Origin of the sequence: Ensifer sp. 22521 (assembly GCF_052044795.1) — a bacterium.
Lineage (GTDB): Bacteria > Pseudomonadota > Alphaproteobacteria > Rhizobiales > Rhizobiaceae > Ensifer.
Genome location: NZ_JBQENM010000003.1, coordinates 226,328 through 431,580, shown reverse-complemented (window position 1 = coordinate 431,580; position 205,253 = coordinate 226,328). Strand labels below are relative to the sequence as shown.

At 63.0% G+C, this 205,253-nt stretch carries 188 protein-coding genes and 3 pseudogenes (1 of these 191 cut by a window edge); 87 read left to right on the top strand and 104 right to left on the bottom strand.

The annotated features are described in order from the left end of the window. The 4 genes from ACTJKE_RS06130 to ACTJKE_RS06115 form a co-directional block, all read left to right on the top strand. A partial coding sequence (locus ACTJKE_RS06130) for an isochorismatase family protein (RefSeq protein WP_440691397.1) occupies window positions 1-393 on the top strand: 393 nt, incomplete at its 5' end. 357 nt (window positions 394-750) lie between these two features. Next, complete coding sequence (locus ACTJKE_RS06125) at window positions 751-1,953, top strand: HlyD family secretion protein (RefSeq protein ID WP_058327591.1); 1,203 nt, start codon at window positions 751-753, stop codon at window positions 1,951-1,953. A gap of 146 nt (window positions 1,954-2,099) precedes the next feature. Further along, a complete protein-coding gene (locus tag ACTJKE_RS06120) occupies window positions 2,100-3,710 on the top strand; it encodes an MDR family MFS transporter (protein ID WP_058327592.1) in 1,611 nt (536 codons plus the stop codon). A 42-nt stretch (window positions 3,711-3,752) separates the two neighbouring features. Continuing rightward, window positions 3,753-4,217 (top strand): MaoC family dehydratase, encoded by a 465-nt coding sequence (locus ACTJKE_RS06115; protein ID WP_058327593.1) that lies wholly within the window; start codon window positions 3,753-3,755, stop codon window positions 4,215-4,217. A 36-nt stretch (window positions 4,218-4,253) separates the two neighbouring features. On the opposite strand, the gene ACTJKE_RS06110 is transcribed toward ACTJKE_RS06115, so the two are convergent. Further along, complete coding sequence (locus tag ACTJKE_RS06110; protein WP_058327594.1) at window positions 4,254-5,597, bottom strand: aminotransferase-like domain-containing protein; 1,344 nt, start codon at window positions 5,595-5,597, stop codon at window positions 4,254-4,256. A gap of 241 nt (window positions 5,598-5,838) precedes the next feature. Here ACTJKE_RS06110 and ACTJKE_RS06105 point away from each other — a divergent pair, with 241 nt between their 5' ends. Further along, complete coding sequence (locus tag ACTJKE_RS06105) at window positions 5,839-6,597, top strand: sulfite exporter TauE/SafE family protein (RefSeq protein ID WP_058327595.1); 759 nt, start codon at window positions 5,839-5,841, stop codon at window positions 6,595-6,597. 201 nt (window positions 6,598-6,798) lie between these two features. Continuing rightward, the gene (locus tag ACTJKE_RS06100; protein WP_058327596.1) at window positions 6,799-8,592 is read left to right on the top strand and encodes a PAS domain S-box protein; all 1,794 of its coding nucleotides are present in this window, start codon (window positions 6,799-6,801) and stop codon (window positions 8,590-8,592) included. A gap of 41 nt (window positions 8,593-8,633) precedes the next feature. Here ACTJKE_RS06100 and ACTJKE_RS06095 read toward each other — a convergent pair whose 3' ends face one another. Together ACTJKE_RS06095 and ACTJKE_RS06090 are read right to left on the bottom strand one after the other, a co-directional pair. After that, window positions 8,634-9,173 (bottom strand): invasion associated locus B family protein, encoded by a 540-nt coding sequence (locus tag ACTJKE_RS06095; RefSeq protein ID WP_058327597.1) that lies wholly within the window; start codon window positions 9,171-9,173, stop codon window positions 8,634-8,636. Then, window positions 9,173-12,277, bottom strand: coding sequence for an autotransporter family protein (locus ACTJKE_RS06090; protein ID WP_197423460.1), 3,105 nt, complete (start codon window positions 12,275-12,277; stop codon window positions 9,173-9,175). Before ACTJKE_RS06090 ends, ACTJKE_RS06095 begins: the two co-directional genes overlap by 1 nt. 201 nt (window positions 12,278-12,478) lie before the next feature. Between ACTJKE_RS06090 and ACTJKE_RS06085 the strand changes: the two genes are divergently transcribed. The 3 genes from ACTJKE_RS06085 to ACTJKE_RS06075 all read left to right on the top strand — a co-directional run bounded on the left by ACTJKE_RS06085 (window position 12,479) and on the right by ACTJKE_RS06075 (window position 15,611). Next, a complete protein-coding gene (locus ACTJKE_RS06085) occupies window positions 12,479-13,579 on the top strand; it encodes a sensor histidine kinase (RefSeq protein ID WP_058327599.1) in 1,101 nt (366 codons plus the stop codon). A 137-nt stretch (window positions 13,580-13,716) separates the two neighbouring features. Then, on the top strand, window positions 13,717-14,811 hold the full coding sequence (locus ACTJKE_RS06080) for a sensor histidine kinase (RefSeq protein WP_058327600.1): 1,095 nt from the start codon (window positions 13,717-13,719) through the stop codon (window positions 14,809-14,811). Then, complete coding sequence (locus tag ACTJKE_RS06075; protein WP_058327601.1) at window positions 14,808-15,611, top strand: LytR/AlgR family response regulator transcription factor; 804 nt, start codon at window positions 14,808-14,810, stop codon at window positions 15,609-15,611. Before ACTJKE_RS06080 ends, ACTJKE_RS06075 begins: the two co-directional genes overlap by 4 nt. A gap of 28 nt (window positions 15,612-15,639) precedes the next feature. On the opposite strand, the gene ACTJKE_RS06070 is transcribed toward ACTJKE_RS06075, so the two are convergent. Further along, the gene (locus tag ACTJKE_RS06070) at window positions 15,640-16,533 is read right to left on the bottom strand and encodes a LysR family transcriptional regulator (protein WP_058327602.1); all 894 of its coding nucleotides are present in this window, start codon (window positions 16,531-16,533) and stop codon (window positions 15,640-15,642) included. Window positions 16,534-16,679: 146 nt separating this feature from the next. On the opposite strand from ACTJKE_RS06070, the gene ACTJKE_RS06065 reads away from it, so the two are divergent. The 3 genes from ACTJKE_RS06065 (at window position 16,680) to ACTJKE_RS06055 (ending at window position 20,705) form a co-directional block, all read left to right on the top strand. Beyond that, window positions 16,680-17,291 (top strand): glutathione S-transferase family protein, encoded by a 612-nt coding sequence (locus tag ACTJKE_RS06065; protein ID WP_058327603.1) that lies wholly within the window; start codon window positions 16,680-16,682, stop codon window positions 17,289-17,291. A gap of 58 nt (window positions 17,292-17,349) precedes the next feature. After that, window positions 17,350-19,416, top strand: coding sequence for an FAD-binding oxidoreductase (locus ACTJKE_RS06060; protein ID WP_058327604.1), 2,067 nt, complete (start codon window positions 17,350-17,352; stop codon window positions 19,414-19,416). A 68-nt stretch (window positions 19,417-19,484) separates the two neighbouring features. After that, the gene (locus tag ACTJKE_RS06055; RefSeq protein WP_058327605.1) at window positions 19,485-20,705 is read left to right on the top strand and encodes an adenylate/guanylate cyclase domain-containing protein; all 1,221 of its coding nucleotides are present in this window, start codon (window positions 19,485-19,487) and stop codon (window positions 20,703-20,705) included. A gap of 10 nt (window positions 20,706-20,715) precedes the next feature. Here ACTJKE_RS06055 and ACTJKE_RS06050 read toward each other — a convergent pair whose 3' ends face one another. Next, window positions 20,716-20,997: a DUF6074 family protein gene (locus ACTJKE_RS06050; protein WP_156436876.1), complete on the bottom strand. Its 282-nt coding sequence runs from the start codon at window positions 20,995-20,997 to the stop codon at window positions 20,716-20,718. Between the two features lie 350 nt (window positions 20,998-21,347). On the opposite strand from ACTJKE_RS06050, the gene ACTJKE_RS06045 reads away from it, so the two are divergent. From ACTJKE_RS06045 to ACTJKE_RS06035, 3 genes are all read left to right on the top strand, one after another. Beyond that, complete coding sequence (locus tag ACTJKE_RS06045) at window positions 21,348-23,066, top strand: ABC transporter ATP-binding protein (protein WP_440691393.1); 1,719 nt, start codon at window positions 21,348-21,350, stop codon at window positions 23,064-23,066. A 97-nt stretch (window positions 23,067-23,163) separates the two neighbouring features. Next, the gene (locus ACTJKE_RS06040) at window positions 23,164-24,726 is read left to right on the top strand and encodes a D-aminopeptidase (RefSeq protein ID WP_058327608.1); all 1,563 of its coding nucleotides are present in this window, start codon (window positions 23,164-23,166) and stop codon (window positions 24,724-24,726) included. Between the two features lie 81 nt (window positions 24,727-24,807). Then, a complete protein-coding gene (locus ACTJKE_RS06035) occupies window positions 24,808-25,593 on the top strand; it encodes a pseudouridine synthase (protein WP_058322683.1) in 786 nt (261 codons plus the stop codon). A gap of 16 nt (window positions 25,594-25,609) precedes the next feature. On the opposite strand, the gene ACTJKE_RS06030 is transcribed toward ACTJKE_RS06035, so the two are convergent. After that, window positions 25,610-27,412 carry a TPR end-of-group domain-containing protein gene (locus ACTJKE_RS06030; RefSeq protein WP_058327609.1) on the bottom strand — a complete coding sequence of 601 codons (1,803 nt, stop codon included), beginning with the start codon at window positions 27,410-27,412 and terminating at the stop codon, window positions 25,610-25,612. Between the two features lie 333 nt (window positions 27,413-27,745). On the opposite strand from ACTJKE_RS06030, the gene ACTJKE_RS06025 reads away from it, so the two are divergent. The 6 genes from ACTJKE_RS06025 to ACTJKE_RS06000 all read left to right on the top strand — a co-directional run bounded on the left by ACTJKE_RS06025 (window position 27,746) and on the right by ACTJKE_RS06000 (window position 32,569). Continuing rightward, window positions 27,746-28,723 (top strand): tripartite tricarboxylate transporter substrate-binding protein, encoded by a 978-nt coding sequence (locus tag ACTJKE_RS06025; RefSeq protein WP_058322685.1) that lies wholly within the window; start codon window positions 27,746-27,748, stop codon window positions 28,721-28,723. A 229-nt stretch (window positions 28,724-28,952) separates the two neighbouring features. Beyond that, complete coding sequence (locus tag ACTJKE_RS06020; protein WP_058322686.1) at window positions 28,953-29,414, top strand: tripartite tricarboxylate transporter TctB family protein; 462 nt, start codon at window positions 28,953-28,955, stop codon at window positions 29,412-29,414. A 10-nt stretch (window positions 29,415-29,424) separates the two neighbouring features. Continuing rightward, on the top strand, window positions 29,425-30,930 hold the full coding sequence (locus ACTJKE_RS06015; protein WP_058322687.1) for a tripartite tricarboxylate transporter permease: 1,506 nt from the start codon (window positions 29,425-29,427) through the stop codon (window positions 30,928-30,930). A 189-nt stretch (window positions 30,931-31,119) separates the two neighbouring features. Further along, window positions 31,120-31,515 (top strand): hypothetical protein, encoded by a 396-nt coding sequence (locus ACTJKE_RS06010; RefSeq protein WP_058322688.1) that lies wholly within the window; start codon window positions 31,120-31,122, stop codon window positions 31,513-31,515. Window positions 31,516-31,605: 90 nt separating this feature from the next. Then, window positions 31,606-32,301, top strand: coding sequence for a Crp/Fnr family transcriptional regulator (locus tag ACTJKE_RS06005; RefSeq protein ID WP_197423461.1), 696 nt, complete (start codon window positions 31,606-31,608; stop codon window positions 32,299-32,301). A gap of 52 nt (window positions 32,302-32,353) precedes the next feature. Beyond that, on the top strand, window positions 32,354-32,569 hold the full coding sequence (locus tag ACTJKE_RS06000; RefSeq protein WP_058322690.1) for a hypothetical protein: 216 nt from the start codon (window positions 32,354-32,356) through the stop codon (window positions 32,567-32,569). Between the two features lie 138 nt (window positions 32,570-32,707). Here the strand turns inward: ACTJKE_RS06000 and ACTJKE_RS05995 are convergent, their stop codons facing one another. The 5 genes from ACTJKE_RS05995 to repA form a co-directional block, all read right to left on the bottom strand. Then, window positions 32,708-33,871: an RHE_PE00001 family protein gene (locus ACTJKE_RS05995; RefSeq protein WP_113513301.1), complete on the bottom strand. Its 1,164-nt coding sequence runs from the start codon at window positions 33,869-33,871 to the stop codon at window positions 32,708-32,710. A 240-nt stretch (window positions 33,872-34,111) separates the two neighbouring features. Then, window positions 34,112-34,534, bottom strand: a complete 423-nt coding sequence (locus ACTJKE_RS05990; RefSeq protein WP_058327611.1) for a hypothetical protein — start codon at window positions 34,532-34,534, stop codon at window positions 34,112-34,114. Between the two features lie 674 nt (window positions 34,535-35,208). Next, complete coding sequence (repC, locus tag ACTJKE_RS05985) at window positions 35,209-36,498, bottom strand: plasmid replication protein RepC (RefSeq protein WP_058327612.1); 1,290 nt, start codon at window positions 36,496-36,498, stop codon at window positions 35,209-35,211. 156 nt (window positions 36,499-36,654) lie between these two features. Beyond that, window positions 36,655-37,668, bottom strand: a complete 1,014-nt coding sequence (gene repB / locus ACTJKE_RS05980) for a plasmid partitioning protein RepB (RefSeq protein ID WP_058327613.1) — start codon at window positions 37,666-37,668, stop codon at window positions 36,655-36,657. A gap of 3 nt (window positions 37,669-37,671) precedes the next feature. Beyond that, window positions 37,672-38,868, bottom strand: a complete 1,197-nt coding sequence (repA, locus tag ACTJKE_RS05975; RefSeq protein ID WP_373419892.1) for a plasmid partitioning protein RepA — start codon at window positions 38,866-38,868, stop codon at window positions 37,672-37,674. A gap of 320 nt (window positions 38,869-39,188) precedes the next feature. Here repA and ACTJKE_RS05970 point away from each other — a divergent pair, with 320 nt between their 5' ends. Together ACTJKE_RS05970 and hutC are read left to right on the top strand one after the other, a co-directional pair. Then, on the top strand, window positions 39,189-39,365 hold the full coding sequence (locus tag ACTJKE_RS05970; protein WP_197423462.1) for a hypothetical protein: 177 nt from the start codon (window positions 39,189-39,191) through the stop codon (window positions 39,363-39,365). Between the two features lie 147 nt (window positions 39,366-39,512). Then, window positions 39,513-40,286, top strand: a complete 774-nt coding sequence (hutC, locus tag ACTJKE_RS05965; protein WP_058327614.1) for a histidine utilization repressor — start codon at window positions 39,513-39,515, stop codon at window positions 40,284-40,286. 55 nt (window positions 40,287-40,341) lie between these two features. On the opposite strand, the gene ACTJKE_RS05960 is transcribed toward hutC, so the two are convergent. The 5 genes from ACTJKE_RS05960 to ACTJKE_RS05940 all read right to left on the bottom strand — a co-directional run bounded on the left by ACTJKE_RS05960 (window position 40,342) and on the right by ACTJKE_RS05940 (window position 44,925). Beyond that, entirely contained in the window at window positions 40,342-41,595 is a 1,254-nt protein-coding gene (locus tag ACTJKE_RS05960) for an adenylate/guanylate cyclase domain-containing protein (protein WP_058327615.1), read from the bottom strand. A gap of 141 nt (window positions 41,596-41,736) precedes the next feature. After that, the gene (locus tag ACTJKE_RS05955; protein ID WP_440691391.1) at window positions 41,737-43,194 is read right to left on the bottom strand and encodes a sensor histidine kinase; all 1,458 of its coding nucleotides are present in this window, start codon (window positions 43,192-43,194) and stop codon (window positions 41,737-41,739) included. Continuing rightward, window positions 43,191-43,865, bottom strand: coding sequence for a response regulator transcription factor (locus ACTJKE_RS05950; RefSeq protein ID WP_058327617.1), 675 nt, complete (start codon window positions 43,863-43,865; stop codon window positions 43,191-43,193). Before ACTJKE_RS05950 ends, ACTJKE_RS05955 begins: the two co-directional genes overlap by 4 nt. A 110-nt stretch (window positions 43,866-43,975) precedes the next feature. Then, window positions 43,976-44,356: a hypothetical protein gene (locus ACTJKE_RS05945; protein WP_057251245.1), complete on the bottom strand. Its 381-nt coding sequence runs from the start codon at window positions 44,354-44,356 to the stop codon at window positions 43,976-43,978. Window positions 44,357-44,619: 263 nt separating this feature from the next. Next, on the bottom strand, window positions 44,620-44,925 hold the full coding sequence (locus tag ACTJKE_RS05940; RefSeq protein ID WP_057251244.1) for a hypothetical protein: 306 nt from the start codon (window positions 44,923-44,925) through the stop codon (window positions 44,620-44,622). A gap of 566 nt (window positions 44,926-45,491) precedes the next feature. Here ACTJKE_RS05940 and ACTJKE_RS05935 point away from each other — a divergent pair. Beyond that, window positions 45,492-46,640 carry a hypothetical protein gene (locus ACTJKE_RS05935; protein WP_058327618.1) on the top strand — a complete coding sequence of 383 codons (1,149 nt, stop codon included), beginning with the start codon at window positions 45,492-45,494 and terminating at the stop codon, window positions 46,638-46,640. A 10-nt stretch (window positions 46,641-46,650) separates the two neighbouring features. On the opposite strand, the gene ACTJKE_RS05930 is transcribed toward ACTJKE_RS05935, so the two are convergent. The 14 genes from ACTJKE_RS05930 to ACTJKE_RS05865 all read right to left on the bottom strand — a co-directional run bounded on the left by ACTJKE_RS05930 (window position 46,651) and on the right by ACTJKE_RS05865 (window position 61,452). Further along, window positions 46,651-47,733 (bottom strand): ABC transporter ATP-binding protein, encoded by a 1,083-nt coding sequence (locus tag ACTJKE_RS05930; protein ID WP_058327619.1) that lies wholly within the window; start codon window positions 47,731-47,733, stop codon window positions 46,651-46,653. 3 nt (window positions 47,734-47,736) lie between these two features. Continuing rightward, window positions 47,737-48,783, bottom strand: coding sequence for an NAD(P)-dependent alcohol dehydrogenase (locus ACTJKE_RS05925; RefSeq protein WP_440691389.1), 1,047 nt, complete (start codon window positions 48,781-48,783; stop codon window positions 47,737-47,739). Window positions 48,784-48,800: 17 nt separating this feature from the next. After that, window positions 48,801-49,622, bottom strand: coding sequence for a carbohydrate ABC transporter permease (locus tag ACTJKE_RS05920; protein WP_058322702.1), 822 nt, complete (start codon window positions 49,620-49,622; stop codon window positions 48,801-48,803). Beyond that, on the bottom strand, window positions 49,622-50,482 hold the full coding sequence (locus ACTJKE_RS05915; RefSeq protein ID WP_058327621.1) for a carbohydrate ABC transporter permease: 861 nt from the start codon (window positions 50,480-50,482) through the stop codon (window positions 49,622-49,624). The genes ACTJKE_RS05920 and ACTJKE_RS05915 overlap by 1 nt, the downstream gene beginning before the upstream one ends. A 90-nt stretch (window positions 50,483-50,572) precedes the next feature. After that, window positions 50,573-51,850, bottom strand: coding sequence for an ABC transporter substrate-binding protein (locus tag ACTJKE_RS05910; RefSeq protein ID WP_082663546.1), 1,278 nt, complete (start codon window positions 51,848-51,850; stop codon window positions 50,573-50,575). A gap of 229 nt (window positions 51,851-52,079) precedes the next feature. Further along, entirely contained in the window at window positions 52,080-53,012 is a 933-nt protein-coding gene (locus ACTJKE_RS05905; RefSeq protein ID WP_058327622.1) for a helix-turn-helix domain-containing protein, read from the bottom strand. Between the two features lie 72 nt (window positions 53,013-53,084). Beyond that, complete coding sequence (gene pepT, locus ACTJKE_RS05900) at window positions 53,085-54,317, bottom strand: peptidase T (protein WP_058327623.1); 1,233 nt, start codon at window positions 54,315-54,317, stop codon at window positions 53,085-53,087. A gap of 162 nt (window positions 54,318-54,479) precedes the next feature. After that, complete coding sequence (gene hpaI / locus ACTJKE_RS05895) at window positions 54,480-55,292, bottom strand: 4-hydroxy-2-oxoheptanedioate aldolase (RefSeq protein WP_058327624.1); 813 nt, start codon at window positions 55,290-55,292, stop codon at window positions 54,480-54,482. Between the two features lie 8 nt (window positions 55,293-55,300). Further along, window positions 55,301-56,104, bottom strand: coding sequence for a 2-oxo-hept-4-ene-1,7-dioate hydratase (gene hpaH / locus ACTJKE_RS05890; protein ID WP_058327625.1), 804 nt, complete (start codon window positions 56,102-56,104; stop codon window positions 55,301-55,303). A gap of 3 nt (window positions 56,105-56,107) precedes the next feature. Then, a complete protein-coding gene (locus ACTJKE_RS05885) occupies window positions 56,108-56,977 on the bottom strand; it encodes a fumarylacetoacetate hydrolase family protein (protein ID WP_058327626.1) in 870 nt (289 codons plus the stop codon). Then, on the bottom strand, window positions 56,974-58,410 hold the full coding sequence (locus ACTJKE_RS05880) for a pyridoxal phosphate-dependent decarboxylase family protein (RefSeq protein WP_058327627.1): 1,437 nt from the start codon (window positions 58,408-58,410) through the stop codon (window positions 56,974-56,976). Before ACTJKE_RS05880 ends, ACTJKE_RS05885 begins: the two co-directional genes overlap by 4 nt. 53 nt (window positions 58,411-58,463) lie before the next feature. Next, window positions 58,464-59,444: a 3,4-dihydroxyphenylacetate 2,3-dioxygenase gene (gene hpaD / locus ACTJKE_RS05875; RefSeq protein WP_058327628.1), complete on the bottom strand. Its 981-nt coding sequence runs from the start codon at window positions 59,442-59,444 to the stop codon at window positions 58,464-58,466. A 33-nt stretch (window positions 59,445-59,477) separates the two neighbouring features. After that, window positions 59,478-60,995, bottom strand: a complete 1,518-nt coding sequence (hpaE, locus tag ACTJKE_RS05870; RefSeq protein WP_058327629.1) for a 5-carboxymethyl-2-hydroxymuconate semialdehyde dehydrogenase — start codon at window positions 60,993-60,995, stop codon at window positions 59,478-59,480. A 64-nt stretch (window positions 60,996-61,059) separates the two neighbouring features. Beyond that, window positions 61,060-61,452, bottom strand: a complete 393-nt coding sequence (locus tag ACTJKE_RS05865; RefSeq protein WP_058327630.1) for a 5-carboxymethyl-2-hydroxymuconate Delta-isomerase — start codon at window positions 61,450-61,452, stop codon at window positions 61,060-61,062. Between the two features lie 108 nt (window positions 61,453-61,560). On the opposite strand from ACTJKE_RS05865, the gene hpaR reads away from it, so the two are divergent. Then, complete coding sequence (hpaR, locus tag ACTJKE_RS05860) at window positions 61,561-62,049, top strand: homoprotocatechuate degradation operon regulator HpaR (protein ID WP_058327631.1); 489 nt, start codon at window positions 61,561-61,563, stop codon at window positions 62,047-62,049. A 20-nt stretch (window positions 62,050-62,069) separates the two neighbouring features. Here the strand turns inward: hpaR and ACTJKE_RS05855 are convergent, their stop codons facing one another. The 6 genes from ACTJKE_RS05855 to ACTJKE_RS05830 are packed head-to-tail and all read right to left on the bottom strand — an operon-like array spanning window position 62,070 to window position 68,440. Then, window positions 62,070-63,080, bottom strand: coding sequence for a phosphotransferase enzyme family protein (locus ACTJKE_RS05855; RefSeq protein WP_058327632.1), 1,011 nt, complete (start codon window positions 63,078-63,080; stop codon window positions 62,070-62,072). A 7-nt stretch (window positions 63,081-63,087) separates the two neighbouring features. Beyond that, window positions 63,088-64,371 (bottom strand): aspartate aminotransferase family protein, encoded by a 1,284-nt coding sequence (locus tag ACTJKE_RS05850; protein WP_058327633.1) that lies wholly within the window; start codon window positions 64,369-64,371, stop codon window positions 63,088-63,090. Between the two features lie 4 nt (window positions 64,372-64,375). Continuing rightward, window positions 64,376-65,731, bottom strand: a complete 1,356-nt coding sequence (locus ACTJKE_RS05845; RefSeq protein ID WP_058327634.1) for an aspartate aminotransferase family protein — start codon at window positions 65,729-65,731, stop codon at window positions 64,376-64,378. Window positions 65,732-65,733: 2 nt separating this feature from the next. After that, window positions 65,734-66,408, bottom strand: coding sequence for an HAD family hydrolase (locus ACTJKE_RS05840; RefSeq protein ID WP_440638727.1), 675 nt, complete (start codon window positions 66,406-66,408; stop codon window positions 65,734-65,736). Beyond that, window positions 66,405-67,658, bottom strand: coding sequence for a Tm-1-like ATP-binding domain-containing protein (locus tag ACTJKE_RS05835; protein WP_058327635.1), 1,254 nt, complete (start codon window positions 67,656-67,658; stop codon window positions 66,405-66,407). Before ACTJKE_RS05835 ends, ACTJKE_RS05840 begins: the two co-directional genes overlap by 4 nt. Then, complete coding sequence (locus tag ACTJKE_RS05830) at window positions 67,658-68,440, bottom strand: IclR family transcriptional regulator (protein ID WP_058327636.1); 783 nt, start codon at window positions 68,438-68,440, stop codon at window positions 67,658-67,660. The genes ACTJKE_RS05835 and ACTJKE_RS05830 overlap by 1 nt, the downstream gene beginning before the upstream one ends. A gap of 301 nt (window positions 68,441-68,741) precedes the next feature. On the opposite strand from ACTJKE_RS05830, the gene ACTJKE_RS05825 reads away from it, so the two are divergent. Next, window positions 68,742-70,193: an APC family permease gene (locus ACTJKE_RS05825; RefSeq protein ID WP_058327637.1), complete on the top strand. Its 1,452-nt coding sequence runs from the start codon at window positions 68,742-68,744 to the stop codon at window positions 70,191-70,193. Window positions 70,194-70,310: 117 nt separating this feature from the next. Further along, window positions 70,311-71,789, top strand: a complete 1,479-nt coding sequence (locus ACTJKE_RS05820) for an aldehyde dehydrogenase (RefSeq protein WP_082663549.1) — start codon at window positions 70,311-70,313, stop codon at window positions 71,787-71,789. Between the two features lie 53 nt (window positions 71,790-71,842). Here the strand turns inward: ACTJKE_RS05820 and ACTJKE_RS05815 are convergent, their stop codons facing one another. The 3 genes from ACTJKE_RS05815 to ACTJKE_RS05805 all read right to left on the bottom strand — a co-directional run bounded on the left by ACTJKE_RS05815 (window position 71,843) and on the right by ACTJKE_RS05805 (window position 75,338). After that, window positions 71,843-73,096, bottom strand: a complete 1,254-nt coding sequence (locus ACTJKE_RS05815) for a sensor domain-containing diguanylate cyclase (protein WP_058327639.1) — start codon at window positions 73,094-73,096, stop codon at window positions 71,843-71,845. A gap of 158 nt (window positions 73,097-73,254) precedes the next feature. Next, window positions 73,255-73,767, bottom strand: coding sequence for a flavin reductase (locus tag ACTJKE_RS05810; protein ID WP_057251219.1), 513 nt, complete (start codon window positions 73,765-73,767; stop codon window positions 73,255-73,257). Between the two features lie 8 nt (window positions 73,768-73,775). Next, window positions 73,776-75,338, bottom strand: coding sequence for a 4-hydroxyphenylacetate 3-hydroxylase N-terminal domain-containing protein (locus ACTJKE_RS05805; protein WP_058322721.1), 1,563 nt, complete (start codon window positions 75,336-75,338; stop codon window positions 73,776-73,778). A gap of 94 nt (window positions 75,339-75,432) precedes the next feature. Here ACTJKE_RS05805 and ACTJKE_RS05800 point away from each other — a divergent pair, with 94 nt between their 5' ends. After that, the gene (locus ACTJKE_RS05800; protein ID WP_058327640.1) at window positions 75,433-76,311 is read left to right on the top strand and encodes a helix-turn-helix domain-containing protein; all 879 of its coding nucleotides are present in this window, start codon (window positions 75,433-75,435) and stop codon (window positions 76,309-76,311) included. Window positions 76,312-76,357: 46 nt separating this feature from the next. Here the strand turns inward: ACTJKE_RS05800 and ACTJKE_RS05795 are convergent, their stop codons facing one another. From ACTJKE_RS05795 to ACTJKE_RS05780, 4 genes are read right to left on the bottom strand one after another with little or no spacing between them, the layout of a single operon-like run. Then, the gene (locus ACTJKE_RS05795; RefSeq protein ID WP_058327641.1) at window positions 76,358-77,482 is read right to left on the bottom strand and encodes a DmpA family aminopeptidase; all 1,125 of its coding nucleotides are present in this window, start codon (window positions 77,480-77,482) and stop codon (window positions 76,358-76,360) included. 2 nt (window positions 77,483-77,484) lie between these two features. Next, the gene (locus tag ACTJKE_RS05790; RefSeq protein ID WP_057251215.1) at window positions 77,485-78,315 is read right to left on the bottom strand and encodes an ABC transporter permease; all 831 of its coding nucleotides are present in this window, start codon (window positions 78,313-78,315) and stop codon (window positions 77,485-77,487) included. Window positions 78,316-78,323: 8 nt separating this feature from the next. Further along, on the bottom strand, window positions 78,324-79,223 hold the full coding sequence (locus tag ACTJKE_RS05785) for an ABC transporter permease (RefSeq protein WP_057251214.1): 900 nt from the start codon (window positions 79,221-79,223) through the stop codon (window positions 78,324-78,326). A gap of 1 nt (window position 79,224) precedes the next feature. After that, window positions 79,225-80,319: an ABC transporter ATP-binding protein gene (locus ACTJKE_RS05780; protein WP_058327642.1), complete on the bottom strand. Its 1,095-nt coding sequence runs from the start codon at window positions 80,317-80,319 to the stop codon at window positions 79,225-79,227. Window positions 80,320-80,488: 169 nt separating this feature from the next. On the opposite strand from ACTJKE_RS05780, the gene ACTJKE_RS05775 reads away from it, so the two are divergent. Together ACTJKE_RS05775 and ACTJKE_RS05770 are read left to right on the top strand one after the other, a co-directional pair. Next, entirely contained in the window at window positions 80,489-81,562 is a 1,074-nt protein-coding gene (locus tag ACTJKE_RS05775) for a polyamine ABC transporter substrate-binding protein (RefSeq protein ID WP_440638761.1), read from the top strand. Window positions 81,563-81,735: 173 nt separating this feature from the next. Continuing rightward, entirely contained in the window at window positions 81,736-82,593 is an 858-nt protein-coding gene (locus ACTJKE_RS05770; protein WP_057251212.1) for a MurR/RpiR family transcriptional regulator, read from the top strand. 171 nt (window positions 82,594-82,764) lie between these two features. On the opposite strand, the gene ACTJKE_RS05765 is transcribed toward ACTJKE_RS05770, so the two are convergent. From ACTJKE_RS05765 to ACTJKE_RS05740, 6 genes are all read right to left on the bottom strand, one after another. Further along, on the bottom strand, window positions 82,765-84,063 hold the full coding sequence (locus ACTJKE_RS05765; RefSeq protein ID WP_058327643.1) for an amidohydrolase family protein: 1,299 nt from the start codon (window positions 84,061-84,063) through the stop codon (window positions 82,765-82,767). A gap of 49 nt (window positions 84,064-84,112) precedes the next feature. After that, on the bottom strand, window positions 84,113-85,072 hold the full coding sequence (locus ACTJKE_RS05760; RefSeq protein WP_058327644.1) for a GlxA family transcriptional regulator: 960 nt from the start codon (window positions 85,070-85,072) through the stop codon (window positions 84,113-84,115). Beyond that, entirely contained in the window at window positions 85,072-86,067 is a 996-nt protein-coding gene (locus ACTJKE_RS05755) for an SLAC1 anion channel family protein (RefSeq protein WP_058327645.1), read from the bottom strand. Before ACTJKE_RS05755 ends, ACTJKE_RS05760 begins: the two co-directional genes overlap by 1 nt. Before the next feature lie 159 nt (window positions 86,068-86,226). Beyond that, entirely contained in the window at window positions 86,227-86,988 is a 762-nt protein-coding gene (locus tag ACTJKE_RS05750) for a sulfite exporter TauE/SafE family protein (RefSeq protein ID WP_440691411.1), read from the bottom strand. A gap of 28 nt (window positions 86,989-87,016) precedes the next feature. Then, on the bottom strand, window positions 87,017-87,892 hold the full coding sequence (locus tag ACTJKE_RS05745) for an MBL fold metallo-hydrolase (protein ID WP_058327646.1): 876 nt from the start codon (window positions 87,890-87,892) through the stop codon (window positions 87,017-87,019). Next, entirely contained in the window at window positions 87,885-89,381 is a 1,497-nt protein-coding gene (locus tag ACTJKE_RS05740) for an aminotransferase class V-fold PLP-dependent enzyme (RefSeq protein ID WP_440638710.1), read from the bottom strand. The genes ACTJKE_RS05745 and ACTJKE_RS05740 overlap by 8 nt, the downstream gene beginning before the upstream one ends. 103 nt (window positions 89,382-89,484) lie before the next feature. Between ACTJKE_RS05740 and ACTJKE_RS05735 the strand changes: the two genes are divergently transcribed. Beyond that, window positions 89,485-89,967 carry an Lrp/AsnC family transcriptional regulator gene (locus ACTJKE_RS05735; RefSeq protein WP_057251205.1) on the top strand — a complete coding sequence of 161 codons (483 nt, stop codon included), beginning with the start codon at window positions 89,485-89,487 and terminating at the stop codon, window positions 89,965-89,967. 30 nt (window positions 89,968-89,997) lie between these two features. Here the strand turns inward: ACTJKE_RS05735 and ACTJKE_RS05730 are convergent, their stop codons facing one another. Both ACTJKE_RS05730 and uxuA read right to left on the bottom strand, forming a co-directional pair. Continuing rightward, the gene (locus tag ACTJKE_RS05730) at window positions 89,998-90,690 is read right to left on the bottom strand and encodes an RraA family protein (RefSeq protein WP_058327647.1); all 693 of its coding nucleotides are present in this window, start codon (window positions 90,688-90,690) and stop codon (window positions 89,998-90,000) included. A gap of 10 nt (window positions 90,691-90,700) precedes the next feature. After that, complete coding sequence (gene uxuA, locus ACTJKE_RS05725) at window positions 90,701-91,891, bottom strand: mannonate dehydratase (protein WP_058327648.1); 1,191 nt, start codon at window positions 91,889-91,891, stop codon at window positions 90,701-90,703. Between the two features lie 202 nt (window positions 91,892-92,093). Between uxuA and ACTJKE_RS05720 the strand changes: the two genes are divergently transcribed. The 10 genes from ACTJKE_RS05720 (at window position 92,094) to ACTJKE_RS05675 (ending at window position 102,077) form a co-directional block, all read left to right on the top strand. Beyond that, entirely contained in the window at window positions 92,094-92,837 is a 744-nt protein-coding gene (locus tag ACTJKE_RS05720) for a FadR/GntR family transcriptional regulator (protein WP_058322732.1), read from the top strand. Between the two features lie 118 nt (window positions 92,838-92,955). Beyond that, window positions 92,956-93,921 carry a substrate-binding domain-containing protein gene (locus tag ACTJKE_RS05715; protein ID WP_057251201.1) on the top strand — a complete coding sequence of 322 codons (966 nt, stop codon included), beginning with the start codon at window positions 92,956-92,958 and terminating at the stop codon, window positions 93,919-93,921. Window positions 93,922-93,989: 68 nt separating this feature from the next. Beyond that, window positions 93,990-95,534 (top strand): sugar ABC transporter ATP-binding protein, encoded by a 1,545-nt coding sequence (locus tag ACTJKE_RS05710; RefSeq protein WP_440691385.1) that lies wholly within the window; start codon window positions 93,990-93,992, stop codon window positions 95,532-95,534. Beyond that, window positions 95,531-96,523 carry an ABC transporter permease gene (locus tag ACTJKE_RS05705; RefSeq protein WP_058327649.1) on the top strand — a complete coding sequence of 331 codons (993 nt, stop codon included), beginning with the start codon at window positions 95,531-95,533 and terminating at the stop codon, window positions 96,521-96,523. Before ACTJKE_RS05710 ends, ACTJKE_RS05705 begins: the two co-directional genes overlap by 4 nt. Before the next feature lie 56 nt (window positions 96,524-96,579). After that, window positions 96,580-97,365 carry an SDR family NAD(P)-dependent oxidoreductase gene (locus ACTJKE_RS05700; RefSeq protein WP_058327650.1) on the top strand — a complete coding sequence of 262 codons (786 nt, stop codon included), beginning with the start codon at window positions 96,580-96,582 and terminating at the stop codon, window positions 97,363-97,365. Between the two features lie 19 nt (window positions 97,366-97,384). Then, window positions 97,385-98,497 (top strand): mannonate dehydratase, encoded by a 1,113-nt coding sequence (locus ACTJKE_RS05695; RefSeq protein ID WP_058327651.1) that lies wholly within the window; start codon window positions 97,385-97,387, stop codon window positions 98,495-98,497. Between the two features lie 9 nt (window positions 98,498-98,506). After that, window positions 98,507-99,400, top strand: a complete 894-nt coding sequence (locus ACTJKE_RS05690; protein ID WP_113513350.1) for an SMP-30/gluconolactonase/LRE family protein — start codon at window positions 98,507-98,509, stop codon at window positions 99,398-99,400. Window positions 99,401-99,405: 5 nt separating this feature from the next. After that, the gene (locus tag ACTJKE_RS05685) at window positions 99,406-100,419 is read left to right on the top strand and encodes a hypothetical protein (protein ID WP_440691383.1); all 1,014 of its coding nucleotides are present in this window, start codon (window positions 99,406-99,408) and stop codon (window positions 100,417-100,419) included. Between the two features lie 43 nt (window positions 100,420-100,462). After that, window positions 100,463-101,305: a fumarylacetoacetate hydrolase family protein gene (locus ACTJKE_RS05680; protein ID WP_058327653.1), complete on the top strand. Its 843-nt coding sequence runs from the start codon at window positions 100,463-100,465 to the stop codon at window positions 101,303-101,305. A 22-nt stretch (window positions 101,306-101,327) separates the two neighbouring features. After that, window positions 101,328-102,077, top strand: a complete 750-nt coding sequence (locus ACTJKE_RS05675; RefSeq protein ID WP_058322740.1) for an SDR family oxidoreductase — start codon at window positions 101,328-101,330, stop codon at window positions 102,075-102,077. 116 nt (window positions 102,078-102,193) lie between these two features. On the opposite strand, the gene leuB is transcribed toward ACTJKE_RS05675, so the two are convergent. The 11 genes from leuB to ACTJKE_RS05620 form a co-directional block, all read right to left on the bottom strand. Next, complete coding sequence (leuB, locus tag ACTJKE_RS05670) at window positions 102,194-103,303, bottom strand: 3-isopropylmalate dehydrogenase (RefSeq protein WP_440691381.1); 1,110 nt, start codon at window positions 103,301-103,303, stop codon at window positions 102,194-102,196. A 68-nt stretch (window positions 103,304-103,371) separates the two neighbouring features. Then, window positions 103,372-103,623 (bottom strand): hypothetical protein, encoded by a 252-nt coding sequence (locus ACTJKE_RS05665; protein ID WP_058322742.1) that lies wholly within the window; start codon window positions 103,621-103,623, stop codon window positions 103,372-103,374. After that, window positions 103,620-105,011, bottom strand: coding sequence for an amidase (locus ACTJKE_RS05660; protein WP_440635519.1), 1,392 nt, complete (start codon window positions 105,009-105,011; stop codon window positions 103,620-103,622). Before ACTJKE_RS05660 ends, ACTJKE_RS05665 begins: the two co-directional genes overlap by 4 nt. 53 nt (window positions 105,012-105,064) lie before the next feature. Beyond that, on the bottom strand, window positions 105,065-106,039 hold the full coding sequence (locus tag ACTJKE_RS05655; protein WP_082663748.1) for an ABC transporter ATP-binding protein: 975 nt from the start codon (window positions 106,037-106,039) through the stop codon (window positions 105,065-105,067). Continuing rightward, a complete protein-coding gene (locus ACTJKE_RS05650) occupies window positions 106,036-107,052 on the bottom strand; it encodes an ABC transporter ATP-binding protein (RefSeq protein WP_058329649.1) in 1,017 nt (338 codons plus the stop codon). The genes ACTJKE_RS05655 and ACTJKE_RS05650 overlap by 4 nt, the downstream gene beginning before the upstream one ends. Next, on the bottom strand, window positions 107,049-107,909 hold the full coding sequence (locus ACTJKE_RS05645; RefSeq protein ID WP_058329650.1) for an ABC transporter permease: 861 nt from the start codon (window positions 107,907-107,909) through the stop codon (window positions 107,049-107,051). The genes ACTJKE_RS05650 and ACTJKE_RS05645 overlap by 4 nt, the downstream gene beginning before the upstream one ends. Next, a complete protein-coding gene (locus ACTJKE_RS05640; protein WP_058329651.1) occupies window positions 107,909-108,859 on the bottom strand; it encodes an ABC transporter permease in 951 nt (316 codons plus the stop codon). The genes ACTJKE_RS05645 and ACTJKE_RS05640 overlap by 1 nt, the downstream gene beginning before the upstream one ends. A gap of 98 nt (window positions 108,860-108,957) precedes the next feature. Next, on the bottom strand, window positions 108,958-110,433 hold the full coding sequence (locus ACTJKE_RS05635) for an ABC transporter substrate-binding protein (protein WP_058322745.1): 1,476 nt from the start codon (window positions 110,431-110,433) through the stop codon (window positions 108,958-108,960). Window positions 110,434-110,489: 56 nt separating this feature from the next. After that, window positions 110,490-111,236 (bottom strand): SDR family oxidoreductase, encoded by a 747-nt coding sequence (locus ACTJKE_RS05630; protein ID WP_058322746.1) that lies wholly within the window; start codon window positions 111,234-111,236, stop codon window positions 110,490-110,492. Between the two features lie 85 nt (window positions 111,237-111,321). Next, window positions 111,322-112,761, bottom strand: a complete 1,440-nt coding sequence (locus tag ACTJKE_RS05625; RefSeq protein ID WP_440691378.1) for an aldehyde dehydrogenase family protein — start codon at window positions 112,759-112,761, stop codon at window positions 111,322-111,324. A gap of 1 nt (window position 112,762) precedes the next feature. After that, window positions 112,763-113,446: a GntR family transcriptional regulator gene (locus ACTJKE_RS05620; protein ID WP_057251983.1), complete on the bottom strand. Its 684-nt coding sequence runs from the start codon at window positions 113,444-113,446 to the stop codon at window positions 112,763-112,765. A 371-nt stretch (window positions 113,447-113,817) separates the two neighbouring features. Here ACTJKE_RS05620 and ACTJKE_RS05615 point away from each other — a divergent pair, with 371 nt between their 5' ends. The 4 genes and pseudogenes from ACTJKE_RS05615 (at window position 113,818) to ACTJKE_RS05600 (ending at window position 116,808) form a co-directional block, all read left to right on the top strand. Continuing rightward, window positions 113,818-114,405 (top strand): hypothetical protein, encoded by a 588-nt coding sequence (locus ACTJKE_RS05615; protein ID WP_440691376.1) that lies wholly within the window; start codon window positions 113,818-113,820, stop codon window positions 114,403-114,405. 133 nt (window positions 114,406-114,538) lie between these two features. Next, window positions 114,539-114,997 (top strand): annotated as a pseudogene (locus ACTJKE_RS05610) (autotransporter outer membrane beta-barrel domain-containing protein); the annotation flags it as partial. 528 nt (window positions 114,998-115,525) lie between these two features. Then, window positions 115,526-116,215: pseudogene (locus ACTJKE_RS05605) on the top strand (DUF599 domain-containing protein); the annotation flags it as partial. 212 nt (window positions 116,216-116,427) lie between these two features. Further along, window positions 116,428-116,808: a DUF427 domain-containing protein gene (locus tag ACTJKE_RS05600; RefSeq protein ID WP_058322749.1), complete on the top strand. Its 381-nt coding sequence runs from the start codon at window positions 116,428-116,430 to the stop codon at window positions 116,806-116,808. A gap of 112 nt (window positions 116,809-116,920) precedes the next feature. Here the strand turns inward: ACTJKE_RS05600 and ACTJKE_RS05595 are convergent, their stop codons facing one another. Next, complete coding sequence (locus tag ACTJKE_RS05595) at window positions 116,921-117,832, bottom strand: LysR family transcriptional regulator (RefSeq protein ID WP_440691374.1); 912 nt, start codon at window positions 117,830-117,832, stop codon at window positions 116,921-116,923. A 91-nt stretch (window positions 117,833-117,923) separates the two neighbouring features. Here ACTJKE_RS05595 and ACTJKE_RS05590 point away from each other — a divergent pair, with 91 nt between their 5' ends. After that, a complete protein-coding gene (locus ACTJKE_RS05590) occupies window positions 117,924-118,883 on the top strand; it encodes an MBL fold metallo-hydrolase (protein WP_058329656.1) in 960 nt (319 codons plus the stop codon). 41 nt (window positions 118,884-118,924) lie between these two features. After that, window positions 118,925-119,089 carry a hypothetical protein gene (locus ACTJKE_RS05585; RefSeq protein ID WP_440691372.1) on the top strand — a complete coding sequence of 55 codons (165 nt, stop codon included), beginning with the start codon at window positions 118,925-118,927 and terminating at the stop codon, window positions 119,087-119,089. A 317-nt stretch (window positions 119,090-119,406) separates the two neighbouring features. Here the strand turns inward: ACTJKE_RS05585 and ACTJKE_RS05580 are convergent, their stop codons facing one another. Further along, window positions 119,407-119,976 (bottom strand): helix-turn-helix domain-containing protein, encoded by a 570-nt coding sequence (locus ACTJKE_RS05580; RefSeq protein ID WP_058329658.1) that lies wholly within the window; start codon window positions 119,974-119,976, stop codon window positions 119,407-119,409. A gap of 186 nt (window positions 119,977-120,162) precedes the next feature. On the opposite strand from ACTJKE_RS05580, the gene ACTJKE_RS05575 reads away from it, so the two are divergent. Further along, entirely contained in the window at window positions 120,163-121,296 is a 1,134-nt protein-coding gene (locus ACTJKE_RS05575) for an aminotransferase (protein ID WP_058329659.1), read from the top strand. Window positions 121,297-121,316: 20 nt separating this feature from the next. On the opposite strand, the gene ACTJKE_RS05570 is transcribed toward ACTJKE_RS05575, so the two are convergent. Next, window positions 121,317-122,042: a glutathione S-transferase gene (locus ACTJKE_RS05570; protein ID WP_058322755.1), complete on the bottom strand. Its 726-nt coding sequence runs from the start codon at window positions 122,040-122,042 to the stop codon at window positions 121,317-121,319. Window positions 122,043-122,204: 162 nt separating this feature from the next. Between ACTJKE_RS05570 and ACTJKE_RS05565 the strand changes: the two genes are divergently transcribed. From ACTJKE_RS05565 to ACTJKE_RS05540, 6 genes are all read left to right on the top strand, one after another. Continuing rightward, window positions 122,205-123,206 carry a LacI family DNA-binding transcriptional regulator gene (locus ACTJKE_RS05565; RefSeq protein WP_058329660.1) on the top strand — a complete coding sequence of 334 codons (1,002 nt, stop codon included), beginning with the start codon at window positions 122,205-122,207 and terminating at the stop codon, window positions 123,204-123,206. A gap of 150 nt (window positions 123,207-123,356) precedes the next feature. Beyond that, window positions 123,357-124,391, top strand: a complete 1,035-nt coding sequence (locus tag ACTJKE_RS05560) for a sterol desaturase family protein (protein ID WP_058329661.1) — start codon at window positions 123,357-123,359, stop codon at window positions 124,389-124,391. A gap of 8 nt (window positions 124,392-124,399) precedes the next feature. Next, a complete protein-coding gene (locus tag ACTJKE_RS05555) occupies window positions 124,400-124,711 on the top strand; it encodes a MocE family 2Fe-2S type ferredoxin (protein WP_058329836.1) in 312 nt (103 codons plus the stop codon). Window positions 124,712-124,789: 78 nt separating this feature from the next. Next, window positions 124,790-125,686: a substrate-binding domain-containing protein gene (locus ACTJKE_RS05550; RefSeq protein WP_058329662.1), complete on the top strand. Its 897-nt coding sequence runs from the start codon at window positions 124,790-124,792 to the stop codon at window positions 125,684-125,686. Window positions 125,687-125,757: 71 nt separating this feature from the next. Continuing rightward, window positions 125,758-126,963 carry an NAD(P)/FAD-dependent oxidoreductase gene (locus tag ACTJKE_RS05545; RefSeq protein WP_440635524.1) on the top strand — a complete coding sequence of 402 codons (1,206 nt, stop codon included), beginning with the start codon at window positions 125,758-125,760 and terminating at the stop codon, window positions 126,961-126,963. Further along, window positions 126,963-127,844, top strand: a complete 882-nt coding sequence (locus ACTJKE_RS05540) for a sugar phosphate isomerase/epimerase (RefSeq protein WP_156437153.1) — start codon at window positions 126,963-126,965, stop codon at window positions 127,842-127,844. Before ACTJKE_RS05545 ends, ACTJKE_RS05540 begins: the two co-directional genes overlap by 1 nt. Here ACTJKE_RS05540 and ACTJKE_RS05535 read toward each other — a convergent pair. Further along, a complete protein-coding gene (locus ACTJKE_RS05535; protein ID WP_058329665.1) occupies window positions 127,837-128,778 on the bottom strand; it encodes a LysR family transcriptional regulator in 942 nt (313 codons plus the stop codon). The genes ACTJKE_RS05540 and ACTJKE_RS05535 overlap by 8 nt on opposite strands. A 150-nt stretch (window positions 128,779-128,928) precedes the next feature. Here ACTJKE_RS05535 and ACTJKE_RS05530 point away from each other — a divergent pair, with 150 nt between their 5' ends. From ACTJKE_RS05530 to pcaD, 9 genes are all read left to right on the top strand, one after another. Beyond that, window positions 128,929-130,110 carry a muconate/chloromuconate family cycloisomerase gene (locus tag ACTJKE_RS05530; protein ID WP_058329666.1) on the top strand — a complete coding sequence of 394 codons (1,182 nt, stop codon included), beginning with the start codon at window positions 128,929-128,931 and terminating at the stop codon, window positions 130,108-130,110. Window positions 130,111-130,120: 10 nt separating this feature from the next. Further along, window positions 130,121-130,411 (top strand): muconolactone Delta-isomerase, encoded by a 291-nt coding sequence (gene catC / locus ACTJKE_RS05525; RefSeq protein WP_057251968.1) that lies wholly within the window; start codon window positions 130,121-130,123, stop codon window positions 130,409-130,411. A gap of 73 nt (window positions 130,412-130,484) precedes the next feature. Then, window positions 130,485-131,423, top strand: coding sequence for a catechol 1,2-dioxygenase (catA, locus tag ACTJKE_RS05520; RefSeq protein WP_058322763.1), 939 nt, complete (start codon window positions 130,485-130,487; stop codon window positions 131,421-131,423). Window positions 131,424-131,519: 96 nt separating this feature from the next. Next, window positions 131,520-132,878: a Rieske 2Fe-2S domain-containing protein gene (locus ACTJKE_RS05515; protein WP_440691370.1), complete on the top strand. Its 1,359-nt coding sequence runs from the start codon at window positions 131,520-131,522 to the stop codon at window positions 132,876-132,878. Further along, window positions 132,875-133,363 carry a benzoate 1,2-dioxygenase small subunit gene (gene benB / locus ACTJKE_RS05510; protein WP_058322765.1) on the top strand — a complete coding sequence of 163 codons (489 nt, stop codon included), beginning with the start codon at window positions 132,875-132,877 and terminating at the stop codon, window positions 133,361-133,363. The genes ACTJKE_RS05515 and benB overlap by 4 nt, the downstream gene beginning before the upstream one ends. A 39-nt stretch (window positions 133,364-133,402) precedes the next feature. Continuing rightward, complete coding sequence (benC, locus tag ACTJKE_RS05505) at window positions 133,403-134,431, top strand: benzoate 1,2-dioxygenase electron transfer component BenC (RefSeq protein ID WP_440691368.1); 1,029 nt, start codon at window positions 133,403-133,405, stop codon at window positions 134,429-134,431. Then, window positions 134,428-135,216 (top strand): 1,6-dihydroxycyclohexa-2,4-diene-1-carboxylate dehydrogenase, encoded by a 789-nt coding sequence (locus ACTJKE_RS05500; protein ID WP_058322767.1) that lies wholly within the window; start codon window positions 134,428-134,430, stop codon window positions 135,214-135,216. Before benC ends, ACTJKE_RS05500 begins: the two co-directional genes overlap by 4 nt. Window positions 135,217-135,255: 39 nt before the next feature. Beyond that, window positions 135,256-136,590, top strand: a complete 1,335-nt coding sequence (locus ACTJKE_RS05495; protein WP_082640855.1) for an MFS transporter — start codon at window positions 135,256-135,258, stop codon at window positions 136,588-136,590. Window positions 136,591-136,749: 159 nt separating this feature from the next. Beyond that, window positions 136,750-137,535: a 3-oxoadipate enol-lactonase gene (gene pcaD, locus ACTJKE_RS05490; RefSeq protein ID WP_440691366.1), complete on the top strand. Its 786-nt coding sequence runs from the start codon at window positions 136,750-136,752 to the stop codon at window positions 137,533-137,535. Between the two features lie 32 nt (window positions 137,536-137,567). Here pcaD and ACTJKE_RS05485 read toward each other — a convergent pair whose 3' ends face one another. Together ACTJKE_RS05485 and ACTJKE_RS05480 are read right to left on the bottom strand one after the other, a co-directional pair. Further along, window positions 137,568-137,978, bottom strand: coding sequence for a cupin domain-containing protein (locus tag ACTJKE_RS05485; RefSeq protein ID WP_058329669.1), 411 nt, complete (start codon window positions 137,976-137,978; stop codon window positions 137,568-137,570). A gap of 252 nt (window positions 137,979-138,230) precedes the next feature. After that, complete coding sequence (locus tag ACTJKE_RS05480; RefSeq protein WP_440691364.1) at window positions 138,231-139,289, bottom strand: alpha/beta hydrolase family protein; 1,059 nt, start codon at window positions 139,287-139,289, stop codon at window positions 138,231-138,233. A 141-nt stretch (window positions 139,290-139,430) separates the two neighbouring features. On the opposite strand from ACTJKE_RS05480, the gene ACTJKE_RS05475 reads away from it, so the two are divergent. Then, on the top strand, window positions 139,431-140,495 hold the full coding sequence (locus tag ACTJKE_RS05475; protein WP_440691362.1) for a helix-turn-helix domain-containing protein: 1,065 nt from the start codon (window positions 139,431-139,433) through the stop codon (window positions 140,493-140,495). 58 nt (window positions 140,496-140,553) lie between these two features. On the opposite strand, the pseudogene ACTJKE_RS05470 reads toward ACTJKE_RS05475, so the two are convergent. The 3 genes and pseudogenes from ACTJKE_RS05470 to ACTJKE_RS05460 form a co-directional block, all read right to left on the bottom strand. Next, window positions 140,554-141,735, bottom strand: a pseudogene (locus ACTJKE_RS05470) (Do family serine endopeptidase); the annotation flags it as partial. 195 nt (window positions 141,736-141,930) lie between these two features. After that, window positions 141,931-142,377, bottom strand: coding sequence for a hypothetical protein (locus tag ACTJKE_RS05465; RefSeq protein WP_058322771.1), 447 nt, complete (start codon window positions 142,375-142,377; stop codon window positions 141,931-141,933). A 298-nt stretch (window positions 142,378-142,675) separates the two neighbouring features. Further along, window positions 142,676-143,806: a citrate synthase gene (locus tag ACTJKE_RS05460; RefSeq protein WP_058329837.1), complete on the bottom strand. Its 1,131-nt coding sequence runs from the start codon at window positions 143,804-143,806 to the stop codon at window positions 142,676-142,678. Between the two features lie 75 nt (window positions 143,807-143,881). On the opposite strand from ACTJKE_RS05460, the gene ACTJKE_RS05455 reads away from it, so the two are divergent. After that, window positions 143,882-144,973, top strand: coding sequence for a citrate synthase/methylcitrate synthase (locus ACTJKE_RS05455; protein ID WP_440691409.1), 1,092 nt, complete (start codon window positions 143,882-143,884; stop codon window positions 144,971-144,973). A gap of 23 nt (window positions 144,974-144,996) precedes the next feature. On the opposite strand, the gene ACTJKE_RS05450 is transcribed toward ACTJKE_RS05455, so the two are convergent. The 4 genes from ACTJKE_RS05450 to minC form a co-directional block, all read right to left on the bottom strand. Next, window positions 144,997-145,122, bottom strand: coding sequence for a hypothetical protein (locus tag ACTJKE_RS05450; RefSeq protein ID WP_440691407.1), 126 nt, complete (start codon window positions 145,120-145,122; stop codon window positions 144,997-144,999). Window positions 145,123-145,445: 323 nt separating this feature from the next. Continuing rightward, complete coding sequence (gene minE, locus ACTJKE_RS05445) at window positions 145,446-145,706, bottom strand: cell division topological specificity factor MinE (protein ID WP_057251956.1); 261 nt, start codon at window positions 145,704-145,706, stop codon at window positions 145,446-145,448. After that, a complete protein-coding gene (minD, locus tag ACTJKE_RS05440; protein WP_057251955.1) occupies window positions 145,703-146,518 on the bottom strand; it encodes a septum site-determining protein MinD in 816 nt (271 codons plus the stop codon). The genes minE and minD overlap by 4 nt, the downstream gene beginning before the upstream one ends. Before the next feature lie 113 nt (window positions 146,519-146,631). After that, on the bottom strand, window positions 146,632-147,378 hold the full coding sequence (gene minC / locus ACTJKE_RS05435) for a septum site-determining protein MinC (protein WP_440691360.1): 747 nt from the start codon (window positions 147,376-147,378) through the stop codon (window positions 146,632-146,634). Window positions 147,379-147,707: 329 nt separating this feature from the next. Between minC and ACTJKE_RS05430 the strand changes: the two genes are divergently transcribed. The 4 genes from ACTJKE_RS05430 (at window position 147,708) to ACTJKE_RS05415 (ending at window position 151,934) form a co-directional block, all read left to right on the top strand. Beyond that, a complete protein-coding gene (locus ACTJKE_RS05430) occupies window positions 147,708-147,893 on the top strand; it encodes a hypothetical protein (RefSeq protein ID WP_057252114.1) in 186 nt (61 codons plus the stop codon). Window positions 147,894-148,581: 688 nt separating this feature from the next. Next, the gene (locus ACTJKE_RS05425) at window positions 148,582-148,986 is read left to right on the top strand and encodes a DUF1236 domain-containing protein (RefSeq protein WP_058322971.1); all 405 of its coding nucleotides are present in this window, start codon (window positions 148,582-148,584) and stop codon (window positions 148,984-148,986) included. A gap of 206 nt (window positions 148,987-149,192) precedes the next feature. Next, window positions 149,193-149,576 (top strand): cupin domain-containing protein, encoded by a 384-nt coding sequence (locus ACTJKE_RS05420; RefSeq protein WP_440691405.1) that lies wholly within the window; start codon window positions 149,193-149,195, stop codon window positions 149,574-149,576. A gap of 303 nt (window positions 149,577-149,879) precedes the next feature. Next, window positions 149,880-151,934 carry a calcium-binding protein gene (locus ACTJKE_RS05415; protein ID WP_440691358.1) on the top strand — a complete coding sequence of 685 codons (2,055 nt, stop codon included), beginning with the start codon at window positions 149,880-149,882 and terminating at the stop codon, window positions 151,932-151,934. 14 nt (window positions 151,935-151,948) lie between these two features. On the opposite strand, the gene ACTJKE_RS05410 is transcribed toward ACTJKE_RS05415, so the two are convergent. From ACTJKE_RS05410 to ACTJKE_RS05400, 3 genes are read right to left on the bottom strand one after another with little or no spacing between them, the layout of a single operon-like run. Beyond that, a complete protein-coding gene (locus ACTJKE_RS05410) occupies window positions 151,949-152,665 on the bottom strand; it encodes an ABC transporter ATP-binding protein (protein WP_058322775.1) in 717 nt (238 codons plus the stop codon). Further along, complete coding sequence (locus ACTJKE_RS05405) at window positions 152,662-153,903, bottom strand: ABC transporter permease (RefSeq protein ID WP_058322776.1); 1,242 nt, start codon at window positions 153,901-153,903, stop codon at window positions 152,662-152,664. The genes ACTJKE_RS05410 and ACTJKE_RS05405 overlap by 4 nt, the downstream gene beginning before the upstream one ends. A 7-nt stretch (window positions 153,904-153,910) precedes the next feature. Beyond that, window positions 153,911-154,921, bottom strand: a complete 1,011-nt coding sequence (locus tag ACTJKE_RS05400) for an efflux RND transporter periplasmic adaptor subunit (protein WP_440691356.1) — start codon at window positions 154,919-154,921, stop codon at window positions 153,911-153,913. A gap of 143 nt (window positions 154,922-155,064) precedes the next feature. On the opposite strand from ACTJKE_RS05400, the gene ACTJKE_RS05395 reads away from it, so the two are divergent. Continuing rightward, on the top strand, window positions 155,065-155,751 hold the full coding sequence (locus tag ACTJKE_RS05395; RefSeq protein WP_058322778.1) for a TetR/AcrR family transcriptional regulator: 687 nt from the start codon (window positions 155,065-155,067) through the stop codon (window positions 155,749-155,751). 30 nt (window positions 155,752-155,781) lie between these two features. On the opposite strand, the gene ACTJKE_RS05390 is transcribed toward ACTJKE_RS05395, so the two are convergent. Beyond that, window positions 155,782-156,606 (bottom strand): IclR family transcriptional regulator, encoded by an 825-nt coding sequence (locus tag ACTJKE_RS05390; protein ID WP_058322779.1) that lies wholly within the window; start codon window positions 156,604-156,606, stop codon window positions 155,782-155,784. A gap of 334 nt (window positions 156,607-156,940) precedes the next feature. Here ACTJKE_RS05390 and ACTJKE_RS05385 point away from each other — a divergent pair, with 334 nt between their 5' ends. The 7 genes from ACTJKE_RS05385 to ACTJKE_RS05355 are packed head-to-tail and all read left to right on the top strand — an operon-like array spanning window position 156,941 to window position 163,600. Further along, on the top strand, window positions 156,941-157,999 hold the full coding sequence (locus tag ACTJKE_RS05385; RefSeq protein ID WP_440691354.1) for an ABC transporter ATP-binding protein: 1,059 nt from the start codon (window positions 156,941-156,943) through the stop codon (window positions 157,997-157,999). Beyond that, window positions 157,999-158,871 (top strand): ABC transporter permease, encoded by an 873-nt coding sequence (locus ACTJKE_RS05380; RefSeq protein WP_058322781.1) that lies wholly within the window; start codon window positions 157,999-158,001, stop codon window positions 158,869-158,871. The genes ACTJKE_RS05385 and ACTJKE_RS05380 overlap by 1 nt, the downstream gene beginning before the upstream one ends. Before the next feature lie 4 nt (window positions 158,872-158,875). Next, a complete protein-coding gene (locus ACTJKE_RS05375) occupies window positions 158,876-159,670 on the top strand; it encodes an ABC transporter permease (RefSeq protein WP_440691352.1) in 795 nt (264 codons plus the stop codon). A gap of 6 nt (window positions 159,671-159,676) precedes the next feature. Beyond that, on the top strand, window positions 159,677-159,988 hold the full coding sequence (locus ACTJKE_RS05370; RefSeq protein WP_440691350.1) for a (2Fe-2S)-binding protein: 312 nt from the start codon (window positions 159,677-159,679) through the stop codon (window positions 159,986-159,988). Further along, complete coding sequence (locus tag ACTJKE_RS05365; RefSeq protein ID WP_440691348.1) at window positions 159,985-161,388, top strand: FAD-dependent oxidoreductase; 1,404 nt, start codon at window positions 159,985-159,987, stop codon at window positions 161,386-161,388. Before ACTJKE_RS05370 ends, ACTJKE_RS05365 begins: the two co-directional genes overlap by 4 nt. Continuing rightward, window positions 161,385-162,527: an NAD(P)/FAD-dependent oxidoreductase gene (locus tag ACTJKE_RS05360; RefSeq protein WP_440691346.1), complete on the top strand. Its 1,143-nt coding sequence runs from the start codon at window positions 161,385-161,387 to the stop codon at window positions 162,525-162,527. The genes ACTJKE_RS05365 and ACTJKE_RS05360 overlap by 4 nt, the downstream gene beginning before the upstream one ends. Window positions 162,528-162,544: 17 nt before the next feature. After that, entirely contained in the window at window positions 162,545-163,600 is a 1,056-nt protein-coding gene (locus ACTJKE_RS05355) for an ABC transporter substrate-binding protein (protein WP_440691344.1), read from the top strand. An 81-nt stretch (window positions 163,601-163,681) separates the two neighbouring features. Here ACTJKE_RS05355 and ACTJKE_RS05350 read toward each other — a convergent pair whose 3' ends face one another. Next, window positions 163,682-165,418, bottom strand: coding sequence for a peptidoglycan D,D-transpeptidase FtsI family protein (locus ACTJKE_RS05350; RefSeq protein ID WP_440691342.1), 1,737 nt, complete (start codon window positions 165,416-165,418; stop codon window positions 163,682-163,684). Window position 165,419: 1 nt separating this feature from the next. Next, window positions 165,420-167,870: a penicillin-binding protein 1A gene (locus tag ACTJKE_RS05345; RefSeq protein WP_440691340.1), complete on the bottom strand. Its 2,451-nt coding sequence runs from the start codon at window positions 167,868-167,870 to the stop codon at window positions 165,420-165,422. A 47-nt stretch (window positions 167,871-167,917) separates the two neighbouring features. Between ACTJKE_RS05345 and ACTJKE_RS05340 the strand changes: the two genes are divergently transcribed. Further along, on the top strand, window positions 167,918-168,079 hold the full coding sequence (locus ACTJKE_RS05340; RefSeq protein WP_156437155.1) for a hypothetical protein: 162 nt from the start codon (window positions 167,918-167,920) through the stop codon (window positions 168,077-168,079). Window positions 168,080-168,188: 109 nt separating this feature from the next. Further along, window positions 168,189-169,112, top strand: coding sequence for a LysR family transcriptional regulator (locus ACTJKE_RS05335; protein ID WP_093233324.1), 924 nt, complete (start codon window positions 168,189-168,191; stop codon window positions 169,110-169,112). 191 nt (window positions 169,113-169,303) lie between these two features. On the opposite strand, the gene ACTJKE_RS05330 is transcribed toward ACTJKE_RS05335, so the two are convergent. The 12 genes from ACTJKE_RS05330 to bglB all read right to left on the bottom strand — a co-directional run bounded on the left by ACTJKE_RS05330 (window position 169,304) and on the right by bglB (window position 185,235). Then, window positions 169,304-170,848, bottom strand: coding sequence for a SpoVR family protein (locus ACTJKE_RS05330; protein ID WP_057251936.1), 1,545 nt, complete (start codon window positions 170,846-170,848; stop codon window positions 169,304-169,306). Window positions 170,849-170,860: 12 nt separating this feature from the next. After that, the gene (locus tag ACTJKE_RS05325; RefSeq protein ID WP_057251935.1) at window positions 170,861-172,180 is read right to left on the bottom strand and encodes a YeaH/YhbH family protein; all 1,320 of its coding nucleotides are present in this window, start codon (window positions 172,178-172,180) and stop codon (window positions 170,861-170,863) included. Between the two features lie 25 nt (window positions 172,181-172,205). Then, complete coding sequence (locus ACTJKE_RS05320) at window positions 172,206-174,155, bottom strand: PrkA family serine protein kinase (protein WP_058329685.1); 1,950 nt, start codon at window positions 174,153-174,155, stop codon at window positions 172,206-172,208. A gap of 269 nt (window positions 174,156-174,424) precedes the next feature. Further along, window positions 174,425-175,336, bottom strand: a complete 912-nt coding sequence (locus tag ACTJKE_RS05315; protein WP_058329686.1) for an alpha/beta hydrolase family protein — start codon at window positions 175,334-175,336, stop codon at window positions 174,425-174,427. Window positions 175,337-175,345: 9 nt separating this feature from the next. After that, the gene (kduD, locus tag ACTJKE_RS05310) at window positions 175,346-176,104 is read right to left on the bottom strand and encodes a 2-dehydro-3-deoxy-D-gluconate 5-dehydrogenase KduD (RefSeq protein ID WP_058322791.1); all 759 of its coding nucleotides are present in this window, start codon (window positions 176,102-176,104) and stop codon (window positions 175,346-175,348) included. Next, the gene (locus ACTJKE_RS05305; RefSeq protein WP_110880476.1) at window positions 176,088-177,173 is read right to left on the bottom strand and encodes a sn-glycerol-3-phosphate ABC transporter ATP-binding protein UgpC; all 1,086 of its coding nucleotides are present in this window, start codon (window positions 177,171-177,173) and stop codon (window positions 176,088-176,090) included. Before ACTJKE_RS05305 ends, kduD begins: the two co-directional genes overlap by 17 nt. A gap of 10 nt (window positions 177,174-177,183) precedes the next feature. Then, complete coding sequence (locus ACTJKE_RS05300) at window positions 177,184-178,236, bottom strand: carbohydrate ABC transporter permease (protein ID WP_057251931.1); 1,053 nt, start codon at window positions 178,234-178,236, stop codon at window positions 177,184-177,186. Continuing rightward, complete coding sequence (locus ACTJKE_RS05295; RefSeq protein ID WP_440660218.1) at window positions 178,233-179,261, bottom strand: carbohydrate ABC transporter permease; 1,029 nt, start codon at window positions 179,259-179,261, stop codon at window positions 178,233-178,235. Before ACTJKE_RS05295 ends, ACTJKE_RS05300 begins: the two co-directional genes overlap by 4 nt. Before the next feature lie 197 nt (window positions 179,262-179,458). Then, a complete protein-coding gene (locus ACTJKE_RS05290; protein ID WP_058329688.1) occupies window positions 179,459-180,727 on the bottom strand; it encodes an ABC transporter substrate-binding protein in 1,269 nt (422 codons plus the stop codon). 91 nt (window positions 180,728-180,818) lie between these two features. Next, a complete protein-coding gene (locus ACTJKE_RS05285) occupies window positions 180,819-183,305 on the bottom strand; it encodes a hypothetical protein (protein WP_113511418.1) in 2,487 nt (828 codons plus the stop codon). Next, complete coding sequence (kduI, locus tag ACTJKE_RS05280) at window positions 183,302-184,138, bottom strand: 5-dehydro-4-deoxy-D-glucuronate isomerase (protein ID WP_058329690.1); 837 nt, start codon at window positions 184,136-184,138, stop codon at window positions 183,302-183,304. The genes ACTJKE_RS05285 and kduI overlap by 4 nt, the downstream gene beginning before the upstream one ends. Next, complete coding sequence (gene bglB, locus ACTJKE_RS05275) at window positions 184,135-185,235, bottom strand: beta-galactosidase BglB (RefSeq protein ID WP_058329691.1); 1,101 nt, start codon at window positions 185,233-185,235, stop codon at window positions 184,135-184,137. Before bglB ends, kduI begins: the two co-directional genes overlap by 4 nt. A gap of 117 nt (window positions 185,236-185,352) precedes the next feature. Here bglB and ACTJKE_RS05270 point away from each other — a divergent pair, with 117 nt between their 5' ends. Beyond that, window positions 185,353-186,405 carry a LacI family DNA-binding transcriptional regulator gene (locus ACTJKE_RS05270; RefSeq protein ID WP_058329692.1) on the top strand — a complete coding sequence of 351 codons (1,053 nt, stop codon included), beginning with the start codon at window positions 185,353-185,355 and terminating at the stop codon, window positions 186,403-186,405. Between the two features lie 16 nt (window positions 186,406-186,421). Here the strand turns inward: ACTJKE_RS05270 and lhpI are convergent, their stop codons facing one another. From lhpI to ACTJKE_RS05230, 8 genes are all read right to left on the bottom strand, one after another. Beyond that, entirely contained in the window at window positions 186,422-188,113 is a 1,692-nt protein-coding gene (gene lhpI / locus ACTJKE_RS05265; protein ID WP_058329693.1) for a cis-3-hydroxy-L-proline dehydratase, read from the bottom strand. Further along, window positions 188,110-189,111 carry a 4-hydroxyproline epimerase gene (locus ACTJKE_RS05260; RefSeq protein WP_058329694.1) on the bottom strand — a complete coding sequence of 334 codons (1,002 nt, stop codon included), beginning with the start codon at window positions 189,109-189,111 and terminating at the stop codon, window positions 188,110-188,112. Before ACTJKE_RS05260 ends, lhpI begins: the two co-directional genes overlap by 4 nt. Before the next feature lie 13 nt (window positions 189,112-189,124). Then, complete coding sequence (locus ACTJKE_RS05255) at window positions 189,125-190,372, bottom strand: NAD(P)/FAD-dependent oxidoreductase (protein WP_113511421.1); 1,248 nt, start codon at window positions 190,370-190,372, stop codon at window positions 189,125-189,127. A gap of 7 nt (window positions 190,373-190,379) precedes the next feature. Continuing rightward, entirely contained in the window at window positions 190,380-191,102 is a 723-nt protein-coding gene (locus ACTJKE_RS05250; RefSeq protein ID WP_058329696.1) for an amino acid ABC transporter ATP-binding protein, read from the bottom strand. Continuing rightward, window positions 191,095-191,745: an amino acid ABC transporter permease gene (locus tag ACTJKE_RS05245; protein ID WP_034798414.1), complete on the bottom strand. Its 651-nt coding sequence runs from the start codon at window positions 191,743-191,745 to the stop codon at window positions 191,095-191,097. The genes ACTJKE_RS05250 and ACTJKE_RS05245 overlap by 8 nt, the downstream gene beginning before the upstream one ends. Before the next feature lie 13 nt (window positions 191,746-191,758). Next, window positions 191,759-192,424 (bottom strand): amino acid ABC transporter permease, encoded by a 666-nt coding sequence (locus ACTJKE_RS05240; protein WP_057251921.1) that lies wholly within the window; start codon window positions 192,422-192,424, stop codon window positions 191,759-191,761. A gap of 72 nt (window positions 192,425-192,496) precedes the next feature. After that, window positions 192,497-193,303 (bottom strand): ABC transporter substrate-binding protein, encoded by an 807-nt coding sequence (locus ACTJKE_RS05235; protein WP_057251920.1) that lies wholly within the window; start codon window positions 193,301-193,303, stop codon window positions 192,497-192,499. A 235-nt stretch (window positions 193,304-193,538) separates the two neighbouring features. Next, the gene (locus ACTJKE_RS05230; RefSeq protein WP_440691337.1) at window positions 193,539-195,056 is read right to left on the bottom strand and encodes an aldehyde dehydrogenase (NADP(+)); all 1,518 of its coding nucleotides are present in this window, start codon (window positions 195,054-195,056) and stop codon (window positions 193,539-193,541) included. Window positions 195,057-195,212: 156 nt separating this feature from the next. Here ACTJKE_RS05230 and ACTJKE_RS05225 point away from each other — a divergent pair, with 156 nt between their 5' ends. Continuing rightward, window positions 195,213-196,250 (top strand): Ldh family oxidoreductase, encoded by a 1,038-nt coding sequence (locus ACTJKE_RS05225; RefSeq protein WP_058329698.1) that lies wholly within the window; start codon window positions 195,213-195,215, stop codon window positions 196,248-196,250. Window positions 196,251-196,589: 339 nt separating this feature from the next. On the opposite strand, the gene ACTJKE_RS05220 is transcribed toward ACTJKE_RS05225, so the two are convergent. Then, window positions 196,590-197,552: a dihydrodipicolinate synthase family protein gene (locus tag ACTJKE_RS05220; RefSeq protein ID WP_058329699.1), complete on the bottom strand. Its 963-nt coding sequence runs from the start codon at window positions 197,550-197,552 to the stop codon at window positions 196,590-196,592. 113 nt (window positions 197,553-197,665) lie between these two features. Then, window positions 197,666-198,376: a GntR family transcriptional regulator gene (locus ACTJKE_RS05215; RefSeq protein ID WP_058329841.1), complete on the bottom strand. Its 711-nt coding sequence runs from the start codon at window positions 198,374-198,376 to the stop codon at window positions 197,666-197,668. A gap of 335 nt (window positions 198,377-198,711) precedes the next feature. Between ACTJKE_RS05215 and ACTJKE_RS05210 the strand changes: the two genes are divergently transcribed. The 6 genes from ACTJKE_RS05210 (at window position 198,712) to ACTJKE_RS05185 (ending at window position 204,527) form a co-directional block, all read left to right on the top strand. Next, window positions 198,712-198,858, top strand: a complete 147-nt coding sequence (locus tag ACTJKE_RS05210; RefSeq protein ID WP_064817045.1) for a DUF1127 domain-containing protein — start codon at window positions 198,712-198,714, stop codon at window positions 198,856-198,858. Window positions 198,859-199,053: 195 nt separating this feature from the next. Next, window positions 199,054-199,569 (top strand): EVE domain-containing protein, encoded by a 516-nt coding sequence (locus tag ACTJKE_RS05205; protein ID WP_058329700.1) that lies wholly within the window; start codon window positions 199,054-199,056, stop codon window positions 199,567-199,569. 123 nt (window positions 199,570-199,692) lie between these two features. Next, window positions 199,693-200,574: a helix-turn-helix transcriptional regulator gene (locus tag ACTJKE_RS05200; protein WP_440691335.1), complete on the top strand. Its 882-nt coding sequence runs from the start codon at window positions 199,693-199,695 to the stop codon at window positions 200,572-200,574. A gap of 148 nt (window positions 200,575-200,722) precedes the next feature. Continuing rightward, entirely contained in the window at window positions 200,723-201,331 is a 609-nt protein-coding gene (locus ACTJKE_RS05195) for a 2Fe-2S iron-sulfur cluster-binding protein (RefSeq protein WP_113511429.1), read from the top strand. Between the two features lie 2 nt (window positions 201,332-201,333). Then, window positions 201,334-202,311 carry an FAD binding domain-containing protein gene (locus ACTJKE_RS05190; protein WP_058329703.1) on the top strand — a complete coding sequence of 326 codons (978 nt, stop codon included), beginning with the start codon at window positions 201,334-201,336 and terminating at the stop codon, window positions 202,309-202,311. Further along, a complete protein-coding gene (locus tag ACTJKE_RS05185) occupies window positions 202,308-204,527 on the top strand; it encodes a xanthine dehydrogenase family protein molybdopterin-binding subunit (protein WP_440691333.1) in 2,220 nt (739 codons plus the stop codon). The genes ACTJKE_RS05190 and ACTJKE_RS05185 overlap by 4 nt, the downstream gene beginning before the upstream one ends. Window positions 204,528-204,591: 64 nt before the next feature. On the opposite strand, the gene ACTJKE_RS05180 is transcribed toward ACTJKE_RS05185, so the two are convergent. Continuing rightward, window positions 204,592-205,253: the 3' portion of a helix-turn-helix domain-containing protein gene (locus ACTJKE_RS05180; protein ID WP_440691331.1), read on the bottom strand. It continues 274 nt past the right edge of the window; 662 of the gene's 936 nt are visible here — the last part of the coding sequence; the start codon falls outside the window, past its right edge; it ends in the stop codon at window positions 204,592-204,594.

Below are 205,253 nucleotides of genomic sequence, written 5' to 3'. Positions count from 1 at the left end.
GCCAAAAATGCCGCCAACGGCCGCAAGAAAATCGTCGTCTCGGGGCTGTGGACCGAAGTCTGCAACACCACCTTCGCGCTGTCGTGCATGCATGACACCGACTACGAGATCTACATGGTTGCCGACGCCTCCGGCGGCACCTCGGCCGATGCGCACAAATACGCCATGGACCGCATGGTCCAGGCCGGCGTTATCCCGGTGACCTGGCAGCAGGTCCTGCTCGAATGGCAACGCGACTGGGCCCGCAAGGAAACCTACAATGCCGTCACCGCACTGGTGAAGGAGCATTCCGGCGCCTACGGCATGGGCATCGATTACGCCGTCACCATGGTTCACAAGGGTGACGAACGCGTCAGCCACGGCAGGACGATCGGCCCCAACCCGGCAAAGTGATCCCGGCCCGACCAGCGAACATCCGCAATCGCTTCGGCATGAATGGCAAGGCCGGCCCCGCAGGGGGCCGGAAACTCGCGAGCGTCACCTGGGGCGCAACCCGCCCTGGTTCTGCGGCCCGGGATCGCGCAGTAGCAGGACGGTGGCTTGGGCTTTCCGGCGATCCAGATTGGGTCACCGCATGTCGCAAGCTCCGGCGCAGGCGGTCGATTGCGACTTTGGCATTAAGGAATACAAGTGCTTTCCAAATTCGATTGACAAGCCAACTCCTCGCGCGCATTTTAGAAAACATTAGTTTTCCTAAATTGGCGAACGGCGTTTTGGACCGCCCCGCCACACCGGGGAAAGGAACCGGCCGTGAACCAGAACACGCCTATCGCCATCATCGAAAACCCCTCGCCGACTGCGGAGACAGTGCCGACCATTCGGCTCCGCGAGGAACTGCCTGCGATCCCGCCTGCCGTGGCTCCGGCCTCGAACATGCCCGCAAAGCGGCGGCTGCGCGGCCTGCTCTTCGCCTCCGTGGCCGTCGCGGCCGTGGCGGCCGCCGCCGATTTCGGGTGGGGGTACTGGACGACAGGCCGCTTCCAGGTGTCGACCGACGACGCCTATGTAAAGGCCGACAGCACGACGATTGCCCCCAAGGTCTCCGGCCATATCGCCGAGGTGCTCGTGGCCGACAACGAACGGGTAAAGGCAGGACAGATCCTCGCCCGCATCGACGACCGCGATTTCAAGGTGAGCCTCGAACGGGCCATGGCCGAGGTCGAGGCAGCGGAAGCCAACATCGCCAACAAGCAGTCGGCCCTGGTGGCTCAGCAATCCGCAATTGACGCGGCAAGGGCGACTGTCGAAGCCGACAAGGCCGACCAGACCTTTGCCGAGCAGGATGACAAGCGTTACTCCGAGCTTGCCAGACAGGGCTTCGGCACAGTCCAGAATGCCCAGCAGGCGGCCTCGCGCATCACGGCCGCCCGTGCAGCGGTAACGCGTGACACGGCGGCACTTGCCAATGAAACCAAGCAGCTCGACGTGATCAGGGCCGAGGTCGCCCAGGCGAAGGCAGCACTCGACAGCGCCAAGGCGGCGCAGAACCAGGCCCGCCTGAACCTCTCCTACACGGCTCTTGCCGCCCCCATCGATGGCGTGATCGGCAATCGCACCCTACGGGTCGGTCAGTATGTGCAGGCCGGCACCCAACTGATGGCGGTCGTCCCGACGGAGGCGGCTTACATCGTCGCCAACTACAAGGAGACCCAGCTCACCGACGTCTATCCCGGCCAGAAGGTGACGGTCGAAGTGGACACCTTCCCGGGGCAGGTCTTCGAGGGTCACGTCGACAGCATCGCGCCGGCGAGCGGCCAGGAATTTGCGTTGCTGCCGCCGGACAATGCGACGGGCAACTTCACCAAGGTGGTGCAGCGCATCCCGGTCAAGATCGTGCTCGACCGCGGGACCCCACGATCGGTGACCTTGCGGCCCGGCATGTCAGTCTACCCGACCATCGACACCAACCCGACGGCGACTGAGGTCGCGTCAAAGTCGGACAAGATCTACTAGAGCGCCGTGCGTTCAAGTGAACGCACAAAGGACGCTCTAGCACTTTGAATCTAGAGCATCTTTCCGCTTCCAGTGATTCCACTTGAGAGCCGGGATGCTCTAGGGGGCGATTAGGCGCCCATCTCACCACAAGGCAGGAGGGTGTTATGTCCACCATTGCTGAAACGGTTGCGCCCGGCACGCTGCCAGCCGCTGCGGCGCCATCTGAAAAAGCGAGCACGACGGCATGGATCGCGGTGCTCGCCGGCCTGATCGGTGCTTTCATGGCGATCCTGAACATCCAGATCACCAACGCCTCGCTGCTCGACATCGAGGGCGGGATCGGCACCGGCGTCGACAATGGCGCCTGGATATCGACCTCCTACCTGATCGGCGAGATCGTGGTGATCCCCCTTACCGACTACTTCAGCCGCGTCTTCTCGTTCCGGCGCTATATCCTGGCAAATGCGATCCTGTTCCCGATCTTTTCCGCGGCTTGCGCCTTCGCCCATGACCTCGGCTCGATGATCGTGCTGCGCGGTCTGCAAGGCGTTGCGGGCGGCGTGCTCATCCCCATGGCTTTCACGATGATCCTGACCCGGTTGCCCAAGACGCAGCAGCCGTTCGGATTGGCACTCTTCGCCCTGTCCGTCACCTTCGCGCCGGCGATCGGCCCGACGATCGGCGGCTACCTCACCGAGAACTACGGCTGGCAGTCGATCTTCTTCGTCAACACGCCCCCAAGCATCATCATGGTGGTTGCGCTCTACTTCACGCTCGAGAAGAAGCCGATGCAATTGTCCTTGCTCAAAGAGGGCGACTGGGCCGGTATCGTCACCATGGCGATCGGGCTCTCGGCTCTGCAGACCGTGCTCGAGGAAGGCAACAAGGACGACTGGTTCCAGTCGCCGTTCATCGTCAAGCTCGCCTTGATCGCAGCCGTGTTTCTGACCGCCTTCGTCATTATCGAGCTCAAGGTCGAAAAGCCGCTGGTCAAGCTACGCCTGCTCAAGCAGCGCAACTTCGGCGTCGGCGTTCTCGTCAATGTGCTGGTCGGAGTGGCGCTGTTCGGCACCGTCTACATCCTGCCGCAGTATCTGGGTCAGGTGCAGCGCTACAATGCCGAGCAGATCGGCTTCGTGCTCGCCTGGACCGGCTTGCCGCAGCTCCTCATCATTCCGCTCGTGCCGGCACTGATGAAGCGGTTCGACGCGCGCTACGTCGGCTTCGTCGGCATCAGCATCTTCGCAGCCAGCTGTTTCATGAACACGACACTCTCGCTCGACAGCGCCGGCGACCAGTTCTTCGTGCCCAATATCGTGCGTGCCATCGGCCAGGCACTGGTGCTGACGCCGATCACGGTGATCACGACCGCCGGCATCGCGCCTGGTGACGCGGCCGCCGCCTCCGGCCTGTCGAACATGCTGCGCAATCTCGGCGGCGCCGTTGGAACGGCCACGCTCGCGACCGTGTTGACCAAGCGGGAGCAGTTCCATTCCAACATCATCGGCCAGTCCGTCACGCTTTCCCGCGATGAGGTCCGTGACCGGATCAGCGATCTGACCCATCATTTCATGACGCATGGCGTATCCGACGTCGCGGTTGCGCAACACAAGGCAATCGCAGTTATCGGCGCGACGGTTCACCGCCAGGCGCTTATCCTGGGGTTTAGTGATACCTTCGCGGTGATCGGCACTGTGTTGGCGCTTGCCGCCATCGCCCTGCTTTTCACCCGGAAGATCCAGCTTGGTGGCGCAGGTGCGGGTGGCGCCCATTGAAAGCCTGCAGGTCAAAAGACGTGCACTCAGGGGAGGCAGGTTATGGACAGTTCGACGCCCGGTCGTCTCTTTCTGGACGACCTCTTTGTGGGACAACGCTTTACAAGCGGGACGCACACGATCGACGAAGCACAGATCAAGGCTTTCGCTATGCAGTTCGACCCGCAGCCTTTTCACATCGACGAGGCGAAGGCCAAGGACACGCTCTTTGGGGGTCTGGCTGCAAGCGGATGGCACACCGCCGCCATCACGATGCGTCTCAATGTCGAGACGGGCCTGCCATTTGCCGGTGGTGTCATTGGCGCCGGCGGAGAAATCAACTGGCCGGCTCCGACGCGCCCCGGGGACACGCTGCATGTGGAAAGCGAAGTCGTGGAGATCATACCTTCCCGCTCGAAGCCTGATCGAGGCATCGCCGTCGTTCTCAGCAGCACCATCAACCAGCACGGGGAAGTGGTTCAGAACCTCAAGGCCAAACTCGTCCTCCAGCGGAAAGCGGCGGGTTGACGCCGATTTAGCCCGAATATGCAGAGGCGGCGACGTTCATTCCGTCGAGACGAAATCGTCCTCCCGAGAGTTCAGCAGCGCTGCCAGCGTGCTGAGGCCAATGTCGAGCTGATCCATTGCCGGGCTGGCAAGCGCGAGCCGGACCGCGTTGGGCGCGTGGCCCGGCGTGATGGCAAAGGTCGTCGACGGGGTCAATGCAATGTCGCGCCTGGCGGCAGCCGCAACAAACGTCTGCGAACGCCAATGGGGCGGCAGCGTCAGCCAGAGATGGTAGCACTTTGGGTTGGCCTTGACCTCGAAGCCCTGGAGATGAGCGGCGGCTAGCTTCTGCCGCGCCTGCGCATCAAGGCGTTTCATCGTCATGAGCGCGGCAACGGTGCCATCGGCCATCATCCGCGCGGCCGCCGCAAAGGCAAATCCTGTCGCGGTCCATCCACCCGAACGCACAGAGGCGATCACACTTTCCCGTAGCCGCTCGGGCGGCACGATGAAGCCGAGCGCCAGGCCGGGCGCCACCTTTTTGGAGAGGCTGTCGACGACAATGCAGCGATCCGGCGCGAGGGCGGCAAGCGGCGGCTCGTCGTCAAGGAACCCATAGACATTGTCTTCGATAACAGGAAGATCAAGCATCTCGACCACCCGCAGAAGATCGGCCCGGCGCGCCTCACTCATCGTCGCGCCCAGCGGATTCTGGACCGCCGGCTGGATGTAGATGGCCGAGAGATGCGCCTCGCGATGCGCTTTTTCAACGGAATCGGGGCGCACCCCGCCTTCGTCCATCGAAAGCGGCACCAACGCAATTCCGAGCCGAGCGGCAATGCCCTTGACGAAGGGATAAGTCAGAGCCTCGACACCGCAGCGACCGCCCGCCGGAACGACAGCCGCGAGAGCCGCAGCAATGCTCTGCCGGCCATTGCCGGTGAAAACGAGGTGTTCAGGACTGGGCGACCAGCCACCTTTGGAGAGGTGCGCTGCTCCAATGTTTCTGATCGCCGGCGTTCCGATGCTGATCGCCTGGCGCGATGCAACGTCGAGCAAGGCAGGAGCAGCCAACCCCTCCAGGCTTCTTGCGATAAGCGCTGTCTGGTTGGGCAAGATCGGGTAGTTGAACTCGAAGTCGGTACGGATACCACGCGGCTCTGCGAGCGCCGCCACGCCTCGCCTCGCCTCCCCGGAGATAAAGGTGCCCCTGCCCACTTCGCCGACAACGAGACCGCGGCGCAACAACTCGGCATAGACGCGGCTTGCCGTGGATACGGCAATCTTGCGTTCATAGGCAAAGCTACGCTGCGGCGGCAGGCGGTCGCCCGGCCTGAGCGACCCAACCGCAATTTCCGCGGCGATCGTGTCGGCAAGCTTCAGGTATTCCGATCTCGACATTATTGCACCGAGTACAATGTTTCAATTGCACCGAGAATTATATCGGAACATTTTATTCTCATCAAATCCCATTCGCCCGGGACCGCGACGGTTTCGCAGGCCCGAGCGCTCTTTTCGAAGCGCGCTCAGGCTGGCGGCATCGCACGCCCGGAGCAAGGGCTGGAAACGAGACAATGCCTGTATTTCTCAACCAACCGACCACTCTCGCGTTCAAGGCGCACGCGAATGCGGAGGCACTCCGATGGAACTGACCGTCCCGACGATCCTGGTCGCCTTTGCCGGGATATTCCTGATCTGCTTCATGAAGGGGGCGTTTGGCGGCGGTTTCTCCATAGTCGGTATTCCGCTGCTGTCGGTCGTGATGGACCCGGTCACCGCGGGCGGCCTTCTCGCGCCGCTCTTCGTCGCGATGGATCTGTATGGGTTGCGCTACTTCAAGCGCACCACCTGGTCTGGTCCCGACCTCGTGCTGCTGCTTCCGGGGCTCATGATTGGCATCGGGCTCGGCTATCTGCTGTTCCGCTTTCTCGATCACCGCACCGTTGCGATCGTGATGGCGGCGACGACCCTGCTCTTCGTCGGCCTGTGGCTGGCAAGGGGCGCAGAGGTGACGGCGCGCCCACGCTCGACCCCGAAGGCGATTTCCGCCGGTCTCGCCTCAGGCATAACCACGATGGTCGCACACTCGGGCGGACCGCCGCTGGCGATGTATCTGCTGCCGCTCGGTCTCAGCAAGGAGGTCTACGCGGGAACGACGAGCCTTTTCTTTACCGTTGGCAATGCAACCAAGGCCCTGCCGTGGTTGTTGCTGGCGAAGCCAACCGCCGATCTCGGAGTGCTGATGGCGATCTGCCTGCTCGCCGTACCAAGCGGTGTTACGCTCGGCTGGCGGCTCCAGGGTATGCTCGACCAACGGCAGGTCTATCGCGCCTGCTATGGATTGCTGGTCCTGGTGGCGCTGAAACTATTGTGGGACGGCGTTTCCGGCTTTCTCGTTTAACCGCCGCATCGCCAACCTGTCCAAAGAGGATGCTTGCGACCGAGCAACATCTCGCGCCATAGGCGTATTGCGCAAGCTGCGCCTGCAAAGCTTTTCACTTTGCGTATTGACCTAAGTTTCTCAAAAGGTTGAAGTGCTCTGGCCATTCAAGCGAGGTACTTCACCCTGCAGAGCAGCGCCCCTTTCACAGCAGCAGGAGAGATGGGTCGGTTGATCCAGTCTTACCGCTGGGACGACAGCCCGCTCGGCCCCATGGTGGCTTGGCCGCCATGTCTGGCGGCTGCGGTCGACATCATGTTGCCGGCGCAGGCGCAGATCGTGATGTTCTGGGGCGAAGAATTCGTGGCGCTCTACAACGACGCCTATGCGCCGACCATCGGAGACAAGCACCCTCGCGCACTGGGGCGCCCGGCGCGTGAAAACTGGGGTGAACTCTGGAGCGACCTCGAGCCTCTGCTGCGACGCGTGCTGGAACGCGGCGAGACGGTGGTCGCGAAAGACCGTCCCTTCTACATCGAGCGACACGGTTATCCCGAAACGGCTTACTTCGATATTTCCTATTCACCCGTCCGGGACGAGGAACAGAGGGTTCGGGGCGTGTTCTGCATCGTCAACGAAACGACCGAACGCGTGAAATTCGAGGGCGCGCTGCAAGCCAACGAAGAGCGGCTTCGCGCCATCTTCTCGCAGTCAGCCGCCGGCATCTGCCAGATGGACCTGACGGGCCGCTTCCTCCTGGTCAACAATCGCTTCTGCGAAATCGTCGGCTATACCGAGACCGAACTGCTGACGATGCGGATGCACGACATCACGTTTCCCGAAGACGTCGCCGAAAGCGCCCGGCTGTTCAAGGCGATGGCGAGCACCGGCCAGAGCTACGAAATCGAGAAACGCTATTTGCGCAAGGATGGCAGTCTTGTCTGGGTAACGAACTCGGTCTCCGCGCTTCACGATGAGCGTGGCAATTTTCGGCAGGCCGCCGCCGTCATCGTCGACATCACCGAACGCAAGCGGGCCCAAGAGGTCGAACGTCGCCTTGCGGCCATTATCGCATCCTCCAACGACGCCATTCTCGGCATCGATCTCAGGATGAGGATCACGACCTGGAATTCCGGGGCGGAGAGGCTCTACGGCTATTCGGCCGAGGAAATGATTGGCCGCTCCGTCATGACGCTGGTTCCCGAAGACCGAATTGACGAAGAGCCTGCGATCCTCAGGCAGGTCAGCGCGGGTCTCAAGGTGGAGCCATATGAGACCAAACGGCTCCATAAGGACGGTCGAAGCGTCGATGTCCTGCTCAGCGTTTCGCCGATCTACGACGCCTATGGCAGCATCGTCGGCGCTTCGAAACTGGCCCACGACATAACCGTGCGGAAGGAGGCCGAGCGCCTGCAGACCGTCCTGGTCGGTGAACTGAACCATCGCGTCAAGAACGTGTTTGCAACCGTGCTGGCCATTGCCCGGCAGACGCTCGGTCGCAGCGACAGCACGAACGCTGGAGAGGTGCAGGCTTTTGAAGCGCGGCTGGTTTCGATGGCACGGGCGCACGACCTGCTCACCCATGGCAACTGGGAACGGGCGGATTTGAAGGCGATCATCAACCAGGCGATCTCTCCCTACTCGCAGGAAAAGTTCGTCGTTTCCGGTCCGCAGATCCAGGTTCCGCCGAGGATGGTCGTATCGCTGTCCCTGGCGCTGCATGAGCTCGCCACGAACGCCGCCAAATACGGCGCACTTTCGACCGGGAACGGGCGGGTCTCCATCACGTGGTCGCTCCAGAGCGGCACGTCGACCCGGCTAACGCTGCGCTGGCAGGAATCCGGCGGGCCGTTGGTAAAGCAGCCATCGCGCAAAGGATTCGGCTCGCGCTTGATTCAAACCCTGTTGGCTGCCGAACTGAATGGCCAGGTGGAGATCAGCTACCATCCCACGGGCTTGGTGTGCTCGGTCGACGCGGCCCTGCAAAGTGGGTGGGACGAACCCACCGCACCCTAACGGCGCATTGGTAACCCCCGAGCATCGCGCCTGGTAGCGGCTTACGCCTTGCCGGAGAGCGCAAGCACACGATCCAATGCTGCAGCAAATCCCTTGAGCGATACTGAGAACGTCACGTTCTTTCCCGTATCGCTCACAAAGGCACCGATCTTCAGGGCCGTTCCGCTGCGCAGCAACGCGACCGTCCCCTCGGTAAAGGTCAACGACACGATGCAGCCGATGGGCAGGCAGGTGCGGAACGGCGTTGCCTTGCCACCGGTCGGCTCATCGACGCCGAGGGACACGCCCTTTTCCAGGTAGAGGCCGAAGGGAAGCGCGAGGCTCCCCGCCAGACCGGCGTTTTCAGCCTGCCGAAGTTCGAGCGTCAGTACGTGCTGGCCACTCTTGTGAAACTGCTGTTGCGACAGGATGCAATGCTTTTTGCCGTCGGCCTCGGCGCAGGCGACGCTCCAGTCTTCATAGGTTTCAGAAAGCTGAGAGGGCGCGGCAGCCTTCCCGGCCGCCGCGTCCTCTCCGTAAAGCGGCGTGATGGCGACGAAAGTCGCCATCAGCACTGTCGATAGCCAGACGAGCCGGCGCATCAGAAGCGCACGTCAAGCTTGGCATCGACCGCATTCTGCGTCGTGCCGGAGCCGAACTGTCCGGTGTAGGTGATGCCAAGGCTCGCATTGCCGGTCAGCGCGAAATCGATGCCGGCCTCGATGATCGCCGCGTCTTCGGCAATCGGCGTACCGGCAACCGAGAAGGCGCTGCCCGTGCCGAAGGCCATGGTCGAGAACGGCGTCGTGTCGCCAAAGGCGTGCTGCCAGCCGAGCATGCCGCGCACCTTCGCATCTGTCGCGCCGAGGCTGAGCGGAGCAGAAGCGCGCAGACCGAGCGTCGTGAAGGTCGTGTCGGTCGTGTTGCTCTTGCTCGACAGGGCGGCCGCGGCACCGCGCTCGGTGAAGCCGTCGGTGTGCAGGCTGACATAGGCGAGGTTCGCAAAGGGCTCGAGCGCCACATCAGGCAGGTCGATGCGGTAGCCGACTTCGCCGAACGCTTGGAACGTCCCAGCGTCATAGTCGGCCTTCAGTTGATCGGTGAAGCCGGGGAAGGCAACGCTGCGCGACGTGTTGATCGAGTGCCAAGTATAAGCGAGGCCGGACCTGAGCGCGACATCGCCCCAGCGGCCGCCGCTATAGACACCGAGGTGATAGTTGTCGCTGTCACCGCTGGAGGCGCGGCTGTCGACGTCGAAGTTCGACCGGCTGTAGCCGGCCATGATGCCGATCAACGCATTGTCCGAGACCGCCGCATCGAAGCCGGTGACGAAACCGCCCGTCGACTGATCGAGGCTGCCGGCGTTACCGTTGCCGTCGGTATTGGTCCAGGAGCCGAACACCTGGCCCCAGCCGACCATCGCCGGCGGCGCGGCGGGAACGGCGTTGACGACGGCGACGGCACCGGTCGTGATCTTGTCCTCAGGGCCGTAAGCAAGAACCGGAACGCTCGCAGCACCCACGTCACCGAAGGCGTCGCGGATGCGGTCGTTCACCGCATTGCGCAGCAGGCTGCTGTCGTTGATCAGCGCGGTCTGCGCCGAAGCATGGACTTCGCCGGACAGTTGGTCGAAGGCACGACGTGCCGCGTCGCCGTCGAGGATAGTCAGCGCATTGTAGAGCCCGAGCGACGGGCCACTCTGGGCAAGTGTGTTGAGCGCAAGTGCCGTCTGTCGCTGGTTGCCGGTCGCAGCCTCGCCTTCAAAGACGCCGGGCTCGGTGGGCTTCGGCTCACCTGGTTTCGGTTCACCGGGCTTAGGTTCTTCGCCGGGTTTCGGCTCTTCGCCTGGCTTCGTACCGCCGTTCTTGACCTTGATCTTTAGGTCGACCTGCTTCTCCTTCTGGTCAAGCGAGACCTCAAGGAACGCCGATTTCGAGATAGCCTCGGCAAACTTTCCTTCAATAGCACGGTCGGCTGTCAGGATCGTATAGGTCTGCCCTGTCTTGTAGCTCGTGTTGGGGTCGAGGGCGGTCACCTGGACATTCGTGCCGCTGCCGATCTTGGCGATACCGGAGTTTTCGTTGGTGCCAATGCTCTTGACGACGATCCTGTCGGAACGGCCGTCACCGGCAACATCCGCCTCGTAGATCGAACCGGTCGCCATATCCAGTCGGCCCATGATCGTCAGCGTGCCGGTGGAATTGTTGCCGGGCGAAATGATCGCCTTGGAGTCGATATACGTGTCGCCAACCGTGCCGGAGCCGCCGAGCCTACCGAAAGAGGTCGAGTTCGGATCGCGGATGCGGTTCATCTCGCCGAACACATTCACCTCATTGGTATAGAAGCGATCACCCTGTACCCGTCCCGTCTCACCATCGACGATGAGCGTGCCGCCGCTCACTTCGAACCGGGTCTCGCTGTAGTCCAGGGGGCCGTTATCCGGGTCGTTGTCGATCGTGTCGAGGTTGCTCTTCAGAACCAGCTTGCCACCAGAAACGTTCACCTTGCCGTTGAACTTCGTCAGGTCGCCGTTGACGATGGTTTCCCCGGAAAAATTGCTGATCGTGCCCTTGCCGACGAGCGTGTTGGCAAACTCATAACCGGTGTTCGTGTGGTTGAAATTGACGTAGCCCTTCCGCGGGCCAAAATCGATCTTCGTCGACGGATCGACCGTGCCTGCCGCCTGCGCCTGCCGAGCACGTGGCTCGGCAATATTATTCAGGTCGACCTTGCCGCCGATCGTCAGATTGCCCATACCTTCGTTGCTTATGCCCCCGATATCGGAAAGCACGATTCCGCCGCCAGCCGAAAGCCTGGCGCCGTTGGCGACCGAAAGGTTGACCCGTCCGGCTTCGCCGATCGTCAGCTTGTCGGCGACCTTGAACTCGCTGCCGGCGCCATCGACATAGACCTGAATGGTGTCGACGCTCTCATCCTCGCGCAGGACAGCAGTGTTGGTCGAGACCACGGCGCCGTTTTCGATCGTGAAGCTGTCGCCGACTGTGAACTCTCCGGTGTTGACCCACCGCGAATTCTCACCGGTCACCAGAACCGTGCCGTTTTCGAAGTAAGCCGTCTTAGAGTTGATGAGGCCGCCGTTCTCGATCCTGACCGCAGCCGTGTTGAGCGTCAGGGCGCCGTCGGCAACACCCAGATAGTCGGTGGCGAGCATGGAGCCGGCACCACGCACCACGAGCGTTCCGTCGCCCTCCTGCAGAGCGCCGACATGGGTCTCCTTGGCGGATACCTTTCCGCCGTTCTCGACGATCAGCGTGCCCTTGCCGCCGTAGATGCCCCCCTCAAAACCGCCGACAAAAAGCACGCGGTAACCGTTCGGATTGGCATCGACAATGTCCCAGGTCGACCCGGAACCGGAGACCACGACCGTACCTACGCTGCCTCTCCCGTCGGCGATGTAGCCGTTGAGGCTCTTGACGACGGCACCGTTGTTGATGGTCAGGGTCGCGCCAACGGGACGGCCGCGGATCACGAGATTGCCGTTGATCGTATGGTCGCTGGACCAAGTCTCATCGTTTGGCACGAGCAGTCCGGCCGCTTTTGCCGGCGACGGCACGAGCGGCATCGCCGCCAGCATCATCGAGACGAGACCGACGCGGCCTAGCGCTGTCGAACTCAGAAGGTTGATTCTCGAAACGTCCGCCTTTGCACAGATATTCAATGTCTGCCCCTTTTCCTTTGCATCCATGGGCGCACAACTCCCAAGCGAACGGTGACGCCGGGAAAGCGCGGTCATGGGCCGGCTATAGCAAGCCCGCGAAGGGGGAGAATTCGGCTTTCTGCAAACGGCAAATTGCAGCGCTGAAGGGCTGTGGCTTTCTGCAAACCGCTTGATTTCGCCGACGAACGTCAATCGACAAGCGTGCCGACTTCGCGGATAAAGCCTTGCATGGCGCGAACAAATAGCACGATTTCGGCGGATGAAGCACAGTATGTCGCGGGCGTTCGCCGGGCAACGCTCTCCTTCGGCTTCCTGTACCAATTCATGCAGTTCGTCATCAGCAGCGCGTTGTGGGCGATCCTCGGATACGACCCGATCAAGATCGCGCCAATCACCCTGATCCTGATGTTGAACGGGACGCTGATGTCCTATGCAATGGCGGCGATCCTCTTTCACTTTAGAGAGAGGTCCATTCTCTTCAAGCTTCTGCTCGGCTCTGCCCTGTCGCTCGTGGCGGCGGCCATCAATGCCGGCGTCGACTTCCTCTGCCACGGCCTGATCGAACATGGCGACCCGGGCGACATCAACTGGACCAATGTTGGCTACACCATCATCTACTGTATGGCGCTCTTCCACGGATGGGCGTTTCTCTACATCGCGCTTCTCGCCAATTTCGAGTTGCGCGAGCGCGAGCGCCGCCTCGCCGTGACGCGGGAGGAGGCACTGGCGGCGCAGATGCGAGCGCTGCGCTACCAGGTCAATCCGCATTTCCTGTTCAACACCTTGAATTCGATTGCCGGTCTGATCGAAGAGGGGGCTTCGACAGTGGCCGGTCGTATGGTGCTTTCGCTTTCTTCTTTCCTGCGCACCACGCTCGAACTCGACCCGATGCAGGACGTATGTCTGGCCGATGAACTGGCGCTGCAGCTCGGCTATCTGAACATAGAGGGCGAGCGCTTCTCCGACCGTATGCGGGTCAAACTCGACATCGCACCCGGGCTTGAGCAGGCGCTCGTGCCGAGCCTCATACTTCAGCCCCTGATCGAGAACGCCGTGAAACATGGTGTCGGCTGCTCGGTCGGCGCGGTCGAGATCCTCATCACGGCCACGCGACGTGGCGAAACCCTCGAGCTTTCGGTCGAAAACGACCTGACGGCGGGGCCGCCGCTGAGCGCCAAAAAACCAACCGGCACCGGTACGGGGCTCAAGAACGTTGCCGACCGCATCAATGCACGGTTCCCGGAGATGGGCGCTTTCATATCCGGGCTCGTGGCGCCGCAACGTTTTCGCGCATCCATCACCATGCCCCTGCGGATAGCTGGCCCCTAAGCCACCTTGGAAACGGCAAGCCGGCAAAGCCAAACGGCACAGAATCCCGCCGGAAGCGCCGCGGCTTTCTGCAAACCGCTTGAAATCGCCGACGAACGGCAATCGACATCGGCGCCCGCTTGAACCATAAAAATGGAATGAAACCAGAGGATGAAGCCAAATCAGTGGACGAAAGCGCCTATATCGCCAGCATGCGACGCGCGACGCTCTGGCTCGGTTTTCTCTACTGGTTCGTGGAATTCCTCATCAGCAGTATCCTGTGGGGTATACTCGGGATCGATCCGATCGTGTCTGCCCCCGGCAAATTGCTGCTGATGTCCTGTGGCATGGTTCTTTCCTACGGTATCGCGGCGACGATGTTTCGCGTCAGGCACCGGCACATCGCCACCAAGATCGTCGTTGGATTCTCGACCTCTCTCATAGCCGCCTTTGCCAATACCGGCATCGACTTCCTGCTCTATGTTTTATTCGTGCGTCCCGACCCGATCACGGTCGACTGGACGAATACCGGTTACACGCTCGTCTACAGCATGGCCACCTTCGTCGGGTGGTCGTTCTTCTTCGTCGCGCTGCTCTACAGCTTCGAGCTGCGTGAGCGCGAACGGCGACTGGCGATCTCGCGCGAGGAAGCATTGGCCGCGCAAATGCGCGCGCTGCGATACCAGGTCAATCCGCATTTCCTGTTCAATACGCTGAACTCCATCACCGGGCTGATCGAGGAAGGGCAGACCGTTGCAGCGACCCGCATGGTGATGTCGCTTTCCAACTTTCTGCGTACGACTCTGGAGCTCGATCCTTTGCACGACGTGCGGCTTGCGGATGAACTGGACTTGCAAGCCGGCTACCTTCACATCGAAGGCGAGCGCTATTCCGACCGGATGAAACTCAGGATGGACATTGCCAGCGGCCTGGAAGAGGCACTGGTGCCAAGCCTGATCCTGCAGCCCCTGATCGAGAACGCGGTCAAACACGGCGTTGGCCGCTCACCTGAACAGGTCGAGATCGTCATCAGCGCCGCCAAGGTCGGTCAGTCGCTTGAGATTGCCGTCGAGAACGATATCGCCGCGGACACCGATAGTGGGCGGCGCCAGTCCTCCGGCACTGGGATCGGCCTCAAGAACGTCGCGGATCGCGTCCAGGCGCGGTTTCCGGGGGTCGGGGCCTGTGTATCCGGGCTCGTGACGCCCAGGCGTTTCAGAGCCGCAATTACAATGCCCCTGAGGCTTGCATGAACCAAATCCAGACAGTCTCCCTTTCGATCCTCATCATCGACGATGAACCGCTCGCCAGACGCCGCTTGCTGCGCCTGCTCGGCGCGATGCCAGGGGTCGAGGTCTTGGGGACGGCCGGCAATGTCCAGCAGGCCTGCAGTCTCATCGCCGAGCTGCAGCCGGACGTGATCCTGCTCGATATTCAGATGCCTGGCGGCACCGGCTTCGACATCCTGGAGCACGTGGGCAGCAACGCGCCCGCGGTCGTCTTCGTGACCGCCTTCGATCACTATGCGCTTCGCGCCTTCGAGGCGGCTGCCGTCGACTATGTCACCAAGCCGATCGAGGCGAACCGCCTGCGCACCGCAATCGAGCGGGCACGCGTGGCGATCGCGGCACGAACGAGCACCGAACGTGTGGTGGAACTCAGCGAAACCGTGCGGGCACTGCGGCAGGCGCTGCGCAAACACGAAACCCAGTCGGCCGATCTCTGGATCAAATCCCGCGGAGAATTCGTTCGGATCGCGCTCGACCGGGTCGTGCGTTTCCAGGCGGAGCGCGATTATGTCCGCATCCACATCGAAGGCCGGTCCTATCTGCATCACGAAAGCCTGGCTTCGCTTGAACGCCGGCTCGACCCGGCAGAGTTTCTGCGGCTTCACCGCAGCTCGATCGTGCGCCGCGACTGTATCGTGGGGCTGAAGCAGGCCCCCTTCGCAGCCCTCATCGCCCTTCTCTCCGACGGCAGCGAAATTCGCGTCGGGCGAACCTATGCGCGCCATATCCGGCCGACCACGGTCGAGCGCCCTCAAGCGGACTGAGGGCCGAAACCGGGGCGATGGATCGGCTTTAGCGCAAGACGCCGCGCAGCCGCGGCACCGCAAAATCCACGAAGGCCCTGAGCTTCATCGGCACGAGGCCCTGCGGGAGATAGACCAGCTGGACCGGAAGCGGCGGGTGTTCGAACGCCTCCAGCAACGGAACGAGCAACCCTTCCGAGACGGGACTCGCTACCTGATAGGAAAGCACCCGCGTCAGGCCAAGGCCGGAGATGGCGGCATCGACGGCCGATTCCGCCGTGTTGACGATCAACCGCGACCGGATCGGCGCGGCCAGTTCGCGTCCATCGTCGAGGAAGCGCCAGACATGGGCGGCCGTGACGTTTTCGAAGGTGATGCAGTCGTGCTCGGCGAGTTCGTTCGGATGCCCGGGGGCGCCGTGCTGCGCGACATAGCCGGGGCTTGCATAGACCACGCGGCGGACTGAGCCGAGCCTGGTCGCCACCAGGTTGCTATCGGGAAGGTTGCCGATCCGAAGTGCCAAGTCGATATGGTCGTCAACGAGATTGGCAAACCGGTCACCCAGCGCCAGCCGCATATCGATCTCAGGATGAGCCTTCAGGAAGTCCACGACGACGGGAAGAACGTGCAGGCGACCGAAGACGATCGGGGCAGAGATCGTCAGGTCGCCCTTGACCGCGCTGTATTCGCCGGCGGCCACCCTTTCCGCCTCTTCGACCCGCGCCAGGATCTCCTTGGCGGCCTCGACATAGGAGCGGCCGGTTTCGGTCAAGAGGATCTTGCGGTTCGTGCGAGTGATGAGCTGGGCGCCCAGATGCGCCTCAAGCTCCGAGACCTTTCGGCTGACTGTGGCAAGCGGCATCTTGAGCTGCCGTGAGGCAGCCGACAGGCTGCCGCTGTCGATGACGGCGAGCAGAACCCCCATGGCGTCGAGGCGATCCATCTTTCCTTCCAAAAAACGGGAATCAGTCTATCGTTCCCGCAGTCTACTGCCAAAAAATGGAAAGTCATAGATTGACTTCGAAGGCGGTTCATCCCGAACCGTCGGAGGGCCGCGACGGTTCTCATGCTCTTCGAGGGACATCTCCCATGAAACTCTATCGCCATCCGCTGTCCGGCCACTCGCACCGGGCTCAGCTCTTCCTGTCGCTGCTCGGCGTACCGCACGAACTGGTCGACGTCGATCTCAAGGCCCGGGCGCACAAGGAGCCGGAGTTCCTGAAGCTCAACCCGTTCGGCCAGGTTCCGGTCCTCGATGACGACGGCACTGTCGTTGCCGACTCCAACGCCATCCTCGTCTATCTCGCCAAGAAGCTCGGCCGCATCGATTGGCTGCCGGAAGATCCGGCTTTGGCCGCCAGGGTGCAGAAGTGGCTTTCGGTTGCTGCCGGCGACATCGCCTTCGGTCCGGCGGCTGCCCGGCTCGTCACCGTGTTCGGCGCCAATCTGCGGGCGGAAGAGGCTATCGCCCGGGCCCATCGCGTGCTGGCGCAGATCGATGCGGAACTGAGCAGCCGCGACTTCCTGATCGGCGCCCGGCCGACCATCGCCGACGTTTCCCTCTACAGCTACGTTTCCGCCGCACCCGAGGGTAATGTGGACCTTTCCGACTACCCGCAAGTCCGGGCCTGGCTTGCCCGCATCGAGCGTCTGCCCGGCTTCGTCGGCTTTGAAAAGACGGCCGTCGGCCTCGCCGCCTGACGAACTGGCCCGGGGCGGTCACACTGCCCCGGGCCTCACCCCAACGAGGTTTCAGATCATGCCGGACAATGCACAACAGAAGCGGCCGGACTCTCCCTGGCACGAAGGCGAACTCGCCATCCAGCGCAGCCTCGGCGTCGTCGAGCGCATGGATGCGACCGGGCGTAATTTCGTCCGCAGCTTCATGCCCGAGCAGCACCAGCAGTTCTTCCCGATGCTGCCCTTCGCCGTCTTCGGCGCGGTCGATGCGCAGGGTGACGTCTGGGCGACGATGCGCGCCGCGGCCCCCGGCTTCATGCAGGCGCCCGACGCCTGGAACCTCGACATACGGCTGCCCCGTGATCCAGATGATCCGGCGGATGCCGGCATGGGCGACGCACACTCGATCGGCATGCTTGGTATCCAGCTCGAAACCCGGCGCCGGAACCGGCTCAACGGCGCGATCCTGCGCGACGGCGACGTCAGTTTCACCATTCGCGTGCGCCAGAGCTTCGGCAACTGCCCGCAATATATCCAGCTCCGGCAGTTCTCCTTTTCCCGCGATCCATACGAACCGGCATCGCAACGGCCGATCCGTTACGCGGCCCTCGACGATCGCGCCCGGGCGATCATCGCCAACGCTGACACCTTCTTCGTCGCCTCCTATGTCGACCGCGATACCGGCGAACGGCAGGTCGATGTCTCCCATCGCGGCGGAAAGGCCGGCTTCGTTGAGCTCGGCGAAGATGACGTTCTGACCATCCCCGACTTCTCCGGCAATCTGTTCTTCAATACGCTCGGCAACTTCATGGTCAATCCGCGCGCCGGCCTGCTGTTCGTCGACTTTGCGACCGGCGACATGCTGCAGCTGACCGGCAGCGCCGAGGTCGTACTGTCGTCGCCGGAAGTCGCAGCCTTTCAAGGCGCCGAGCGGCTATGGCGCTTCCGCCCCGAGAAGGTCGTCTATCGCGAGGACGGCCTGCCGCTTCGCTGGGCTTTCGAGGATGGTGGGTGGTCGCCCAGCCTGCTGACAACGGGCGATTGGGATCAGGCAAAGGTGCGGCTGCAGGCTGCGGCCGTCGCCGAGGCGTGGCGAGCGTTTCGGGTCGCCCGCGTCGAAGAGGAAAGCACGACCATCCGCTCGCTTTACCTCGCGCCGGACGACGGCATCGGCCTCATGGCTCACCAGGCCGGCCAGCACCTGCCGATTCGGGTGAGGATAGACGCGGACGGCAAGGCACTTGTCAGAAGCTACACGCTCTCTTCCGCCCCGACCGACGCCCTCTATCGCATCAGTGTCAAGAATGACGGCACCGTCTCGCAATACCTGCACGGGCTGAAAACCGGCGACCGGATCGAGGCGCGCGCGCCGGCCGGCAGCTTCACGATCGATGGCACCGAGCGGCGACCGGCCGTGCTGATCGGCGCCGGCGTCGGCATCACGCCGATGGTCGCCATGTTGCAGCACATCGTCCACGAGGGGCGCCGCAAGCGCCGCACGCGCCCAACCTGGCTTTTCCAGGCCGCTCGGTCCCGAAACGAACGCGCCTTCGAGCGGGAGATTGCCGCTCTGGTCGAGGAAGGCCAGGGCAACATCCGCCTCATACGTGCGCTCAGCCAGCCGGAGACCGCGACCGAAGGGCAGGACTATGACGTCGGCGGCCGGATCGATATCAGCCACCTCAAGTCCACGCTGCCCTTCGACGACTACGACTTCTATCTCTGCGGCCCGGCGGCTTTCACGCAGTCGCTGTATGACGGATTGCGCGGGCTTAATGTGGCCGATGCCCGCATCCATGCGGAAGCCTTCGGGCTCTCGTCGCTGACCCGGCGGCCGGATGGCGGTGCTGGGCCGATCATGCCACCGCCCGCCAGCGCTCCCGTACACGTCGTCTTCGCGAAATCCGCCAAGGAGACCAGTTGGCAGCCGGGCGACGGCAACCTGCTCGATCTCGCCGAAGCGCGCGGGCTGACGCCCGAGTTCGGTTGCCGCAACGGCAGTTGCGGCTCCTGCAGAACGCCGGTGCTCGAGGGGAAGGTGACCTACCCGTCGCTGCCCTCCTTCCCGGTGGCAGAGGGCGAGGCGCTGATCTGCTGCGCCGTTCCGGCGGAAGGTGAGGAACGCAAACTACATCTTTCGCTCTGAGCTCTGGTTCGGCTATTGATGATGCACCACATCATCAGGCAGTCGACGTCGACCGAGCGGGATGCGCCATGAACGACCAACAGATACGCGATATCATGCTCTGGCTTTCCGAACAGGGCCTGAAAGGCCTGGAAGAGCCGGAGTTGTTTGCCGGCTTCTGCGAGCAATGCCGCGCAGCCGGCCTGGATCTGGCCCGCGCGCTTGGGCTGATCGACACATTGCATCCGGAATTTGAGGGCCGCGCCTTCCAGTGGAACGACGAGAGCGAGGTCACGCCCGAAGTCATCCAGTACGGCTCGACGACCACAGGCGAAGCACTGCTGAACTGGCAGAACTCGATCTTCTACCACATGCTTCGCGACCGAGCGGCAGAGCGCCGCATCCGGCTCTCAGCCGATGAAGGCACCACCTACAACATAATCGACAAGCTGAAAGATGAAGGTCACACCGACTGCATCAGCATGATTCACCATTTCACCGACCAGGGCCGTGTCGGCGAGATGGACTGTTTCTATTCCTATTGGACGACGCGACGCGACAGCGGGTTCAGTGACGATGATGTCGCCGCACTGAGAATCCTGCTGCCGACCCTTGCGCTGGCCGTGAAGGCCGGCTCATGCGTGCGCATCATCAGCACGCTCGCAGACGTCTATCTCGGCGCCGACGCCGGTCAGCGCGTCGTCAAGGGCAGCATTGCCCGCGGCTCGGCGGAACGTATCGAAACGGTCATGTGGTTCTCGGATCTGCGCGGCTACACGCGCATCTCGGACACCGCCGCCCCCGACGAGATCATCCCGCTCCTCAACGACTATTCGGGCACGGTAATCACCGCCGTTCACGACCACGGCGGCAGCGTGCTGAAGCTCATCGGCGACGGCGTGCTTGCGATATTCAACGCCGACGATCCGGCAATCGCCTGCGCCAACGCGATTGCGGCGGAACGGCAGCTGCGCCGCATGCTGGCCGAGCTCAACGCACGCCGGCAAGAGGAGGGCAAGCCGACGACCGACGTCTATCTCGGCCTCCATATCGGCGAGGTCTTCTACGGCAATATCGGCAGCCAGACGCGGCTTGATTTCACCGTCGTCGGCCCCGCCGTCAACGAAGTGAGCCGCATTTCGTCGATGTGCCGTTCGGTGGAGCGGCACATGATCATGTCCTCTGATTTCGTCGAGGCCTGCCCGCCGGAACATCAGGTTCATGCGGTGTCGCTGGGTCGTTTCGCGCTGCGCGGCATCGCCCGGGCAAAGGAACTGTTCACCTGGGATCCGGAGCTGCCGGTGAATTGAAAAGGCGCCGTTACTGGCTCATCGCGCCCTGAGAGACGCGCGAGAGGTGGCGGTGCTGCAGTTCGGCCTGAACCTCACCCTGGAAGTCCATCACCTGCCGGCGCACTTCGTCTTCCGAGCAGCCGCAGGCAAAAAGTTCGTCGGCAAGGGCGCGGCACCGGCGGCGCCAGAATTGCAGCGCTTCGGCGCCATGCAGGTCTTCGAGCTCGGCGGCAGCGGTGCGGATGGCGGTCAATCTCCTCGTCACTGGAAACGGAACGATCGTACCTACGTCGGATTCCGTGGCTTTCACTGATTGATTGCCTGCCATCGTCTCATTCGCCCCCTGGAACTTCGTGCGTTGACGCGAACGCTTGAAGACGCCCTACGCTTGTCGATATCGAGCACCTCAGATGCCTCCGATGTCCCCAATCGAAGGCGAAGCACTCTGGTGATTCCTGTTCTACGAAGCTTATGGTTAACGTTTCCTTCCCGCCGACGCCGCCAAGTGCGGATTGATCCTCTGCAAGACGGAAGATGTCGACCCCGTCAAACACACGACACGGTTTTCGGCTTTTCTGGGTTGGTTTCCGGCACAAAACATGACATTGGAAATCATATTTCTGCTGACCCTCGGTCGCCGCCCCCAGTGAGTGCACCTGCATGTTGAAGCGTTTCTTCGCGTTTTACCGCCCCTATCGCGGCCTGTTCATTCTCGACTTCTCCTGCGCCGTATTGTCCGGCCTGCTCGAACTCGGTTTCCCGATCGCGGTGAAGCTGTTCGTCGACCAGCTTTTGCCGAGCCAGCAATGGACGCTGATCCTCCTGTCCTCGGCCGGCCTTCTGCTGGTCTATCTGCTCAACACCGGCCTGATGGCGACAGTTACCTATTGGGGTCACATGCTCGGCATCAACATCGAGACGGACATGCGGCGGATGGCCTTCGACCATCTGCAGAAGCTCTCCTTCTCGTTCTTCGACAACCAGAAGACCGGCCATTTGGTCGGACGCCTGACGAAGGACCTCGAGGAAATCGGCGAAGTCGCCCACCACGGGCCGGAGGACCTGTTCATAGCGATCATGACCTTCATCGGCGCTCTGTTGCTGATGCTGATGGTGCATTGGCAGCTGGCGCTGATCACGGCCGCCGTGGTGCCGATGACCGCCTGGGTCACCAGCCGCTATGGTGGGCGGATGAGCCGAAACTTCCGCAGCCTCTATGGCCGTGTCGGCGACTTCAACGCCCGCATCGAGGAGAATGTCGGCGGCATGCGGGTGGTGCAGGCCTTCGCCAACGAAGCCCATGAGCGCAGCCTGTTCGAGACCGACAACCAGAACTATCGCCGCACCAAGCTCGAAGCCTATCGCATCATGGCCGCGAGCACGTCGCTCAGCTACATGAGCATGCGGCTGACGCAGCTGATCGTCATGATCACCGGCTGCTACTTCGTGCTGACGGGCGAACTGACGAATGGCGGCTTCGTCAGCTTCCTGCTGCTGGTCGGCGTGTTCTTCCGCCCGGTCGAGAAGATCAATTCGGTCATCGAGACCTACCCCAAGGGCATTGCCGGCTTCAAACGCTTCCTCGAACTCATGGAAACCGAACCCGATATCGAGGACCGGCCGGGTGCTGCCGACGTCTCCGGCCTCAAGGGCGACATCACCTATCGCGGCGTCTCGTTCGGCTATAGCGCCGAGAAGCCGATCATCCAGAACATCGACCTGACGATCCATGCCGGCGAGACGATCGCCTTCGTCGGCCCCTCGGGCGCCGGCAAGACGACGATCTGCTCGCTGCTGCCGCGCTTCTACGAGGTCAGCGAGGGTTCGATCACCGTCGACGGTATCGACATCCGTGACATCACGCTCTCGTCGCTGCGCGGCCAGATCGGCATCGTGCAGCAGGATGTCTTCCTCTTTGCCGGCAGCATCCGCGACAACATCGCCTATGGGCGGCTTGGCGCGAGTGAAGCGGACATCCTGGATGCCGCGCGGCGCGCCAAGCTCGACGGCATGATCCAGGCATTGCCGGACGGCATGGACACGGTGATCGGCGAGCGCGGCGTCAAGCTTTCCGGCGGGCAGAAGCAGAGGCTGGCGATTGCCCGCATGTTCCTGAAGAACCCGGCGATCCTCATCCTCGACGAGGCGACCTCAGCGCTCGACACCGAAACGGAAAGGGCGATCCAGCAGTCGCTGGCCGAACTTTCCAAGGGCAGGACGACGCTGATCATCGCGCATCGGCTGGCAACGATCCGCGATGCGGACCGCATCGTCGTCGTCGACGGCAGCGGCATTCGCGAACAGGGGCCGCATGAAACGCTGCTCGCCGCCAAGGGCGCCTATAGCCGCCTCTATCACGCCCAGGCAGGCGCCGGCTGACAAAGCCGCGGAGCTGCAGGCATTGCATGCGGAAGGCGGGGGCGATACGAACGGAACACAACGTCCCCTACCCTCCGTCCCATAGACCTTCAGCGCCATGAACACTCCTGATCTTTCCGTCCTTGAACGTGCCCTCGCAGCCTTGCCGCAGCACTACCCCGGACCGGGCGGCGTCGCCGGTGTGGTCAGAAATGGCAAGGTCCTCTTTCGCCACGCCTGGGGCTATGCCGGCCTGACGGCCCGCACGCCGATGACGATGGCGACGCGGATACCGATCTGCTCGATCACCAAGCATCTGACCTGCGCCGTTCTGCTGGATAGGGTCGGCGATCCCGAGAAGCTCGATCGGGCGCTCGACGCCTATCTCCCCTTGCTCGAAGGCAAGCGCCCGACCGCTGCCCATCTCTGTCACAACCAGTCCGGACTTCGCGACTACTGGGCATTGACGGTGCTGCAGGGCGCCAGCCACGACGGCGTCTTCCGCCGCGAGGATGCACGCCCGCTGCTCTCCAAGGCGCGCTCGACACACTTCGAGCCCGGCACCCGCTATTCCTATTCCAATGGCAATTTCCGCATTCTCGCCGATCTCATCGAGGAGCATACCGGCCGCTCGATGGCGGAACTCTATCAGCGCTCCGTCTTTGGCCCCGCGGCCATGCAGACCGCCGCCCTGACACCGGATACGAGCCTGCCGCCGGACGGCGTCGTCGGTTACGAGGGCAACGAGACAACAGGCTATTTCGAGGCGCTGAACCGCATCTACTGGGCCGGTGACGCCGGTGTTTCCGCCTCGCTCGACGATATGCTTGCCTGGGAGTGTTTTATCGACGGGACGCGTGACGATGCGGACGGGCTCTACCGGCGCCTTTCTGCACCGCAGACCTATGCCGATGGCCGCCCGGCACCCTACGGCTTCGGCCTCGCACACGAGACGATCGGCGATGCCGTCATCAGCGGCCATGGCGGTGCGCTTCGCGGTTTTCGCTGCCGCAGGCTCTACGCGCCGGCCGAGCGCCTCTCTGTCGTGGTGATGTTCAATCACGAAGGCGATGCCCATGCGGCGGCGGTCGCGCTGATGAAGATCGCCCTCGGCCACGAGGATAACGAGACCACATCCGGAAGCTGGGACGCCAAGGGCACCGGCAACTATCTGGATGCCGAAACGGGCCTCGCCCTTGTCACCAGGCCCAGCGGATCGTCCCGCGTCGAACTGCAGTTTGCTACCTCTCCCGAGTCGCTTTCCGTCAGCGCCGACGGCAGCGCCCGTTCGGCCGCAGTGACCCTGACAGCGCAAGGCGCCTCGCTTCGCATGGAGCGGCCTCGCGAAAATCTGACGGTGAGCGCTGACCGCGTTTCCGGCACGGCACTTCCCGATATCGCCGGTCGCTATCACTCAGTTGAACTCGACGCCCATCTCGACATCGCTTCCACCAATGGTGTCTTCTACGGTGGCTTCGACGGTTCGCTCGGGACCGGCGCGATGCACGCCATGCGACCGCTGGCCGAAGACGTCTGGCTTCTTCGCTGCAAGCGCTCGATGGATGCACCGGCACCGGGAGACTGGACCGTGCTTGTCCGACGCGACCAGCAAGGCAACGTGGCCGGCCTCACCATCGGCTGCTGGCTCGCCCGACGGATCGACTACACGAAGATCGGCTGACGCCGCGGTCGAAGCGACCGGATATTTTAAGCAGGGGTACGGCCGCGGGCCGCACACGACCAGGAACCGGAAGATCACAGCGTGAAGCAGAAGCGACCGACAGCCGCTCGAGAAACCGGACGCCACGCCGGGGCCGATTCCGGCAAGCGCGTGACGGTTGCCCGCGCACTTTCCAAGCTCGGCTATTGTTCGCGCACGCAGGCCGAAAAGCTCGTGCTCGAAGGGCGCGTCAGCGTCGGCGGACGCAAGATCACGGACCTTTCACACTGGGTCGCCGTCGACAAGGATCGCATCACGGTCGACGGCAAGCCGGTGCTTGCCGAAGAGAAGATCTATCTGATGCTGAACAAACCGCGTGGACTGGTCACGACCCGCCACGACCCGGAAGGCCGGCCGACCGTGTTCGATTGCCTGAGGGATATAGACACCTCTTTCCTGTCCCCGGTCGGTCGCCTCGACAAGGCGAGCGAAGGACTTCTGCTCTTCACCAACGACACGGTACTCGCCCAGCGCCTGCTTGATCCTGAAACCCATCTCGGCAAGGTCTACCACGTGCAGGTCGCCGGGCAGATCGGTGACGACCAACTCAAGCAGATGGTTGCCGGCATCGAGGAAGGCGGCGAAACCTTGCACGCAGCGCGGGCCGTCCACCTCAGGGGCGGCGACAAGAACACGTGGATCGAAGTCGAGCTGGAAGAGGGGCGCAACCGCCAGATCCGCCGCATGCTCGATGCGCTCGGCTTCGAGGTGTTGCGCCTGCTGCGGGTTTCAATCGGGACGATCGCTCTTGGCGATTTGCCGAAGGGGACGAGCCGCAGCCTGGCCCCTGAGGAAATCGCCTATCTGAGGCGACGCACGGGTCTTTGACGGCAGACGACGGATCTCAGTTTCCAAAACGGGCCCTTGCCACACGCATTATCTCCCCAAAACGCGGCAGTGAACGCAGGCTGTCCAGATCGTTGTCGTTTTCCATCCATACCAACAATTCGGGGCTCATCTTCGGCGTGATACGCTCAAGCGCGTCCAGGGCCGCTTCGGCGTCACCACTGATCGCCCAGGCACAAACCAGATTTGCCTGCAGCTGGATATTGTCGGGCTCAAGCAGACTGGCGCGCGATGCCCATTCGTTGGCCCTCTCGCGATCGCCAAGGAGGGCGAGGATGCCGGCGCCATGCCCGATCGCACCGCTGTGATCCGGCTCAGCAGCGACGATGCGCTCGATCCGGGCCAAGGCACGGCGACAGGCCTCAAGTGCCGCCTGCGCGTCGCCCTTGCCCTGGTAACATTGGATAGCCATGGCGGCGGCGTTGTAGTCCGTGGGGGCCAGCGCCGCGGCCCGCTCAAAGTGGCGTATGGCGTCGTCATAGCGACGCTGCATGATGAAGGTTCGACCGGCAGCGAGATTGGTGGCGTAGTCGTCAGGCTCGAGCTGCAGGGCAATAGCACATTGCCCCTCCGCCTCCTCGAACTGTCCTCGATATAGAAATAGCAGCGCCTTTGCGGCATGGGCGCTGGCGAGACCGGAATCGAGTTCGAGGGCGCGGTCGATTTCCAGCTCTCCTGTTTCCGCACCTCCGACGCTGCGCCGCAGCCGGTTGAGCGTTTCGCCAAGAAGGGCCCAAGCCCGTGCATTGCCGGGCTCCAGCTCGGTCACGCGACGGCAGAGCCGGATGATCAGCGGCAGATGTCGCTCGGACCCGGTGATGTTGTATTCGCGCGCCAGGAGAAACAGCTTGTAGGCTTCCGGATCGGTCGGCGCTTTGCGCTCCAATGCCTGGCGCTCCGCAGGTAGGAGCTGAAGCCGGAGCGCCTCGACGACGGCACTTGCCAGGTCTGACTGCAGCCGCAACACGTCCTTGATCTCTCGGTCGAAGCGCTCGGCCCAGACGGTCGCCTCGTTTGCGCCATCGATCAACTGCGCCGCCAGTCGCATTCGGTCACCGGCCTTGCGCACGCTGCCTTCGAGGATGTAGGCGACGTTCAGTTGTTGTGCGACGACCCGCGCGCTCTGTGGTTTCATCCCGAAGGAGGTCGCCCGCGAGATGACCGAGAGCGACGAGAGTTTGCTGAGGTCGATGATGATGTCCTCGGTAACGCCGGCACTGAAATAGTCCTGCTCCGGATCGCCGCTCATATTGGTGAAGGGCAGGACACAGATGCCGATCCGTTCGCGCTTGCCACCGGTCTCTGGCGGCCCGCCAGGGTGGATGGCGAAGGCGCGGACGGCGCGCTCGATGTTCTTGAGCGACATCGGCCCGAGGTCTTCCAGGGCAAGGCTCAGCTTTCCGGCGACGTGCTCGCGGACAGCTTCGGAGAGGATGATCCCACCGGGCTCGGCGAGAGCTTGCAGCCGTGCGGCGATGTTGACCCCTTCCCCATAGAGATCACCATCTTCGGCGATCACATCACCCAGGTTGAGCCCCATGCGAAAGCGGAGTGAAGGGTCGGTTGCCGCGGCCACGCTCTGAAGCGCCATTGCGCAGAGGGTCGCATCGACCGCACTCGCAAACTCGATCAGGGCGCCGTCACCCATCAGCTTGACGATCCGGCCATGGTGCCGCACCAGCGTCGGATCGAATGCCGCAAAGGCCCCCTTGACGCGGGCAAGCGTACCGGCCTCGTCGCGTCCCATCAGCTTGCTATAGCCGGCGATATCGATACAGAGAACAGCGGCCAGTTTGCGCATCCAACCATTCCCATGGGCGAGCGCTCACCGTGAAGCTTTAGCCTCCCCGAGGTCAGTCCAACACACCCAGGCATAAGAAACAAGCGAAGACACCTGATCGCCCCTGAACTCAAGGGCGCGGTACCACGCCGCCCTTGATGGGTGGAAATCCACCCACACGATTGGCCGCATGTTTCCAAATCCACCCAAATCATCGCCCGCGCCCGACAAATACGCCCCGTCACCCCGCTAAGCCGTTGTCTGCTCTACGATTGCGTTTGCAAATGGGGGTACCCAGAACCGGCGCGGGAGGAAACCTTGCCGGCTGGCCGATATTTCATCCGGGAGGAAGAGATGAAAACCTTGAATGCCCTGCTCGGCGCTGTTGCCGCCCTGTCGCTTTTCGCCGTTTCCGCCAATGCACAAACCTATCCCGAACGCTCGATCACCATGGTCGTGCCGTTCTCGGCCGGTGGCCCTACGGATACCGTCGCGCGTCTTGTGGCTGAATCCATGTCCAAGGATCTCGGTCAGCAGATCATCGTCGAGAACGTCGGCGGCGCCGGCGGGACGCTTGGCGCCGGCCGCGTCGCCCAGGCCGATCCGGATGGCTACACCGTGCTTCTGCATCATATCGGCATGGCGACCAGCGCCACGCTCTACCGCAAGCTCGCCTATGATACGCTGAACTCCTTCGAATATGTCGGGCTCGTTACCGAAGTGCCGATGACCATCGTCGCCCGCAAGGATCTGGAGCCCGCCGACCTCAAGGGTCTCGTCGAGTACGTCAAAGCGAACAAGGACACCGTCACCGTCGCCAATGCCGGTATCGGCGCCGCCTCGCATCTCTGCGGCATGATGTTCATGAGCGCCATCGAGACACCGCTGACGACCGTGCCTTATAAGGGCACCGGCCCGGCCATGACCGATCTTCTCGGCGGCCAGGTCGACATCATGTGCGACCAGACCACCAACACCACGAAGCAGATCCAGGGCGGCACGATCAAGGCCTATGCGGTCACCTCACCGGAACGCCTCAAGGTCTTCCCCGATCTGCCGACGACCGCCGAAGGCGGCCTACCGAACCTTCAGGTCGGCATCTGGCACGGTATCTACGCCCCGAAGGGCACGCCCGCCGAAGTGACCGAACGCCTGTCGAAATCGCTGCAGGTCGCGCTCAAGGATCCGAACGTCGTCGCCCGCTTCGGCGAACTCGGCACCGAACCCTCCTCCGACGCCGATGCGACCCCGGCCGCGCTGAAGGCAAAGCTTGAGAGCGAAATCGCCCGCTGGAAGCCGGTGATCGAAGCAGCCGGCCAGTACGCCGACTGATCCATGGCTCGTCGCGCCGCGTCCCGGTTCACCCCGGAGCGCGGCGCCTCTGACATTGGGGAAGCTGCGACGGTGCCCGGAGAGGGGTCAAATGCCGTCAACCGCTGTTGACAGCTGTCAACGTGCGCCGCCCAATGCGCGAACCCGGCGTGACGCCGGCAAATGCCAATGCGGGAGGCGGTCAGGAAAGCCTCGGCCGGCTGCCCCGCCCAGAACATATGGGGACACGATGAAATCACTCTCCTTCGACACCACCAATGCGCTCTGCGGCGGGATATTGACAGCGGTCGGGCTGTTCTTCACCTGGCAGGCCTTCAATCTCGAGCTTGGCACCGCCTTTCGCATGGGCCCCGGCTACTTCCCGCTGGTGCTCGCGATCATCCTGACGCTGCTCGGCATCGTGATCCTCGTGCAGTCCACCCGCGTCCAAGGCGAGCCCATCGGCCCGATCGCGCTGCGCGGCATGGCCTTCATCCTGCCGGCACCCATCTTCTTCGGCCTGACAGTCCGTGGCCTCGGCTTCGTGCCGGCGCTGTTCTTCACCGCGCTGATCGCCTGCTTCGCATCGGGCCGGATGAAACCGCTCATGGCGCTGGCGCTTTCACTGGCGCTGACCGCCTTCTCGGTCGCGGTGTTCAGCTATGGCCTCGGCCTGCCCTTCCAGCGCTTCGGCCCCTGGGTCCAGTTTTAGGAGACGCGCGATGGAACTCTTCAGCAATCTTGCGCTCGGTTTCGCAACCGCGGCCTCCCCTGCCAATCTGCTCTTCTGCCTGATCGGCGTTTTGCTCGGCACCTTGATCGGCGTGCTTCCGGGCATTGGCGCCACGGCGACCATCGCCATGCTGCTGCCGATCACCTTCCAGCTCGAACCGGTCTCGTCGCTGATCATGCTCGCCGGCATCTACTACGGCGCCCAATATGGCGGCTCTACCACCGCAATCCTGATCAACATGCCAGGCGAATCCTCCTCGGCGGTTACCGCGATCGACGGCTACCAGATGGCCCGCAAAGGCCGTGCTGGTGCGGCACTCGCCATTGCAGCGCTCGGCTCATTCTTCGCCGGCACCGTCTCGACGTTCCTCGTCGCAGTCTTCGCGCCGCCGTTGACCGAGATCGCTCTGAAATTCGGCGCGGCCGAATATTTCTCGCTGATGATCGTCGGCCTCGTCTCATCCATCGCGCTCGCCCATGGATCGATCACCAAGGCTCTGGCCATGGTGGCGCTGGGCCTGCTGCTTGGGTTGGTCGGCACCGACATCTATTCCGGCACGCCGCGTTTCACGCTCGGCATCCGGGAGTATGCTGACGGGCTGAACTTCGTCGCGCTCGCCGTCGGTGTCTTCGGCATCGCCGAAATCCTGCGCAACCTCGAAAGCGAACGCACCCGCGAAGTGCTTATGGCCAAGGTCACGGACCTGATGCCGACGCGGGATGACTTCAAGCGCATGTTCGGACCGGTCGTGCGCGGCACCATCATCGGCTCGGCGCTCGGCATTCTGCCCGGCGGCGGCGCGATCCTTGCTGCTTTCGCCTCCTATACGGTGGAAAAGCGCGTCTCGGACCGTCCTGAAGAGTTCGGCCATGGCGCCATCGCCGGCGTCGCCGGTCCGGAAAGCGCCAACAATGCCGGTGCGCAGACCTCGTTCATCCCGCTGCTCACCCTTGGCATTCCGGCCAACCCGGTCATGGCACTGATGATCGGAGCGATGATCATCCAGGGGATCGTGCCCGGTCCGAACGTGGCGTCCGAGCAACCCGCGCTCTTCTGGGGCATCATCGCCTCGATGTGGATCGGCAACCTGATGCTGGTGGTTCTCAACCTGCCGTTGATCGGGCTCTGGGTGAAACTGCTCAAGATCCCCTATTACGTGCTGTTCCCGATCATCATGGCGTTCTGCTCGATCGGCGTCTACAGCGTCAACTCGAACGTCTATGACCTCTATGCCGTCGCCTTCTTCGGCCTCGTCGGTTACCTGCTGTTGAAGCTGCGCTGCGAACCGGCGCCGCTGCTGCTCGGCTTCGTGCTCGGGCCGCTGCTTGAGGAGAACCTTCGCCGCGCCATGATCCTGTCGCGCGGCGATGCGACGACCTTCGTCACCCGACCGATCAGCGCGATCCTGCTTCTGATCGCGGCATTGGTGCTCATCGTCGTATTCCTTCCGAGCGTGAAGGCCAAGCGGCAGCAGGTCTTTGTCGAGGAGGATTGATCACTGCCAGCCATTTTCTCGACAATAGTTATATAAATCAATATCTTAAGACGCCGCGCCTCCAACCGGACGCGCGGCGTTCCCTTGACTGCGGCATTCTGCCCCTGCGCGGTTTGCCACATTGAGCTTTGTCAAGCCGCTCGCCTATCTCTCACTCATCGAAGAAAGAGACGAGGACGAAGCCGAGCAATGACACGCCGCACGAAATCAAGATGGGACAAGACCCTGCGCACCCTGTGCGCCGTGGCTCTTTTCCTGCTGGGTTTCGCCCATCTCGGCCTTGCCTTCGCCGCCCCAATCTCGCCAGCCGATTACGCGCTCTACGCGCTTCCCGACGGATCACTGCCGGATTTCTGTCAAACCGGCATTGACGCCGACGGGAAGGAAAAGCCGGCGCAGAAACATGTCTGCAGTGCCTGCCGGTTCTTCTGGGCGCTGCTAACGCCGCCGGATGACACCGTCGGCGAGCGCTTGCAAGGTAGCCTTGCGCCCACGGCTGCGGTGACCGCCGTACAGCCGCCAACACAGGTTCATTCGCCGAACTCCAGTCCGCGCGGACCGCCCCAAACCATCATCTGGCTTTGAAACCGCGTTGACAGCTGTCAACGCCCTCCTTCGATGTCGGATGGCAGCGAGGCGTCGTGCCTCCTTGTATCCGCAATGCGGACATATCCCATGCCCGAAACCCAATCCACAGTCGCGCCCTCCGCGGCCCCTCCCCTTGCGTCCTTGGGCAGACCGCCGCGTCTTCCCGCCCGCAGCCGTGTGGTCGGTGAAAACTTCACACTGCTTTTTGAAGGTGGCCGCAACCGCTCGCTCTTTCGCGTGCTCGACGGTTGTATCGTCCTCTCTCAACTGCTTGACGACGGCCGCAGGCAAATCACCGATGTGCTCGGTCCCGGCCGGCTTTTCGGTTTCACAATCGATGGACGCAACATCGCCACGGCGGAAACCTTGAGCATCGCGCGTATCGAATCCCTGGGCGATGCCGAACTTCACGCAACCAATCCGGCTGTTGCCAGCGAGTTGAAGACGACGCTGCATCGGCTGCAGACGCATGCCACCCTGCTTGGTCGCAAAACCGCGAGCGAGAAGGTGGCAAGTGCCTTGGTCGAACTGTCGCGTCTGTTCAATCGCAGCGGCGTCCCTGCCCGACTGAGCTTCCACCTGCATCTCACCCGGGCAGATCTTGCCGACTGGCTCGGCCTTACCGTCGAGACCGTCAGCCGCTGTCTCAATCGCTTCAAGCGCGAAGGCCTGATCGATTTCAACCATCCGAAGACCATGCGCGTGCTCGATCCCGAACGCCTCGAAGCCGCAGCGGGCCTCACCCGCCAGCGGGCGGCCCGCAGCGCGCATCCCCAGAACTGAAGATCTCCGAACAGTCCATCCCCACTCGGACTGCCCCAGAAAAGGAAGAACAATGATTGCCAGACTTGTCTACAACGTGCCGGTGTTCGGCTGGATGCTGAGGGAAGCCGTGCAGGGATCGCAGACGGCAAAAGTCCTGTTTGTGATCAACTGCGCATTGATCTGGCTGCTCGCGATCGTCGCCTTCGGCTACCCGGCGATCATCATCCCGGCGTTGGTTCTTGTGCCAGTCGTTTTCGTGCTCCTGATCCTGATCACCATGGGCTAATGGCTAAAGCCTGTCGCGCAGAAGTGCGCGGCGGTTTACGACAACGACATGCGAAATACCAAAAGCTTAAAGCGCAAGGAGCTAATCTGAACGATCGCGACGCGCTCTAGGTCCTCCCTTGGGCGCCCAGCGCATGGGCTAAAGCACACCCCAGCCGCGGTAGCGTCCGCGGCCGGTCATTTCGCGGATGCCAAGTTCCCGCACGAGGTTCAACGCACCACGCGGCGTCACGCCGACATGCTGCGCGACGAGCGTGGCTGAAACGATCGGTCGCGACAGCACCAACTCGATCAGCGCCGGCAGGCTGCTGTTGGAGCGCCGATCGCGGATGCGCATCTCCATCTGGGTCTTGGCCAGCGATAGGCGGTCGAGTTCCTTGAGACCCAGATCCGCGGTCACCGTCATCGCTTCCAAGAAAGCGCTCCATCGTGTCACTGGATCTTGCGAGCGCCGTCGTTCGTGACGGACGACCTTTTGTCCGGCGTTGAAGGAGAGGAGATGCGAGGTAACCTTGCCGCGTGATCTCAGATAGGCGCCAACGAGCAGTGAACCCATCCAGTGTTGGCGGCGCAGCGGCTCGATCCGCTCCCAGGCATCGAAGAGTAGCGCGGCGCCAAGGCTGGCCGGCAACTGATCCGCTGTCGCGACCACCTGGCGCCATTCGTCGATACGTGCGTCTTCGTCCCATTCCTCGTCAAAGAGCAGGCCCAGCTGTCCCATGGGCTCCTGTGCGGTCACACGTGCCGCGCGCTCAGCGACTTCGAGCGTATCCTTGTCGTGCGCTTCCAGCAGTTGCTGTGACCGAGCGATCGCCGCATCGATGGCCGCGAACTCGGCAGCCATCGGATTGCCGTCCTCCTCGTCGTCCGCCTCAAGATGACGGTCATTGCCAGTGGCACTCGATTGCAGCTCCAGCCCGGCCTTCGCAGGCATACCGCCGGCATTCGCCGGTGCAAGCTGTTCGCCTCGAAGGGCGGCGAGACCCTGAGGCGAAAGCGCCCATGCGGGTTCGGCCAGCCAGATGCGCCGCCGCGCGCGTATTACCGAATGGGCAATCGTCAATTCATGCGTCGGGGCACGGGCATCCATATGGGCATCATGCAACACGAGATCCTCGACATGGACGAGTTCACCGGCAACCCATAGGGCAGCCGCAGCGTCGAAGAAGTGGCCACGCTCGCGGAAGCCGTCTTCGACCGCATGGCGGTTTGTTCGCTCGTCCAGTCGCGCCAAACCATCTTCTGCCGAAATCAGCAGTGGAAGCAGTGTCGGATGATAGGGATCGGGGATCTGGTATCGCATTTCAAACTAAGGGTGCCAGTGTCGAAATGGAACGTAACACGATATTCATTTCCGTCACAGATGCGCTGTATCGCAAGGCAATTTGAAAGAGCGCACTGGCGTTGCGCCGGTATGGCGTAGCCTCCGCGATGGACTTGCTCAATCGTTCGCCGATTGGAGCCTTGTACGACAAGGCCTCGAACTCTGGTGGCAATTACCGTCGGCTTGCATTGGGCTAAGCGCATCGACTGTTGACAGCTGTCAACGCGCCACGAAGCGATGAGCCGGAAACTCCATCTGGAGAAATCCGAGGAACACTTCAAATGGTTCTCTCGGGAATGACCAAACGATCATCCAGTTCTCCGGGGCAGGGCGGGGCCAGAGGTTCGCCGGGTTGGCTATCGCTTCCATGATCGTCTGCGCTGCCCGCTCCGGCGTTTCCGTGTTTGAAATCATCCGCCCGAGCTTATGCAGGTTGCGCTCGATCGCCTCGTACGTGCGCACGACAGCATGCCCCATCCGTTTGCGTTCGACACGGTTCGCTTCCCGATCAATGACACGATCGATTGGCGTCCAAAGCGTGAAGACAAAGACCGGCGTTTCACGAGGTAGCGCGCTGCAAAACAGATCGAACTTCTCGGCGTCGTCAAAGACATTATCGAAGCAGACCCTGATGGCACCCATCCGCGCCAGAACCAGACTTACCGTAGTCTTGCCGCCGCCGCCTGGCCCGTTAGGCCAAGGCCCTCGGCTGATTCGTGCCCCAACATCGTTGCCGGAAGTGGAGTGCGGGACCACGCGCTGAACGCAGCATACCGTCTTGAGAGCGGGCGGCTATATCGCTCTTTTATCCACCGAGATTGCTGGCTGAATTTCTGGCAGTCCTCGTTCCCGTCCGCTTCGAATTGCTCTTGCCTCACGCCCAGCCCGCTCCGTTGACAGCTGTCAACATGAGGCGCGCACGCCGAAGCTCAATGTCCCGGCGTCCTTCGAGCCCCACTAACGTTCGAAACCTAACCAGTGGAGCCGTCTTCGCAGACAGCTGTTTCCAATCGTAGAGAGCCATCGGCAAAACCCGCGCTAGCGGATCATCCGGCCATTCCCAAAGCCGTCCGGGCGACGGAAGCAAAAGCCCCTTTTCTTTCCAAAAGGGACAAAAACAACAATGTTATCGAGGAGATGGCGGGAGACGCAAATTGAATCCTGAGCACTACAATATCCCAAAGATATCAACGAATCCCTGCGCCTCCAGTTTCCCGCATTCGGTTGCCTTATACAAGCTCGCATCGATCGGCGAGAGAAGTAACGGCTACATCAGAACATCGCACTCAGCTCCCATCAAATGGTCCGTCCTCCATTCATCCAACGACCGAAGCTTGGGCGCGTAGACGTGCCGATAACATTGCCGAGACAGCGAAGGATTGGCTCTTCGCTCGGCGCGTCAGGTCACGTAGATAGGCGCCGGCGGAATGAATGTGCTCAGCTCGCTCCAGAAGGCACGCCAGCACGGTCGCGGTCGTTTCTGGCCCGAGTGTGGCGCAGGCTTCGTTGTAGGCATCAGGGCTGATCCCAAGCATGTTTTTGACGACTGTGGCGGCTGTCAGGAGATCGCGCCAGTTGTCGATACGACCGGATGGGCCGTAGTCGCGGATTTGCGGGCAGGCCTTCAATACGAGTGGCAGCGGTGTAGCACGGATGAGGGGAGGGGTTACCGGGGGATGCGAGCGACGTTCCGGAAGCAGCGATGTTTCGATATTTGCAGGTGGATCACTCGCATTTTGGCCGACCGGCAGCACATCCGTCGACGCTTTGCGCGAAAATTCCACCCCAAGTCTTTCATCAGCCGGTTCAGATTCAGAAAGATAATCGGATTCTGAATTCTGTATGTGCCGCTCATTTTGGCGTTCATTGGCAGCCGTATTTTGTGTTTTCAGTAGATTTTCCAGACGATTAGTCAGTTCGTCCTGCAGCAGGGCAAGAACAGGGAGGAGGCGCTCGATTTCGGCGATGGAGGGCTTGCGCGAGAGGGACATAGAGACGGCCTGGCAGCGCGCTTCGGCCTCTTCAGCGTAGGCGATATCAGATGGGCGCAACAGATCGACCAGCTTTGCAACGTCACGGCGGCAGAGGCTCATGCGTTCGCGCATCATCTGAAGGTAACGCCGGTCAGCTTCCAGACGAGCAGCCTCAGCTTCGAACTCGGCCGCGCGAGAAAGCAACGGTGCAAGGTCGAACCCGAATGCCTGGCCAATCGCTCCCTTGCGGTCACGGCGAGCGTAACGCTTACCGTTGGGGCTATCGCGCCGGAGAATGAGGCCAGCCTCGACCAGGGTGGCGAGATGCCGCCGGAGCGTCGTCTCGGCCATGCCGTGTGTTCTCAGGGAAAGCTGAGCGTTGGAGGGAAACACGACGAGACCGTCGGCTGCCTCGAGTTCCGTCTTCGGGTAGAACGACAGCAATGCGTTCAAGACGGCAAGAGAGCGATCGGAAACGCCAAGGTTCGACTTGGCGGCGCAGACCGTTCGAAACAATTTCCATTTATCGACCTTGCCTTCGTCGACGGCCGAAGCGCTGGAAAGTTGGTGCGCCAACATCCCAAGCGACATCGCCCGCCGCCCGAAGGGCGTCGTGACAATCCCACAATCCACTTGTCTTCACCTTTTTCAAGGCAAAAGAAATTCGTTCGCCGAAACGACGTTGAAAACTCTTGACACCGATTCGCGGAAATGGGATTCTCTAGTTGCTACACGAGAGAAGGGTTTCCGCAGCGCTAGTCGTTCGGAAGCCTTTTTCTTTTGCTCTGTTTAGTCTCCTGTTTCCTCTTGGTATTCGAGGTACAGAGATTTGAGCCTCTGCCTCACGAAATCTGCAAAGCCCGGGGCCTTCTTCCTGCTGAAGGACAGCGTCGTTTCGCCATCCGTTTCACGGATCCGGACCGGGGTTGTATCGTCGGGCGCCATCCACGAGATGGCTCTGGCGCGCCCCTTGGAGGCGCTCAGGAAGGCACAAAGCGCATCAAAACGCTGATCGCTCCCGACCGTCTGAAATTGTTTGTCTTTGACAAAGACGTCTGCAGCTTCGCCCCTTCCGTCCTGAGCGAGCCGCTCGGCGAGCTCGAACCAACGACGCCGACCAATCGTCGGTGCTGGCCCAATCGCCTCGATCAGGGCGGTCGGTAGCCGACGAACGAGGGAAATCATCTTCGAAAGTGCCGCCTTGTCGACGCCAAGCGAGGACATGATGATCTCGCGGGAGAAGCCACGATCCTCAAGGCGCGTGGCGAAGAGTGATCGCTCGATGAAGGACAGATCCGTGCGAGTGTTGTTCTCCTGCCCCTGAGAAACGACCAACTGTTCGTCGCTGAGATCGCGGACAACCGCGCGGACCTTGCTGCCAAGCTCGCGTGCAGCTGCCAATCGGCGATGACCGTAGGCAACCTGGTAGCGCCCTTCGGCATCCGGATGCGGACGCACGAGGATCGGAACCTGTTGTCCGTGCTCGCGAATCTGTTCTGCAAGAGCGGATTGTGCATCTGCTCCGATCTCGAGACGATCGACGACGAAAGAGGCGTCGATGAGCGCAGGGTCGAGATCGACGATCGTCAGTCCTTCGGCAAGCTGGCGCTCCAATTCCTGGGCGCGCTCAACTTTCTGGGTGATGTTCGACAGGGACCGAGTAATGCCGCCGACGGCGCTTACTGGCCGCGTCCCGACACTCAGGCCGGCGATCGGCCGGGCTGTTGCCAGGCGTTCCAGAGCCGTTTCAGCGTCGTTTCCGGCCGTGTCGTCCGTAATTCCAATCAGATTCTTACGGGCCATGGATTACTTCCTCCCCCAAACCTGACGGATCAGTTCTTCGATCTCGCCATTGACCTGGTTCAGCGAATCCATGGCGCGGTCGTATGTGCCGCGGACGAATTGCGAGCGTTCGACTTCGTAGAGTGTCTGCTTCGTCACGCCGGCATCGGAGATAGCCGTTGACTTCACCATTGCGTTCTGCAGCATGCGGTTGCCGAAAATGGCGCGCATAAAGCCGGTCATCTGGCTCTGCGGACCGTCATTCGGCTCGAAACGCGTGCCGAGATAGCGCATCCAGTCGTAACTTGTGCGACCTCCGGCCTTCTCGACGACACTCATCAGCTCACTCGTCATCGACAGGAACTGCGACATCGACATGACGTCGAGCATCTGCGGATGCACGGTGATGAGAACGGACGTCGCGGCACAGAGCGCCGACATGGTCAGGAAGCCGAGTTGCGGCGGGCAGTCGATGACGACGATATCGTAGAAACTCTCGATTTCCGCCAATACGTCGCCGATGCGCGCGAAGAAGAGGGTTTCGGCAGCGCCACCTACCATCATTGCCTTCGGCGTCTCATGCTCGAACTCCATGAGCTCGAGATTGCCGGGAATGAGGTGAAGGTTGGCCGTATAGGTCGAACGGACGATGTCCGCGATCGGTCGCGGCTCGTCGTAGCGGATCGCGCCGTAAAGCGTTTCGCCCTCACCAACGTCCAATTCCGGCTGGTGGCCGAAGAGGGCGGAAAGCGAAGCCTGCGGATCAAGGTCGATCGCGAGCGTCCGGTAGCCGCGGAGGGCCAGATATTGGGCAAGGTGGGCAGATGTCGTCGTCTTCGCCGATCCACCCTTAAAATTCATGACCGATATGACTTGAAGCTTCTCGTCGCCCCGGCGATGCGGGACGTATTTCCCGGATTTTCCGCCTTCGTCGAGAACGCGGCGGATGCGCTCGATGTCCTCAATGGCGTACATGCGCCGACCGTTTGACAAGGGCGCCGGGCCGTGGCCCTCTGAGGCCACCTGTCTCAGATAGCCTTCGCCGATTCCAATGAAGGCGGCGGCTTCGGCAGGGCTGAAGAGGCGCATTGCCTTTTGGGCTTGCGGAGGGAAGATCTTCTTTTGATGCTGCTGCAGCTGATGCGCCAGTTCCAAAGCATCGGCAGCCAGAAGCGTCGGCAGATGCTCCTGTTCGTCGTGACCTTGAATTTTCTGTTGCAACATTGGGTTCCCCGAAAACTGCGCAAAAATCGTCATATCGGAACAATATGCGCAGATGCACTATGCTCCGATTCGGTTCGGTTTTACAAATGCATAGCGATCTATACCCAGGGCCGTGATTTGGCGGCGAATGAACCCGGGATCGCTGCTGGTTGTCCGCGGACAACTGAGACTTCGTGGTGAAGTTGCCACGGCTTGGCGGCTGATTTCCCGGCCGAGAGGAGAAGCTCTAAAAGAGTATAGAATTTATAGACTATTGACAGATGAGCGGATTGTGTCACGATTGTGTCTATCAGAGACGTGACGCGAGAAGGTTCGCTATGTTCTATCTTGGTGGAATGACCCTCGGTTATCTGGCGCCGCCGCCACTGAAGGCGACACGGCAGCCACGCGTGGAGGTCGGATCAGCTCCGGTTGAAAAGGCGGACTGTGAAGAGTCCGACCGCAATCAGGAATGGACGCGTGCATTCCTGACGCCCTGGCATCTTCTCTATTGATCAGCGGGCGGCGGCGGGGCCTTCGCGGCTGCAGCTGTTGACACCTGTCAACATTCGTCTGTTCCGGCCTCCGCCGCCATGGTGGAAAAGCGCGAAACAGCGAGAGAAGGGCTGTTTCACCGCCGGGAAATGATTAAGTTCGGTGTCATGGACACCAAGCAAGACCGAACCGTTTCGAACGATCAGCCCGACGATAATAGCCAAGGACAGCCCTTGTCGTTGCATCAGCGTATCCTCGGGGATGTGGAAGGACGCATCCTCTCCGGGGAGTGGCCGCCGGGTCACCGCATTCCATTCGAACACGAGCTGACCGAACAGTATGACTGCTCGCGGATGACCGTGAACAAGGCGTTGACCGAATTGGTCAAGCGCGGATTGATCGAGCGGCGCCGCAAGTCGGGCAGCTACGTCACCTTTCCGCAGGTGCAGTCGGCCGTCATGGAAATCCATGACGTCAAGCTCGAAGTCCAATCTCTGGGGCTCGACTATAGTTTTCAATTGGACGAGCGAAAGGTTCGCAAGGTGGAGAGCCGGGACGTCGAACGCCTGGATCTTCCGACATCGGCCAGGCTGCTGGATGTCACGTGCCGGCATTTTGCCGGTGGGCGTCCCTTTTGCTTCGAAGAACGCCTCATCAGCCTAGCAGCGGTGCCCGAGGCGGAGGCGGAATTGTTTGAGACCGCGGCACCCGGTTCGTGGCTGCTAGGCAAGGTGCCGTGGAGTACGGCCGAACACCGTATTCGCGCCGTTGCGGCGAACAAACTGGCGGCGCAGGCGCTCGATATTTCGACCGGCACCGCCTGCCTGGTCATCGAACGCCGCACCTGGAGCGGTCGTGCGCCGGTCACGCATGTGCGGCTGACCTATCCCGGCGATCGCCACGAACTCGTTGCTCAGTTCGCGCCGAGTCCGATCGGATAGCCGGCTAACTCTCCGCTACCGGCTGGCAACATGCCAGTTGTCCGCGGACAACTGGCTATTCTCCAACCACGCGCAAGACAGGGGCCGGGCCGTTACCGGAAAAGGCGAAGACCTCGATCGGCTCGCCAATGCCCCTGACGGGATAGGAGCCGAGATGCTCCATGCTGGATGCGCAACCGGCCAGTTCGACGAAGGCCCGCGACAGAAGCACCGGCCGCTTCGTTTCCTTGGTCAGGCTCTCCAACCGCGAGGCGATGTTGACCGCGGGACCGATCACCGTAAAGTCCAGCCGACGGCGCGAGCCGATATTGCCGTACATCACGTCGCCTACATGGACGCCGATCCCGTAGCCAAGGGGCTCACGGCCTTTTTCGAGGTTGTCCTTGTTGAGGAGAGCGATCGCCGCTTCCGCCTCACGGATCGCCTGCAGCAGGTTTTCGGCAGCATTCGCATTGCTGAGCGGGAAGATCGCCAGTAGCCCATCACCCATGAACTTGAGGATCTCGCCGCCGTATCGCTCGATCGGCTCCGACATGGCGTCGAAATAGCCGTTGAGCAGATCGATCACGTCGTCGCGCGGCCACAGGTCGGAGAGTTTCGTGAAGTCGCGCAGGTCGCAGATCAAAATGGCGGCACCAACGGTAACGCCACTGCCGCGCGTCGTGGCGCCGGCGAGGATCTGTTCACTGGCATGCGGGCCGACATAGGTTTCGAGCAACGTGCGCACGAACCGGTTTTTCAGCCGGATTTCGCTGACGAGGGCCAAGGCGGGTAGAAGATCCGAGAGAAGGCCGACGTGCTCGTCCTCGAAGCCGCCCTCTCGGTCGGTGGTGAAGGTCACGACATGGCGTTTGCCCAGCGTGTGTTCGAGCGGCCACGCAATGTACTCGGTCAGGCCCTCGGCCTTCAGGTCGGCATAAAGCGAGTTTTGAGACTGCTCTTCCGTCAGGGCTTCCAGGTTCGTGCGAACCTCGGTGCCGCCGTTGTTGATCACATAGAGCGGGCTATTGAGGTAGAGCGCGGTGTTTTGGGTCCCATAGTCATAGAGATCGATTTCGGCCTCGGCCAAGCCCTTGCGCCACAGAATGCGAGCACCCAGCCACTGCGGATGGTTGATCCGAAAATGCAACGTTGCGCGTGCAACCGGGACGCCGACCGCCTGTAGCCGTTCGCACATTTCCACGAGGATATTGTCGATGAACCGCTCGTTGCGGGTTTCGATGATCAGCCAGTCGAGCACGCTCCGGCGCCGGGCCGGCCAGCTTTCTCCTTCGATCGAAGGGGAGGGGGCCTGCGAAGACATCTGCATTTGCAATTCTCCATGCTGGTCGAACGCTCAGCCGTTCCTCCGGCGAACGTTCGCGATGTATCGCTGCAAATGTGGAGCATCGGCGGCGCCTTGATAAGGGGGAAGCCGAAAGCTTTTGAGAAAAGGCGGTGTTAAATCCGTTCACGCCGATTGATGCGCCAAGCGGCTCCCGTCGAGAAGCGGCAAGTGCAAGCGGACGCGGGCCCCCTGCCACGGGCCGGCAAGGATGTCGACACGGCCACCATGCAGACGGGCGATCTCCCGTGCCAGATTGAGCCCCAAACCGGCGCCGGTGGAACGTGGACGCAAGCGATAGAAAGGCTCGAATACGCGCTCGCGTTCCTCGACAGGAATTCCGGGGCCCTCGTCCTGGATTTCCAACCCGCCCGCGGCATTGACCTGCACGGTGATCGTGCCGGTGCCGCCGCCATGTTCGACGGCGTTGCGCAAGAGATTGGCGACAGCCTGCTCGATCTGGCGTGGCCGAGCGCTGACACGGGCCTCCGGCACCTCGGTTTCGAACGCCAGCTCGTAGCCTGCTTCGAACGCCAACGGCGCAAAGTCGGCGGCGGTGTTTCTCGCAAGGGCAACAAGATCGACCACTTCGCGTGCGCCACCGGCATGCCCGAGCACCTGCCGGTCGAGAAGCTGTTGGGCGAGGTGGGACAGACGCTCGATATCCAGCCTCAGGCGGGCACTTTCCGGGGCTTCCTGCAGAAGTTCGGCACGGGTTCTGAGGATCGCGATCGGGGTGCGCAATTCGTGCGCCGCGTCGGTGAGGAAACGGTTGCGCTGATCATATCCCTCGCCGAGCCGCGCCAGCGCCTTGTTGAAGGCTCGCACCAAGGGGGCGATCTCGGTCGGTACCTGTTCGGTTTCGAGCTGAACCGCGCGATTGTCGATATCGATGCGGCCGGCCTGGTCAGCGGTCGATATGAGGCTCGCCAAGGAACGCCGAACGACGGCCGGTGCCGTCACCAATGTGGTCACGCCCATGACCAGAACGATCGGCAGCAGGAAGCAGAGGATGAGCAGCGCGATCATCGGTACGACCTCGGTCCAGGTCGTCGTGCCGTCGAGGTCGCGTGCCATGTCGACATTGACGCTGATCTGCACGTCCAGCGGGCCATCGTCGCGCCGCGAAGCAACGGTCGAGGTGATGATTTGAACGCGGCCGGCGTCTGTCTCGGCGTTGTGGAGGACCGCGTCCGGCAGCGTTCCGCCATCATCGAAGAGCAGCTTCGCACCCTCCACACGTCGGAGCAGGGCGCCACCGCTTTCGCCATAGGGAGGAGGAACGTTTCCCTGTCGGAGAACCTGACCGGCGTCGTCGCGGACGATGAACCAGAGATTGGGGTGGGCCTGGCGTAGCTCGCGCAGCTCTTCGGTCTCACGGACCATCAACGCGCCGCTCGCATCGCGCCCGACGGCGCGGTCGAGAACATCCACCGCCGCTTCATTGTCGACGAGGAGGCGCGGCTGGACGATGAACAATGCCACGAAAAGCAGGCCGATAAAGACAAACAGCGTTGCCGCCTGTAGCAGAATGAGGCGGCGCACGAGCACCCATTGCAGCGAGCGGGGCCGAGCTTTCGTCATGTCGTTGCGCGCAGGAGATAGCCGAGGTTGCGGATGGCCCGGATCTCGACGCCGGCTCCGACATCATCGAGCTTCCGGCGCAGGCGCGACAGATGCGAGTCGAGCGCATTGGACTCGATCTCGTCTTCCATGGCGTAGACCGATTCCTCCAATGTCGCCCTGAGCACGGTTCGGCCCGGTCGACGCATCAAGGCTTCGAGCGCAAGACGTTCTCTGCGCAGGAGATCGAGCGGCTTGTCGTCCACGGCCGCTTCGCGGTGATGGAAGTCGTAGATCAGGCGTCCGACCTTGGTCTGTTCGGCTTTCAATGAGACGGGGCGGCGGGCGAGTGCCCGCAGCCGGGCCATCAGTTCTTCGACGGCAAACGGCTTGGACAGATAGTCGTCGGCACCGGCATCGAGCCCGGCGACGCGGTCGTTGATCGACCCCAAAGCCGTCAGCATCAATACGGGCGCGCCGACACCGAGGCCGCGCAGCTTCGGAATGAGGTCCAGGCCCTCGCCATCCGGCACACGGCGATCGAGCACGACGACGTCATAGGGCCAGAGCTCGGCGACGGCTTCGGCATCGGCCAGCGTCGAGACGTGATCGACGATCACCTGACGCCGCTCCAGCGCCGCCTTCAGGGCCGAAGCCATCTCCGGCTCGTCTTCCAGCAGCAGGATGCGCATGCCAGTTCTCCCGATTGCAGGTCTTCTCGAGTAGGTTACTCAATGAAAACATACATAAATTCAAATACCTACAACGAATTCCATCCGCCTCGCCAGTGAGGTTGAAGCCATCACTCGCATTCCAGCTTCGGCTGGCGGAAATTGGTGATGTACCAGCGGCCCTGCTGCATGCGCGCGTAGAAGGTATAGAAGCATTCCTGCTCTTCGACGTAGCCCGGCGTCGAGTATTCCTCGTAGCGCATTCCTCGGCGCGTGTCCTTGATTTCACCACTCGATGTGCCGGAGACGACATTCGTCGAGATCTTGCGCCATTGATAGGCCCGTTCGTTCCAACTGAGATCAAGAATGTTCGTCGGCGGACCGTAGTCGATGATGACGGATTCGACCGGCTGGCCGATATAGGTTTTCATGGTGTCGGAAGCGCAGCCGGCGAGGAGCAGCGCGGTAGCGGCAAAACATGCGAGGGCGCGGCGCCCTTTGCTGAAGAACATGACGGATCCCGGTTTGTCCCGCATTGCCAGGCGTCCACCCGGACGCACAAAGCCTGCGGTCGTGCTTTGACCTGCCGCATGCCCGATTGTTATTTCGGGTCGAGGCGGCGACAACCCGCTGCTAAAGGGGCAAGATTACAGGGACATTGCGGGAGGGCGGCGTGTGGCCCGCAGACAAGCCAGCGTCAGATCGCGGAGATGTTTGACGCCTGCCGGAAAAGAGCCGTGAACTGGGTGGCTTCCTGACCGCGAGGCGGTGCAGCTCAGGCGGCCAGATTCGCTTCTTTCTTTGATGTGGCCGTATCGGCTGCGTAAACAAGGCCGGGCTCCACGATCCACTCGCCGGAGCGAAGCGACAACACGTCAAAGCCGCCACCCGCCAGCCGCGGAGCCACGCCGACGAAGCGATAGCAAAGGCCGCTGCCATCCCTTACCGCTTCCCGTATGGGCCTGCCGGCAAGGGAGCCGATCACGGCGCCCTCAAATGCGATATCCGCCAGAATAAAGTATTCCGTCGGCAATCGGCGGCTGGTCTTGGGGCTGGGCTTGAACCCGTTCGTGAATTTCATTGTCTTGCTCGTCGTGAGACGTTCCGGAACCGGGGAGGACCGGTGCCGAGGCGTCTATGCATTTCTCTCGTCGTTGCCACGCGGGGCGCGATGGGCGTCTACCCACCGCTGCAGTCAAGCTGCATATTGCAAAGATAACACGTACCGCATGCCGGCGATGTTCCCGGCGGCACGGCGCGTCTCAAGCCATCGAAAAGCGGCGCTAAGAAGGCGGAGCCATCGGGGTTCGCTGCGGCATTTGCGCCGCCTCCTGTTAGCTCGAACCAAGGTAGGAAATCGCTTGGGAAGTCAGGCGCGGGGCATAAAGAACCCATAAAGGCTGGAGCATAGTGGCGTTTTCAGGCAGCGCCTCCGCAGTACCGGCGGAAGGTCGCGTTTCGGATCGGCTGCGTCAAAAAAATCTTGCCAACACTGTTGTATCGTTTCATTCGGCCATATTCTCGACACCGAGATTGTCGACCTCTTCCCGCAGGCTGGGACCACCCGGCGCTCACCGAGCGCCCGCTTCCGCCTCCTTTATGGGGAGGCAGGGGCGGGCGTTTTGCGCCTTTCGAGAGATCATCCACTTGTCATACGACAAACCCTCCGGGCACGTCACGAAACGTATCGTGCTGCACTTTCCGGGCTTTGAGCCCTTGGACGCCATCAGGCACCAGGCGCGCTACAAGCGATCAGCGGTGAAGACCGCCAAGCTTCAGGACTTCGAGGTCGAGGTGGGACCGGTACAGACCGAAGGGCAAAGCCGCTACTTCGATGTCGACAGTCAAGGTGCCGACTGGCAAACGTCGAGCCGCGTCTATGTTTTCGATCACGACGAAATCGTCAAAAGCCTGAACGGCCGGTCGACGCTGCGCAGAATGGTTGCGGGATATTCGAGTGCCGCGCGCGTCGTCTGGGAAGGCGGCGCATTTTCCTACTTCCGACACGCCTGGCGCTTCGGCCTGTTCTTCATTTTTCCGTTCCTGCTCGTCGCGATCGGCATTGGCTTGAGCCTGCTGATCGGCACCGCGCCCTATTGGCTTGCGCTGGAGTCTTCGCTTCTGGTCCTGAGCGCGATCGTCGCCTACGTCGCCTTCTTCCGGCTCTTTCTTCCCTGGTCGGACCGGTGGCATACGCTGCACCTTTTTTCCGATTGGGAGCTGGCCGTCGCGGTCGCCAGCCTGGAAAAACCCTATTTCCAGCAGTGGGTTGAGGATAACCTGGCGTCCGTGCGGGCGGCACTCAGCGAGCCGGCCGACGAATACCTCATCAGCTCCCACAGCATGGGCTCAAGCATCGCCACTCAGGTGATCGGCACTTTGGTGGAAAGGGAGCCGAGCCTGTTTGCGGGAAAGCGGGTCGTCTTTGTCACACTCGGCGGCGCGATCCTGCAATGCGCATTGCTTCGCTCGGCCGACGTCTTGCGGGCGCGCGTCGGCGCGATCGCCCGTGTGAAGGACATCTTCTGGTTCGATGTCCAATGCCTGACCGATGCGATCAATTTCTACAGATGCCAGGTGGTGGCACTCGCCGGGCACCACGATGCGCCCCAGCCGCCGATCGTCTTCATACGGCTAAAGCACATGCTTTCACCGGAACGCTATCGCAGGATCAAGCGCGATTTCCTTCGGGTTCACCGCCAATATGTGCTCGACGCCGACGTCCGCGCGCTCTTCGATTTTACGCTGATGACGGCCGGACCGCTCCCGGCCGCCTCATTTGCAAATCCGAACTGACGAAGGCGTCTCAGGATTTCAGCAGGGAGATCCCGCTTTCCCGATCGAAGAGGTGGAGACCTTCGGGCTCGACCGCGAAGGTGACAGCGTCGCCCGGTTTCGGGCAGGCGCTGGCCTTGACCAGCGCGCCGATTTCCTTGCCAGCAAAAAGGAAGGTCACCAACGCGTCATTGCCGTGAAACTCGACGAGATCGGCAATGCCTGACATGCGATTGGGGCTGGCCTCGGCGATTTTCAGATCCGCCGGCCGTATGCCGAGCACCAGCGGTTGGCCATGGCGCAGGGCGAACTTTCCATCCGAGATCGAGAAGTTACCGCCGGCACTGCGCAGCAGCCATCCGCCTTCGGTCTTCTCGGTGGCGACGTCGATGAAGTTCATGTTCGGCGTGCCGATGAAGCCGGCGACGAAGAGGGTGCGCGGGCGCTCGTAGATTTCGGCGGGTGTGCCGATCTGCTCGATCGCGCCGCCCTTCATCAGGACGATCCGGTCGGCAAGCGTCATCGCCTCCAGCTGGTCGTGGGTTACGTAGATCGTCGTGGTCTTCAGCTTCTGGTGCAGCCGTGCGATCTCAACGCGCATGTGGTTGCGAAGCTTGGCGTCGAGATTGGAAAGCGGTTCGTCGAAGAGGAAGACGCGCGGCGTTTTGATCATGGCGCGGGCGATGGCGACACGTTGCTGCTGGCCGCCCGACAATTCGGTCGGCTTGCGCGCAAGATAGGGATCGAGCCCCAGCGTCGCAGCCACAGCACGGATGCGCGTGTCGATCTCCGCCTTCGGCACCTTCATTCGCTTCAGTCCGAAGGCGATGTTGTCATAGATCGTCATGTGCGGGTAGAGCGCGTAGTTCTGGAAAACCATGGCGACGCCGCGGTCGCGTGGCGGCAGGTCGTTGACCGTCCGCCCGCCGATCGACACGGTGCCGCCGGATATGTCTTCAAGACCGGCGATCATGCGCAGAAGTGTGGACTTGCCGCAGCCCGAAGGACCGAGAAACACGATGAACTCGTGATCGGCCACATCGAGGTTGAAATCCCTGATGACGTCGACGGCGCCATATTGCTTGTCGACGTTGGAGCAGACGATGTTCGCCATGGCTCAATCCTTCCCGCTGTCCATGAGGATCTGCAGCTTGATGTCGGTCGGCCGGGCTGATGCGGCTCGCTCGAAGGCTTTGATGCTGTCTTCGAACCGGAACGTGTCTGTGATCAGCGGCTTCAAGTCGACCTTGCCCGATGCGATCAGTTGCAGCGCACGGTCGAAGATATTGGCGTAGCGGAACACCGTTTCGATGCGGACCTCCTTCGAGATCGCGCCCGGCACGTCGAACTGGACGGCTTCGACCGGCAGACCGACCAGCACGATGGCGCCGCCCGGTCGAACGAGATCGAAGATCCCCGAAAAGGCTTTGGCACTGCCGCTTGCTTCGAACACGATGTCAGCGCCCCAGCCGCCGGTCTCGGTGGCGATGACGTCGGCAAAGGCGCGATCAGCGATGTTGACCGGGATGATGCCCGGATATTGGGCGGCGATCGCCAGCTTCTCGGCGCTGAAATCGGAGATGAAGACGCGGCTGCAGCCACCGGCAAGGGCTGCAAGCGCCACCATGATGCCGATCGGACCGCAGCCGATGACAGCGGCGATATCGCCGGGCGCGATGCGGGCGCGGGCTGCCGCCTGCATGCCGATGGCGAAAGGTTCGACCATCGCACCTTCGGCAAAGGAGACGTTATCCGGCAGCTTGTAGGTGAAGGCTGCGGGATGGACGACGAAGGGGGCGAGCACGCCGTGCACCGGCGGCGTCGCCCAGAAACGCACCTTGGGGTCGACATTGTAGATGCCGAGCTTTGAGGCGCGAGAGCTGAGATCGGGAACACCCGGCTCCATGCAGACGCGGTCGCCGACTTGAAGCCCATCGACATTGCTGCCGACCGCGATGACGGTGCCGGCCGCCTCGTGGCCGAGCACCATCGGTTCGCGCACGACATAGGGGCCGATGGCGCCGTGGGTGTAATAGTGCACATCGCTGCCGCAGACGCCGACCGTGTGGATGGCGATCTTGACGTCATCCGGGCCGAGTTCCAGCGGGAGATCGATCTCCCTGAGCGCGAGCTTGCCTTTTTGCTCGAGGACCAACGCTTGCATGAAGGATTTCCTTGTTTTTACTGTGTCTTGCGCTTGAAGGCGCTGTTGAGCATGCCGCTTAGGACCCCGATGAAGAGCAGCGGTGGAATGGAGAGCAGCACGACGGAGGCGTTGAGGATGCCCCAGGGCACGTCACGGCCGAGCTGGGTCAGTTCCGAGGCGACGATCGGCAGCGTCTTGGCGTCCGACGTCGTCAGCATCAGTGCGATCAGGAACTCGTTCCAGACGAGCACGAAGGCAAAGGCGACGGCGCCAATTAGCGAGCGGAGTGCGATCGGCAGCGCAATCAGGAAGAAGATCGCATAGGGACCGTAGCCATCGACGCGGGCCGCTTCCTCGACTTCCTTCGGCACCCGGGCAAAGGCCGGGACGCTGAGCCAGATAATGGTCGCGAGCGTCAGCAGCGAATAGGTGACGATCATCGACAGACGCGTGTCGTAAAGCCCGAAGTCGAGCCAGATGACCATCAGCGGAATGGCGATCGCCACCGGCGGCAGGAAACGCAGGGACAGCACGAAGAACTGGATGTCGCGGGACCAGCGGTTTGGATAACGCGCGATCGCATAGGCAGCGGGTAGGCCGAGCGCGGCACCGATCAGAACCGCAGCGCCCGATATCAGCAGCGAGTTGACGAGGCCGGCAAAGACGCTTTCACGGCCGAGCACATAGGCGAAGTTGTCGAGTGTCGGCTCGAAGATGAAGAGCGGCGTCGGCGTGACGATGTCGACGCGGTTCTTGAAGGCGTTGAGCGCCGTCCAGAACATCGGAAAGACGGCGGAGAAGGCGGCAAGGCCGAGGATCAGCCGACCGATGAGGCGGCCAAGGGTATGTGCGGTCATCACTGGACCCTCTTCCAGATGAAGGTGAAGGCGATCGAGGTGGCGATCATCATCAGCACGGCCATGCTCGAGGCATAGGAAATGCGGCCGGACTCGATGAAGCCTTGCGAAAAGGCGTACATGTCGAGTGTCTCAGTCGCGATGCCGGGGCCGCCGCGGGTCATGACGTAGATCAGGTCGAAGGCGCGCAGCGACTCGATCATCTTGACGAAGGTGAGCGAGATCAGTGGCGCCTTCAGCATCGGCAGGGCGATGAAGGCGTAGATCTCCCAGGTGCGGGCGTGGTCGAGCCTTGCCGCCTCGAACGGCTGTGGCGGCAGCGTCTCCAGCAACTTCAGCACGATGACGGCGAAGAACAGGCCCCATTGCCAGACGTCGACGAGCGCGACGGTCGCAAGTGCGGTTGCCGGATTGGAGAGCAGGTCGAGCGGCTGGCCTGTGATCGCCTTGTAGGGATAGGTTGCTATGCCATAGAGCGGATGAAAGGCGAACTTCCAGACGAAGGCGGCCGAAACGCGCGGCAGGATCACCGGCACAAGAAACAAGAGCGCCAGCAGATTGCGTGTGCGCGGCGAGACGCATTCGAACAGAAGGATGCCGAGGCCGACGGCGATCAATAGCGTCATTCCGACGGTCACCGCTTCCCAGGTCAGGGAGACGCCGATGGCGTTGATGAAACGGCGATCCGAGAGCAGGTCGATATAGTTGGCGAAGCCAATGAGGCTGCCGTCGGGGCGGCTAAGCTCGCGGTTCTGGAAGGAGATGTAGATCGCATAGGCCGTCGGCACGAGGGCGAGAACGGCGAGGATCCCCATGGCCGGGGTGAGGAACACCGCCGGCAGACTGTTTTTCTGCTTCATGTCATGACGTCCTACGGCTTGTCGCGCCGATGGTGCAGCGGTCCACCGGCGCGGCTTTTTGCCTGCCGATGGACCCTGGGAGGAACGGTGTTACTGGCTGCGGGCAACCAGGTCCTTGGCAAAGCCGTCGAGCTCGTCGAGGCCTTCCTTGATGTCGCTGCGCGTTCCGGTGATCAGCTCTTCCAGGATGATGCCCCAACGGTCGCCGAGATCAGGCCATTGCGGGCTCTGCCAGAAATTGACGGCAGTGACCTTGCCGGTGTCGGCGAGCGCCTGGCCGAGATCGGGGCCGTAGAGCTCGGCGAATTTCGGGCTGGTCATGATGCTGGTGCGGTTGAGCTCGCTGAACTGATTGGCCTCGAGCCGCCGCGCCTCGTTTTCCTTGGAGGTCGCCCACGCGATGAACAGACCGGCGCATGTCTTGGAGGCCTCGTCCTTGTTGGCCTTAGTGCCGATCGCCAGACCGTGGCCGTAGCCGCCGCCCGTCAGCGGTGCCGGAGGCGGCAGGTAGCCGACCTTGCCCGCCACCTTCGAGGATTTCGGATCGATCGCCATGCCGACGAGCGGGGTGGATTCGATGAGCATCGCCACCTGGCCGGAGGTGAAGGCGCCGACTGCCTCGTCCCAGCCGCCGGTCTGGCTGCCCGGTGCCGAGTACTTGAACAGTTCGAGATAGGTCTCGGTCGCCTTGACTGCCTGTTCGTCGTCGAAGACCGGCGTCTTGCCGTCGAACCAGTTGCCGCCGAACCCCTTGAAGAATGGCATCCAGCGCCAGACATTGGCGCCCGAGCCGCGCTGGCCGCGCAGTGCCGTGCCATAGATGCCCTGGTCCGGTTGATTGAGCTTCTTCACCGCGGCGATGTATTCGTCGAGCGTCTTCGGCGGCGCGATGCCGGCCGCTTCGAGCAGGTCCTTGCGGTAGACCATGAGGTCGCCGCCGCCGGTGATCGGCGCAAACCAGACCTTGCCGTCATAGGTCGCGACCTTCTGCCGGCCGGGATCGAAATCGGCATAGTCGTAGTCCGCAGGATAGTAGTCCATCAGCGGTGCGACCCAGCCGGCGGACGCAAAGAGCGCAACATTGGCCTCGTCGATGTAGTAGACGTTGTACTTGCCGATGGTCGAGGCGTCGGCCTTTGTCTTGGCGCGCCGGTCGTTTTCGTTGAGATAGTCGATTTCGAAGGATGCGCCGCCGGAGAGCTTCTCGAATTCGGACTTGTAGTCCTCGAGCAGCGTCAGGCCGTCGCGCGGCTGGGCGAGCACCTTGATCGTGCCCGAGCATTCGGCGGCGACCGCGACATTCGTCAGGCCGGTGGAAAGAAGGCATGCGAAGGCGATGCTCGAAACGAGCGTCTTGGTTTTTTTCATGTGAAGGACCTCCCCAAGGTCTTTGCGATACGCGCCGGAAACTCCTCAGTTCCAACGCACTCTTCCGGGTAGCGAACCGTTTCGCTGCCCACGATGATAGGCGCAATGATCCACCGAGCTAGCGCGCTCGATGCGGCCAATCTGTACTTTCTTGCGAGATTCTACCCATGATAAGCTATTTGCAGCGCAGCAAACGCAAGGATTCATCGTCTACATTCGGGAGCTGGCCCTAAAGGCGTGCGGGACGGCGCTGTCCCGTCAGCCGCCGATAAGCTGACGGCGTCATCTTGTGCTGCCGCAGGAAGGTGCGGTTGAAGTTGGAGATGTTGAGGTAGCCGACTTCGAAGCAGATGTCGGTGATCGGCATGTCGGTTTCGGCCAAAAGCTTGCACGCTTGCCAGATGCGCAGCTTGTTGACGTGGTCGGTGAAGGTGTTGCCGGTGTTCTTCTTGAAGAAGCGGGAAAAGGCCGTTTCGCTCATGCCGGCGCGCCTGGCGAGATCGGCCAGGTGGATATCGGTCGCAATGTTCTCGTAGATGAAGGCCAGAGCGCCGCGGAGCACGTCGAGCGATTGCTGGTCGAGCTCCGGCGCGAATTCCGGCGAGGAGAGCAGTTCGTATTCCTCGGTGCTGACGAGAAGATTGAGCAGCTGGATGAACAGTGAGAAGCGAGAGAACCCCTGAAGGTTGCCCATGCGCTCGATCAGTTCGGCGCCTTGTGCCCGGGTCTCTCCATGAAACACCAGGCCGCGTTCGGCGCGAGCAAAGAAGGCCTCCAGCTCAGCGAATTCAGGCAAGGCGTCGGTGATCTCGCGCATGCGATCCGGATGGAACTGGATGACGATATCGCGACCTTGGATGATTTCGTCGGGCTCGGTGACCGTCACCCAGTCATGCGGAAGATTGCTGCCGATGACGGTGACGTAGCCGGGGCCGAACTGGCCGATGTGATCGCCGACGAAGGCGAGGCCCGAGGCTTTCCGGATGAGATGGATCTCGATCTCCGGATGGAAATTCCAGACGTTGCGCTCCCAGGGGTAATCGTCGAGACGCCAGAGAAACGTCTCGTTGACGCCGGTCACGATGTGCTCGAAGGTCGGCGGGTTGGTCGCAAGCGAAGCGGGCTTGGCCGGCGCGCGCCGGGAGCTTCGCGCCGTACTCATTGCCCGGTCCTCGTTCGCCCGGTCCTTCTTGGAACAGTACCGATCGTTCGTCTCCCCTTGGAGAGGTCTTTCCTAGGCGCGCTCCGCCCAGATCTTCGCCAGTTCGACGAGCGTTTTCACGCTCCGCTCCATGTCCTGCCGGCTCACCCATTCGAGCGGCGAGTGGAAGGCGTGACCGCCGGCAAAAAGGTTGGCCGAAGGCAGGCCCATGAACGACAGCCGCGAGCCGTCCGTGCCGCCGCGGATGCTGCCGCGCACCGGCTGCATGCCGGCGCGCCGGATCGCCTCGACGGCGTTCTCGACGATCGCCGGATGGCGATCGAGCACGGCCTTCATGTTGCGATACTGTTCCTTGACCTCCAAGCTGTAGGTCGAACCGGGATAGGACGTCATGACGTCCCTGACGATCGCTTCGAGCATCGCCTCCTTCTTGGCCAGCCCAGCCTCGTCGAAATCGCGCACGATGAAGCCAAGCTGCGCCTTGTCCATCGAGCCGGTCACACCGGTCGGATGCACGAAGCCCTCACGGCCCTCGGTGCCTTCGGGAGACAAGTCTCGTGGCAGCCGGATAATGATGTTGCCGGCGATCTTGATGGCGTTCTCCATCTTGTCCTTCGCGAAACCGGGATGGATGGCAACGCCGTGGATGATAATCTCGACGCCATCGGCGGAAAAGGTCTCATCCTCGATATGCCCGGCTGTCTCACCGTCGACGGTATAGGCAAATTCGGCACCGAGCTTTTTAAGGTCGACCTTGTCGACGCCGCGGCCGATCTCCTCGTCGGTGGTGAACAGCAGCTTGATCGTGCCGTGCTTGATATCGGGGTTGTCGACGAGCATCTGCGCCGCCGTGACGATCTCGGCAAGGCCGGCCTTGTCGTCGGCGCCGAGCAGCGTCGTGCCGTCTGTCGTGACGATGTCGTTGCCGATCTGGTCGTTCAGAACCGGATGATCGGCGACGCGGATGACCTGCTGCGGGTCGCCCTTTAGCCGGATGTCACCGCCCTGGTAATTGCTGAGGATCTGCGGTTTGACGTTGGTGCCGGTGAAGTCAGGGGCCGTGTCCATATGCGAGCACCAGCAGATGACCGGCACAGGCTTGTCCACATTCGAAGGAATGGTGGCGTAGACATAACCGTTTTCGTCGAGATGCGCGTCGGAAAGACCGATCGCGAGCAATTCCTCGACGAGCACGCGGCCGAGGTTCTTCTGCTTCTCCGTGGAAGGCTGGGTCTTCGACTTCGGGTCGGATTGAGTGTCGATGACGACATAACGGAGGAAGCGGTCGAGAACGGTATCGGTCATGAGCGGGATCCAATGCTGGTGGGCGTGGATTCGCTATACTCCCAGACCGGGACGAGGGCCAGACCGGGAGTAGGGAAAGTGCGTGGCCGCCCATCCTTGAGGACGGCCACGTCTGCTCGCCGGATATCAGCCTCTTGAAGCACGCGCATTAGCAGCGCTACATCAGTACGTCTTGCCGGCCTGTCCCTCGGGTGCTGCCTCGTTCTTGGTTCCTTTAAACTCCGCGGCCAGCTTGGATGTCGCAGCGACCAGCAGGCTGACGTCGTTACCGACCGCGACGAAGGTTGCGCCAAGTTCAAGGTAGCGGCGTGCGAGCGCCTGGTCGGAGGTGAGAATGCCGGCCGCTTTTCCGCGCGACTGGATGCGCAGCAGCGCCGCTTCGACTGCCTCTTGTACTTCCGGCGCGCCGGGCTTGCCGAGGAAACCCATATCGGCAGCAAGGTCGGCCGGGCCGATGAAGATGCCGTCGACGCCATCGATCGTGGCGATCTCGTCGAGGGCGGCAAGGCCGGCGCGGCTTTCGATCTGCAGCAGCAGGCAGATCTCGTCATTGGCCGTCTGCAGGTAATCCGGGATGCGGTTGAAGGCGGACGCCCGCGCAAGGGCCGCGCCGACACCGCGCACACCGTGGGGCGGATAGCGCACGGCGCGCATCAGCGCGCGAGCCTGTTCGGCGCTTTCGACCATCGGTATCAGCAGCGTCTGTGCGCCGATATCGAGGATCTGCTTGATCATCCAGGTTTCGCCGATCGGCGGCCGGACGATGGCGTGGCTTGGCGAGGCTGCGAGCGCCTGAAGCTGTGCCGCCAGAAGCGGCACGTCGTTCGGGGCGTGCTCGGCATCGAGCAGCAGCCAGTCGAAGCCGGCGCCGCCACAGACCTCCGCGGTATAGGGATTGGCGAGCGCCAGCCAGAGCCCGATCTGCGTGCGTTTCTCGGCGAGAGCCTGTTTGAACGGATTGCGGGGAGCGGGCATGGTCGTTCCTATTCGAAGAAGCAGCTGACCGTGCCGGATGGTCCGAAATCGGCGACGATGGTATCGCCATGGCGGGCCTCGACCGGGCGGATGAAGGAGCCGGCAAGCACGATCTGGCCGGCCTCGAGCCGGTCCCCGTAAAGCGAGAGACGATTGGCGAGCCAGGCGATGCCGCGGGCCGGATGGTTGAGCACGCCAGCGCCGAGCCCCGTCTCCTCCACCTCGGCGTTGCGCGAGACGATTGCGCCCATCCAGCGCATGTCGACAGCGTCGGGCCGCATCTGCCGGCCGCCGAGCACGATGCCGGCATTGGCGGCGTTATCGGAGATGGTATCGACGATAGTGCGTGCCTTCTTGGTTTGCGGATCGACGCGCAGGATGCGGGTGTCGAGGATTTCAAGCGCCGGCGTCACGTAATCCGTCGCATTCAGCACGTCGAAAACCGTGACGTTGGGGCCGGTAAGCGGCGCCTTCATCACGAACGCGATCTCGGCCTCGATGCGCGGCTGGATGAAGCGGGTGCCGGGGATGCGCGCACCGTCCTCGAATAGCATGTCGTCGAACAGCACGCCGGAATCGGGAATGTCGATGTTGAGCGCATATTGCATCGCCTTCGAGGTGAGGCCGATCTTCCAGCCGATCACCCGGCGCCCTGCGGCAATCTTATGCTTCACCCAGGCGGCCTGCACCGCATAGGCGTCATCCATGGTCATCTCAGGGTGCTTGAGCGAGAGCAGGCCGGTCTGGACACGCTCTCGTTCGGCGCTGTCGAGCGCGGTAGCCGCTGCCTCGATGTCGGTCTTGTTGAGCATAGGTCAGGCCTCGTCTGCGATCGGGTTGATGAGCGTGCCGATGCCTTCGGCCTCGACCTCGACAATATCGCCGGGCTTCAGCCAGATCGGCGGGTCGAAGCGGGCGCCCGCGCCGGTCGGCGTGCCGGTGACGATGACATCACCGGGAATCAGCGTCGTGAAGGTCGAGACGTAGTTGATGATCTTGCGGAAGGAGAAGATCATCCGGCTGGTGCGGTCCTGCTGCCGCACCTCGCCGTTCACCCGCGTTTCGAGCTTGATATCGGCAAGCTGGGCTTCATCGGTGAAGGGCACCAGCCAGGGGCCGATCGAGCCGGTTCGGTCGAAGTTCTTGCCCTGCGTGACGTTGAACTTGGCGTGGCGCACCCAGTCGCGGATCGTGCCCTCATTGCAGAGCGAAAGAGCCGCGATGTGGTCGAGTGCTGACGCCTCCGAAATACGACGGCCGCCCTTGCCGATGACGATGACGATCTCGCCTTCATAATCGAGCTGCGGGCTTTCCGGCGGGCGGATCAGCGGCTGCCCGTGCCCGGTAAACGAGCGCGGGAAGCGGATGAACAGCGACGGGTTGGAGGGGGCCGCCTGGCCGTCTTTGTACTCTTCGTTGCGGTCGGGGAAGTTGACGCCGACGCAGATGATTTTTTCCGGCGCCGGCACCGGGATCTCAAAGCGGATGTCATCGAGCGAAATGTCTGCCGGCAGCCCGCCTGCCTCGTCGGCAAGGCGAACGAGCGCGCTTGCTTCGATCACCTCGCGCAACGTCGGCCAGGTCGACGCATATCGCTTGGAAAGATCGATCAAACCACTTCCGGAAACGAGGCCGTAGCCCCGTCTTTCGCCGGCTGAAAAGGTGACAAGTCGGGGGTGGGTCATAGGGCGGCTTTCGTTCCGTTCCGATGTTTGTTCAGCGCACCGGCGACTTCGGTGATGACCTGGAAGGCGGTGTCGGCATCCTTTTCCGTCATGTCGAACTGACCAGCCTGGAACCGGATCGCAACGTGGCCGTCGACACGGGTTTGCGTCAGGTAGATGCGGCCATCGTCATTGATCGCATTGACGAGAGCAATGTTGTGGGCGTCCGGATCTCCGGTAGTGCGATGGCGGAAAGAGAACAGCGACAGCATGGGTTGAGTGACGATCTCGAAGTCCCTGTGTTCGGCGAGCCGCTCCGCGAGCTGCTCGGACCAGCGCACGTGATTGCGGATCATCGTCTGCAGACCGGCGAGCCCGTGGAACCGCAAGAGGAACCAGAGTTTCAGCGCCCGGAAGCGCCGGCCAAGCGGGATCGTCCATTCCGAATAGTTGATGATGCCGTCGCGGCCATGGGTCTTCAGATATTCCGGCTGGATCGCCAGCGTCTTCACCAGATCATCGGGGCTGCGGATGAAATGCGCCGAGCAGTCGAACTGGGCGCCCAGCCATTTGTGCGGGTTGAAGACGATCGAATCCGCCGTCTCGACGCCGGCCCAGAGTTCGCGAAACTCTTCACAGATCATCGCGGCCCCGGCCCAGGCGGCGTCGACATGGACGTAAAGACCATGGGCATGCGCCACCCGCACCACCTCGGCGATGTCGTCGCAGGCGCCCGTACTCGTCCCGCCGGTGCAGGCGATCACGCCCGCCGGCAACAGGCCCGCCGCCTTGTCCCTGAGGATGGCTGCTTCCAGCGCGCTCACATCCATCGTGCGTCGCGACCCCTTGGCCGGGATGCGTACGAGATTTTCCTCGCCGATGCCCGACACCCAGATCGCCCGGTCGATCGACGTGTGAACCTGATCGGAGGAATAGATGCGAAGTTGCTTCTGGCCGGGGAGGCCTTTCTTGTTGCCCTGCCAGCCGAGCGCCTTCTCGCGCATGACAAGGACGGCCGAGAGCGTCGCCGAGGAGGCCGAATCCTGGATCACGCCGGAAAAGCCCTCCGGCAGGCCGATCGCCTGTCGCAGCCAGTCGAGCACTTTCGTTTCGAGCTCGGTCGCCGCCGGCGAGGTTTGCCAGAGCATGCACTGCGCCGCCATGGCGGTGACCAGATATTCGGCGACGACCGAGACCGGTGCGGCATTCGCCGGGAAATAGGCGAAGAAGCGCGGATGCTGCCAATGGGTCATGCCGGGCAGGATGATCTTCTCGAAGTCCTCGAAGATCGCTTGCATGTCCTCGCCCGTCTGCGGCGGCCGCGACGGTATCTGGGCGGCAATTGCACCCGGCGCCGTCTGGGCCCGCACCGGCCGGTCGCGCAACGATGCGCGATAGTCGGCACCCCATTGCGCTGCCTTCAGCGACCATTCGCCGAAACTCTTCTGATCCATCTGCTTCCTCCCGTCCTGCTCTCTTGGCCCTACCCGATCCCTGTTGCCAACTGTCAGGGCGCGATGATCGGTTGCGCCTTGAGGATCGAGTCCCGGATATCGGCTCCGGCAAAGACGCTGCCTTCCTCGAACCAGGATTTCGGCGCCGGCGCGCCCCAGAGCGTCTGGCGCTGCGGGTCCTTTAGGTCCCATTTGATCGGCTCGAGATCCGGGTCGACCGTCTGGTAGTCCGAGCAATAGATCTCGATGCGGTGGCCGTCCGGATCGCGCACATAGAGGAAGAAGGCATTGGAGATGCCGTGTCGGCCGGGGCCGCGCTCGATATTGGCGAGCCAGCCGGAGGTCGACATCAGGTCGAGCAGGTCGATGATGTTGAGCGGCGTCGGCACCCAGAAGGCGGTATGATGCAGGCGCGGTCCGCGGCCATTGGTAAAGGCGATGTCGTGCACGCCGCCCTTGCGATGGGTCCAGGCGGCCCAGAGCCGTCCAGTCTCCTCGTCGGCGGTGTATTCCGTCACCCGGAAGCCGATCTCGTTGTAGAAGGCGACGGCCTCGTCGACATCCGGCGAGAAGCAGTTGAAATGATCGATGCGCAACGGCTTCACGCCGCGATAAAGCGCATACTTCTGGTGGATCGGCGGCAGGCGGTCCATCTTCGAATAGAATTCGAGCGGGATGCCCTGGGGGTCGCGGGTGCGGAAGGTCCGCGACTGGTAGGGGCGTTCGATCCACTCGACAGGCAGGCCCTTGGCCCCAAAGAAATGCGCGGCCTTTTCGAGGTCCTCCTCGCCATAGACCTTGAACCCCAGGTCGCGGGCCTCGGCAGTCGCCGCCTTCTTCAGGATAATGCAATGGTGGCCGCGCTCCTCCATGGCGCGCAGATAGATCGTGTCCGCCGTCTCGTCGGTGACCTGCAGGCCAAGCACGTCCACATAGAAGGCGCGCGATTTGGCGAGGTCCGTAACGGCGAGCTCCACATGGCTCAGCCGCACGATGTTGAAGGGCGGGTAGAGGTTCGGTTTCGGCAAGGGCATTGATGTCTCCTCCAGATTTTTCTGCCAGCGCGCTCAGCCGCCGAGCTTGGCGATCGCATGCGCCGAGCTGGCAAAGGCGATGTTCTTGGTTTCCATGTAAAAATCGAACGACCAGTCGCCGCCGTCGCGGCCGATGCCCGAGCTCTTGACGCCGCCGAAGGGCGTCGGCAGGTGGCGCACGTTCTCCGAATTTACCCAGATCATCCCGGCTTCGAGGTGATCGGTAAAGCGGAAGGCGCGGGTGACGTCGGAGGTCCAGAGATAGCCGGTCAGGCCATATTGTACGTCGTTGGCCAGCGCCAGCGCGTCCGCCTCGTCCTTGAACGGGATCGCCGTCAGCACCGGCCCGAAGATCTCTTCCTGCGCAATGCGCATGGTATTGTTGGCGCCGGTGAAAAGCGTCGGGGTGACATAGCAGCCACCGCCCGGACCGACGAACTTCTCGCCGCCAGCTGCAACAGTAGCACCTTCCTCGCGGCCGATGCGAATGTATTCGAGCACCTTCTTCTCGTGCACCGGATGGATGAGCGGGCCGACGACGGTTTCCGGATCGAGCGGATGACCGACCTTGATGCGCTTCGCCTTTTCGGCGACGAGCGCGCTGAAGCGCTCGTAGATGCTGTCCTCGACCAGCAGGCGCGAAGACGAGGTGCAGCGTTCGCCGTTTAGCGAGTAGATCATGAAGACCGCCGCATCGGCGGCGCGTTCGAGATCGGCATCGGCAAAGACGATCACCGGGTTCTTGCCGCCGAGTTCGAAATGAACCCGCTTCAGCGTCTCGGCACCCTGCTTCATGATCATCGAGCCGGTGCGGCTCTCGCCGACGAAGCCGATCGCCTTGATATCGGGGTGCTCGGTGAGCGCCCGTCCGGCATCCTCGCCGAAGCCGTTGACGAGGTTCCATACGCCCTTCGGTAGGCCCGCTTCTTCGGCGATCTCGACCAGCAGCCGCGCCGTCAGCGGCGAGAATTCCGCCGGCTTGTGCACGACCGTGCAGCCGGCGGCAAGCGCAGGCGCAATCTTCCAGGTCGACAGCATGAACGGCGTGTTCCAGGGGGTGATGATACCGACCGGGCCGATAGGCACGCGTGTCGTCATGTTGATCTGATTGCCACCACGCAGCACCTTGCCGTCGCGCGCTTCAGGCGCCCGGTCGGCGAAAAAGCGGAAGTTCTCGGCACCGCGCAACGCCGCCTTGGCCATGAATTTCAGCGATTGTCCGGTGTCCATGCACTCGACAAAGGCGATCTCTTCGGCGCGGGCAACGATCGCGTCGGCAATCTTGTGAAGCAATTTCTTACGCGTTTCGCCGGGCATAGCGGCCCATTCGGCGAAAGCAGCCTTCGCGGCCTTTGCCGCCCGGTCGATGTCCGAGGCCTTGCCGCGGGCGATTTTTGCGAGCGGTTTCAGATCAACCGGCGAGATCGTCTCGAAGGTCTCGCCGTCAAGTGCCGGAACGGCTTCGCCGTTGATATGGTTCAGCACACCATCGCTGCGGAAGCGGGCGAGGTAGTGTTCCGCCTTGGCGAGGTTTTCATCGAGCTTGGACATGGTGTTCTCCGATGCTGGCGCAGACTTTCGCCGCGCGCTGCTGTGCTTTGGGGAGGGGCTGCGCCTAGCCTTTGGTGGCGCGCAGCCGCGGGTGAATGGCGTTCTTTTTCCAACTCAGATCCGGGTCGATCTCCCGGATCTCCAGGCTGAGAGCGAAATGCGGCGCCTCGAAAAGCATCGCGAGTTCATCGCCGACGGCCTTGAAAATGGCTTCCCCAGTCGCCTTCTTCTCGGCTTCGCTGCGGCCGCGACCGATGCGGAAGGACAGGTCGATGAAGCCATTTTCCGGCAAAAGGTCGGCGATCGCATAATCGGCGCTGCGGATCGTGCGCACCCTGATGGCGCCGAGCTCGAAAAGGCCGGTGCCGAGGATCGTCTTGTGGACGGTCCGGCAAAGCCGGGCGAAGTCGACGCGGTCGTCGAGATTGCCCGAGTATTCGATTGTCAGGTGCGGCATCTTTCCTCCCGATGCGCTCTCATATATTTAACACGTTAACAAAATCGGTGGTGGTGTCAAGAAGCTCGAAGTCTCTGTTCGCGCCTGCCAATTGCAGAACGAAAGAAAATGTCCGATAGAACGCTCATGAGCCGCGAGAAAACCATTGCTGACCTTGGCCACGACGCCCTTTTGCCGCACAACACCCGCCGTTCGCTCCCGATTGCCCTGTTGCGGGCGCGCGAAGCGGTCATGGCGCATTTCCGGCCGATGCTGGCGCGCCACGACATCACCGAGCAGCAATGGCGGGTGATCCGTATCCTGGCGGAAGCCGGCCGGGTCGATGCGTCGGAAATGGCCGACAAGGCCTTCATCCTGGCGCCGAGCCTCACTCGCATCATCCGCTCGCTCGAGGAGCGCGGCCTGATCACCAAGCACAAGGACGCCGACGACGGCCGGCGCGTCCTGCTGGAGATTGCACCCGAGGGCATGCGGGTGATCGCCGACGTCAGCCCCGAGAGCCGGGCGATCTACGAGGACCTCGAGACCCGCTACGGCCGCGAGCGCGTCGAAGTCCTGCTCGACATGCTTGACGAACTGGCCAGCCTCAACGACTGAGCGTTTTTGGCTCTCGGTCATCATGTGAAGCCCAGCTCCTTAGCGAGTGCTAGTGCCTCGTCGGCATAGCGCAGGACACGCTCGCGGGCGCCCGGCAGTTCCGGCCGCGCCGAGAGCCAGCCGATATAGGTGAGACTGCGAAGCACGAGGAACAGCGGCAGGCTGGACAGCGTCTCGGCGCTGAGTGCGCGCCGACTGCGATAGCCGGCAATCAAGGCCGTCTCTACCATCCCGTAAGCCGGCTCGCGCCGATTCTTCAGCAGGGTGGTGGCAATGTCGAAAAGGCGAAAGCCGTAACCCGCATCGTCGAAATCGATGAATTTGACCCCCGCCTCGCCGACCAGCACATTTTCTCGAACGAGGTCCGCATGGATCAACCCGAAATCCTTAGCCGGAGTCGGTAGAGTTGCGAGGTGTCGCCTGAGGTCGCCGCGCAACGCCGAAAGGGCCGTGGCTTGCGCTGACGACAGGCCCTCGCACTCCCAGAAGCGCCCCCAGAGCGGACGTTCTCCAAGCAAGCTGTCCTCGTCCCAGGCCGGACGCCAAAAGCCACCGGGTGGCGTCCAGCCGTCGGCGAGGTTGTGCATCTCGGCCATGGAGGCGCCGAGCGCCGAGAAGATCTCGACGAGCCTCTCGGGTGAGTGGGACAGCGGTTTACCGCTTTCGCCCAACGGCTCTCCGTCCATCCAGTTGATCACATCGGCATGCTGTGCGGCAAACGCGCCACCTTCAGGCAGGGCGACAAGCAAGCGCCCGTCCGTCGTCGCGATCGGTTGCGGCACCGCGAGACCGCTGTTGCCGAGTGCTGCCATCCATTGCAGTTCCGAGTGCAGTGCCGCCGCACTGTGATAGCCGGCGCGGTGCAGCCGCAGCGCCGCCGGGCGACCATCGGCCAGGTGGACGCGAAACACCGCGTTTTCCCGGTATTTCAGCAACTCCGGCTCTTGGCCAGCAATGCCCCAATGGGCAAGTGCCTGGCGCGCCCGGTTGTCGAGCGCGTCACGAAAGGGTTTGGGCAGGTCCGCAGACATCAGCCGCTCACAGACCGGAAAGCACGTCGTCGAGCGTCGACAGCATGAAATCCGCATTTTCGCGGGTAAACGGCATCGGCGGACGGATCTTGGTCGTGCACTGGTGGATGCCGAGCTTGCCCATCAGCACGCCGCGTTCGCACATGTCGTTGATCACCTTGGTCGCGATTGTACTCGCGGGCGTCTTCTCAGCGCGATCGGTGACGAGCTCCGCACCGAAGAACAGTCCGCTGCCCCTGATGTCGCCGATCATTCCATGTTTGTCCGCAAGCCGCGCGAGGCCGGCCTTGGCATAGGCGCCGACTTGGGCGGCGTTCTCGATGAGGTTTTCGTCTGCGATCACATCGAGCACGGCCATGGCCGCCGCGCAGGAGACCGGATTGCCGCCGAAGGTGTTGAAGTAGCGGAACGCCTTGCGGAAGGCGTTGAGCGTTTCGGCGCCCGCCACGACGCCGCCGATCGGGTGGCCGTTGCCCATCGGCTTTCCGAGCGTGACGACATCGGGAACGATGCCCGCCTTCTGGTGCCCCCACATATGGCCGCCGGTTCGGCCGAAGCCCGGCTGCACTTCGTCGGCGATCAGGAGCCCGCCTGCCTTTCTGACGGCGGCGACGGCGCCGTCGAGAAAGCCGGAGGGCAGTTCCGGAAATCCTTCGTTGGCGAAGAAGGGATCGATGATCAGCGCGGAGAAGCCGTGCGGGCTTTGCTGCAGCGAGGCGATCGCTTCCTCGACCTTGGCGGTGAAGGCCGCGGCAAAGGCGGCGCCCGGCTCGCCGCCAAGCGGCCGGTAGCTGTCGGGCGCCGGCACGTGGCGGACATGGCCGCCGAAGCCGCCGACCGGCGGCATCCGGGTCGAAAGCTGAGAAACGGCGGCGGTATTGCCGTGATAAGTGTGGTCGGTGGCGATCACCCCGGTCTTGCCGGTCACGGCCTGGGCCATGCGCAGCGCCACGTCGTTCGCCTCGCTGCCGGTGCAGGTCAGAATCGCCGTGTCGAGGCTGTTGTCGAAGGTGGCGGTCAGACGCTCGACATATTCGAGAATGCCTTCATGCAGATAGCGGGTGTGGGTGTTGAGGGTTGAGGCCTGCCGGGCGATCGCCTCGGTCACCCGCGGATGGCAATGGCCGACATGCGGTACGTTGTTGTAGCAGTCTAGGTAGCGGCGGCCGTCAGCATCAAAAAGCCAGATGCCTTCGCCACGCACGAGATGCACCGGCTCCTCGTAGAACAGCGACATGTTGCGCCCGAGCAGCCGCTCGCGGCGCGCAATCAGGTCCCGGTTGTCGCCCATCGCGCTAGCCCCGTACTGCGGTCAGGCCGGCGTCGAGGGCCGTGAGGATGCGGGCGACGTCGCCTGCGGTCACGATCAGCGGCGGCGACAGGATGACGTTGGCGCCGGATGTGCGCACCATGACGCCGGCATCATAGGTCACGTCCTGAACCTTCTGGACGACATCCTTTGCGGCACCGGCCTTCTTCTCCCTGTCCGAGACGAGTTCGATCGCGCACATCAGCCCCTTGCCGCGCACGTCGCCAATCAGTTCATGCCGGGCCTTCAGCGCTTCGAGGCCGGCGATCAGCTCATCGCCGCGTGCCCCAGCATTGGCTGCGACGTTGTGCTTACGGGTTTCCTTCAGGGTTGCGAGTGCTGCCGCAGCACCCACCGGATGGCCGGAATAGGTGTAGCCATGGCCGATCGAACCGGCAGCCGTCTTGTTGCTTTCGAAAGCCTCGGCAACCTTGTCCGAGATCATCACGGCGCCGAAGGGATAGTAGCCATTGGTGATCGCCTTGGCGGTCGACATGAAATCCGGCTTCACGCCAAAGAGACGCGAGCCGGTCCAGGCACCGGTGCGGCCGAACGCGGTGATCACCTCGTCGGCGATGAGAAGAATGCCGTGGCGGTCGCAGATCTCGCGCATCAGCGGCATGAAGGTTTCGTGCGGCACGATCACGCCACCCGCACCAAGCACCGGCTCCATGATCAGCGCCGCGATCGTGTCGGCCCCCTGGAAGGCGATCTCGTCTTCGAAGAGCCGCGCGATCGCCTTGGCGATAACGGCGCCATCGGTCGTGTCGAAGGGGTTGCGATAGGTATAGGGCGATGGCAGATGATAGACGCCCGGCAGCAGCGGCTCGTAGTTGCGGCGGAAATTGGCGTTGCCATTGACCGAGGCGCCGCCGAAATGGGTGCCGTGATAGCCCTTCTTCAGCGCGACGAATTTGGTGCGCTCGGGCTGGCCGTTGAGCTTGTGGTACTGGCGGGCAAGCCGCAGGCAGGTCTCGACGGAATCCGAACCGCCGGAGGTGAAGAAGGAGCGGCTGAGGCCATCCTCGCGGAACCATTCGGCGAGTTCGTAGGAAAGCTCGATCAGCGGCGAATTGGTGGTGCCGCGAAAGGTCGAATAGTAGGGCAGCTCGTCGAGCTGGCGGCGGATCGCCTCCTTCACCGGTTCGCAGGAATAGCCGAGATTGACGTTCCAGAGGCCGCCGACCGCATCGAGCACCTTCTTACCATGGATGTCGACGATCTCGACGCCTTCGCCGGCATTGATGATGCGCGGTGGCGTTGCCTGCATCTCGGCCGGATGCGCCATCGGATGCCAGAGATGGCGGGCGTTGTTCTCGATGAGGAAGTTGGTTTCGCGCATGGTCATGCTCCTGTCAGTTCAAGGCCGAGCATTTGAAGCGCTCTGGCATAGCTTTCTGCGGGTCGGGTGACGTCGAAATGGACGTGAGGCAGGCCGACGGCCCGCGCACCCTCGATGTTCTTCAACTGGTCATCCACGAAGACGCAGGCTTCGCGCGGCAAATTGAGCTGGCTCAGCACCAGCTCGTAGGCACGCGGGTCCGGTTTCAGGATATTGGTGTAGGTGGCGTCGACGATCGTCTCGAAGAGCTCGATCAGCGGGAAGCGCTTACGGAACGCGACGCCATAGAAGAGGTCGAGTTCATTGGAGAGGATCGCGAGCCGAATGCCGGCCTTATGGGCGGCGACGATCGCGTCGCGCGTCTCGGGCCGGAGCACCAGTTCCGGTTCCGCCCCACGCGCCCGCTGCACGAAGGTTTTCATGTCGCTCCAGTCTTCGCCAAGCAGGCGGCCGACTTCGCGGGTGCGTTCCGTCCAGTAGTCCCGTTCGGTGATTTCGCGCCGCTGCATGGCGGCCCAGAGCGGGTCGGTTGCGGGGTCGAAGGGACCGCGCCACGTAAGAGTGCCGGGCGCGAGCCCGAGCGCACGTTCGGTGATGTCGTGGGTTTCGAACAGCGTGCGGGTGACGACGCCGCCGAAGTCGAGGATCAGCGCCTTGTCGGTCATGGTGTTCGTCATGGCCGGCCCTCGGGCACGATGCCGCGCGCCACCCAGTCGTCGAAGATCGCAAGCGCGGCTTGCGAGAACGCCGGCGCATTGATGTGGCTGTCGACCTCGTGCAGGGCGACGCCTGAGGGGATCTGCCGGCGCATCTCCTCGATGAAAGCATCGAGTGCGTCCGGTTCGTAGAGCGGCTCGTCGGGCTGGTCCCATTCCTGGATCCCCTTGAGCGGCAAGATGAAAGCGACTTCCGCGCTGATGCCGGCAAGCTTGCCGCCGATGACGCGGGCGATCTCGCGCCGCCCCTCCGACGAGGTGGTCACCGAGCCGAGCAGCCGGTTGTGGGCGTGATAGGGGCGGTCGGCAAAGGCTTGCGGAACCGGTTGCCAGGCCGGCAGGTCGACCATGTCGACGGCGCCTGGCGCGACGATCTGTGGGATTCCGGCACGTCCGGCATTCTCCAGCCGGTCGGGCCCTGATGTGACGACAGTTCCGTGGTGATGGTTGCTGACCTCCTGAATGCAGAAGTCGAAAACCGCGGTAAAGCCCTTCTCAGCCGCGATCGCCTCGAAGGCGCGGCCGCCCATGCCGGTCGAATGGAAGACAGCGACGTCATAGCCGCGGCGTTCGAGTTCGGGCTTCAGGTATTTCATGTATTTGAGGCAGCTCGACCCGAGCGAGGTCATGCCAATCAGCGGCCGCGTCTTGTCCGGCCTGGTGCCGAAACGTGCGGCACCAACGACCGCGCCACAGGCCTGGGAGAGAACCGAGCGGCAGATGCCGTTGAGGCCGTAGAGGCCGCCGGCCCACAGGATCATCATCAGGTCGGGCGCAATGCGCTCGGGCGGCAGCAGGTGCGAATAGGCGATGGTCGAGACGATGAATTTCGGCACGCCGAGCGGCAGGGCCGCGGCGACGTCGAGGGCGAGATCCGTGCCCATCGAGCCGCCGAGGATGATGACGCCATCGGCCTGCCCGGCCTCGTAGAGCGAACGGGTGAGGGCGGCCGCCCCCTCTGCCATCAGCGCCATGGCGCTGTGTTCGTCGCCGCTGGCGGCGATTGCCGCGATGGTGACGCCGGCTGCTTTGGCGATGTCGTGACGGGAGTATTCAGGCACATAGGGCGGATCACCGAGAATGCTGACGTCCATCATCACAGGCATGCCGCCGGCTTCGCGGATGACGGACGCCATGAACTGGAGTTCGTCGCATTTGGTGTCTCCCGTACCCACGACCAGGATATTGGGGAGACGGTTCATGGCATTCATCAGCCGGCCCTCCTTGCCAGCGGATCGGCAGCAACCTGCTCCAACCCGAACAGTCTTTCGGAAATGCGTCTCGCCGCCGCCATCGCGGCGCGCCCCATCTTTTCCACCGTCTCCTTGTCGGCCCGCGTTGCGGGGGCTGCGATGGCGATCGCGCCGACCGGTGTGCTGCCTGGCGCGCGGATCGGTGCAGCTACACTGACGACGCCGGTTTCGAGCCCGTGATGGCAGATCGAGTAGCCGCGCCGGAGGGTCTCGCCCAGGGTCTGGCGCAGGACTGCGGGGTCCGTCTGCGTCTGATCGGTAAAGGCCTTGAGCGGCGCCGACAGGGCCGCGTCGATGTCCTTCGGCGGGCAGAAGGCAAGGAAGCCAAGACCGGACGCGGTCGCGTGGAAAGGCAGGATGCTGCCGACATCGACGATGACGCGGTGGGCCCGCTGCGAGTCCTCCACGTGAACAGTCGAAAGGCGGCCGGCGGTGTATTCAGAAAGGTGAACGGTCTCGCCCGCTAGGCTCGCAAGCTCCCGGGCGAAGGGGATCGCCACGCTCAGATAGGGGAAGCGCGCCTCACGGATACGGGCAAGCCGCACAGGCGCTCCGCCCAGACGATAGCGCCGGGTCTCCGCGTCCTGCTCGACAAAGCCGTGCTTTTCCAGTTCGACGAGAAAGCGTCGGGCAGTTGCCTTGTCGAGCCCGCAATGCCGCGCGATATCGCTGAGACCTGCTTCCTTCTCGAGCCGCGAGATCGCGTCAAGCAAAGTCAGGGCCTTACCGATGGTGCTCATCCATTCCTCCGTCGTTGAGCGCCGTCGCAAGTCATCTCTGCCTGTTCCCTTTCATGGGGCGGTGCGTCCGCTCTCGTGGTTTGTCTCTGGCCGAGATACTTAACATGCGAAATAACTTGACAGGGCCGAACGCTTTTTGCAAGTCTATATTTGAAGCTAAGGTTCATATATTGAACCGAAAGACTTGCGCGGCCAAGACAAAAACAAATCCCCGCGCTTCAAGTTCGCTTCAGGGAGCTGCCGCCGGAGAGAAGGACCGGAGGCGAAAAGGCGTTCGCGCCAACCAGGGGAGCCTAGTACTATGGACAATCCATCTTCGCCCGTGACCGGAGCGAACCAGTTGCGCAAGAACGCCCTTGGCGTCGGCGCGGTCACCTTTCTTGTCGTCTCGGCGGCAGCACCTTTGACGGCCGTCGCCGGCGGCGTTCCGTTGTCGATGCTGCTTGGAAACGGTGCCGGCATTCCCGGCACCTTCCTGCTCGTCACGTTGATCCTGCTGTTGTTTTCCATCGGCTACGTCGCCATGGCGCGGCATATCCGCAATGCCGGCGCCTTCTACGCCTATACGGCCCAGGGCCTTGGCGGGTTGATGGGCGGTGCCGCGGCGATGATCGCGATCCTTGCCTATAACGCCATGCAGATCGGCGTATTCGGCCTGTTCGGGGCGGCGACGGCCGGGCTCTTCGCCGGTCTGGGGGTCGATCTACCCTGGTGGGTCTGGACGTTCGTGGGCATCGCCGCCGTCGGCGTTCTCGGCTATCGCCGCGTCGACCTCTCCGCCAAGGTGCTGACGGTTCTGGTCATCCTTGAATATCTCGTGGTGCTGGTCATCGATGTCGCGATCCTCGCCAAGGGCGGCGACAGCGGGCTGACGGCGGTCTCGTTTACGCCCACGGCCATTCTGTCCGGCTCGCCATCGATCGGCATTCTCTTCTGCTTTGCCGCCTTCATCGGCTTCGAGGCGACGACGATTTACAGCGAGGAGGCCCGCGATCCGGCAAGGACGGTGCCGCGCGCGACCTATATCTCGGTGCTGATTATCGGCGTCTTCTACATGTTCACCTCCTGGCTGATGGTGAATGCGGCCGGTGCCGACAAGCTGGTGCCGGAACTGCAGGGCCTTGCCGATCCGACCACCTTCCTCTTCGGCCTTGCCGAGCGTTATGCTGGCGGTTGGTTGCCGCCGCTGATGAACTTGCTCTTCGTCACCAGCCTGTTCGCCGGCGTGCTGGCGTTCCACAACGGTGTTGCCCGTTATCTCTACGTCGCCGGCCGCGAACGGCTGCTGCCCGCCTCGATCGGCGTCACCCACCCGGTCTACCACAGCCCCCATGTCGGCTCGCTGATCCAGACCGTCATCGCCGTCCTCGTCGTGGCACTCTTTGCGGCGACGGGTCAGGATCCGGTTCTGGCGCTGTTCTCGTGGCTGACGAATGTCGGCACGCTCGCCGTCATGACGCTGATGGCCTTCACCGCCTTCGCGATCGTCGCCTTCTTCAGCCGCAATCCCGGCCTCGAACGGAACCCGCTGGTGACTAAGGTTATCCCCGTCGTCACCGGCCTGATCCTCGTTGCCGTTATCATCGCGATCGCGGTCAATTTCGGTGACCTGGCGGGCGCCACCGGCATGCTCGCCGTGTTCCTGCCGGGCCTTGTCGTGATCTTCGGTGTTATCGGTCTGGCGCTTGCGGCATCGCTGAAGTCGGGCAATCCGATCGAGTTCGCCCGCCTTGGCGCAGGCCAGGAGATCTGATCGCTGGCATGCAGTTTCCGGAATGACGCCAAGCGGCTTCCGTCCGGAACTGCGTATCACCTAAGAAGGGATGGCGGACCCTCCGCCGTCCCGGCAATGCAAACGGGACCAGACATCATGCAGGACAAGATCGACCAATTGCGTAGCCTCGCCGTCGAGGGCCAAAAGCTGTTCATCAACGGCCACTGGCAGGAGAGCTTGTCCGGCGAAACGCTCGACGTCGTCTCGCCGATCGACGGCAGCCACCTGACGACGATAGCAGACGCGGGCGCATCCGACGTCGACGCGGCGGTCCGTGCCGCGCGCGCCGTTTTCGAAAAAGGAAGCTGGTCGAAGGCGGCTCCGGCGTTCCGCAAGAAGGTGCTGACGCGCATTGCCGAAATCATCGAAGCGCAGGCGCTGGAGCTTGCGGTCCTTGGCGTGCGCGACAATGGCACCGAAATTTCGATGGCGCTGAAGGCCGAGCCTGGCAGCGCCGCCGGAACCTTCCGCTACTATGCCGAGGCGCTCGACAAGGTCTATGGCGAAATCGCGCCGACCGCCGACAACATTCTCGGCCTCGTGCATCGCGAACCGATCGGCGTGGTCGCCGCGATCGTTCCCTGGAATTTCCCTTTGATGATCGGCGCCTGGAAGATCGCGCCGGCGCTCGCCGCCGGCAATTCCGTGGTGCTGAAGCCGGCGGAGGGTGCCTCGCTCAGCTTGCTCAGGCTCGCCGAAATCTGCGCCGAAGCCGGCCTGCCGGAGGGCGTTCTGAATGTTGTGACCGGCCGGGGTGCGACGACGGGTGAGGCTATCGGGCTGCATGGCGATATCGACGTGCTCGCCTTCACCGGCTCGGGCGGTGTCGGCCGCCGGCTGCTCGAATATTCGGCGCGCTCGAACTTGAAACGCGTCTATCTCGAACTCGGCGGCAAGTCGCCGAACGTCGTCTTCGCCGATGCGCCGGATCTCGATCAGGCCGCGCGCATCTCGGCCTATGGCATCTTCCGCAACTCCGGCCAGGTCTGTGTTGCCGGTTCACGGCTGCTGGTCGAGCGCTCCATTCACGAAGCCTTCGCGGAGAAGGTGGCAGCGATCGCGGCAGGTATGAAGGTTGGCGATCCGCTGCTTCTTTCGACCGAGGCTGGAGCGATTTCGAGCAGCGTCCAGCTGAACAAGAACCTCGATTTCGTCCGTGAAGCGGAAGTGGAAGGCGCGCGCCTGCGTTGGGGCGGCAAGCGCATCCTCGAAGAGACTGGCGGCTATTACATGCAGCCGACCGTCTTCGACATTCAGCCTGAAATGAAGCTGGCGAAGGAAGAGATCTTCGGGCCGGTACTTGCAATCATTCCCTTCGACGACGATGCCGACGCACTCCGGATCGCCAATGCGACGGACTACGGGCTGGCTTCCGCAGTCTGGACCGCAAACCTGTCGCGCGCGCACCGGATGGTGCGCGGCATCCGCGCCGGCGTCGTGCACGTCAATACCTATGGCGGCGCCGACAACACGGTGCCGCTCGGCGGCGTCAGGCAATCGGGCAACGGCCACGACAAGTCGTTGCACGCGCTGGACAAATACACCGATCTGAAGACCGCCTGGATTCAGCTCTGACCGGGCTTGCAGGGACCGGGGCCGGACGACCGCGCGTGTCTGTCGGGACCGTGCTATCCGAAGGCGAGTTCGAGATTTTGCCGGTCTCGCGCCACGACATGGCATTTGGTCTCGAAACCCTCGCCGGCGACGACCAGAACCAGCTCCGGTGGTATGCCGGCCGAATTCGAAACCGTGACCGCAGCGCCATCGGCACCAAGCGACCGGATAGTGCACTCTATCTTTGAATGCCTGTCGTCGAAAAGAATGGTGCCAGCTTTCAGTACGCGCTGACGAGGACCCAGCGGATAGCCGACTTCGAGACTGCTCCACTCGACGCAGCGGTTCCGTCCGCTGGCCTTGGCGAGATACATTGCCGCGTCCGCCTGGGCGAGCAATGTACCGATCTCCCTGCTCTTGAGCGATAGCGCCGATGTGCCGAAGCTCGCGGTGACTGCAAGCTGACCAAAGTCTCCGTGGATTGTTTGAGCGGCAATCGCTGCCCGCAGCTTTTCCGCTGCGGCGAGTGCGCCGTTCGCGTCGACGTGCGGCAGCATGATGGCGAACTCCTCGCCGCCGAGCCGCCCGAACAGATCGCTTGCCCGCAGATTGGACTGGCAGACGGCGCTCACGGCCTTCAAGACCTCGTCTCCTGCCGCATGCCCGTGCGTGTCGTTGACCCGCTTGAAGTGGTCGACGTCGAGGACGATGCACGACACGTCGTGCTGGTGCCTTATGGCGAGCGAAATCAGCTTGTCCGCCTCCTCGCGGAAGGCGCGGCGCGTCAACGTGCCGGTGAGCCCATCCGTCGCGGCCGACCGGAGCAAATCGATCCGGTCCATCGCCACGCCCGCCAGTTCGGTCAGGATCGTCAGGTCTTTGTCGGTGAAGTGTCTCGGCGCGCGGTCGATCGCGCATACGGTCCCGACCGTATGACCGTCCCGCGTCTTGAATGGAACGCCTGCGTAGAACCGAACATGTTCCGGGCCGGTGACGGCGGGATGTCGCGAAAACCGCGGATCCTGCGTGGCGTCGTGCACGACAAGTGGTTCCTCGGAGGCGACAACATATCGGCAGAAAGTGTCTTCCCGGGGAACTTCGTCTAATGCGGGCCCCGAGCAGGCCTTGTACCATTGTCGATGTGCGTCGACCAAAGAGATGATGCCGATGTCGATGGCGAAGATCTGCTTTATCAGCCGCACGATCCGTTCAAGGCCCAGATCCTTCGGCGTGTCGAGAATGTCGAGATGTCCAAGGGCGGTCAGGCGATCGAATTCCCTGCCTTTCGCGTCCGTCGTCGGCCGCCCGGCTGGCTCAGCAACCACCATTCCGTTTTCCTTTCTCATTGCGCGCCAAGCAAATAGAGCGCTTTACGGAAAAAACAAAAGGCACTGAACAGCACGTGGATGTGGATTGCCTCGGCTCTTTGGCGAAACGTCCATCAATGGGCCGTGTTCATGTAGGCGGGGCGAGATCCCGCCTACGCCTAGCCGCCGAAACTTCCGAGCTGCGTCGGCACATGCACGTAGTTGCGATCGAAATAGAGCAGCGCATTGCCGTCGCTGCGCGAGCGGATGCCGACGACCCGGCCGATGAGGATGTGGTGCGTTCCAAGCAGCCGCGCCTCGGCGAGTTCGCAGTCGAGCGAGACGATGGCGTCTTTGACCGCGAAGCTGCCGGATTGCATCTCGACCCAGTCGGCCGCGGCATAGCGGGCCGCCATATCCTGCGTCGCGCCGGCGAAGTGGCCGGCGAGATCCCTATGGTCGTGGCTGAGCACGTTGACGCAGAAGCGCCGGTTGTCGATGAAAAGGCCGCATTGGGTGGAGTTGCGATTCATGCAGACGAGCAGCGTCGGCGGCTCGTCGGTCACTGAGCACATGGCGGTGGCGGTGAACCCGCCGCGTCCGGCGGGTCCGTTGGTGGTGATGACGTTGACCGGCGCGCAGACCCGCGCCATGGCGTTGCGAAACTCCGTCTTCGAAACGAGCGGTTCCATGACGGGCCTCATTCGGCGGCGTTGCGCAGAGCGGCCGCATCGTCGAGCGGCGGCAGCCAGGTGCTGCCGGTCCAGCCGTTCTCGTCATAGTCCGCCATGCACTGGTCGACGAGCGCTTCCATCTCCTTGAGACGCCCGCCGCGTTCGGCCCCTTTCAAGACTTGCAGCCGAACCTCTTCAGGCGCGCCGGCATAGTTGAGTTCGTAGAGCGCGTGGCGTCCGCCGAACTCCGTGCCAGTCGCGTCCCAGAGCAGTTTCATGATCTTGATGCGCTCGATGTGCCCCATATCGTTCGAACCACGGACATATTGCGCCAGGTAGCGGTCGATCTCGGGATTGCCGAAGTCACGCACGGAGGACGGCAGGTAGATCAGCCCCGAGGCAATCACCTTGCGGATCGTCTCGACGACACGCGGATAGGCCTCCGACATGAAGGTTCGATAGGAAAGCGCGGCTTCCAGATTGGGAAGCACGGCGCCGTCGGCCCAAGGAATGGGATTGTGGGCCATGGCATTGGAGAAGCTCCAGAACATGTGGCGGAGCGCGATCACCTCGCCGAGTGCTGCCTGATTGCCGCGGAAGGCGTCGCCGCCGGTGGCGCGCAGCGCCTTGGCAAGCAGGCCTGCCAGGAAGTCGAGTTTCACGGCGAAACGGGTGCAGCCCTGGAAGCAGTAGCCGTGCATGAAGCCGGAAGCCGGGTGGAAGGAGAGGATCTTGGCAGCATCGCGCAAGACCAGGACGTCCTCCCACGGCACGAAGACGTTGTCGAGCACCAGGATCGCATCGTTCTCGTCGAAGCGCGACGACAGCGGATAGTCGAAGGGATGGCCGACGGTGTTGGCTGTCTGCTCGTAGGAAACCCGGCAGAACATCTTGATCCCGGGCGCGTTCATCGGAACGATGAACATCACCGAGAGCGAGGGATCCTCCGTTACCGTCGCCGAACTTTGCGCCAGGAAATTGTAGTGCGTCAGTGCCGAGGAGGTCGCGACCACCTTGGCACCTGAGACGTAGATGCCGGCGTCCGTTTCCTTGGTGATGTGGACGAAGACGTCCTTGACCGCGTCCGCCGGCTTGTGCCGATCGATCGGCGGATTGACGATCGCGTGGTTCATGAAGAGCGCCGCTTCCTGGGCGCGTTTATGCCAGGCGAGCGCGTTGTCCTTGAACGGGCCATACCAATTGGCATTGGCGCCGAGCGTGTTCATCAGCGCCGCCTTGTAGTCGGCGGTGCGGCCCATCCAGCCATAGGACATGCGTGCCCATTCGGCGATCGCGCCCTGCTGGGCGGCAAGATCGGCGGAGGAGCGGGCGACGCGGAAATATTTGTGGGTGTAGCCGCCGGAGCCCGTGTCGGTCGGCGCCGTCAGGATGTCCCTCTTTGCCGGATCATGCAGCGCGTCATAGAGCCTGGCGAGCGACCGGGCGGAATTGCGCATCGCCGGATGGCTGGTCACGTCCTTGATCCGTTCGCCGTTGATATAGACCTCGCGGCCGTCGCGCAGGCTTTCCAGATATTCGGCGCCGGTGAAGGGCCGCGTCCTGTCGGCGCGGAAATCCTCTGCTCTCATTCTCTCCTCCTTGAGTTTCGTCAAGGCTAGGCGTTGAAATCATTGGCCGCCATGGACAGAATGGCAAAATGACTTGTACTTTTTTCGGTGGGCCATGACCGACGCCATTCCGAGTTTCTTCGTCTACGGTGAACCGGAGCAACAACTCGAACCTGGATTTTTCCATGTCGAGACGGTCATGGCGCGGCGTAACCTGCACCAGGGGCAGGTCAAGGCGCATAAACATGACCAGATGGGGCAGATCACCTTCTGGATGAGCGGCCGCGGCACCTATTTCATCGACGACAGGCCATTGGACTTTTTGGCACCGGCCGTCAGCTTCGTGCCGAGCGGCATCGTGCATGGTTTTTCCGTCGATCCTGAGACGAGTGACGCGGTCGTCGTCTCGGTCGCCGATGGCGCGCTGCTCTCGATCCGGGAGAACACCACGCTTCCTGTTGATGCGCCGGTCATGATCCGTGGCGACGGCGAGGACCGGGGCTGGCGCCGTCTTGCCGAACTGCTCGATATCGTTGCCGACGAATATGCCGGCGGTGCGCCCGGCACCCAACAGATGCTCGTCTCGCTGGTCGCCGCCGTCCTCACCCAGATCGCCCGTCTGGCATCCGCCACGCCATCTCCGGCCCAGCCGTCGCAGGCGATGCTGGCGGCTCAGCTGCGCCGGCTTATCGATCTGCACTTCCGGGAAAACTGGAGCGTCGCGCAATACACCGACGCGCTGGCAACGACACCGCATCTCATCGCCAAGGCGAGCAGGGACGCCTTCGGCATGCAGGTCAAGGAGCTGATCAACGAGCGGCGCCTGCTCGAGGCCAAGCGCCTGCTGCTCTTCACCGTGCGGCCGCTCGAGGACATCGCCTATGAGATCGGCTTTGCCGATGCCGCCTATTTCTCGCGCTTCTTTCGGTTGCGCGTGGGCGAGGCGCCGAGCGACTGGCGCCGCGCGCGGGTGAGCTCGTCAGGAGCCGGCTAAGATTGCCGGTCCCGAAAAGATAACGCATTGCCGCATTGGTCGCCGACTATCGGCCGTAGTTCCGCATCACCTCGATCAGCGGCTCATGCCGGATCGCCTGGATCTTGAAGCGATCATGGGCGGTGCCGCCGGAATCTTCCGCCGCGATCATCGCGTTGACCACCGCTTCCTCGACGCTGTCGACAGTCGCGAGATAGACCGGGTCGAGCAGGTCGTCGTTGACGATCTCCAGCGAGAGGCGCGGCGGCGCCTTGTGCGCCATCGGCTGGGTATTGGCCGTGGAGAAGGCAAGGAAGATGTCGCCGGAATTGTTGCCACCCGGAGTACCATTGCGGCCGATGCCGATCGCCGCCCGTCGCGCCAGCCGCTTCAACTGGTGCGGCGCCATCGGCAGGTCGGTGGCGATCACGACGATGATCGAGCCGCGCTCCTGCATCTGGCTTTGCGGCGTGCCGTCGCGCATGTGCTCGCCGACCGGAACGCCACGGATCGTCAGCCAGTCGCGCTGGCCGTGATTGGCCTGCACCAGCGTGCCGATCGTATAGTCGCGACCGCCGAATTCGACGACGCGGGATGCGGTGCCGGTGCCGCCCTTGAAGCCATAGGCGATCATGCCGGTGCCGCCACCGCAATTGCCCTCCTGCACCGGGCCCGAGGTGGCGCTGTCGAGTGCTGCGCGCACATCTGTCTCGGTGATCGGCTGGCCGTTGATGTCGTTCAGAACGCCGTCATAGGTCTCCGCCACGACCGGCATCAACCATAGAAAGTCGTCGCTGTCGTAGGTCGACCGGTAGCGCTCCAGCATCCACTTGATGGTGGCGTGATGGGTCATGCCGACGGCGTGGGTGTTGGTGATCATGACCGGCCCGAGGAAGAAGCCGCCGTCCTCGATCCAGTGGGTGCCGGTCATCTCGCCGTTGCCGTTGAAGCGATGCACCCCAGCGTAGACCGGGACGGGGGTGGCCGAAGCGGCATGCGGCAGGATGGCGGTGACGCCGGTGCGGACAGGACGCTTGCGGCCCGGGCGCGGCGTCTCTTCCGCGATCGTGCGGAAGCCGACGGTTATGCCTTCGACGTCGGTGATGGCGTTGAAGCGGCCGGTGCGGCCGGAAAAGGGCAGCCCGATATCGCGGGCGCGAGCGGTGGGCGAGGCGGGAGTTTTATCGTTCATGATCATTTCTGCCGGGAGCGAAGGTAAAGGCCGAGCGAGGCGACGACGAAGGAGAAGGAGAGCATCATCACGGCAATCGCGTTGATCTCCGGTTTGATGCCGCGCCGAAGCATGGAGAAGATGAACATCGGCAGCGTAGTGACGTCGACGCCGGCGATGAAATAGGTGATGACGAGATCGTCCATCGAGATGATGAAGGCGAGCAGCGCGCCGCCGACGATTGCCGGAAAGAGCTGCGGCAGCACCACCCGGCGAAAGGTCATCCATTCATTGGCGCCGAGATCGGCGGACGCGTGCTCCAGCGTCCGGTCCATGCCGGCAAGTCGGGCCGAGACGACGATGAAGACGTAGGAGATCAGGAAGGTGCACTGGCCGATGATGATCGTCGTCAGCCCCAGCCGGATGCCGGAATTGACGAAGAAGATCAGAAGCGCGATGCCGAGCACGATATCCGGCATCAGCATCGGCATGAACATCACCACGCGGTAGAAGCGCTGGCCGACGAATTCGAAGCGATAGAGGCCGATGGCGATCGCCGTGCCGAAGATGGTCGCAATGGCTGTCGTAGAGGCGGCGATCACCAGACTGTTCCAGACCGCCTGCAGCAGTTGGCCCGTCGATTCGATGTAGAGAGCGCTTTCGGAGACCTTGGTCTTGAAGCCAAGAACCTGGGCGTACCATTCGGTGGTGAAGCCCGTCCAGGTCATCATGTTCACCGGATTGGCGTTGAACGAATAGACGGCGATGACGACGAGCGGAATGTAGATGAAGGCGAAGAAGAGGCCGGTATAGGCGAGCAGGCTACCGGTAAAGAGGGTTCGAGCGATCTTCATGGATCACCTCACCGTGCCAGCGCAGCGGCGGCGCTGCGCCGACCGGAAAGAACCACATGGGCGATCATCATGATCAGCATGACGGTCATCACCATCATCGCCAGTGCGGCGCCGAAGGGCCAGTTGCGGGCCGCGAGGAACTGCTGTTCGATCAGGTTGCCGAACATCATCACCTTGGCGCCGCCGAGCACCGCCGGCACGACGAAGTTGCCAAGCGCTGGAATGAAAACGATGACCGCGCCGCCGGCAATGCCGGGAGCGGTCAGGGGCAGGATGATGCGCCAGAAGGTGCGCAGCGGCCCGGCGCCGAGATCGAGCGAGGCGCGCACCAGCGTCCAGTCAAGTTTCTCGACGCTGGCATAAACAGGCATGAACATAAAGGGAATGAACACATAGGTCATGCCGAGGATGATCGCGCCCCTGGTGTAGATCAGGTCGAGCGGCCGCTCGATCAGCCCCGTTGACAGAAGCATCTCGTTGACGAGGCCGGTCTGGCGCAGGATCAACACCCAGACGAAGAGCCGCACGATCAGGCTGGTGAAGAAAGGCAGCGTGATCAGGAACAGGCAGAAATTCTTCCAGCGCTCGGAAAGCCGGGCGATGCAGAAGGCGGCGGGATAGCAGACCAGAAGGGTCGCGAGCACCGTCAGGGCCGCGATCTCGACCGAGCGCAGGAAGATCGCGATGTAGATCGGATCGAACTCCTCGAACATCGGATCGGCAAAACCGAGGATGCGACCGAAGTTATGCGGGTAGAAGGTCCACTCCACCCCACCATAGAGGCCGGGCGCGAGAAGGCTGGTGACGACCATGATCGCGAGCGGCCCGAGGAAGAAGACGGCAAGGAAGGCCGAGACGGGTCCGAGCAAAACGGCGAGCTGAAAGCGGCGGCGGCTGGCGATCGACATCTCACGCACCCCCGGCATTGGCACCGATGAGGTGCACGGCAGCAGGGTCATAGGCAAGCCGCGCCTTGCGTGTCCGTTCGAACGTGCCGACGAGATTGCGCCGATTGGCGGGAACTTCCGCAATCACCTTGCGTCCCTCGGCAGTGCGGCCGAACAGCTCGAAGGTGGAGCCGACAAAAACGATCTGGTCGAGATCGACGTCGATCGTCGGAAAGGGGGCGTTTTCCTCCGCAAGGAAGAACTGTTCCGGCCGGATCAACGCCGTCGCTTTGGTCGAAATTTTCTTGTCGCAGGGCTGGTGGCGGATCGCCATGCCATCCGCCGTCATCAGCCGGTCGCCGTCGAGCGTGCCCTCGAACAGGTTGCTGGCGCCGATGAAGGTGGCGACGAAGGTGTTGACCGGGTGGTCGTAGATGGCGCGCGGCGTATCGAGCTGCTGGATGCGGCCACCGGAGAGCACGGCGACGCGATCCGACATCGTCAGCGCTTCCTGCTGGTCGTGGGTGACGAAGATGAAGGAGATGCCGAGCTCGTTCTGCAGCGTCTTCAGTTCGATCTGCATCGCCTGACGCAGGTTCTTGTCGAGCGCCGACAGCGGTTCGTCGAGCAGCAAGAGTTTCGGCCGGGCGATGATGGCGCGGGCCAGCGCCACGCGCTGTTGCTGGCCGCCGGAGAGCTGGCGCGGCCTGCGGCCTTCCATGCCTTCCAGTCCTACCATCTTCAAGGCGGCGGAGACCTTTTCACGGCGCGCCGGCTTGGCGACGCCCGCGACTTCCAGCGAATAGGCGACGTTTTCGCCGACCGTCATGTGCGGAAACAGCGCATAGTTCTGGAAGACCGTGTTGACCGGGCGGCGGTAGGGCGGCCGGTCGGTGATGTCCTCGCCGTCGATGAGGATCGAGCCGCCGTCGAGTTCGACGAAACCGCTGATCGCCTGCAGCAGCGTGGTCTTGCCGCAGCCGGAAGGCCCGAGCAAGGTCAGGAATTCGTTGCGGCGGACGTCGAGATCGATGCTGTCGAGAGCGGTCACGATGCCGCCTTCCGGAGTGGTGAAGGCCTTGCTCGCCTCCACCAGCCGGACGATGGAATTCTGCATACTTCTGTTCCCCAAAATGTTATGCAAATAACGCTTGTGCGTTTCAGATATATGGATACCATTTGCCTATCGGAGTCAACGGCCACCAGAAGCCGTGATCCGGAAGCGGCCGGCAAGGGCCGTAGAGGGGCCGAACGGCCATGACCATCAGAGGAGAATGATGATGACAATGACGAATGGGGTGACGTGTGAAGGCAAGAGGCCTTTCGCCACCCGCGCACGTGGCGTGGCCGTTTTGCTGACGACACTTTCCGCTCTGTTCGGCACCGCCGAAGCGGCCGAGCTCAACATCTACAACTGGGGCGAATACATCAATCCGGCTGTCCTCAAGAAGTTCGAGGAAGAGACCCAGATCAAGGTCAACCTCTCCACCTATTCCTCGAACGAGGAGATGCTGGCGAAGATCCAGGGTGGGGCCACGGGTTACGACATCGTCTTCCCGTCGGTCCACATGCAGGACATCATGGCCAAGCTCGACCTGCTCGAAAAGACGGACATCAACGACTACGAGGGCTTCAAGAATATCGACCCGACCTTCCTTCGGGCCAAGAGCGATCCGAAGGGCGAGTATTGCCTACCTTACGCCTTCGGCTCGGTCGGCATCCTCTATAACCGCAAGCTGCTCGGCAAGGACGTGACCGGCTGGCGCGACCTGGTCGAGACGGTGAAGGCGAAGGGGCTGAAGTTCACGCTGCTCGACGACATGCGCGAGGTGCTTTCGGTGGGGCTGATCCTCAACGGTCACAAGGTCAATTCCACCGACCCGGCGGAATTGCAGCAGGCTGCCGATACGATCATCGCGATGAAGCCCGACGTTGCCGCCTTTACATATGACACCCGCCCGATGGTCGCCGCCGGCGATGTCGCGGCTGGTCACTTCTTCGTCGGCTCGATGGTCGATGTCTTCGCCAACCCCAAGGACCTCGGCTATGTGATCCCCGAGGAAGGAGCGACGATGTACCAGGAGGATATCTGCGTCCTGAAATCTGCCCCCAACAAGGACAACGCCATCAAGTTCCTGCAGTTCTATACGCGCCCGGAAGTCGCGGCGCTCAATATCGAGCAGCAGACCAACGGGACGGCCAACGTACCGGCGCGGCAATTGACCCCCGAGCAGATCAAGAACAGCAAGGAAATCAACCCGCCTTCGGAGACGATGCAGAAGCTGCAGATCTTCGAAGACCTCGGCCCCGGCGTGCGCCAGCTCGACCGGGTCTGGACGAAGGTGAAGACGGCGCAATAAAGACGCAATGCGACGACAGGAGCGGATGCGGCGGTTTGTTACCCGGCATCCGCTTCAAAAGCACTGCGTATTTCCTTACCTCCTGGCTGAGGATAAACATGCAGCAATTCAAAGTGCTCAAGCGACCTTTTTCCGTCTGATAAGACCGGTGGCGCTGTAGAATGGGAGGGGACGTGGCACCGCGCATCCTGAAGCTGCTGCGCAGCGACGAGATGAGACGCTCGAAGTCGGACAAGCTCATCGCCAACTACATCGAGCGCAACCTCGCCGAAATTCCTTTCGAGACGGCGCGCTCGATCGCGACCCGTCTCGAAGTGTCGCCGATGACTGTTGGGCGCTATCTTCGGCGTTTAGGTTTTGATGGTCTCGACCAGCTGAAACACGAACTCAGGCGTGACGGCTCCAACAATCCCGCCTGGCAGGTCAAGGGCTCGGTCGGCCGGTTGCGGGAGGATAACCGCGAAGGCAAGCTGCTCGCCGGCCTGATCCAGCAGCAGGTCGACAATCTCGGCATGATCTACGAGCTGACGACCGCCCCGGAATGGCAGCAGACGATCGACGCCCTGATTGCTGCGAGCGAAGTCTATGTCGCCGCCTATCAGAACGTTCGCGGCATCGCGCAATATTTCGCCAGCCAACTGTCCTATACCCGGCCGCGCGTGCAGTTCGTCGACGGACTCAACGGCACCTATGCCGAGCTGCTCGATGGCTCGGTCGAGGGGCGTGTGCTGTTCCTTCACGACGTGCGCCGCTTCGCCGCCAAGGCGCGGCCGCTCGCCGAGGAGGCCCGCCGCGCCGGCGTCAAGGTCATCCTCTATACCGACGAGTTCTGCCCCTGGGCACCTGAGGTCTCCGATATCTGCCTCATTGTGCCCGGGTCGCACGGTCCGCTGTGGGACGGGGCGGCGACAACCGTCGCGGTCATGGACCTGCTCTTGAGCAACATCATTGTCGTGCTCGGCGATGATGTCGGTGAGCGCGTCGCCCAGCTGACCCGGCTGCAGAACATCTTCGGCGATTTCGAGGACTAGAGCGCCGTGCGTTCGTTTGAACGCACAAAGGACGCTCTAGCACTTTGATTCTAGAGCATCTTTCTGCCTCAAACGATTCCACTTGAGGGCAGGATGCTCGAGGCAGCGATACCAGGAAAAGTGTGCAGCGGTTTTCTGTCCGGAATCGGGTCCAAAAATCGAAGTCTCCGTTCAGCCCTGGGTCGCCTGCGGGATGTAATCCCGCGCAATATCGATCGATGTCGGGCGCCCATCGAGAAAGAGCTCACCGATGCGCGGCGCCGTCCGGGCGATGACCTTGCCAGCCTTGATCACGAACAACCGGTTTGGCTTCAGCCGCAGGGCCTCGCTGACATCGGCCGCCTGCAAGAGGACCAGATCAGCCTTGAAGCCCACCTCCAGCCCATAGCCCTCAAGGCCCATGGTTTTCGCCGAGTTCACGGTGATCGCGTCGAAGATCCTGCGCTTGTCCTCGATGCCGCCCATCTGCGTCACATGAACAGCCATATGGGCCACTTCCAGCATGTCGCCCGACCCCATCGAGTACCAGGGATCCATGACGCAGTCGTGCCCGAAGGCGACGTTGATTCCTGCCGCCATCAGTTCCCTGACCCGCGTCATGCCGCGCCGCTTCGGATAGGTGTCGTGGCGCCCCTGCAGCATGATGTTGATCAGCGGATTGGGGATCACGTTGATCTTCGCTTCCACCATCAGCGGGATGAGCTTGGAAACATAGTAGTTGTCCATCGAGTGCATCGAAGTGAGATGCGAGCCCGCAACGCGTCCCTGCAATCCGAAGCGCACGGTCTCGGCCGCCAGCGTCTCGATGTGGCGCGACAGCGGGTCATCGGTCTCGTCGCAATGCATGTCGACGGGCAGGCCGCGCTCGGCAGCGATGCGGCAGAGCGCCTCCACCGAGCGTGCGCCATCCTCCATCGTCCGCTCAAAATGGGGAATGCCGCCGACGATATCGACGCCCATGTCGAGCGCACGCTCAAGCGATGCGACGCCATCGGGCGCGCGGTAGTAGCCATCCTGCGGGAAGGCAACGAGCTGCAGGTCGATATAGGGCGCGACCTTCTGCCTGACCTCGAGCAGCGCTTCGGCCGTGACCAGCCGAGGATCCGACGTGTCCACATGGCTGCGGATGGCGAGAAGCCCCTGGCTGACGGCGAGATCGCAATAACGCAGCGCCCGCTCGACCAGCGCCTCCTTGGTCAAGGTTGGGCGCAACTCGCCCCAGAGCGCGATGCCCTCAAGCAGCGTGCCGGAGACGTTCATCCGTGGCAGGCCGAGCGACAGCGTTGCGTCCATGTGGAAATGCGGATCGCAGAAGGGTGGGCTCAGCAAACGGCCGGTGGCGTCGATCTCTTCGCCTGCGGTCGCGGCAAGGTTCGGCTCGATTGCGGCGATCTTTCCGCCCACAACACCGACATCAATGCCCTGGCGTCCGTCCGGAAGGTTGGCGTTGCGGATGATCAGGTCGAACATGGCTGGCTTCTCCAGATGTCAGCGCCGCTTGTGGACCAAGCTGGCATGCCTACGATCCGAAGCTCTTGCGATAGGCGGCCGGCGACGTGCCGAATCGACGAACGAAGGAACGACGGAAGGCGATATCGTCATGGAAGCCGATATCCGTGGCAATCTTTTTGAGTGGAATGCCGGTGTCTTCGGCAAGCCTGCGCCCCGCCTCCAGCCGCATGCTCTCCACATAGTCGGCGGGCGTCATGCCCACCTCCTGTTTGAACTGCCTGGAGAAGTTTCGCTCGCTCATGCCGACGCGCCGGGCAACCGCTGCGACGCCGAGGTCGGCAGAGAGATTGTCGGCAATAAAATCCTGAGCCGCACGAATGGGTGTCTTCTGTGCAAGCTGGCCGGCGAGTAGGGTGCTGAACTGGGTCTGGCCGCCGGGCCGCTTGAGAAAGACAACGAGTTCACGCGCGACCTTCAAAGCGATGTCCAGGCCGAGATCTTTCTCGACGATGGCAAGCGCCAGGTCGATGCCGGCCGTTACGCCGGCTGAGGTCCAGACGTTGCCGTCCATGGTGAAAATGCGGTTGGGCTCGAGTTTCACCTCCGGGAAGCGCTTGCCGAATTCCGCCGCTTGCGACCAATGCGTCGTCGCCCGCCTGCCGTTTAAGAGGCCCGCCTCGCCGAGCACGAAGGCGCCGGAGCACACCGATCCGAAACGGCTGGCGCGAGCCGATGCTTCCTTCACCCAGGCGAGAAGCGATGCCGGCAGTGGCCGTTCATGAATGAGCGGATCCCCGGCCACAAGCAACGTATCGATGTCGGAAAAACCTTCCTCCAGCGACCGATCCGGCAGCAGCGTCAACCCGGAAGATCCGCGCACCGGACTGCCGGACGCGCTGACGACCTCCACGGAATAATGGTCGGTGCCGCTCTGACGGTTGGCCTCCGCAAACACGTCCGAGGGCCCGATGACGTCGAGAAGCTGCACGCCCTGCATGGCGACGATGGCGATCTTGTGAACGGCCATTAACGAACCTCGAACAATCTGCCGGTCAGGACGATGCTGACCGTACGATAGAAGACGACAGCGATGGCGCCGGCAAGAAACAGGAAGAACAGTCCCGCCAGGCCGGTCAGGATAGCGCTCCCGGCAGAAGCGGCATACCGGAAGAAGGCGATCGACAGGGCAGCAAGCGGAAAGCTGATGGCCCACCAGGTGACGCTAAAGGTAACATGGGAGCGGAACACCATCGGCGACAGGACGAGCATGAGAAACAGGGCAAAGTAGAATAGGACCGTGGCGAAGAGATCGACCGAACCCGTGACGTTAGTATAGGCGAGGAAGCCGACGGCAAAGGGGGCGACGAGAACCATGAGGGACGGCCGAGCCAGCGCCGGAAGCGGATCTTCGTGGCGCAACCGCGAGAAGATGAGCGCGATAAAGACCGCGGCGATGACGCTGCCGACCGAAAAGGCAAGCATATTGACTTCATGCGCCCAGGAGAACGGCATGGCGTGGCCGGTAACGGCGATATCAAGGGTGGCGACGCCGGGGATGAGTAGCGGCGGCAGGGTGGTATCGCGCGACTGCTGCCGGCCGAGGAAGCCTCTGGCGACGACATAGGCGAGGGCGAAGGTCAGCGCAGACGCGATGGTCCAGACGACCTCTGACAGCAGCGGGCTGTAAAGGTTCAGAAAGGCAGACTGCAGAAGCAGGCCGATTGCGACGGTCGCAAAGAAGTTGCTTTGAACCGGATGGGCGAATTCAGCGGCGACCAAGCCAGGGTGCCGGCGCCATTTGATGGCATAGCCCAGGGCAAGGCTCAGAAAGATCGAGGTACCGAGCCAGCCGACATATTCCCCGGGAAGGGCCGGCAGTCCGATCGTCCTGGTGGCTTCGCGCCAGGCGAGGCTCAGGCCCGTGATGCCCATTACCGATGCGAACAGGTTGATCGGAAGCTGCGAGATCGACCGCTTGGTCAGCGGCGTGCTGTTCGAGAGATCTATGGATTGAACGGTCATTGGCTTGTTCCTGTCCGAAAGAGTGCTGACAGGATTAAAACACGCTACACCTTTGTCTTGAATGATGCAAACAGTACGATTTCGGACTGGCTGCGTATGTTTCCGGCCAAGGATCGCTCAGTATCGCCGCCAGGTCGGTTGCCGACCACCGCGGCCGGGTCACGGTGCCCCGTAGCTGCGCCAGAGAACATAGAGGCTGACGGAAAAGATGATGGCGCGGATAATCTGCGTCAGCGTATCGCGCTGGGTCGCAAGCCGGGTGGAGACAAAGGTGCCGACGATTCCGCCCAAAATGCCGCCGGCGATGAAGTAGCCGGCGATGCGCCAGTCCACCAAACCCGAGGAAGCGTAGTTGATCGCGGTCGTCAGGCCGAAGGTGCCGACGGCAAGCAACGACGTGCCGACCGCATTGATGAGCGGCATGCCGGTTGCAAGCAGGAGGCCGGGGACGATCAGGAAACCGCCGCCGATGCCGAAGAAACCGGAGCAGGTACCGGTCAAAAGCGCCGTCACTCCGGTCTTGCCGTGCGTCCCGATCGAAAGCGATTGCGGCGTGGCCGCCGTGTCGCACTTTACCTTTTTCATGGCGAAGCTGACGAACATCATCACCAGCCCGAACAGGAACAGTAGGCGCTGGCCGTCGACCAGTTTGCCGAAGCTGGAGCCAAGATAGGCGCCGAGCGAGCCGGCCACCGTGAAAATCAGAGCGCACCGCCACCAGAGGTGGCCGCGAAGCGCATGGCTGATGAGGTTGAGATAGGCGTTTGCGGAAACGGCGAGCGCTCCGGTGCCGAGCGCCGTATGTACGTCGCGAATGCCGACCACATAGATGAGGAGCGGGGTTGCCAGGATCGAGCCGCCGCCACCGATCAGGCCGAGCGTGAAGCCGGTGAGCGAGCCGGAGCCGATCGCGAGCAGCATTTGCTGGAAAGGATCCGCCACGATGCCTCTACCCCCAGACCGAACCGGGAAGGGCGTCGAGCGGGATTTTCAGGTAGCGCCGGCCATTGTCTTCGGTGGCCGGGAGCTCGCCGCCGCGGACATTCACCTGCAGCGCATGCAGAATGAGTTTCGGCATCGGCAAGGTACGGTCGCGCGCCTCGCGCAAGCCGACGAAATCGGTCTCGGACTTGCCGGCGACATGGGGGTTTTTGGCCTTCTGCTCCGCGACCGTGCTTTCCCAGCGCGCCTCGCGGCCTCCTGCGCAATAGTCGTGGCCGGTGAAGAGCCGAGTCTCATCCGGCAGTGCCAGGATCGCCTGGATCGAGCGCCAGAGGTCGGCAGCGCTTCCGCCGGGAAAATCGGCACGGGCCGAGCCGCTATCGGGCATGAACAGCGTGTCGTGAATGAAGGCTGCGTCGCCGATCACATAGCTGATCGACGCGAGCGTGTGGCCGGGCGAATGCAGGACGCGAGCCTTGAGCTCGCCGATCCGGAACGTCTCGCCGTCTGTAAACAGCCGGTCCCACTGCGAGCCGTCGCAGGCGAAATCCGGCCAGTTATAGATCGCTTTCCAGATCCGCTGCACGCCCTTCACGTGTTCGCCGATCGCCGTCGGCGCTCCCGTCCGGGCCTTGAGATAGCGCGCCGCCGAGAAATGGTCGGCATGAGGGTGGGTGTCGAGGATCCATTCGACGGTCAGGCCTTTGGCCGCGACATGGTCGATGATCGCGTCGGCATTCCGCGTGGCGGTCGAGCCCGACTTCTCGTCGAAATCGAGCACCGGGTCGATGATCGCGCATTTGCCCGTCGCCGGATCGGCAACAACATACTGGATGCTGCCGGTGCGGGCGTCGTAAAAGCCGGTCACATCGGGCTTATGCATAGGCGAGCGCCTCTTCAGCCGTTGCGCACGGGAAGAAGATGGCGCGAGCGGGGTCAAAATCGTAATCGGCTTCGAAGGTGGGCGCGTCCGCCGCCAGCTGGGCGACGCAATCGAGGATGAACTTCACCTTTTCGTCCGAAAGCAGGACGCTGAAGTTCAGCCGTGTGAACCCGGGCTTCTCGATCTCTTCGCCGGCGAGGATCGCCTGTCGGATCTGTTCGGAGTGTTCGGCATCGATCGACAGTAGCCGGTGTACGTAGGGCCCGGCACAGGCGCAGCCGCCGCGTGCCTGGATGCCGAAGCGATCGCTGAGCATGCGAGTAACGAGCTGCTGGTGGACATAGCCGCCCTTGCCGTTCCTGATGCGGAAGGAGAAGATCGGCAGGCGATCCGGTTCCTTAAGGCCGAGCAGCTCCAGCTGCGGGACGGTCTTCCAGGCGGCAAAGGCCTGTTGGGCCAGCGCGCGGTTGCGCCTTTCCATTTCTTCAAGACCGATCGCATGCTTGACGATGAAGGCGAGGGCTGCGCGGATGTCGCCGACGACATTCGGTGTTCCCGCTTCTTCGCGTGCTTCGAGATTGCCGCTGTAGTCGTGGGTATCAGGCGAAACGAACTTCACGGTGCCGCCACCCGGCCAGGTCGGTTTGTCGGTCACGACGCCGTCGCGGCGAACGATCAGGATGCCGGAGGCGCCCGGACCGCCGATGAACTTGTGCGGCGAGACGACAATGGCGTCGATCTCGAAACCCGCAGGCGACATGGAAATCGGAATGTAAGGACCGGCGCCGGCATAGTCCCAGATCATCTTCGCGCCGGCCGCCTTGACCATCCGGGTGATCGCCGCGACGTCGCTGGTGATGCCGGTGATGTTCGAACCGGCGGACAGGGCGCAGATGGTCAGATCAGGCGCACCGGCGTTGAGCGCTTGGGCAAGCTCGGCAAGGTCCGGCCCGCCCGCCTGGCATTCGGCCAGTTCGACGATCTCAGCACCGCTTTCACGCCATGGCAGGATGTTGGAGTGGTGCTCGTAGGGCCCGATGATGACGCGGACTTCTTTGCCTGCCGCTACGGCTTCGGCAACGCCGAACAGCTTGACCAACCGGTTGATGCCCGAAGTGGCGCCGGAACCGGTGAAAATCACGGCGTGGTCGGCAGTCGCGCCACAGAATTCGCCGATCAGCGCGCGCGCTTCCCGCCGCAACCGGGTCATGAAGCCGCCGCAATAGGAGGCTTCCGTGTGGCTGTTGGCGTAATAGGGCAGGACTTCGTCGAGCACGAAGCTTTCGATCACCCGCAGTGCCCGGCCGGAAGCGACATAGTCGGCATAGACGAGCGGCTTCGTGCCGTATGGGCCGACGATCTGCGCCTTCGCGCCGACGAGATCGTCGCGAAGATCGGCAATCACGCCCGGGCGGTTCAAAGCCTGGCGGAACTTGGAAAGCGGGCTAAGCTCCTCACAGGAGTGGCGGTGAACTGTTGGAACGATCATCTCGCTGACCTCCCTTGGAGCGAACATTGACAGCGATTATATTCCCCTTCATGTTCAAAAAATTCACCTATCTTCCTGCGCCAGCCGCGCTGTATTGTGTCAAATGATCGAAGAATCATCAAAAATAGATAGTTTTGATCTGAAGATCATGACGTTGCTGCAAAAGGATTCGAGCCTCTCGCAGCGTGAGTTGGCCGAGCGGGTCGGGTTATCGCAAAATGCCTGCTGGCGGCGCCTTCAGCGTCTGCAGTCGATCGGCATGATCCGGGGTTCGCACTGCGACATCGATCTCAGTGCTCTGGGCCTGGATCTGACGGTGATCGTGATGATCCGCACACGCCATCACTCCAAGGAATGGAGCGACGGCTTCCGGCAGCATGTCGAGCGACTGCCGGAAGTGATCGACTTCTACAGGATCGGCGGGGACTGGGACTATCTAATCAAGGTGGTGACCCGGGGCATGGGCGGCTACGACGCCTTTTATCAGAAGCTCATCACCAACTTCGATCTCGCCACGGTCACGGGCTTCTTTTCCATGGAGGCGATCATCAACAATCGCCCGGTGGATCTCAGCCGGTTGAAGTAAGGCGCCGGGCTCCGGCGCCCCATTTTGTGGTCACATCACGCCGAAGCGCTCGAAGGCCTCGACCGTGCTCATGCCGCCCTCGATCGCGAGGCGCACCTTGCTTTCGGTTTCGGCCTTTTCCAGCGCCAGCGCGATTGCTTCCCGTTCCGCCTCGCGCGGGATGACGAGCACGCCGTCACGGTCGCCGAAGAGGATATCGCCCGGCCGGATGCGGATGCCGCCGATCTCGATCGGGATACCGTAGTCGACGACCTTGCCGCGCGGCCCCTGGTCCTGCGCATAGGATCCGTAGCAGAAAGTCGGAAAATCGAGCGCAAGAATGCCGGCGCTGTCGCGGCAATAGCCGTCGCAGATCGCGCCGGCGGCTTTTAGTTTCATTGCACGGGTCGACATCAGCTCGCCCCAGACGGCGTAACGTGGCGAGGAGCCGGAACAGACATAGATCTCGTTGGGTTTCAGGCTATCGAGCGCGTGGAACATCAGGCCGAACGGTTTCGAGCTGAATTCCGAATGGCCGCTCGCCTCGGCGGTTGCGAAGAAATCGGCTTCGAGTACGGGCATCGCCCGCCCGACGGCGACCATGTCGTCGCGGAGTGCCCGGATCTGCGGCGGCAGGAACTGGTGTTGCAGCCCCATCGTGTCGAGGATGTCGCCGACCACGGCCGTGAACAGACGGCTGCGCATGGCGGTAAACAGTTCGGTATCGTCTTCAAAACGTGTCATTTCTCTTCCCTCAAGCCATGTGTGCCATGGCGGTAGCGATGCCCTGCATCACGCCTCTGATTTCCGCGAGGCCCTTCAACCGGCCGATCAGCGAATAGCCGGGGTTGATCCGCTCCTTGCCGATGTCGTCGGCCAGGAGGTGCCCGTGATCCGGGCGAAGCGGGATTTGCCAGTCGGCGCGGCCTTCCTGTAGCCGACGCTCCTGTTCCTGCATCAGCGCAAGGATCACTGCCGGCATGTCGCTCGATCCGCCGAGATGATCGGCCTCGTAAAAGGAGCCGTCCTCCTCCCGCTGGACATTGCGCAGGTGGGCAAAGTGAATGCGTGGGCCGAATTCACGAACCATGGCTGGCAGATCATTGTCGGTGCGCGTGCCATAGGATCCGGTGCAGAAGGTGATGCCGTTGGCTTGGCTGTCGACGGCGGCGAGGATGCGCCTTACATCCGCGGCCGTCGAAACGATGCGCGGCAGGCCATAGAGCGAAAAGGCCGGATCATCGGGGTGGATGCAAAGCCGGATACCGACCTCCTCCGCCACCGGAACGATCTCCTTGAGGAAGCGCGCCAGGTTGGCATGTAGGGCGTCTGCCGTCACGCCGTCATACTCGGCAAGGGCGGCCAGAAAGCTCGCCCGATTGAACTGCCGCTCGGTTGCCGGCAGGCCGGCAATGAGATTGCGTTCGATCCGGTCGATCTTCGCCTGGTCCATCTGATCGAAACACTGGCGGGCGGCGAAAATCTGCCGTTCGGAGTAACTATCCGCGACGCGCGGCCGCTTCAGCACGAAGAGATCGTAGGCGGCAAAGTCGACCGCGTCGAAGCGCAGCGCATAGCCGCCATTCGCCAACGGCTGCATCAGCTCGGTGCGCGTCCAGTCGACCACCGGCATGAAGTTGTAGCAGACAGTCGTGATACCCGCGCGCGCCAGCGCTCGCAGCGTGTCCTTGTACCAGCCGATGTAGCGGGCGCTGTCGGCGGTCGCGAGCTTGATTGAGTTGTGAACCGGGATGCTCTCGACGACACTCCAGCGCATACCGGCGGCTTCAATCAGCGCCTTTTGGGCAAGGATCGCTTCATCCGACCAGGGCGATCCGTCATAGATATGATGCAGCGCCGAGACGATCCCTGTGGCCCCCGCCTGCCGGATATGGCTGAGCGGCACCGGATCATTTGGCCCATACCAGCGAAAACACTCTTCCATCAGTCTCATGCAGAACTCCTACCCCGCGTCAGTGGCTATTGTTGGACCACGCCTGTCAATAATGTCCGATTGGTCCAACAATTCAAGCCTTATGGACGCAATTTCGGACGATGTCGGTAACTTTGCGCGAAATTTGAGAGATTGCGCTTGACTGAACGCGCAAACTGGACCAACAAATAGAGCATCGCAGGGAGGATGGCCGGTGAGCAGTTCTGTACGAGAAGAGGCGTTGTCGGGTGTGGAGCCCGTCGAGCCAGGCAAGACCTCGGCCGTGGACCGGCTGGTCGAGCAGATCCGCGACATGATCTCCGAGCGCGGTCTCGGTATCGGCGATGCGCTTCCGACCGAGCGCGATCTTGGCGAACAATTCCAGGCCGGGCGCAACACGGTGCGGGAGGCGCTGCAGGTGCTGCGCGCCTATGGCATGGTCGAGACGCGACCGAAGGTTGGCGCCGTTATCAGCGGCGGCCACGGCGAGGCGATCCGCCGGCTCTTTGCTTTTCACAACGGCATCTCGCCGGACTCTTTCCGCGACCTGCAGGGCTTCCGCCGCATCATCGAGACGGGTGTCGGCGAGCACATCATCCTGACGGCTGCTGACGCCGATTTCGACCGGCTGGATGCGATCAACGCGCGGATCCTAGAAGCGGACAGCGTCGAGGAAGCGGCGCAGTGCGACTACCAGTTCCATCAGGCGATCGTGGAGCTATCCGGCAATCGCACGACGGTCGCCGCCTACCACATGCTGCGCTCGGTGATCGAGGAGGTCATGCGGCTCGGCAAGGCGGAGCGCCCGGTGCATGCGGCGACTTTCGAGGCCCATGCCGAGATCATCAGGGCGCTGAGGGCCCGCGACCGCATCGCCTACGTCTACCTGATGAGCCGCCACCTGGAGTTCGGCATCCGCTTCGTCGATGCCGTGCCCGGCGGCCAGCCGTCGCGATGAGCACATAGAGATTTTCGCCTGGACCGCTCCCCAAATGGGCGGTGCTGGCATCCGTTTGCCGGATCCACTCGCCCGTTGGTCCGGCGGCACGAACAGGGCACTTGGGAGGAGAACCGACATGAACAATTCGAAACGTCACATTCTGGCGCTTGCAGCATTGCTTGCCACCGTCAGCCTTGCGCCGGGTGCGGCACATGCCGGCGGCAAGGCGATTGCCGGCATCGTATTCCAGCAGGACCAGTATTTCCGCGGCATCCAGATCGGGATGGAAAAGGCGGCCGAAGCCGCCGGCGACGAACTTCTGGCCGGCAACAGCGACAGCAAGCTGGAGAAGGAAGCCCAGCTCATCGACACCTACATCGCCCGGGGCGTGAACTCGATCGTCGTGGCGCCGCTTTCGGCGGACGCTTCGGTACCGGCGCTGAAGAAGGCGCGTGACGCCGGCATCACGGTCGTCACCTACGGCACCTCGGCCAATGGCGACGTCGCACAGGCGACGGTGACGAGCTCGGATCGCGATATCGGCATCGGCACCGGCAAGGCCGCGACCGATTTCTTAAAGACGCTCGGCAATGGCGAGAAGGTCAAGATCGGCACGCTCGCCTTCAAGGCGCTGCTGCCTGAGCAATCGAATGCCCGCGTCGATGGTTTCCTGAGTGTCGTCAAGGATCAGGTGGACATCGTCGCGCAACAGGACGCCTGGCTCGCCGAAAAGGCACTGGCCGTCGCCAGCGACATGCTGACGGCCAATCCCGATATCCGGGTGATCTATGCGGCCAACGAAGGCGGCACCATCGGTGCGGTGCAGGCGGTCAAGAAGGCGGGTCTTGAAGGCAAGGTCTTCGTCTTCGGCACCGACGGTTCCGAGCAGCTCGCCAACATGCTCTTGAACTCCGACAACGTGCTGCAGGCGACGACGGCGCAGCAGCCGCTCGAGGTCGGCAAGCAGGCAATCGAAGCCGCGCAGAACCTGCTCGACGGCAAGAAGATAGAGACCAAGGTCAACGTGCCCGTTCTGCCTCTGACACGCGTCAACGCTGAAGGGGTCGCTGCCTACAAGGAAGGCCTGAAGGCCCTGAAGTAAGAGCCTAAAAGTGAACCGAGCGGCGGGCATCGCCGCCGCTCCTTCGCCGCCGACAGCAGGAAAACCGCATGAGCTATCCGCAACTAAGGTCAGCCGCGTTGCAAGGGGTGCAGGGACGGCTGGACTTTCGGACCGTGACCAAGCGTTACGGCCCGACTGTCGCCCTCTCCGAATTCACCCACAGCTTCGCACCCGGCCAGGTGCATGCCCTCATGGGCAAGAACGGCTCGGGCAAGTCGACGCTGGTCAAGCTTCTCGCCGGCGTGACCGAGCCGACATCGGGCACGATCAGCGTCAATGGCGAGGACCGCCACTTCACCTCGCCGCACGACGCCTTTGCCGCCGGCATTGTCACCGTGCACCAGGAGCTCTCGCTGGTGCCGGAGCTCTCTGTCGGCGAGAACATCTTTCTCGGTCGGCTGCCGCACCGCCGCCGCGCCGGTTTCAGCGTCGTCGACTGGGCGGGCCTGCACAAGCGCGCCGGTGAGTTGCTGGCCGACATGGGGCTTGCGATCGATTCCCGCCAACCGGTCTCCGCACTCAGCGTCGGCCAGCAGCAGGTGGTCGAGATCGTCAAGGCAATGTCCTTCAACCCGTCTATCCTGCTTCTGGACGAGCCGACCTCGGCGCTGGCTTCCCGCGAAGTCAAACAGCTCTTCGCGCTGATCGAGCGGCTGCGCGCCCGTGGCGTGACGATGATCTACATCACCCACCGCATGAGCGAACTCTTCGAAATCGCCGACACTTGCACGGTGATCCGCGACGGCCACTATATCGGCTCGGTCGCGATGAAGGAGACGACGCCATCTGCGATTGTCGGCATGATGTTCGGCGATGCGGCGCGCGCCACACGTCCGCCGCGGCGAACGCTTGACCGCGCCAAACCCGTGCTCGAGGTCCGCAATCTCAGTCGGGCCGGACATTTTCAGGATGTCTCCTTCGACCTCTATCCCGGCGAGATCCTCGGCATCGCCGGTCTGCTCGGTGCCGGCCGCACCGAACTCATGCGGGCGATTTTTGGGGCCGACCGGATCGACGGCGGTTCGGTCACGTTCGACGGTCGCGACATGACCGGTGCCAGCCCGCGCGACATGCGCAAGGCCGGCCTCGGCTACACGCCGGAAAACCGCAAGGAAGTCGGCCTCGTGCAATCGCTTTCGACGGCCGACAATCTCTGTATGGCAAGCCTCGGTCCGATCTCGCGCAACGGTTTCATCTCGCGCGGGCGCGAGCAGCCGCATGTCCGTCGCCAGATCGCCGATCTGCACATCAAGTGCGGCGATCCGGAACTGCCGGTGTCGTCGCTTTCCGGCGGCAACCAGCAGAAGGTGGTGATCGGCAAATGGTTGAATCGGCAGCCCTCGGTGATGTTCTTCGACGAGCCGAGCCGCGGCGTCGACGTCCAGGCCAAGCGGCAGATCTTCGACATCATCTGGCAGCAGGCGGCTGACGGTCTCGCCAGCATCTTCGTCTCGACGGAACTCGAGGAAGTGCTCGAAGTCGCCGACCGCATCCTCGTCATGCACCACGGCGCTGTCGTCGCCGAGGTGGATCCGACGAAAACCGACCTTACCGAACTTTACGGTCTGTGCATGGAAGGGGCCAAGCAATGACACTTGTGAGCCAAACGACCGAAGCTGGTGGCCAGAACACGCCGCTCAAGTTCCTCAAAACCTACCCGATGGAGATCATTCTCGCGGCGCTGGTGATCTTTCTGATACTGGTCGCGCCCGGCTTCGCCTCTACCGGTAATGTGCTGAACGTGCTGCGCACGGTCTCGATGCTCGGCATCATCGCCTTCGGCATGACCGCCGTGATCATCAGCGGCGAAATCGACCTTTCGGTCGGAGCCGGTGCCGCGCTCGCCGGCTGCATCGTCGCCTGGTTCGCCGACCGCTTCGCCGGTGTCTTCGGCGACTGGGGTGCGGTCACGGTCGGTTTTGGCGTGGCGCTGTTGCTCGGCTTCACGCTCGGCTACCTCACCGGTCGCTTCCGGCAATGGTTCAACGTGCCGACCTTCATCACCACGCTCGCGCTCTTCGCGGCGCTGCGCGGTGTCGCCAACCTGATCACCGGCGGCTTCCCGATGTCGTCCTTCCCGCTGGGCTTCGATTTCCTCGGCGGCGGCTATCTCTTCGGCATTCCGTTCCCGGTCTATATCTTCGCGCTGACCTTTGCCGCCATGCACTTCCTGATGAAGTACACGAGCTTCGGCCGCGAGGTTTATGCCGTCGGCGGCAATATGGAGGCGGCCCGTCTTTCCGGCATCGACATCTGGAAGGTGAAGGCGCTGACGCTCGGCCTCACCGGCGCGCTGACGGCCGTCTCCGGCACGCTGATCGCCTCGCAGATCGGGGCCGGAACCGGGACGACCGCGACCGGCATGGAACTTGACGTGATCGCGGCCGTCATAATCGGCGGCACGTCGCTTTTCGGCGGCAAGGGCCGCATCTGGGGCACGCTGATCGGCGTTCTCTTCCTTGGCTGCATCTCCAACGGCATGACGCTGATGAATGTCAGCGAATATTGGCAATACGTCGTGCGCGGCGGCATCATCCTCGGCGCCGTGCTTCTCAACCAGGTCCTGGAACGGGTGCGTTGAGACCGGAGTGGGGTGCCAGCATCCCGCTCCAACTTACGAGTTTCGCGGAGACAATCATGACTGAATTCAAGGGAAAAATCGCGCTGGTCACCGGCACTTCGGGGATCGGCCTCGCTTCGGCAATCCGTCTCGCTTCGTCGGGCGCGACCGTGATTGCCTGCGGCAACGACATCAATACCAACGAAGCCTTCGACCGCATCGCCAGGGAACGCGAGCTGCCGATGTCGACGCGGCTGACGGACGTTTCCGTCGAGGCCGAGGTGGAAGCAGCGGTGCGCGAAGCGGTGCTGCGCCATGGTGGCCTCGATATCATCGTCAATGCTGCGGCCGTGCACCCCTATGGCACGGTTCTCGATACCAGCGCCGAGACCTTCGCGCGCTGCCTCTCGGTCAATGTCGGTTCGATCTACCTGACCGGCCGCTTCGGCATTCCGGAAATGATGAAGCGCGGCGGCGGCGCCATCGTCAACATCTCCTCGGTGCAGGGCCATGCCTGCCAGCAGAACGTCGCGGCCTATGTCGCCTCCAAGGGCGCGATCCATGCACTGACCCGTGCCATGGCGCTCGATCACGCGGCGGCGAAGGTCCGGGTGAATTCGGTGAGCCCCGGCTCGGTGCGCACGCCGCTGCTTTCGCTTGCTGCCCGCACCTATGGCGGCGAGGGCGTCAGCGAAGCGGAAGCCTTCGCCCGCTTCGGTGCCGCGCATCCGATCGGCCGCATCGGCGAGCCGGAGGAGGTGGCCGAACTCGTCGCCTATCTCGCCTCCGACCGCGCCGCTTTCGTCACCGGTTCGGATTTCCGCATCGACGGCGGCCTCACTGCCGGTATCGGCGTCAAGTAATCAGACAGGAATTGATAAGATGAAGATCGGCCTCGGGCTTTACCGGGAACAGCTCACCCCGGACAATTTTCAGTTTGCGCAGCAGGCAGGTGCGACCCATGTGGTCGCGCATCTGACCAACTATTTCGCCGGCAAGGATCCTAAGATCGACAGCGGCGACCAGGGCGGCTGGGGCGATTGCTCTGGCGATCGGCTCTGGTCTTTCGAAGAACTGTCGGCGCTGGTGAAGGATGTGCGCGCCGGCGGCCTGGAGGTGGCAGCGATCGAGAACTTCTCGCCGCGCTTCTGGTCGGACGTGCTTTTGGACGGGCCTGAACGCGCCCAGCAGATCGAGGGGCTGAAGCAGCTCATCCGCGACGCCGGCCGCGCCGGCATTCCCTGCATAGGCTATAACTTCTCGCTTGCCGGCGTCTATGGCTGGACGCGTGGCCCCTATGCCCGCGGTGGTGCCGAATCCGTCGGCTTCGGCGTCGAGAACAACATTGCACCCAGCCCTGACGCGCCGATTCCCGACGGCATGGTCTGGAACATGCGCTATCGCCGTGGTGTCGCGGGTGCCGCTTCGGTCTCCGTCAGTTCGGCGGAGCTCTGGGATCGGCTTGCCCATTTCTTGAAGGAAGTCGTCCCGGTCGCCGAGGAGGCGGGTGTGGTGCTCGGCGCCCATCCGGATGATCCGCCGGCGGAGGAGTTGCGCGGCACTGCGCGGCTCGTCAATCGGCCAGAAAAATACGACCGGCTGATGGCGATCGTCGACTCGCCGTCGAACGGGCTGGAACTCTGCCTCGGCTCGCTGCAAGAGATGCCGGGCGGCGATATCTACGAACATGTGCGCCGCTTCGCCCGCTCCGGCCGCATCGGCTACATCCACTTCCGCAACGTGCGCGGAAAGATGCCGCGCTATGTCGAAACCTTCGTCGACGAGGGTGATATCGACATGGCCGAGATCATCCGCATCCTGCGCGACGAAAACTACCAGGGCGTGATGATCCCCGATCATACGCCGGCCATGACCTGCGGCGCCTCCTGGCACGCGGGCAAGGCCTTTGCGCTCGGTTACATGAAGGCGCTGGTGCAGAACGCCGAGGCGCTCGGGCCGTCGCGGTCGATCTCCACGTGCGTGGCGGCGGAATAGGAGGCGGCGATGGCCCGTGAGCTGATCTGTGTCGCGCCCGTTGGCGACCGTTGCGGCGAGGGAGCCGTCTGGTCGGCCACGGAAGCGGCACTCTACTGGACCGACATCAATCGGTTCCTCATCCATCGCTACGACGAGGCGATGCGCGCAGTTAGAACTTGGCTGTTCGAGGAGCCGGTGGTCGCGATCTCGCTGACGCAGGAAGATGGCCGGCTGCTCGTCGCACTCGGCTCGAAGCTGATCTGGTGGTGGCCGCAGACGGATCGGCGTGAGGATCACGGCTTCGTCCTGCCCGGCGCGCCGCGGGTGCGCCTCAATGACGGTCGCACTGATCCGGCCGGAAATTTCTGGGTCGGATCGATGAAGAACAATGTCCTGCCCGATGGTCAGCTTGGCGAGGTTGGGCCGGGGGAGGGTATTCTCTACCGGATCGCGCGCGATGGGGCCGTTACCGAATGGCGGCACGGCCTCGGTATCTCCAACACGCTCTGCTGGAGCCCGGATCGAGGAACCTTCTACTTCGCCGATACGCTGGCAAACGAGATCTATGCCTTCGACTATGATGCCGGGGCCGGCGCGATATCCGGCGAACGGCATTTTTTCACCGGCTTCGATCGCGGCTCGCCCGACGGTTCGGCAATCGACAGCGAGGGGTATCTCTGGAACTGCCGCTATGGCGGCCGTTGCATAGCCCGGATTGCGCCCGACGGCAGCCTTGCCGAGGTGATCGACATGCCGGTCACCAACATCACCACCTGCACCTTCGGCGGCGCGGACCTCAAAACGCTTTACATCACCACGGCCGGCTCGGGACCGGGCGAACGCCTTGCCGGCAGCCTCTACGCCATGCGGGTCGAGGTCGCGGGCCTTCCGGAGAACCGCTACGGGATAGCGACCAAGTGAGCGCGATGACGACGAGACGTGCGCTTGCCTGGGCGCATGGGTGCCTGTCGGTGCAGTCGCTCGGCGGCATGTTCGGCCCAGTGCTGTTCCTCTTGCCGGACGGGCGACAGGTCAGTCCCTTGCATGTCGCGCCCTGGGGCAATGATCCGAAGCGTGGGACCTTGCCCGAGATCTTGCAGGAGCTTCGCGGCGAGTGGCCCTGCGTTCCCTTCGGCAGCGACGCCGAGCGGTCGCTCCCCGCAGGCTGGTCCGCAACAGGCGAGAGCTTCGACGGCGCCGGCGTGCCGCATGGTCACAGCTCGAATGTCCAGTGGATCTGGGGCGACTGCGACGACCGACAGATCACCATGGAATGCCACTATCCCGAGGATCACCCGATCCGCTTGCTTCGCCGGCATATCATGCCGGATTCGAAGGCGGCTGCCGTCGACCTCACGCTGGAAATCGAGGGCCGGCGTCCGTGCCGCCTTCCGATCGGTCTGCATCCGACGTTCCGGCTGTCGCCGCGGCCGGGTTCGGTCGTTATCGAGCCGGGCAGCTACGATTGGGTCTGGAGTTTTCCTGGCGATGTCGAGCCGGGTGCGGCGCTATTTGCGCTCAATCGGCGTTGGTCCTCGCTCAAGAGCGTTGAGACCCGCGACGGTGCGGCTCATGATGCGGCACAGGTGCCGCTTGTCGAAGACACCGAGGACCTGCTTCAGCTCTCGGGCATCGACGGCAGTCTCGCGCTCCATTACCGCGACGAGGGCTTTCGCGCGCGGCTGTCGTGGCAGAAGGAGCACTTTCCAAGCCTCCTGCTCTGGTACAGCAATCGCGGCCGCAAGGCCTATCCCTGGGACGCGCGGCATGTGGCGCTTGGCGTCGAGCCGATCGCTTCCGCCTTCGATCTCGGGCCGGCAATCTCTACCGGCGCCAATGCCCTGGCGTCTTCCGGCATCGCGACCGCAATCGCCTTCGAGCCCGACCAGACCTTCACCACCCACTACCGGCTTTCAGTCGAAGCCGCTCCCATGGGCTGAGCCGACGCGCTCGCCGAAACGTTGCAATTGAAAGGCCAAGAGAATGAAACTGCTGCGTCTCATCATCGACGGCTCCGCTGTGCCCTGCATTCTCGATGGCGAGGGCAGGGCGCGGGATGTCTCCTCGCTCGTGCAGGACTTCACGGCAGAAACCCTGACAGCTGTCATGGTGGCGCTGTCTGGCATTGATCTATCGGCCCTACCCGTGATGCCGGTGATCGACGCCGATATCCTGCCGCCGGTCGCAAGGCCGGGCACGATCTGGTGCGTCGGGCTCAACTACTCCGACCACGCGGAAGAGGCGGGTCTGACGGTGCCGGCTGAACCGATCCTTTTCAACAAGGCGGCCGGAACCTATTGCGGTCCGAACGCGCCGCTTCTTCATTCTGAAAAAATGTCGAAGCTCGACTGGGAGGTCGAACTCGGCATCGTCATCGGCAAACGGGCGCTCAATGTATCCCGCGCCGACGCAATGGAGCATGTCTTCGGCTACTCCGTCGTCAACGATGTCTCCGAACGCGCCTGGCAGATGGAGCGCGGCGGCCAGTGGGTGAAAGGCAAGAGCTTCCCGAACTTCTGCCCGACGGGCCCCTGGCTCGTGACCCGAGACGAAATGCCGGACCCGCAGGCGCTTTCGATGTGGCTCGACGTCAACGGCGAACGCATGCAGTCGGGCACGACCGCGCGCATGATCTTCGACGTCGCAACCATCGTCTCCTACATGAGCGAGTTCTGCGTGCTGGAGCCCGGCGATCTCATCTGCACCGGCACGCCGCCCGGCGTCGGCATGGGCAAAAGGCCGCCGCGTTATCTGAAGCCCGGTGATGTGGTGGAACTCGGCATCGACGGCCTCGGTCGCCAGCGTCAGATCGTTCAGTCCCTCTAGATCGATACGGAAAGGCCTGACCATGAATGGAAATACGGGACGATTGGCGGGGCGTTTGGCCATGGTCACCGCCGCCGGCCAGGGCATCGGCCGCGCCGTCGCCGAGCGGTTGATGGCCGAGGGTGCGGAGGTCCACGCCAGCGACATCAATGCCGACCTGCTCTCCACCCTCGACGGCGCCAGGACGACGAGGCTTGATGCGACGGACCACGCGGCAGTGGCCGCCTACTTCGCAGCCTTGGCCCGGGTCGATATCCTCGTGCATGCGGTCGGCTACGTGCACCAGGGCACGATCGAGGAGTGCTCGGCCGAGGACTGGCGTCGCTCGGTCAACATCACGCTCGACAGCGCCTATAACGTCATTGCCGGCGCGATCCCGAAGATGAAGGCCCATGGCGGCAGCATCATCACCATCGGTTCGGTCGCCTCCTCGATCAAGGGCTTCCCTCGGCGAGCAGCTTACGGTGCCGCCAAGGGCGGCGTCATCGGGCTCACCAAGGCCGTTGCCGCCGACTACGTCTCAGAGGGCATTCGCTGCAATTCGGTCTGCCCGGGAACCGTCGCCTCGCCGTCGCTGGAAGAGCGTATCGGCGAACTCGGTGAAAAACTCGGAAGCCGGGACGAGGCCCACAAGTCCTTCATTAGCCGGCAACCGGCCGGGCGCTTCGGCACGGTCGAGGAGGTCGCTGCGATCTGTGCCTTTCTGGCTTCCGACGAGGCGGCCTTCATCACCGGGCAGGCAATCAATATCGACGGTGGCATTACGATCTGAGCGTTGCCTTCGTTCAAGTCCGCCAAATGCAAAACACCTCCGAATGTTCTCCGGAGGTGTTCGTTTTCGTACCGTCGAATGGCATCGGTTTGACGCCATTCGAGATCGTTTGTCGATCAGGCCGACAGTGCCTTGAACGCGGCGAGGATGGCATCGCCCATTTCCGTCGTGCCGACCTTCTTCGCACCCTCGGCCATGATGTCGCCGGTGCGGATGCCCTGGTCGAGCACCGCGGCGATCGCCTTTTCCAGATTGTCGGCTTCCGTCACCAGGTTGAAGGAATAGCGCAGGCACATGGCAAACGAGGCGATCATCGCGATCGGGTTGGCAATGCCCTTGCCGGCAATGTCGGGGGCCGAGCCATGCACCGGCTCGTAGAGCGCCTTGCGCTTGCCGGTCACTGCATCCGGGGCACCGAGCGAGGCCGACGGCAGCATGCCGAGCGAGCCGGTCAGCATGGCGGCGACGTCCGACAGCATGTCGCCGAACAGGTTGTCGGTGACGATGACGTCGAACTGCTTGGGCTGGCGCACCAGCTGCATGCCGCCGGCATCGGCCAGCATGTGCTCGAGCTGCACGTCGGAATATTTCGCCTTGTGGGTCTCGGTCACCACCTGGTTCCACAAGACGCCCGACTTCATGACGTTGCGCTTTTCCATCGAGCAGACGCGGTTCTGCCGCGTGCGCGCCAGTTCGAAGGCGACGCCGGCGATGCGTTCGATCTCGTAGGTGTCGTAGACCTGGGTGTCGATGCCACGCTTCTGGCCGTTGCCGAGATCGATGATTTCCTTCGGTTCACCGAAATAGACGCCACCGGTCAGTTCGCGCACGATCAGGATGTCGAGGCCTTCGACGAGTTCCGGTTTCAGCGACGAGGCGGCAGCCAGCGCCGGGTAGCAGATCGCCGGGCGCAGGTTGGCGAACAGTTCGAGATCCTTGCGCAGGCGCAGCAGGCCGGCTTCCGGACGCACCTCGTAGGGCACCGCATCCCACTTCGGGCCACCGACGGCGCCAAACAGCACCGCATCGGCGGCCAGCGCCTTCTTCATGTCCGCTTCCGAGATCGCCTGGCCATGGGCGTCATAGGCCGAACCGCCGACCAGGCCCTCGTCGGTGACGAAACCGGCACCAAGCTCGGCATTCATGTAGGCGATGATTTTGCGGACTTCCGCCATGGCTTCCGGGCCGATGCCGTCGCCGGGGAGGATGAAAAGTTTGCGGGCCATTTTCGGCACTCCTGTTTCAGTTTGAATTCAAAGCGGCCTTGCCGCGTTGGTGATAATGCGGATCGGCACTATGACGCCGCGCGTCGCCCGATTTCCGGCACTGGCCGCGCGCCTTCGATCTGCCCGATGCGCTCGCGCAGCGTGTTGGCGATGGCGTGCGAGACCGGGGCAACGGCGATCTCGAGGTTGGCCCTGCCGCCGTCCACCTCGACTGCAAGCTTCGAAACGCTGACGCCGAGCCGACGAACGATATCAAGCAGCCGGGAGACGATATTTTCCAGATCGCCGCTTTCGACGGTGTAACGCATGGTGTCGGTCATGCTGCCACCTTCGGCCAGGGCCGCTGCTCAGGACGCATCGTCTCGAATGCGCTTGCGAGGCGCAGGACGCCGATATCGTCAAAGGACTGGCCGATGATCTGCAGCCCGATCGGCAGGCCGCCAGCGGTAAAGCCACAGTTGATCGAGATCGCCGGCTGTCCGCCCATGTTGACGGCGACGGTGAAGGCGATGTGTTCGAATGGCTTCTGTGGGTCGTTGACCGGCGAGGCCCATTCGGCTGGATAGGATGCTGTCGGCGCGGTCGGCGACAGGATGAAATCGAAGCCGGTGAGTGCGGTGTGCAGCGCATTGCGCATTGCCTCGATCTGGGCGAAGCCGGTATAGACCTCGCGGCCCGAGAAATTCTCTGCCGTTTTGATCCAGTCGAAGATGTAGGGCAGGATCTGCGCCTGCTGTTCCGGTGCCAGACGCGACACGTCTTCCCAGCCGCGAGCACGCCAGAAGCGGTCGAGACCATCGATCATTTCGCGCGTGAGGAATGGGCCGACCGGTTCGATGATCGCGCCGGCATCGGTGAAAAGCCTGGCAGCCCGTTTGACCGCGTGTTCCGTTTCTTGCGTGACCACCTGGCCGAAGCCGGCATCGAGCCAGAGGCCGATTTTCAAGCCCCTGACATTGCGGTCAAGATCGAGCCAGGGGATGTCGGCATAGGGCAGGGCCATCGTGTCGCGAGCATCCGGCTTCGACAGCACCGACATGTAAAGCGCGGTATCGGCAACCGTCCGGGTCATCGGCCCTGCGACGCGGCCGATAAAGGGCGGATTGATCGGGACACGGCCGGCAGATGGTTTGAGACCAACAACGCCGCACCAGCCGGCCGGCAGGCGGACCGAGCCACCGATATCCGTGCCGATGTGAAGGGGACCATAGCCGGCGGCGGCTGCAGCGCCTGCACCGGCGCTGGAGCCGCCGGGATTGGCCGAGAGGTCCCACGGATTGCGGGCGAGCTTGTGGAAACTGGAAAGGCCGGAGGAAAGCATGCCGTAATCAGGCATGGTGGTCTTGGCGAGAAGAATGCCGCCCGCCTCGCGGGTGCGGGCTGCCGGCGGCGCGTCGGCGGCGGCTGGTGTGAGCGACACGGCGGCGCAGCCGAGCGGCACGGCGGTGCCCTTGGTCGCGATATTCTCCTTGATCGTCACGGGCACGCCATCGATCGCGCCGAGCGGTTCGCCCTTCACCCAGCGCGCTTCCGATGCCTTGGCGCTTTCGCGCGCCGCGTCCGGGTCATAGGCCCAGAGCGCGTTGAGTTTCGGCTCCGAGGTGTCGATCCGCGCGATGACCGCGTCGGTGACCTCGACGGGAGAGAGCTTTTTCGAGCGGTATGCCTCGACAAGGTCGACGGCGGAGAAATCGGCGAGTTCGGACATGGCGTAATTCCTGCAGGTATGAGCAGTTCCGGGGAACTGCAGAGCTTGGGGCTCTAGGCAAAATGACAGCGGGCGGACCAGGCCGGCTTCACCGGCTTGGCCTCAGGCGTACGGGTCAGACAGATCTCCTGCCTCACCGGACAGACGGCGGCATAGGCGCAGCCGGCTGCGGTCGTTGCGGTATGGACGGGCGTCTGCGGGGGGCCGTCGGAACGTAACCGCTTGCGGCGCCCGGAAAAGGGCTTCGGCACGGCTGCGACTAGCGCCTGGGTGTAGGGATGTCGCGGGTTGTCGAAGACTTCGTTTGTCGGCCCTTCCTCGACGATCCGGCCGAGATGCATGACGGCGACCCGGTCGGTGATGGCGCGGACCACGCCGAGATCATGGCTGATGAACAGGTAGGAAAGGCCGAGCTTTTCCTGCAGGTCCATCATCAGGTTCAGCACCTGCGCCTGGATCGACACGTCAAGCGCCGAAACCGGCTCGTCGGCGACGATCAACGCCGGCCGCGTGATCAGCGCGCGGGCAATGGCGATGCGCTGGCGCTGGCCGCCGGAGAATTCGTGCGGGTATTTGTCGGCCGATGCGAGCGGCAGCCCAACCGCCTCCAGCACCTCGGCGATGCGCCGGTTGCGCTCGGCGGTGCCGGTCCCGCCTTCCAGCGAGACGATCGGCTCGGAAATGATCGTGCGGACCGTATGGCGCGGATCGAGCGAGCCGTAGGGATCCTGGAAGATCGCCTGGAATCCCTTGCGTGCCTCGCGCAAGCCCGCCCGGTCGAGCGCGTAGATGTTCGTGCCGGCGATATTGACCTCGCCCGATTGCGGTCGCTCCAGTCCCATCACCGCGCGCGCCAGCGTCGATTTGCCGGAGCCGCTTTCGCCGACGATGCCAAGGCTCTGGCCGGCGGCGAGTTCGATGCTGACGCCATGGAGCACGCGCAGGCGGCTGTGTTTCGAGAAGATCGACGGGCGTGGCAGATCGTATTCGCGCACCAGATCGGTGGTCTTGAGAATGGTCTCGCTCACGGTGCCACCATCCTTTCGCGGGGATGAAAGCAGGCCGCGCGATGCTGCACATTTCCATCGGTATTGATCAGGTCCAGCGTCGGGATCGCGCGGCGGCAATCCGGCTGCGCGAAGGAACAGCGCTCGGCGAAGGAACAGTAGGCTGGCCGGCCAAAGGGATCAGGCACGATGCCGGGGATGGCGTTCAGCCGCGGCCGCCCTTCGCCCGCGCGACGTGGCGCGAGGGCTGCGCCATGCGGCGAGGCGGCAAAGAGGCCGCGCGCATAGGGATGCGCCATGCGGGCGAAGACATCGTCCGTGCGCCCGGTCTCGATGATGCGGCCTGCATACATGACGGCGATGCGGTCGGTCATTTCGGAGACGACGCCGAGATCGTGGGTGATCAGCATCAGCGCCGTGCCGGTGTCTTCGATGAGTTCGTCAAGCAGGTCGAGGATCTGCGCCTGCACCGTCACGTCGAGCGCGGTCGTCGGCTCGTCGGCAATCAAAAGGTCCGGCTCGCAGGCAATCGCCATGGCGATCATCACGCGCTGCCTCTGGCCGCCCGAGAGCTGGTGCGGGTAGAGATCCAGATCGAAGCGCGGCGCCGGCAGGCCGACACGGTCGAGAAGCGCGCGCGCCTTCGTTTCGGCATCGGCTTTGGTTTCGCCGAGATGCAGCCGCCGTCCCTCTGCGATTTGTGCGCCGATCGACTTCACCGGGTTCAGCGCCGTCATCGGCTCCTGAAAAATCATCGCGACGCGTCGACCGCGATAGCCGCAGTACTCGGCCTCGGCCAAGCCAGCGAGATTGCGGCCGTCGAACAAAAGCTCGCCGCGCACCCGCATGCGCTGCGGCAACAGGCCCATCACGGCGAGTGCGGTCATCGACTTGCCGCTGCCGGATTCGCCGACGATGCCGAGGCGCTCGCCGCGGTTGAGCTCGAGATCGATGTCGCAGACGATATCGACCTGGCTCTTGCCCGCCGAGAGTTCGACCGACATGCCGGCCATGTGAAGCAAGGGTTTCGTCATCGTTGCCGCCTCACGCGCGGGTCGAGAATGTCGCGCAGACCGTCGCCAAGCAGGTTGAGGCCGAGCACCGCGAAAGTGATCGCCAGGCCCGGGAAGATCGCAAGCCACGGCGCCTGGTAGATGAAGGTCTGGGCGTCGTTCAGCATCTTGCCCCAGCTCGGCATCGGCGGTTGCGTGCCGAGGCCGACATAGGAAAGCCCGGCCTCGGCAACGATCGCCAGTGCGAACTGGATCGTCACCTGCACCAGCAGCACGTGGTTGATGTTGGGCAGAATGTGCAAAAGCGTGATCGCCACGTCGCCGCGGCCGGCGCAGCGCGCCGCCTGCACATATTCGCGCTTCCACAGGCCCATCGAGGCACCGCGGGTGACGCGGGCAAAGACGGGGATGTTGAAGATGCCGATCGCGATCATCGCGTTGGTTGCGCCAGGCCCAAAGATGGCGGTGATGATCACGGCAGTCAGAAGCGCGGGGAAGGCGAAAGCAAGGTCGCTCATGCGCATGACCAGACCATCGACCCAGCCGCCACGTGCGGCAGCCCAGGCGCCGAGTGGCACACCGATGCCGGCGCCGACCAAGACGGCGACGATCGAAACTGAGATCGAATTGCGGGCGCCGACCATGATCATCGACAGGATGTCGCGACCGAAATTGTCGGTGCCGAACCAATGGGCAAGGCTCGGTCCCTGTAGCTTGTCGCGGAAGTTCATCGCGGTCGGCGAATAGGGCGTCCAGGCAAAGGAGACGAGCGCCATGGCCACGAGGATCAGGGTGACGGTGGCACCGATCGTCAGGCTGCGGCTGCCGATGAGCTTGGAGATCACGCCGGGCTCCGCGGCGACTGTAGAGTTCGACATCAGTGACCTCCCCGCGAAAGCCGCGGATCCAGGTAGCCGTAGACCAGATCGACAAGGAAATTGATGCTGATGACGGAGGCCGCAAGCAGCGTCACCAGCGTCTGCACCGTCACGAGATCGCGCTGGGCGATCGCCTGGAAGACGAGGCGGCCGACGCCCGGCAGGTTGAAGACGTTTTCGATGATGATCGTGCCGGCGAGCAGAAAGGAAAACTGCAGGCCGATGATGGTGACGACCGGGATCAGCGCGTTTGGCACCGCGTGTTTCCATAGGGCGCCCGAACGGCTCAGCCCCTTGGCGCGCGCCGTGCGGATGAAATCCTCGCCGAGCGTTTCGATGACCGCGGAGCGGGTCACGCGTGCGAGAATGGCGGCAAGCGGCAGGCCGAGCGCGAAGGCCGGAAGGATCAGTGAATGCAGGCCGTTCCAGAAACCGCCTTCCCAGCCGGCAAAACCTGAAGCCGGGAACCAGGCGAGCTTCAGCGCGAAGAGCAGGATGAAGAGCAGCGCCAGCCAGAAATTCGGGATCGCGACGCCGACCTGGGCGATGCCCATGACGACGGTGTCGCCGGTCTTGCCGCGATTGGCGGCGGCATAGACGCCGATGGCGATGGCGACGACGACGGAGATCGCCATGGAGAGCAGGGCCAGCGGCAGCGTCACGAGGATGCGGGGCCCGAGCAGTTCGCGGATCGGCACCGAATAGGTGAGGCTCGTGCCGAAATCGCCGACGACGAAGCCGCCGATCCAGTGGAGGTAGCGGATCCAGATCGGCTGATCGAGGCCGAGCTGCCGGTGCAGCGCCGCGATCGCGTCGGCGTCGGCATTCATGCCGAGCATCAGCACGGCGGGGTCGCCGGGCAGCACCTGCATCAGCAGAAAGACGATGACTGAAGCGGCAAGCGTCGTCAGAATGAGCGACACGAGGCGACCGCCGATAAAGGAAATCACATCAACCTCCCGGAAAGAGCGAGCGTTGACCGGCGCAGGGTGTGCCGGTCAACGCGTGATCTGCCTCCGCCCCTCGTCAAAGGGGCGGATGCCAATCCTCAGTTTTCCCAATAGGTCTGGGTCTGGTCGTCGGCCGGAACCGGCATGTTCTTCCAGAGACCCTTCACCTTCTTGTTCCAGACGCCGATCTTCGGCAACGCGTAGAGGAAGACGTTCGGCTCGTCGGCCGCCAGCTTGCGCTGGAGCTGGCCTGCGAGGTCCAGCTGCTCGGCTTCGGTCGAAGCGAGCGTGAAGGACTTGTAGAGCGCCTTGTAGTCGGAGTTCTGGTAGTTGAAGTAGTACTTGTCGCGGGCATAGATATCGAGGTCGCGGGCCTCGGCATGGGCGATGATCGTCGCGTCGAAATCCGAATTCTTGAACACCTGGTCGAGCCATTGCGCGAATTCGATTGGCACGAGGTTCACCTTGACGCCGACTTCGCTGAGCATGGCCGCGATGATCTCGCCGCCACGACGCGCATAGGCCGGCGGCGGCAGCATGATGGTGATCTCAAGGCCTTGGACTCCCGCTTCTTGCAACAGCTGCTGCGCCTTGCCCGGATCATAGGGGTAGGTCTCGTTCAGGTCGACATAGCCGGGCTCGACCGGCGAATAATGCGAGCCGATCGTCGTGCCGAAGCCGGAATAGGTGCCTTCGACTAGCGCCTTGCGGTCGATCGCATAGGCGAGCGCCTGGCGAACCCGCACGTCGTCGAAGGGCTTGCGGGCATTGTTGAGCGCGAGCACCACCTTGCCCGAGGTGCTGCCGACCTCGACCTGCAGGTTCGGATCGCTCTGGAACTGGCTGACGAGTTCTGCGGCCTGGAACATCGGGAAGGCATCGACATTGCCGGCGAGAACGGCGGCAGCGGCAGCCGAGGGATCGCTGATGAACTTGAAGGTCACTTCGCTGAGCTTGGCCGGCTCACCCCAATAGTCGGCGTTCTTTTCGAGCACCACCTTGTCGCCCTTCGCCCACTCCTTGAATTTGAACGGGCCGGTGCCGACAGGCTTGGTCTTGTTGTCCGCCGCCGCCGACGGCGCGATCATGACCGCATCGCCCCAGGCCATGTTGAAGAGGAAATTGGAGGCCGGGCGCTTCAGCGTCACGACCGCCGTCGCCGGGTCCGGGCATTCGGTCTTTTCGATCGGCTCGAACAGGCCTTTCTGCGCGTTGGTCGAATCGGCCCCGACCGCGCGTTCATAGGAGAACTTGACGACCGAGCAGTCGAACGGCGTGCCGTCGTGGAACTTGACGCCCTGGCGAAGCTTGAAGCTGTAGGTCTTCTGGTCGTCGGAGACCGTCCAGCTCTCGGCGAGCAGCGGCTTGACGCTGCCATCCTCGACAACACGCACGAGACCTTCGAAAAGGTTGCCGTAGGTGATGTAGCGGATCGGTGCGGCGGCACCGGCGGTCGGGTCGAGGCCCGGCGGCTCCAGCACCTGGCCGACGGTGATCGTATCCTTGGCCATCGCCGTCGTCAGCGACGCGGCGATGAAGCATGAGGCAAGTGCCCATTTCGTCAAATTCAGCATGGTTCCCCCGCTTTGCGGTTTCGTTGTTTATGGTCCCAGTAGTCAGATCGAAGCAATCAGATCGATCGGCCGCCGTCGACGTCGAGCGCGACGCCAGTGATCATCGATGCCTGTGGCGAGGCGACGAAGGCGGCGGCTTCGGCGAGATCCTCGGGCTTCAACAGGCGCCCGAGCGGAATGGAGTCGCGGAACTTCTTGCGGACTTCCTCGGTGTCCTCGCCCATGAAGGTCGAAAGCAGCGGCGTTTCGCCGGCGACCGGATTGAGCGCGACGACGCGGATGTTGAACGGCGCGAGCTCGATCGCCAGCGCCTTGGTGGCGGAGACCACCCAGCCCTTGGTCGCATTGTACCAGGCAAGGTTCGGCCGCGGCCGGTTGGCGCCGGTCGACGCGATGTTGACGATCACGCCCGACTTGTTTTCCTTCATGTGCGGCAGCAGCGCCCGCGTCATCAGGTAGACGCCGCGCACGTTGACGCCGAGGATCCGGTCGAACTCGTCCGGCTCGACCAGTTCGGCGTTCTGCGGCTTGTGGCCGATGCCGGCATTGTTGATCAGGATATCGACGCGTCCGAATTTCTCGAGGCTTGCAGCAACGGCTGCCTCGACATCCGCTTGTTTGGCAATATCAGCGACCACGGCAAAGGCATTGCCGCCGAGTTCGTTCGCCACGCGCTCGGCGCCCTTGGCATCGCGATCGACGACGATGACCTTGGCGCCGCCTTCGATGAAGCGCTTCGCAATGCCCTCACCGAAGCCGGAGCCCGCGCCGGTGATAAGAGCGACTTTACCTTCCAGTGACATTTTGTTGTTCCTCCCGAGGGGATTTAGATCAAGGGTTAGAGCGGGATGCGGGCGGAAAACCGCGCACACTTTTCCTCATCCGGTTCTAGCCGTGGTAGACAGAAATGGTTTTCATGCTGGCAAAGCCGTAGAGGGCCTCAAAGCCCTTCTCGCGGCCATGGCCGGATTTCTTGACGCCGCCGAAAGGCAGCTCGACGCCACCGCCGGCGCCGTAATTGTTGATGAAGACCTGGCCGGCGTGAACGGCACGCGCCATCCGCAACTGCCTACCGCCGTCATTGGTCCAGACGCCGCAGACGAGGCCATAGGCGGTGCCGTTGGCGAGCCGGATGGCTTCGTCCTCGCCGTCGAACGGCATGATCACCTGCACCGGGCCGAAGATTTCTTCCTGTACCGTGCGATGGTCGTGCGGCACGTCGCGCAAAAGCGTCGGCGCGACATAGGCGCCCTCGGTGGGCGCATCGGCAACGATCTCGCCGCGCGCCGCCACTTTCAGGCCATCCTTTGCGGCATCGGCGAGGAAGCCTTCGATGATGGCCTTTTGCCGCTGCGAGACGACCGGGCCGACGGAGAGATCGGCGCCCGCCGGGCCGACCTTCAGCGCGCGGTACCGTTCGCTCATGCGCGCGACAACCTCCTCGTAGACGGCTCGTTCCACGAGGATGCGCGAGGAGGCCGAGCAGGTCTGGCCGGCATTCTGGATGCCGGCGTTCACCAGGAAGGGAACGGCGCGATCGAGGTCCGCATCGGCGAAGACGATCTGGGCCGACTTGCCGCCGAGTTCCAGCGTCACCGGCACCGCGTTCTTCGCGGCTGCCGCCTGCACCATTTCGCCTGTCCGGACCGAACCGGTAAAGGAGATGTGGTTGACGTCAGGATGTTCGGAAAGCGCGGCGCCTGCCTCCGAGCCGAAACCGGTGACGATGTTGAGCGCGCCCGATGGCAAGCCTTCTTCTTCGGCGATGCGGGCAAATTCGAGGATCGTCAGGCACGCCTCTTCGGCCGGCTTGACCACGGCCGCGTTGCCCATGGCAAGTGCTGCACCGAGGCTGCGGCCGAGGATCTGCATCGGGTAGTTCCAGGGAATGATGTGGCCCGTCACCCCATGCGGCTCATAGACCGTCAGAACGGTGAAACCGTTCTGATACGGGATGGTATCGCCGTGCACCTTGTCGGCGGCGCCGCCGTAGAATTCAAGGTAACGGGCAAGCGCCACGACGTCGGCGCGCGCCTGCGTCACGGGTTTGCCGACATCGCGCGCCTCGAGCTCGGTCAGAAGATCGATGTTGCGCAGCACTGCAGCCGATATCCGGGTCAATACCCGGCCGCGCTCGGTCGGCGTCATCCGACCCCAGTCACCGAAGAGAGCCGCGCGCGCGGAGCGCACTGCGAGGTCGATGTCGTCCCGGGTCCCCCGGGCGATGCGCGCGAACTCCTGGCCGTTTGAGGGATCCCGGACAGTGATGAATTCGCCGCCCGCTGCGTCCTGCCAGTTGTTCGCGATGAAATTGCCGTAGGTCTTCACGTCATGCCTCTTTGTCAGTCTCGCGCGCCTCAAGGAGCGCTTTCAATCTCGTTGCCGTCGCGTTGATATGGGCGCGTGCCAGCTTCTCGGCCTCGTCGAGGTTTCGTGCCGCGATCGCCTCGACGATCAGCCCGTGCTCGGCGACCGCGGTGCTCGCGCGTTCGCTGGACAGCGAAAAGGCGGGCGCAAAGACCTGCGAGGTCATACGCAGAAGCGGTCCGAGCGGTGCGAGCGATGTGTTGCGCGAGGCGGCGACGATCGCCTCGTGAAAGATCACGTTGGACTGGGTGTAGGCGGCGGGATCCCAGTTCTCGACAGTCTTGCGCTGGCGCTCCACCTGCTTTGCCAGATCCTTGATCTCGGCGGTGGTGGCACGCTCGGCGGCGTTGCGGGCAGCCACGCCGTCCATCGCTTCGCGCACCGCGTAGGCGTCGAGAAGCTTCGGCAGGTCGGCGGTTGCGACCCTGACACCGCTGCCCGGCTTGTTGACCACCAGCCCGTCGCGCTCGAGCACCCGCAACGCTTCGCGCAGCGGCGTACGGCTGATTCCGAATTCGGCGGCGATCCGCTCCTGGCGCAGCGTCGCGCCCGGCGCATAGACGCCGGCATAGATGCGTTCGCGAAGTGCCTGAGCTACTTCGTCAAGAAGGCGCGATTGGCTTCGCCATTCGAAGGATTGGTTCATCGATCCCTCCCAAGATCGAGGTAAATTGTATCCAGGATACAGAAGATGTCAATCGGCGGCCTGCGCGAGTTCCGCTTTGTGCAAGTACTTCCGCTCTCCCGCACGCCCGACTGGCCGCCGGCCGGGTCCTAGCCGTCAAAGCGATCGCAAGACGAGGTGACCGTTTGCCGGCTCATGTTTCGACCTGACCCCAAAATTTGACGGTTGTCGGTTTGCGGCTCCCGTCCGCGGATAGAAGGCGGCCACTGACGTTCCACTGGAGCGTTATTCAGCCAAAGGAGAGGCGATGCATCACGAAGTTGCGCGGCACGAAGACGCTTCCAAATCGGCTCGCTTCGGCGCGTTTTCTTCACGCCCGGCGATTCGGCCCTTTGGCCTCGACCGCGATCGGTCTCTATCTGCAGAGCCTGCCGGCCGCCGCCGCATGCAGCTTCGTGCCGACCGCCGGTGACGACATCTATCTGTGCGACAGCGGCACTTCGGCCGGCTTTACGGATCTTGGCGGCAACAATACGCTTTCCCTGCCTGTCGGTGGTACCGGTACCATTACCAGCGCCGTCACCTTCGGCGCCGGCAGCGACAGTTTCACGATGACCAGCGGTACGCTGCAGTCGCTGAACCAGGGTGACAACCTCGACACGTTCTTCATGTCGGGCGGCCATATCGTCGGCTTCTTTGACGACGGCGACAGCGCAGTCATGACCGGCGGGCGCATCGGCCGCGTCAACATGCTGCTCGACGACAACCTGTTCGACATGTCGGGAGGCACGATCGACAACAACCTGGTCGCAGGCTTCGGCAACGACACGATCATTCTCTCCGGCGGCACGATCGGCGGCAACATCAGCGTCAGCGGCGGCACGGATAGCGTGACGTTGACGGGCGGGTCTGTCGGCGGCAATGTCCTGATGAGTTTCGGAACGGATACGTTCACGTGGCGGCGGCACCATCGATGGTAGCGTTGACCTCGGGGCCGACAACGACACTGCAAGGCTTCGCAACCTGACGAGCGCCAACCTCGCCGGGACCGATACGCTTACCGGCGGCCTGGGTGTCGACGGCTTGACGTTGGAAAACGTCCAGACCGGCGTCGTGGCGCGGTTCCAAAGCTGGGAAACCATCAATGCCAACGCCGGCAGCGTGTTGACTTTTGATGGCAATCTGACGCTCGGTGACAGCGGTTCGGGAACCGGCACGCTCAATGTCGATGCATCCAGCACGCTTCGCGGCGGCGGGACCAATGCGGCGGTCTCGGCAGCCGCGCCCGGTCAATTAGTGGCGGTCATCAATGCCGGCACCATCGATTTGTCGGATGCCGGCGCAAGCACGAGCGATCGCTTTACGGTCAACGGCAACTACACCGGCAATGGTGGCCTGCTGGTACTCGATACCGTTCTGGACGATGATGCCTCGCCATCGGATCGCGTCGTCGTGTCAGGCGGCACGGCGACCGGCACAACTGCCGTCAGCGTTGTCAACGCCGGAGGTGCCGGTGCCGATACGCTTGCGGATGGCATTATGGTCGTCGAGCTCGCCAATGGTGCGACGTCAGCGGCAAGCGCCTTCGCGCTCAATGGCAGGGTCGCCGCCGGCGCCCACGAATATTTGCTCTACAAGGGCGGAGTGACGGCCGGGTCGGAAGAGAATTTCTATCTGCGCTCGACGCTCGTCGTCGTGCCGACGCCGACAACGCCGCCACCCGAGAACGTGCCACCAATTATCGTCGACCCGCCGGCCGTGCCGCCCACAGTGCCGCCGGTCGTAGAGCCGGAAATCGTCATCCTTCCTCCTGGCCCCGGCGTTGCGCCACCTTCGGAGGACGCGACGCCGGTCGAGCTCGAAATCGTGACCGTGGACATTGGCGGAGTGCCGACCGTAGTCGAAGTCGTGCCGCTCTATCGCGTCGAGGTTCCGACCTATTCCGCAGTCCCACAGATTGCCGAATATCTGGCGCTTTCGACCCTTGGCACCTTCCATGAACGGCGTGGCGGATGGTTCGATCGCGCCACCGCTCGCGAGCGCGTTGACGTGCCCGTCCTACCTGTTTCAATTAGCAGCGGGTATGGTGGGAGGCTGGCCGTGCAGATACTGGATTGGATTGCGATTATCCTGTTCCTCGTAACCTGGGTGGGATTGGAGCCGATGATGGCGCTTGGCTGGCCGCGCCGGACAGACAGCCTGATGCTCGACATGGTGCGTATCAGGCGGGCCTGGATGCGCGAGGTCCTGACACGGGATACCAATTTCATCGGCGATGCCGCCATCCTCGGTCACACGATCAACTCGGCCTCGTTTTTCGGTTCGGCCAATCTCATCGTCATCGTCGCCATGAGCAGTGCGCTTTTCATCCAGCCGACGGCAGGTCTTCAGGCGGGGATCATTTCGATGTTCGCGCCGATCGAACCGCTGTGGCTATTCCAGTGCAAGGTGCTGCTCGTCATGGCTACATTGCTGCGGGGGCTTTCCGAATTCATCTGGGCGGTCCGGCAGATCAACTACTGCCTTGCGGCGATCGGAGCCAGTCCGTCGCGGGACGAAGCCCGAGACATCGCCGCATGGACCCACGCCTTGTCGCTGATGATCAATCCGGCACTTCGCTCATTCAGCCAGGGCGTTCGCTCCTACTACTTCACCGTTGCCGCGGCCCTCTGGTTCTTGGGCCCGATTGCGTTTCTCGTCGCCATCGTCGGCTCGGTGGGACTTCTCGTCTGGAGACACAGCTGGTCGGATACGGCAAAGGGCGTGATGGAGGTGCGCAAGCTGCTGGATGAAAGCAATCCGCCTGCCGCCGAGGCAGAGCCTGCCGCAGCGATCAGTTCGCCGGTGGCGAATATCTGAAGACGAACCGCGGCGCCCGCGGAAAAAGCCGCCCTGTTCTCCCGTCCTTGGTCAGGCGTCGCAGGCGCTTTTGGCGTGAGCGGTTGGAATTCGACAGTAAGTCTACCATCTAGACATCAGCAACGTTTCAGAGGCGGTCGCTCATGTCAGACAAACCGATCAAGATTCCCGGCCCCGATCATCCGATCACAGTCGAGAGAAATCCGGCGCGTGTCGTCGTCACCCTCGGTGGGCGCGTTATCGCCGACACCCGCGATGCGCTGACTTTGCGCGAGGCATCCTACCCGGCGGTGCAGTACATTCCGCGCAAGGATGCCGACATGTCGTTGCTGGCGCGCACGGATCATTCGTCCCACTGCCCATACAAGGGCGATGCTTCCTATTTCAGCATCCCATCCGGCGGAGAGCGGTCGAGGAACGCCGTCTGGACCTATGAAAGCCCGCATGCGGCGGTGGCCGCCATCAAAGATCGGTTGGCATTCTATCCGGACAGGGTGGATTCGATTGAAGAGACCCGGCCCTAAAGCGTGTCGCGATCTTTCAGATTCGCTCCTTGCGCTTTAAGTTCTTGATATTTCGCATGTCGTTGTCGCAAAATCGCGGCGCACTTTTGCGCGACAGGCTTTGGCCGCGAGGTCACTCGCTCCGGACCCGGAACGTTTCGCGCACCGCACTCAGGAATTCTGCCACTTTCGGCAGATCACCCAGCTGCTGATGGTAGAGATAGTAGAGGTGTGTGGCTGGTCCGGACCATTCGGCAAGGACCGGAACGAGCCGCCCGGTGGTGACACCATCGGCGGCGAGCGCGTCGCTCAGCATACCGATGCCGAGACCCTCGGCGATCAGGCGCTCTCCGATCGCCGGATCGTCGACGACGATCGAGGGTGGGCGCTCAAGCGTGAAATGCCGGTTGCCGTCGGAGAGCACCCAGTGGGCCAGTTCCCGCCGCATCCGGGTCCGGTGCGCCACCAGCGCGACATGCATCAGGTCCTCGGGTGACGAGAGCGATAACCCGTCGCAGTAGGCCGGCGCGGCGTAGAGCCGCTGTTCGATCGTTCCGATCTTTCGGTAGATCATCTCGCTGTCGACCGGCTCGCCCATTCTCAGCGCCACATCGACGCTTTCTCCGATCAGATCGACATTGTTGTGTGCCGTCTGCAGATCGACCTGAACCGCCGGGCAAAGCTCCGCATAGCGCTTCAGGATCGGCGGTAGGAAGGTGCGGGCAAAGGCGACGGATGTGGCGACCCGCAGTCGCCCGCGGGCGGCGCCATCGGCGGGCCGGAAACCCGCAATGCCGCGATCGATGAGCTCTACGGCCCCGCCGATCGACTCGAGCAGGTGCTTGCCCGCCTCGGTCAGGGAGACCCGGCGCGTGGAGCGCAGCAGCAGCGCGACGCCAAGCGCGGTTTCAAGCTCAGCCAAGCGCCGGCTAACCGTGCTTGGCGGAAGGTGCAGGCGAAGTGCTGCGGCTGAGAAACTCTCGGTGCGGGCGACCTCGAGGAAGATCCTGAGGTTATTGAGATCGGGAGACTGGGGGGATTTCATGCGTTTCCGGAACAATCACTTCCATGATCGCAGGATAATCGACGGAGAGTTGAATTGATAGCTTCGTCGCATCCAATCGAAGGAGCCGATCATGACCACTCGCAGACAAGCTTTGGGCCTTCTCGCCGCCACGGCCCTGTTGCCGCTCGCACCGCGGTTTGCCTTTTCCGCTGCGCCGTTCTCGACCGTCGCCAATGCCGGTTACTACCACTTCCGCTTCGGAAAGTTTGAGGTTACGGCGCTTTCGGACGGCACGCTGGCACTGCCCATGGCGAAGATCTATCAGAAAGAGCCCGAGGGCGAACTGCAGCGCAGGCTCGACGAGGCCTTCCTCGGCAAGGAGCCGCATTTGTCGATTAACGCCTATCTGGTAAACGACGGCAAGCGCCTATTGCTGATCGATGCGGGGTCCGGCGCCTTGCTCGGCGCCGCCGCCGGCAAGCTCATCCGCCATCTCACGGCCTCCGGCTACCGGCCCGACCAGGTTGACGCCGTTGTTTTGACCCACGTGCATGCCGATCACTCCGGCGGCCTTACCGTCGACGGCAAGCCCCAGTTTCCGAATGCCGAAATCCATCTCGCCGACCGCGAGTATCGTTACTGGATCGAGCGCGAGGGCGTGACGACGATGACGGAGGCGCAGAAGACCGACTTCCAGCGCGCCGAGGACGCTCTGGCTCCCTATATCGCCGCCGGAAAAGTAAAGCGTTTCGCCGACAATGCGGACGTGTTGCCGAACCTCGGATCGATCCTGCGAGCCGGGCATACGCCCGGACATTCCTCGATCGTGCTCCAAGCCGATGACGGCCAGCGTCTGGTCTTCTGGGGTGACGTGATCCATGGCGACCACGTCCAGTTCGACGCTCCCGACGTCTTCGTCAGCTTCGACGTCGATGGAACGGCGGCGGCCGCGACCCGTGCGGTGGCACTGGCAGATGCAGCCGATGGCCGCTACCTCGTCGCCGGCGCTCACCTGCCGTTCCCCGGTATCGGCCACGTGGCCCGGGACGAGACGCTCTATCGCTTCATCCCCTGGAACTACGTCGAATAGCGAGGGTTTCGAAGCCGGATCACTTGTAGGCGTAGGCGTCGATGGTTTCTCTGCGCCCGCGCAGACGCACGCCGTTGTGGCGCACCCACCTGTCTGATCCGGCTTCGTCGATCTTTCCTGCCGCGAAGGCTTCCGCCGAAACGACGATCGCCGAGGTGGCGGGATTCGGCCTGCAGCCGCTGGCCGACTCCAGCGCCCGACGATGATCGAGAGCGCCAGCATCAAGGCGGCGATCGCCAGCGAGAAGGCGAGCCGCGCATTCGAGGCGAAGCGTTCGGCCTCACGCTCGGCATGGCCGTCCTGGCGCATCCAGCCATCCGATGGCTCGATTTTCAGAAGCATGCAGATCCCCGTCCCTCACGCGCCGAGTGCCGGGCATCCTTCCATTCGGGTCTGCTCGAATCAATCGCGCCGGACCGAGCTTCCGCGATTGGTGAGCCGGTGCCTTCACGTTGTCGTGTGGAGCGGCGTCCCCTCCGGCTCTTGCCCGCCGGGCTGTGTCTTTTAGGCGGCTACCGGTGAGTTAGGAAATGACGTTGCGGACGAACCGCACGACTTCGCCACCTTCATTGATGTAGGCATAGGCCTGGGCGGAGCTATAGACCGCGAAGGTACCGCTGGCGTATCGCTTGCGCACGCCAGCGACCTCAAGCGTCAAGGTTCCTTCCGTGACGAACAGCATTTCGTGCCACCCTTGCGGGTCGGGCTCGGCGTCATAGCGCTCGCCTGGGGCGAGCGACCAGAGCCACATCTGGGCTTCGGACGTAGCAGGGGCAGAAGCGAGCAGCCGCGCTTCGCTCTCTGCCTGTTGGCCGCGCCAGGTCACAGCGTCGATGTTGTCGCGGGATTGGCGAGACGGGTCCCTGACGAGATCGACGAAGCCGACGTTCATGGCAGCCGCCAGCTTGTCGAGGCTGGAGAGGCTGATGTTGGCGTCGCCGCCTTCGACCGCGACGATCATGCGGCGGCTGATGCCGGAGGCTTTGGCCAGTGTCGTCTGGCTCAGTCCCGCCGCCATGCGGATGCGCCGGAGATTGTCCGCGACATGGGTCAGCACGTCGGATCGATCTTGACTGTGCAATATATTGCTCATATCGTTCTTCTATACGGATCGACCATCAACGGCCAGCCATTTCTGGTGCCTCCGACCGCGACGGAGGCCACATGCGCAGCTGTGCCAACAGGAAGGGCTTCATGTCACAGCAAGCGACAATTCTCAACGTCGCCGACAGGTCCGGCTTACTCGCAGCCATAGCCCAACATTCGAAAGGTCACTGACATGAAAATCCGCGACTTCGGCGTCGAAATCTGGATGAACCGCTACGAGAACCATTGCGAATGGAATCTCGCCGAGACCTGCGTTGAATCGCTGACCGTGGCGGAATTGCTGGAAATGGCGGGCAAGACGGACACGATCCTTGCCGAACTGCTGCCGTTGAAGCTGACCTATGGCGCCATCGAGGGTTCCGAACGGCTGCGCGGGCAGATCGCAAGCCTCTATGCGAAACAGGCGATCGAAAACGTCGTCACCACGCATGGTGCGATCGGTGCCAATGCACTGGTGCATGAGACTCTCGTCGAACCGGGCGACCGGGTGATTTCGGTGCTGCCGACCTACCAGCAGCACTATTCGATCCCGGAAAGCTATGGCGCCGATACGCAGATCCTGAAACTGACGGAGGAGACCGGTTTCCTGCCTGATCTCGAGCAGTTGCAGCGGCTCGCTATCCCCGGCACGAAGCTGATCGCCATCAACAATCCGAACAACCCGACCGGCGCGCTGATGGATTGCGGCTACCTCGAAAAGATCGTCGGTATCGCGCGCGGCTGCGGCGCATGGATCCTCTGCGACGAGGTTTATCGCGGCACGGATCAAGAGGGCGACGGTTTGACGGCATCGATCGCAGACCTCTACGAAAAGGGCGTCAGCACCGGCAGCATGTCGAAGACGTTTTCGCTCGCCGGCCTGCGGCTCGGCTGGATCGTCGCGCCCCCCGAACTGATCCATGCCGTTTCGATTCACCGCGATTACAACACGATCAGCGTCGGAATGCTGGATGATCACTTCGCGGCAATGGCGCTGGAAAACCGCGACAAGATCTTGGCGCGCAGCCGGAGCATTACCCGCACCAACCTCGCGGTGCTGTCGGACTGGGTCGACAGCGAACCGCGGATCTCCTGGGTCAAGCCCAAGTCGGGCACCACGGCACTACTGAAATACGATCTGCCGATGACCTCCGAAGCATTTTGCCTCGGATTGTTAGAGCGCACCGGCGTGATGCTGACGCCTGGCAGCGCGATGGATATGGAGGGCTATCTCAGGATCGGCTACGCCAACAGCGAAAGTATTCTTCGCGAGGGTCTGCAGCGCCTGTCCGGGTTTCTTCACGAGCAACAGTCTGCCGCCGCGTAAGGAGCACGCGGGTTTGTCCTTCAGGGCTCGATATCGAGCTCCGGGTAGCGACGGAAGATACCGTTCTCGTTGAAAGCCAAGCGTCGCGGCGACGCGAGATAGGCCGCGATGTTCGGCCTGGCTTTCACCGAAGCGTGCAGCTTCAAAAGCTCGGAGTATTGCCGCTCGTAATGGCGCATCGCCTTCGGGAAGGCATAGCGAAGCCCTTCGATCACCTGGAAGAGCGAGAGATCGATATAGGTGGCGACGTCGCCGGAGGCGTGGCCGCTGCCATCGGGGTTTTGTTCAAGCACCCGCTCGAAATAGCCGAGAAACTTCGGGATGCGGTTGGTGACGAATTCGAAAGCCCGGCCCTTCGCCTCCGCCTTCTGCTCCTCGTAGTATTTCGAGGTTGCGATCGGGTGGTGGGTGTCGTGCACCTCAGCAATGAAGTCGGTGACGGTGAGTTGCAGGCCGTTAACGAACCAGCGCAGTGCCTCCTCCTTGGGTGCGAGCCCGAGCCTCGGGCCGAGGTAAAAAAGGATGTTGGCCACATGCGAAATGATCTGGTCGCCATCCCTCAGGAACGGCGGCGCGAAGGGGATGTGTGCTTCGGTGGCGCTCTCCATCAGCTTGATCATCTCGCCGGTGCCGCGGCCCGGTTCGCGGGTGACGTCGATATAGTCGGCACCGGCATCCTCAAGCGCAAGACGCACGAATTCGCCGCGGCCCTGAATGCCGTCCCAGTAGTACAACTCATAGGTCATGGAAGCCCTCTGCCGATCTCGGATACCCGGTTGATATAGGCCATCGGCGGTTTAGGGCGAGGGCAAGGCAGCAATTGCAAGGCGCGCTCTGTCGAACAGGCCGCGACGCATGCTATGGCGGTGTGGAGAAGCAACGGGGGCTGGTGCCAGGGGAAAGCCTAGGTGAGCAAACCGAATTATCGCGACATTGCCGAACTTGCAGGCGTCGGAACCGCGACGGTCGAACGTGTTCTCAACGGACGTGGCGGCGTGCGCCCGGACCTGGTCGAGAAGGTGGTCGTTGCCGCGCGCACGCTAAATTATCCGCGCACGCTGCCCGACACCCATCGCGGTCTTTTGCGCATCGACGTGCTGATGGTCCGCCCCGAAACGACCTTCTATCGCCGGCTCTCCAAAGCTTTCGAAAGGATCGCGGAGACGCTCGATCCGCTTGTCGTGGTGCAACGCAGCTTCACCGAGGAGATGAAGCCGGACGAGATTGCCAGGCGGATTCTTGCGACCGAGATTCCGCGTGCTGGCCTGATCCTTGCCGTGCCCAATAGTCCGCTGATCAGCGCCGCGGTCGAGACGGTCGTTGCGCGCGGGGTGCCGGTGATCCATGTCGTCACCCGGGCGTCCGAGAAGCAGGGCGAATTCGTCGGCATCGACAACTACGCGGCCGGACGAACGGCAGCACTCTTCATCGCCCGCATGGCGCGCGAAATCGGCCCTGTCGTTGCCCTCTGCCACCCGATCTATCAGGTCCATCGCGATCGCCTCAGCGGCTTTTCGGACTATTTCCAGGAGCATCCGGGCGAGCGCCGGTTCGACTGGCTGGGCTTCACCCGCGACGAGGAGCACTACGGCGCCGAAGCGCTGCGATCGGCGCTCGAGATATATCCGGATATGGCCGGGCTCTACAATGCCGGTGGCGCGAACGCCGCCTTGATCGATGTTCTTCGCCGGCATCCGCGCGGCAGGGAGATTTTCTTCGTCGGCCATGAGTTGACCGATTATACGCGCAAGGCGCTTAGCGACGGCATCATGGACGTCGTGCTCGACCAGGCGCCCGAGGCGCAGGCCCGCCGCGCCCTTGACCTTGTGCTGCGCCGGATCGGTCTTTCAGAGCTGGAACCGGACAAGGCGCCTATTCGGTTCATCACCGTCACGGCCGAGAGCATTTGATCTAATTTGATCAAACAAGCCTTCGCCGTTCAGAACGCCTCCTGCTAGATTTTTATCAAGAAGGAGAGCGCGGTCCCGAGTGAACCGGAAGGCGCTCTCCTTCACCGGAATTTGTGCGGAACGCCCGCGATCCGCCGGGAGGAGAGCGTTATGGACGACTTGAAGTATGGAACGCGCAACAAGCGCGGCGACTGGGCGCCGAATGAGCCGATCGAAACGGCGCCGCTGTTTGCCTTTCCGCCCAAACTGCTGGCGCTCCTGAAGTGGCTGCCGCACTATTTCTTTCCGTGGAATGCGATCTTCGCCGCTTCGGCCGTCGCCTACTGGGCCTGGGCAATCCCGCCGATCGAGACGATGCAGACTTTGGGCATCGGCTGGATCGCATGGCTCTACGTGGTGAACGCGGTCTGCGTCTTCCTCTTCTATGGCGCCTTCGAACTGCACCTCTACGTGCTGAAACGGCAGGAAAACCGCTTCAAGTACAATGGCAAATTCCCGGCCGAGCAGAAGAGCAAGGCCTTCTGGTTCGAGAGCCAGAACCTCGACAACATCCTGCGCACCTTTCTCTCAGGCGTGACGATCTGGACCGCCGTCGAGGTCGCCATGCTCTGGGCCTATGCCAATGGCTATGCGCCGTGGCTAAGCTTCGCGGAAAATCCCTGGACGCTCGCTTTCGTCGCGCTCATCGTGCCTGTGATCCACGAGTTCCATTTCTTCTGCATCCACCGGCTCATCCACATGCCGCTGCTCTACAAGTGGGTGCATTCGGTCCACCACAATTCGGTGAACCCGTCGCCATGGTCGTCGCTGTCGATGCATCCGGTCGAGCATCTGCTTTATTTCGGAACGGCCTTCTACCACCTGATCCTGCCGTCGAACCCGATCCTGATGCTCTACCAGCTTCACTATGCGGGCTTCGGCGCCATTCCCGGCCATGTCGGCTTCGACAAGGTCGAGGTCGGAGAGGATACCGTCATCGATAGCCACGCCTATGCTCATTACCTACACCACAAGTATTTCGAGGTGAATTACGGCGACGCCCTGATCCCGCTCGATCGCTGGTTCGGCACCTGGCACGACGGCTCCAAGGAAGGTGAGGCGCGGATGCAGGAACGCTACCGCAAGCGCAAGGAAAAACTCGCAGCCCGCAAGGCGCGCAACACGATCGGGGAGGCTGCAGAATGAGCAACGTGATCACCTGGGTACCCGCTTGCAAGCTGGACGATATCGAACAGGAAGGGGCAATCCGCTTCGACCACGCCGGCCGCACCTATGCGATCTATCGCGGCCCGGATGACAGCGTCTATTGCACCGCCGGCCTCTGCACCCACGAGGCCATCCATCTCGCCGATGGGCTGGTCATGGACTACGAGGTGGAATGTCCCAAGCATTCCGGCGCCTTCGACTATCGCACCGGCGAAGCCATTCGGCTTCCGGCCTGTGAAAACCTGAAGACCTACCTCGCCGAAATCGTTGACGGCGAGGTTCGCGTGGCGCTCGGCTAGAGCACCCACGCAGCATTGATCAGGCCGCGGGGTCTCAGGAATGCGCTCGGGTGATCCGGCACCTATTGGGAGGATACCATGAAATCCATGTACCTGGCGGCTGCCCTGGCCGCCTTGATGGGAAGCGCTGCCTCGGCAGAGACGATCGGTGTCTCGATGCAGAGCTTCGACAACAACTTCCAGACGCTGCTGCGTGAAGGCATCAGCGCCAGAGCATCGGAAACCGGAGGCGTCAATGTCCAGATTGAGGACGCCCAGACCGACATCTCCAAGCAGCTCAATCAGGTGAACAACTTCATCGCGTCGGGCGTCGACGCGATCATCACGACGCTCGCAGATACCTCGGCAGCCCCCGGCATCAGCGAAGCGGCGGAGAAGGCGGGCATTCCGCTCGTCTATCTCAACCTCCAGCCGGACAATGTCGCCCAGTTGCCGGTAAAGCAGGCCTATGTCGGAAGCCGGGAGACGGACTCCGGCAAGCTGGGCGCCGAGGCCGCCTGTTCGCTGCTCAAGGAAAAGGGCAAGGCCGGTGACGCGCAGGTCTATATCCTGATGGGCGATCTCGCCCACCAGGCCTCGCGGGACCGCACCTCGTCGTTCAAGGAGACGCTGGCTGCCGGCGGCCGCAAGGGCGCGACCATCGCCGACGAACAGTCCGCGGCCTGGACGCGCACCAACGCGATGGACCTCACGACCAACTGGATCACGGCCGGGCGCCCGATCGACGTCGGCATCGATGCGACGCAGGATGGTCTCGCCGCTATGGCCGCGGGCGATCTCGATGCGACGGTGTTCCAGAATGCCAAGGGTCAGTCGGCGAGCGCGCTCGATGCTGCCGTCGCGCTGGCGCGCGGCAAGGCCGTCGAACGCGAAGTGATGGTTCGCTTCGAGCTCGTCACATGGCCGACTACGCGACTCGCAACTGATCCTCCCGGCCGGCGCATTTCTCCTGCCTGCGCCGGCCACCTTTCCTGAGCGGGATGAGGAACAGTGCGTGCGGTTTTCCGCCCGCATCCCGCTCCAACTTATGATCTTTGGAGCAAGCCATGAATGGCATCGTCATCATCGGCGCCGGGGAATCCGGCACCCGCGCGGCCTTTGCGCTGCGTGAATCGGGCTTTACCGGCAGCGTCACGCTCACCGGCACGGAACCGCATCTGCCATATGAGCGCCCGCCGCTGTCGAAGCCGCTCAACGGCGCGGTGCAGATGAAGCCGATCTGTGGCGCCGAGGCGCTTCAGGCCGCCGGTATCGACTATCTTCAGGGCGTATCGGCCCTGAGCTTCGATCCGGATGCCCGGTCTGTCGCCTTGAGCGGCGGACGAGTGCTCGCCTATGACAAGCTGCTGCTTGCGACCGGTGCTCGCCCGAGGCGGTTGACATGCCCTGGGGCTGAGCGCGCGCTCGACTTTCGCACCTATGCGGATGCGGCGACAATCTTCTCCAGCGCCGACCCGGGAAAAAGTATCGCCATCATCGGTGGTGGTCTGATCGGCATGGAGCTCGCGGCCGTTCTGCGCGGCAAAGGCATAACCGTCAGCGTTATCGAGATGGCGGCTAAGCCGCTCGGACGCGCGGTTCCACCGCGCTTTGCCGCCAAGCTCCATGCGCGGCATCAGGATGAAGGCGTTGCGTTTCATCTCGGTCAGGGGATGGCCGCGATCACCGACGATGCCGTTCTCCTCGCCGATGGCAGCGCGGTGCCTGCCGATATCGTCGTCGCGGCGATCGGCGTTCTGCCAGATGTGGCGCTCGCCGAGGCGGCGGGCCTTGCCACCGGAAACGGCGTCCTGACGGACGATTATCTTCGCACCAGTGACCCGAACATCTTTGCGGCCGGTGACTGCGCCGCGGTGGCGCAGCCGGGCGGCGGGTACATTCGCTTCGAGAGCTGGCGCAATGCGCGCAGCCAGGCGGAGACCGCGGCCCGCAACATGGTCGGCGGAAAGGAAGCTTTTGGCGCAATCCCCTGGTTCTGGACCGACCAGTACGATCTCGGTCTGCAGGTCGCGGGCCTGCCGCAGCCGGAGCATCAGAGCGTGATCCGCCAACTCGACGGCGGCGAGCTGGAGTTCTACCTGGACGATGGGCGCCTCCTTGCCGCGGCGGGCCTCGGTTCCTGCAATAGCGTCGCCAGGGACATCAAGCTCGCCGAGATGCTGATTGCCGCCGGTATCAATCCAGACCCCGCAGCGCTTGCTGATCCCGGCGTGAACCTGAAGGCGCTTCTGAAGAACGCGCGGGCGGCCTGATGCAGAAGTTGCTTGTCTTTCAGTCGCTCTGGGCGATGGAGCGCCGGCATGCGGACGGCTGCGAACGCGGTCTCGAGGAAAACATCGCTGTTATCGTCGAGGCCGGGTTCGACGGCATCAGCGCGCATTACACCAACCGTGATGACGTCGTCCGCCTCAACGAAGTGATCCGCGGCACCGGATTGAAGATCGAGGGAGTCTGTTTTCCCCGGAGCGTCGAGGACCTGCGCCCGACCCTGGAACTGGCGAGCGAATTTCCTGTCAGCCACATCGACCTGCAGGCGGACGTCCGCCCGCGCCGGGTGGAAGATTGCCTGCCGCTTCTGGACGGATGGATGCGGCTCGCGGAAAGGGCGGGTGTCCCCGTCTATGTCGAAACCCATCGCCACCGGATCACCAGCGACCTCTTGTTCACGCTGGACCTGCTGGACCGGCGCCCCGATTTGCCGCTGCTCGCCGATCTCTCGCACTATCTGGTCGGCCGCGAGTTTGCCTTTCCGGTCGAAGAGGAAAGCCACGCCCAGGTCCGGCGCATCCTCCACAACGCCCAGGCCTTCCACGGCCGCGTCGGCTCGTGCCAGCAGATCCAGATCGAGATGTCCTTTCCGCAGCATCGCCCCTGGGTCGATCTCTTCCGCGAGTGGTGGGGCTACGGCTTTCGCCACTGGCGATCCCGTGCCGCCGACGATGCCGCGTTGGTCATGACCTGCGAGCTCGGCCCCAGACCCTATGCGATCACCGACAGGGACGGCCACGACACGACGGACCGGTGGGCGGAGGCGCTTTTGCTTCGGCAGTTGGTTCTGGATGTGTGGGCTGAGAGCGCAGACCCTTCGGGCAACCGAACGCATGGCGCGTGCGTGCCGGACCCCGTCATTTAACGAAGGAGGGCCGGAATGGCAGATTGTGCTCGAGGCCAAGCCAAGGCGGGTTTTCCGCATACATCTCTTCGATCAACTGCTTGATCAGCTCAATGTGGCGTGAATTGTCGCCGACCCGGTGATTGAGGATGACAGGAGAGGTCGCGCGTTCCCCCTCGATCATGCGGTAGTGGACGTCTGACCGCACCTGACGCGCCGAGGAGGGGACGATGCACAGACCGGCTTCCGAGGCGACGAGGCCAAGGGCACTCTGGATCTCCCGCACTTCATGCACCTCGGCAGGGCGCACATCGTGGGCATGAAGCAGGCTCAGCACATGGTCGGCATAGCTCGGCCGCGGCTCCTTCGGATAGACGATCAGCTTCTGGTCGGCGAGCGCATTCAAGGGCAAGGGCGACGTGTCTTCGGCTAGCGGCGTGCCCTGGGGTATCGCCACGGCGAGGCGCTCTTCGCGCATGAGGATGCCGACGACATTGGGATCGCTGTGGTGAAGCCGGCCGAAGCCGACATCGATTCGGCCCTCTTTGAGCGCGGCGATCTGCTGCACCGACACCATCTCCAATAGCCGGATATCGAGTTCCGGCGCATTCTGCCTCAGCTTGCGCACGAGTGTCGGCAGCCCGCCATAGAGCGTGGAGGCGACGAAGCCGATGGACAGGACGCGGTTCTGGTTGAGACCGACGCGGCGCGTGGCCTCAACCATCTGCTCGACTCTCCCCAAAATCTGCAGCGACTGCTCGTAGAACAACCGGCCCGCCTCCGTCAGCCGGACCGGACGGCTCGCGCGGATGATCAGCGGCACGCCCAGCTCTTCCTCCAGAAGCTGGATCTGCCGGCTCAAGGGCGGCTGGGCGATATGCAGCTGCTCGGCGGCGCGGGTGAAGTTGCGCTCACGGGCGACGGCGACGAAGTAGCGAAGCTGGCGCAGATCCATATTCAGGCCCTCATTTTCCTACCATTGCGGTATGTTGCAGTGCGGTAACCGCATGAATCTGCGAAATCTCTATCACACTATACCATGAAGGTATCATAGAGAACCTATTTGGTGTTGGACGCCACCCAGTGCGCGGCGCACAGTCACGCCATGAACACGACCCCTGCACCCATCTCTCCGACTGCAGCCTTCGTCTCCGTCGTCGAACGGGTCGAAACGATACTGGTCGATCTGCCGACGATCCGGCCGCACAAGCTCTCAGTCGCGACCATGACCGGCCAAACGCTGATGCTGGTGAAGGTCCATTGCAGCGACGGCACCGTCGGGATCGGCGAAGGCACGACGATCGGCGGTCTCGCCTATGGTGGCGAGAGCCCCGAAAGCATGAAGCTGGCGATCGATACCTATTTCGCGCCTGTCATGATCGGCGAGGACGTGACCCGCGTGAAGGCGCTAATGGCGCGCATCGGCAAAGCGGTGAAGGAAAACCGTTTCGCCAAGAGCGCGGTCGAAACGGCGCTGCTCGACGCCCACGGCAAGCGTCTCGGCCTGTCGGTCGGCGAACTCCTGGGCGGAGCGCTACGCAAGCGGCTGCCGGTCGCCTGGACGCTCGCTTCCGGTGACACCGCCATGGACATTGCCGAGGCCGAAAAGATGCTCGACCTTCGCCGTCACCGGATCTTCAAGCTGAAGATCGGCGCGAAGCCGTTGAAGGACGATATCGCCCATGTGGCGGCGATCAAGCAGGCGCTGGGCGACCGCGGTGCGGTGCGCGTCGACGTCAACATGGCCTGGAGCGAATTCGAGGCGTCCTACGGCATGGCGGCGCTCGCCGATGCCGGTTGCGAACTGGTAGAACAGCCTGTCGCGTCGACGGCAGCGCTCAACCGACTGGTCCGTCGTTTTCCGGTGGCGCTGATGGCGGACGAGTCCCTTACCGGGCCTGAATCGGCCTTCGAGATTGCCAAGACCAAGGGCGCAGACGTCTTTGCGGTCAAGATCGAGCAGAGCGGTGGGCTCTTCAACGCGCAGCACGTGGCGGCGATCGCCGATGCCGCCGGCATCGAGCTCTATGGCGGCACGATGCTGGAAGGTGGCGTCGGCACGGTGGCGTCAGCCCATGTGTTTTCCACCTTCGCCAATCTGCAGTGGGGTACGGAACTTTTCGGGCCGCTGCTGCTGACCGAGGAAATTCTGGCGACGCCGCTCGACTACAGCGACTTCGAGTTGACGGTGCCGGATGGACCGGGGCTTGGGATCGAGCTCGACGAAGACCGCCTGAAGTTCTTTGCGCGCGAAGGGCTGCGCAAGACCATTAGTGTTGCGAAGTGAGGATCGGCTGATGCTGTTTCACGTCAGAATGGATGTTCGCATTCCCCATGACCTGCCCGCTGAAGAGGCGGCCCAGATTCTCGCGCGAGAGAAGGCCTATTCACAGGCGCTGCAGCAGAGCGGCAAGTGGCGGCATATCTGGCGGATCGCCGGCCAGTACGCCAACTACAGCGTCTTTGACGTCACAGACAATGCCGAGCTGCACGAGATCCTCTCGGGTCTGCCGCTGTTCAAATTCATGGACATCGAGGTGACGCCGCTGCTTCGGCATCCGTCGTCGGTCCGGGAGGATGACACCTGAGATTTCGTTCGGCCGCCGCCGGGAGGTTGGCAGGCGGCACCCGCTTTCAAACTATCCAAGTGGAGGATTTATCATGAGCGTGAAGATTTTCGACAAGCCGGAGACGCAAGATTTCCTGAAGGTTCTGAGCGGCCTCGACAAGGACGGCGGCAGCCCGCGCGTCAAAGAGATCGTGCACCGGCTGATGTCGGACCTGTTCAAGGCGATCGACGATCTCGACATCACCCCGGACGAATACTGGACCGGCATTGCCTGGCTAAACGAAATCGGTGCTGCCGGCCAGGCCGGCCTGATCTCGCCCGGCCTCGGCCTCGACCACTTCCTCGACGAACGTCTCGACGCTATCGACGAGGAGCTCGGCATCAAGAATCCGACACCGCGCACCATCGAAGGGCCGCTTTATGTCGCCGGCGCACCGGCATCGGAAGGCTTCGCCCGTCTCGATGACGGCCGCGACACCAACGGTCACCCGCTGATCATGCACGGCACCGTCTATGATTCCGCCGGCCAACCGCTGAAAGGTGCGACGGTCGAAGTCTGGCACTGTGATACCCGCGGCTTCTATTCGCACTTCGACCCGACCGGGGTGCAGGCACCGTTTAATATGCGTCGCACGATCGTGACCGACGCCAAGGGCCGTTACAAGTTTCAGAGCATTGTGCCGCACGGCTACGGCGTGCCGCCGGGCAGCCCGACGGAGCAACTGCTTTCTGCGCTCGGTCGCCACGGCCAGCGCCCGGCGCATATTCACTTCTTCATCAGCGCCGACGGTCATCGCAAGCTGACGACCCAGATCAACATTGCCGGCGATCCGCTGGTCAACGACGACTTCGCCTATGCGACCCGCGACGGCCTGGTGCCCGATGTTACCGAGCGGACCGATGAGGCAAGCATCAAGGCGAACGGTCTCTCCGGCCCCTTCGCCGAGATCGAATTCGACATTCATCTCACCTCATTGGTGAATGGCGTCGACAACCAAATCAACGAGCAGCGCAGGCGCGCCGCCGCCTGATCATTGTTGCGGCGGCCGACTGAGCCGCCGCCCCCACACCGACATTGTTGCAATAGCCGAACCGAGCACGGATCAGCCGTTTGCGGGAGAAGAACCATGTCTGCAGTTATCGACAAAACCCAGGCCCTCGACGATCTGCTCGCCACGGCAGTCGAGGACGATCATGAGACCGGCATGTTCAGGTGCCGTCGCGACATCTTCACCAACGAAGATCTCTTCGAGCTGGAGATGAAGCATATCTTCGAGAGCAACTGGGTCTACCTCGCGCACGAAAGCCAGATCCCGGAGAACAACGACTACTATACGACCTATATCGGCCGCCAGCCTGTCGTCGTCACCCGCGACAAGACCGGCGAACTGCACGCGGTCATCAATGCCTGCGCCCACCGCGGCGCGATGCTCTGCCGACGCAAGCACGGCAACAAGGGCAGCTTCACCTGTCCCTTCCATGGCTGGACCTTCTCCAACACCGGCAAACTCCTGAAGGTGAAGGACGAGAAGACCACGCAATATCCGCCGCAATTTGCGAAAGATGGCTCGCACGACCTGAAGCGCGTCACTCGTTTCGAGAGCTATCGCGGCTTCCTCTTCGGCAGCCTGAATCCTGATGTCTCGTCGCTCGAGGATTATCTCGGCGAGACCAAGGTCATCATCGACCAGATTGTCGACCAGGCGCCCGACGGGCTCGAAGTGCTGCGCGGCAATTCCTCCTACATCTACGATGGGAACTGGAAGCTGCAGATGGAAAACGGTTGCGACGGCTATCACGTCAGCTCCGTGCACTGGAACTATGCCGCGACCATGGGCCGCCGCCACGAGGAGGGCACCAAGGCGGTCGACGCCAGCAGCTGGAGCCGCTCGATTGCCGGCGTCTACGGCTTCGACAACGGCCATATTCTGCTCTGGACCAACACCATGAACCCCGAGGTCCGGCCGGTCTTCCACGCCCGTGAGGAGATCAAGGCGCGCGTCGGCGAAGTGAAGGCGGATTTCATCGTCAACCAGACGCGTAACCTCTGCCTTTACCCGAACGTGTTCCTGATGGACCAGTTCAGCACGCAGATCCGCGTCACTCGCCCGATCAGCGTCGACAAGACCGAGATCAGCATTTTCTGCTTCGCGCCGAAGGGCGAAAGTGCTGAAGACCGGACTCTGCGCATCCGCCAATACGAGGATTTCTTCAACGTCTCGGGCATGGGCACGGCCGACGATCTAGAAGAATTCCGCGCCTGCCAGCAGGGCTATGCCGGCATCACCGCGCTCTGGAACGACCTGTCACGCGGGGCGCCGCTCTGGATTGACGGTCCGGACGAAAATGCCAAGCGCATGGGCCTCGAACCGTTGCTCTCGGGCGAGCGCAGCGAAGACGAAGGCCTGTTCGTCCGCCAGCACGAATATTGGGCGAAGGTGATGCGCGCAGCACTTGCCTCCGAGACGAAGGGAGCGGTCGCATGAGCATCTCCTACGACACCGCCTGCGCCTTCCTCTACCGCGAAGCGCGCCTGCTCGACGACCGCGAATGGGACGAATGGCTGACCTGCTATGCGCCCGACGTCACCTACTGGATGCCGGCCTGGGACGATGACGATCAGCTGACCGAAGATCCGCAGTCTGAGATCTCGCTGATCTTCTATCCGAGCCGCGACGGCCTGGAGGATCGCGTCTTCCGCATCAAGACCGAACGCTCGGGCGCCTCCACGCCAGAGCCGCGCACCAGCCACAACGTCACCAATGTCGAGTTGCTGGCCGACCGTGGCGAGGAAGTGGATGTCCGCTACAACTTCCACACGCTCAACCACCGCTACAAGGTCACCGACCACTTCTTCGGCACCATGTTTGTGACGCTGCGCAAAAGCGGCGAAGAGCTCGTGATTTCACAAAAGAAGATCGTGCTGAAGAACGACTACATCCGCCAGGTCATCGACGTCTACCACATCTGATGACCGCCGCCTGACGACAAGGGATTGGGAGGAGCAACCATGGCCAGCTACAGGATCGCTTTGAATTTCGAGGATGGCGTCACCCGCTTCGTCGAATGCAGGGACGACGAGAAGGTGCTCGACGCCGCCTTCCGCAACAAGATCAACCTGCCGATGGACTGTTCCGACGGCGTCTGCGGTACCTGCAAGTGCCGCGCCGAAAGCGGTGCCTATGACCTCGGCGACGACTTCATCGACGATGCGCTGACGGCGGACGAGGCCGCAGGCGGGCTGGTGCTGACCTGTCAAATGAAGCCGTCGAGCGATTGCGTCATCGCGGTGCCGACGACCTCGGCCGCCTGCAAGACCGGGCAGCAGAAGTTCGCGGCAACGGTTGCGCGGGTCACCCCGCACAATGATGCGGCGATCGTGCTCGAACTGGACGTGGACCCTACTGCAGCACCCGTGTTTCTGCCCGGCCAGTACGTCAATATCGATGTGCCGGGCAGCGGCCAGAGCCGCTCCTACTCCTTCTCTTCGGCGCCGGGCGAAGCGCGCATCGGCTTCCTGATCAAGAAGATCCCCGGCGGTCTGATGAGCAGCTGGCTGGAGCGTGCCGAAGTCGGCACGAAACTCGAGCTGACAGGGCCGCTCGGCAGCTTCTATTTGAGAGAAGTCCAACGCCCCCTGCTGCTGCTAGCCGGCGGCACCGGTCTTGCGCCATTCCTGTCGATGCTCGAAGTGCTGGCCCAGGCCAACGCGCAGCAGAAGATCCACCTGATCTACGGCGTCACCCGAGACCTGGATCTCGTGCTTGTCGATGAGATCGAGGCCTACACCAACCGGCTTGCCAATTTCACCTACAGCACAGTCGTGGCAGACGCTGCCTCCAGCCATCCGCGCAAGGGCTGGGTCACCCAGCACATGCCGGAAGAGCTCTTCAACGGCGGCGATGTCGACGTCTATCTCTGCGGCCCGCCGCCGATGGTCGATGCGGTGCGCAAGCACCTCGACGACACCGGTATCGTGCCCAACAGTTTCCACTACGAGAAGTTCACGCCGAACGTCTTGGCGAAGGAGGCGGCATGAGCGCGGCCCGTTTTGAAGGGCGCTTTGCCGGCAAGGTGCTCGTGGTCACAGGTGCGGCTCAGGGCATCGGCCGCGCTGTGGCGCTGCGTGCTGCGGCTGAAGGCGGCAAGGTGGTGTTCGTCGACCGCGCCGACTTCGTCACAGAGGTGGCGGCGGAGGCCGGGGGCGATCGGGCGGCAGCCTACAACACCGATCTCGAGACCCACGAGGGCGCCGCTGCGGCGATGCGCTTTGCCGCCGAACGCTTCGGCGGCATCGACATCCTGATCAACAATGTCGGCGGGGCGATCCGCATGCGGCCCTTCGCCGAGTTCGAACCGTTGCAGATCGATGCGGAGATGCGCCGCTCGCTGATGCCGACGCTCTACTGTTGTCATGCGGTGCTGCCGCATCTGTTTGCCCGCGGTGGCGGCACGATAGTCAACATTTCCTCGAATGCCACGCGCGGAATTCATCGCGTGCCCTATTCGGCGGCGAAGGGCGGCGTCAACGCCATCACCCAATCGCTGGCTATGGAACTTGCCGAGCGCAACATCCGCGTCGTCGCGACCGCGCCGGGTGGGACGGAGGCGCCGCCACGCCGTGTCCCGCGCAATGCCGCGGGCGACAGCGACGCCGAGAAGGCCTGGATGGGCGACGTCGTCGCCCAGGTAAAGCAGTCGAGCTTCATGAAGCGCTACGGCAGCATCGAAGAGCAGGCGGCACCCATTCTGTTCCTGGCCTCCGACGAGGCCTCCTACATCACCGGCAGCGTGCTGCCGGTCGCCGGCGGCGATCTCGGCTGACGGCTCTCTATCTGAAACGCGCAACGACCTGGGGAGGAGATGATGCGCTCTATCGATGTGAATGAGGCAATAGACGGGAGCCCCCTTGGGGGCTTCCAGTGGATGGTGGTTGCGCTCTCAGCGCTGCTGCTGATTGTCGACGGTTATGACGTCTTCGTCGCCGGCACCGTGCTGCCGACGTTGATCGCCGAATGGGGACTGAGCAAGCCGCAGGCCGGCGCGCTGCAGGCCTGGGCACTGTTCGGCATGATGTTCGGGGCGCTGATCTTCGGCCCGCTCGCCGACCGGATCGGCCGTAAGAAGGGCATCGCCATCAGCTTCGTGCTGTTCACGGTCTCGACCTTGCTGACGGGGCTTGCCGGTTCGCCCGAACAGTTCAAGATCTTCCGGTTTTTCGCCGGTCTCGGCTGCGGCGGCTTGATGCCGAATGCCGTGGCACTGATGAACGAATACGCGCCGAAGCGTCTGCGCGGCACCCTGGTGGCGCTGATGTTCTCCGGCTATTCCGTCGGCGGCATGGTGGCGGCCGGCCTCGGCATCGGCCTCATCCCATCCTATGGCTGGAAGCCGATGTTCTTTATCGCCGCGGTGCCGTTGCTTCTGTTGCCGGTGATCCTCTGGAAGCTGCCGGAATCGCTCGGTTTCCTCATCCGTCAGGGCAAGCAGGACGAAGCGAAGCGGATCTATCAGAAGATCGATCCCGGCGTGCGTATCGGTGCGGCCGACAGGCTGGTCTTCGCCGAAACGAAGGGCGCCTCGGCGTCGGTCCTGGAACTCTTCCGCCATCAGCGCACCTTGCGCACGATCATGCTGTGGGTCGCGTTCTTCTGCTGCCTGCTGCTCGTCTACCTGCTGTCGTCCTGGCTGCCGAAGGTGCTGCAGGAAGCCGGCTATGCGGAGAAGGCAAGCCTGCTCAGCCTCTTCTCGCTGAATTTCGGTGGTATGGTCGGCGCCATTGCCGGCGGCTGGCTCGGCGACCGGTTCGGCCTGCCGAAGGTGGTGGTCGGATTCTTCGTCGCGGCAGCCCTGTCGATCGCGCTGATCGGCTTCAATCCGCCGGCGGCCCTCCTGTTCCTCATGGTGTTCGTCGCCGGCGCCACCACGATCGGCACGCAGATCCTGCTCTATGCCAGCGTGGCGCAGCTCTATAACCTCTCGGTCCGCTCTACCGGATTGGGCTGGGCCTCGGGCGTCGGTCGCATCGGCGCCATCGTCGGGCCGACGCTTGGCGGCGTGCTCCTGGCGCAGGAGTTTCCGCTGCAGCAGAACTTCGCGATCTTCGCCATCCCGGCTGCGATCTCGGCGCTCGCCATGCTGGTCTTTGCGATCAGCAACGCCCGCCGCGACGAGGTCGTGCAACTGGCGACGGCTTAACGAACGGCGATGGCGGCCGGACCATGAAGGCATCCGGCCGCCATCCCTTTGCGCGTGCGAGACTCGTGCCGCAGCGCGCATGCCTATGAGGCGCAGCGTCGCGCCAACAACCATGAAGCCGCCTTCGCTGGCGGCTTCCCTGATTGGAGTGCCCGTTTCATGGCCTATCTCGACCTACCCAGCCATCGGCTTCATTACCGCATCGACGGCGACCTAAGCGGCAACGCACCCTGGCTGCTCTTCTGCAATTCTCTCGGCACCGATCTCACCATGTGGGATGCCCAGATCGGGGAGCTTTCGCCGCATTTCCGCGTGCTGCGCTACGATCGCAAGGGCCATGGTCGTTCCTCGGCTCCGCCACCGCCCTATACGCTCGCTGATCTCGGCCATGACGTGCTGGCTCTTCTGGATGCGCTGGAGATCGAACGGACGCATTTCTGCGGCCTGTCGATCGGCGGCCTGACCGGGCAATGGCTCGGCGTGCACGCCGGCGAGCGCCTGGACAGGATCGTGCTCTGCGCGACGGCGGCGCGCATCGGCACGCCCGAGGGCTGGGCCGCGCGCATCGACAGCGTCAGGGCGGGCGGCCTTGCGGCTTTGACCGCTTCCACAGCCGAACGCTGGTTCAGCCCGGAATTCGCAGCCAGCCATCGTGAAGCCGTCGGTCGCGTCCTCGAGAGCTTCGGCACCACCGCGACCGATGGCTATATCGGCGGCTGCACAGCGCTGGCGGGTGCGGATTTGCGAGAAGAAATCGTCAAGATCGCCAATCCCGTGCTCGCCATTTCCGGCGACGGGGATCCGGTTTGTCCGCCATCCGACCTCGAAAACATCGCCGCCCGCGTGCAGCAGGGGCGGCATCTGTCATTGCCCGGCCGGCATATCGTCAACATCGAGTCCGCGCCGGCATTCAACGCGGCGCTGCTCGAATTCCTTCACGCTTGAAGGCGGGTTCACTAGCAGAACCGCGCAGCCCATCAACGTGCCTCGACTGGAACCACGAGCGGCGCGTCCTTGGTGACGATGTAGGTCGCGAGTTCCGACGCCTTGGCGGTGCCGACGTTCTTGGCCACATGGGCAACGCCAGCCGGAATGAACAGCGCCTGGCCTGCCTGAAGCGTCACCGGTGCCCGGCCCTCGAGTTGGTATTCCAGCGAACCCTCAAGCACATAGGCGATTTCTTCGCCCGGATGGGAATGCTTGATCGAGGCGGTGCCCGGGTCGATATCGACGCGGACCTGCACAGCCTCGTGTCCGGGCACGCTGATCTCGTTCTTGATCAGGTCCGTGCGCTGAATGCCCTGCATCTGCTGAGCCTCAGCCATGCGAAGCGTCGTCACGCTGCCGGCGATCAGCAGGGCGGCGGCAATGAGGCGGGTCGTTTTCATGGGGTTCTCCGTCATAGCGTTGATCGAGTGGGCGTCGTTGGAAGCATCCTGATTTCAACGGAGGTGTGTATTGGCGGTGTGTCGGCCGGGCGCGCTTTTTGTAAGCCAATGTATTTCGCGGTTGGTACCGATGAATCCACTTGCGGTGTCGAGGTATCGTTTCTGGAAGAAGGGACGGCAAAGCGCGGTCCTGCCTGGCTGGGCGGCGATCCTGGGTGCGCATCGCCGCCAGCCTCGCGCTCTCGCCAATCGCTATTCGCCAAGGCTCTGCTGCAAGGCTTCGCGCGCCAGGCTGATGATATCGGCATGGATGTCGGCGCGGGGACGCTCCGTCGGCTCGCAGATGGGGTCGACTTCGCCGAAGGATTTCAGCGCTTCGGCGGCGCCGTCCTTGCATTCCGGCAGGAAACTGAAGTGGTCGGCCCCGGCGATTGCGGCATAGGAGCCCTTTTGCGTCAGTGCCGCCAAAGGCTTGGAGGCGACGGCCAGGGGGATGGTCTCTGCGCTGCCGAGATTGATGAAATGCATCGGGATCTCGATCTTCTTCAGGCTTTCTTCCCTATAGGCCTGGGCGAGACCCGGATCGACCAGCACTGCCGCTTTGATGCGCCGGTCAAGGTTCGATTGTTCGAAGCGGGCTTTGTCGATCGTGCGAAGATCGAGCTTGCCGACCTCGACCGGCATGTCGTTGACGTAGCCTTTGCCGCCGGCAAACCAGGCGCAATCCCACTTCCTGTAGCTGTCGCAATAGCGGGCATAGGCATCGAGGCTTGCCTCAGCGCCGGACATCTCCATGGCAGTCGAGCCTCCGAGAGAAAAGCCGAGGACGGCGATCCGGTCGGCGTCGATTACCTTGTTCCATTCGCCGGTGCCGGTGAGCTTGTCGATGACGGTGGAAAGATCGGCCGTGCGCTCCCAGAGCTTCGGCGTGTTGACGGGCGTCGAATCGCCGCTGGTCGTGCCGGGATGGTTGGGGCCGGCGACTATGAAACCGGCCTCTGCGAGTGCGGTCGCCAGCCAGCTCATCGCTTGAACGCGGCCTCCGGAGCCGTGCGAAACGACGACCAGGGGGAACGGCCCCAGGAGGAAGGGGGCGTCCCTTGCGGCCTCTGTTCCCTTAAAGATCTGGTTGTCGCCGACAAGGGCGGTTTCGCCGCCGGTCGCGGCGGGATACCAGATGGTGACAGAGAGATCTCGTCCCCGTTCGGGAGCCGGAACGCTGATCTCGCGCACGCCGACATCATGGGCATGCGAGGGGGTGGCAACGGCCAGGATGAAGACGGCGGCGGGCAAGAACTGGAAGAGGGGCATGGGCATCTCGCTGGGTTGAAAAAGACGCACGATCGTCGCCGGCGTTGCGCCTCTCCGCGTCCTTGATCGCGATTCAGGTCGTCCCGAATCGCGATCTGAGCCATGACTTCCCAGGTTATCTGCCCGCCAAAGGACTCGCTCTTGATCTTCCTGCCGTTGCCGTTCGTCGTCGCCTTTCTGTTGCTGATCCTGCTGGTTGTCATGCTACGCGGCGACGAGCCCGCGAAGCGCAATCGGGCGTTTCTCGTCTTGGTGGCGCTCTGTGCCCTCCAGTCGGTGGTCGTCGGCCTGCGGTGGGGTTACGACGTCGCGGCATTGCGATTTGCTCTGCCGGTGCTCGCAAGCGGCGTACCGCCACTGGTGCTCGCGAGTTTCCACAGCCTGATCCGCAGCGAGGAGCGAAGCGTTCCCGGCGCCGGGTGGATTCACGCGACGCCGACCATCGGCGTCCTCATGCTCGTGCTGCTCGCGCCGAGATACATCGACTTCGCCCTGATCGTCGAATATGTCGGATATGCGCTGGCGCTTTTGAACCTTGCCCGCACCGGCACGGATGCATTGGACGAAGCACGTTTTGAAGGCGCCGTTGCAGCGCACCGCGCTTTGGTCATTGCCGCGGTCTCGCTCTGTGTTTCGGCCCTCTTCGATCTTGCGATCATTCTGGACTTTGAATGGACACAGGGGGCGAATATCGGCCTCATCGTCAGCAACGGGAATATGCTGGGATTGCTCTTCATCGGGCTGACCGCCATGGTCGCGGACCGTGCGCGCGCGCTTCCGGTAGCCAGCACGGTCATCGATGAAGATCCAGTTTCAGTGCCGGAGGACCGGGAGATCCTGGACCGGGTCGATCAACTACTGGTCAGCCAGAAACTGGCCCGCGACGAAAACTTGACGCTGTCGCGCCTGGCACGGCGCGCGGGCCTTCCAGCCCGGCAGATATCGACCGCCGTCAATCGGCTGGCCGGCAAGAACGTCTCGCAGTACATCAACGATTTTCGAATTGCCGAAGCCTGCCGTCTGCTGCGTGAGACCGACATGTCGGTGACCTCGGCGATGTTCGAATCCGGTTTTCAGACGAAGTCGAATTTCAATCGCGAATTCCGGCGGGTAACATCGTTCAGTCCCGGATCCTGGAGGGAGCAAAACCGGGAAGAAAAGCCTGGCCAAGAGGGCGGGGCGATCAACGCCAGAGGCTATCGCTGACAATTGTGCCCGGCCGCCGTGCGGCCGGACAGGTACGCCTCGCGGCGGCCGATAGCTACTGTTGATCCCCCGTGTTGCGGCCGACGGTGATCGAGAGATCCCTGGTCTTGCCGGTCCGCCAGACGCTCAAGCTCTTCGAGGTGCCGGGCGAGAGATCGGCGACCATGCGCGAGAGATCGCGTGGCGACTTGATCGGGCTGCCGCCGAGGGCGGTGACTATGTCGCCAGCCTTGAGGCCTGCCCTGGCGGCGGGTGTTCCATCATTGACGCCGGCGATGAGCGCGCCTTCTGCCTGACGGAGGCCGATCGCATCGGCGATGTCAGCGGTCACCGGTTGAATTTCGACGCCGATGAAGCCGTGCTGGATCGAGCCGTCCTTCATCAACTCGACGACGACTTTCTGCGCCTGATCCGAGGGAATGGCGAAAGCGACGCCGACACTGCCGCCGTTCGGCGAATAGATGGCGGTGTTGATGCCGACCACCCGACCCGCAGCATCGACCAGCGGTCCGCCGGAATTGCCGCGATTGATCGGCGCGTCGATCTGGATGAAGTCGTCATAGGGACCGCTGTGCAGATCGCGTCCACGTGCCGAGACGATGCCGGCGGTCACGGTCGTGCCGATGCCGAACGGGTTGCCGATCGCAAGCACCTGGTCGCCGACCCGCAAGGTGTCGGAATCGCCCCAGGCAACGGTGGCAAGCGGCTTTGCGGGCTTGATCTTCAGTACGGCGAGATCGTTCTTCGGGTCGGCACCGACAAGCTTGGCGGGCACTTGCGTGCCGTCGTCAAGGGTCACCGTGATGCTCGACGCCTTGTCGATGACGTGGTTGTTGGTGACGATGTAGCCATCCGCGGCCACGACGAAGCCGGAGCCGAGCGCTTCGGCCCGTTGCGCGGGGCGCTGTTGCGGGGCCCGGTCCGGCAGCGGAATGCCCTGGTCGCGGAAGAACTGGCGGAACTGCTCGTCGAAGGGCGAGTTTTCGCTGAGTTGCGAGGTTTCGTCGTTACCAGCGTTGTCGGCCTTGATTACGGTGGTAATCGTGACGATCGCCGGCTTGTCCGCCGACACGATCGGAGCGAAGGAGGCGCCGGACGCAAGCGGCACCGCAACGGCCGGGCCGGTTCCGGCGGCCGCAGCCGCGTCATGGCCAGCAAAGGCTGCCATGGACAAAGGCGCGACGATGACGGCTGCGCCGAGGAGCGCGGCAGCACGGTGCCTCATGAGAATGTTTGACATGATCTTGTTCCTTTCGCTGTCAGGTCGCCGAGAGATCTCAGGCGTGCGCCCCGTCCGGAGGCGAACTGGCTCATTGCTTCGGTCAGCTTCGTGTAAGGGCTTGTGTTGGTTGCCGAGGGATCGGGCTCAGGGAGCGAGCCCGGCGCCGTCGGTGGCGCCCACCCGGAAGGCGGGTGGGCCGCATCTGCCTGTCGATCACGCCATCCGGGCGATATCCCGGTCGAGGTGGCGAACTTCGTTCTGCAACCGCGCATAGGATTGCGTGGGCAGCATGCCGTTGTGGGCGGCGGCGGTCTTGACCGCCTGGGCGCGCACTGCACCGTCCTCGCGTTCAAGCTTCCTGTAGTTTGCCGCAGTCAGCTTGCCCTGTTCGCGGTCGGCATTGATCCGGTGGTTGTCGACCCTCAGTTCATGCAGGACGCGGTCTAGGCGCGACGATGCCATGTGAACCGGTGCGCGGTAGACCTGCATCGCCGGGGCCGTCATGTCGTCCTGGGTGAAAATGCCCTGGTAGTAATCGCCCGTATAGGCGCCCTTGTCACTGTCGCGACCGAAGTCGTGGTGATCGGCCGCAAAGGCACCGCCGGCGAAAACGACGAGGGCGAGGGTTGCGATGGTGGTGGTCTTGAGGGGCGAGCGCATATCTGCATCTCCTTCAACGCGGGAAGCGGGAGGAGCTTCCCTGCGAGGCCGTCTCCTATTGTCGCGTCGCGGCCGAAGCGGTCGCCGGCAATATTCAGCCTCGGTTCGAAGGTAATACTTTGATGCGCGTTAGTCATGTTAATATAATGTAATATTTATTTGTCTTTTCTTGGAGGTTCAAATAATTAATTTTATGTAATAAACGCTGTTCTCGTTTTCTCCTGGAAACTATTCTTCTCGCCCATGCCTCGCAAAGGGGTGCGCGGGGCCTGTGTTTGAGTGAGCGTCGAAGAAATAGCTAGGTGCCTGCGTAATGTGCGCGAGGGCGGATCAACTCGCCGCTCTCGACCTGCTCCATCGCATGAGCGAGCCAGCCGACGGTGCGCGCAAGCGCGAAAATGACGAGCGGCGCATCGTCAGGGAGAGTATAGGCCGCTGCGAGGGCGGCCAGTGAAAAGTCGAGATTGGCGGGTTCGCCGAGCAACTCCTCGCCGGCTTCGGCCAAGGTGGTGTAGAGTGCCGGCACCTCGAAGCTTGCCATGATCGCCTTGGCGCGCGGATCGCCATCGGGATAGAGCCGGTGGCCAAAGGCTCTGACCACGCCCTCGGAGGAGAGCATTCCCCGAATCGCTTCGCGCACGCCGCACGCCGCCGCCTGTTCGGCCAGCCGCGTGACGCTGAGCCAGGCGCCGCCATGTCTAGGTCCGGTCAGCGTGGCAAGTCCTGAAAGCGTGGCGGCGGAAAGCGCCGCGCCGGACGAAGCTGTGACCCGGGCCGCGAAGGCCGAAACGTTGAGCTCGTGCTCGGCGGTCAGCACCAGGCATTTGCGGATCGGCTCCGCCGCCTCCGGCCGTCCCCAGCCCAGCGCCAGCCGCCGGTGCAGCGGCATCTGCTCTGGCGATGGCGCCATCTCCGTCGCGACGCTTGCAAGCACGTCGGCGGCTTCAGCCTTCAATATCGCCGGGCGGCGGCCGAGCGCCGGCAGGTCGCTTTCGATCCGTGCAGCCAGGCGCGCGAACGTTGCGGCCAGGCGCGATTGGCTGCCGCCGTGTTCGCCGGCGGGAACGGTCACTGGCTCGGATGATTGCCAAAGCAGCGCCGCGACCTGCTCCAGCGTCGCGTCGCTGGAGAGTTCGACCGCATCGCGGCCGCGATAGAATAGCCGCCCGCCGGCGATACTGGAGATCGTCGTCTTCAGAACCGGCTCACCCCAGCGGATCGCTTCGGCCGCCACGACCGCCGCCTGCCGTCGCCCGGCATGGCGTTCGGCCAGCCGATGCACATCGTCGGACTGATACAGGCTGCGGCGCGGGTCGGCTGGGTCGGGCTTGGCGCGAATGCGTCCACGACTGACATTGGCATAGAGCGTCTGCCGCTTGCTGCCGAGCCGGGCGAGCGCCTCTTCGGCGGTGATCCAGAGTGTCTTCATGTTGATCGATTGCATCAAGATTGACGTCAATAGATCTAGGTCGGATCATTCTCTGCGTAAAGGAGAAACTTGATGATGAAGAACGGACTTGAAGACGTCGTCGCCGCCGAAACGCAGCTCTCCCATGTCAACGGTGAGGCCGGCGAATTGATCATCCGCGGCGTCTCGCTCGATCACCTGGTCGGCCACGCGCGCTATGAAGATGTCGTCGCCCTGTTGTTCGGCGGACTGCTGGGGCCCACGCCGGATCGGGCCGAGCTTGCGAAGCGCCTCGGGCAAAAGCGGGTGGAGGTCTTCGCTCACGTCCCCGCTATCGACGATGCGTTGCTGGAACTGCCGCCGGTCGACATCATGCGTGCGCTGATCGCCCGGCTTCCGGATGGAGACGATCTCGATACGGCACTGCGCTTGCTGGCCGCCCCGGCCGTCTTCCTGCCTGCGGCACTGCGCCTGAAGAAGGGTGAAACCCCGGTCGCGCCGACACCGGCGCTTTCCCATTCTGCCGATATTCTGGCAATGCTCGGTGCAAGCGTGCCGAGCAAGGAAGAAGAGGCGGCGCTCGATGCCTATCTGGTGACGATTTCGGATCACGGTCTCAACGCTTCGACCTTCGCGTCGCGTGTGGTCGCGTCCACCAAAGCCGGCCTCACATCTTCGGTTCTTGCTGCGATCAGCGCGCTCAAGGGACCGCTTCATGGCGGTCCGCCGGGACCGGTGCTCGACATGCTGGATGCGATCGGGACGCCGGAGAACGCGCGAGTCTGGCTCTCGGAGGCGCTCGACCACGGCGAACGGCTGATGGGTTTTGGCCATCGCGTCTATCGCGTCCGCGATCCCCGCGCGGACGCGCTGAAAGGCGCACTGAAGCAGCTGAGCGCCGCCGACCCGGCAAACCTCGATCGGATTCAACTGGCCGAAGCGGTCGAGCAATCGGCGCTTGCCATCCTGAAGGTGCGCAAACCGGACCGTCCGCTCGACGTCAATGTGGAGTTCTACACGGCGCTTCTGCTCGACGCTTTGAAGTTCCCGCGAGAAGCCTTCACCGGCGTGTTCGCGATCGGCCGAACCGTCGGCTGGATCGCCCACGCACGCGAACAGGCGTTGGAAGGCCGCCTTATCCGGCCGCGTTCGCTCTATGTCGGGCCGCTGCCGCAGCAGGCGGCCTGAGCGCCGGCACTCCATTGTGAGGTCTATGCCACCCGCGTATTTCGCAGGTGCTTTTGAAAGAACATCTTCAGGTCGCGGAAGTCGTTGAAGCCGAGGACGGTCGCAAAGCGAGCGACCGTCGCTGGCGAAACGGAACAGGCGAGCGCGATCGAACGGGCGCTGCCGAAAGCGACGAGGTCCGGCTTTGCCAGTGCTATCAGATGCCTCTACGTCGTCTCGGGCACATTGAACATCCATGTGCCGGAAGCGGAAGGCCTGGTCTGGTTCGAGCTCAATCCGCGCGACGGCTTCTACATTCCGGCGGGCTTCGATCACCAGTACTACAACATGTCGGGAGACAAGGCGGAGTTCGTTTTCGGCGTGGCGCCGGACTTCTGACCTTCCACGAAAAAGCCGGACAACATCTGTCGATATTGTCCGGCTAAAGGTATCCGGAGACGCTTTGACGTCATCTGGAACGAATGGGCGACCGTCAGGCCGCCTTCTTCGCGTCAAAGGGGATCTCGATATCGACGGCGAGCGTCGAAACCTGCGCGCCGCGTTCCATCGTCACCTTGACCTTTTCGTCGTCGATCTGCATGTGCTTGGAGATCGCCTTCAGAATTTCGTCGCGCAGCTTGGTGACGAGATCCGAATCGCCTGCGGATGCGCGCTCATGCGCCAGCAGGACCTGCAGCCGTTCGCGGGCGGCCGGTGCTGACTGGGAGCGGGAGAAGAAACCGAACAGATTCATGCCGCCTTCCTTCCGAAAATCTTGCCGAGGAAGCTGCGCTTTTCACCGGGAATGGTGATTGGCAGGGTTTCGCCCTTCAGCCGGCGCGCTGCGTCGAAATAGGCCAGCGCCGGCGCTGAGCGGTTGTCTGCCAGCGTGACCGGCGAGCCGACATTGGATGCACGAAGCACGTCTGCGCTCTCCGGGATGATGCCCATCAGCGGGATCGACAGGATTTCGAGCACGTCGTCGACCTTCAGCATGTCGCCGCGCTCGGCGCGAAGCGGGTCGTAGCGGGTGAGCAGCAGGTGCTTTTCCATGCGCTCGCCGTTTTCGGCCTTCAACGTCTTGGAATCGAGCAGGCCGATGATGCGGTCGGAATCGCGCACCGAGGAGACTTCCGGATTGGTCACGACGATGGCGATATCGGCGTGGCGCATGGCGAGCGTCGCGCCGCGTTCGATGCCGGCAGGGCTGTCGCAGATCACCCAGTCGAAGGCGTTCTGCAGGGCGGCGATGACCTTCTCGACCCCTTCCGGCGTCAGATTGTCCTTGTCGCGGGTCTGTGAGGCCGGCAGGAGGTAAAGCGTTTCGACCCGCTTGTCGCGGATCAGCGCCTGCGACAGCTTGGCCTCGCCCTGGATCACATTGACCAGGTCATAAACGACACGCCGTTCTGCGCCCATGACGAGATCGAGATTGCGCAGACCGACATCGAAGTCGACGACCACGACCTTGTCGCCGTTCTGCGCAAGCGCAGCACCCAATGCGGCGCTGGACGTCGTCTTGCCGACGCCGCCTTTGCCCGATGTAACTACGACTACCTTGCCCATTCATCTCTCCAAGTATTTAAACTACGCCTTCGCCTTACGTCACGATGGTTCTGGATCGACCCAGAACCACAAGCGAGATGCGGGCGGTGTCCGCCCGGCCATCCCATCCCGCTCTAGCCGAGCGTTCCCGCCTTGAGCGCTTCGCCGTCGAGCCAGATCTGAACGGACTTGCCGCGCAGATGCTGCTCCATGTCGTCGGCGGTCTTGTAAAAGCCGTCGATCGCAATCAGTTCCGCTTCGAGCTTGCGGCAGAAAATCCGTGCCGAAACATTGCCGGTGGTGCCGGCCATCGCCCGGCCGCGCAGCGCGCCGTAGATGTGGATCGATCCGCCGGCGACGACCTCGGCGCCAGAAGCGACCGAGCCGATGATCGTCACGTCGCCTTCCGGGAAGAACAGCGACTGTCCGGAGCGCACCGGCTGGGTCACGACGATCGAGGGTGTTGCCTTGGCGGCAAGCGGCTCGGCCGTGATGACGGCTTCCGTTTCTGCTCCTGGCACCTCGGCCTTTTCTGCCTGCTCCGCCATCTTCGCTTCGAAGTCGGCTGCCGGGCGCCCGTCGTTCATCGCAGGCGGCAGATCGGCGCCGAGCAGCGACTGTCGCGCGCCTTCGATGCCCATGATTCGGACATTGCGTTTGCCGAGCTGATCGACGAGCTCGCGCAGTTGCGAGCGATCGATTTCGAGGCCATCGACGTCGAGCACGACGGGCCGCCGGAGGAAGAAGCCGGCGGAGCGGGAAGCCAGATCGTCGAGCCGGGTGAGCCAATCCTCGAGGGGCAGCTCGGGGGTCAGCGCTAGCGCAAGGAAGGAGCGCCCCTTGAGGCGGATCGGCCGGGATTCGGTTAACACATCGTTCATCTTGGTAAATTTTCCGTTGCCTCGGTGTATCGAGAAAATGGTTAACAAATGGTTAATTCAGCAGTGCGAAGGTTAATGAGGCGGGTCCCGCGGCGGGCCTTCCGGCACTGAAAAACAAGGTAAATTGGTCGTCGTAACAAACCAATCTTTTGGCCATTATTGCCTTGGCGATGGCGGATTTGACCGTCTGCCGCCCGCTGACGAGAGGGTGATTCATCGATCCCTTTGCATGCGATTCGCCCGACCTCGCGAAGGGAGTTGACATTGGAGTGCTAAAAGAAGAACATAACGTGAACAAATGGAGGTTTCCCATGAGCCGGACAGAAACCATGACCCATACGGAAGAAGTGATCGAACGCGCCATGGCTGCCGTTGCAGCCGCCCGGAAGAAGCGGGAACGCGAAGCCGAGTGGCGGAAGCGGACCTTCGGACGCATCGACATGACGCCGCCCCTGCCGCGGCTGAAGCGCGGCGGCGTGCAGCTTTCGCTGCGGCTCGATGGTTCGGCACGGTAATAGAAATAACGACTACGCGGGACCGGTGGGCCGATACCAGGGCGCCTGGCGCAGCTCCAACGGGGGCAATCCGCCCGAAAGCCGCCGATGCCCGCCTGCGGTGATGGGCGGATCGAGACGAAGCTTCGAGAGGACTGACCATGAGGCATCGTCGAAGCATCGACCTGATGCCGCGCGAAAATGCTGCCGACTACGGCTCGACCCTGGAGCTGCTACCGGAATGGTATGTGCTCGTGGCGAAGTGCGGGAAGTGCCGGCATCAAGGGCGAATTGACCGTCGGGTGATAGCCAGCACCTACGGATGGGGCATCCACCTCAATTCCATCGGCCGAACACTCAAATGCTCGCGCTGCGGAAACAGGGAGGGGAACAAACTGCTCCTTGGCAAGTTGCCCCGCGACTAGCGGGGCAGATCGTGTGCCGCGTGGCAGAAACCCGCTGCTCACGGGTCAGTCGGCGCTTTCAAAATGGAACCATGCGAACCGGGCATTTCTCTAGAATATGGTCGCGAATATAAAGTATCTAATCGCTCTTTGTCGGAATATGTAAGGCATCGCCCGTGCTTGTTTTGATTGTGTAGGCGACTGTTAACGGAAGTTATCAAGCGTGATCCGAAAGCAAGAAGGTAATATTGGAACAATTTATTATCCCTTTCGTTGAGTTTGTGATCGAACGAAAGGATGAGATCATGAAGAAGCTTGTAATCACGGCGGCTGTCGCTGGTCTACTGGCAGGCTCCGCCTTTGCTCAGGACGCCAACAAGCAAGCCGGTACGGCTGCAGGCATGGCCGGTGGTGCGGCAGCGGGTGCTGTCGTCGGCGGCCCGATCGGTGCCGGCGTCGGCGCCGTTGTGGGTGGCGCGCTCGGTGCAGCGCTGACGCCTCCGCCGCCGGAAGTGGTCACCTATGTCGAGCAGCAGCCGGCTCCACCGTCTGTCGTCATTCAGGAACGGATCGTGGTCGGTAAGCCCATCCCGTCGGCTGTCGTCCTGACGCCGATTCCGCAAAACCCGCGTTACGCCTATGCGGTCGTCAACGACCAGCGGGTGATCGTGGAACCGCAGTCGAGAACGGTGGTCCGGGTCATCAACTGACGCGGGGCTCAATAGTCTCGCCTTAAGCGGCGGCGTTCAAGCGCCGCCCCTTTTGCTGTTTTCGCCGGCTTCGTAGAAGCCGCGCTCGCTTCACTGAAAGCGGATGGATCTATGATCCGCAACACCGCACCATCGTACCGATGCAGCAGTGCTGCTAAACTCGCAGCGACAAACGCCATGATCGACGAGGGGAGCCCGGCTTGGCAGTGATCGTGCATGAGAACTGGCCCGTTGAGCTATGGCGCCCCGGCGTCGAAACGCGGATGGTGATCTCCGCGGTGAACGGCGACTCGCAATTGTGCCTGTTCGAGCAATGGGTGGCGCCCGGCGCGGGCGCTCCGACGCATCATCATCCCGTTGAGGAGATCCTGACGGTGCTCGCCGGCAAGGCCGAGATGTGGATCGAAGAGGAACGCATCATCGTCTTGCCCGGCCAGTCTCTTATCGTGCCGCCGCTCCGCCGCCATGGCTTCACCAATATCGGTAGCGAGACGCTCCAGCTTCAAGCCACCCTTGCGGCAGCAAGCTTCGAGGCCCGGTTTGACGGTTCGGTCGAAAGCGTCAGACGCTGGTGCGGCGAGGTCGACTAGGCCGCCGGTTCCCTGAACCTCAAATCCCTCCTGCACGCGATCCCGGTGCATCCGTTTGCCCGGCTTCGTCTTCCGGGTATAGTTTAAAAGCCCCTCAGCACAATTGCCGACCGCCGCTTTTTCCAGATCTCGTCAAACTCGGCGAATGTCTCGGGATATCTAATATATATTTCAAATTAAATTGCCTATATTCGGAAAGTTTATTCGATATTGCTTTGTGCCATCCTTGTAATACATTCACTAATCGGGATGTATATTCGAGTCTTTGAGAATATTCTTAAGTCGATCGAAGAGGATAGCGATATGGCGAAGATCGTAGGCTCGTCTGCGGGCGACGTTTTGAAGGGCACCGAGGAAAGCGACCGCATCTGGGGCCTCGTCGGCTTCGACACGATCGATGGCGGCGGCGGCGACGATTTTGTCGACGGCGGGGCGCATGACGACATGTTGACGAGCTCGAGCGGCTACGACCGGATCGACGGCGGCGACGGCAGTGACCAGATCGTTCTCACCGGGACCGGCGGGGCCATTACCGGAGGCAGGGGTTTCGACGGTCTCGTCGTCGACTTCTCGCAAAGCGCCGACCGGATGGTCTTCAACGGTGCCGGCGGCCATGGCTATGTTGGCGATCCGAGCGCTGTCAGCCAGCATGTCTTCTTCCACGATATCGAGTGGCTGCGCCTTCTTGCCGGCAGCGGCGACGACCGGATCACGGGGACCGCCGGGAGCGACCGGATCTCGACCGGAGCCGGCATCGACGTCGTCAATGCGGGCGCGGGAAACGACATCATCACCAATACAGGCGGACACGATCGTCTCGATGGCGGCGATGGAAACGATCGCTTTGTTCTCGTCGGGACGGGCAGCACCGTTTTTGGTGGTGCCGGAGACGATACCCTGGTCGTCGATCTTTCGGGATCGACTGCTCCGGTCGTGTTCAACCTGGCGAATGGTCACGGCATTATCGGAGACGGGACGCAGACGGAGCGGCACCTCTTCGTCCAGCATCAGGATGTCGAGCGGGTTGTGCTGATGACCGGACGCGGGAGCGACCGTGTTACGGGAAGCGCGCTTGGCGATGTTATTGAGACGGCCGGCGGCAACGATGTCGTCGATGCTGGCGCGGGCGACGACAGGATCACGGACGGGCTCGGTGCCAACCGTCTATTTGGCGGCGACGGCAGTGACCAGATCATCTCCACATTCTACTCCGCCGAGATCGACGGCGGTGCGGGCCAGGACTGGCTCTATATCAGCGAGATGCAGCGCACGAGCGATCTCACCATCGATTTCGCCGCTGGCAAGGTTTCGACCGGTACCGTGCTGCGCGGATTTGAAGAAGTGAGCCTCGCGCTCGGCAGCGGCAACGACCGGGTCAGCGCGGGTGATCTTACCTATCTCATAGTCGATGCCGGCGCCGGGGACGATCACATAGAAGGCGGTGCCGGGCGTGACCGGTTCGATGGCGAGGAGGGCGACGACTATATCGATGCGGGCGCCGGAGACGACATGATCGAGACGGGCACTGGCGACGACGTGGCTTTTGGCGGGGATGGCCGGGATACGCTCGCCAATGACGGTGGCAGCGACGTGCTCGACGGCGGCGCTGGCGATGATTGGCTGCAGGACACCTTTCCCGGCAGCGGTTCGCTTGGCGTCGCGTCGATCCTGCGCGGCGGTGCGGGCAACGACACGATCAATGCCCGTTACCTCGGGGAGGCCGATGGCGGTGAAGGGCGGGATCTGTTGAACCTCAACTATGGCGGCTTGCCTGAAGCGACGGATTTCGATGCGGCACGCGGCGTAACGCATACCGGACTGACTTTCGCCAATGTCGAATATTTCAACGTCACGTCCGGGCGCTACGACGACGTGCTGCGCGGCGCCGAAGACAACGACACCTTCTATTCGTCGAGCGGCAACGACATCCTCGACGGGCGCGGCGGAAACGACACGCTGAGCGGCGCCTCGGAAAACGACCAGCTCTTCGGCGGTGACGGTGCGGATATCCTCGACGGCGGTTCGCAAAATGACCTCTTGAGCGGCGGCAATGGCGCCGATCGGCTGACGGGCGGCAGCGGCGCCGACACGTTTCTCTGGTCGTCGGAAACCTCCGGCGAAGCCGGTCTCGATCGCATCCTTGATTTCAACGGCAGGCTGGGCGATCGGATCGCCTTTTCCGAGGACGCCCAGGACGCCATGGGCATTCACAGCTATGCCGATTTTCTCGCTGCTGCGCACGATACGGCCGACGGCGTGTTCGTCGCCTTCAACGGTTCAGATGCCGAGGGCATTCTGATCGAGGACGTTTCGCTTTCGGTTCTGACGGAAAGCGATGTCGTCTTCGGCCTCGGCTGAGGTTTCGCCGGGCGTCAGGTGTCCGGCAACACGCCTTCGCCTGAGGCCCTGTCCGCCTCCGTGGTCAGGCGCCCATCGATCAAATGAAGGCGCCGGTCCATGCGCGAGGCCATGTCGAGGTCGTGGGTGACTGCGACCACCGTCTTTCCCCGCTCGCGCACCAGCGTTTCCAGGATCTTGAAGACCTGTTCGGAGCTCTGGCTGTCGAGGCTGCCGGTCGGCTCGTCCGCAAGGATCAGCGGCGGATCGTTGGCCAGTGCGCGGGCCACGGCCACGCGCTGGCGCTGGCCGCCCGAAAGCTGGTCTGGCCGTTTGTCGAAATGATCGGCAAGGCCGAGTGCTGCAAGCAGATCGCTCGCCCTTTGGCGCATCTCGTTCCGGCCAAGGCGACCGAGCTTGCGCATGGGGATCTCGACATTCTCGCGGGCAGTGAATTCCGGCAGCAGGAAATGGAACTGGAAGACGAAGCCGATATTGGCAAGCCGCGTGGCGGCCCTTTCGTCCTCGTCCATCCGGGCCGTGTTGCGGCCGCGGATCACGAGCGTGCCGCCGGTCGGCCGGTCGAGCAGGCCGAGCAGATAGAGGAGCGACGACTTGCCCGAGCCTGACGGGCCGGTGACTGCGACGAACTCCTGCTCGCCGATAACAAGAGAGATGTCTTTCACCAGGGTAACCGGCACCGTCTCCCTGAGGATGCGCGTCAGATCCCTTGTTTCGATCAGCGTGCTCATGTCGCGCCCCTGATGATGTCGACGGGATTGGCGCGGGCCGCCCGCCTTGCCGGCAAATAGCCGGCGACGGCCGCCGATCCGAGCGCGAAGGCGGCGGCGATCAGATAGTGCAGCATGCTCCAGGCGATCGGTAGCCGGGTCATTTCCTGGCCGGTCGCGGATATCTCGAAGCGCACGAGCGAGAGCGCATAGACCATGGCGAAGCCGAGCGACCAACCGAGCAGCGTGCCGGCTGTCGCGATCGCCACACCTTCGAGCACGAACAGGATGCGCATGTCGGCCTCGGTGAAGCCGAGCGACTTCATGATGGCGATGTCGCGCGCCTTCTCGTGCGTGATCGTCGAGATGATGTTGAAGATACCGAAGCCTGCGACCAGCATGATCGCCGCAACGACCGTGTACATGATGACGTTGCGCACGACGAGCGCCTCGAGGATCGACTCGTTCGCATCCTGCCAGGCAACCGCCTTGTAGCCGAGTTCCGCCTCGATGCGCCGCGCCACCGTGGGCGCCGCGTTCGGATCGTCGAGCTTGATGTTGATCTCGTTGATCGCGTTTGGCCGGGCCGAGAGGATCTGCGCGTTCTTCTGCAACACATAGGCTTCGCCCTCGTCGCGCGCCGTCGTGCCGGTGTGGAAGAGACCGACGATCTTGAAGCGGCGGCTGAGCCCTTCCGAAGAGACGGCGGTGAGCGTATCGCCGAGCTTGGCGCCGAGCCGGGAGGCCATCGTATCGCCGACCACCACATTATTGCCGCCGGCGGCAAGTGCGGCGAAGCTGCCGGCCTTGAAGTCTCCGATAATCGGCGAGACGCCGGGTTCCGCCTGCGGATCGATGCCGATGACGGCAGCACCGACCTCCTGGCCGGAATAGCGGATGACGCCTTGCGCCTTGAGGGTGGCGGCAAAGCGGCCCGGGATCCAGCCATCGAGCCAGGAGAGTGCCGCGGTGGGGTTGATGATGCCGCGCCGATCGTCGCGTGGCCTGAGGCCGGAAATGGCCGCTGCATCGAACAGGTCTTCTGCCGGTTGCCGCCGCGCCGTCCGCTGCTCGTCGGTCACCTGGACATGCGGCATCGTGTCGACGAGCTGGCGGACGAAATCGTCCTGGCCGCCCTGCATCAGAGCTGCCATGGCGATGGAGAACCCGACGCCGACCGCAACGCCCAGCATCGCGACGATCGTCTGCCGGCCGCGGCCGGAGATGTGGGTCAGTGCGAGGTCGAGGATGAGGCGCATGGCGAGCTCATGTTCCCGGGACGGGCGTGACCTTGACGCGCGTGCCATCGGCAAGGCCGGTCGGGAAGGGGGAGACGACGCGCGCGCCATCTTCCAGACCGGAGAGAATCTCGACGCCGTCGGGGCCGCGTATGCCCGTTTTCAATTCCCGTATCCTGGCATGATTGCCGTCGATCACCGCAGCCTTTGTCCCCTCCAGCGCCACGGTCGGGAGGATCAAGGTACCATGCGATACCCGCACGATGATGTTGACGTCGGTCGACATGCCGATCCGAAGCGGCGTGTCGTCGGGCAGGCGGAAGCGGACGCGATAGGTCTTCGTCACCGGGTCGCCCTTGGGGGTGATGCTGTCGACCGTCGCCTCGAGTTTCTGGTTGGGGAAGGCATCCGATCGCAACAACGCGCGCTGACTGACTTCGACGCGCGGAATATCCTCTTCGTTGACGTCGGCCGTGACGATCAGCGGTTTCGGTTCCCCGACCCAGAAGAGTACCGTGCCGAGATCCGCGACTTCGCCGATCTCGCCGTCCTGCCTGAGCACCTGGCCGGTGCTCGGCGCGCGCAGCACATAGGTCGCAAGCCGCGCCTGACGGCCGGCGACGAGGGCCTCGAGCTGGCCGAGTTCGCTGCGTGCCCGGTCGACCTCCTGTTCGCTGATCGTGCTGCGTTCTGAGAGCGCCAATTTGCGCCGATACTCCTCCTGCGCCAGCGTCAGCCGTGCCTGGAGTTCGCCGAGTGCTGCCCGTGCCTCGGTGTCGTCGAGGCGGGCGAGCACATCGCCTTTGGCGACACGTTCACCTTCGCAATTGCATTGTTCGACGATCCGTTCGGCGACCGTAGGTGTGACTTTCGCCCAGGTGCGCGGCTCCACGACGCCATCCGCATAGATGATCTCCGCCGCGTCGCCGCGCTTTGGCGCAATGATGGACACGGGAACCGGGCGAAACAGATACCAGGAAACCGCCGCGCCGATGGCGACGATAACCGCCCCTCCGATTGCAAAACGAGCCAGCTGCACGAGACGCTCCTTGAATGCTTCCAGTCTGTTCTGTATAAATAGACCGACGGTCGGTTTGTTTCAAGGATGCGTGTTACCCTTGCCATCAGGAGCGTCGTGGACCGCGCTGTGAACCCGTGCTAAGCCGCTGTTCTGGAGTGCTTATGGTCAGAACGAAAAAATCGCCGGAAGTCCGATCGAACGAGCTGATCGATTGTGCCGAGCGGCTGTTCTTCCAACACGGCTACGAGAATACGACGGTCAACGACGTCATCCGTGAGGCCAATGTCTCCAAGGGCGCCTTCTACCACTATTTCGTTTCGAAGGAGGCGTTGCTGGAGGCGGTTGCCACTCGCCTGGCGCAGCGGAACCTGAAGGAGTTGCAGCCGCTTTTCGACGACCCGTCGCTTGATGCGGTCGGGCAGCTGAACGCACTTTTCGCCGGCTCGAGGCGGCTGAAACTCGACATGGCGCCGCAGCTGAAGAACACCTTCAACGCGCTTTTCAAGCCCGAAAACGTTGCTCTCTATCACCGCATCGACGAGGCCCTGCTGGCGGTGAGCATACCCCTGGTCGCCGAGATGCTGCGGCGCGGGCATGAGGAGGGGACGCTCGATGCGCCCGATCCGGAAGCAGCAGCCTTGATGCTGCTGCAACTGCGCGTGAGCGTCGCCAAGGTGATGTACAAGGCGCTGCAACGTTACGAGGCTGGCGATCTCGATGGCGCCGCGGCGATGCTCGATGGCTGGATGCGAACCTACGGCACCGCGATCGAGCGCTTCCTGAAGCTTCCGGATGGCTCGATCGAGGTGACCGAGCCGGGCTTCGCCCGCGCCTTCCTGGAGGCGTGAGCTGTCGCTGCGCTGCGACGTGTGCGTCTCTCAGCTCTTCTGCGCGGCACGCAAGGCGGAGGCCGGATAGCGCAGTGTCGGGTCGAAGGGGTTGAGCTTGCTGCTGATTGCCTGCGCCTCGGCCTTCAGGAGATCGGTGATGGTGCCGCTTCGCGTTTCCGTCAGGCGCGATGCCAGCGTGCCGATACTTAAAGAGGCGACTGCAATGCCGTTGCGGTCGAGCACCGGCACGCCGAGGCCGGCCATGCCCTCGATCATTTCAAAGTTCATCTGCGCGGCACCGATCCGCCTGACCTCTTCGATCTTGATGCGCAGATCCACCTCGTCGATCGCAGCCCGGTCCATGATGCGCGGCATGTTGAACTTGATGATCGCTTCCCGCTCCTCCTCCGGCAGGTGGGCGAGAATGGCGATACTGCCCTGGCCGATGCCGAGCGGCACCTTGCCGCCGATGTCGCCGGTAAAGGAGCGGATCGGGAAGGGCCCCTCGACCCGGTCGAGGCAGATCGCGTCGAAATTGCTGCGCACCAGCAGGAAGACGGTGTCGTTGAAGGTGGCCGAGAGCCTGAGAAGCGATGGGCGGGCGATGTCGAGAATGCCTTCGCGCCTGCGCGCCTGCGACGCGATCGAGAAGAACTCCAACGACAGACGATAGGATTTTCCTTCCGGCATCTGCTCGACGAGCCCTTCGGCGATCAGGCTCTTCAGCAGCCGGTGCGCCGACGGCTGGGTGAGATTCAGCCTGCGCGCGAGATCAATCACCCGCACACCCTCCGTCGCGTTCTCCGCGAGATCTTTCAGGATGTGGATCGCCTTGGAAAGGCTGGAGCTTCCTGCATTCTCTGATTCCGACATACGCGCAAATCTTTCAATATTCACATGACGGGATTCCGTATATCGGATTTCTCTAACAAAAAATTCCAAAATAGAAAATTGCATTTGTGTTTTTCGTCAATTTCCTGGAGTTAATTCACAAGCCTTTCTTGAGGGTGGATGCGCCACAACGTGGATAGCCGGGAGGCTATCCCGATCGCGAAATCGCGCCTTTGTCGTCGCGGTTGCGTCCGGCGGAAATCGCATCGCCTGGGATGAGGTTTTATGGTTGACGACGTGTCGTCGCCGCCGGGATCGCCGACAAGAAAAACGGGGCAGGCGATCCCTGGGGGCAGCGACCCACGGGAGAGTGAGCATGAGTTTCCTGAACCTCGAGAAGGTCTCCAAGTTCTATGGATCGGTTGCGGCCGTTCACGATTTCGATCTGGCGGTCGAAAAGGGCGAGTTCATCTCGCTGCTCGGCCCGTCCGGCTGCGGCAAGACGACGACCCTGCAGATGATCACCGGGCTCGTGCGTCCCTCTGCCGGCGCGATCACCATGGGCGGGCGCGACATCACCCACCTGCCGCCGCCGCAGCGTGAACTCGGCGTCGTTTTCCAGAGCTACGCGCTTTTCCCGCACATGACCGTCGCCCAGAACGTCTCCTTCGGCTTGGAGATGCGCAAGGTCGCAAAGGCGGAGCGCGACAGGCGCATCAAGGAAATCCTGGCACTCGTCCATCTCTCGGCCCTTGCCGATCGCTACCCGCGCGAGATGTCCGGCGGTCAGCGCCAGCGCGTCGCGATCGCCCGTGCGCTCGTCATCAATCCGCCGGTGCTCTTGCTCGACGAGCCGCTGTCGAACCTCGACGCGCAGCTTCGCGAAGAGATGCAGTTCGAGCTGCGCCGCATCCAGCAGACCGTCGGCATCACCACGATCATGGTGACCCATGACCAGGCGGAAGCGTTGTCGATCAGCGACCGCGTCGTGGTCATGGAAAAGGGGCGCATCACCCAGGTCGACACGCCCTACGAGCTCTACGAGCATCCGCGCAACGACTTCATCTCGTCCTTCGTCGGCAAGTCCAATTTCCTGCGCGCGACCGCGGCTTTCAATGGCAAAGGCGCGTCGATCAGCATCGACAACACGCCGATCCGCTTCAACACCGATCGTCGCGAGCCGGATGGCAAGGTCTCGGTCTTCATCCGTCCGGAAAAGCTGCGGCTGACGGAACCGACTGAAGGCCAGATCCAGGGCAAGGTGACGACGCGCTATTTCATGGGCAGCCAATGGCTGGTCAGCGCCGAGACCCCCGCAGGCGTTCTTGCCGTTGCGGTTCCCAATCTCGGCGCGCCGCCGCCGATGGAAGGCGAAACCGTCGGGCTCGCCTGGCAGAACGCCGATTGTCGTGTGCTGGCCGGAGCGGCGAACTGATGAGCGCCGCCACGTCCGCCATCAAGCCGCGCCTGCTCGCGCCGCTGGCACTCTCAGGGCCGACGACCCTGTTCTTCGTCGGCCTCGTCCTCTTGCCGCTGCTCTTGACGGTCATTCTTTCCTTCAACAGCTACGACTATACGGCCGGCATCCAGAGCGACTTCACCTTCGCCAATTACCTGACGGTGCTGCAAGACGAATACTATCTTTCGACCTTCTGGCGCACGCTGCGTCTGGCGCTGCTAACGACGGTCATCACCGTGCTGATCGGCGTGCCGGAGGCCTATATTCTCTCGAACATGCGCAAGCCCTGGCGGTCGATCTTCCTCCTGGTGATTATTGGTCCGCTGCTCGTTTCCGTGGTGGTGCGCACCTTCGGCTGGAGCATGCTGCTCGGCAAGAACGGCTTCGTGAACAGCGCACTTGCCATTGTTGGCGTCGACCCGGTCCAGCTTCTCTACACCGAGACGGCGATCGTCATCGGCCTCGTGCACATCATGCTGCCGTTCATGGTGATCCCGGTCTGGACGGTTCTGCAGAAACTCGATCCGACGGTCGAGGCGGCAGCGCTCACCCTCGGCGCCTCGCGCTTCACGGCCCTTCGCCGCATCGTCTTCCCGCAGGCGGCCCTCGGCATCCTCTCCGGAAGTCTGATCGTCTTTGCGCTGTCGGCCAGCTCTTTCGCCATCCCGGGCCTGCTCGGGGGCCGACGGCTGAAAATGGCGGCGACGCTCGTCTACGACGAGTTCCTGATCGAGCTCAACTGGCCGCTCGGCGCGACCATCGCGATCATCGTCCTCGTCGCCAATCTCGTGATCATGCTCGCCTATAACCGCCTCATCGAGCGGCAGGCGAAGCGCAAGCTGGGTTGAAGCCATGCAGAGAAACGGACCCATAGCTCTCGCCTTCCATAGCCTCGTCGTCGTCTTCATGCTGGCGCCGATGGTGGTCGTTTGCCTGGTCGCCTTTACGCCGGAGAACACGCTGACGATGCCCTGGAACGGGCTTTCGCTGCGCTGGTTCGAGGCGGTCTTCCATCACGCCGATTTCATGTCGTCCTTCGACAACAGCGTCCGGCTCGCGCTGCTTTCGGCGACCATCTCCACCGTGTTTGCGGTTCCGGCGGCTTTGGCAATCACCCGCTACGAGTTCCGCGGCCGCGAAGCGTTGAATGCGCTGTTCCTGTCGCCGCTGATCATCCCGCACCTGGTTCTCGGCGTTGCCTTCCTGCGTCTCTTCTCGCTGATGGGCATGGGCGGCTCCTTCGCCTGGCTGGTCGCCACCCATGCGATCGTCGTCACGCCCTATACGCTGCGCCTGATCCTCGCGTCGCTGACCAGCATGGATCGCAATGCCGAGAATGCGGCGCGCACGCTGGGTGCCGCCGAATGGACGGTGTTTCGCCGGATCACCATGCCTCTCATGCTGCCGGGCATCAGCGGCGGCTGGCTGCTCGCCTTCATCAACAGCTTCGACGAGTTGACGATGTCGATCTTCGTGACCTCGCCGTCCACCGTGACGCTGCCAGTGCGCATGTACATGTATGCCAGCGAATCCATCGACCCGATGATGGCGGCGGTTTCGACGCTGATGATCGCGCTTGCCACCGTTACCATGATCATTCTCGATCGGCTGTTCGGTCTCGACCGGTTGCTGGTGGGCAAGGGCTGAGATCCGATGTCGATGCATGCACAATTCCGGCGGCGCTACCGCCTGGACGAGACACCTGTGCCCTTCACGCTGAATGGCGTGCTCGAAACCGGTCGCCGCGGCGACACGGTGCTGACGGCGATCCTCTCCGTCAGCGGCCGTCTGCGGCAGAGCGAATTCACCGGCGAGGACCGGGCCGGCTTCTGTCTGATCGGCGCCTGCCAGGATTGCTACGTGATGTTGGTGAATGGCAGCCGCGTCAGGGCCTGCAGCACGGCGCTTGAGCAGGGCATGGCCTTCATCACCGATCTCGACGGCCATGGCGGGGGCCGCTCATGAGTGAGCCGTTGCAGCCGGTTATCGTCGGTGCAGGCCCCGCTGGCATTCGTGCTGCCGAGCGCCTCGTCCGCGCCGGCCTCAGGCCGATCGTGCTCGACGAAGGCCAGCAAGCCGGCGGGCAGATCTATCGCCGCCCGCTGATCGAGGACGGACGATCCTACCGGAGACGCTATGGTTCGGAAGCCGGCAAAGCACAAAGGCTGCATCAAGCCTTCGAGGCGCTGCTGCCTGCCATCGATTACCGGCCGGAAACGCTGGTCTGGAATATCTCCGCCCCCAAGCGCGGCAATCAGCTCGATATTCTTTCATCAGGCGTTCATAGGCAGGTCGGCTTTTCGCAGCTGATCCTCTGCACCGGTGCGACCGATCGCGTGCTGCCGTTCCCAGGGTGGACGACGCCCGGCGTCTATACGCTCGGTGCCTCGCAGACAGCGCTGAAAGCGCAAGGGTGCACGATCGGCGACCGCGTCGTCTTCATGGGGTCCGGGCCGCTGCTCTATCTCGTTGCCTGGCAATACATGAAGGCCGGTGCGCGCGTCGGAGCTGTGCTCGATACCGCGCCCGCCACATCGAAGCGACACCTGCTGTCGCTCGCCGTTCAAGCGCCGCGCATCGTTGCGCTCGGTCTCTTCTACGGGCTGCAGCTCCAGCTTGCCGGCGTGAAGATCCGTTATGGCGCCAGGCCCGAGGCGGTTCTCGGCAAGGGCCAAGTCGAAGGTCTGCGTTTCCGTCGACGGACGCTCAAGGGCGATGTCGTCGAGACGATTGCCTGCGACGCGTTCGCCTACGGCTTCGCGCTCCGGCCGGAAACCCAGCTTGCCGATCTTGCCGGTTGTCGCTTTCGCTTCAACGAGCGCGACCGCGCCTGGTTGCCGGAGCGCGACGCCATGGGGCGCACGAGCCGGCCGGATGTCTATGTCGCCGGTGATGGCAGTGGAATTGCCGGTGCGGATGCAGCGGAAATCTCTGGCGAGCTCGCGGCTGCCGCCCTGCTTCAGGACATGGGTCAAAGGTCGGCGGATACGACCCGCCTGGTGGCGGCGCGTGACGCGATCCTGCGCCAGCGCGACATCCTCGAACGCGCCTTTCCCTTCCCGGACGATTGGTTCGAGACCGTACCGGATGAGACGATGCTCTGCCGTTGCGAGGAGATCACCATCGCCGAAGGGCGCCGCGCTATTGCGAATGGGTCCGTCACCGAGATCAACCGCCTGAAGGCGTTGAGCCGCGTTGGCATGGGCCGTTGCCAGGGGCGGATGTGCTCTGCTGCTGCGGCCGAGCTCCTGAGTGCTGCATGCGGCACCTCCGCCGGCGCGGTCGGCCGTCTACGTGCCCAGGCGCCGGTCAAGCCGATCCCGCTCGGTTTTGGCGCTGGTGTCGAAACGGAGACCCGCTCATGAGCCGGCGCATCTCCGTCGACGTCGCGATCATCGGCGGCGGGCTGGTCGGCAGCTCCGCAGCGCTTGCCATGCGCAAGGCCGGGCTCTCCGTCGCGCTGCTCGACAAAGGTTATTGCGGCGCCCAGGCAAGCGGGGTGAACTATGGCGGCGTGCGCCGGCAGGGTCGCCCTCCGGAGCAATTGCCGCTTTCGCAGCGGTCGCACCGCATCTGGCCGCAACTGAAGGCAATGATCGGCATCGATGCCGAATATGTCCGCTCCGGCCATCTGAAGCTTGCCCGCACCGAGAAGGATTTCGCCAAGCTCGAGGCCTATGCCGAGACAACAAGGGATTACGGTCTCGGGCTTGAGCTCGTCGCCGGAGCAGCGCTGACTGAGCGGTTTCCCTGGCTTTCGGCGAAGGCGGTCGGCGCGTCGCTCTGCCCCGATGACGGCCATGCCAATCCGCGGCTGGTGGCACCCGCCTTTGCAAGGGCGGCCGAACGTGCCGGTGTCACCGTGCTTGAGCAGACACCGGTGCGCGAGGTCACAACGACGGGCAACGGCTTTGTCATCCTTGCCGGTGACGGCATCGAGATCCGCTGCCGGCAACTGGTCAACAGCGCGGGCGCCTGGTCCGATCGCTTTGCCGCCCATTTCGGCGAGCCAGTACCACTCACACGCATCTACCCCTCGATGGTCGTCACCGAGCCGCTGCCGTTGTGTCTGCCTGTCAGCATGGGCGAGCAGGGCGGCAGCTTCTATGGCCGGCAGGTGGCCCGTGGCAACTACGTCATGGGCGGCGGTCGTGGTCTGCCGCTTGGCGATCCGGACTATTCGCGCCCGTCGGTGACTGCTGCTTCCTCGGTCATGCAGCGCGCGATCGCGCTCTTTCCGCATCTGGCGCACGCCCAGGTCATCCGTTTCTGGTCCGGAACCGAGGCCGAGATGCCCGACGGCAACCCGGTGATCGGCCCGAGCGAAACGACATCAGGCCTCTTCCACGCCTTCGGCTTCTGCGGCGCGGGCTTCCAGACAGCACCCGCCGTCGGCGAGGTGCTCGCAGAGCTCGTCACCGAGGGCCGCAGCACCACGCCCATCGACGCCTTTTCCATTGGCCGCTTCCGCAAGGTGGCGGTCGAAACTGCAGCCTTGTTGTAAACAGAAAGGGGAATACCATGATCGACCAACGGCTTACCAAAACCACGGCCCTCGCATTGCTGGCCTTTGTCCTGCAGCAGAACGCTGCGTCGGCGGAAACCAAGACGCTCTATATAGGCATGAACGGCGGCAACTTCGAGCGTGCCTATACCGAACACGTGCTGCCGCCCTTCGAGAAGGCGAACGACGTCAAGGTCGTCGTCGTGCCCGGCACCTCCGCCGATATCCTCGCCAAGGCGACGGCCGCCAAGGACAATCCGCAGATGCATGTCATGCTGCTCGACGACGGCGTGATGGTGCGCGCGATCGGCGGCGGCCTCTGCCAGAAAATCGCCGCCGATCCGGTGCTCGACCAGATCCAGCCGTCCGCGCGCCTCAAGGACGACATGGCGATCGGCGTCGACATGGGCATGACCGGGCTTGCATACAATAAGAAGCTCTTCGACGAGAAGGGTTGGCCGGCGCCGACCTCGTGGATGGACATGGCCGATCCGAAGTTCGAAAACGCCGTCGTGTTCCAGTCCGCTTCGGCATCGAGCTTCGGCCTGCACGCCTTCCTGATGTTCAACCGCATCCAGGGCGGCAGCGAGACCAATGTCGAGCCCGGTTTCGAGAAGTTCTCCGATACGATCGGCAAGAACGTCATCGAGTTCATCCCGAGCTCGGCCAAGATCTCGGAGATGGTGCAGACCGGCGAGGCGGCGATCTTCCCGCTGACGCCGACGGCCGTCAACAACCTGAAGGATAAGGGTATTCCGGTTGAATACGCGCAGCCCAAGGAAGGCTCGGTCGTGCTCGCCGTCACCGAGTGCGTGATCGCCAACAACAGCGAGCCGGAACTCAGCCAGAAGCTCGCCCACTACCTGCTTTCGGCCGAGGCGCAGAGCCTGGCGCTCGACAACGGCAACATCATCCCGTCGAACATCAATGCCAAGGCTGGTACGGATGCGGCGAACGCGAAGCTTGCGACCTTCAAGAGCAACATGGAGACCGCCAAGGTTCTCGATTGGGATGCAATTAACCAGAACCGGCCGGAATGGAACAAGCGCTGGAATCGCATGATCGAAAGGTAAGCATTAGCTAACCTTTGTTCGCGCATGCACACGCCCTCGTGGAAGCCACGGGGGCGTTGCTAGGTTCAGGCAAGGCGCGCGTCAGAGCGCGCCGTCGATGGGACGGCTGTTGCGTTCGCCCTTGCTCGCCGAAGACGGAAAGAGCTGTGAGCCAAAGGTCCCCTGGCTACTGATGTCTGGAAAGCTGACATCGGCGATCTCGAAATCGGGCATCAGCGCAAGCATCGGCAGGATGCGCTCGAAGACCGCACCTCCGAGCGGTGTTGCGTTCCAGCCCGAGGTGCGGAAACCATAGGTTTCCGGCAGGCCCCTCGGCTCATCGAGCAAGGTGAGCAGGAGATAACGCGGGTTATCCACCGGGACGATGCCCATGAAGGACGTGATGTTGAGTTCCTTCGAATAGCGTCCGCCCACGACCTTCTCGGCCGTGCCGGTCTTGCCGCCGATGAAATAGCCTTTAACCCCCGCCCGTTTCGCCGAGCCGGTCTTGGCGTTGAGCCGCAGCAGGTAACGCAGCGCCTCGCCGGTCTCCGGCTTGATCAGGTCGCGGGCCAGCAGACGATCTTCGAGCGGCGCGCCCTTGATGAGCGTCGGCCTTATGAGACGGCCGCCATTGACGAGCGCCGCAACCGCGATGCTCGCCTGCAGCGGCGTGACGGCGATACCGTGACCGTAGGAGGCGGTTGCCGTATCGATCTCGCCCCAATGCCGCGGCAATTGCGGATAGGCGCTTTCCGGCAGTTCGATCGTCAGCCGCGACATCTGCCCGAACCGCGTCAGGAACGTCCGCAGATTTTCCGGACCAACGGCAATCGCCATCTTCGCCATCGAAATATTGGAGGAGTAGATGAAGGCTTCGGGCAGCGTCAGCGGCCGATACTGGCCGCGATAGTCGTTGATGCGGAAACGGCCGAAGGCGAGCGGCCTGCTCGCGTCGATGACGGAGCGAAGGGTGAACTGGCCCGAGTCGAGCGCCATCGCCGTCGTCAGCGCCTTGAAGGTCGAGCCCATCTCGAAGGTGGCGGCGGCGATGCGGTTGATGCGATCGGGCTTTAGCGCATCGACAGGCAGATTCGGGTCGAAATCGGGATAGGAAACGAGCGCCAGGATCTCGCCATTGGTGACATCAAGCACCAGCCCGGCGCCCGCCTTGGCGCTGAACTTGGTGATCGCCTTGCGAAGCTCGGTCTCGAGCGCATGCTGGATGCGGATATCGAGCGTTACGCTGACCGGCTCGAGATTGCGGTGGGAGAGATCCATGCCGTTTTGGCGCAGGACCTCCAGCCCCTGTCCCTCGATCCATCTCTCGATACCGGCAATGCCGATATTGTCGATGTCGACGGTGCCGAGCACATGGGCGGCGAGCGATCCGTTGGGATAAAAGCGCTGCTTCTCGCGCTGGAAGCCGATAGCGGGAATGCCGGCGTTCCAGATGGCCTGTTCCTCCGCCGGCGTTACCTGACGCTTGATCCAGGCAAAGGCTGCGCCGCTCTTCAGCCGTCGGTAGAGATCGCGCCCGTCGATGTCAGGGAAGATCGCGGTCAGCTTCTCGACGGCCTCGTCGACATCGACGATCAGCCGTGGTTCGGCATAAAGCCCGGAACTCGGCACGTCGATCGCCAGAAGATTGCCGTTTCGGTCGAGGATCGATGGACGGCCGAGGCTCGGCGGAGGCGGTATGTAGCCGGTCCGCTCATAGTCCGCGACGCCAAGCTGGACGAGGCGCGCGAGCATGAGGCCGAAGACGAGCGCGAAAGCACCGATGACAAACAGGAGCCGGCCGCGATGATCCGGGCGGGACTGAACCTGACGTACCATATCAATAGAGCCCGTTGCCGTTGGTGAGCAGCTTTTCACGCAGTTCCGGGGAGAGGTCTGGGTCGGCGGTGGCCGACGTGCTCGCCGTTTCGAAACCGTCGATGACGGCGCACCCGCTCATGCAGGGGGCCGTCCCTGGCTTGAAGGATTCGACAATGGCCCCGGGGGTGCCCTCGGGCACAGGTTGGCCGCTCTTCCTGTCGATCGCCTCCAGCATCATGCCTGGTGGCGCGTGGAAATCGGCCGCCGGACGCCCTTGAAGAGCTATCTTCATGAAGTCGATGAAGATGGGTGCGGCGAGACCGCCGCCGGTTTCACCATAGCCCATCGGCTTCGGCGTATCGTAGCCAAGGAAAACGCCGGTGACGATGTTCGGGGTGAAGCCGACGAACCAGACGTCCTTCTCGTCGTTGGTGGTTCCGGTCTTGCCGGCGATCGGCACACCGAGCGAGCCGACATTCCTGGCAGTGCCGCGCTCGACGACGCCGCGCAGCATCGAGGTGACTTGATAGGCCGTCATCGGATCGAGCACATAGTCGCGATCGTCGACCGGCACAGGTTCTTGCTGGCCGGTCCAGTCGGCGGCGTTGCAATCGTCGCAACGGCGCTGGTCGTGATGAAAGATCGTGCGGCCGTAGCGGTCCTGGATGCGGTCGACCATCGAGGGCGTGACCGCCTTGCCGCCATTGGCGATGACCGCATAGGCCGAAACCAGCCGCAACAGCGTCGTCTCGCCGGCGCCGAGCGACATCGGCAGATAGGGTTTGAGCTCGTCATAGATGCCGAAGCGCTTGCCGTAATCTGCCACGAGATCCATGCCGAGATGTCGGGCAAGACGCACGGTCATCAGGTTGCGACTGTTTTCCAGCCCGACGCGCAAGGTGGAAGGACCGCTGAAGCGCCCGTCGTAGTTCTTCGGCTTCCATGTCCTGCCGGCACCGTCGGCAAGGGCGATCGGCGCGTCCATCACCAGCGTCGTCGGCGCATAGCCGTTGTCGAGAGCGGCGGCATAGACGAAGGGCTTGAAGGATGAGCCGGGCTGGCGATAGGCCTGCGTCGCGCGGTTAAATTCCGACTGTACATAGGAAAAGCCGCCGGCGACTGCGAGCACGCGACCGGTGTTTGGATCCATGGAAACGAGCGCGCCCTGAACGAGCGGCGGCTGCCGCAGGACATAGCCGTCCTCCTGCTTCTCCACATAGACGACGTCGCCGGGCGTCAGAACGCCGTCGACATCCTTGGCGCAGCTGCCCTTTCCCTTGATCGAACGGCAAAGCGCCCAGCTGATGGCCTTGCGGTCAAGGCGTACGGTTTCGCCCGGCGCGCCGTCCGGTGGCGTGCCCTGAGGGCGGAGGCCGATTTCCGCGTCGGCCTTCCCGGCGGCGAGCACCACGCTCAGCCGCCATTCCGGCACGTCGGAAAGTGGCCGGAGCTTGGCGAGCGCGGAAGGCCAGTCCTTGATCGAGGATATTCTGGCGACCGGGCCGCGGTAGCCTTTCGCCTGGTCATAGGCGACGAGGCCCTTGCGCAACGCTTTCATCGCCGCCTCCTGCAGCGACGGATCGAGCGTGGTGCGCACCGAAAAGCCGGCGGTGTAGAGTGCAGCCTCGCCATACTGGGTGTTGAGCTGGCGGCGGACCTCTTCGGTGAAGTAGTCGGCAGCGGCGACCGCGGGCGACGGCGTGCGCCGATCGACGCCGAGAGGAGCTGCCGCCGCCTGGGCAGCCGTCGCTGCGTCGATAAAGCCATTCCGGCGCATCTGGTCGATGACCCAGTTGCGGCGGCCCATTGCGCGCTCCGCCTGGCGATCGGGATCGTAATTGTTGGGCGCCTTCGGCAGGGCGGCGAGGAAGGCGGCCTCAGAAACCGAGAGCTCGCTCACCGGCTTGCCGAAATAGGTGAGCGCCGCCTGTGCCACGCCATAGGCGCCGCGCCCGAGATAGATGTCGTTGAGATAGAGTTCGAGAATACGGTCCTTGGAATAGGTCTGGTCGATCCGCAGCGAAAGGATCGCTTCGCGCAGCTTCCGCTCCACCGTCCGGTCGGAAGACAGGAGGAAATTCTTGGCGATTTGCTGCGTGATCGTCGAGCCGCCGATCATGCGACGGCCGGAACCGTAGTTGGCGAGATTGGACAGAAGCGCCGTGCCGATGCTCGCAACATCAATTCCGGGATGGGCGTAGAAATTCTTGTCCTCGGCCGAAAGGAATGCCTGGCGGATGCGAACGGGGATCGCGCCGATCGGCAGAAACAGCCGGCGTTCACGCGCGAGTTCTCCGACCATCGTGCCGTCGCCGGCATAGAGGCGGGTGGTGACTGCCGGTTCCCAGTGCGCGAGCGTGCGGTGATCGGGCAGGTGTCGCGTCAACGCTGCGACGACCGTGGCCGCCGCGAGTGCGACGACGGTTACGAGATTGAGGGATGTACCAAGCAGGTTTGCGATGAACTTCATAAGGGCGGAACGGACCTTTGGGGCAATAGACGGGCTGGCCGGCACGGATGTCCGTGCGGCTCGCGGCCTGTCTTGGAACGGCATTTGGCTTCGCCGGCATGCGTGATGTCGGCTGCGGAGACGATGCGTTTGGGCGCTATGGCCAGGCGAAACGGCGCATGGGATCGATCCCCGTAAGCGGCGCAATCGGCGGCACCTTCCTGAGCTGATGCTGCCGAGCTACAGCCGCGTCAGCCGATGGAGTTCACCGTAAAGGGATTGTGCCCGAGCAACAAACCACGTTTATTTGCGAGACCCATTAGATGAGTTAGGGCATACATGGTCAGGCCATATCTTCCGCTCAATGCGCTGCGCGCCTTCGAGGCATCGGCGCGGCATTTGAGCTTCACCCGCGCGGCGATCGAACTCTGCGTGACGCAGGCTGCGGTGAGCCACCAGGTGAAGCTGCTCGAAAGCCGGCTGAACGTCACCCTGTTCAAGCGATTGCCGCGCGGACTGATGATCACGGCGGAGGGGGAGGCATTGCTGCCGGTGCTGCGGGATTCCTTCGATCGGATGGCCGACATGCTCGAGCGCTTCGAGGCCGGGCACATTCGCGAAGTGCTGATGATCGGCGCCGTCGGCACCTTTGCCGTCGGCTGGCTGTTGCCGCGGCTTGCCGACTTCCAGGCCAAATACCCGTTCATCGATGTCCGCCTTTCGACCAACAACAACCGGGTCGACATGGCCGCGGAAGGTTTGGATTTCGCCATCCGCTTCGGCGGCGGCTCCTGGCATAATATCGAGGCGACGCGGCTCTTCGAGGCGCCGCTTTCCGTGCTCTGCATTCCCGAGATCGCCGATCGACTGAAGACGCCCGCCGATCTCCTGAACGAAACGCTGCTCAGGTCCTACCGGGCCGACGAATGGGTGAATTGGTTCGAAGCGGCCGGCATTGCCTATCCGGCGCCGCTGCTGAAGGGCATCGTCTTCGATAGTTCGCTGGCGATGATGGAGGCTGCAGCCCAGGGGATTGGCGTGGCACTCGCGCCCCCACTGATGTTCTCGCGGTTGCTGTCGAACGGCACGATCCGACAGCCTTTCGACGTCCACACCTCGATGGGTAGCTACTGGCTGACGCGGCTGAAATCACGTCCGGTCACGCCGGCGATGCAGGCGTTCAGCGAATGGCTGGCTGCTGCGGCAGCACAGCAGGCAGCGGCCTTGTCGCCACCTCTGGCACAAGACGCGCTCGCCGGCTGAGACGGAAAATCTTTTCCTTGGAGGCGTAGACCCGGGTTGCGCCTCGCGGCGCAGCGCGCACGTGCTTGAGGCTGCCATAAGACCAAATAATTCTAATGTCTGCCCTGAATTCTTGTGATGCCCGTTTGTGCCCACCCAGGGCGCCGCCCTTGTCGGCATTAACGGGGAGAGGCAGCCCGCTCGCGTCTTGCTCAGCCATCCTTTGCCGTCGAATACTCATACACTGTGCGGCCGGTTTGCGGGTCGACGCCGGCGAGGCTGACCTCGTAGCCCCAGAGGTGGCGCACATGACGCAACGTCGCGTTACGGCTGCCCTCTTCGAGCACGATGCCGCTCTTGATGTTGTGCTGCAATCGAAGGTGCCGGTCCCCCAGCAGATCGACGTCCATCACCTGAATATCAGGCTGGTTGGCGGCGACGTCGTAGCTGTTGGAAAGCGCCGAGCGAACCGCCGAATAGCCGCGTTCGTTGTGGATCGACGCGACCTCGACAAAACGCTCGGAAGCGCGGTCCGCGAGATGGAACAGCCGGAATTTGCGCATCACGGCCGGGCTCAGATACTGCAGGATGAAGGATTCGTCGCGGTGGTTGGCCCAGGCATCGCGCAGCGTCTCCATCCAGTCGCCGTTGCCGGCAAAGGACGGAAACCAGTCGCGGTCCTCGGCCGTCGGCTCGGTGGCGATCCGCTGGATGTCCTGCATCATTGCAAAGCCGAGCGCATAGGGGTTGATGCCGGGATAGCGCCGGTCGTCGAAATCCGGCTGGAAGACGACGTTGGAGTGGCTCTGCAAGAGTTCCAGCATGTGGCCCTCGCCAATCCGGCCCTGGTCGTAGAGCCGGTTGATGATGGTGTAGTGGACGAAGGTCGCGCAGCCCTCGTTCATCACCTTCGTCTGCCGCTGCGGGTAGAAATATTGCGCGATGACCCGAACGATCCGGAGCAATTCCCGCTGCCACGGCTCCAGGATCAGGCTGTGTTTCTCGAGAAAATAGAGCAGGTTCTCTTCCGGCAGGTTCAGCACCTTCTTGCGCTCGGAAGCGTCCCGCTCGGCCTCGGCCGGGTCATGGCTCTCGGCCGTCTGCGGCAGCGTTCGCCAGAGATCGCTATAGGTCTGTTCCTCATATTCCAGCCGTTCCCGCGCCCGTTCCCGAACTTTTTCGGAGGAGAGCCGCGGCGGCCGGCGATAGCGGAAGACGCCCTGGTCCATCAGCGCATGGGCCGAATCGAGGATCGCCTCGACGGCGGCGGTGCCGTGCCGCTCCTCGCATTTGGTCACGTATTTCTTGGCGAAATCCATGTAGCTCAGGATCGCACCGGCATCGGTCCACTGGCGGAAGAGGTAGTTGTTCTTGAAAAAATGATTGTGGCCGAACGCGGCATGCGCCGTGACCAGCGCCTGCATCGCCATCGTGTTTTCTTCCATGAGATAGGTGATGCAGGGGTTGGAATTGATCACCAGCTCATAGGCGAGGCCGCGGTGCCCCTTGCGATAGTGGTGCTCCTCATAGGCGAAGCGCTTGCCGAAGGACCAGTGCTGGTACATGAGCGGCATGCCGACCGAGGAATAGGCGTCGAGCATCTGCTCGGAGGTGATGATCTCCAGCTGGTTCGGGTAGACGCTGAGGCCCATTTCCTCAAGCGCGACTTGCTCGATCGCGTCATAGGCACGCGAAAGGGTCGTGAAGTTCCAGTCCGAGCCCTGGAACAGGAGGCCTGAAGTCGCACGTCGAGCCATCCGGTCGTCCCCTCATTTCCGGGTGCGTGTGGCCGGCTGCCGGGCAAAGAGCCTGCGGAAGACCGGGTAGATATCGGCGGGCTTGGCGATGCGCGTCATCTGGAAATTCGACTTCTCGCCATCCACCGTGCGATAGGCACGCCAGAGCGCAGTGCCGTTGTCCGTCGATCCGAAGATCTCCGTCTCTCGCTCGTCGATGATCTCGACATAGGCGTAGTACTGGCAGAGCTTCGTCAGTTTCTCCCGGAGGAGCGCTGCGCAATGCTCGCTGTCGCCGATGATGTTGTCGCCGTCGGAGGCCTGCGCGGCATAGATATTCCAGATCTGCGAGGGGTAGCGGTCCTCGATGATCCTAATCATCTCCTCGAGCGCGGTCGAGACGATCGTGCCGCCGCTCTGGGTGCTGTAGAAGAACGTCTCCTCGTCGACCTCGCGGGCCTCGTCCGTGTGACGGATGAAGACGATGTCGATCCGTTCGTAGCGCCGTTTCAGGAACAGGTGCAGAAGCACGAAGAAGCGCTTGGCGAGATCCTTTTCGCGTTCGCCCATGGAGGCCGAGACATCCATCAGGCAGAACATCACCGCATTGGCGTTCGGCAGCGGCTGCTGTTCGAAGCGGTTGAAGCGGATGTCGACCGGGTCGACATAGGGAATGCGCCGCCGCTTGCGCTCGATCCTCTCCAGTTCGCTGCGAAGCTCGCTGAGCCTCTGGCGGTCCTTCGGCGAAATCTCCGGCGCCGCCTCCAGCCGCGCGATCTCCTCGGAAAGGACGGTCAGTTCCTTTTCCTTGGGCCGATGCAGCGCCATGCGCCGGCCGAAGCTGTTGCGCATCGTCCGCCCGACATTGATGTTGGTCGGCGTGCCGGCGGTGGCAAAGCCTGCGCGACGCGGTTTGAACGTCACCGTTTCCTTGAGGCTGAGCTTGACCATGTCGGGCAATTCCAGATCCTCAAAGAAGAGATCCAGCACCTCTTCGCGCGACAGGATGAACTGGAAGTCGTCTTCGCTTTCTCCGGTCCCGGGGCGGCCCTTGCCGCCTCCACCCCCACCCGCTTCCGGCTTCGGCAGGCGGTCGCCGGCCGAAAACTGCTTGTTGCCGGGAAGCACATAATTGCGTTCGCCGCTGCCGCGGGCCGGCTGGAATGTCGGCTCACTGGCACCGTCGGTCGGCATCGGTACGCCGTGCGCGGCATCGACGTCGATGATCCTGTCGGATTTGACCTGTTCCTTGATGACCCGCTTGAGTTCCTCGCGGGCCCGTTTCAGAAAACGCTGTCGGTTGCCGAGGCTCTTATCCTTCGGATTGAGCCGCCGGTCGATGAAATTCGGCATATACCAATCCCCTGCTTCGGCATCGTCAGCCCGCCTTGTTGACCCGCATGTACCAATCGACCAGCCGTCGGACCTGACGCTCGGTATAGCCGCGCTCGGTCATGCGCTGGACGAATTCGGCATGCTGCTTCTCGGAGGCGCTGTCCTTCTTCGAGCCGAAGCTGATGACCGGCAGCAGGTCTTCGACCTGGCCGAACATGCGCTTCTCGATCACGTCGCGAAGCTTCTCGTAGCTCGTCCAGGAGGGGTTGCGCCCATGGTTCTTGGCGCGGGCGCGCAGGGTGAACTTTACGACCTCGTTGCGGAAGTCCTTGGGGTTCGCAATGCCGGCCGGCTTTTCGATCTGCGACAGCTCGCTGTCGAGGATCTCCCGGTTGAGGATCTGCCCCGTGTCGGGATCCTTGAAGTCCTGGTCTTCCAGCCAGGCGTCGGCATAGGCGATGTAACGGTCGAAGAGGTTCTGACCGTATTCGCTGTAGGATTCGAGATAGGCCTTCTGGATTTCGTGGCCGATGAATTCGGCGTAGCGCGAGGCAAGCTCGGACTTGATGAAATCGAGATAGCTCGCCTCGGTCTCCTTCGGGAACTGTTCGCGGCGGATCGCCTGTTCCAGGATATACATGAGGTGCACGGGATCGGCCGCGACCTCCTTGGTGTCGTAGTTGAAGGTCTCGGACAACACCTTGAAGGCAAAGCGTGTGCTGATGCCGGTCATGCCCTCGTCGACGCCGGCGGCGTCGCGATATTCCTGAACGGACTTCGCCTTGGGATCGGTGTCCTTCAGGTTCTCGCCGTCATAGACCCGCATCTTGGTATAGAGCGGCGAGTTCTCGTGGCGGGCAAGCCGGGTCGAGACGGTAAAGCGGCTGAGGCTTTCCAGCACTTCCGGCGCGCAGGGGCTCTTGGTGAGCTCGCTTTCGCGCAGCAGCTTCTCGTAGATCTGCCGCTCCTCGGTAACGCGCAGGCAGTAGGGAACCTTGACGACCAGGATGCGGTCGAGGAAGGCCTCGTTGTTCTTGTTGTTCTTGAACTGCAGCCATTCGGACTCATTGGAGTGCGCAACGACGATGCCCTGATAGGGGAACCCTCCGAAGCTTTCAGTGCCGTTGTAATTGCCTTCCTGGGTCGCCGTCAGCAAGGGATGCAGGACCTTGATCGGCGCCTTGAACATTTCGACAAACTCGAGCAGGCCCTGCGTCGTCCGGTTGAGGCCGCCGCTGTAGGAATAGGCGTCGGGGTCAGCCTGGCTGTAGTTTTCAAGCTGGCGGATGTCCACCTTGCCGACCAGCGAGGAAACGTCCTGGTTGTTCTCGTCGCCGGGTTCCGTCTTCGCGATCGCCACCTGGCGCAGCCGCGATGGCATCAGCTTGACCACACTGAACTTGGAGATATCGCCGTCGACTTCGTCAAGCCGCTTCGTCGCCCAGGGCGAAATCAGACCGGTCAGACGGCGCCTGCCGATCCCGTATTTGTCTTCGAGCAAGTCGGCCATGCGGTCGGGGTGAAAGAGGCCGAGGGGGGATTCGAAGACGGGGCTGACCTTGCCGCCGACTGCCAGCGTGTAGATCGGCTGCTGCTCCATCAGTTTCTTCAGCCGCTCGGCGAGTGACGATTTGCCGCCGCCGACCGGTCCGAGCAGGTAGAGGATCTGTTTGCGCTCCTCGAGCCCCTGGGCGGCGTAGCGGAAGTAACCGACGATCCGCTCGATCGTGTCTTCCATGCCGTAGAAATCGGCGAAGGATGGATAGATCTTGACGGTACGGTTTGAAAAGATGCGGCCGAGGCGTTCGTCCGCGCTGGTATCGATCAGGGTTGGATTACCGATGGCAGTGACCATCCGCTCTTGCGCGGTGGCATACATGCTTTTGTCGTCGCGACATGCGAGGAGGTATTCTTGAAGGCTGATTTCTTCTTGCGCTGCACTGGTATAGATCTCCGAGAAGAGATCAAAAACGTCGCATTCGCTCTTTTGCATCATGCTCTCCCGCGGCCGCTGGCTGAGACGGGGATCGCTGCTTATCGGCTCGCTCATTCGAATAAACGGCGTCCCATGCGCAATGTTCCCTCAGAGTACTCGCTTTCTGGTGATTCTCGAAGGGGTTGTTTCGATGAATGAAAAATCGTGACTGCGACATCACGAAATCCTGATCGGACCGGTGGTGACGGGGCAAGAAGGTCGGCACGATCGACCTTCGGGAAGCCTGAAAGCCATGCTGGCCGCCCGCGCACGACGAGTTGGTTTCCTCAGTCGCTGACTGGCGCGCCGAGGTGGTGGGAGAGGAAGGCCAGAACCGCCTCCCGCATGGTCGGAGTTTCGACGTGGCCGATGCCGGGCTCTGCAACCAAGGATAAGTTGCGCTCGGCGCCAGCCGCCCGATAGGCGGCGCGCGTTGCGGCATGGGCCTGCTCCACCGCCTGCGGCGGCGTCAGCGGATCGTCGAGCCCCACACAGATCAATTGTGGCCGCGGTGCAACGAGCCCGGCGATTTCGCCAGTCGAGGTCTCCATGAGCAGACCGGGGATCGTGAGATAATGGCCGTGCAGATCGTGAGCGCCGGTTGCGACGAGCGTGGCGAAATCCGCATAGCAGCAGAGGTGGGCGATTGCCGCGATCCGCGGGTCGAGCGCAGCCAGGAAGTAGGAAAGGGTGGCGCCCATGGAGATCCCGGTCATGCCGATGCGCGCGGGGTCGACGTCGTCACGCATTGAAAGCCAAGTGAGCGCTGCCTGCTGTTCGGAAAGCATCTGGCCGAAAACGGTTCCGCCATACCAGAGGGCAGCCTTCGTCGCGGCGCTCTCTCTTACGATCGAGCGCTCTCCGAACGTCGGCATGTCGATGCACAGGGTAACGAAGCCGTGCTCCGCGAGAACGGGCCCAGGCGGGCTGAGCAGTGCCGGCCGGCCACCAAGCAGTTCGTTCGCGCCGATCTCGTAGCGTCCGCCATGGGCGTGGGCGTAGAGGATCGCTGGTCGAGGCCCGTCGTTGACGGGTGGTCGTGTCAGAAAGCCGCGGATTTCAGCGCCGTTGCGAGGTGTGCGAAAGCGCAGCCTCTCGACGATGTAAGAACCACGATCCTCCATCACGCAGACATCCAGGAACAGTTCCGTATCAGCGAGACCGAGAAGCGTGCGCAGGCGCTCGGCGGAGAAGGACATTGGTGGCGCCTAGCGAACGAGCCAGCCGCCATCGACCGGCAGCACCGTTCCGGTGACATAGCCGGAGGCGGGTGCTGCGAAGAAGAGCACGGCGGTCGCGAGATCGTCGGGCGTGCCCCAGCGCCCCATCGGAATGCGGGCGGAGATCTGGGCGTTGCGATCGGGGTCGTTGCGCAGCGCCTCGGTGTTGTCGGTCGCCATGTAGCCCGGCGCGATCGCATTGACGGTAATCCCGCGCGGTGCCAGCTCGTTGGCCATTGCCTTGGTGAGGCCGGCGATGCCGTGCTTCGAGGCGGCATACGCCGGCACGCGGACGCCGCCCTGGAAGGTCAGCATCGAGGCGACATTGACGATGCGGCCGGCGCGTCCGGTCGAGACCATGTGTCTGGCTGCGGCCTGCGACAGCAGAAAGGCCGCCTTCAAGTTGACGTCGAGCACACTGTCCCAGTCTTCCTCGGAATAGTCGAGCAGGTCGGCGCGGCGAATGATGCCGGCATTGTTGACGAGGATGTCGATGCCGCCGAGGGCGGCCACGACGTCGCCGATCGCCGACGCCGCGTCGAAAGGCCTGGAGAGATCGACGGTCAGTTCGTGAAAGCGAACACCCGCCTCTCGTACCAGCGCTGCCGTCTCCGGCATGGGCGTCGAACCGAGGGCGGCGATATCGGCGCCGGCCCGCGCGAGTGCCAGGGCCATGCCCTGGCCGAGGCCGGTGCGGGCGCCGGTGACGAGGGCGGTCTTGCCTGTGAGGTCAAACAGCGCGTTCAAGGCGAAGCCCCTTGTCGTTGAAGAGGTGTATGGGGGCAGCCGCGAGCGACAGCCTGATGTCGGATCCCGGTGCCAGGTCATGCTGACCGGGGGCGACGACCAGGATCTTCTGGCCGGCGACATCGGCATGCAGCACGGTTTCGGAACCGAGCGCCTCGACGAGGCGGATCTTGGCGGGAATGCCGCTTTCACCGGCATCAAGCGTGATGTGCTGCGGCCGGACGCCAAGCGTGATGGGTGAACCGCTTGCCGCCGCGTTGTCTGTGATTGGAACCTGCAGCCGATGCCCGCCCTTCAGCGTCGCGACCGCCGTGCCGGCGCCGGCCGCTTCCAGCGTACCTTCAAGGAAATTCATGTGCGGCGAGCCGATGAAACCGGCGACGAAGCGGTTGGCCGGCTTGTTATAGAGTTCGAGCGGCGTGCCGATCTGCTCGATGCGGCCGGCGCGCAGGACGACGATGCGGTCGGCGAGCGTCATCGCCTCTACCTGGTCGTGTGTCACATAGATCATCGTTGCCGACAGCCGGGCGTGGAGGGCCGCAAGCTCGGCGCGGGTGGAGCCGCGCAGTTCAGCGTCGAGGTTCGACAGCGGCTCGTCGAGCAGGAAGGCAACGGGGCGGCGCACGATCGCGCGGCCGATCGCGACGCGCTGGCGCTGGCCACCCGAAAGTTGCCCGGGGCGGCGCTCGAGATAGGGCTCGATCTCGAGCATGCGCGCCGCTTCCCCAATACGCTCGGCGATCTCCGTCTTCGGCATCCGGGTGTTTTCGAGGCCGAAGGCGAGGTTCTGGCGCACGCTCATATGCGGATAGAGTGCGTAGGACTGGAAGACCATGGCGAGGCCGCGGTCGGCGGCCGGCACGTCGTTGACCACCTTGCCATCGATCGCGAGTTCTCCGCCTGTCGGCTTTTCCAGCCCGGCGATCATGCGCAGAAGCGTGGACTTGCCGCAGCCGGAGGGGCCGACGAAGACGACGAGCTCGCCGTCCTTGATATCCAGGTTGATGCCATGAAGCACGTCGACGGCGCCGAACGACTTGGTCACATTGGTAAGCTTGATGTGGCCCATGGGTGCCCCCTTATTTCAGTCCGGTGCCGGCAATGCCGGTGGTGATGAAGCGTTGCAGGAAGATGAAGACCAGGACGACCGGGATCATGGTCACGACCGTCATGGCGAGAATGAAATGCCACTGCACGTTCAGCTCTCCTGAATAGATGCTTAAGCCGACCTGCAGCGTATAGAGTTCCTTGCGGGAGAGCACGATCAGCGGCCAGAGGAAGTCGTTCCAGCGCCAGACGACGGAGAAGATCGCAAGCACGGCGAGCGCAGGTGCCGTCAGCGGCAGGATGATGCGCCAGTAAATCTGCCACTCCGATGCCTTGTCCATGCGCGCGGCGTCGATCAGCTCGTCGGGGATGGTCAGCATGTATTGGCGCAGGATGAAGACGCCGGTCGGCGTCGCGACCGTTGGCAGGATCACGCCCCAGAGATTGTTGAACAGACCAAGCGCCGAGACGATCGAATAGAGCGGCACCATGATCACCGACAGCGGCACCATCAGGGTGGCGAGGATCAAGAGCATCGCGAAGGTGCGGCCGCGGAACTCGTATTTGCTGAGCGCAAAGGCGGCCATCGAATTGACGATGAGCGTGATCACCGTCGCCGTCACCGTGACGAAAACGGAGTTCCAGAGATAGCGGACGAAATCGAAATGGGTGAAGGGCTCGCTGTAGTTCGACGTGGCGAAGGACATTGTACGCACCGGCGTGCGCTCGGCGATGTTGACCTTGACGATCTCGGTCGGCTTTTCCGGCGCGACCATCTGGCTGACGATGCCGATGCGGCGAACCTCGGCGAGCACCTTCTTGCTGCCATCCGGCAGCGTCACCTCGTAGAGGTCGAGCGGCTTGTCGTAACCTTCGACGGTCGCCTTCTGCGTTACATAGGGCATGATCGTCGGCGGAAATTCGGCAAGGGCCGCCGGAGACTTGAAGGAGGAGCCGACGAGCCAGACGGCCGGACCGAACATGATGAAGAGACCGCCGATGAGCCAGACCCAGGTGACGATATCGGTCCAGTGCCAGCCATTGCGGCCGCGACGTCGAAAGATGAATTCGGCAAGGCGGCTCATTTTCGGGCTCCCTTCTTCTCGCCTTTGCGGCCAAGGCCGAGCTGGACCAGGGTGAGGACAACCAGCACGGCGCCCATCAGGATCGAGGCGGCTGCGGCAAGGCCGGGATTGCGCAACTGCGTCGCGAAGCCGGTCTCGTAGATGTATTGCGTGATATAGAGTGTGCTGGTGCCTGGACCCCCGCCGGTCAGCACGTAGATCTCGTCGAAGATCTGCACTGCGCGGATCAAGACGAGCACGATGACGACGAGCAGGTTGGGCATCAGCAGTGGCAAGGTGATGCGCCAGAAGGCGCGCGCCGGACGGGTGCCGTCCATCTCGGCCGCTTCATAGAGATCCTTCGGGATCGCCTGCAGGCCGGCAAGCAGGATCAGCGTATAGAAACCCATATGCGCCCAGATCGAAACGCCGACGGTTGCCGCAAAGGACCAGTTGCGGTCGTTGAGCCAGGTATAGGGATCGAAGCCAAGGCCGTAGAGGCCGAAGTTGAGCAGGCCCTGACGCTGCAGAATCCATTTCCAGATCAGGCCGACGACGACGGGCGAGAGCAGCACGGGGAAGAAGAACACCGCCCGCCAGAAGCTGCGCGCCATCAGGTCGCGGTTGAGGATCAGCGCCGTCACCAGCGAGAACAGGATCATCAGGGTGACCTGCAGCACCACGAACCAGGCGGTGTTGCCGACGGCGGTCCAGAACGTGTCTTCGGCGCAGCTGTTCGGGTTGGTGTAGTTGGCGCAGTCGAAGAGCCGCGCATATTGGTCGCCGCCGACGAAGCTTCGGTCGGGGAGGAAGAGGGCTGTTCCGCCGGTCATGGAATAGGCGAAGTTGATGAAGAACGGCAGCAGCACGAATATGCCGAAGATCAGCATGTTCGGCAGCAGGAAGAAGGTCGCCATGCCGCCGATGCCGAGCCGGCGCTGCACGAAGCGGAGCGGCGCATCGACGGCGCCCATCAGCAGGCGCACGGGCACCATGACCGCCTCGCCAAGGCGTGAGCCGCCTCCTCTTAGAACATCTGCCTTCATCGTTTGCTACCTCGCCACCGGTCGCGCTTTGTAGCGCAACGATCGTCGCCGGATTGTGATCTGCTGCCCGCAAGAGGCGGGCAAGCGCTGCTTGCCGGATGTCAGCATTATGTAAGCTTATGCTTACTGGTGTGTCGGCGGTTGATCCGACGGCATGATACGTCACGCCGTCGGAAACCGGGTATCGATCGCCCGGATCAGTTGCCGCTATCTTTCACCTTGGTGGCGATATCGCTATCGATGCGCGTGAACGCTTCGTCGACCGTCATCTCGCCGGCAGCAGCCTGGCTGACGCGGGTGACGAGCGCGCCGTAGACGGCGTCGGACCAGAGCCAGCCGGGCAGCTTGCGCGCCTCGTCGGAGAGCGACTTGCTCGCCTCGACGAAGCCGTTGAGCGCCGCCTTTGCCTGGGGGTCGTCGGTCTTGAAGTCGAGCTCCTTGGCAAGCACGCCCGTATGCGCAGGCAGGAACAGGGTGCGCTCGGAGAACTCCTTCACGATCGGTTCGCTCGCGAGATAGTCCATCACCTTGGCCACTTCCTTCGGGTTCTTGGTGTATTTGACCGCCACCAGACCCGCGCCGCCGGTCATGCCGGTGCAGTTCGCCGGGCCGCAGGGACTGCCGGTCGCCACCCAGTCGAAGTTGGTTCCGATCTTCGTCGAGAAGTTCGGAACCTGCCAGGAACCGGAATAGTAGTAGACGAGCTGTCCGTTGATGAAGTCGTCGGCGGCGGCGCGATAGGTGGAGCCGGCGGCCGAAACCCAAACGTCCTTGCTCATCGTGCCGTCGGCAACCCAGCCGACGAAGGTCTTCAGGAAGTTCTTCGAGCCATCATCAAGCGGCGCCGGCTTGCCGTCGGCGCCGATGTAGTTGCCGCCATAGGCAAGGTTCGGGCCGCTGAGGCGGTGACCGGAACGGTCGAGCGCCATCGGGAAGGGAACCTGCTGGTTTTCGGCCACCTGCTTGGCTGCCTTCGCCCAGTCGTCCCAGGTCGCATCCTTGCCGGGGATCGCGACGCCCGCCTGGTCGAACAGCGTCTTGTTGGCAAAGCCGCCGGCAATCGTGATCTGGGTCATGAAACCGGAGATCTGGTTCGATCCGTCCGGGCGCATCCAGTCTGCCTGCCCGCCGAAATTCTGGTCCCAATAGGTGGGATCGGCAACCAGCGGCCTAAGGTCGAGCCAGTGCTGGCTCTGGGCCTTGAGGTTGGTGACGCGGGCGATATCGGGGCCGTTGCCGGCTTCGAGCTGCACCGGCAGCTGCTCCTTGACGACGCTGTAGGACACGTTGTCGAGGATCACGTTGATCCCGGGGTTCTCCTTCATGAAGCGGTCGAGCAGGTCCTTCAACACCTCGCCTTCGACGCCATCGGAGTACCACATGATGCGCACGTCGCCGGCCATTGCCGCCGTCGACGTCAGGAGCCCGACGGCGAGCGCCGCGAGCGTCGTTCCGGTCTTCTTCATTGTCTTTCTCCTCCACTTATCCATACACGAGCTTCCTCCCGCTCGTTTGGGATGGCGCCGGCTTCCCCGGCCGGCGCAATTCTTCGTCCGCCTAGCCGGCGGCGAGCATGGTTGCCTCGCCTGCCACGGTGAAATCCTTGGCGGCGATAATGCGCCCTTCGGCTTCCGTCGAACCGTCGTTGCGGAAGACGACGCGACCATAGTCCGGATCGTTGATGACGAAAGCACCGTCGGCAGTTTCCTCGACGGAGAGCCCGGCAAACTTCGTTTCCACCCCGGAAAGCTCTTCGGTTTCGCAAACCCGGACGATCCAGCGCGTCTTGTGACCGGCCTGACGCAGCTCCGCATTCGCTGACGGGCCATCGGTCACCGGTAACAGTTCGGTTGCGCCGATCAGGACAACGGCGCCACGGCCGCTGCGGGCCAGCGCGAGCTTGCCCTTGACCCTGCTCTCGTCGAACTCGGCGACCGGAAACCACGCATGGGTGAAATCCGGCTGCTCGCTGACGGTCTCAAAGTCGAGTACGGCCAGCCCCCTGTACTGGTGGGCACGAGGGAGGGTGCCGCAACCACCCCAATAGGATGGCCGGCCGTACCCGAACTGAATGGTCTCGCCCGGATGGTTGATCCAGATCGCCGCTTCGGGGCGTTGGCCAAGACGCAGGTGCAGCACCGTTTCCTGATAGCCCCATTCGTTCCAGCGATAATGCGCCGCCGAGCCCATGGCGAAATGGCGGCCTTTGTAATGGTAGAGCGCCGCAAAGCGGTTTTCGCCCTGGGCGAAGCGCCACTCCTGATGGGCTGCATCGTCCTCATGGCAGGCGACGGTGGCAAGCGCCTCCGGCACCACCAGACCGTGGTCACGCAGGCAGACGGCAAGCTGCGGCAGTGCATGCACGCGGCGGCCGTACCAGCCCTTGCCCCAGAGCAGGCGCGCGACACCCGAGAGTTCGAGCGAGCGGCCGGCGCAGAGCGTGTGCTCGTAGGAGCGCCCCTGGGCTGCCGTCACCATGCCGTGATGGGCCGAGCGGGCGATAATCTCGCAGAGGCGCACGATGCCCTTCTTGGCGCGGTCGGCGATGTCGGCGTCGGGCGAGAGTGCCGCCAGTGCCGTCAGGCCTTTGAGGTCGATCGGGAAATAAGGCGCGGAGTTGAACTCGGCCATTTCCCAGGCTTCGAAGTGATCGAGCCAGGCGCGAACGCGGGCAGCACCGACGGTGCTTTGCTCGCTGCCCTTGCGGCCGGAGCGACGGAAGGTCGCCTCGGGGAAGAGATGGCCGGCGAGATAGGCCGAAGTGTGGAACAGAAGCGCGTGGTTTTCGGAGAAATACCACTGCACGTCGTTGCCGGGTTCATCCATCCAGTAGCGGAAGCCAAGGATCGCCTGATCGATGCGATCGCGCGTCTTTTCGCCGATATCCTGGCCCCATGTGGTGCGCGACCAGATCAACGGCACCAGCGAGAAGTCGGCGCAGTCGTGGCAGTCCTCGATTGAGGGCAGAATTTCCTCGATCATCGCGTCGGTGTCGGTATCGCCGCGACCGCTGGCAAGCCGGGCGAAGGCGCGGACCGTGTCACGTTCGGAAAAGCCCGAGATCTCGTCGAGCGTCTCGGTAATGCGACGCGCAAGCGTCTCCGACGGTTTGCCCTGGCGGCCGGCGTGGCAGATCTCGACACCAAGAGAGCGCGACGCAACGAAGCCGCCGGCATCAAGCGTGATGCGGAAATGGCGGAAATCGGCCGGTGTCTCTTGCGATGGTCCGACAACTAGCCTCTTGTCGCCGGCCTTCAGCACGAAGTCGTGGTCGAAGCGCTCGGTCGACATGAAGTCGCCTTCGACCGCGACATTGACCTTGACATCGAGCGGCAGGGCGGCGGCGAAGAGAAGGGTGATGTCGCCCTCGAAATAGGCGGTCCGTTCGAAATGCATGCCGTCGAGTGCGGTCTCGATATCGGCGGCGGCCGCACTCGGGCAGGGAACGGGCAGCGCTACGCGCGCCGGCGGTCCCGAGAGATAGTCGAACTGGAAGAAATAACGCGCGTCGCGCTCGGCGAGGTCGTCGAAGAAGATCGTGACTTCGTTGAGCCCGGCCTTGAGCTCAAGATCGAATTCGGCCTTGGCCTCGAGATTGCGGCTATAGGGCGCCATCCAGCCCACCTCTGCGCCGTTCAGGAAGAGCACTGCACCGCCGCAGGTGCCCAGGCGAATCTTGGCGGTGCCAGCCGTGTCGGCCTCGATCGAGGTGCGGGCCCAGGTTGCAAGCCGTGTCGGCCGGAACCAGAAGCCGGAGAGGTCGAGCCGCGGCGATCCGAAGGGCAGCCACCAGCGGCTGGCCTCGAATGTGCCGCGCACCTGCGGCCGCTTGCCGCGAAACTTTTCGGCAAAAATCGTCCGGCAGGGGTACTCGTGCGGAATGAAGTTCTTGTGCTTGGTCAGAAAGAAGAAGGGGTCCATTTCGCCCTTCATCGGCTGGTCCGGCACGTCGAAGCGCTCCTCGGCGATTGCGCCGAGCTGCCAGTAGCCAATGGCCTGCTCCGCGGCGAGGTTCTTCTTCAGATGGAAAATCGTATCGCTCATTTCAGCTCAGCCAAGGCTACGGGGGTGACGTCGTTGTATTCCTGGTTCTCGCCGGTCATGCCCCAGACGAAGGCATAGGGGCCGGTGCCGGCGCCCATATGGATCGACCAGGCGGGCGAAAGCACTGCGTCGCCGTTTGCGACGATCAGGTGCCGGGTCTCCTCCGGCTCGCCCATCACGTGGACGATGCGGTCTTCCGGCGCCATGTCGAAGTAGCAATAGGCCTCCATGCGCCGCTCGTGCACATGCGGCGGCATGGTGTTCCAGGCGCTGCCTTCGGCCAGATCGGTAATGCCCATCAGAAGCAGGCAGGAGGGCATGACTTCCGGATGGATGTACATGACGAGGCGCCGCTTGTTCGAGCGCTTGACGTCGCCGAGCTCAAGCGCCTTTGCCTCCGCCCTCTTGATCAGCCGGTGTGGCAGATCGGCACCGGCGGGAACCGAGTTCATGTAGAAGCGCGCCGGGCGGTCGGCGGTCTCGCTTGCAACGACGATCTCCTTTGCGCCACGCCCGACATAGAGAACGTCGCGATTTTCGAGCACGAAGTTCTTACCGTCGACGGTGATCGTCCCGGTGCCGCCAAGATTGGCGATGCCCATCTCGCGCGCCGAAAGCAGATAAGGCGTGCCGATATCGGCGCCGGAGCCGAAGGAGACGCTCTTTGTTTTCGGCATGGCACCGCCGAGGATCAGGCGGTCGACATGGGTATAGGTGAAGTTCACCACGTCTTCCGCAAAGAGATCGCTGATCAGGAACTCGCGGCGCAGCCGCGCGGTGTCGTAGCCTTTGATATCCTCGGGGTTGGCCCCGTAGAGAACCTTCATCGTCATGCTGCCTGTCCTTCCGCGCCGACATGCTGCAGGGCTTCGGAGAGACACAGGATTGCCAGTGCCTGGCCATAGCCGGTCGGCTGAATTGGGATGTCCTTGTAGAATTGCAGGTCGTGGCCCATGCGTGTGCCGTAGGAGACGTTGAGCACGGTGCCGCTTTCATCGATGTTGCGCATCACGACTTCAAGCGCGCGCAGACCGGCGGCTCTCCAGGCGGGCGTTCCATAGCCGAGCCGATAGCCCTTGAGCAGGCCATAGCCGATGCCGGCCGTCGCGGAAATTTCCTCATAGGAGGTCGCGTCGTCGAGCAGCGTGCGCCAGGCGCCGGAAGCGGCCTGCAGCGGCAGCAGTGCCTCGACCTGGGTGACGAGCACGCCGCGCAGGTATTCCTTGACCGGTGGGGCGAGTTCCGCGAGGTCGAAGAAATCGAGCATGCCGGCGGTGATCCAGGCATTGCCGCGGGCCCAGCGGGCGCGGGCGAAATTGTGCCGGCCGTCGAAGGTCCAGCCATGGAACCAGAGGCCCGACTGGGTGTCGGCAAGGTAGCGGGCATGGACGAGAAACTGCCGTGAGGCCTCGTCGACCAGTTCGCGCCGGCCACTCGCCTGGCCATAGGAGGCGAGGAACAGGGCGACCATATAGAGCGTGTCGTCCCAGAGCTCGTTGTCATTCACCTTGTCGGAGACATGGTGCTCGAATCCGCCTTCCGGCGTCCGGCCCATTTCGCTCATCACCCGGTTTGCCCAGTCGTCGAGCAGCGGCTTCCAGCGGGGATTCCTGGATTTGGCCCAGAGAACCGAGAGGCCGAGCATCGGCGCGGTCGTGTTGACGTTGAGTTCCGGAAGCCCGGCAGCAACGCGTCCTTCATACCAGCCTTCGATAAGCTGACGGATGTCCTCGCGGCCGGTAAACAGCCAGAGCTTGATCAGGCCATAGAGGCCAACACCCTGCGGCCATTCCCAGCTGTCGAAGCTGATGTAGTCGCCTGCGGTCCCGTCGAGGTTCGGTTCATCGAACCGGCCGTCATGCTTGAGACCGGTCATACCGCCGACAAGACGATCGAGACCCGTGCGAATATCGTGGGCGTTGAGGCCCATGGCACTCCTCCTCCTTAAGCCGCTCTTCCCTCGGCTTTCTTGAGAAAGATAAAGGCACGATGTTTTTTCTTGCGCAACATGAAAATTTTTCCCAATATTGTGACAAGGGAGGATCACATGATCGCAAAACCGCTGCCGGGCAAACGCGGCAAGAAGAGCAAACGCGTTCGGCTGGAGGACATCGCGGAAGCCTGCGGCGTCTCCTTGAGCACCGCCTCCCGCGCCCTTGCTGGCGAAAAGGGCGTGCGCGCGGAAATCCGCCAGAAGGTGCTGGAAGCGGCCAAGAACGCCAACTACGTGATCCCCACGGCGGTCGCCGGTCAGAAGGTCATCGTGGCGGCGTCGAGTGCAGCCATGATCGACTATGTGCGCAACCAGTTTACCCACTATGTGCTGGAGGGGTTGAAGGAGCGGGCCCACGCGTTGGATCTCGAAATCGTCACCCGGCCAATCGCGGATCGAAACGAAGAGTTGGCCGTTCTTGCCGAGGCCGAAGAGGACGAGCAAGTCGCCGGTCTCTTGTTTCTCACCATCGACGATGAGGGCATGATTGCCGCCACCCGCGGCTTCGACAAGCCGGTTGTGCTCTTGAACAGCGACGATCCTTATATGCGGCTATCGAGCGTCACGCCCTGCAACCGATCGAGCGCGCGGCTTGCGACCGACCATCTGATCGAGCTGGGCCACGAGCGCATCCTGTTCCTGATGCGGCCGGGGCGCCGTACGATTGAGCGGCGCTACGAGGGCTGGCGCGACGGGCTGCTCGCGAAAGGCCTGCCCGCTACCGACGACTTGCTCGTCACCGTCGAGGACTGGCTGCCGGAGCTTGCGATACAGGCGCTGACGCAGCGGATTTCGGAGCGGGGGCTGGATTTCACCGCCGTGCTCGCAGCCGGCGACAGCCTCGCGGTCGGGGCCATGCTCGGCATCCAGCAGAAGGGCTTTTCGGTTCCAGGCGATGTCTCGGTCATGGGCATGGATGATCTGCCGCAGGCGGCCTTCCTCAATCCGCCGCTGACGACGATGCACATCCCGATGCGCGAGATCGGTTCCGTCGCGCTCGACCTCTTGCGCGACACGCTCTCCGGTATCCCGGCGCCGCCGCGACGGGTGGAGCTTGCCTGTCACCTGGTGCCGCGCGCCTCGACGGCACCGCCGCGCGGCGCCTAAGCCCGCGGCGAAGTCGCTACGACAGCCAGGTCGGCAGACGTGCCGGGACGCGGCCCGTGAGCGCCGCCTCAACGCAATCGGCGAGGCTGCCGAAGCGAACGGCGCGCCCGGAGAGGCCGGGGCCGTAATGGGCGTACTTTCCGGAATTGGTCATCAGCGCCCGCGTCTTCGTCGGGAACACCGGCTCCGAGATCGAGCACCAGCAGAGATCCGGCAGCACCTGGATACCACTTGCCTCCAGTCGAGCCAGCAGACCCTCTTCCCGTGCTGCGGCGATCGCGTCTCGTCCGGCGGTCACGATTAGGGCGACATCGCCATGCCGCTTGCGACCGTCGAAGGCGTCGGCCAGAGCGCGGCATTCCTCGAGCGAGGCGTGCGGGCTGCCGATGGCGACGAGCTCAACCTCGGCTGGTCCCTCGTTGAAATGCGCCCAGGCCTCGGCCATGTCGGCACGTGTGATGGCCGTTTGGTCGGCATCCTCAGCCGTGGCACCTTCCGCTTCCGGGGTTACACCTTCCACATGCAACATGGGGGCTGCGGACGTGGTGCCGAAGGCGGCGCAGAGCGCCTTCAGATCGTCGCGCGAGGGTCGTGCGGACGCAAGTCCACGCAACAGCGGGATGCGATCGGGGGCTGCACGGCCGGCGAGGTAACCGATCAGCGGCCAGAACGCGTCATCGATATTCCCAGGCAGGTCCACGTCGATGACGCGTTTTGCCTTGCGCGGCGCATCGAGATAGACGCCCGAGAGGGGCGCGCGGCCGGTCAGCGCGATGCAGAGGTCGAGAAAATCCGGGTGTTTTGCCGTGCGAGCGCCAAGCACGGTGTTGGCGAAGATCACGGCATTGGATTCCGCCCAGGCAATGGATTCGCCTGATTTCGGTGCGCTGTCGAGCAGATAGGGCGAACAGGTGAAGGTCGGGCGACAGCCCATGCGCACATAGGCATCGGCAAGCTTAGCCGCCGGGTCGCCGAAGCTTTCCGGCACGCCTTGCGCCCGCCAGTTGGCGCGGTCGACCGAGATCGCGTTCATCGTGGTCGGCACGCGAACCATGGCGCCCATGTTCGCCATCTTTTCGGCGAAGGTAAGGTTGGCGGGGCTCGCATAGATGCAGCCGTCGATATGGCCCTGGACCACGTCGATGAGCTTTTCCGCCCCCTGCTGTGCGGCCATCGCGGAAATGATCCGCATCGCTTGCTGCACGGCGATGCCGTCGCGGCCGTCGAGCATGGCGCGGTCGTCTTCGGTGAGGTCGAGAGCCGCCGTCGCCGGCGGCTCGACCGGGATCGTCAGGCCGTCGGTCTCGATCGTGCCAGCGCCGATCCGTGCTGACTTTGCCTGCGAGAGCATCTTGAAGGCGTCGCGTGAAAGCCTGAGCACCGGCAAGGATTTGCCAAACATCTCAGCCGCAATCAGGGCGCCGAGCGTCAACACGTCCTCAGCCTCCGAGAACACCAGCGCTGCCGGTGCACGGCCCGTCAGCGCCATGTCGAGCAGAACGCCCGAACCGGTACAGGAACCGCGGCTCGACGGCATCATCAGGATGCCGCCGGTGAGACAGATCCCGTGCAGCGGGTGATGCACATCGATCACCACGCCGGTTGCCGGATCGACCCCACCCCAGAAGCTCAGCGCCTCCTCGGTGGCGATGATGGGGCCATCGGCGGAGCCAGAGAGAATGCTGCGGGCGGAGATCGATTGGGTCATTTTACGACAAATCCATGGGCGAAGGGGTCGCGGTCATCGATGAAGATCGTGTTGATGCCGGTCATGCGGGCCCAGCCGGCGATCGAAGGGATGATGGCGTCGCGGTCGGCAACCTTGGTCGCCGCCTCGACGCGGCCCTTGAACAGCGAGCCGATGATCGATTCATGTACGAACTCGTCACCGACTTTGAGCTTGCCCTTGGCGGCAAGCTGCGCCATGCGCGCCGAGGTGCCGGTGCCGCAAGGCGAGCGGTCGATCGCCTTTTCGCCGTAGAAAACGGCGTTGCGCGCCTGCGCCTCGGCCTGCGTCGGCTTGCCGGTCCACTGGATGTGGCTCAGACCCTGGATTTCCGGATGCTCCGGATGGACGAACTCGTACTTGGCGTTGAGGGCTGCGCGCAACTTCGGACTCCAGCCGACGAGTTCGCCAGCGGTATGGTCGGCCATGTCTCGGAAATTCTTCTGCGGTTCGACGATGGCGTAGAAATTGCCGCCATAGGCAACGTCGACCACGATTTCGCCGAGGCCCTCGACTTCCGCCGTCAGTCCTTCAGCATAGAGGAAGCCGGGAACGTTGGTAAGGCGGACTTCCTCGACGAAGCGGCCCTCCTGACGGTAGGTGATATCCACCTTGCCGGCGGGCGCGTCGATCGAGAGCTTGCCCGGCTCGCGCGGGGTAATCAGCCCGTTCTCGATCGCCATGGTGATGGTACCGATCGTGCCGTGGCCGCACATCGGCAGACAGCCGGAGGTCTCGATGAAAAGCACCGCGACGTCACAGTCGGGCCGCGTCGGCGGATAGAGGATCGAGCCCGACATCATGTCGTGGCCGCGCGGCTCGAACATCAGGCCGGTGCGGATCCAGTCGAACTCGCGCAGAAAGTGGGCCCGCTTCTCCAGCATGTTGGCCCCTTCGAGCCGTGGCCCGCCGCCGGAAACGAGGCGGACCGGGTTGCCGCAGGTGTGTCCGTCGATGCAGGAGAAGGTGTGGTTGGCCATGGTCGAAGCCCTATCAGAAACGTTGCGGCGAGAAGGATTGGATGTCGATTGCCGGCCGTTGGCCGGTCAGGAGTTCGGCGACGAGACGCGCGGTGCCGGCCGATTGCGTCAGGCCGAGATGGCCGTGGCCGAAGGCGTAGATCACGCGCCCCGTGGCGCGGGCGCGGCCGATCGCCGGCAGGCTGTCGGGCAGTGACGGGCGGAAGCCCATCCACTGCACGCCGCATTCGCTTTTGAAGCCGGGCAGGAAGGTCTGCGCCTTCTTCAGCATCGCTTCCGAGCGGCGGAAATTCGGCGGCAGCTTCAGGCCGCCGAGTTCGACGGCGCCGCCAACCCGGATGCCGGTCGAAAGCCGCGTGACGACAAAGCCGTGGCCGCCGAAGGTGACCTGGGTGCGCAGGTCAAAGGCGTCCTGCGGCAGCGTGGTGTTGTATCCGCGCTCGGTTTCCAGAGGGATGCGCTCTCCAAGCGTCCGGGCGATCTGATGCGAGAAGGCGCCGGCGGATAGCACAACCTGGTCTGCACGCCGTGTCTTGCCGTTGGACGTCAGTTCCACGCCACCCTCGACCGGCCGCAATGCCGTAACCTCGGCGCGTTCGATGATGCCGCCCTTCGCCCGGAAATGGTCTGCGAGCGCGAGGGTATAGAGCTTCGGATCGGCGATCGAGTACCAACCGGGCGTGAAGGTGCCATGAGTAAAGCGCGGCGCGAGACCGGGCTGGATCTCGGCCATTTCGGCAGCACCCATATGGCGGAATTCGATGCCGTGCTCCGCCCGCGCCTTCCAGCCGGGAAGCGATGCCTTCAGTTCGGCTTCGCTTTCATAGACCTGGAGATTGCCTTCCTTGCGCAGCATCGGCAGCGTGCCGGTTGCCGTCAGGAACGGTTCCAACTCGGCCTTCGAAAGATCCATGATCGCCGTCTGCGCCGTCGTCGAATGCGCCACCTTCTTAGGCGAGCAGGCGCGCCAGAAGCGGAACATCCACGGCGCGATCTGCACCGCGTAGGCCGGCGGGACGCTCAAGGGCCCAAGCGGGTCGAGCAACCACTTCGGCGCCTTTTTCAGGATGCCGGGAGAGGCGAGCGGCAGGATGTCGGTAAAGGCGAAGGCCCCGGCATTGCCCGCCGAGGCACCTGCGGCCGGACCTTCCCGGTCGAGCACGGTGACGGAAAGTCCCCGTGCCTGGGCGGCGATCGCCGCGGAAAGGCCGACAACGCCGGCGCCGATGACGATGACGTCAGGCTGAGCTGCATCCTTCATGATCGTCTCAGTGTGTCGCTGCCAGGAACTTCTGGAGTTCCGGGTCCTTCGGCGCGCCGAAGAGCGCCTCGGGTGCTGCGATTTCCGCCATCACGCCCTTGTGGAAGAAAGCGACGCGGTCGGAGACTTCGCGGGCGAACTTCATTTCATGGGTGACGCAGATCATCGTCATGCCTTCGGACGCAAGCATGCGCAGCGTGTCGAGCACCTCGCCGACGAGCTGCGGGTCGAGTGCCGAGGTCACTTCGTCAAACAGCATGTATTCCGGCGACATGGCAAGCGCCCGGGCGATCGCCATGCGCTGCTGCTGGCCGCCCGACATGCGGGTCGGGTAGACGCCAAGCTTTTCGCCGAGGCCGACATGGGTGAGTTGCTTGACGGCGATTTCCTCGGCTTTCTCCTTCGAAAGACCGAGCACCTTGCGCGGTGCCAGCATGACGTTTTCGAGCACGGTCAGGTGCGGGAAGGCGTTCCACTGCTGGAACACGATGCCGACCTTGGCCCGGAGCTTGTTGAGGTCGGTGGACTTTGCGTGGACCTCGGTGCCGTCGACCAGGATGCGGCCGGCATCGATCGGCTCGAGGCCGTTGATGCAGGTGAGAAGGGTCGACTTGCCCGAGCCGGAGCCGCCGATGACGGTGACGACTTCACCCTTGTTGACGGTGAGGTCGATGCCTTTGAGAACCTCCAGCGAGCCGAAGGATTTGCGGACGTTTTGGATCTCAATCATTGGACCACCGTTTTTCAAGGTAACCGCCGAGCCGGGCGATTGGGAAGCTGATGAGGAAGTAGATGGCGCCGCAGATCAGAAGGATCAGCAGCGGCTCCTGCAGACGGGTGACGAGCACCTGCGAGGCGCGTAGCAGCTCGATCAGGCCAAGCCAGAGAACGAGTGCGGAGTCCTTCATGACACCGAGCGTCAGGCCGATCCAGGACGGCAACGAAACGCGGGTCGCAAGCGGCGCCACGATGTAGCGCATGTCCTGCCACCAGGTCATGCCGAGCGAGCGGGCAGCGCGACGGGTCGTCGGCGGTACGGAGGAGATGCCGCCGCGCACGATCTCGGTGCAGTAGGCGGCCGTGTAGAGCGACAGCACCACGCAGGACGTCGTGAACGGCGCCCAGCCTAACTTAGCAATTGCCTGGAAGGCATTGGCAAGCACCAGCTGGATCAGGAGCGGCACCGAGCGGAAGATGTCGAGCACGAAGGTGAGCGGTGCGGCCCAGTAGGGGCCGACCTGGTTGCGCACGACGCCGAAGATGATGCCGAGCACGGTGCCGGCGGTGACCGAGACGGCGGTGACCGCAAGCGTCATCAGGGCGCCCTGCAGCAGGAAGCCGAGATCAGCGAGGGTGAGGGCGGTATTGAACATCTCTCACCTCTCCTTAATAGCGGAACATGCGCGCGGCGAGCAGACGGGCTGCCAGCGTCACGGCCTTGGCGATCAGGTAGTAGATCACTGCGGCGATCGCGAAGAATTCGAAGGTGCGGAACGAGCGGGCGTTCAGTTCCTGGGTGATGCCGGCAAGGTCGGTGTTCATGCCGACGGTAACTCCGAGCGAGGTCATCAGGATTGCCCAGACCATCTGGTTGGTAACGGGCAGGAAGGCGATGCGCAGCATCTGCGGCAGCACGATATAGCGGAAGGCCTGCACTGGCGTCATGCCGAGCGAGCGGCCGGCGCGCGTCTGGGTGTCGGGAATGGCCTTGAGCGCGCCGCGGAAATTCTCTGCGAGATAGCCGGCATTGTTGAAGGCGATCCCGGCGAGCAGCGCCGTATAGGGGCTCAGGTGGATGCCGAAATTGCCAAGGCCGAAATGCGCCATGTAGATTTGGAACAGTGCCGGCGTGTTGCGGGCGATTTCGACCCAGGCGGTCGCAAAACCGCCGAGAATGCGATTGCCGGACAGGCGGCAGGCCGTCAGCGCCAGCGCCAGTGCCAGGCCGATGACCATCGAGAGCAGAGCCACCTGCAAGGTGACCAGCGCTCCATCGAGCATCTGCGGCAGGGCTTTCAGCGCCTGGTTCCAATGGAAGGTATAACTGAACATGTTTCGTCTCGCCTCTTCGGAAACGAATAGCGGCGCGAAGCTACACTCCGCGCCGCCAGATGGACGGCCAGATTAGCGGTAAACGCCCTTTGCCGTAAGGTCCGGAAGCTCGCCGCCGACCCACTTTTCGTAGAGTTCTGCGTAGCGGCCGGTGCGGACCTGCTGGTTGATGAAGAGGTTGAGGAAGTTGACGAAGCCGTATTCTTCGCGGTTGGTGAAGAGCGCGACGTAGTCGGTGTCGAACGGCGCCTTGCCGACAACGGCGATGCCCGGGAACTTGCCGGTCTTCACGTTGGCCTGCGCAACAGTCGAGGTCGAAACCGTGGCGTCGATCTGGCCCTGGCTGAGAGCGAGGAAGACGTCGGCCTGGGTCTGGTACGGACGGAACTCGCCAGCACCCCATTCCTTGACCTGTTTTTCGAGCGCGATGGCTTCGAAGGTACCGGCGGTGGCGCCGACGACCTTGCCCTTCATGTCTTCGAAGGACTTGACGCCCGACTTTTCATTGGCGGTCACGGCCATTTCGAAGGCGAAGTAGGGGATCGTCATGCCGACGGTTTTGGCGCGCTCAAGCGTGTCCGAGGTCGAGGCAACGCCGACGTCGACACGGCCCGACATCAGAGCGGGAATGCGCTCCGGGAACGGGGTCTCGACGATTTCGGCGGTGACGCCGAGGGCCTTGGCGAGGTCGTTGCAGTAGTCGACGTCAAAGCCGATCGGATTGTTGTTCTCGTCGCGAGAACCCATCGGCGGGAAGTCGAGCACGACCGCGCAACGCAGCGTTCCCGAGCCGATGACGTCATCCAGCTTGTCGGCATGGGCCTGGCTGGTCAGAGCAGCGGCCGCAACGAGGCCGAGCGCAAGCACCGAAGTCTTCATTATCTCTCTCCCTGAAATGAGTGCCGTTTGACGGCTGGGGCACTATTCCGTTTTAGAGAGCGTAAATCAATAGAAAAATACAATTAGTATACAAAAAGTATATCATGATAACGCAGAACGCGCGCAGACATCCCATTTGTTTCGCCAAATAGGATGTCTGCGCAGCGATCTGTCGTGTCTCATACGTGAGAGCGCACTGCGAGCGGCAAGCCGCCCGCACTTTTCCTCTTCCGTTTTAGCCCTGGAAATCCTCGGGCAGCAGGGCTTCCGGCATGTTCTGGTAGGCGACCGGCCGCAGGAAGCGGCGGATCGACAGGGTGCCGACGCTGGTCGCGCCGAAGTTCGTCGAGGCCGGGTAGGGGCCGCCATGGACCATGGAATCAACCACCTCGACGCCGGTCGGGAAGCCGTTGACGAGCACGCGGCCGGCCTTGCGCTCGAGGATCGGGCGCAGACGACGGGCGGTTTCGAGGTCGGCCGTATCCATGTGGATCGTCGTGGTCAGTTGCCCCTGGAATCCACGGGCGAGCTGTTCCATCTCGCCGGTCGAACCGACGCGGACGACGAGGCCGAGCGGACCGAAGACCTCTTCGCCGAGCGCATGGTCGGCGAGGAACTGGTCGCCGGTCGTCTCGAACAGGTTCGGCGAGACCGAGCGGCCGGGGGATTCGGTGGTGAGCAGCGGCTTCACGGCGTTGCGGCTTTCAAAGCGCGCCTGCCCAACGTGATAGGCCTTGGCGATGCCGTCGGTCAGCATCGTCTGTGGTACCACCTTGCCGAGTGCTTCGACGGCGGCAGCGGTGAAGCGATCGGCGTCAGCGCCTTCAACGACCACGGCGATCCCGGGATTGGTGCAGAACTGGCCGGCGCCCATGGTCAGCGAGCCGGCCCAGCCCTGGCCGAGCGTTTCGGCGCGTGCCTTCAGCGCTTCCGGCAGCAGGAACATCGGGTTGACCGAACCGAGCTCGCCGAAGAACGGGATCGGCTCGGGGCGCGCGGCGCAAAGATTGAAGAGCGCACGGCCACCGGCGAGCGAACCGGTGAAGCCGACAGCCTTGATCAACGGATGCTGCACCAGCGCTTCACCGACCTGTCGGTTGCCGCCCTGGATGAGCGAGAATACGCCCGGATGCACACCGGTCTTGCGGATCGCGGCTTCAATAGCCTCAGCGACGATCTCACCGGTGCCGGGATGGGCCGAGTGGCCCTTGACGACCACGGGGCAACCGGCGGCAAGTGCGGCGGCCGTGTCGCCGCCGGCGGTCGAGAAAGCGAGCGGGAAGTTCGAGGCGCCGAAGACGGCGACCGGGCCGATCGGCCGCTGGATGAGGCGGATCTCCGGACGCGGCGCCGGCTGGCGCTCGGGCAGTGCGGCGTCGAAGCGGCGGTCGAGATACTCGCCCTTCTCGATGTGGTCCGCGAAAAGGCGGAGCTGGCCGGTGGTGCGGCCGCGTTCGCCCTGCAGGCGGGCTTCCGGCAGGCCCGTTTCCTGGCTGCCGATCTCGGTGATCGCCTCGGCGCGCGCCTCGATCTCGTCGGCGATGGCGCGGAGGAACGCGGCGCGCTCGGCGCGGGTCGAATAACCGTAGCTCAGGAACGCTTCTTCCGCCGCTTCAGCCGCACGGTTGACCAGCTCCACGGTGCCGGTAGCAAACTGATGGACCGGACCATGGGCGGGTGCGGATGCGAAGGTGCCCGCGCCGTCGAGCCATTCGCCGGCGACAAGGTGTTTTCCTTTGGGGGTGAAGGCCATCTGGCGATCCTTTCTCTCGATCCCGGATTGCCTTTTGTGGCAGAGGGGATCATGGCTGAATTGCACTTGTCGGATCTTTGTATACTATATGTATGCATAACATCAATCGCCTGATGGGCTCATCCGGATCAGGCGCAGCAATTGAGAGGGAGAGAGATGAGCGAAACCAACACCCTGACGATCGCAGCACTTTTCGAGCGCGTCGAGGCGATCTTCCTGAAGGCTGGGCTAAACGGCGTTCAGGCAGGCGCACTCGCCCGCGTGATCGTCGCCGGCGAGCGTGACGCCTGTAAATCGCATGGCGTTTACCGCATTGAAGGGGCGCTGCGCACGGTCAAGGCCGGCAAGGTGAAGGCAGACGCCGTGCCCGAGCTCGACGCGCAGGAAGGCTCGGCCATCGTCAAGGTCAATGCCAAGGGCGGTTTCGCCAACCCGGCCTTCGAGCTCGGCCTGCCGGTTCTCGCCGAACGCGCCCGCTCGCTCGGTCTCGCCGCGCTCGTCATCAATGATTGCACCCATTTCTCTGCCCTTTGGCCCGAGGTCGAAGGATTGACGGGCGAGGGCCTCGCCGGCCTCGTCATGTGCCCGAGCTACGCGACGGTTGCGCCCACCGGCGGCAACAAGCCGCTGCTCGGCACCAACCCCTTCGCCTTCGGCTGGCCGCGCGAAAACAATCCGCCCTACGTCTTCGACTTCGCGACCTCGGTTGCCGCGCGCGGCGAGATCGAGCTGCACCGCCGCGCCGGAAAGCCTCTGCCCGAGGGCTGGGCGATCGATGCCGAGGGTAACCCGACGACGGATCCGGAAGCCGCCCTTGCCGGCGCCATGCTGCCTTTCGGCGGCCATAAGGGCTCCGCGATCGGCACGATGGTCGAGCTTCTCGCTGGCATCATGATCGGCGACCTGACGAGCCCGGAAGTGCTCGACTACCTCGGCACTACCACGCTTGCGCCCTTCCATGGCGAACTGATCGTCGCCTTCTCGCCGGAGAAGTTCGCGGCCGGAAGGCCCGGCAATCCGTTTGCCCGCGCCGAAGTGCTTTTCGAGGCAATCGTTGGCCAGGGCGCCCGCCTGCCGTCGCAGCGCCGTTTCGCGGCGCGCGCCAAGTCGGAGGCCGAAGGCGTCGTCCTCAATCAGGCCGAGACGGAACAGCTTGACCGGCTGCTCGCCCTTGGTTTGGATGCCGTCGCGTAAGCGACGGCTAACCTTATGGCGGCTTCTTCGGCTCACAACCGGAGCATATAAAACGGAAAGGCCCCCCGGGGCCTTTTTGCTGTACTGAAAGTGCTTGATTGACGAGAGGGCCGCCCCATCCTCGCCCCTGTGGCGGGGATCCAGCGACCCGACGTCCGTCGGGTCAAAAGACCTTTCAGCCCAAGGACTTGGGCTGGCTGGATTCTTGTGACAAGCACAGGAATGAGGGAAACCTTGGCCGGTGCCTGCGATCCCGAGGTACCCTGCAATGTTGAATAGGGTCGACGAAAAAGGCCCTCCAAGCGGAGGGCCTCTTCTATTTGCGGCCGATATTTGTGATCAGGCCTTGCACTTCTGGACGGCGCCCGGGAGCTTGCTCCATTCGGCGTACCAGCTGTTGAACAGCTTGAACTGGGCTTCGACGTAGCCGCGCTGGCTGTCCGAAAGCACGTCGCTTTCGTTGAAGTGCAGCGTGTATTCCTTGTCGCCCTTCAGCACCATCATGTGCTTGAAGTAGAGAACGAGGTCCGGGCCTTCGTCGAAGGAGGAGAGCACGGCGAGCGCCTGTTCCAGTTCCAGTGCGCGCTGGCGGGCGTCGACGTCGCCTTCGGCGGCGGCACGCGACAGGTTGCACATGTGGATGACTTCCTTCGGCAGCACGCAGCCGATGCCGGTGATGGCGCCGGTCGCGCCGCAGTTGACGAAGCCGTGGAACACGGCCGTGTCGACGCCGATCATCAGCGAGACGCCATCGTCACGGCTGGTGATGTTTTCGGCCGCATAACGCATGTCGGCTGCGCCGCCGAATTCCTTGAACCCGACGAGGTTCGGATGTTCGGCGCGCAACGCGAAGAACAGGTCGGCGCGGGTGGCAAAGCCGTAATAGGGGCTGTTGTAGATAACGGCCGGCAGGCTCGGGGCGGCCGAAAGAATGGCCTTGAAGTGGTTCTTCTGGGCGGCGACGACCGAACCACGCGACAGCACGCGCGGGATGACCATCAGGCCCTGGGCGCCAACCTTCTCGGCGTGCGCCGCATGGGCGACGGCTGACGCGGTGTTGACGGCGCCGGTGCCGACGATAACCGGAATGCCGGCCTTGACCAGGCGCTCGACGCCTTCCATGCGCTGCGCATCGGTCAAGAGCGGCCAGTCACCCATCGAGCCGCAATAGACGACGGCCGACATGCCCTGAGCGACCAGCTCCTGGCCCTTGCGCACCAGCGCGTCGAAATCGGGGGTGCGGTCTTCCTTGCAGGGGGTCATCAGCGCCGGGATGACGCCGGTGAAAATCTGAGCCTTCATCTGAAACTCCTCTCGGCTTTGTCTTCGAGGCAACGGCGCACGCGCGCCCTTGCCTTTGATCTAGACAATAGCCGTTTGTATTTTATTTGTCGACAAGAAAAATACAAAGAGTGCTACAAGGCGATGTCGAGCTTGTTGTTGCGGGCAAAAAGCTTCTGCACCTGCTCGACGATCTGCTCGGCATGCGCCTTGCCAAGATGGTCCGCCGTCTCGATGTCGCGCGCTGCGATTGCAGCGATGATCGCCGCGTGCTCGTCGACGAAGCGCTGCGGGAACTGCTCCTCGTAGGACTGGTAGTAGAGACGCAGGATGCGCCGTCCCTCGTCGAGCAGCCGGCGGAACAGGCTGGTGAAATAGGGATTGCGGCCGGCCTCGGCGATCGCCGCATGGAAAGCGGCATTGGTGGCGATCATCGTCAGCGCGTCGCGCGCCTGGACGGCAGCCGCATAGTCCTCGTGGAAGCCGCGAATGACCGGCAGGTCTTCCGGGCGGTGGTTCTGCGCCGCAAGCCGCGTCGTGACGCGGTACATCAAGACAAGCGCGTCGAAGAACGGGTTCAAGTTGAGGAAGTCGATGTTCGCTACCATCGTCGAGCGGTTGGGCAGCGTGTCGATCAGCCCTTCACCGGCAAGCCGGACCAGCGCCTCGCGGATCGGCGTGCGCGACATCTTCAGTCGCTCGGCAAGCTGCACTTCGTCGATCGGGCTGCCCGGCGGCAGCACCAGGTCGAGGATCTCGTCGCGCAGGAGGTCATAGACCATCTTCACGCCGGAACCGCGCTTGCGTTCGGGGATGGGGCTGTTGTCGGTGTCGATATCGGTCATCTCGGATTCCTTTGTCGACAAAAGAAATACTTGTCTCTGCCGTCGGGATCAACAGATTCCGTGGCAACGATTGTGCGAGGCTGACATTTCGAATGCATGCAGCTGTTGCATTTGCCTTCTGTGCGGTAGGGCGCGAACAAGGGAGGATCACAAACGCGCGGGTCTTGCGCTCGAGCTTGCGCACGCAAAACGACCCATGCATTTCCCACATGGGAGCGCTGACTTTTGAGCGCTGCAACTTACCAAGGGCCTGAGTTATAAGGTGTTCATCGAAGCGAAACGAGGCGCCACGGACTGGCTGCCAGGCTTCGAAAGCCCATTGAAAGGGGGATCAAATGAACATCGCACGCTCCATCAACAACTGGCGCAAGTATCGTCAGACGGTCACCGAGCTGGGCCGCATGTCGAACCGGGAACTCCGTGACCTCGGCATCGAACGCGCCGACATCGACCGCGTCGCACGCACGGCCTTCGCCCGCTAAGGCGACCTACCAAGACTGTTAGATTGCCCAAGCGCCTGCATCTCCTGCGGGCGCTTTTGCTTTGTGGCGCACCGTTGTGAATGACCGGCGGCCGCTCACTCCAATCCTCGCGCAGTTTCGCGATTTCAATGCTGACAGAATCTGGCAGGGGTCGCGCGTAGAGTGTCCCCATGATCAGAGATCGAGGGATGACCGATGTCGGCGCAGGATGTGTTTCAAGTGGGTGCAGAAAGCCGGCCGGGCGAGCGCAAGTTCTGGATCGGCACGGTTTCCGGTGATGATATGCATCATGCGTCGGAAGGCGGCTTCTCGCGCTTCGGCTACGGCAACGTGCAGCCGTTGACGCGCATGAAGGCGGGCGATGGTTTTATCGGTTATTCACCCAACGCCGCCTTCAGCGGCAGAGCGGGGCTCGCTTGTTTTACGGCCATCGGTGTGGTCAAGGAGCGTCCGCCCTACTTCTTTGCGATGGGCGGAGTCGCGCGGCATCGCGGCGATATCGATTGGGCCGACAGTATGGAGGCTCCCGTCCGTCCGTGGCTCGATAGCCTGGAATTTGCCGAGGGCAATCGAAATTGGGATCAGAAACTTCGTTTCGGTCATCTCGCCATCAGCGAACATGATTTCCGCGTGATCGCGCGCGCCATGCATGCCGATCTTGGTGGCGTTTTCCTGGGGGTGGCCGAATACCGCCGGCAAGCCTGGGCGTGATTGCAGCCCGCGGGTCGAAAACTTGACCCGCGGGCGATATTTTCGCGCGCGGCGAAGGATGTTAGTTCTCCGGGAGATAACGCGTTTCGGGCTATCCACGAGAGACAAGATCGAATGGGCGGAATGGGACTTGCGGATACGGAGGTTCATATCCGTCGCTTGCAGCGCGGGTTTTCCCCGCCGGTCATTCCGGAGGTGTTCTCCGGCGATACGCGCTTGGTCGGCCGTTGGCGCAACGAGCCCTTCGAGTACCACCTGCCACCACTGAAGGATCATATTCTCGCGGCGAAGTATGCAGGCGACGGGACTGCTTCGTTGAAGGTTGGTCGTCAGACGATCACCGCGCCGGCGCTAGCCGGCACCATCACTTTTGCGCCCAGGGGGCACGAAGGACTTTGGCGCGCGGATGGTGCCGTCGAAGTGTCGAATATCTTTCTGGGGCACCAGCGCCTGCTTGCCTGCGCGGATCAGGTTGCGAATGGTCGTGAGCCCGAGCTTCTCGACCGCGTGAATTTCAGCGATCCCAAACTGTTTACGATCATGTCCTTGATCAACGACGAGATCAGTATCGGTGACGCGGTATCGCACCTGTTCATCGAGCAGCTTCTCGATCTTGTCTGTCTCCAGCTTCTGCGCGGGCACGCCGCAATGTCCGTGCCCCTCGCCCCCGGACCACGGCGTGGCCTTTCGGCCTGGCAGATCAAGCGTGTCACCACCTACATGCGTGACAATCTCACCAAGGATGTTCGGCTTCAGGAGCTGGCGGATCTCGTGAATCTCAGCCGCTTTCATTTTTGTACCGCTTTTCGTGTGGCAACCGGGCACACGCCCTATGTCTGGCTGACACGGCAGCGCATCGCCCACGCCAAGGCGCTGCTTGCGGACCGGACGCTGCGCATCACCGATATCGCTCTTGTCGTCGGCTATGAAACGCAATCGGCCTTCGCTTCGAGCTTTCGCAAAGTGACAGGCCTCACCCCGAGCGAGTTTCGCCGTCGGCTTTGACCTCGGCTGCGACCGGGCCGGCGCTCCCGTGCACCGGCGTCCTCGACCGCCGCAACTTTCAAGCAGGATCGAAAGATCGCAACAGTAACGCCGTCGTTCGACGCCTATCTTCTGCACGGTTTGTTGAGGCAGGAGAGTGTTTTCCGACATGGTCGAAAATAGATCAGAATCCTATGTGCAAGGTCCGGTGCTGTCGCGCCGGGAAGCGCTTCTGGCAGGTGCCGGAACCGTGGCGCTGGCAGCGCTGCCGTCTCAGTCGGCGGCAGCGACAGGTTCTCCGGCGAAGGAGGTAAGCCCCATGACCCTGACCATGACCGTGAACGGCGAACTGCATGTTCTGACCATCGACCCAAGGCAATCAATCCTGGACGTCCTGCGCGAGACGCTCGATCTCACCGGCACCAAGAAAGGGTGCAACCAGGGCGCCTGCGGCGCCTGCACGATGCTTGTCGACGGCAAGCGCATCGTCTCCTGTCTCACACTGGCATGCATGCATGACGGCGCCCGGATCGAAACGATCGAAGGGCTCGAGAAAGATGGCGTGCTGCATCCGCTCCAGGAAGCCTTCGTGGCGCATGAGGGCCTACAGTGCGGCTTCTGCACGCCGGGGCAGATCATGTCGGGTGTCGGCTGTATCGCTGAAGGACATGCGGGCTCGACCGACGAGATCCGCTTCTGGATGAGCGGCAACATCTGTCGTTGCGGCGCCTATCCCGGCATCGTCGCGGCTGTTGCCGACGCGGCGGGGAGGGGCTGACCATGCTTCCTTTCACGATGGAAAAACCTGAGAGTGCCGAAGCGGCGATTGCGGCGGCCGCCGGCGGCGCGCGCTATATTGCCGGCGGCACCACGCTCATCGACCTGATGCGCGAAGAGGTCGAGCGCCCGGAATGGCTCGTCGACATCAACGCGCTACCGCTTGGCGGTATCCGCGTCGAAGGCGACGACCTCGTCATCGGCGCGCTGGCTCGCATGTCCGAAGTCGCGGCCGATCGCAACGTCCAACGGCTGCAGCCATTGATCGCTGAAAGCTTGATTGAGGGCGCCTCGCCGCAACTGCGCAACATGGCGTCGATGGGCGGCAACATGCTGCAACGGGTGCGCTGTCCCTATTTCCGCATGCTGGACGCCGGCTGCAACAAGCGCACGCCCGGCTCCGGCTGCGCCGCCATCGACGGATTGAACGCCGGTCACGCGATCCTCGGCACCAGCGAGCACTGCGTTGCGACGCATCCCTCTGACGTCGCCGTTGCTCTGGTGGCGCTCGATGCGACGATGCGAGTGCGAGGACCTGAGGGCGAACGCAACTTTCCGATCGAAGAACTCTTCCGGCTACCCGGAGATACGCCGCATCTCGAGCACACGCTGCTGCCCGGTGAGTTGATCGTCGAACTGCGTGTGCCCGGAGGGCCGTACAGTCGCCGTGCGCGCTATCTCAAGGTTCGTGACCGCGCCTCCTATGAATTTGCCCTCGTTTCGGCTGCCGCTGCACTTTCGGTCGAAGACGGGGTGATCCGCGAGGCTCGCCTTGCCGTCGGCGGCGTCGGGACGAGACCCTGGCGCCTGCGCGATTGCGAGGCCGCATTGATCGGCAAGCGGCCGGAACGGCAGGCATTCGAGGCGGCGGCACAGCTGGCAACACAGGGCGCGCGGCCGTTGCAGCACAATCACTTCAAGGTCGAACTCTTGCCGCGGACGATCGTCCGGGCACTCGAAATGGCAGGAGAAGTCGCATGAGCGTCAACACCATCGGAAAACCAATGACCCGTGTCGACGGCCGGGCCAAGGTTACGGGTCGGGCGCGCTATGCCGCCGATTTCAACCAGCCGGGTCAACTCTACGCGGTGATCGTCAGTTCAACTATCGGCCTTGGCCGCGTCACGGGATTTCAGACTGCCGAGGTCGAGCGCATGCCCGGCGTCGTCGCCGTCATCACGCACCGCAACGCCGAGAAGCTGCCCTATCTCCCGCACAAGGCCGGCATCGACCCCGCCACCGGCGAGCGGCTGCACGTGTTGCAGGACGATACCGTGCGCTTTTATGGCCAGCCGGTTGCGCTCGCCGTTGCCGACACGCTCGATCACGCCGAGCGCGCCGCCGCAGCACTCCGCGTGACCTATGAGGCGCGGTCGCCGCTCGTCGATCCGACGGATCCGAAGGCGGAGAGCATTGTCCCCGATACACGCGGGCGCGTGTCTCCCGACCGGGCGCGCGGCGACGCCGACAAAGCGGTGGCAGGAGCCCCTGTCACGCTCGACGCCACCTATGAAATGGCGCGGGAAAACCACAATCCGATGGAGCCGCACGCAACCATCGCCGCCTGGAGCGGCGACCGGCTGACGCTGTGGAGCAAGAGCCAATATCTCGTCAACGAGCAGGCGGAGATCGCCGCAGTCTTCGGCATGCCGGTCGAAAACATCGAGGTGATCTGTCCCTTTATCGGCGGTGCCTTTGGAACGAGCCTCAGGACATGGCCGCATGTGACGCTGGCGGCGCTGGCCGCGCGCCATGTCGGCAGGCCGGTGAAGCTGGTGCTCACCCGCAAGCAGATGTTCTTCACCACCGGCCACCGGCCGCGCACGCTTCAGCGCGTGGCGCTCGGCGCCACCAACGACGGCAAGCTCACCGGCGTCGTTCACGAAGGCACGGGGGAAACGAGCCGTTATGAACAGTTCATGGAAGCGCTGACGGCGGTCACGGATTACCTCTATTCCTGCCCGAACGTGCGCACCCAGTACCGGTTGACCGAACTCGACACCGGCACACCCAATCACATGCGCGGGCCGGGAGAGGCGAGCGGCATCTTCGCGCTCGAAAGCGCGATGGACGAGCTGTCCTACAAGCTCGGCATCGACCCGATCGAGCTTCGGCGCCGCAACGAGCCCGAGAAGGACGAAGCGGAAAACAAACCGTTCTCGAGCCGCTCGCTGATGCAATGTTACGCGCTCGGTGCCGAGCGTTTCGGCTGGGCCCGGCGCACGCCCGAACCGCGCTCGATGCGTGACGGGCGGCTGCTGATCGGCATGGGCGCGGCCACCGCCACCTACCCGGCGTTCCACGCGGCGGCGAACGCCCGGGTGCGGCTGCTTGCCGACGGCACGGTCGAGGTCGAGGCGGCGGCCAGCGACATGGGGCCGGGGACCTATACGTCCATGACCCAGGTTGCTGCCGAGACGCTTGGGCTGCCACCGGAACGCATCCGCTTCCGGCTCGGCCGGTCAAGCTACCCCCCGACCCCATCGCATGGCGGTTCCTGGACCATGGCTTCGGTCGGATCGGCCATTCAGGCGGCTTGCGTCGAGGCGCAGGCGCAGGTCGCGCGTCTCGCGGCGGCCGATGCCGCGTCGCCGCTCTACAATGTCGTGGCCGGGGAGCTCGAGTGGAGCGAAGGGCGGCTGCGGCGCCGCGGCGAAACGACGAGCATCAGCTATCGCGAGATCGTCGCCAAAGCCGGCGCGCCGATCGAGGTGGATGGCTTTGCCCAACGCAATCCCGAGGTTGCCGAACGCTATTCGATGCATTCCTTCGGTGCCGTCTTTGCCGAGGTCGCTGTCGATCCGGATGTCGGCACCATCCGGGTGCGCCGCATCGTCGGCGCCTATGGCATCGGTCGGGTCGTCAATCCGTTGCTCGCCCGTAGCCAGTGCACCGGCGGCATGATCGGCGGCATGGGCATGGCCCTGATGGAACGCACGGTTCTGGATAGCCGTGATGGCCGGCCGGTCAATGCCCATATGGCCGACTACCTCATGCCGGTGAACCTCGACATCCCCGAGCTCGAGGCGCATTTCGTCGACGAGGTCGACCCGCACGTCAACGCCCTCGGCGTGAAAGGCCTCGGCGAGATCGCCCTGGTCGGAACGGCGCCAGCCATCGCCAATGCGGTGTTCCATGCGACGGGGACGCGCGTACGTTCGCTGCCGATCCACATCGAGGACGTGTTGACGGCGTAAGATTGCTTCTCTGTGCGGCGGTACCGGCACTGAAACCCGGTGCCGCCGCGTATGCAAGGAGGTGTCAGTTCGATGGCGCCCGATCGTGAATGCTCTCGGATGGCTCTTCGACGGAGCCGGCGGCGACGCTGGCATACATGCCCGTCGTGCGGAACTCGGTCGGGCTCAGGCCGAAGGACCGGCGGAAGACCTTGGCGAAGTAGTTGGGGTCTTCGAAGCCTGAGAGGATCGCCACCTCCTTGACCGGCAGGCTCGCCGTCTTTGTCAAGAGCTTCACGGCGCGCTGCAATCGCTTCTGCAAAACGTATTCGGCCGGCGCCATGCCTTCGCTGGCGGCAAAGACGCGGGAGAAATGCGCGCGGCTCAAGCCCGAGACGCGCGCCAGTTCCTCCACCGGGAGCGGGCTCTGCAGGTTGTTCATGATGTAGTCGACGACGCGGTGCATCGTTCGGTGCTCGTGGCTGAACACCGGGTGCGAGCCGAAGACGTCGTCATAAAGCGCCATCGCCGCCTCATAGGCGATCGCCGAAGCCCGTCCGGGCGTCTCGCCGCCGCGGATCAGCCGCAGGCTGCAATCGGCAAGATGCTCGATCGTTTCCGGCTGCAGCTTCAAAACCGGGCCGGTGACGGCGAGGATCGCGCGATGGACGCGCAAGGCTTCGTCGCCGTTCATCGAGATCCAGAAGAACTCCCAGCGCCCGCCGTCTTCCAGCCAGTAGCGATGAT

Coding starts and splice junctions, on each gene's coding strand:
- ACTJKE_RS05805 (WP_058322721.1), bottom strand. CDS start 75,338: ATGAGAGCAGAGGATTTCCGCGCCGACAGGACGCGGCCCTTCACCGGC.
- ACTJKE_RS05350 (WP_440691342.1), bottom strand. CDS start 165,418: ATGGTACGTCAGGTTCAGTCCCGCCCGGATCATCGCGGCCGGCTCCTG.
- ACTJKE_RS06115 (WP_058327593.1), top strand. CDS start 3,753: ATGGACAGTTCGACGCCCGGTCGTCTCTTTCTGGACGACCTCTTTGTG.
- ACTJKE_RS05260 (WP_058329694.1), bottom strand. CDS start 189,111: ATGGCCAACCACACCTTCTCCTGCATCGACGGACACACCTGCGGCAAC.
- ACTJKE_RS06105 (WP_058327595.1), top strand. CDS start 5,839: ATGGAACTGACCGTCCCGACGATCCTGGTCGCCTTTGCCGGGATATTC.
- ACTJKE_RS05995 (WP_113513301.1), bottom strand. CDS start 33,871: ATGCGATACCAGATCCCCGATCCCTATCATCCGACACTGCTTCCACTG.
- ACTJKE_RS05185 (WP_440691333.1), top strand. CDS start 202,308: ATGAGCGTCAACACCATCGGAAAACCAATGACCCGTGTCGACGGCCGG.
- ACTJKE_RS05410 (WP_058322775.1), bottom strand. CDS start 152,665: ATGAGCACGCTGATCGAAACAAGGGATCTGACGCGCATCCTCAGGGAG.
- ACTJKE_RS05390 (WP_058322779.1), bottom strand. CDS start 156,606: ATGTCGGAATCAGAGAATGCAGGAAGCTCCAGCCTTTCCAAGGCGATC.
- ACTJKE_RS05220 (WP_058329699.1), bottom strand. CDS start 197,552: ATGAAGGCTCAGATTTTCACCGGCGTCATCCCGGCGCTGATGACCCCC.
- ACTJKE_RS05285 (WP_113511418.1), bottom strand. CDS start 183,305: ATGAGCGATACGATTTTCCATCTGAAGAAGAACCTCGCCGCGGAGCAG.
- ACTJKE_RS05780 (WP_058327642.1), bottom strand. CDS start 80,319: ATGCAGAATTCCATCGTCCGGCTGGTGGAGGCGAGCAAGGCCTTCACC.
- ACTJKE_RS05990 (WP_058327611.1), bottom strand. CDS start 34,534: ATGGGTGCCATCAGGGTCTGCTTCGATAATGTCTTTGACGACGCCGAG.
- ACTJKE_RS05530 (WP_058329666.1), top strand. CDS start 128,929: ATGAACACGACCCCTGCACCCATCTCTCCGACTGCAGCCTTCGTCTCC.
- ACTJKE_RS05370 (WP_440691350.1), top strand. CDS start 159,677: ATGTCGATGCATGCACAATTCCGGCGGCGCTACCGCCTGGACGAGACA.
- hpaE (WP_058327629.1), bottom strand. CDS start 60,995: ATGTCCAAGCTCGATGAAAACCTCGCCAAGGCGGAACACTACCTCGCC.
- ACTJKE_RS05195 (WP_113511429.1), top strand. CDS start 200,723: ATGGTCGAAAATAGATCAGAATCCTATGTGCAAGGTCCGGTGCTGTCG.
- ACTJKE_RS05535 (WP_058329665.1), bottom strand. CDS start 128,778: ATGGATCTGCGCCAGCTTCGCTACTTCGTCGCCGTCGCCCGTGAGCGC.
- ACTJKE_RS05270 (WP_058329692.1), top strand. CDS start 185,353: ATGATCGCAAAACCGCTGCCGGGCAAACGCGGCAAGAAGAGCAAACGC.
- ACTJKE_RS05225 (WP_058329698.1), top strand. CDS start 195,213: ATGAGCGAAACCAACACCCTGACGATCGCAGCACTTTTCGAGCGCGTC.
- ACTJKE_RS05305 (WP_110880476.1), bottom strand. CDS start 177,173: ATGGGCCACATCAAGCTTACCAATGTGACCAAGTCGTTCGGCGCCGTC.
- pcaD (WP_440691366.1), top strand. CDS start 136,750: ATGGCCTATCTCGACCTACCCAGCCATCGGCTTCATTACCGCATCGAC.
- bglB (WP_058329691.1), bottom strand. CDS start 185,235: ATGGGCCTCAACGCCCACGATATTCGCACGGGTCTCGATCGTCTTGTC.
- ACTJKE_RS05300 (WP_057251931.1), bottom strand. CDS start 178,236: ATGAGCCGCCTTGCCGAATTCATCTTTCGACGTCGCGGCCGCAATGGC.
- ACTJKE_RS05830 (WP_058327636.1), bottom strand. CDS start 68,440: ATGAGCACCATCGGTAAGGCCCTGACTTTGCTTGACGCGATCTCGCGG.
- ACTJKE_RS05710 (WP_440691385.1), top strand. CDS start 93,990: ATGAGCTATCCGCAACTAAGGTCAGCCGCGTTGCAAGGGGTGCAGGGA.
- ACTJKE_RS05395 (WP_058322778.1), top strand. CDS start 155,065: ATGGTCAGAACGAAAAAATCGCCGGAAGTCCGATCGAACGAGCTGATC.
- ACTJKE_RS06110 (WP_058327594.1), bottom strand. CDS start 5,597: ATGTCGAGATCGGAATACCTGAAGCTTGCCGACACGATCGCCGCGGAA.
- ACTJKE_RS05485 (WP_058329669.1), bottom strand. CDS start 137,978: ATGAAAACGACCCGCCTCATTGCCGCCGCCCTGCTGATCGCCGGCAGC.
- benB (WP_058322765.1), top strand. CDS start 132,875: ATGAGCATCTCCTACGACACCGCCTGCGCCTTCCTCTACCGCGAAGCG.
- ACTJKE_RS05425 (WP_058322971.1), top strand. CDS start 148,582: ATGAAGAAGCTTGTAATCACGGCGGCTGTCGCTGGTCTACTGGCAGGC.
- ACTJKE_RS06005 (WP_197423461.1), top strand. CDS start 31,606: ATGCCCGAAACCCAATCCACAGTCGCGCCCTCCGCGGCCCCTCCCCTT.
- hpaI (WP_058327624.1), bottom strand. CDS start 55,292: ATGCCCGCTCCCCGCAATCCGTTCAAACAGGCTCTCGCCGAGAAACGC.
- ACTJKE_RS05345 (WP_440691340.1), bottom strand. CDS start 167,870: ATGAAGTTCATCGCAAACCTGCTTGGTACATCCCTCAATCTCGTAACC.
- ACTJKE_RS05705 (WP_058327649.1), top strand. CDS start 95,531: ATGACACTTGTGAGCCAAACGACCGAAGCTGGTGGCCAGAACACGCCG.
- ACTJKE_RS06070 (WP_058327602.1), bottom strand. CDS start 16,533: ATGGATCGCCTCGACGCCATGGGGGTTCTGCTCGCCGTCATCGACAGC.
- ACTJKE_RS05375 (WP_440691352.1), top strand. CDS start 158,876: ATGCAGAGAAACGGACCCATAGCTCTCGCCTTCCATAGCCTCGTCGTC.
- ACTJKE_RS05500 (WP_058322767.1), top strand. CDS start 134,428: ATGAGCGCGGCCCGTTTTGAAGGGCGCTTTGCCGGCAAGGTGCTCGTG.
- ACTJKE_RS05595 (WP_440691374.1), bottom strand. CDS start 117,832: ATGAAATCCCCCCAGTCTCCCGATCTCAATAACCTCAGGATCTTCCTC.
- ACTJKE_RS05850 (WP_058327633.1), bottom strand. CDS start 64,371: ATGGGCGACAACCGGGACCTGATTGCGCGCCGCGAGCGGCTGCTCGGG.
- ACTJKE_RS05585 (WP_440691372.1), top strand. CDS start 118,925: ATGGTTTCTCTGCGCCCGCGCAGACGCACGCCGTTGTGGCGCACCCAC.
- ACTJKE_RS05385 (WP_440691354.1), top strand. CDS start 156,941: ATGAGTTTCCTGAACCTCGAGAAGGTCTCCAAGTTCTATGGATCGGTT.
- ACTJKE_RS06080 (WP_058327600.1), top strand. CDS start 13,717: ATGAAACCAGAGGATGAAGCCAAATCAGTGGACGAAAGCGCCTATATC.
- ACTJKE_RS05650 (WP_058329649.1), bottom strand. CDS start 107,052: ATGACGAAACCCTTGCTTCACATGGCCGGCATGTCGGTCGAACTCTCG.
- ACTJKE_RS05205 (WP_058329700.1), top strand. CDS start 199,054: ATGTCGGCGCAGGATGTGTTTCAAGTGGGTGCAGAAAGCCGGCCGGGC.
- ACTJKE_RS05815 (WP_058327639.1), bottom strand. CDS start 73,096: ATGGTGGTTGCTGAGCCAGCCGGGCGGCCGACGACGGACGCGAAAGGC.
- ACTJKE_RS05685 (WP_440691383.1), top strand. CDS start 99,406: ATGACGACGAGACGTGCGCTTGCCTGGGCGCATGGGTGCCTGTCGGTG.
- ACTJKE_RS05835 (WP_058327635.1), bottom strand. CDS start 67,658: ATGAATGCCATGAACCGTCTCCCCAATATCCTGGTCGTGGGTACGGGA.
- ACTJKE_RS05560 (WP_058329661.1), top strand. CDS start 123,357: ATGGACGACTTGAAGTATGGAACGCGCAACAAGCGCGGCGACTGGGCG.
- ACTJKE_RS05465 (WP_058322771.1), bottom strand. CDS start 142,377: ATGCGCTCGCCCCTCAAGACCACCACCATCGCAACCCTCGCCCTCGTC.
- ACTJKE_RS05415 (WP_440691358.1), top strand. CDS start 149,880: ATGGCGAAGATCGTAGGCTCGTCTGCGGGCGACGTTTTGAAGGGCACC.
- ACTJKE_RS05340 (WP_156437155.1), top strand. CDS start 167,918: ATGTCCGTGCGGCTCGCGGCCTGTCTTGGAACGGCATTTGGCTTCGCC.
- ACTJKE_RS05430 (WP_057252114.1), top strand. CDS start 147,708: ATGACCCATACGGAAGAAGTGATCGAACGCGCCATGGCTGCCGTTGCA.
- ACTJKE_RS05810 (WP_057251219.1), bottom strand. CDS start 73,767: ATGGAACCGCTCGTTTCGAAGACGGAGTTTCGCAACGCCATGGCGCGG.
- ACTJKE_RS06100 (WP_058327596.1), top strand. CDS start 6,799: ATGGGTCGGTTGATCCAGTCTTACCGCTGGGACGACAGCCCGCTCGGC.
- ACTJKE_RS06030 (WP_058327609.1), bottom strand. CDS start 27,412: ATGCGCAAACTGGCCGCTGTTCTCTGTATCGATATCGCCGGCTATAGC.
- ACTJKE_RS05825 (WP_058327637.1), top strand. CDS start 68,742: ATGGACAATCCATCTTCGCCCGTGACCGGAGCGAACCAGTTGCGCAAG.
- ACTJKE_RS05690 (WP_113513350.1), top strand. CDS start 98,507: ATGGCCCGTGAGCTGATCTGTGTCGCGCCCGTTGGCGACCGTTGCGGC.
- ACTJKE_RS06075 (WP_058327601.1), top strand. CDS start 14,808: ATGAACCAAATCCAGACAGTCTCCCTTTCGATCCTCATCATCGACGAT.
- ACTJKE_RS05460 (WP_058329837.1), bottom strand. CDS start 143,806: ATGAAGACACTCTGGATCACCGCCGAAGAGGCGCTCGCCCGGCTCGGC.
- ACTJKE_RS05755 (WP_058327645.1), bottom strand. CDS start 86,067: ATGACCGTTCAATCCATAGATCTCTCGAACAGCACGCCGCTGACCAAG.
- ACTJKE_RS05455 (WP_440691409.1), top strand. CDS start 143,882: ATGAAGAACGGACTTGAAGACGTCGTCGCCGCCGAAACGCAGCTCTCC.
- ACTJKE_RS06085 (WP_058327599.1), top strand. CDS start 12,479: ATGGCGCGAACAAATAGCACGATTTCGGCGGATGAAGCACAGTATGTC.
- ACTJKE_RS05380 (WP_058322781.1), top strand. CDS start 157,999: ATGAGCGCCGCCACGTCCGCCATCAAGCCGCGCCTGCTCGCGCCGCTG.
- ACTJKE_RS05865 (WP_058327630.1), bottom strand. CDS start 61,452: ATGCCGCACCTGACAATCGAATACTCGGGCAATCTCGACGACCGCGTC.
- ACTJKE_RS05210 (WP_064817045.1), top strand. CDS start 198,712: ATGAACATCGCACGCTCCATCAACAACTGGCGCAAGTATCGTCAGACG.
- ACTJKE_RS05235 (WP_057251920.1), bottom strand. CDS start 193,303: ATGAAGACTTCGGTGCTTGCGCTCGGCCTCGTTGCGGCCGCTGCTCTG.
- ACTJKE_RS06020 (WP_058322686.1), top strand. CDS start 28,953: ATGAAATCACTCTCCTTCGACACCACCAATGCGCTCTGCGGCGGGATA.
- ACTJKE_RS05970 (WP_197423462.1), top strand. CDS start 39,189: ATGTTCTATCTTGGTGGAATGACCCTCGGTTATCTGGCGCCGCCGCCA.
- ACTJKE_RS05695 (WP_058327651.1), top strand. CDS start 97,385: ATGAAGATCGGCCTCGGGCTTTACCGGGAACAGCTCACCCCGGACAAT.
- ACTJKE_RS05545 (WP_440635524.1), top strand. CDS start 125,758: ATGAATGGCATCGTCATCATCGGCGCCGGGGAATCCGGCACCCGCGCG.
- minD (WP_057251955.1), bottom strand. CDS start 146,518: ATGGGCAAGGTAGTCGTAGTTACATCGGGCAAAGGCGGCGTCGGCAAG.
- hpaR (WP_058327631.1), top strand. CDS start 61,561: ATGTCCGATAGAACGCTCATGAGCCGCGAGAAAACCATTGCTGACCTT.
- ACTJKE_RS05915 (WP_058327621.1), bottom strand. CDS start 50,482: ATGAAGCAGAAAAACAGTCTGCCGGCGGTGTTCCTCACCCCGGCCATG.
- ACTJKE_RS05840 (WP_440638727.1), bottom strand. CDS start 66,408: ATGACGAACACCATGACCGACAAGGCGCTGATCCTCGACTTCGGCGGC.
- ACTJKE_RS05765 (WP_058327643.1), bottom strand. CDS start 84,063: ATGTTCGACCTGATCATCCGCAACGCCAACCTTCCGGACGGACGCCAG.
- ACTJKE_RS05620 (WP_057251983.1), bottom strand. CDS start 113,446: ATGAACCAATCCTTCGAATGGCGAAGCCAATCGCGCCTTCTTGACGAA.
- lhpI (WP_058329693.1), bottom strand. CDS start 188,113: ATGACCCAATCGATCTCCGCCCGCAGCATTCTCTCTGGCTCCGCCGAT.
- ACTJKE_RS05665 (WP_058322742.1), bottom strand. CDS start 103,623: ATGACCGACACCATGCGTTACACCGTCGAAAGCGGCGATCTGGAAAAT.
- ACTJKE_RS05675 (WP_058322740.1), top strand. CDS start 101,328: ATGAATGGAAATACGGGACGATTGGCGGGGCGTTTGGCCATGGTCACC.
- ACTJKE_RS06000 (WP_058322690.1), top strand. CDS start 32,354: ATGATTGCCAGACTTGTCTACAACGTGCCGGTGTTCGGCTGGATGCTG.
- ACTJKE_RS05365 (WP_440691348.1), top strand. CDS start 159,985: ATGAGTGAGCCGTTGCAGCCGGTTATCGTCGGTGCAGGCCCCGCTGGC.
- ACTJKE_RS06095 (WP_058327597.1), bottom strand. CDS start 9,173: ATGCGCCGGCTCGTCTGGCTATCGACAGTGCTGATGGCGACTTTCGTC.
- ACTJKE_RS05240 (WP_057251921.1), bottom strand. CDS start 192,424: ATGTTCAGTTATACCTTCCATTGGAACCAGGCGCTGAAAGCCCTGCCG.
- ACTJKE_RS05550 (WP_058329662.1), top strand. CDS start 124,790: ATGAAATCCATGTACCTGGCGGCTGCCCTGGCCGCCTTGATGGGAAGC.
- ACTJKE_RS05800 (WP_058327640.1), top strand. CDS start 75,433: ATGACCGACGCCATTCCGAGTTTCTTCGTCTACGGTGAACCGGAGCAA.
- ACTJKE_RS05730 (WP_058327647.1), bottom strand. CDS start 90,690: ATGACACGTTTTGAAGACGATACCGAACTGTTTACCGCCATGCGCAGC.
- ACTJKE_RS06010 (WP_058322688.1), top strand. CDS start 31,120: ATGACACGCCGCACGAAATCAAGATGGGACAAGACCCTGCGCACCCTG.
- uxuA (WP_058327648.1), bottom strand. CDS start 91,891: ATGGAAGAGTGTTTTCGCTGGTATGGGCCAAATGATCCGGTGCCGCTC.
- ACTJKE_RS05315 (WP_058329686.1), bottom strand. CDS start 175,336: ATGTCCTTCTCCGCCGAGCGCCTGCGCACGCTTCTCGGTCTCGCTGAT.
- ACTJKE_RS05290 (WP_058329688.1), bottom strand. CDS start 180,727: ATGAAGAAGACCGGAACGACGCTCGCGGCGCTCGCCGTCGGGCTCCTG.
- ACTJKE_RS06090 (WP_197423460.1), bottom strand. CDS start 12,277: ATGGATGCAAAGGAAAAGGGGCAGACATTGAATATCTGTGCAAAGGCG.
- leuB (WP_440691381.1), bottom strand. CDS start 103,303: ATGGCCCGCAAACTTTTCATCCTCCCCGGCGACGGCATCGGCCCGGAA.
- repB (WP_058327613.1), bottom strand. CDS start 37,668: ATGGCCCGTAAGAATCTGATTGGAATTACGGACGACACGGCCGGAAAC.
- ACTJKE_RS05635 (WP_058322745.1), bottom strand. CDS start 110,433: ATGCTGAATTTGACGAAATGGGCACTTGCCTCATGCTTCATCGCCGCG.
- ACTJKE_RS05735 (WP_057251205.1), top strand. CDS start 89,485: ATGATCGAAGAATCATCAAAAATAGATAGTTTTGATCTGAAGATCATG.
- ACTJKE_RS05820 (WP_082663549.1), top strand. CDS start 70,311: ATGCAGGACAAGATCGACCAATTGCGTAGCCTCGCCGTCGAGGGCCAA.
- ACTJKE_RS05320 (WP_058329685.1), bottom strand. CDS start 174,155: ATGCAAAAGAGCGAATGCGACGTTTTTGATCTCTTCTCGGAGATCTAT.
- kduI (WP_058329690.1), bottom strand. CDS start 184,138: ATGACGATGAAGGTTCTCTACGGGGCCAACCCCGAGGATATCAAAGGC.
- ACTJKE_RS05250 (WP_058329696.1), bottom strand. CDS start 191,102: ATGATTGAGATCCAAAACGTCCGCAAATCCTTCGGCTCGCTGGAGGTT.
- ACTJKE_RS05295 (WP_440660218.1), bottom strand. CDS start 179,261: ATGAAGGCAGATGTTCTAAGAGGAGGCGGCTCACGCCTTGGCGAGGCG.
- ACTJKE_RS05885 (WP_058327626.1), bottom strand. CDS start 56,977: ATGACCCACCCCCGACTTGTCACCTTTTCAGCCGGCGAAAGACGGGGC.
- ACTJKE_RS06065 (WP_058327603.1), top strand. CDS start 16,680: ATGAAACTCTATCGCCATCCGCTGTCCGGCCACTCGCACCGGGCTCAG.
- ACTJKE_RS05580 (WP_058329658.1), bottom strand. CDS start 119,976: ATGAGCAATATATTGCACAGTCAAGATCGATCCGACGTGCTGACCCAT.
- ACTJKE_RS05515 (WP_440691370.1), top strand. CDS start 131,520: ATGTCTGCAGTTATCGACAAAACCCAGGCCCTCGACGATCTGCTCGCC.
- ACTJKE_RS05750 (WP_440691411.1), bottom strand. CDS start 86,988: ATGCTGCTCGCGATCGGCTCCGGCTCGCTCACCGGCTTCACGCTCGGC.
- ACTJKE_RS05945 (WP_057251245.1), bottom strand. CDS start 44,356: ATGTTCTTCAGCAAAGGGCGCCGCGCCCTCGCATGTTTTGCCGCTACC.
- ACTJKE_RS05495 (WP_082640855.1), top strand. CDS start 135,256: ATGATGCGCTCTATCGATGTGAATGAGGCAATAGACGGGAGCCCCCTT.
- ACTJKE_RS05910 (WP_082663546.1), bottom strand. CDS start 51,850: ATGAAAAAAACCAAGACGCTCGTTTCGAGCATCGCCTTCGCATGCCTT.
- ACTJKE_RS05715 (WP_057251201.1), top strand. CDS start 92,956: ATGAACAATTCGAAACGTCACATTCTGGCGCTTGCAGCATTGCTTGCC.
- ACTJKE_RS05575 (WP_058329659.1), top strand. CDS start 120,163: ATGAAAATCCGCGACTTCGGCGTCGAAATCTGGATGAACCGCTACGAG.
- ACTJKE_RS06045 (WP_440691393.1), top strand. CDS start 21,348: ATGTTGAAGCGTTTCTTCGCGTTTTACCGCCCCTATCGCGGCCTGTTC.
- ACTJKE_RS06025 (WP_058322685.1), top strand. CDS start 27,746: ATGAAAACCTTGAATGCCCTGCTCGGCGCTGTTGCCGCCCTGTCGCTT.
- ACTJKE_RS05540 (WP_156437153.1), top strand. CDS start 126,963: ATGCAGAAGTTGCTTGTCTTTCAGTCGCTCTGGGCGATGGAGCGCCGG.
- ACTJKE_RS05405 (WP_058322776.1), bottom strand. CDS start 153,903: ATGCGCCTCATCCTCGACCTCGCACTGACCCACATCTCCGGCCGCGGC.
- ACTJKE_RS05570 (WP_058322755.1), bottom strand. CDS start 122,042: ATGACCTATGAGTTGTACTACTGGGACGGCATTCAGGGCCGCGGCGAA.
- ACTJKE_RS05200 (WP_440691335.1), top strand. CDS start 199,693: ATGGGACTTGCGGATACGGAGGTTCATATCCGTCGCTTGCAGCGCGGG.
- ACTJKE_RS05880 (WP_058327627.1), bottom strand. CDS start 58,410: ATGGATCAGAAGAGTTTCGGCGAATGGTCGCTGAAGGCAGCGCAATGG.
- ACTJKE_RS06055 (WP_058327605.1), top strand. CDS start 19,485: ATGAACGACCAACAGATACGCGATATCATGCTCTGGCTTTCCGAACAG.
- ACTJKE_RS05740 (WP_440638710.1), bottom strand. CDS start 89,381: ATGATCGTTCCAACAGTTCACCGCCACTCCTGTGAGGAGCTTAGCCCG.
- hpaD (WP_058327628.1), bottom strand. CDS start 59,444: ATGCCCTTGCCGAAACCGAACCTCTACCCGCCCTTCAACATCGTGCGG.
- ACTJKE_RS05790 (WP_057251215.1), bottom strand. CDS start 78,315: ATGAAGATCGCTCGAACCCTCTTTACCGGTAGCCTGCTCGCCTATACC.
- minE (WP_057251956.1), bottom strand. CDS start 145,706: ATGAATCTGTTCGGTTTCTTCTCCCGCTCCCAGTCAGCACCGGCCGCC.
- ACTJKE_RS05190 (WP_058329703.1), top strand. CDS start 201,334: ATGCTTCCTTTCACGATGGAAAAACCTGAGAGTGCCGAAGCGGCGATT.
- ACTJKE_RS05600 (WP_058322749.1), top strand. CDS start 116,428: ATGTCAGACAAACCGATCAAGATTCCCGGCCCCGATCATCCGATCACA.
- ACTJKE_RS05925 (WP_440691389.1), bottom strand. CDS start 48,783: ATGCAAGCGTTGGTCCTCGAGCAAAAAGGCAAGCTCGCGCTCAGGGAG.
- ACTJKE_RS05590 (WP_058329656.1), top strand. CDS start 117,924: ATGACCACTCGCAGACAAGCTTTGGGCCTTCTCGCCGCCACGGCCCTG.
- ACTJKE_RS05845 (WP_058327634.1), bottom strand. CDS start 65,731: ATGCGCGAAACCAACTTCCTCATCGAGAACAACGCCCGCCATCTCTGG.
- ACTJKE_RS05255 (WP_113511421.1), bottom strand. CDS start 190,372: ATGAAGGATGCAGCTCAGCCTGACGTCATCGTCATCGGCGCCGGCGTT.
- ACTJKE_RS05920 (WP_058322702.1), bottom strand. CDS start 49,622: ATGACCGCACATACCCTTGGCCGCCTCATCGGTCGGCTGATCCTCGGC.
- ACTJKE_RS05325 (WP_057251935.1), bottom strand. CDS start 172,180: ATGCCGAATTTCATCGACCGGCGGCTCAATCCGAAGGATAAGAGCCTC.
- ACTJKE_RS06040 (WP_058327608.1), top strand. CDS start 23,164: ATGAACACTCCTGATCTTTCCGTCCTTGAACGTGCCCTCGCAGCCTTG.
- ACTJKE_RS05955 (WP_440691391.1), bottom strand. CDS start 43,194: ATGACGAAAGCTCGGCCCCGCTCGCTGCAATGGGTGCTCGTGCGCCGC.
- ACTJKE_RS05360 (WP_440691346.1), top strand. CDS start 161,385: ATGAGCCGGCGCATCTCCGTCGACGTCGCGATCATCGGCGGCGGGCTG.
- ACTJKE_RS05355 (WP_440691344.1), top strand. CDS start 162,545: ATGATCGACCAACGGCTTACCAAAACCACGGCCCTCGCATTGCTGGCC.
- catA (WP_058322763.1), top strand. CDS start 130,485: ATGAGCGTGAAGATTTTCGACAAGCCGGAGACGCAAGATTTCCTGAAG.
- pepT (WP_058327623.1), bottom strand. CDS start 54,317: ATGACCGATACCGTTCTCGACCGCTTCCTCCGTTATGTCGTCATCGAC.
- hpaH (WP_058327625.1), bottom strand. CDS start 56,104: ATGCTCAACAAGACCGACATCGAGGCAGCGGCTACCGCGCTCGACAGC.
- ACTJKE_RS05230 (WP_440691337.1), bottom strand. CDS start 195,056: ATGGCCTTCACCCCCAAAGGAAAACACCTTGTCGCCGGCGAATGGCTC.
- ACTJKE_RS05950 (WP_058327617.1), bottom strand. CDS start 43,865: ATGCGCATCCTGCTGCTGGAAGACGAGCCGGAGATGGCTTCGGCCCTG.
- ACTJKE_RS05940 (WP_057251244.1), bottom strand. CDS start 44,925: ATGAAATTCACGAACGGGTTCAAGCCCAGCCCCAAGACCAGCCGCCGA.
- ACTJKE_RS05215 (WP_058329841.1), bottom strand. CDS start 198,376: ATGACCGATATCGACACCGACAACAGCCCCATCCCCGAACGCAAGCGC.
- ACTJKE_RS05760 (WP_058327644.1), bottom strand. CDS start 85,072: ATGGCCGTTCACAAGATCGCCATCGTCGCCATGCAGGGCGTGCAGCTT.
- ACTJKE_RS06015 (WP_058322687.1), top strand. CDS start 29,425: ATGGAACTCTTCAGCAATCTTGCGCTCGGTTTCGCAACCGCGGCCTCC.
- benC (WP_440691368.1), top strand. CDS start 133,403: ATGGCCAGCTACAGGATCGCTTTGAATTTCGAGGATGGCGTCACCCGC.
- ACTJKE_RS05905 (WP_058327622.1), bottom strand. CDS start 53,012: ATGAGTACGGCGCGAAGCTCCCGGCGCGCGCCGGCCAAGCCCGCTTCG.
- ACTJKE_RS06060 (WP_058327604.1), top strand. CDS start 17,350: ATGCCGGACAATGCACAACAGAAGCGGCCGGACTCTCCCTGGCACGAA.
- ACTJKE_RS05630 (WP_058322746.1), bottom strand. CDS start 111,236: ATGTCACTGGAAGGTAAAGTCGCTCTTATCACCGGCGCGGGCTCCGGC.
- ACTJKE_RS05855 (WP_058327632.1), bottom strand. CDS start 63,080: ATGTCTGCGGACCTGCCCAAACCCTTTCGTGACGCGCTCGACAACCGG.
- ACTJKE_RS05930 (WP_058327619.1), bottom strand. CDS start 47,733: ATGGCGAACATCGTCTGCTCCAACGTCGACAAGCAATATGGCGCCGTC.
- ACTJKE_RS05480 (WP_440691364.1), bottom strand. CDS start 139,289: ATGCCCCTCTTCCAGTTCTTGCCCGCCGCCGTCTTCATCCTGGCCGTT.
- ACTJKE_RS05700 (WP_058327650.1), top strand. CDS start 96,580: ATGACTGAATTCAAGGGAAAAATCGCGCTGGTCACCGGCACTTCGGGG.
- ACTJKE_RS05745 (WP_058327646.1), bottom strand. CDS start 87,892: ATGCATAAGCCCGATGTGACCGGCTTTTACGACGCCCGCACCGGCAGC.
- ACTJKE_RS05795 (WP_058327641.1), bottom strand. CDS start 77,482: ATGAACGATAAAACTCCCGCCTCGCCCACCGCTCGCGCCCGCGATATC.
- ACTJKE_RS05330 (WP_057251936.1), bottom strand. CDS start 170,848: ATGGCTCGACGTGCGACTTCAGGCCTCCTGTTCCAGGGCTCGGACTGG.
- ACTJKE_RS05660 (WP_440635519.1), bottom strand. CDS start 105,011: ATGTCCGAACTCGCCGATTTCTCCGCCGTCGACCTTGTCGAGGCATAC.
- ACTJKE_RS05785 (WP_057251214.1), bottom strand. CDS start 79,223: ATGTCGATCGCCAGCCGCCGCCGCTTTCAGCTCGCCGTTTTGCTCGGA.
- ACTJKE_RS05645 (WP_058329650.1), bottom strand. CDS start 107,909: ATGTCGAACTCTACAGTCGCCGCGGAGCCCGGCGTGATCTCCAAGCTC.
- ACTJKE_RS05775 (WP_440638761.1), top strand. CDS start 80,489: ATGACGAATGGGGTGACGTGTGAAGGCAAGAGGCCTTTCGCCACCCGC.
- ACTJKE_RS05335 (WP_093233324.1), top strand. CDS start 168,189: ATGGTCAGGCCATATCTTCCGCTCAATGCGCTGCGCGCCTTCGAGGCA.
- catC (WP_057251968.1), top strand. CDS start 130,121: ATGCTGTTTCACGTCAGAATGGATGTTCGCATTCCCCATGACCTGCCC.
- ACTJKE_RS05680 (WP_058327653.1), top strand. CDS start 100,463: ATGAAACTGCTGCGTCTCATCATCGACGGCTCCGCTGTGCCCTGCATT.
- hutC (WP_058327614.1), top strand. CDS start 39,513: ATGGACACCAAGCAAGACCGAACCGTTTCGAACGATCAGCCCGACGAT.
- ACTJKE_RS05245 (WP_034798414.1), bottom strand. CDS start 191,745: ATGTTCAATACCGCCCTCACCCTCGCTGATCTCGGCTTCCTGCTGCAG.
- ACTJKE_RS06120 (WP_058327592.1), top strand. CDS start 2,100: ATGTCCACCATTGCTGAAACGGTTGCGCCCGGCACGCTGCCAGCCGCT.
- ACTJKE_RS05960 (WP_058327615.1), bottom strand. CDS start 41,595: ATGCAGATGTCTTCGCAGGCCCCCTCCCCTTCGATCGAAGGAGAAAGC.
- minC (WP_440691360.1), bottom strand. CDS start 147,378: ATGAACGATGTGTTAACCGAATCCCGGCCGATCCGCCTCAAGGGGCGC.